We start from the raw sequence: 179,764 nt of genomic DNA, 5'->3' as shown, positions 1-179,764 counted from the left end.
AACCCCGGTTCCGCGACCCGCACCCCGCCTCACCCCGGCCGTCGACCACCGCAACAGACCCGTACCCGACCCGTCATGAACTTTTCCAACAACCCCACTGACATGACCACAACAAGCAACGATCAACAGTCGGCCGCGCTCACACCCTCCAGCAGGAGGTCGCGCACGGTGAACTTCTCAAGTTCAGCCACGACGGCCTCGGCGACCGCTCCGTCGACGGAGGTCAGTGAGCGCTGGAGGCTGCGGCCGACCGGACAGTCCGGGTTGGGTCCGTGCAGGCCGAGTACCGGGTCCGTCCCCTGGAGCAGCCGCCAGACCTGTGCGAGCGTGATGTCCTTTGCGGGGATTGCCAGTTCCGAGCCTCCGTGCGCGCCCGCCCGTGACCGCACCAGCCCGGCCTCGCGCAGTGGGCCGAGCACCCGGCGCACGTAGACGGCGTTGACGTTGGTGCTCCCGGAGAGTTCGTCCGAACTCACCGGGCGGCCTTCGGGCTGGCCCGCCAGGTACGTCAGTACGTGCACGGCGACCGCGAACTGGGTGTTCTTTGATCTCGCCATGCCCTCCATCTTGCCATATTGAAACTGCGATGGTTACAGTAATCTCAATCGCAACCACGATGACTACAATTTTGGAGTGACGATGACGATCGCCATCACAGGTGCCTCCGGTGCCCTCGGACGAGCCACGGCCGAGTTCGTGCTGCGGACCGTTGACCCCCAAGAGGTCGTCCTGACCACCCGCAGCCCGGAGACGCTCGCCGACTTCGCCGCTCGCGGAGTCCAGGTAAGGCGAGCCGATTTTGACGACGCCGACACCCTTGCCACCGCTTTCCAGGGCGTGGACCGGCTGCTGCTCATCTCCACCAATGCGGTAGGCGCACGCCTCGACCAGCAGCGTGCGGCCGTGTCCGCAGCCGTCGAAGCGGGCGTTCAGCACATCGTGTACACCTCTGTCCCCGAACCGGTCCCGGCCAATCCGGCCCTGGTGGTCGCCGATCACGCGGGCACGGAGCAGGCCCTGCGGGACAGCGGCGTGAGGTGGACGTTCCTGCGCAACAACCTGTACACGCACATGCAGGTGCAGACCGTCGAACGGGCCGCCAGCACGGGCACGTTGGTGACCAACGGCGGCAGCGGTGCCGTTGCCTACGTGACCCGCGAGGACTGCGCCGCTGTAGCAGCCGCTGTGCTGACCCAGGACGGGCACGAGGGCAAGGCGTACGACATCACGGGGGCCGAGGCGTGGACCGCCGACGACCTCGCGGCTCTCGCGTGCGAGATCGGTGGCCGCGATATCGAACTCGTCCACGTCGACGATGCCGCGTTCGCGGCCGGCCTGCGGGAAGCGGGGCTCCCCGGCGAGGTGGCCGACGTCGTGACTACGTTCGGCGCGGCCACCCGTGGCGACTTCCTCGCGAACGTCACCTCAGCGGTCGCCGACCTGACCGGCCAGAAGCCCACACCTCTGGCGGACGTCGTCCGGACACCGCTGAAGCACTGAGTTCCTGAATCTCTACAGCCCACTTCGGCCCTCCTCAGCCCGCCGACGACCGCAGCACCGCAGCACCGCAGCACCGCAGGCGACTACCCGAACTGACCGGGCTGGTAGTCGCCTGCGGGCTGCTGGACGATGACATTTATGCGGTTCGCGGTGTTGATGAAGGCGATGACGAACACCAGCGCGGTGAGCTGTTCCTCGTCATAGTGCTTGGCGGCGTTCGCCCACACCTCGTCCGGCACACCACCTGCCGCGTCCGCGATACGGGTGCCCTGCTCCGTCAGCTCAAGAGCGGCGCGCTCCGCCTCGGTGAACACCGTGGCCTCACGCCACGTCGCGACCAGGTGGAGGCGCGTCGAAGTCTCCCCTGCGTGCTCGGCGTCTTTCGTGTGCATGTCGGTGCAGAAGCCGCACCCGTTGATCTGGCTGGCGCGGGTCGTCACCAGGTCCCGCGTCGTGGCCGGGAGCCCCGCGGCAGCGGTCACCTTGGCCGCCGCGAGGAAGTGCTTCTGGAACTCGGCCGTGATCGGGCTCTGGAAGAGGTTCAAACGCGCATCCACGGTGTTCTCCTTGCCGTTGTTTGGCGGTTGTACCTCTTGGACGAGACAGCCCCACGGCCTGTGACACCGGCGCGTGTGACCCCGATCTCACGCCTCGGTGTCCCCCGATTCCCCGTTCTCGGACCTGTGCATCGGGCATGCGCACGGCGGGAAGCCGCACGGATTGCTGAGGTCGGCGGGCGGCATCCACGGCTCCCGCTCCACCACGACGAGCGAACGCACCCGCGTACGTTCCCCTGTCTCCGGCGACACCCGGTAGATACGGAGCGTCATCCTGTGCGTCGGCCACTCGGGAAGTGTCCTGGGCCCCTCGGGCCCCCCGAAACCGTTCACGCCCGCTCCCTGATCCACCGCGCCAGCGCGAAAACGGTCTCGGCAGAGGCACCGCCCAGGTCCACGTGAGCCATGCCCAGTACGGGAAAACCGCCGTTCAACGACGGCAACTTGCACCCGGTCAGTTCCAGCGCCCCGGCCAGATCCTCCGCCGCCCTGCGCCCGACCGCGAGCGCGGTCTCCGGGCCCATCTCTGAGTTCATACGGCTTACGGTCCCCGCGCCAGGGCCTCTTGAACAGTAACTATGCGTTCACATAGCCCAGTTGTGGCACCGCGCCGACGCTGTCCCCCGCCCCCCACCCCGTTCGTGGGCTTTTTCCACAATCCCACCCCGGAAACGTTCGTGACATGCCTAGCCTCCTCTGTAACGAACCGACCACCCAGTGTTTTCGGGGGGACACCCATGTCCGAACCGTCAGAGCCCGACTTCCTCGACTGCCAACCGACTCCCCTGGTACGGAGCTTCGGCAACACGCTCAAGAAGTGGCGCGAGCACCGCAAGCTCTCCCGCGACGAAATCGGTGACAAGACCGGCTTCTCCGCCTCCACGATCGGCGCCTTCGAGCGTGGCGATCGCATCGCGGACGGCCGGACCGTACAAGCGCTGGACGCAGCGCTCAACGCCCACCAGCTCCTCGCCGTACTGGGCGAGGACCTGGAGAACGAGCAGTACCCCAAGAAGTTCGACCAGTTGTTCCGGCTGGAAGCGGGAGCAGCCAGTCTCAGCACCTACGACACCAACCTCATCAACGGGCTGCTTCAAACCGAGGCTTACGCGCGGGCGCTTTTCGAGGCCCGCGTCCCGTGTCACAGCCCGAAGAGGATCGACTATCTGCTCACGGCACGACTCTCCAGGCAGAGCCTGCTCACGCGCGACCCAATCCCCGTTCTGTGCTTCGTGCTGGATGAAGCCGTCCTCTTGCGCCGAACTGGCGGCCGGGACGTCTTGCGGGAACAACTCCAGCACCTTTTGGAGGTGGGCAAGCTCAATCACGTGCGCATCGCGGTGCTCCCACTGGACTGTGAGGAACCGGTGGGCGCCGTCGGCCCGATGACGCTCCTGGAGACTTCAGACCGGCGCATGCTGGGCTACGTCGAAGTCCAAGGGGAAGGCACTCTGGTATCGGACAAGGAAGACGTGAGCACGTGGAGGCAGCGGTTTGGCATGATCCAAGCAAATGCGCTGCGGCCTGCGGAATCCGCGCGCCTCATCCAACGCCGTATGGAGGAACTTTGAGCAGCGAACTGACCTGGTTCAAGTCGAGCTACAGCGACGGCGAAGGGGGACAGTGCCTCGAAGTCGCTCTGGACTGGCACAAGTCCAGCTACAGCAGCGGAGAAGGCGGCGCCTGCCTCGAAGTCGCGCCTGACTGGCGCAAGTCCAGCCACAGCGACGGCGGTGGCGGCCAGTGCGTGGAGGTCGCCGCGTGCCCCGCCACCATCCACGTCCGCGACTCCAAGGTCACCGAGGGACCCACCCTCGCCGTACCCAGCGAGACGTGGGCAACGTTCATCACGCACATTGCCGACCGCTGAGGTCACCGCACCTCCCCGTCACAGCGCCAGGCTGTGACGGGGAGGCATGATCGGGGTATGCCTCAACAAGCCTCGGCCCCCGTGCACGCACTCCTCGTCGTAGACATGCAGACCGCGTTCGTGACCGGCAAGGACGCGGTCCCGGACGCGGAACGCGTGGTGGCCCGTACGCGGGAACTCCTCGCGGCGGCGCGTGCGAGCGGGGCCCTCGTCGTGTACCTGCAGAACGACGGGGAGCCGGGCACGCCGGACGAACCGCACACGCTCGGCTGGGAGTTGCACATGGAACCGGAGCCCGGTGAACCGGTTCTGCGGAAGACCGTGGACGACGGTTTCGAGGAGACGGACCTCAAGGAACGCCTGGACGCGCACGGTGTCGAGGCGCTGGCCGTATGCGGCGTGCTGTCCGAGATGTGTGTGAGCGCGACGACCCGTACGGCGCTGGACCTGGGCTACCGCGTCGTACTGCCGCACGACGCGCACGCGACGTACGACGTACCGGCGGCGGAGAACATCAGCGAGGTCGTACCGGCCGCGATGGCCTCACGCGCGGCGGAATGGGCGTTGGGCGACGAGGTGGAGATCATCGCGTACGCCCGCGACGCCCGCTTCACGAGCCGCCCCGACGGCCGGCACACGTAAGGCCGCCGACGCCTGGAAGCGGACGGAAGCGGACGGAAGCGGACGGACTTCGCCGCTGACCACCGTTACGGGGTCTGGGCGAAGTCCGACTGAGCGCCCCCGGGCCGTGCCGCCCGAGCGGGTACCGGCCGGTGGTCGGTCAGTTCTTGACCGGCCACTCCAGCGGCGGCGAGTGGAAGCCCTGGCTCAGCTCGACGGCCGCCGCCTTCTGGCCCTTGGGGACGAGGTAGACGGTGCACACCTTCTCCACGTCCCCCTTCTTGAGCTTCTTCTCGGCATCGACAGCGGGGCAGTCGTCGCGCCACTTGGCGTCGCCCATCAGCACGATCAGCTCGCCGACGCGCTTGCCGCCGTCGGTCTTGACGTTGATGTCCGTCTTCATGTCGCGGACGGTCATCGGGTCACCGCCCTGGTGCCGGAGCGTGGACCACACGAAGACGGGCACCTCGGGCTTCTCGTCCTCGCGGTCGAGGCCGGATGCGGCCAGTTCCTTCTCGGTACCGGTCTCGGCCTTCGTGGGTGTGACGGTCCACTTGCCCTTGGCCTTCGCGCCGTCGTTCGTCTGCGTCGGGCTGGCCTCACCGAGCTGGAACGAGGTCTTCTTCTCGTCCGTACCGCCCGATCCGCCCGAACCACCGGAACCGGCATCGGACTTGTGGTCGCCGCCCTTCTTACCGTCGCAGCCCGTCAGCGCGACCGCCAGGACAACGGCCCCTGCGGCGACCGGAAGCGCACGACTCCACCTACGCGAGTTACGCGTCATTACCCCGTACTCCCCGTTCTCACGGTCCGGCACAGGGAGCCGAACCGGATCGTCGTTCGTTCGTTCGTCCTGATCATGCCAGACCGGACGGGAATTTCTGACGCGCGCCTGTCAGACCGCGGGGGAGGGGGAGGGGGAGGGGGAGGCGCCCGGCGACGGGCGGCGGCGGGCGGCCGTTCCGTCAGCCGGCTTCAGCAAGCCGGACAGGGCGCAGGCTCTCGACCAGCGCGGTCAGTGAAGCGACCGCCTCGGGGTGCACGGAGTAGCAGATCTGTACGCCCCTGCGCCGCGAGGTGACGAGCCCAGCCTCGCGCAGCACCTTCAGATGCTGGCTGATCGTCGGCTGGGAGACATCGAAGACCTCCGTGAAGTCGCAGGCGCACGTCTCGGGTTGGGCCGCGAGTGCGCGCACGATGCCGAGGCGTACGGGGTGCCCGAGGGCCCTCAGCGCCGCCACGTCCGAAAAGTTCTCTTCCTCGTTCGCCACATTGACAGCGTATCAAGCACTCCCTATATAGTCCGACCTCTATTTAGTCGCAATGCTATATAGAGCTGCCGCTATACCTAGGAGACCAAGTGAGCGGGACGGCCGAGGACGGGTCGGCGAAGGGCCGGACAGCGGAGAGCCGGACGGTAGAGAGTCCGGCGTCGGAGAGTCGGACGTCGGGGGACGGAGTTCCGGGCGAGATGCCAGCGGACGGCGGGGGCGTCCTGTCGCCCGTGTACCGCGCCCTCACGCTGGGGCTGGTCCTCTCCGTCACGCTCGTCGCGTTCCTGTGGCTGGGCGTCGCGACGGTGCTGCCAGCGGCAGCGCGTGACCTGCACGGACTGGACCACTTCGGCTGGGCGTTCACCGCGTTCATGCTCGCCAACCTGTTCGGCACGGTGGTCGCAGGCCAGGGCGCCGACCGCCATGGGCCCACCCGCCCCTACCTCCAGATGTTCACGCTCTTCGTTTTCGGCTGCCTCGCAGCGGCCGTCGCCGGAAACTGGTGGCTCCTGCTGCTCGCCCGCGCCCTCCAGGGCGCGGGAGTCGGCGGCGTCCTCGCCCTCGCCTACCTCACGGTCGGCCGCGCCTACCCCGACGCGCTCCGCTCCCGGATGCTCGCGCTCGTCGCCTCGGCCTGGACGCTGCCCGCGCTGCTCGGCCCCGCCGTCGCCGGCGCCGTCGCCGAAGTCTCCAACTGGCGCGTGGTGTTCCTGATCCTCGTGCCCCTCGTGCCCATCGGCGTGCTCCTCACCCTGCCCGCACTGCGCAGGCTGGACCCGCCCGAGGCGCCCGCACCCGGCGGCGGCCCCCGTATCCGGTTGACGCTGCTGCTCGTCCTCGGCGCCGGTGTCCTGCTCGCGGGGCTCGAAGAGCGCGACCTTCTCGTCATGCTGCCGATGGCGGCCGTCGGGATCGCCGTCTCGCTGCCCGCGCTGCGCAGGCTGCTGCCCGCCGGAACGCTGACCGTACGGCGCGGGATGCCCGCGGGCATGGTCGTGCGCGCGCTCGTGAGCACCGCGTACTACGGCGTCGAGTCCTTCTTCCCGCTGAGCATGATCCAGGTGCTCGGCCTCAGCACCCTCGAATCCGGGCTCGCGCTCTCGGCCGGCGCGCTCACCTGGGTCACAGGCGCCTGGTTCCAGGCCAAGCTCGACCAGCGCGACGCGGGCGGCGGGCGGCACAGCCGCGTGGTCGTCGGCTTCGCCCTCCTGCTGGCGGGAGACGCGCTCCTCACCCTCGCCATCGGCACCGACCTCAAGAGCGTCGCGCTCGCCGTCGTCGGATGGGGCATCGCAGGGCTCGGCATGGGCTTCGTCTACCCCGCCGTCACCACACTGGTGCTCGGGCTCGCAGCCAAGGGGCAGGAGGGCGCGGCCAGTTCGAACCTTCAGCTCTCCGAGACCCTGTCCGTCGCGGTCATGACGGGCCTCGGCACCGCCGTCAGCGCATACGGCTCCGCACACGACTGGGCCACCCCCACCTCCCTCGGCGTCGTCTTCGCCCTCACCTCGCTGGCCGCCCTGCTGGGCATCGGCGCCGGGCTACGCACCCGAACCCGCGACTGACCCCACGGGCCGCCGCCCCTCGCGTGGCGCCTTTGCCCCTTCCCTGTTGCGATGATGGAAGGGTTTCGCCGTGCCCTCCGCCTCTGCTGGAGCTGCCCTTAGTGGGGTGAAAGGGCGTCAGGCATGGGCTCCGTCCGCCTTGTCCGGTCGCGCCGAACAGGGCGCGGTCGTCCGCCACTCCGCCTCCACGGTGCCCGAAGTCGAGGAGGCGGGCCGGGGCTTGCGCTCACCCACAGCCACCCTTCCGGCGCACTGGCCGTATGCCGTCAGGGCTGGTGTTGCCATCTACTCGATGGCCGACGCCACTTCGGTGCGAGTGGCCCCTGTGCCCAGCTCCGTGCTCTCTCCGCCGGTTCTCGCACATGCCTCGTTCCGGGCAACGGCGAGCTACGCAGTCCCGAACACCTGTGCCTACTGTGGGAGTTGCGTACGCCGAGGAACGCGCCAGGCCCCAAACCTGCATCAGCGATGCGAGGTGACGTGAAGTCACCCCGCACTGCACGGGCACTCCGCCGACCGCCGACGCACCTCACCACGCTCACCTTCGTGCAAATCTCGTAGCTCACGTTCGCGAACGGGCGAAGAGAAACCCCTCCGCAGGAACGAACTCAGAGACCCGGTGCGCCCCAGACGGGGAACCAGCGGCTGAGGTCTTCTTCGATCGTCAGATCGTTGGTGAGCAGGCCGCGTACCTGCAGCTCAAGTCCGTTGTCCCGCTTCTCGCGCCCGCCAGGGACGGGCGCGAAGGGGTAGAACGTGCCGCGCTTGTAGAGGTAGATGAGGGCGAGGGAGCGCTCGCCCTCCGTCTCCTTGAAGTCGACGAGCGAGCAGAGGAGCTGGGGCCCGAAGCCGCCCTCGACGAGGAGCGTGTTGACCGCGTGCAGATCGTTGACGAGGGATGCCATGGCGTCGGGTTCGTGGCGCGCGGTGAGCCAGGTGTAGCCGTAGGAGTCCTGGCTGAACTCCACGGGGATGCCCCCGCTCCCCGTGTCCGCGTCCAGCAGCGCGCGTACCTCCCGCTGGAGCTGCGCGAAGGCGCCGCCCTCCACGCTCGCGAAGCACACGGCGCCGACGCCCGTCGGCTCGAACGAGGCCCCGGCCTGGAGCGTGATCGCTGCGGAAGGCAGCGCGAAGAGCTGATCGAGGTCGGGCCGCTTGGGCTTGCTGCGGCCGAGGATCGCGTCCAGGAAGCCCACGGGTGATAGCCCCTCTCTCTGCTGGCTGTGCTGGTTCTGCTGTGCCTGCTGGTTCGGCTGGATCTGCTGGTTCTACTGGATCTGCTGACTGTGGTTCGTTCGTCCGCCGGGTTGCCACTCGGGCGGCTGCTGGGGTGCTGGGGAGCACTTGGGGAGGGCTGCTGCGTCGGCATCCGCCCGGGTGGTCCTACTGCCCGAGCTGGGCGGAGATCCGGCCGAGCTGGTCCAGGCGCTTCTCCAGCGGCGGGTGCGAGGAGAACAGTGCCGCCACGCTCTCGCCGGAGAAGGCGGGAACGAAGAAGAAGGCGTTGTACGGCTCCGCCTGCCGCAGGTCCTTGGTCGGGATACGGGACATGTCGCCGCTGATCTTCGTCAGGGCCGAGCCGAGCGCGGACGGGCGGCCGGTGAGAAGGGCGCCCGCGCGGTCGGCCGACAGCTCGCGGTAGCGCGAGAGCACCCGTGTGAGCAGGAAGCTGATCGCGTAGACAAGGGCGCTGACCAGGGGGATGAGCAGGAGCAGCAGGCCGGCGCCGTTGTTGTTGTCGCGCCCGCCCATGCGGCCGAAGCCGCCCCAGAGCGCGACGCGGGTCATCATCCCGGCGAGCACACCGAGGAACGAGGCGATCGTCATCACCGCCACATCTCGGTGCGCGACGTGCGACAGCTCGTGCGAGAGCACGCCTTCCAGCTCGTCGGGCTCCAGGCGGCGCAACAGGCCCGTGGTGGCGCAGACCATGGAGTTCTTCTGGTTACGCCCCGTGGCGAACGCGTTGGGTACGTCACTCTCCGCTATGGCGACCTTGGGCTTGGACATGTCCGCGAGGGCGCACAGCCGGTCGACGGCACCGTGCAGCTCGGGCGCCTGCTCGGGGGTGACCTCGCGGGCGCCCATGCTGAAGGCGGCGATCTTGTCGCTGAACCAGAACTGGGCGATGAACATCCCGCCCGCGATCACCAGCACCACAGGCCAGGCACGCCCCAGCAGCGCCACGAGTACGCCGATGAAGACGACATAGAGCAGCCCGATGAGGAACATCGTGGTGACCATGCGCCTGGTCAGGCCCTTGTCTGGGGTGTAGCGCGTGTGATGACCGGCCATGGCGGGCTCCTCCCGGTTGCGACGTTCCGGCTACGGCGTTCTCCGGCCGCGGCGTACTCCTGACTGCGGCGTGCTCCTATGGCGTGCGGCGTTCTACGGCTCCTGCGACAACACGGTGCGACGTCCAACGGCAGCGTTCGATACGGAGTGCTCTCTTTCGATTGTGCCGCTTCTGCCACGTAATGGATTGATAAGTACGGCACCGAGGGAGGTGCTCCGGGGTGCCGCGGCGCTCTTCCGTGCGCCTTCCGTGCCTCGGCTCGTCGGCGGTGTGCCTCTCATCTGGGCGGGACTTCGCACGCCTGTTCAGGCATATGCGCGAAGATGGTGCCTGTGACTCTTCCGTCTGAACACCTCGCCCCGAGCACGTCGAACCCGTCGAACGCGTCGATGCCGCACCCGTCGCCCCCGGTGGACGCGCCCACGTCGAGAGCGTCGGACACGTCGCCCGCACCCTCGGCCCCCGGCCCGTCCCCGGCCCCGGACACGGGCCAGGCCCCGGACCCGTACACGCGGCCCTCCTCCCGGCAGGACCCCCGGCCGGCCCCCAAGCCAGGACCCAAGCCGGGGCCCCGGTCATCTCCCAAGCCGGGACCCCGGCCGCGCATGATCGCGACCGACCTGGACGGCACCCTGCTCAGGGACGACAAGACCGTTTCGGCCCGTACGGTCACCGCGCTCGCCGCGGCCGAGGCGGCCGGGATCGAGGTGTTCTTCGTCACGGGACGCCCCGTCCGCTGGATGGGGGTCGTCAGCGAACACGTACACGGGCACGGGCTCGCCATCTGCGCCAACGGTGCCGCTGTCGCCGACCTCAGCGACGGACGGCACCGCCTCGTGAAGGTGCGCCCCCTCGAACGCGACGACGCGCTCGCCGTCGTCCAGGCGCTGCGCACGGCGGCACCCGGAGTGAGCTTCGCCGTCGAACGGACCGAGGGCATCCACTACGAGCCCGAGTACCCCGCGTTCCCCCTCGACCCCGGTGCGTCCTTCGCGCCGGCCGAGACGCTGCTGGCCGGCGCGGCCGAGGACTTCACCGCCCAGCCCGTGATCAAACTGCTCGCGCACCACCCGGCCATGGACGCGGACGACTTCCTCGCGCTGGGCCGCAAGGCGGGCGGCACGCTCGCGGAGTTCACGCGCTCCAGCCCCAGCGCGCTGCTGGAGATATCGGGCCTCGGCGTCAGCAAGGCCAGCACCCTGGCGCAGGCGTGCGCGGAACGGGGCATCGCGTCCGAGGACGTGGTCGCCTTCGGCGACATGCCCAACGACCTCGCGATGCTCACCTGGGCCGGCCGCTCCTACGCCATGGCCAACGCCCACCGCGACGTGCTCCTCTCCACCACCCACCGCACCACCACCAACGAAACCGACGGCGTCGCCGCGGTCATAGAGTCCTTCCTCGGCGTCTGAGGCTGTTCCCGGCCTCCGCGTCCTCCACCCGCCGCTACACCGGCAGCGCACGCAGGAAGCGTTCCTGGTCGGCCAGGTAGCCGTCGGCGAACAGGGACCTCGGGGCGAAGAGCGCGGTCACCGTGCTGCGGAACTCCGAGCGCGCGAGGGTGTCCCTGACCATCGAGTGGTCCGCGTCCGGGTAGTGGCGCACCGTGAGCTTCCCCGCACCGGACAGCTCCTTCCGGTAGACGGACTCGGTGTCGGCCGTGTCCACATTCAGGTCATGGCCGGCCAGGCCCAGCAGCACGGGCGTGCCGCGCAGGGCGGGCAGGTCGCGGGTGGCGTCGGCGGTGTGGTTACGGGCGACGAAGCCCCAGCGGTCGGCGGTCATGCCGCGTGCGCCGCCCATGGCCGCCACGTACTCCCGGTAGCCGGCGCCGCGCCGCAGCAGCGCGCGGACGCGGTCGCTGTCCCGGACCTTTCTGCCGACCTCGGCCTCCGGAGCGTTGGCCGCCTTCAGCTCGGCCAGGAGGTTGTAGCGGCCCTGCCGGAGCCAGTTGACGGCGGGGGAGACGGCGATGACGAAGGCCACGCGGGTACGTGCGGCGACCTTCGGCAGCACCCAGCCCGCCTGGCTCGCACCCCACAGGCCGACGCGGTCCCCGTCGATGTCCGTACGGGCGCGGGCCCAGCCGACGGCGGCGGCCGTCTCATCGGCCCGGTCGCCCATCGACTGCTCCAGCCAGTTGCCCGGTGCCCCCGCGACCCCGGGCTTGTCCCACGACAGGCTCGCGTATCCGGCCCGCGCGTACGCCTCCCACATGGGCTTGTAGCCGTCGTCGTGCGTGGCGTCGAGAGGGCCGTCGCCGTGGACCATCACCACCAGCGGGTGCCGTTTCCCGCCGTCGTCCGGGGTCGTCAGGACGCCGTTCAGCACATGTCCTCCGTACCGGATCGTCACGCGCCGCTCGTGTGTGTCGTAGGAGTTCTGCCACAGCACGACACCGCCCAGCACCGCGGCGACCAGCACGGACGCGACGACGGACCAGGCGAGGACGCGGCGTCCGCCGCGGGCGGGGACGCGGCACCTGCCGCGGGTGAGAACGCGCGGGGAATCCATGGGCCGGCCTCCTGGGAACGGGCGGGAAAGGGAAGAACGAACGAAAACAGAACGATCGCATCCTATGCGATCGTTTCTTGTGTGTAAGAATAGGCGGCATGAACGCAGACGGAACAGGCGCGGTCACGCTGCGCCGAGGGCTGCCGCCGGGGACCGAGCGGCGGGCCGCCGAGCTGTACTGGGAGGCGTTCGGCCGGAAACTCGGCTCGGCGCTCGGCCCGACCGACAAGGCCGTACCGTTCCTTGCCGCCCACCTGAACCCGGACCGCGCCGTGTGCGCCCTGCGGGCAGGCCGGCTCCTCGGCCTCGTCGGCTACCAGCACGAGGGCCGCGCGCTCACCAGCGGCCGTGCCCGCGACGTGCTGCGCGCCTATGGCACCCGCTCGGGACTGTGGCGGCTCGCGCTGCTCGCCCTGTTCACCAGGACCCCGAAGCCGGGCCAGCTCGTGATGGACGGCATCGCCGTCGAAGCGGCGGCGCGCGGCCGGGGCATCGGCGGGCTCCTGCTCGAAGAGATCGCGGACCTGGCGGCCGAGCGCGGCTGCCGGGAGGTCAGACTGGATGTGATCGACACCAACCCACGGGCCCAGGCCCTGTACGAGCGGCACGGCTTCACCGCCGTACGCACCGAGCACACCCCGTACCTGCGCGCCCTCATGGGCTTCGGCGCCGTGACGACGATGCGCCGCACCCTCACCAGACCCCGGAGATCCGCAACCCGATGACCGCACCTGTCCCGGGACCGCCTGTACGGGTCCCCACCCGGATGCTCGTCGAGGCGCTCATCGGCGCCGACCACACCGTCGACACCGGCGAGCTGTACGCGACCGCGCCCCTGCTCGGCATGAGCGACCAGCAGGTCCGGCTGTGCGTCAAACGCCTCGTCGCCGAGGGGCGCTTCGTCCAGGAGGGCAGGGGGCGCAAGGCACTGCTGCGCGCCGCCGGACCCACGGCACGCGAACTGGGCCCCGACGTCGAGTTCGTCACTCACGCCTTCCGGCAGGACGCCGGGCTCGCGCCGTGGGACGGCGTCTGGCACCTCGTCGCCTTCGCCGTACCCGAGTCAGCGCGCACCGCGCGTGACGCCCTGCGTACCGCTCTGAGCCACCTCGGCGGGGCGCCCGTACAAGGTGGCCTCTACGTCAGCGCCAACGCCTGGGAGCCCTACGTCGAGGAGCAGGTCAGCGACCTGGGGGTGTGCGAACACGTCACGTTCCTCACCAGCTCCGACCTGCGCAAGGGCGAGGAGAGCGAGCCCGCCGCGCTCGTCGGAGCGCTGTGGCCGCTGGACGAGATCGCCGCCCGCCACGAGCGCCTCGCCGCCGTGGCGGAGCCCCGGCTCGAACTGCTCAGCCGGACCGGGGACGACGCGCTCACCCGGCCCGAGCGGCTCAAGACCGCCGTCGAACTGGCCACCGAGTTCACCCACGCCATGGACCCCGACCCGCTCCTGCCCCCCGAACTGCTCCCCCAGCCCTGGCCCGGCAGCCACGCCCGCGCACTGCTCGCCGAGTGCTGGGCCCTCCTCGACGAGAGCGGGAAAGCGGCCGAACCCCGCCTGTTCCGGCGCTACAAGGACGTGGCCGACGCCGTACGGGAAGCGGGGTAACCGCCGTACGGGAAGCGGGGCCGACGCCGTACCGGAGCGGGCCGACGCGGTATCGGTGCAGGACAGATGCCGTACGGGAAGCGGGGCGCCGCCGTATCGGGACAGGGCCGACGCCGGGCAGGCGCTACAGCGGTGCGCACCAGTGGAGGGACGTACCGGTTCCTCCGGGGCCGAGGCCCGGGCCCCAGGTGCACTCGCCGCCCAGGTGTTCGGCGCGGCGTGCGAGGTTGGCGAGACCGCTGCGGCGGCCCCCCGCTGGGATGCCCACGCCGTCGTCGGCGACGGTGAGACGTACACCGGGGCGGTCGCCCGGAAGCGTGAAGGTCGCGTCGACGGTGATGTCGATACGGGAGGCGCGGGCGTGCCGGAACGCGTTGGACAGCGCCTCGCGCACCGCGGCCACCAGGTTCTTCGCCGTACGCTCGCCGACCCGTCCGTCGACGGCGCCGACGAAGCGCACCGACGGCTGGAAGCCCAGCGGTACGGCGGCGACGCCCGTCTCGCGCAGGACGCGGGTACGCAGACCGGCCTGCGCCTCACCGGGGTCCTGCTGGAGGGCGAAGATCGCGGTGCGGATCTCGCCGATGGTCGCGTCCAGCTCGTCCACGGCGTTGCCGATGCCCTCGACGGCGCCCGCCTGCCCGGGGTCGTCCCGGGACAGACCGCGCTGAGCGCCCTGGAGCGTCATCCCCGTCGCGAACAGCCGCTGGACCACCAGATCGTGCAGGTCACGCGCGATCCGGTCGCGGTCCTCGTACACCGCGAGCCGCTCCCTGTCGCGCTGCGCCTCAGCGAGGACCAGCGCGAGCGCCGCCTGCGCGGCGAAGCGGGTGGCCAGCGACTTCTCGGACTCGGTGAACCGCGCGGCACCGCGTTCACGGGGCACCGCGAGGGTGCCGAGCACCCGTCCGCCGCTCTCCAGCGGCAGCAGCATGCTGGGCCCGAACAGCCCGGCGATCTCCGTGATCATGCGGGGGTCGCTCGCGGAGTCGTCCACGAACACGGGTTCGCCCACCCGCAGCTGCTCCAGCACGGGGCTCTCCTGCGGGATCACCGTTCCGATCAGGCTCCGCGCGTCGTCGGCCGACGCTGCCACGATCTGCAGCCCGTTGCCCGGCCCCACGGGCAGCAGCACGAGGCCGGCCGCCGCCCCGGCGAGGATGGGGGCACGTTCGGCGACGACCGCCAGCGCGTCGTCCGTATCGCCGCCCAGCAGTGCCGTCGTGACCGCGGCGCTGCCGTCGATCCACCGTTCGCGGCGCAGCGCCTCCTCCCGGAGCCGGGCGTTGCCCAGCGCGATCCCGGCCTCGGTGGCCAGCACGCGGATCAGCTCCACGTCGTCGTCGGTGAACCCGCCACCGCCCCGCTTCTCCGTCAGGTACAGGTTGCCGAACAGCTCCTCGCCGATCCGTACGGGGATGCCGAGGAAGCTGCGCATCGGCGGATGGTGCGGGGGCCAGCCCTCGAACCGCGGGTCCGTGGTCAGATCGTCCAGCCGCAGGGGTTCGTCCTGGCGCAGCACGGCGGCCAGCAACCCGTGCCTGCCGTCGGGCAGATGGTCGATCAGCGCGCGCTCGTCCTCCGTCATCCCGCAGGTGACGAAGTCCCGCAGCCCCGTGCCCCGCTCCTCGGCGAGCACCCCGATCGCCGCGTAACGGCAATCGGCCACGCGTACCGCCGTCCCGACGATGTGGACCAGCGTGCTGTGCAGGTCGGGCCCCGGCCCCGAACCGATGGTGACCATGGCCTCCAGCAGCCGCGGCAACCGTCCCGCCGACCCCGGAGGCAGCGCCTCCAGATCCCGCGTGGCCCACCGCGCGGCCTCGCCGGGGTCCCCGGGCTTCGCGGGCTGCCCGGGTTTCGCGGGCTGCCCGGACGGCGCGGACGGCCCGGACGGCCCGGGCCGCGCAGACGGTGACGACGGGTCGGGAGCAGGAGACATACCCCGACCCTAATAACGACCCGTAACCGCCGAAACCGGGCCGTAGCGGTCCGGCCCCAGGGCGGGTCCCGGGGCCGGTCGCAGAGCAGGTCCCCGGGCCGGCCCCCGTTCGGCCCCAGGGCCAGCCCCAGGTCCGGTCCCAAGTCCGGGCCCCAAGTCCGGGTCGCAGCTCCGGGTCGCAGCTCCGGCCGTGGGTCCGCCCCCAGCTCCGGCCGTGGGTCGGTCACCCGACGGGCTGGGCCGCGAGTACGGAGCCGGTGGCCGCGAGCGCGGAGTCGGTGGCCTCGCGTTCACGGGTGAGCATGGCGGCGAACGGGCCGCCGGACACGGCCAGTTCGGCGTACGGGCCGCGTTCGGCGACGCGGCCTCCGTCCAGCACGATCACCTCGTCCACCGCGTCGAGGCCCTGAAGACGGTGCGTGATCAGCACCGTCGTACGGCCCTCGGTGACGGCCAGCAGATCGGCCGTGAGCGCGTCGGCCGTGGGCAGGTCGAGGTGCTCCGCGGGCTCGTCCAGCACGAGTACGGGGAAGTCGGCGAGCAGGGCGCGCGCCAGCGCGAGCCGCTGGCGCTGGCCGCCCGAGAGCTTCGCGCCGTGCTCTCCCACGTGTGTGTCGAGCCCGTCGGGCAACGTGTCCACCCACGTGTCGAGCCGTGCGGCGGCGAGCGCGGCCCACAGGTCCGCCTCGTCGGCCGAGGGGCGGGCGAGCCGCAGGTTCTCGCGGAGCGTGCTGTCGAACAGGTGCGCGTCCTGCGCGCACAGCCCCACATGGCGCCGCACCGCGTCCCCTTCCGCTTCCACGGCGGGAACACCACCGAGCGTGTACGCGCTCGCCGGGCCCGCCAGATCTGCGGGGTCCGCAGTGTCCGCCGGGTCGGTGGAGCCCTCGGTATCCGGCCTGGCACCCGGGTCCGCGGGATCCGCAGGGCGCGGCCCGTCCGCAGGGTCCAGGAAGCGGAGGAGGGCGTTCGCCAGCGTCGTCTTGCCCGAGCCCGAGGGGCCGACCACCGCGACCCGCCGTCCCGGTGTCAGCTCCAGGTCGAACCCGTCCAGCGCTGCCGGTGCCCCCTCGGGCGCGTCCGGATAGCGCACCGACAGACCCTTGGTACGCAGCGGGAAGGTCTCTGCCAGTGCGCGCGGACGCACCGGTTCCCGTATCGGCGCCGGGGCGTCCAGCACCTCGTACACCCGTTCCGCCGAGCGCCGTACGCGCTGGCGGTACTGCACGGCGAGCGGCAGCGGCGTCACCGCCTCGAACGCCGCCAGCGGCGTCAGGACGACCGTCGCCAGCAGCAGCCCGTTCAGCGCGCCGCCCGTCGTCGCCAGCGCGCCCGCCCACGCCGCGACCACCACGGTCAGCCCGGCCGCGAGCGTGCTCAGCCCCGAGGCGAGCGCCGTACGCGCCGCCGAACCAGCCGCGATACGGGTCAACTCGGCGTCGGCAGCCGCCACTTCACGGCTACGTGCCGCGAGCGCTCCCGTCACGGGCAGCTCCCCGGTGGCCGTTCCCGTCAGAAGGTCGACCGTACGAGTCGCCAACTCGGCCCGCGCCGGCGCCAGCCGCCGCTCCGTACGCCGTGACAGCGCTCCCGTCAGCGCGGGCACACACACGCCCGCGACCACGAGCCCCACCGCGAGCGCCGCACCCGCCGCGGGAAGCAGCCACGCCGTGAAGCCCACGGCCAGCACGCCCACCGTCCCCGCTACGGTCGCCGGCAGCAGCCAGCGCAGGAAGTAGTCCTGCAACGCGTCCACGTCCGCGACCAGCCGCGTCAGCAGATCGCCCCTTCGTGTACGCCGCAGGCCCGCCGGAGCCAGCCGCTCCAGCCGTGTGTAGACGGAGACCCGCAGGTCGGCGAGGACGCGGAGTGCGGCGTCGTGCGAGACCAGGCGCTCCGCGTACCGGAAGACGGCCCGGCCGATACCGAAAGCACGTGTCGCGGTGACCGCGACCATCAGATAGAGGATCGGCGGCTGCTGCGCCGCGCGGGAGATCAGCCAGCCGGATGTCGCCATCAGGCCCACGGCGCCGGCCAGTGCGAGCGCCCCGAGCGCGAGTGCCAGCCCGAACCGGCCCCGCAGCGGACCCGCCATCCCCCGCACTCGCGCGAGAGGCCCGACGCCGGGCGCCGCCACGCGCCCGTGCGCCGCCTCGGCCCCGCGCTCCCCCAACTGCGGCTGCACAGGCCCCTGTTCCGGCACCTGCGCCTGCCCTGCGGCATGGGCCTCCTGGGCCTGCTCCCCTCCTCCGGCGAGCGGCTGCGCCTCCCCGCGGGAGGCCGGGGGACCGGCGGCCGGAACAGAGGCGGCCGGCGGAGAGGCCGGAGGAGAGGCCGGCGAAAGGCTCAGCACCCGGTCGGCCGCGCCCAGCAACGCGGGGCGGTGGGTGACCAGCAGCACCGTGCGGCCCGCCGCGAGGCGCCGTACCGCGTCGGCGACGGTGCCCTCCGTCGCGCCGTCCAGCGCCGCGGTCGGTTCGTCGAGGAGGAGCAGCGGGCGGTCGGCGAGGAACGCGCGTGCCAGCGCGACCCGTTGGCGCTGCCCGGCCGAGAGCCCAGCGCCCGCCTCACCGAGCACCAGCCCCGGGTCCAGATCGGAGGCGGCCACCTCGGCGAGGGCGCGCGCCACGGCGTCGTCGTCGGCCGCGGGCCTGGCGAGCCGTACGTTGTCGGCGACGGTGCCGGCGAAGAGGTACGGATGCTGCGGTACCCAGGCGATCTGCTCGTGCCAGCCGCTCAGTTCGAGGGAGTCGAGGGGCACGTCACCGACGAGCACCCGCCCCCCGGAGGGCGCGGTGAACCCGAGGAGCACGGACAGCAGCGTCGTCTTGCCGCCCCCGGAGGGCCCGGTGAGGGCCACGGTCTCCCCCGGGGCCACCGTCAGATCGGTCGCGGCCAGCGAGGGACCCGTACGCCCTTCGTGCCGTACGACGACCCCTTCGAACGAGAGCGTCGCGGTACGCACCGACGGTGCGGGCGCGGTGCCGTGGGGCGCACGCGGTGCGGTCTCCAGCACCGTGAAGACCTCTTCGGCGGCGGACAATCCTTCCGCGGCGGCGTGGTAGTGCGTCCCGACCTGCCGCAGTGGCAGATACGCCTCGGGCGCGAGGATGAGCACCATCAGGCCGGTGTACAGGTCGAAGTCGCCGTTCACGAGCCGGATGCCGATGCTGACGGCGACGATGGCGACGGAGATCGTGGCCAGCAGTTCGAGCGCGAACGAGGACAGGAACGCGATCCGCAGCGTGCGCAGCGTCGCGCGGCGGTAGTCGGCCGTGATGGTGCGGATGTTGTCGGCCTGCGCCTTGGCCCGCCCGAACACCTTGAGCGTGGGCAGCCCCGCGACCACATCGAGGAAGTGCCCCGACAGCCGGCCGAGCAGCCGCCACTGGCGGTCCATCCGGGACTGGGTGGCCCAGCCGATGAGCGCCATGAACAGCGGAATCAGCGGCAGCGTGCCCGCGATGATCGCCGCCGAGATCCAGTCGGCCGTGACGATACGCGCGAGCACGGCGACCGGAACCACGACGGCGAGCCCGAGTTGGGGCAGATAGCGCGCGAAGTAGTCGTCGAGCGCGTCGATCCCCCGGGTGGCGAGCGTGGCGAGTTCACCGGTGCGCTGCGTGGTGAGGAAGCCGGGCCCGAGCGCGGTGGCGTGGCCGAGCAGCCGCGTACGCAGCTCGGACTTCACGGCGGCGCCGCACCGGTGCGCCGCCAGTTCGGTCAGCCAGGAGACGAGCGCGCGGGCGACGGTGACGCCCGCGAGCAGCAGCAGGGACGTCCGCGCGAACTCCTCGTGCTGGTAGGCGGAGACGACGATGTCGGCGATGAGCATCGCCTGCCCGACGACCAGCGCCGCCCCGGCCAGGCCGAGTGCGACGGCGGCGACGAGAAAGACACGCGTGGTGCGCGCGTACCGGAGCAGGCGCGGGTCGACGGGCTTCATGACGCGGTTCCCTCCCTCTCAGTGGCCGCCGGACGGCGCGATGCTCTGGGTACCGATGCGCTTGCGGAACACCCAGTACGTCCAGCCCTGGTAGAGCAGGACGATGGGGGTGGCGACCGCGGCACACCAGGTCATGATCTTCAACGTGTACGGCGTGGACGAGGCGTTGGAGACCGTCAGGCTCCAGTTCTCGTTCAGCGTCGAGGGCATGACGTCGGGGAACAGCGAGAGGAAGAGCATCGCGACGGCGGCGACGATCGTCAGCCCGGAGAAGGTGAACGCCCAGCCCTCGCGCCCCGCCAGGTTGGTGGCGAGCGCGGCGACGAGCGAGACGACGGCGACGACGAGCGCGACCAGGCTCCAGGTGTTGCCGTGCTCGAACTGCGTCCACAGCAGGAAGACGAGCGCCAGCACGGCCGTCACGAGGCCCAGCACGGTGGCCAGGCGCCTGGCCCGTGCACGGATGTCACCGAGCGTCTTGAGCGCGGTGAACACGGCGCCGTGCAGGGTGAAGAGCGTGAGGGTGACCAGGCCGCCGAGTATGGAGTACGGGTTGAGCAGGTCGGCGAAGGTGCCGACGTACTCCATGTTCGCGTCGATCTTCACCCCGCGCACGATGTTCCCGAAGGCCACGCCCCACAGGAACGCCGTGATCACCGAGGTCCAGAAGATCGCGTGCTCCCAGTTGGTCTGCCACCGCTCCTCGTCCCGCTTGGAGCGGTACTCGAAGGCGACACCCCGGACGATCAGACAGACCAGGATGATCAGCAGCGGCAGATAGAACCCGGAGAAGAGCGTGGCGTACCACTCGGGGAACGCCGCGAAGGTGGCGCCGCCCGCGCTCAGCAGCCACACCTCGTTCCCGTCCCAGACGGGCCCGATGGTGTTGATCAGCACCCGGCGCTCGTCCCTGTTACGGGCAAGCAGCTTGGTCAGTACGCCGACCCCGAAGTCGAAGCCCTCCAGGAAGAAGTAGCCGATCCACAGGACGGCGATGAGGATGAACCAGACGTCGTGCAGATGCATCGCGAGTCTCCCCTCTCCTCAGTACGAGAAGGCCATGGGCCGGTCGGAATCGGTGTCTCCACCGATCTTGGTGGGCGGGTTGAGGTCGGACTCCGTCAGCTCGGGCGGTCCCGCCTTCACGTACTTCACGAGCAGCTTGACCTCGACGACGGCGAGGATCGCGTAGAGCGAGGTGAAGACGATCAGCGAGGTGAGCACCTCGCCCTGCGAGACGGTGGGCGAGACGGCGGAGGCCGTGGGCAGCACCCCGTAGACCACCCATGGCTGGCGCCCCGTCTCGGTGAAGATCCAGCCCCAGGAGTTGGCGATCAGCGGGAAGCCGAGGGTGAGCAGGGCGATGCGCCAGTACCAGCGGGTGAGCGCAGGACCGAGTTCCCGTTCCTTCGTCAGCGCCAGCCTCGGCACCTCGTCCGCCGTCGTACGCAGCCGTTCGCTGATCCACAGCTTGTTACGGGTGAGATAGAGCCCGACGATGCCGAGCGTGAAGGACGCCATCCCGAAGCCGATCATCCAGCGGAACGCCCAGTAGGCGACCGGGATGTTGGGCCGGTAGTCGTCCAGGCCGACGGTGTCCTTGTACTTCTCCTTGAGCGCCTTGTTCGTGTCGTTGATGCCGGGCACGGCCTCGTAGAAGTTGTCGTGCGCCAGGAAGGAGAGCACACCGGGGACCTCGATACCGACCTTGTTGTGGCCCTCGTCCACGTCCCCGTAGGCGAAGATCGAGAACGGGGCCGGCGCCTGGGTCTCCCACAGCGCCTCGGCCGAGGCCATCTTCATGGGCTGCTGCTCGTACATGATCTTGCCGAGCCGGTCGCCGCTGACGACCGTGAGCAGCCCGCCGATGACCAGCGTGACCAGCCCGAGCCGGAGCGAGCTGCGCATGACGGATATGTGCTTCTTGCGCATCAGGTGGTACGCCGCGATACCGACCATGAAGGCGCCGCCGGTGATGGCCGCGGCCGTCATGGTGTGGAAGAACTGCGCGAGCGCCGTGTTCTGGAAGAGGATCCGGAAGAAATCAGTCATCTCCGCGCGCCCGGCCTCCTCGTTGATGCGGTACCCGACCGGGTGCTGCATCCAGGAGTTGGCGGCGAGGATGAAGTACGCCGACAGGATCGTGCCGATCGCCACCAGCCAGATGGTCGCCAGGTGCAGCTTCTTGGGCAGCTTGTCCCTGCCGAAGATCCACAGACCGATGAACGTCGACTCCATGAAGAACGCGATCAGCGCCTCGAAGGCGAGCGGAGCACCGAAGACATCACCGACGAACCGGGAGTAGCTCGACCAGTTCATACCGAACTGGAACTCCTGCACGATGCCGGTGACGACACCCATCGCGATGTTGATCAGGAAGAGCTTGCCCCAGAACCTCGTGGCCTTGAGGTACTTCTCCTTGCCCGTACGCACCCACATGGTCTGGAGCACGGCGGTCAGCGTGGAGAGCGAGATCGTCAGGGGGACGAAGAGGAAGTGGTAGACGGTCGTGATGCCGAACTGCCATCGCGCCAGCGTCTCCGGCGCCAGAGCTAGATCCACGAGGCTTTCTCCTTCGGTTCGCGCCAAGCCCCCGAGATATGCCGTCCATAGGCAGATTTACTGGGACCAATAGACGCGGTCGTGAATGCGTTCACATTCACAAGCAACCCTACGCGCGCCCAATCCGGACATGTCACCGGGGGTCGCACACCCCAAAAAAGAGCACCCCCGCCGCAACAGCGACGGGGGCAAGGCGCCCCGAAGGGGCGCGCCAAGCCATGCCGGCACCTCCCTGCTCGAAGAGCTTGGGGGAGCACGGACAGCCCGCAAAACACAGCAAGGGGCACCCCCTCCCCGGACCGGAGAGGGGGTGCCCCACAAGGCAGCGCAAGGCAGGCGCTACATCTCCTTACGGAACCCCGCAGCGACCTGCACAAAGATGTCATTGGCCGCGGTCTCCCCGATGGAGACCCGTACGCCCTCCCCGGCGAAGCCCCGCACCGTCACCCCAGCCGCCTCGGCCGCCTCCGCGAAAGCGGAAGTCCGCTCGCCGAGCCGCAGCCACACGAAGTTGGCCTGCGACTCGGGCACGGTCCACCCCTGGGCCCGCAGCTCCCGGCCGACCCGGGTGCGCTCCTCCACGAGCGCACCCACCCGCTCCAGCAGCGCCGCCTCACTGCGCAGCGAGGCGACCGCCGCGTCCTGTGCGAGCTGGCTCACACCGAACGGCACCGCCGTCTTGCGCAGCGCGGCGGCCACCGGCTCGTGCGCGACGGCGAAGCCCACCCGCAGCCCGGCCAGCCCGTACGCCTTGGAGAAGGTCCGCAGCACACACACGTTGGGGCGGTCGCGGTAGATGTCGATACCGTCCGCGACCCGCTCGTCGCGGACGAATTCGCGGTACGCCTCGTCCAGCACCACCAGCACATCCGCCGGCACCCGGTCCAGGAAGCGCTCCAGCTCCTCGCGCGGGATGGCCACGCCCGTGGGGTTGTTGGGGTTACAGACGAAGATGAGGCGCGTGCGTTCCGTGATCGCGTCAGCCATCGCGTCCAGGTCGTGCTCCTCGGCCGCGGTCAGCGGCACCTCCACCGCGGTCGCGCCGGAGATCCGCGTGATGATCGGGTACGCCTCGAACGAACGCCAGGCGTAGATCACCTCGTCCCCCGGGCCCGCCGTCGACTGGATGAGCTGCTGCGCTATGCCGACGGACCCCGTACCGCTGGCGAGGTGCGAGACGGGCACGTCGAAGCGCTCGGCCAGCTCGGCCAGCAGCGCGGAGCAGGCCAGGTCCGGGTAACGGTTGAAGGAGGCCGCCGCTTCGGTCACCGACTCCAGCACTCCGGGCAGCGGGGGGTAGGGGTTCTCGTTGGACGACAGCTTGTAGGACACAGGCCCGCCGGCCGCGGCCGGGCGCCCCGGCTTGTAGCTGGGCACGCTCTCCAGCGCCGCACGCAGCCTCGGCGTCCCCGCGCTCCGGTTGTCCTGGCTCTCGTGCTCGGTCTTCTCACTCACCGCTGCTCCTCCTCGGCCGTCCCGTCCACACCAATACTCTTCACCCTAAGAGAATTCCCCCACCCGGCGTACGCCCTTTACGGGTCCCGTGGACGCACGCCCCTCGCGCTGGTGGCGAACGCGGTGGCGCGCGTCGCTCATCAAGGTGAGTTGAGACCTCTCCGCAACCTCGTGAATCCACCGGGGAGAAGGCCCTTCGGACCGGCCGCGAGGCCCGGCCTCCCCCACCGGACCTGGGCTTTCCATGGTCGGCTCGCGCTGTCGCTCATGCAGAAACGTGCCTGCCCCGACGGGCCCGCTTCCCTCCGCGCAGGGGCTCCTGCGGGCCTACGATCGGGTCGCCATGACAGCAGCAGAGAAGCATCAGGTGAGCCGGACACCGGCATCCCTCCCCCAGCCCCCGGCCGGGCGGCGTCCCCAGAAAGGCGGGGGGACCCGGCTGAACGGACGGGCAGGCATCAGGGATGTCGCCGCCGCGGCCGGTGTCTCCATCACAACTGTCTCCGACGCCCTCAACGGCAAGGGCAGGCTCCCGGACGTCACCCGCAGGCACGTCCGCGAGGTCGCCGAACGGCTGGGCTACCGCCCGTCGGCCGCGGCCCGCACGCTCCGTACGGGCAAGTCAGGACTGATCGGCCTCACGGTCACGACATACGGCGAAGAACCGTTCACCTTCACGGAGTTCGCCTACTTCGCCGAGATGGCCAGGGCGGCCACCTCGGCTGCGCTGGCGCGGGGGTACGCGCTGGTGATCCTGCCCGCGCCGGCCCGCCACAGCCCCTTCGACGTCTGGGCCAACGTCGCGCTGGACGGCACCGTCGTCATCGACCCGTCCGACGAGGACCCGGTCGTCAGCGAGCTGGTCCGCTCCGGGCTCCCGGTCGTCTCCGACGGGCGCCCCAGCGGCTCCCTCCCGGTCACGGCATGGGTGGACAACGACCACGAGGACGCCGTACGCGGCCTCCTCGACCACCTCGCCGAGTCCGGTGCCCGCCGCATCGGGCTGCTGACCGGCACCAGCACGGACACGTACACCCGGCTGTCCACCACCGCCTATCTGGAGTGGTGCGAACAGGTCGGGCAGGACCCGGTCTACGAGAGCTATCCCGCGCACGACCCCTGCGCGGGCGCCGTAGCGGCCGACCGGCTGCTGGCCAGGCCCGACAGGCCGGACGCCGTCTACGGCCTCTTCGACCCCAACGGCACCGACCTGCTCGCCGCGGCGCGCCGGTACGGACTGCGGGTTCCGGAGGACCTGTTGCTGGTGTGCTGCAGCGAGTCGACGGTCTACGCCACGACAGAGCCGCCGATCACCACGCTGTCGCTCAAACCGGGGCGCATCGGCAACACCGTGATCCAGCTCCTCATCGACGCGATCGAGGGGATCGGGCCCACGCTCCCGACACAGCGCGTGATGCCGACCGACCTCGTGGTGCGTACGTCCTCGCAGCGCCAGGGCGCACGGACCACGGTCAGCGCGCCGCGCGCGCCCGACTGACGGCTTCCCACCACGGCGGACAGCGAACTCCCGGGGTCCGAGAACCGGAGAATTCAGGAGGAATTCCCACCGCGCCGGTCCACCTCGCCAAATGCGGGCCCCGGGTGCGTCACAAGGCACGCTCAGCGTTCCTATGATTGGGTGCACCCCCGGTCGAAGGCTGGGGCGGACGACACCGGGACCGGCTCCCGACCTGGGAACAGTTCCCAGTCCGTTTCGACCAGCGGCTGGGAGAATCTCCATGGGCCGCGGGGCCCACACGGGGACGGGGGAGGTCCGGCGGGTGCACGGCGGCGGCGCGATGGTGGAGGGGTCGATGACTCAGGGGGCCGGTCAGGGACCCGACGTATGGAACGGCGGGACGGCGGCAGACGGAGCGGGCGCCCGCGCGGGCGAGCCTGCGAGCCGCCCTCCCCTCCGTTCCGTACCCGATGCCGCCGGCATGGGGCCCGGGGCCTCCGGGCCACCGCATGCGTCCGGCGCCTCCGATCCCGAGCCGGGGCCAGAGCCCGAGCCGGGGCAGGTGCCGGGTGCCGCGCCAGGTACGGAGGGCACCATGCCGCAGGAGTACACGCCAACGGCACGTGACCTCCCGGTCATCCGGGGCGGCGCCGAGGGTGTGCCCGAGCCCACCATGGTGGACGTACCGGCGGCGACGGCGGGGAACGACGGCGAGGGTCCGCTGTACGTCGTCGGGGACGTGCACGGCTATCTGAACGAACTCCGCGCCGCGCTGCGGCAGTTCGGGATCATCGACGCCGAGGACCACTGGATCGCGGAGAACGCCAGGCTCTGGTTCCTGGGCGACTTCACCGACCGGGGACCCGACGGCGTCGGCGTGATCGACCTGGTCATGCAGCTCTCGGCCGAGGCAGCTGCCGCCGGCGGGTACTGCAAGGCCCTGCTGGGCAACCACGAACTGCTGCTGCTGGGCGCCAAACGGTTCGGTGACACACCGATCAACTCCGGCGCAGGCACCGCCTCCTTCCAGGCGGCCTGGCTGCTCAACGGCGGCCAGCGCACCGATATGGAACGGCTGCGCGACCACCACCTCCAGTGGATGTCCCGGCTGGACGCCATCGCCCTCGCCGACCACCACCTGATGGTGCACTCCGACGCGTCCTGCTACCTCGACTACGGCCGCACGATCGAGGACGTCAACGACGCGCTCACCGAGGCGATTCAGCGCAACGACGCCGAGGAGACCTGGGACCTGTTCCGCAAGTTCACCAAGCGCTTCGCCTTCCGCGACGAGGAGGCGGGCCCGCCCGCCGTGCGGGAACTGCTGGACACCTTCGGCGGAAAGCGCATCGTGCACGGGCACAGCCCCATCCCGTATCTGCTGGGCCAGGTCGGCAGCGAGGACAGCGCCGACAGTGACGGCGAGGAGAGCGCACCGAAGGTGACGGGGCCGCACGTCTACGCCGACGGTCTCGCCGTCGCCATGGACGGCGGCGTCACGATGGCCGGAAAGCTCCTTATCGCGCAGCTGCCGCTTGTGCAGTGAGGGGGCGCACGGGGTGTTCGTTGACGCGCCTTTGATTCGCGCGCTGATTCCCGGGCAGACGTTTCCCCAGAAGTGATCGGCTGGGGGGCATCGCTGTAGCGGGTCAATTCTGGAAACTCTCTGTCACGGAGTGCCGGAAGCGCTCTACCATCGGCCTTGCCGAAACGAGTACTCCGCTTTGCTGACCTGCCCCGCCCTCGACCGGCCACCAGAGGCCCTACGGAGCATCGGGGGATGCACATGAACAGCGCTCCGCACCTGCTACGCGAAGACCGGCCCGAGTTCGAGCGGGTCCTCGACGAGGCTCTGCGAACCGCTCACCGACGCCCCGACCTGGCGGCGATCGGCCAACGGCTGAACGCCGAGCAACTGCGCACCATGGCGCTCAGTGCGGCCACTGCGATAGCCGCGTGCGCGGAGGCCGAGTACCAGCAGTTCGTACGGCTGCGCGAGGAACTGCGCCATCCCGACAACGCGCCCTCCGTCTCCGGCGGCGCCCCGGCCAACGGCACCGTGTCCCGGCTCGGTTCTGAGCCCGGCGCCGGCGCCCGGATCGAGCGCGGCGAGAGCGTAGGCGGCAGGCTCGCGGGCGCCATGGGCGGCGGCGGTGACGGACTCGCCGAGGCGACAGGCGCCGGGCTGGTCGCGATGGTCTCGGTGCTGGCCCCCGTGCTCGCGGGCACGGCAGCCGTCATCTTCCTGCTGCTGGGATACGCGCTGCATCTCCTCTCCCCCGAGCCCGCCGTCGCCGGACCGATCCGCAGCGTCGGCTGGGTGTTCGCCGCGCTGGCCGCCGCCGGGGTCCTCGTCGCGATGGCGGGCCTGCTGCTGGCCGCCCTGCGCAACGGGTCGAGCTCGGTGCGCGCGCAGGGGGACGCCAGAGGCGCGAAGGCCGGCGATCCGGGCGCCGGCGGCCTGGCCGAGGAGGTGGCCCTGGCGCGTACGGCCTGGCGCGAGGCGCTGATGGAGCGGGGCATCGTGCCGTTCCTGCGCGAGGCACTCGCGGACCCGAGAGGCTCCGAACAGGCGCCGACGGCATATGTCCCGGGGGAGCGGCGCACGTTGGGCTACTCCCAGCCGGGCTTCTCCAGCCGCCCCTCGTCCGAATCGCCCGACCAGTCCGAGACGCGGCCCCGCTTCTCCAGCCCCGATTTCTCCAGCCCGGACTACGGCGGCCCCGACCACCCGCCGTCCTGATCCCCGACCGCCAGGACCGTTCCAGCGCCCTGATCCGAGGACGCGCGCCCCGACCCAGCGCCCTGGCCCGGGGCGGGCCTGAACCGGAAGGTCAGCCGGGAGCCGTGCCGTTGGCCGCGGTGTCCAGGGCATGGCGTACGTCCCGTACGAGATCAGCGGCGTCCTCGACGCCCACCGAGAGCCGCACGAAGCCCTCGGGCACCTCGTCGCCGCCCCAGCGCCCGCGCCGCTCGGCCGTGGAGCGCACACCGCCGAAGCTCGTCGCGTCGCCGACCAGGCGCACGGCGGACAGGAACCTGTCGGCGAACTCCCTGTCGGGCAGCGTGAAGGAGACGACGCAGCCGTAGCGGCTCATCTGCCGTGCGGCGAGCGTGTGCGAGGGGTCGCCCGGCAGCCCGGGGTGCCGTACGTCGCTGACCTCCTCGCGGCTGAGGAGCGCCTCGGCGACCGCGAGCGCGTTGCCCGCCTGCCGCTGCGTACGGATGTCCAGCGTCGCCAGCGAACGGTGTGCCAGCCAGGCTTCCATGGGCCCCGGGATCGCGCCGACCGTCTTGCGCCAGGCCCGTACCGAGGCCGCCAACTCCGCGTCCCGGCAGGCGACATAGCCGAGCAGCACATCTCCGTGGCCCGTCAGCGCCTTGGTGCCGCTGGCGACGGACAGGTCGGCGCCGAGGTGCAGCGGGCGCTGTCCCAGGGGGGTGGCGAGGGTGTTGTCGACGGCGACGAGCGTGCCTCCCGCGTGTGCCGCCTCCGCGAGGCGCGCGATGTCGCACACGTCCAGGCCGGGGTTCGAGGGCGTCTCGATCCACAGCAGCTTCGCGCCGTCCAGCTCGGCGAGTTGGGCGTCGCGGCCGGTGGGCGCCGTACGTACCTCGACGCCGAAGCCTTCGAGCCGCTCGCGCAAGGAGGCCAGCAGGTTGTAGCCGTCGGAGGGGAGCACCGCCACGTCGCCCGGGCGCAGTTGGGACAGGAGCACCGCCGAGATGGCGCCCATGCCCGAGGCGAAGGCGACCACCTCGGTCCGCTCGTCCCCGGGGCACTCCAGCTCGCCGATCGCGCGCTCCAGGCCCGTCCAGGTGGGGTTGCTGTCCCGCCCGTAGGCGTACGGGGCGCCTTCCACCTCACCCGGCAGGTGATAGTGCGCGGCGAACACCGGCCCCGGCAGCGGGGGTTCGTAGGGCCGTTCCTCCGGGAGGCCGGCGCGGACGACGCGGGTGGCGTCCGCGTCGCCTGCGGGGCCGTAGTCGAGCTCCGGGCCCGTCAGGGGCTCGTCGTTCTGTGCCATGGAGGGCCCTTTCTGCTGGTCGGACGGGGGTTCAGGCCAGCGCCGCGCGGGCTGCGGCGCCGCTTTGAGCACCGTAACCGCCGCCGAAGAGGACGGCATGCGCCAGCAGGTGCTGCAACTGGTGGAGCGGTACACGCGCCGCCCTGCCTGGCACAGGGCGCACCTCCTCGTAGGCGGCGAGCAGCCGGGGCAGTTGCGGGGTGCCGAACAGGTCGAGCAGCGCCAGGTCCGTCTCGGGGTGGCCGCCCTGCGCTGCCGGGTCGATGAGCCGGGCGCGGCCTGCCCCTGATCCCGTCCCGGAGGTGTCCCCTGCCGCCCAGTGCACATTGCCGGACCACAGGTCGCCGTGGATGACGGCGGGCGGCTGCTGCGGGCCGGCCACGGCCTCGGCCGCCGCGCCGCCCTCGGCCAGGCGGGCGCACAGCGTCTCGACGGCGCGCGCGTCCGGGGCCGCGATACGGGAGCTGTCCACGGCGGCGCGCAGCAGGGGCAGCAGCCGGTGTTCCACGTGAAACACCGGCCATGCGGCCGGATCCGTGACGGGCTCCGCCGGTGAGGTCAGCGGGAGCGGGCCCAGATAGCAGGGCTCGCCCGGGGTGCCGTAGGACGGTGCGGGCGACGCGTGCAGCGCCGCCAGGTCACGGCCGAGGCGCTCGGCCTGCGCGGCGTCGGGAACGCCCGGCTCCACCCATTCCAGCACCAGCACATCGCGCCCGGCGCCGTACACCTCGGGCACCGCGACGGCCCCGGTCTCGCGCAGCCGTGCGAGACCGGCCGCCTCGGCGGCGAAGAAGTCGGACGGAGCACTGTCCAGCGTTTTGACGAAAGCGGCTGAGCCGTCGTCCAGGCCCACGTGGTACGCGTCGCAGATCGAGCCGCCGCCGACCGGGGTGGCGGAGACGACGGCCCGCGCGAGCAGTGCGCCCGCGCGGGCCACGGGGCCGGGCGGCCCGTCCTGCGCGGGCTGCCCTCCCGGTGCCGGCCGCCCGTGCCTTCCGGGCCCCGAGTGTGCGGACATCAGCGGGCCTCCCGCACCTCGACGGCCTGCGTGACCTCGTCCAGCAGTCCCGGAACGGCCGCCTCCACCATGGCCAGGCACACATCGAAGCCGTTCGCTCCGCCGTAGTACGGGTCGGGCACCCCGAGGTCGCCCTGGTCAGCCGCGGGGTCGTAGGAGCGTAGCAGCCGCACCTTCGCGGCCTCGGTGCTGTGCCGGGCCAGGGCGGTCAGCTCCGTCTCATGGCCCTCGTCGAGGGCGACCACCAGGTCGTACGTGTCGAACCAGTCAGGCTCGAACAGCCGCGCCACGTGGGCGAGTTCGTAACCCGCGTCCTCCAGTACGGCGTTCGTACGCGGGTCGGCCGGGTCGCCCAGGTGCCAGCTCCCCGTTCCCGCGCTGCCGACCTCCACCAGCCCGTCGAGCCCGGCGTCGCGCACCTTCGCGCGGAAGACGGCCTCGGCCATGGGGGAGCGGCAGATGTTGCCTGTGCACACGAAACAGACGCGGTACATCTCTTCCTTCTCCCGTCCTTCCTTCTCCGGTCCTTCCTTCTCCGGGTTCATGTCGGGCGGGGCCGTCATCAGTCCTTGTCCGGGAGCACCATGTGCAGCGCCCAGGACACGATCGAGATGATCAGGCCGCCGAGCAGCGCGGTGCCGAAGCCGTCCACGTGGAAGTTCAGGTCGAACTTGTCCGCCAGCCACGAGGTCAGCAGGAGCATCAGCGCGTTGATCACCAGCGTGAACAGGCCCAGCGTGAGGACCAGCAGGGGCAGCGAGAACAGCTTGACGATCGGCTTGACCACGAAGTTCACGACGCCGAAGATCAGGGCGACGAGGATCAGGGTCAGGGTCTTGTTGCCACCGTCGCCGCCGGTCAGCGAGATATCGCTGAGCAGCCATGTGGCCACGGCGAGCGCCGCGGCGTTGGCCAGCGTCTTGATGAGGAAATTCGTCATGCTGAGATCGTTACAGAAGCCGGCTCAGAAGTCTCAAGGGGTGCGGGGAGTGGGGCAGCGGTGAAGGCGTTCAAGTTGGAGGACCTCGAAGCCGAGAGGGCCGTCAACGACGGCGCGTATCTGACGTTCCTGCGCGAGCGGAACATGTCCGTCGGCCTCTACGCGCTCGACCGCGGCGCCGCCGACCGCCAGCAGCCGCACGGGCAGGACGAGGTGTACTTCGTCGTCAGCGGGCGCGCCTCGGTCACCGTGGGCGAGGAGACCGAGCCGGTCGCGCGGGGGAGCGTCGTGTACGTACCGGCGGGGGTGGCACACAAGTTCCACCACATCTCGGAGGACCTGCGCGTCCTGGTCGTCTTCTCGCCACCGGAGAGCTGAAGCCACCGCGGCGGGCGGCGGGAGTGCGGGCGCCAGGAGTGCGGGCCCGGCTGCCCAGGTCCCGCCCCCCGGCCCAGGCTCCGGGGAGTGCAGCCCTCCAGCCCCGGGGTGCCGCTCTCGGGGCGCCGTTTCAGGGTTCCGTAGGGGTCGGGTTCAGGGGAGGACCCGGGCTGCGGGCGCCCCGCCGGCTTGCCCCGCCGCCTAACATCGAGGTCAGAAGGCGGCATCACGACATCACCCGCGAACAGCCGGGAGCGTCCACGACGTTCCCAGAACGGAGCACACGTCATGGACGCGAAGGGCACACTCTCCGGCCTTCCCTGGTGGATCAAGTGGATCGCCATACCCGTGATCGCACTGGTCGTCTTCGGCGGCCTGATCGCCAGCGTGGTCGGTTTCCTCATCGGCGTACTGTTCAAGATCCTTCTCTTTGTCGCGCTCGTCGGCGGTGTCATCTACCTCGTACGGCGCTTCACTTCGGCTTCCTCCTCTTCCCGCGGCGACTGGTGAGCGGAGCACGCCCCGGCGCCACCTCGTCGAGCGTGCCCGGGCGTGGCACGGAGGGGCCGGGGACTCCCGGCGCCCCGGGCACGCCCTGCGCCTGGTCGCCCCGCGGGGCCCCCGGTACGGGCACGGACGGCACAGGGCCCGTGTGCTCCCCGGCACCGGGGCCCGCGGCGGGCGCCCGCCTCCGGTCGGCCGAGACCACCAGGGCCGCCAGCAGCGTCGTCACGGGGACCGAGGCCACCAGTCCGATCGAACCCACGAGCGTCCGTACGATCTCCTCGGAGACCACCTCGCTGGTGGCCACCATCGACACATCGCTGCGCGCGATCGAGAACAGCAGCAGCAGGGGCAGCGCGGCGCCCGCGTAGGCCAGTACCAGCGTGTTGACCACCGACGCGATGTGATCGCGGCCGATGCGCATCGCGGAACGGTAGAGCTTGCGCCAACCCGCCGTCGGATCCGCCTCCTTCAGCTCCCACACGGCGGACGTCTGGGTCACCGTCACATCGTCGAGCACGCCGAGCGAGCCGATCAGGACCCCGGCCAGCAGCAGGCCCTGGATCTCGATGTTCGGGTACAGCCCGTGCACCAGGCCCGTCTGGTCGTCCGTGTTGCCCGTCAGCTGCGCCCAGCCGATGAACAGGGAGCCCAGCAGCCCGATCAGCAGCAGCGAGATCAGCGTGCCCAGCACCGCGACGGACGTACGCGCCGACAGCCCGTGGCACAGATAGAGCGTCGCCAGCATGATGGCGCTGCCTCCGACCACCGCCACCACCAGCGGGTTCGAACCCTGAAGTATCGCGGGCAGGATAAACAGCGTCAGCACGGCGAAGCTCACCACGAGCCCCACCAGTGCCAGCACTCCGCGCAGCCGGCCCACCAGCACCACCACGAGTGCGAAGATCACGGCGAGCAGCACCATGGGCACGTCGCGGTTCGCGTCGATGACGCTGTACTGCAGCTCGCGTGGCGCCTTCTCGGCGTACGCGACGACGACCTTCTGACCCACGGTGAACTTCCGCGTGGCGTCCGGCGTGACGACCTCGGTGAAGCGGTGGCCGTCGTCCCTGCCCTTGGTGACCTCCACGGTCGCCTTACGGCAGCCGTCGGCGCCTCCGGAGGCGCCCTGCCCGCCCTGGCCCCCCTGTTCGCCGCCGGGAGCCTGACCGCCCGCGCCACCGCCCGCGCCACCCGCGCCGCCGGAGCCGCCGGACTGCGAGGGCTGTCGTACGTTGACGTCCTCGCAGTCCACCTCGGTCAGCTGCGTCACCTTCGCCGGGTACGTGGGCCGGTCGAAGCCGACGCCCGAGTGGTCGTGCGGATGCCCCGGCGCACCTCCCGGCCACAGCGTGACCAGTCCGGCCAGCACCGCGACGGCGAACGGGATCAGCACGGCGCCGATCACCTTGCGCAGGTGCCGGGAGACGGGTGCGGGGGGACCGTGGCTGTGGCTGTGGCCGTGCGAATGGGATTGGGTCACCGACCGATCATCGCAAGAACGTCCAGGCGGGGTGTTCAGCACGCGCGTTGTGCCGTTAGCGTAGAGACGCCTTTGCACATCGCGGGAGCTCCGAGCACGGGGCTGAGAGGGCGCTGATGTCCGTGGACCCCACGGAAACGGCTGCGCCGACCGCCGAACCTGTTACCGGGTAATGCCGGCGTAGGGAGTGGGTCTCATGACCGCGCAGGACGCACACGCGCATGCGGAAACCGCGATCGGATCGCACAAGGGGTACCTGGAGGGACCGCGTCCCGACATGCGGATCCCGGTCCGTCGCGTACATCTCACCAACGGCAAGGACGTGACGCTCTACGACACGTCAGGCCCGTACACCGACCCCAACATCGAAACCGACGTACGCCGCGGCCTCGCGCCGCTCCGCGAGAACTGGATCATCCAGCGCGGGGACACCGAGGAGTACGCGGGCCGCGAGCTGCGGCCCGAGGACGACGGCCTCAAGCACACCTCACCGCGCGGCGGTCTGGTACGCGGCGGTACGACCGACCTGGCCGGCCTGGACGCGGTCTTCCCCGGCCGGCCCCGCCAGCCGCGCAGGGGCCGCGACGGTGCCTCCGTCAGCCAGCTCGCGTACGCCAAGCGCGGTGAGATCACGGCGGAGATGGAGTACGTCGCCGTCCGCGAGAACCTGTCGGCCGCTTTCGTACGCGACGAGATCGCGGCGGGCCGGGCCGTTCTCCCGGCCAACGTGAACCACCCGGAGACCGAGCCGATGATCATCGGCAAGAACTTCCTGGTGAAGGTCAACGCCAACATCGGCAACTCCGCCGTCACCTCCTCCATCGAGGAGGAGGTCGAGAAGATGACCTGGGCGACCCGCTGGGGAACCGACACCGTCATGGACCTCTCGACGGGCCGCAACATCCACACGACCCGCGAGTGGGTACTGCGCAACTCCCCCGTCCCCATCGGCACCGTGCCGCTCTACCAGGCACTGGAGAAGGTCGAGGGCAAGGCGGAGGAACTCTCCTGGGAGGTCTACCGGGACACCGTCATCGAACAGTGCGAGCAGGGCGTGGACTACATGACCGTGCACGCGGGCGTCCTCCTGCGCTACGTCCCGCTCACCGCGCGCCGCAAGACCGGCATCGTCTCGCGCGGCGGCTCCATCATGGCCGCCTGGTGCCTGGCGCACCATCAGGAGAGCTTCCTCTACACGCACTTCGCCGAACTGTGCGAGATCCTGCGCACCTACGACGTCACCTTCTCGCTCGGCGACGGACTGCGCCCCGGCTGCATCGCCGACGCCAACGACGAGGCGCAGATGGCCGAGTTGGACACCCTCGGCGAGCTGAACCGCATCGCCAAGGACCACGACGTACAGACCATGATCGAGGGCCCGGGCCATGTCCCGATGCACAAGATCAAGGAGAACGTCGACCGCCAGCAGCGGATCTGTGACGAGGCGCCGTTCTACACCCTGGGCCCGCTGACGACGGACATCGCCCCGGCGTACGACCACATCACCAGCGGCATCGGCGCCGCCATGATCGGCTGGTGGGGCACCGCGATGCTCTGCTACGTCACGCCCAAGGAACACCTCGGTCTGCCCGACCGCGACGACGTGAAGACCGGCGTCATCACCTACAAGATCGCGGCACACGCCGCCGACCTGGCCAAGGGCCACCCAGGGGCGCAGGACTGGGACGACGCGCTGTCCGACGCGCGCTTCGAGTTCCGCTGGGAAGACCAGTTCAACCTCGCCCTCGACCCCGAGACGGCCCGCGCCTACCACGACGAGACCCTCCCCGCCGAACCCGCCAAGACGGCCCACTTCTGCTCCATGTGCGGGCCGAAATTCTGTTCCATGAAGATCAGTCATGAGATCCGCGCGAAACACGGTTCCGATCTCTCGGACCGTGCGGACCTCTCACCGGACGAGGTGGAGGCCGGAATGGCGGAGAAATCACGGGAGTTCGCCGCCGCAGGCAATCGCGTCTACCTGCCCCTGGCCACCGACTGACCGTCTGAAGCGGTTATTCGGGCCGTACCGCAACACCCTTGCAGAACTCCCATGCGGAACTGGGGCCACGGGGAACACCTGTGGCCCCAGCGCCGTTCCCGTCCCATTGCGGTCGGTGAGGGTGGCTCGTACACTCTGTCACCGACAACTCCGCTTCACACACGCCCGTGACGGAGGAACAACGATGGACCCTTCTGTGGACTCCCCCAGGGAACCCCATTGGGAAGCGGACCCGTCCGCGACGATCGTTCGACGATTAGGGAAATCCCCGCGCGAACTCGGGAACACGAATGACGACGACACCTGTCCTGATATCTGGCAGCTCGACAACGGCGACATAGCCGTCATCGGGCGCGATCTCACCTCTGCCTACAGGTCCCGCCTGCCCGCTGACGCCCACATCGCAGAGGGCGAGCGGCTGGTCGTCATTCCCGGCAACACTCTGAGCGCGGCGAAACCGGACATCCCTGATGCTTCGTCTTGAGCATCCCGGCCTCGACATCTCCCGAGGCGAACACCTCTCCTCCCACGCGTACCGACAGGACTTCCGTGACCTGCGCTGGTCGGTCGACGGCCGGGACTGCTGGAAGCTGGAGCGCAGGCAGACCTTCCAGGAGCCGTCCAACGCCAGCTGGCAGGCTTTCTCCCGAGGCGATCTGGTCACCGCCTCGCGCCTCATCGAGCGGTCCCGCGACGGCCTGACCGAACTGGGACGTACATCGGAACGGCACAGGTCCCATTTCTTCCGGGTACGCGTCGTGGAAAAACCCCTCACGCCATATCTGCGGTGGGAGCTGAACTCGCTGCGCGTACGTGCCGAACTCCTGGGAGGAATCCGCGTGGTGAGCCCAGAACACCTCGCCACAACGGAATCGGAAGAACCACTTCCGGAAATCGTCACCCTCGCAGGACACACCCTCTACCAGATCCTCTACGACGCCGGGGGAATTCTCGAAGGCGCCGTGAGAGTCACCGATTCCGCCGCCGTCACCCGCTGGGAGGAGTTCATCGGCGAACTCTACGAGAGAGGCGAGGAACTGGAATCCTATTGCGCCCGCGAAGTACCGGATCTGACCGGTCTCCCCTGCTCACAACCGGAGTAGAGCGATCAACGAGGACAGGAGCGGAGAAGGGCACCCCAAGGAACCCGGCGGTCCTCGGGGTGCGGGCCCTCACCTGTCCGGCTCGGCGGGAGACGTCGTCCAGGCACGCGACGTCAGCGGCGGCGTGCACTTCCACACCGCGCCGCCCTCCGCACACCGCAGCGGGCCCCCCACCCCACGCCAACTCCCGGGCGACGTAAGGGGATTCGTCAACCGGAGCGAGGAGATCCAGCGCCTCGACGCCGTACTGACCGACGACGAAGCCGAACCCCTCCTCGTGTGCGTCTGCCTCATCGCGGGGACGGCGGGCGCCGGCAAGACCTCCCTCGCGCTGCGCTGGGCACACCTGACCCGTGCCCGTTTCCCCGACGGACAGCTGTATGTGAACCTGCGCGGTTACGACCCGGGGGCGCCCGTCACCGCGCAGGAGGCGCTCTCCCATTTCCTGCGCGCCCTCGGCGTCCCCGCCACCGCGATCCCCGCCGACGCGGAGTCCCGGGCCGCGCTGTACCGCTCACTGCTGGCCGAACGGCGCATGCTCGTCGTCCTCGACAACGCGGCGACCGTCGCCCAGGTACGGCCCCTGCTGCCCGGCGCCGCCGGCTGCCTGGCCATCGTGACCAGCCGCAGCAGGCTGTCGGGGCTCGCCGTACGGGACGGTGCACGGCGGATCACGCTCGGCACGCTCGCCGAGGAGGAGGCGGTAGCGCTGCTGCGCACCATCACGGCTGAGTACAGGCCGTACGACGACGCGGACCGGCTCACCGAACTGGCGCGGCTGTGCGCACACCTCCCCCTCGCCCTGCGCATCGCGGCCGAACGCGCGGCCACCCACCCCTACATGAGCCTCGACGACCTCGTCAGGGACCTGCGCGACGAGTCCGCGCTGTGGGACGCGCTCACCGTCGGCGACGACGAGGAGGCCGAGGCCGTACGCACGGTCTTCGCGTGGTCCTACCGGGCGCTGCCCGAGGATGCCGCCCGGCTCTTCCGCCTGCTCGGGCTGCACCCCGGGTCGGAGTTCGGCACCCCGGCAGCGGCAGCGCTCGCCGGCGTCGACACGGCGGGCGCCCGGCGTCTGCTGGACGTACTCGTCGGCACACACCTTCTCGCGCAGACCGCGCCCGACCGCTTCGAGTTCCACGACCTCCTGCGCGCCTACGCCATCGACCAGGCACGGAACGAGGAGCCGTACGAGGGCCGTGAGGCCGCGCTGCTGCGCATCCTGTCCTGGTACCTCCACACCTGCGACGCCGCACGCCGCCGCGTCAAACCCGATGAACCGCCGGTCCCCCTCGACCCGCCGCCCGAGGGCGTCGAGCCGCTCGCGTTCGCCGACCACGAAGAGGCCGTGCGCTGGTACGAGCAGGAGCGCGTCAACCTGCTCGACGCCGCGCGCACGGCCGAGCACATCGGCCTGGACGGCCTCGCCTGGCGCTTCCCCGCCCTGTTGCGCCCGGTGCACGCGCGTCTCAACCCGTTCGAGGAATGGTTCGCGATGGGCGAGACCGGACTGCGCGCAGCGCGCAGGGAAGGCGACAGGTTCGGCGAGGCGGAGGTACTCAGCAGCCTCGGCAAGGCCGCCGCACAGTCCCAGCGCCTCACCGAGGCGACCCGGCATCACGAGGAGGCGCTCACCATCCGGCGGGAGCTGGGCGACCGGCTCGGCGAGGCACTCGCGCTCAACGCACTCGGCCTCGTACAGCTGCGAGCCCGCTCGCTGCAAGCCGCCCGGGACACGTTCACCCGCGCCCTGGACCTCTTCCAGGAGACGGGCTCCCCGCACTGGGGCCCGACGCTGACCACCAACCTGGCCACCGTCGCCTACGAGGCCGGGCGGCTCCCCGAAGCCCTCACTCTGGTGCAACAGGCCCTCGCCCAGCACAGGGCACGAGGCGACGAGCGTGCCGAGGCCAACGCCCTGCACCTGCTGAGCGGCGTGCAACGCGAACAGGGCCACACCCACGAGGCTCTCCTGTCGGCACAGCACGCCGTGGACATCGCGCGGCGCTTCGGCAACAGGGCGTGGGAGGGGTTCTGGCTGCTGGAGCTGGGCGCCGCCCAACTCGCCGCCGAACGCGCCGACGAGGCGCTCGTCTCCTACCAGCGTTCCGCCGCCCTCCACCGCGTCCTCGGCGACCGCTCACGTGAGGCACGGGCCTGGCACGGGGCGGGCAACACCTACGCCGCGCTGCACCGCTTCGAGGAGGCCGCCGCCTTTCAGCGGCGTGCCGCCGCCGTTCACCGTGAACTCGGCGACCCTTGGCAGACGGCGCTCGCACTCAACGGTCTGGCCCACGCGCTGCGTCGGTCGGGTGCCGACGCGGAGGCCGGCGTGCACGCGGGGGAGGTGGTCCGGCTGGTCGCTCCGTACGGCGATCCGCGTGCCGGACATCTGCGTGCGGGGAGCGGTGGAGGGCCTGGCATGGGAGGGTCCTGAGCGGGTCATGCGGCCGGCTTCGGGTGGGCGCGTGCGAGGAGAGGGGCGGTTCGTGGCTCCCCCCTCGTGTCACGAACCGCCCGGCGCTACGCGCGAAGCAGCGCTCACACAAGGCTAGTTGACTCTGCGTCAGTGTCCAATCACAGTATCGACATAGACCTATCGAGATATTTATCGTTGCGAACCCTCAGTGACCGAAGCGGAGTCGGAGGCGCTATGGACCTGGCCCTGCTGCGCACCTTTCTCGCGGTGCACCGGGCGGGGTCGTTCACGCGCGCAGCGGCGTTGCTCGGGCTGTCGCAACCGGCCGTGACCGGGCAGATCAGGTCTCTGGAGCGGCAGATGGGCAGGCCGCTGTTCGTGCGGCAGGCGCGTGGGGTGGCGGCGACCACGGTGGGTGAGGAGCTGGCGCACAGGGTCGCGCCGCATCTCGACGCGCTGATGGAGATCACCGAGAGCAGGCTCGGTGAGGAGGCCACGGGGCGCACGCTGTATCTCGCCGGGCCCCCGGAGTTCACGTCGCTGCGCGCCCTGCCCGCGCTGGCGCCGTTGGTGGAGCGCGGAATGGCGTTACGGGCCGCGTTCGGTTCGGCGGAGGAGAGCCTGGACGGGCTGGCGGCGGGCCATTACGACCTGGCGCTGAGCACGGCGCGTCCCCGTGGCGAGCTGATGAGCACGACTCCGCTGTGCGACGAGGAGCACATCCTGGTGGCGGCTCCCCGCTGGGCCGCACGGCTCAGCGCCGCCGTGCTGCGCGCGAAGGGGCCGGGTCCGCTGGAGAGCGTGCCGGTCATCGACGTACACGAGAGCATGCCGCTGGCCTCGCGTTACTGGGGCGCGGTGTTCGACGCCGAGCCCGTCCGTACCGGCGCGCTGGTCGCACCGGATCTGCGCGCCGCGCTGGAGTGCGTCGCGGCGGGAGCGGGGATGGCGGTGCTGCCCCGCTACCTGTGTACGGAGGCACTGGAGACGGGGCGGATCGTCGCGCTGTACGACCCGCCGGTGCCGCCGCTGCGGACGTACTTCCTGTCCGTACGCGCCGGTACGCTCGCGCTCCCGCACATCGCACGTGCCCACGAATGGCTGTTACGCGCCGCCGTGCACTGGTGAGGCGCGCAGGCCGGGTTTGGCGCCCCCGCCACCGGCGAAACCTTCTCCCATGACCGACGAGAGCCCGGTGGTCAAACGCACCGCACGCGCCATCCTCTTCGCGGACGACGGACGCCCCGGAGAGCTGATCCTCATCAAACGCACCAAGCCCGGGCTTGCTCCGTACTGGATCACCCCGGGCGGCGGCGTCGAACCCGGCGTCGACCGCACGGTCGAGGACGCGCTGCACCGCGAGGTCGACGAGGAACTGGGCGCCAAGGTCGCCGATGTCGTCCCGGCCTTCGTGGACACGGTGCGCGACCCGGAGGAGACGCCCGGGGGCGTGAAGGTGCAGCACTTCTTCGTCTGCCGCCTGGTCTCCATGGACCCCGGGCGCCGGCACGGCCCCGAGGTGGAGGAGCCCTGCGGGGAGTACGAGATCGTGCGCGTCCCCTTCACCCCCGCGGGTCTCACCTCCGTCGAGGTCGTCCCGCCGACGCTGCGCTCCTACCTCGCCGCGAACATCGAGGGCGTACGGGCACTGCTCGCCCCCGACCTGACCTGACCTGTCCTGACCTGAACGCCCGCCGATCCAGCACCGGTCAGCCCGCCCACCCCGTCCTGCCCTGTCCCGTCCTGTCCTGTCCTGTCCCGGGCGGCCCTTACCCGAACCAGCCCTGGAACGGGGCAGGTTCGTGCTCAGCTCCCCTGCGGCGGGCCTCGGCCAGGGCGCGTTCGGCCTGCTCCCGCCATGCGGACACATCGCGTACGGGGCCTGCCGTATCGCTCTCGGTACGCGCGGAGATGGCGGCCGAGACGGCGAAGGGCGCGGTGGGCTGGGCGGGTTCAGCGGACGGAGAAGTGCCCGCGCCTGAGGGCGGCGCGGCCGGTGTGAAGGAGCCGTTCCCGTGCCCGGGCATGGCCATCGGCCGGGGATCCTCGCGCGGCCCGGGCACCTCGTGCGTGGCGTGCGGCCGGCGTTGGCCCGGTACCGCATGCCCACCGGTCAACTCACGGGCCCCGCCTGGCTCGCGCGCGCCGTCCGGCTTGCGGGCGCCGCTTGCATCGCGGGCTCCGCTTGGCTCGTCTGCCTCACGTGCTGAGAGCGAAGCGCCGACCTCGACCGCCTCGTGCGTCTCTGGCACGTTCCGAGTCTCGGGCGCGTTCCGGTTCTCTGGCACATCCCGAACCTTGGGCACGTTCATGATCTCGGGCACATCCCAAGCCGCCGCTACCGGCTCCCGAGCAGCCTCCGCCTCCCGGGTCCGGCCCGGCTCCTGAGCCACCCCGGACTCCCATGCCGCTCCCGTCACCGGTCCGGCCCCCGCGACCCGTACGCCCCCCGCGACCCGGGTGTCACGCCCACCGCTCACGTCCCCCGCGTCCCGCGCATCCCGCGCATCCCGCGCGGCGCCGAAGAAGTCGCCGCCCTTCCGCTTGTAGTCGTCGGTGCCCCAGTCCCGTGCGGCACGCCGGGGTGCCTTCTGGAGGTGGGGTATGTGCTTGGCGCAGTGGATGTACGCCTCCTGCACCGTCACCCGCACCCACAGCAGCGCACGGCGGCCGGGAACGGGGTCGTCCGGCAGATCGGGGACGGTGGCGCGCAGGTCGGCGTCCTCCATGACCTCGGCAGAACCGTTTATGTGCAGCCCGATCCTCGCCCGTACGAAATCGATGAGGAGGATGCCCAGATGCGGGTTGTCCTGGATGTTGCCGAGGCTGGCATGGACGCCGTTGCCCCGGTACTCGGGGAACACCAGCGTCCGTTCGTCCAGCACCCGTAGAAATCCGGGCGGTCCCGCGCGAAAACTGCTGTCACACTCGCCGTTCCGGTCGGACGTGGACAGGAAGAACATCTCCTGCTGACGCGTGAACTCCCGCATCCGCTCGTTGAGATGGTCGAGCACCTGCTCGTCGTAGAACCGGTCGGCGCGGCCACTGGAGCCGATCCGCCGCTGAAGGGCGTGTTCGCCCTCACTTCCCGGCCGTGGCCGCCCGGCCCCGTGCGCCATTCCCTCACCGTCCGCCGTACTCGCCGTCACGCCGAACTCCCCTTCCCTCAAATGCGATACACCTAGCCCCCCGTCGCCACCAGCTCCTCCAGGGAGTCGTGCCGTATGCGGTGGGTGGGGATTCCTAGCCCCACCAGCGTCTCCACGCCGGTCCTGATCATCCCAGGGGGGCCTGAGAGATAGCCGTCGTAGGCCGCGAAAGGGCCGTACCTGCGTACGGCCTCGGGGAGTTGCCCCGCGAGCGCCGCATAGGCGGCGGAGGGTGCCGGTCCTGCCGCGACGACGGGGCGCACGGCCAGCCAGTCGTAGCGCTGCTCAAGGCGCAGCATGGTGTCCAGGTCGTAGAGGTCGTGATCGGTGCGCGCGCCGTAGAACACCTCGACGGGGCGGCTCCTGCCCTGGCCCGCCACATCCTCGACCAGCGCCTTGATCGGCGCGATGCCGGTGCCACCGCCGAGGCACAACAGACCGCTGTCGGCGCGGTGGTCGATGGTCATGGAGCCGTTGGGGGGCCCGAGCCGCAGCACGTCGCCGGGGCGTGCGCGCTGGACGAGCGCGGTGGAGACCCAGCCGGCGGGAACGGACTTGACGTGGAAGGTGAGCAACCCGTCGGAGCGCGGCGCCGAAGCGAAGGAGTAGTGCCGCCATACGCGCGGCCACCAGGGCGTCTCGATGCTCGTGTACTGCCCGGCCCGGAACGGGTACGGCTGGTCGGGCCGCACCGTGATCACGGCGATCTCGGGCGTTCGCTGCTCGTGGGTGACGATCTCCGCCTGCCACCAGGCGGGCGCCCGGCGCTCGTCCTCGGCGGCGGCGTCGATCATGATCTGCGAGATCGCCGTGTAGGCCCGCACCCACGCGGCCTCGGTGCGCGGGCCCCAACTGCGGGGCGCGTACTGGCTGAGCGCGGCCATCAGACACTCCCCGACGGCGGGGTAGTGCGCGGGAAGCGTCCCGTACTTGCGGTGCCCCCTGCCCAGTCCTGAGAGGTAGTCGGCGAGGACCTTGGGGTCGTCGTAGAGGCGTACGGAGGTCAGCAGCGCGTGGAAGAGCCGGTCGCGCTGGGTGTCCATGGACGCGGGGAACATCTCCCGCAGCTGCGGGTACTGCACGAAGAGCAGCGCGTAGAAGTACGCGGTGGCCGCGTCGGCCGAGCCCTCCAGTTCCTGGAGGGTGGCCTGGACAAGTGCCGCGTCGGAGCTGGGCGCCGCGGGACCGGAGGACGCCGCGTGAGGGGGCGCCTGTGTCTCGCGCGGACCGCCCGGTTCCGGAGGAACGGACCCCGACGCGGGAGCAACGGACGACGCCTCCGGAGGAAGGCGCTCCGGCGAGGGACGCTCCGAAGGAACCTGCTCCGCCGGAAGGTGATCCGGCGAAAGGTGCTCCGAAGGAACCTGCCCTGAAGGAACCTGCCCTGAAGGAACCTGCCCTGAAGGAACCTGCTCCGAAAGAAGCTTCTCCGACTCCGGAGGAACGGACTCGGGTGGACTGAACCAGCCCCGTCCGCCGTTGTCACCGGCGAACGCACCCTCGCTGCCCGACACGCCCGACCTGCTGGCCATGCTCGCCTCGCCTCGTACCTCTTCTTCCGGACGGTCTGCGCACGCCCGTCTTCCAGACGTTCTGGTAATCCGACCCCCGCGAATGGGACCGACCATACCGTGAGGACTTCACTCCACAACCCCCGTTCGCGGTTCCACGGAATATCCGTGATTCCGGCCACGGAAGAGGGCTGGAACTGCCGCGAGAGCGCCGCGAATCCATGTCGGACACCGCACTCAGCAGGCAAAACACGACGAGGAGGCAGGGCACATGACGGCGCGGCGAGTGCGTGACGTCGACGGTCGGTTGTCGACTACCGGGCGTATACCGCGTATGCACCGTACGGATATCGGCGAGCGCCGGAGGAGGAACGCGGGCCCGACATGTACGGGTGAGAGGCGAATTAACGCACGACGGAGACGAGTCCGTAGGCTTCGCGCAGATCGCGCCCGGTGTAGTCGTGCGAGGCGATACCACGTACGTGCTGGTCGGCGTTGACCGCCACGGAAACCGGTACGGCGGCGAAGAGTTCGGCGTCGGACATCGAGTCGCCGTAGGCAACGCAGTCATCCAGCGACACCTCGAATTCGGCACAGAGTTTCCGCGCGATCTTCACCTTGGCCGCCGGTGTGAGAATGCCCGAGGGGTCGACCGGATGCAGCGGATACTTCCCGCTTCCGCTCGCCATTACGGTCGGAACCTCCGGCCAGCGCGAACCGTGCGCAGCATGCACGCCCCAGTCCAGCAGTCGCCGCACAAAGAAATCCGGCGAGAGGGAAATCACCGCACAGTGCTCCCCACGCTCCCTTATCTCCGCCCACACCTCGCGAATGCCCTCCAGCCATGGCGCCCCGTCGAAGGCGGCAGCGACGACCTCGTCCGTCAGCTCGGCCCAGAGCGCACACGCGCGCACGGCGAACTCGGACGGTGCCAGCGCACGCGTCGCAAAGGCGTGCTCCAGCTCCTGGATCTCCCGCTCGACACCGAGCTGCTGGGAGATCTCCACCGGGGCGGCCGAGCCGTACATCAGCGTGCCATCGAGGTCGAACAGGTGCAGACGGGAACGTTTTTCACGGCGGGCGACCGCCGGGGCGGGAAGAGCCATACCGCCGATCGTACGACCACGCCGTACACACGTAGGCGCGTGCTCACGGCGAAGCGGTCGGCGCCCGGAGGCCCGCGGAGCCGCGCATACGCACGCACTGACGTACTCGGCGCCGAGTACCGGGGGATACTCCCGCCGTCGGACGCCCCGCCCTGGCGCGGCACGGGAACCTCGTCCGCATGCAGCGACTCCCCCGCCGTGCCCGCAGGGCCACCCTCGTCCTCCACGTCAGCGCCTCGGTCGGCTGGCTCGGCGTGACGCTGTGCCTGCTGGCGCTCGCCGTCACCGGCGCGACCACGGCCTCCGCTGCGGCTGCCGAGGCCGCGTACCGCTCCATGAAGGTCTTCGGCGACTGGCTGATCGCACCGCTCGCCCTGACCACGCTGCTCACCGGGCTCGCACTCTCGCTCTACAGCCACTGGGGCCTGGCACGGCACCGCTGGGTCTACACGAAGTTCTGGGTCACCCTCGCAGCCGCCACCGCCAGCCTGCTCGTCTTCCGTACGCACATCAACGGCGCGGTAACCGACGTCACCACCGGCGAACCAGTCACCCTCCCCAACGTGCTCGCCCCGCCCATCGTCTCGCTGTGCACGTACGTGTTCGTGACGGCGGTCTCCCTCCTCAAACCATGGGGCCTGACGGCACGGGGGCGGCAGCTTCAGCGTTCGGAGGGGAGAACGGCAACGACGACCTCCCCACACGTACGCGAGCCCGCCGCTCCAGCCGGGCCGCGAGCACAGCGAGGCCCAGGGCGCCCAACGCGAGCCCGGCACCGACCCAGTTAGGAGAGGTGGGCCCGAGTCCGGCGCCGAGGACGAGCCCGCCGAGCCAGGCGGCCACCGCGTTGCCGAGGTTGAAGGCGCCGATGTTCATGACGGAGGCCAGCGTGGGCGCGCCCACCGTCTGGTCCAGGACTCTCTTCTGGAGCGGCGGCACGGTCGCGAACCCGAAGGCGCCGATCAGTGCGAGGGTCAGCGCGGCGGCGACCTTGTCGTACGCCGTGAAAGCGAACAGGCCGAGCACGAGCGCCAGCCCCGTCAGCGCCGTGAACAGGAGCGGCATCAGCGCACGGTCGGCCAGGCGCCCGCCGACAAGGTTGCCGATCACCATGCCGACGCCGAAGAGGACCAGCAGCCAGGTCACGGACGAGTCGGCGTACCCGGCCGCCTCGGTGACCATGGGCGCCACATAGGTGATCGCGGCGAAGACCCCGCCGAAGCCGAGGACCGTCATACCCATCGCGAGCAGCACCTGCACATTGCGGAAGGCGGCCAGCTCACTGCGCAGCCCTGCGCCTGCCCGCCCGTCGGCCGGTTCACCAGCCGGTACGTCCGCCCCCGCGGCCTTCCCCCGCCGCCCGGGCCGCGCGTCCCCGGGCACCAGGGCGGCCACTCCCACGAGGCCAAGTACGCCGAGTCCGGCGACGGCCACGAAGGTGTAACGCCATCCGGCCTGTTGCCCCAGCAGCGTGCCCAGGGGGACGCCCACGACGTTGGCCATGGTCAGCCCCGTGAACATCATGGAGAGCGCGGCAGCCTTGCGCTGCGGCGCCACAAGTCCCGCGGCGACGATGGAACCGATACCGAAGAACGTGCCGTGTGCGAGCGAGGCGATCACGCGCCCCGTGAGCATCACGCCGAAGACGGGGGCCACAGCGGAGATCAGGTTCCCCGCGATGAACAGGCCCATCAGCAGCATCAGCATCCGTTTCCGGGACATCCGTGCGCCGAGGATCGCGAAGACGGGAGCGCCGACGAGGACACCGAGCGCATAGCCCGTGGTCAGATATCCGGCCGTCGGGATGGAGACGCCGTATGTGGCCGCGACATCGGGCAGCAGCCCCATGATCACGAACTCGGTCGTCCCGATCCCAAAGGCTCCGACGGCGAGCGCCAGCAGTGCGAGCGGCATGGGTCAGCCTTCCAACTCTTGGTCCCGTTCCGGGCTTGAGGGCACGGTCTGCGCTTTAGGGCCAGATCGCGCAACGCGACGGCTCATGCACAGGGCGCTTACCAGCGCAGACAATAATTGCAGGCGCCCTTTATATGCAAGCGCGGGCTATCGCGAAGATGGCCTACCCTTGGCCCACGGGCCCGCACCCGTACGAGCCCACGCCCACACGGATCCGTGCCGTACCGGACTCGCCTCCGTCACCCGTCGCCCGTCAACCCGAACCATCGCCGTCCACCGGGCCCCCAGCTCGCAGCCCCGAAGGAGCCGCACATGTCCCGCCCCGACCTCGGTCTCGCTCACGGCTGGTGCGCACTCTCGGCGCTGCACGGCCGTCTGGAGGCGCACATCGAACGCGCGCTGCAGGCCGAACACGGCCTGAGCGTCCGCGAGTTCTCCCTCATGGACGTGCTCAGCGAGCAGCACGACGGCGACGGTGGCCACTTCCGTATGACCCAGCTCGCCGACGCCGTCGTTCTCAGCCAAAGCGCCACCACGCGCCTGGTCACACGCCTGGAGGATCGCGGCCTACTGACCCGCTATCTGTGCCCCGACGACAGACGCGGCATCTACACCAACGTCACCGAGGAAGGACACGCCCTCCTGGTCGCCGCACGGCCCACCCACGACGCCGCACTCCGCGAGGCACTCGCGCGAGCCGAACAGCGGCCGGAGCTGGCCCCGTTGGTCGCGGCCGTACGCGCGCTCGAACCGGCATGACTCGCGGCACGGCACTCTCTTGATCACCCCCCGTACGCGGGGCGTACGCTCCGGAATGTGACCACCGCATCCGCCGCCTCGACGGCTACCTCAGCGCCCTCACCGCCGCCGGACGACTTCTCCGTCCGGCGCGCGACCGCCGACGACATCCCCGAGATCGTCGCCATGCTCGCCGACGACCCGCTCGGCGCGCACCGCGAGTCCCCGGCCGATCTCACCCCGTACCGCACCGCGTTCGCACGCATCGACGGCGATCCCAACCAGCACCTCGTCGTCGCCGTACGCGACGGACGTACGGTCGGCACGCTGCACCTCACCGTCATCCCCGGGCTCTCCCGGCGCGGTGCCGCCCGTTCGCTGATCGAGGCCGTACGCATCCACGCCGACGCGCGCGCCACAGGGCTGGGCACACGCCTCATCGAGTGGGCCATCGCCGAGTCCCGCCGTCAGGACTGCGTACTGGTCCAGCTCACCTCCGACGCCACCCGCGTCGACGCACACCGCTTCTACGAACGCCTCGGCTTCGAAGCGTCCCACCTGGGCTTCAAAATGGCGCTCTGACCGATGGGACGCCCCGAGGCTCCGGGGCCCGCGTCACAGACGGGGACGCACGCCACCGTCGGGGCGCCCGCGTCACCGTCGGGGGCCCGCGTCACAGACGGGGGCCCGCGTCACAGACGGGGGCCCGCGTCACAGACGGGGACGCACGTCACAGACGGGGCGCCCGCGTCACCGTCGAGGGCCCACGTCACCGGGGCCCGCGTTCACAGACGAGGCCCCGGTCCGCCTCGCGCAGGAAACCGCGCACCGTATCCGCGAAGCCCGCGGGGTCGGTCGCGCGGACCATGTGGCCCGTGTCCAGCTCCACCAGCCGGGCGCCAGGCCGCGAGGCGGCCATCTCGCGCGCGAGCCCGGCGCCGAGCGCATCGCTGCGGGCTCCGCGTATGAGCAGCGCGGGGCAGGGCGTGGAGGGATCACGGGTGCCGGAGGTGCTGTCCGGTTCGCCGGTGGCCAGCCAGTCGCTCCAGTGGTCACCTCTCAGTGCGTTCTGGGAAGCGACCATGTCCTCGGCGTGGAAGGCGAGCCCCCATCCGTCCGCGAACTCCCGTACCGAGTCCGTCACATAGCCGTACGACGTACCCAGCGCCAGCGTCAAAGCGGCGCGCGTCGGGGCGCGGTGCGGCCAGTCGAGGGTGAAGGAGAGGTCGCCCTCGATCACCGCGCCGATGTCCTCGATCACCAGAGCGCTCACCAACCCGGGGTGCGCCGCCGCCAATTGGTAGGCGTTCACCCCTCCCAGCGAGTGTCCGACCACCGGTGTTCCCGTCAGTCCCAGATGCGCGAGCAGGGCTGCGGCGTCCGCGACGTACCCCTCCCGTGAGTAGTCGTCGGCGCGGTCCGAGAAACCGTGGCCGCGCTGGTCGAGAGCGATCACCCGCCACTCCGGGCTCAGTTCGCGTGCGAGCAGCGCGTACGAACGGGCCTCTTGGATGTGGCCGTGAAGCGCCAGCAGCGGGCGCCCCGGTCCCCCGAAGTCCAGATACGACAGCCGCCGGCCCCGCCCGCCGTCCACCTCCAGCGCGGCCCGCACCGGCTCGTCCTCCGCGCCGGCCCCCGCAGCGGCCCCTGGCCCCAACCGGGTGACGACGCGGCCCCGCAGCGTCTCGTACTCCTCCGCACGACGCCGTGGCCGCCCCTCGGGGCGCACCACTGCCCTCCCCTCCGTCACGGTCTCACCGGCCTTGAACTGCTCGCGGGTGAGGTCCACTTCGAGGCCGCCCGGCAACCTGTTCCACCAGTGGTACCCCTGACGCGCCCCGTCCGCCGCGTGCACCTCGCCACACACCAGCTGTCCGCCCAGCAGGTCGTTGACCACGAGCGCCGTCACATCGCACTGCCCCCACGCCGGGTTGTCGGCCCGCCACGGCCTCCTGTCGGCGTCCGTCGGCTCGCACGTGTCGGCCCCCCATGACCCACGCACCGCGTCCTCGACCTCGCTCAACGTAAACATGCACCCCACCCTGCCCCACGCCACTGACAGTGGACCGGCGAAGGACGTACAGGCCGTACGGCCTGTGAGGTCCGATGGAGTCGTGACTCCGTGGGCTCCATGGGACCGAACCACCTCGCCCCCGTACACCCCCGTCCCCCCACCAGCTCAACTCTCCCCCTCCACCACCCCGTTCAGCATCCGCAGCAGCGCACGTGCCGTCTCTCCGGGGCGGTCCTCGGGGAGGAAGTGGCCGCCTCCGGGCACGAGTTCGTGCCGTGCCCCCGGGATCGCGGCGGCCAGGCGTGCGCCGGTCGCCGGCTCCAGCCACCGGTCCTCCGCGCCCCACAGCACGAGGGTCGGCACGGCGACACCGCCGAGCCGGGCGACCACCTCGCGGGTGTCCTCGAAGCTGACGGCCGCGACCTGGTCGAGCCAGCGCCGCTGCCCCTCCTCACCGCGCCAGGGGGCGGTGTAGGCGGCGAGCGCTTCCGGCGTCAGCCGGCGGTGGGTCGCGGTACGGAAACGCGCCTCGACGAGATCGCCGAAGATGTCAGCCGGCATCGTCCTGTACACGTCGGCGTGCCGCTGCTGGTGCTCCGTGAACGGTGTGTTCCACGGCCCGAGCACCGCGGCGTCGACCAGCCCGAGCCCGCCGGCCCGTGCGCCCTCGACCAGGTGCGCGCGCAGGACGACGCCGCCACCGATGTCGTGCCCCACGAGAACGGGTGAGGCGTCCACGAGGCCCCAGTGGTCCAGGAGTTCGGCCAGCGTGCGCGCCTGGCGCGCGAGCGACGGCGCGACGCCGGGGTCGGCGCGGGAGTCACCGTAACCGAGCAGGTCCCACACGTGGACCGTGTGCGTGCGGGCCAGTTCGCCGCTCTCACGGCCACCGGCCTTCTGGGCACCCTGCGCACCCTCGGCCCCACCCGTTTCCGTCCCTGCGCTTCCCCCGACTGCGAAGGCGCCTTCATCGACACGAGCCGTGCGGGACGGCGCCGCTACTGCACCCCGGACCTGTGCGGAAACCGCCTCAACGTCGCCAACCACCGTGCACGCAGGGCGTGAAGGGGCCGTAGGGTGTCGGGACCCAGCCAGAAAACAAGGCGTCGTTGCCCCGGGGCAGGACGTCAGGGGAGAACTTGAGGTGCTGCGATGAGGGAAGTCGGTCACACACAGGAACCGCTCAACGCGGGCACCGCGCATTCGGCCCGCGTCTACGACTACATCCTGGGCGGAAAGAACCACTACGAGGCCGACGAGGCCGCCGGTAACGCCATGGTCGAGGTGTGGCCCGCGCTCCCCGCGCACATGAGGGCGAACCGCGCCTTCATGCACCGGGTGAGCAACTACCTCGCACGCGAGCGGGGGATCAAGCAGTTCCTCGACATCGGCACCGGCCTGCCCACCTCCCCCAACCTTCACGAGGTCGTACAGAAGACCGAGCCGACGGCGCGGATCCTCTACGTCGACAACGACCCGATCGTCCTCAACTACGCGCAGGCCCTGCTCGACAGCACCCCGCAGGGCCGTACCACCTACGTCCACGCGGACATGCTGGACCCGGACGCCATCCTGGGCTCACCGGAGTTCCGCGACACCCTCAGCCTGGACGAGCCGGTCGCGCTGCTGGTCATCGGCATCCTGCACTTCATCCACCCGGACGACGACGACCACGGACTGATCCAGCGCCTGCTGGACCCCCTGCCCCCCGGCAGCTACCTCGCCGCGACGATCGGCACGGCCGACTTCGCCCCCGAGGAAGTGGGCCGCGTCGCCGAACGGTACGCCGAGGAAGGCATGCCGATGGCCCTGCGCACCCAGGCCGAGGCCGCCACCTTCTTCGACGGCCTCGAACTCGTCGACCCCGGTGTCGTCCAGGTCCACAAGTGGCGCCCCGAACCGGACGACGAGCAGGTCAACGACGCCGACATCGCCATGTACGGCGCCCTGGCCCGCAAACCGGCCTGACAGGCACACCCCACACCGCCGCCTCACACCGCCGCCCCACAGCACCGCCCGCGCCTCGGCCGGGACAGCACCCATGCGCCGCACGCATGCGAGCGGTGCGAAAGTATCGCTTGTGGGCATGCCTTCCTCCGCGCAGGCTGGTGCGTACGGAGAGCGGAAGACGAGGGCGTCGCGCGGCACTTGAGGCCGCGCGGAGTTACGGGACTGAGGGGTTACGGAACCGCAGGGCCACAGGACCGCAGCGCTGCGGTCGCTCGCGTCGCCGCTGAGAATCGGCAGACCAGGGGTAGCGGCATGACCACATGGTTCATCACAGGCGCGTCCCGCGGGATCGGGCGGGAACTCACCGAGCAGGCGCTGGCACGCGGGGACCGGGTCGCCGCGACGCTGCGGCAGCCCGAGCGGCTCGACGATCTCGCGGGGAAGTACGGCGAACTGCTGTGGCGGCGGCGTATGGACGTCACCGACACCGCACAGGTCGAGCGGGTGCTCGGCGAGGCGTTCGCCGCGCACGAGCGCATCGACGTCGTCGTGTCCAACGCCGGTTACGGCGTCTTCGGTGCGGCGGAGGACCTCGCCGACGAGCAGGTCGAGCGCGTGATCGCCACCAACATCACGGGGTCGGTCCAGCTCGCGCGCCGCGCCGTCCCGTGGCTGCGGCGGCAGGGCGGCGGTGTGTTCGTCCAGCTTTCGAGCCAGGGCGGGCATCTCACGTTTCCCGGGTTCGCGATCTACCACGCCACCAAGTGGGGCGTCGAGGGCTACTTCGAGGCGCTGGCGAAGGAGATCGAACCGTTCGGGATCAAGACCGTACTCGTGGAACCCGGCATGGTCAGGACCGGTTTCTACGACGCCGCTGAACGGGTGCCCGTCAGCGCCCCCTACCGGGGCGGGCCGGCCGACACCCCCGCCCTCCCCGTCGAGAACATGGTCGGCAGCCAGTCCGGTGTCGCACACGCGATCATCGAGGCCGCGCTGTGCGAAGACCCGCCGCTGCGGCTGCTGTTGAACTCGGACGCCTACGACGCCGTCACCGCCACCGTGCGCCGGCGGCTCGCGGCATGGGAGAGCCAGCGGGACCTCGCCTACGCGGCGGACACCGACTACGTGGGCGCGTAGCGCCCGCCCACGCGCGGGGCGCCCATGGCGCTCACGGCACCCATGAACCCATGGCACCCATGACACCCACGGCACTCATACTGGCCCGCATGTCCGAGGTAACGCTGGCGGGGTTGCGCGTAGTGCTGGAGGTCGCGCGGCGGGGCTCGTTCACGGCCGCTTCCGAGGCGCTGGGGTACACACAGTCCGCCGTGTCACGGCAGGTCAGCGCCACGGAAGCGGCGATGGGCGGCCCCCTGTTCGAGCGGCAGGCACGCGGTGTGCGGCCCACCCCTTCAGGTGAGGCGCTGCTGCGGCACGCCCGGCACGTGCTCGCCCATCTGGAGGCGGCCGAACTGGAGATCGCCGGCCTTCGCGACCGTGTCGCGGGCCGCCTCGCCGTGGGGGCCTATCCGACGGCCGCGGCCGCACTGGTGCCCCGCGCCATCGCCCGCCTGCACGCGGCTCACCCGGCCCTGACGGTGGACCTCTGGGAATCCGGCAGCCCCGCACAGCTACGCAGGCTTCAGGCGGGACGGATCGAGGTCGCGGTGGTGGCCGTCGGGGACGATCTGCCCGCATACGACTTCACCGGGCTGCGCAAGGAGGTGCTCCGCACCGGCAGAGGGCTGGGCGTGGCCGTGAGCGTGGACCACCCGCTCGCCTCGCAGGACGAGGTGAACGCCGACGACCTCGCCGACCAGGTGTGGATAGTCGGCGCGAACCAGGAAGGCGCACCCCAGTTCGGCGCCTGGCCCACCCTCACCCGGCCCACCATCGGCTACGAGGTACGGAGTTGGCAGACGCGCCTGGGCCTCGTCGCCGCCGGCCTGGGCGTCTCCGTACTGCCCGGACTGGCGGCCGACACCGTGCCCCGCGGGGTCACATGGCTACCTGTCCGCGACAGCGCGCTCGTACAGCGGCGCGAGACCATGCTGGTCACGGCCGAGGACCGGTCGGCCGCCGCGACCGCCTTCGTCCACGCGCTGCGAGACGAAGTCCCGCCCCCGCCCCAAGCCCCCGCCCCCTCTTCCTGACCAGCACCTGCCGAGGCACGGAACCGGCGGACGCACGGAACAAGCCGAGGCACGGAACCGGCGGACGTCCGGAACAAGCCGAGGCACGGAACCGGCGGACGTCCGGACGCGGGAGGCCGTCGCCTCAGGTCGCCTCAGACGGATTCGCCGGGTGACAGATACCGGTAACCGCTGTCGGTCTCCTCCGCGAGCCAGCCGTTGACGCTGCTGAGGCCGCGGTCGTTGAGCTGCGCCTCGTGTATCGGGAACGCCCGCCGCGGTGCCACCGCCCTGACGAAGTCGATCGCCTCCGACGTCCGCATCCACGATCCCTGTACGGGAACGAACAGTGTCTCGACCGGCTGCTCGGGAACGTACAGCGAGTCGCCCGGGTGGTAGACCGCCTCGTCCACGACATGGCCGAGGTTCGCGCAGTCCGGCTGCCCGTCGTACACGGCCGCGTGCCGCCCGCCGACCGCCCGTACGCGGAAGCCGGCTGCGGTGAACTCCGCGCCCGGGGCCACCCGCGTGACCTCAAGCCGTGGAATGTCCGCCTCCGTCGGCGCGTAGACCGGAACGCCGAGCCCGGCGAGGCGAAGGACATCGACGTGATCGGCGTGCTCGTGCGTCACCAGCACGGCGTGCGCGCCGGTCAGGGCCGCCGGCTCGCTCCACATACCGGGGTCGATGACCAGCACCCGGCCCTCGCGCTCAAGTCGTACACAGGCGTGGGTGTACTTCGTGATCCGCCGTCGCACGCCGTCCTCACCGGTCCGGAAGCAAGGGGAACAGCCGGGTGATGAGGGCCACCGGCCGGGCGCCTTCGGGGCGGGCCAGGGGGCGTTGTTCGCGGTCCTGGTAGGGGGCGAGTGTCCGCCGGATGACGTCCGCGACCCGGTTCATCTCCTCGGGCGTCAGATAGGCGACGGCGCTGAAAGCCTCGTCCTGGCGCCACTCGGACGGGGCCTGCTCGCGCTGCGAGAGCCATCGCTGCCAGCTCTCGTCCTCCAGGCCCCGGGCCAGGTCCCCGAACCCCTCTCCCGGCGGCGCCGCGTCGGCGGAGTCGCGCCGCCGCAGCCGCCAGGGCCTGGCGCGGCCTCCGCTGTGCGGGGCTTCTTCGATGTGTCCGTGGCGTGCGAGCTGCCGCAGATGGAACGAGCAGAGCCCCGAGCTGTGGCCCAGCCGGGCCGCGGCCTCGGTCGCCGTGACGGTACCGACTTCGGCGAGGAGGTCCAGCAGCGCGGTGCGGACCTCGTGCTCGCGCAGTGAGTCGTCGGCGCCGGGGGCCCGGGCCTCGGCCCGGCCCTGGGTCCGGTCCGGCGGGGCGTTGAGATCCTCTTCAGTCACTTTGCAAAGTCTGCTACTTTGCAAAGTACTTGGCAAGGGCGCGGAAGAGGAGACAGCGACGATGTCCGTTGGTCACGACCGTCACGACCGGCCCCACCCCGTCGACCGGCGGGTCCGTGTGCAGGGCAGCCCCGTCGAGTCGTATCCGGCTCTGGCACCGGAGGCCGACCGGGGCGCGCTGCGCCGGATCACGGAGGTGGGCGAGGAGATTCTGGGCCGCCCGTGCCAGGAGGTGACCGCGTTCGGAACTCCGGAACTGTCGTCATTGATCGACGACATGTTCCTGACGATGTACGTGGCCGACGGTGCCGGTCTCGCCGCCAACCAAGTCGGCGTCGACCTGCGGCTGTTCGTCTACGACTGTCCCGACGACGACGGGATCCGGCACGTCGGCCACCTCGTCAACCCGGTTCTCGACCTGCCGGAGCCGGGCAGCCGCCGGCTCGTTGACGACTACGAGGGATGCCTGTCGGTACCGGGTGCCGGCATGCCGGTTCCGCGCACCGACCGCGCCGTCGTCCGGGGGTTCGACAAGGACGGCAACCCCGTGGTCATCGAGGGACTGGGTTACTTCGCCCGGTGCCTCCAGCACGAGACCGACCATCTCCTCGGCCAGATGTATCTCGACCGGCTCTCCCGGCGCGACCGCAAGGAGGCGCTGCGGCAGATGACAGAGCGCCGCGAGGCCGTCTTCGCCCAGCGCTCCGCCAAGGCCGCCGCCCTGGGCCGACCGGACGCCTGAACCTCTCACCCCGCCCTGCCCCGTGCCGACCTCCCGGGAGGGACAGGCTCCTCACTCCGACCGGCCCTGCTGACCTCCCTGGAGGAACAGGTTCCTCACGCGGGCCGGGAGGGGCCCGTGGCCTGCCAGGCCGCCTCGATCATCTGGAAGATCTCGTCCACCGCCGCATCCGGATCGGCCGCCTCGCGGGCCAGCGAATAGGCGTCGATCACGAACCGCGCGATCGTCCGGCCGGCCGTCGGTGTCGGTGACAGGGCGGGATCGGCGGTGATGGCCGCCGCCAGCGTCTCCGCGTGGCGCAGTCTCATCGACTCCTCGTACTTCCGCAGGGCCGGTGACGCCTCGATCATCCGCCAGACCGGCGCTGCGCTGTCCGCCGTGCAATGCCGCACCAGGGCCTGGACCTCACCGCGCAGTGCGGGGATGAGCGGCTCGTTCGGCGCGCGGCCGGTGACGGCGCAGGTGAGGCGCTGCTCGAAGTCTTCGTCCTGCTCGAAGACCAGGGCCTCCTTCGAGGCGAAGTGGGAGAAGAGCGTGGTGACGGCCACGTCGGCTTCGGCGGCCACCTCCCGGATACCCACCGCGTCGTACCCGCGTTCCAGGAAGAGCCCCAGGGCGGCGTCGGCGATCTTCTGGCGGGTCGCGGCTTTCTTGCGCTCACGGCGTCCGGTCGGCACGGTCATACCCGCCACACTACCAGCTACGAAACAACACCAGTTCCGAAACACTAACGGGTAGTGTTACGGTCGGCGGCATGAAGAAAGTGAGCTTCTCCCGCTACGGCGGCCCCGATGTCCTGCACCTCGTCGACGCCGAAGAGCCCCGCCCCGGGCCCGGCGAAGTACGCATCGCCGTACGCGCGGCCGGCGTGAACCCCGTCGACTGGCGGATCCGCGAAGGCCAGTTCCGGAAGGAGCGCCGTGCGGAGCACGAACCCAGCGAGCTGCCCTCGGGAATCGGACAAGACGCCTCAGGGGTGGTGGACGAGGTCGGCGAGGGCGTCGAAGGAGTCAAGGCCGGCGACCACGTCTTCGGCAGGGGCACCGACGCCTACGCCGAGTCCGCCGTCCTGTGGGCCTGGGCGCGCATGCCCGAGGGCCTGACGTTCGAAGAAGCCGCCGGCTACCCCTCCGTGGTGGAGACCGCGCTGCGCATCGTCCGCGAGGTCGGGATACAGCCCGGGCAGACGCTGCTGGTCAGCGGCGCTTCCGGGGGCGTCGGCTCTGCGGTGCTGCAGATCGCCCGCGAGCGCGGCATCACGGTGATCGGCACGGCCGGTGCCGCGAACCAGGACTACCTGCGCGACTTGGGCGCCCTCCCCACGACGTACGGCGAGGGCTGGGTCGAAAGGGTGCGGCAGCTCGGCCACGTCGACGCGGCCCTCGACCTGGCCGGCTCCGGCGTCATCCGCGAACTCGTCGAACTGACCGGAGACCCGCAGAAGGTCATCACCATCGGCGACCTCAGCGCTGCCGATCTCGGCGTCCGTTTCTCCGGCGTATCCGGCGACAAGGTCGCAGCACTCGCCCAGGCCGCCGACCTCATCTCACAGAAGAAACTCCATATCCCGGTCGAAAAGACCTACACACTCGCCGAGGCCGCGGCAGCGCACGCCGACAGCCAAGCGGGGCACACACGCGGACGCCGCGTCATCGTCATCTGAGCCGTCCCTGCCCCCGGCCGGGCGCCCGGGTGCCCGGCCGGGCAGGCCGCTTCCCTTCCAGCGTCCCCTGCCGCCGGAACGCACCCGGGGCAGGGAGCGAAACGTAAGGAGCCCCATGCACACTCCTGTCACGATCATCGGCGCCGGCCTCGGCGGCCTCGTCCTCGCCCGCGTTCTGCACGTACACGGCATCCCGGCCACGGTCTACGAGGCGGAGGCGTCGCCGACGGCGCGGTCGCAGGGCGGGATGCTCGACATCCACGACTACAACGGCCAACTCGCCCTCAAGGCGGCCGACCTGATGGACGAGTTCCACGGAATCGTCCTGGAGGGCCGCCAGGCGACACGGCTCCTCGACCGGAACGGGACCGTCCTGTTCGACAAGGCCGACGACGGTACGGGCGGGAATCCCGAGGTGCAGCGCGGCGAGCTGCGGCAGATCCTGCTCGACGCGCTCCCCGCCGGCACCGTCCGCTGGGGCCACAAGGCCACCGGCGTGCGCGCCATCGGCGAGGGCCGCCACGAGGTGACGTTCGCCGATGGCACCAGCGCCGTCACGAGTCTGCTGGTCGGCGCGGACGGCGCCTGGTCACGGGTCAGGCCGCTGCTCTCCGACGCCGCACCCGCATACGTCGGCCGCTCCTTCGTCGAGACCTGCCTGTACGACGCCGACACCCTGCACCCGGCCACCGCGAAAGCGGTCGGCGCCGGAACGCTCAGCGCGTTCGACCCGGACGGGAACGGGAAGTGGCTGGTGGCGCACCGGGAGAAGGGCGGGGTCCTCCGCGCCCACATCACCGTGACCAGGCCGCTGGACTGGTTCGCCGCCATCGACTTCACCGACGCCGCCGCGGCCACCGCGCGGGTCGCGGCAGAGTACGACGGCTGGGCGCCGGAACTCACCGCCCTGATCACCGCAGGCGAGGGCGCCCCTGTCCTGCGCCCCCTCCATGCCCTGCCGATCGGCCACCGCTGGGACCGGGCACCAGGAGTGACCCTGCTCGGCGACGCCGCCCACCTCTCGCCCCCGGACGGCGAAGGCGCCAACCTGGCGATGCTGGACGGCGCCGAACTCGGCGAGGCCCTCGCCGCACACCCCGGCGACATCGAGGGCGCGCTCACCGCTTACGAGCAGGCGCTGTTCCCCCGCAGCGCGGCCAGCGCCAAAGTCGCCCACCACCCCACGCCCCAGGACCTGATCAACTTCTTCGCCCAGGGCGAGCGGACCTGATGAACCACTCGCCGTACGGGCGACAGGCCACGTGATCGCCGCCCCGGCGCGGTAGTTGGGGCCGCTGCCCGCCCGGCCTGCGCGCGCCGGAGCCGGGGGAGGACAGCGCTCAGGAGGACGCTCCGTAGCAGGAGGCGGTCGCGGCGGCGCGGTCGCGCAGGGAGACGCGCAGCCACTGCGGGTCCAGGGCCTCCGCGTGCGTGGCGAGCTGCCACAGCGCCCATTCGGCGTGCCTGGCGTCCTGGAAGGTCGCCTCAAGCCGCGACCATCCGTCCGCTTCGGCTTCTTCGGCGCGCACGGCCAGTGCGGTGCCCAGCAGTTCCTGCCTCCGCGCAGGGTGCACCCGTACCAGCACGGTGACTTGGTCGCCGCCGGTCCTGAACCGTGTGCTGCGTTCCTGCCAGGCCCGGTCCAGGTCGACGCGTTCAGGCCGCTGTGCCGGTTCGGCGAGTTCCTCGGCGGCCTGGATACGGGACAGCCGGTAGGTGCGGTCGGCGCCGGACCGCGTGGCCAGCAAGTAGCCCTGGCCGCGCACGGTGACCAGCCCGACCGGGTCAACCGTGCGCCACTCCGGGGCCTGGTCGACGGCCGCGTAGTGGATGCGCAGCTTGTGTCCGGCGAACACCGCGCGCCGGACCTCGGCCACGACGGTGTCCGGCACCTCCTCGGCGACCACCCGACGCGAGAGCAGGTCGGTCTCCGGGTCGATGAGCAAGCGCTGAGCGGCACCGGCCGCGGTGGCCCGATAGCTCTCGGGCAGCGCGTCAACCACCTTGCGCATGGCCGAAGCGAGCGCGGCGCCGAGCCCGAACGCCTGCGCTCCGCGCCGCGATCCGGCGACCAGCAGGGCAAGCGCCTCGTCGTGGTTCAGCCCGGTGAGCTCGGTCTGGAAACCGGGCAGCAACGCGAAACCACCGTGCCGGCCGCGTTCCGCGTAGACCGGGACACCGGCCGCTGACAGCGCGTCGATGTCACGCAGCACGGTGCGGGTGGACACCTCCAACTCGCGGGCCAGCGCGGTCGCGGACAGCCGACCGCGCTGCCGCAGCAGCAGTACAAGCGATACCAACCGGTCGGCGCGCACGGGAAGACTCTATGGGAATGCATGACACAGGGTGTCGTGTATGCCTTGGGAGGCTCACCGCATGACACACAACAGAGCGGCCACGGAACCGAACGACCTGGGCAGGTACTTCATCGAGCGCGCCAACGCGGGCGACGTGGACGGGCTGGTGGCGCTGTACGAACCGAACGCCGTGCTGGCGTTCCCGCCGGGCAACCTCGCGACCGGACACGCGGAAATCCGCAAAGTGTACGAGCAGTTCGTCGCCGCAGCGCCGGTGCTCTCGCCGGGCAGGCAGCACCCGGCGCTGGTGACCGGCGACCTGGCACTGACGGCGGCCACGCTGACCAACGGCGACGTGACCGTCGAGGTCGCCCGTCGCCAGCCGGACGGGTCGTGGCTCTGGGCCGCTGACCAGCCGACACTCGCGCCGTAGCGGGAAGCGGTCGACCGGCGCGGCCGGCTCCTCGCCTGCGGAGCCGGCCGCGCCGGCCCGGCTCAGCCCCTCGGGCCTTGGCGCAGCATGCGGATGACGGCGAGGACCCGGCGGTTGTGGTCTTCCGACACCGGCAGGTCCAGCTTTGCGAAGATCGCCGCCACGTGCTTTTCGACGGTGCCCGCCGACACGTGCAGTTGCTGGGCGATGGCGGCGTTCGAGCGGCCTTCGGCCATCAGCGTCAGGACGTTCCGCTCCCGGTCGGTGAGCGCCCGCAGCTCCTCTGTGTGGCGGCCGGCACCGGCCAGTTGGGTGACGACCTCCGGGTCGAGGGCGGTGCCGCCGGCCGCGACCCGCCCCAGCGCGTCCGTGAACTCGGCGACGTTCGCGACCCGCTCCTTGAGCAGATAGCCCACGCCGGCGGAGCCCTGCGCGAGCAGCCGGGTCGCGTATGTGGTCTCGACGTACTGGGAGAAGAGCAGGACACCGGTGGCGGGGTGCTCGCGCCGGATGTCGATCGCGGCGCGCAGGCCGTCGTCGGTACGGGTCGGCGGCATCCGGATGTCCACGACCGCGACATCGGGCCGGTGCTCGGTGACAGCCGCGCGCAGTGCGTCGGCGTCCGCGACCGAGGCGGCGACCTCGTGGCCGCGCACTGTCAGCATCTGGGAGAGCAGCTCGCGCAGCACGGCGGCGTCCTCGGCGATCACTACGCGCATGGGTGCGGCCTCGCACACCTCGCGCCGGGCCGGATTCCGGGGCTTGCGGCACCTTCAGGCATGGAGCGGCAACCTCACCTTCACCGTCGTGGGGCCCCCGTCGGGGCTGTGGAGTGTCAGCTCGCCGTCGACCGTGCGCGCCCGTTGCACAAGCCCTGCCAGGCCGCCGCCCTCGGCGATGTGTGCGCCACCGCGGCCATCGTCCCGCACGCGCAGCCGCAACGTGCCGTCGCCGGTGGACAGTTCGATGCCGCAGCCACGCGCCCCGCTGTGCTTGATGACGTTGGCGAGCAGCTCCGCCGCGCAGTAGTAGGCGAGGCTCTCGATCGCCGGGGTCGGCCGGTTCGGCGCGTCCACCGACACCTCCACCGGCAGCGCTGCCCGCGCGGCGAGCGTGGTCAACGCGTCGGCCAGACCGCCGTCGAGGGCCGGCGGATGCAGACCGCGGGAGAGGTCGCGCAGCTCGGTGAGGGTTTCCGTGGCGTTGTCGCGGGCCGTCTCGACCAGGTGGCGCAGCTCGGGGCGGTCCCGGTCGTCGAGCTGCTCGCGCACCATGTCGAGGCTCATCGCCAGCGCCGCGAGCCGGACCTGCGCGCCGTCGTGCAGGTCCCGCTCAAGGCGGCGCAGCCGCTCGGCCGCGTCGTCGACGGCAAGGGCGCGGGTCTCCTCCAGATCCCGTACCCGCTTCGCCAGCGCGCCGGGGCCGAGCAGCGCGCGCACCAGGCGGCGGTCCCCGGCGACGGCACCGCGGGTCAGCCACGGGGCGATCAGCAGGACCGCGCACCCCAGCGCGGTCGCCGCGAACGTGGCACCGAGCGAGTGCAGGGGAGGCTGTCCGCCGCCGGGGAAGGGCGAGAGCAGGCGGGGGTTGCGCTCCCCGGCCATCCAGCGCAACGGCGCGATGACGTTGAGCGCGCCGATCACCCACCACAGCACCGCGTACAGGCCAAGCGTCGCCAGCGGCAGCTTCGCCAGGACGTACGCCACCGCCCGCCACGCGCCCGTGTCCCGCAGCCGCGCCTCCACCCCGGCGACGAGCCCGCGCCGCGCCTCCGGCCGGGGCGGCTCCTCGACCCGCTCGCCGATCAGCCTCTGGGCGAGCCACCGCTGCAGCGTGCCCAGGCCCCTGGCGAGGGCGAGCCCCGCCACCAGGAACAGGATGCCGGGCACCGCACCGAGCACCGTCAGCGTCAGCACGGAGCCGAGCGCCACGGCGACCACGGCGATGAGAACGAAACCCACCAGCGCGGGGACGAAGGACAGCAGGCAGTACACCGCCTCCGCCCACGCCCGCCGCTTCAGGGACGCCGTCAGCACCGTGCGGACGGCGCGCGGTTCACGCATCGCGCCGCACCAACAGCCTTCCTCCCACCGCGAGCAGCGCCGCCGTGTACAGGCACAGGACCGCGAACCCCACCCACGGCGACAGCACGTCGCTGTCGGGCACGCTCACCGACAGCGAGTTGCCCGCGATGATCGTGGGGAAGAACTTGGCGACCGTCGTACCCGTGAACCCGGCAAGCAGCAAGGGCAGTACGAACAGGAAGCCGACCAGCGTGCCGATCGCGCTCGCCGTGTGCCGGGTGATCGCGCCGATGCCGATGCCCATCAGACCCACGAGAGCAAGGTACGTACCGGACAGCAGCACCGCACGCAGCACATCCGGGTCGCCGAGCGAGGGGTGCGGCACGTCGGCCGCGAGCGCGGCGCGGCCGGCGAGGAACGTCACGAACGTCACCACCTCGCCGACGACCAGCGCCGGACCGCCGAACACCACCGCCTTCGCGGTGAGCGCGAGACGCCGGTCGGGTACCGCGGCGAGCGTCGCGCGGATCGTGCCCGACGAGTACTCACCGGTGATCACCAGCACACCGAGCGCCCCGATGATCAGCTGGCCGAGCGCCACCCCGGCCAGGACGTTGTTGGTCGGGTCGAAGGACGCGATCTTCTCCGCGCCGCGCGGCGCCTTGGTGTTGGCCATGGTCACCACCCCCATGGTGACCATGCCGACGACCGTGAGGAGCAGCGCGTACGTGGTGGAGCGCAGGCTGCGCAGCTTGATCCACTCCATACGGGCTGCCTGCCGCAGGCCGTAGTGCCCGGCGCGTGCGGGGGCGTACGTCGTCGTGGTCATCACCGGCTCCTCTCGGCGCGGTACGTGGCGCCGGCTTCGGTCAGCGTGAAGAACGCCTCTTCCAACGACCTTCCAGAGGCGGTGAGTTCGGCGACGGAGGTGTCGGCGAGCAGCCGGCCCGAGCCGATCACGACGAGGTGGTCGGCGGTGAGCGCCATCTCGCTGATGAGGTGGCTCGACAGCAGGACCGTGCGGCCCTCGGCGGCCAGCGACCGCATCAGCTCCCTGATCCACCGCACCCCTTCCGGGTCGAGCCCGTTGACCGGCTCGTCGAACAACAGCACCGGCGGATCGCCCAGCAGCGCCGCCGCGATGCCGAGCCGCTGCGCCATGCCCAGCGAGAACGTGCCCGCACGCTTGCCCGCGACCGAGGCCAGGCCGACGTCCTCCAGGACCGCATCCACCCGCGCCGGATCGATGCCCCCGCCGGCGGCGAGCGCCGCGAGGTGGCTGCGGGCACTGCGGCCGGGATGGAAGGTACGGGCCTCAAGAAGGCCACCGACCTCGCGCAGCGGCCAGTTCAGGCCGCTGTAGGGGCAGCCGCCGATGGTGACGTGCCCTGCGTCCGGCCGGTCGAGCCCCATGATCATGCGCATCGTGGTGGACTTGCCGGAGCCGTTCGGGCCAAGGAACCCCGTCACGCTTCCTGAACGCACCCCGAAGCTCAGATCCTCCACGGCGACCGTCCCGCCGTACCGTTTGGTGAGACCCCTGGCCTCGATCATCACGACTACCCGTCCTGTTCATGCGCCTTCGTGCGCCTTCGTGCGCCGGAGATCCGACGCCTCGGATTGACGCGTTTCACGCTAGGAACGGAAGACGGACGCCGGAACGAGGCTGTCCCCCGAGTCACCTGGGGAAATCCCCCAGGCCCGGGATGCGGATGAGCGCCGCCGGGTGAAGCCCGCGTACAGCAGGGCCCCGAAGACCGCCGTCCGGAGGAGAGCGCTTCAGGACCGAGCCCGGAACCAGCGCTACGACAAGTGAACGATCAGACGGGAACTGGTCTCACCGCGCTGCCCCTTGGGCCCGACAGGGGGTGGGGGTGCCGGTTGGGGGTGCCGGTTGGGGCCCTTCGCTGCCCGGGCGCAACCGCAGCTTCGGCACTGCATCCCGTCGCAGTAGGGGCCGTGCCAGCGGAAGAGATCGGGCAAGGCAAGGGCTCCGGCCGGCTTGTGATAGCCCCGTAACAAAGGATCTTGATCCCTTGAAGCGTCATCCGCACGCGTGGTGGTGTTCACATGTCCGAAAAGATCTTGCAGTGCGCCGCGGCGAAGCCGACCGGCCCACCCGCGCCCCGTGACGACCGGACCCGCATGCCGTCCTGGCGTGCACGCACCACCGCACCTATGCACGTGAAGAGAGGAAGACATGCGCAAGTTCCAGCGCGCAGCAGTCGCCGCCGTCGGCCTCCTGGCCTTCTCCGGCATCGCCGCCCAGTCCGCCCAGGCCGCAGATCCGCCCCGCACGTACGCGAGCTTCTCGGCCTGCCAATCGGCGGGCAAGGCGGAGGACATCATCAAGTCCCATTGCGTCCAGAATGACAACGGCAGCTGGACGCTCAAGGTCGACCAGTGGAAGGAGTGCCCGCCGCCGGCGAAGACCAGCACCGCTTCCACGAAGAACGGGCTCTCCACGATGGGATGCTGAGAACTCCTCGGCACAGACCGGCCCAGGACCTCTTCGGCCCCGAGGCAATGGACGTTCCGCGGCGTGAACGTCGAACACCGGCTCCTCCACCGCCCCCCGCACATCGCGAAGGCGGCCCCTCCGTCCGCAGTGAAGCCTGGAGGCCAGTGGTCGTTGCAACACCGGCCTGGTCCAGCCGGTGAATAGATCACACAGACGCTCGGCTGATGTCTTCCGGCCGAGCGTCTTGCGTGGGCGCGGCCGTTGAGTTCCTGCACTGCGAGCCACAGTTCCGTGTCGCATTCGAGTCGGTTGAGCTGGATCGCCAGGGTCGAGTGGTGGATGCCGGGGTCTCGGGCTTCGGTGAGAGGAGTGGGGTACCTGGCGGTCGGCCCGGAAAGCCTGCGCGCGTGAGTTCGGCCTGTCCGGGGCCTGGACGCTCACGCGGGAGGAAGACGTGGATGCTCATGGCACTGCACCGGCAGGGGTGGACGAGCTTGCCTTCGCCCTGCCCGCGAGGGCGGCGCGCGCCTGGCACCAGAATGCCGGGGGCACCGGGACATCGGTCAACCTGCGTGCGGGCTCACGACACCCGCGAGGACAGGGCGAAGGCGCCGGAGACTGCTTCGCGCAGGGCCCGCTTACGGCGTACGTGGTCCGAGGAAGGGGCGTCGGAGGTGGTGGCGGTGGCGGAGGGACCGGCCGGGGACCAGGCCAGGGCCATGGCAAGCACCAGGGTGAGGACATCCCTCGGTTCCATCGCGGCGCTGACGGTTCCGGACCGCTGCGCTTCGGCGATAGCCCGAAGTTTGGCATCGACTGACGAGTCCCCGCCCACCAGGTCGTCGGTCATCACCCCTTCAAGCCTCGCCCACGCGGTCAGGCGGATCAACTCCGGCCGCTCGACGGAGGCGTCGTACAGCCCCACGGCGTAGCCGGGGAGGTCGTCGGCCGTGAACGGTACGGAGTCGACGACGGCGTACGCGTGCAGGCGGTAGACGGCGCCGAAGAGACTGAGTTTGTCTCCGAAGTAGGCATAGAGCTGGGCCTTGTTGATGCCCGCGGCGGTGGCGATGCGGTCGACGCGGGCCCCCGCGATGCCATGGGCGGCGAAGTCGGCGGTGGCCGCGTCGAGCAGACGGCTGCGGGTGGCGTCGCTTTTCCGAGTGGACCGAGCGGGAGGGGTAGACCGAGGAGACACGGACCCAGATTACCAACTGGTTAGTTGCTGCATGCGTATCCGGTCGGTTAGCGTACGCCTCACTAAAACCAACTAGTTAGTTAGAGGTGGCGGAACGTGGTGCTCGCATACGCGGTGGAAGAGGCCGGCGGCCCTGTTCACGTGCTCGATTACGAGTCGGAGCCCCTGGGCGCCCTGGAGGTGGACGTTGCCGTGACGCATTGCGGCGTCTGCCAGACCGATGTCGCCATGGTCGACAACGAGCACGGCATCTCCCGGTATCCCGTGGTCGCGGGCCATGAGGCGGTCGGCGTGGTGACGGCGGTGGGCAGCGCTGTCGACCGCACGCGCCTGGCCGTCGGACAGCGCGTGGGGGTCGGCGCGACGGCCGGGGCGTGCTTCGCCTGCGAATGGTGTCTCAGCGGCCGTCAGCACCTGTGCCCGGACAAGGACGACACGGTCCTCCGCGGCGATCGCGGCGCGTTCGCCACCCACGTGCGCGCGAGCGACTGGCGGTACGTCCACCCGCTGCCCGCCGCCCTCTCCTCCGAGCACGCGGCACCGTTGCTGTGCGCAGGCATCACGGTGTTCTCCGCACTCACACGGTACGGAGTACGGCCCACGGACCGGGTCGCCGTGGTGGGGGTGGGCGGCCTGGGCCATCTCGCGATCCAGTTCCTAGCGAAGTGGGGCTGCCACGTGACGGCGATCTCCTCGACCTCCGCGAAGGCGGACGACTCCCGCCGGTTCGGCGCACACGAGTTCGTCGTCGCGAACGGTGGACTTGAACATGTCGCCGGCTCGTACGACTTCATCCTCTCGACCGTCCCGGCCGATCTGCCCTGGGACGCGTATCTCGCGGCGCTGCGACCGCACGGAACGCTGTGCATGGTCGGAGTCCCCAAGGGACCGCTGACCATCCAGGCGGTGGACCTCCTGGTGGCGGAGAAGAGCCTCGCTGGAGGCATCGTCGGGACACCGATGGACACCAGGCGGATGCTCGACTTCGCGGCCCGGCACGGCATCAGGGCGGATGTGGAGACCTTCCCGGCCGAACGCCTCGACGAGGCACTGGACCACGTCCGCCACGGCCGCTCCCGTTACCGCGCGGTGCTGGAATTCTGACGGGATACGGAGATACGGCAGGTGCGACGGATCCCCACGCCGAGAAGCAGGGCACCGCGTTTTCACAGGGCCCGAGGTACCAGCCCACCTGTAGGATCTCGCGACCCGTCTCATAGCACGATGCTGTGACCTGCGGCTTCTCTGGTTGTCTCATGGCTTGACCGACGAGTTCTGTCTCACCGTCGCGTCATTTCCTCTGCGGGGGTCTCCCGGCCGCAGTGGCCACGCGTTTCCCATGCGACTCAGCTCACCGTCAAGGCAGCAGGACGACCTTGCCGAGGTTGGCACGGGATTCGATGATCTCGTGCGCTCGTGCCGCGTCAGCCAGCGGAATTTGGGCGTGGACGACCGGCTGCAACTGTCCGGACAGGGTCAGCTTCCACAGCTCCTCGCCATGCTGGTCATAGAGTTCGCGCTGAGTGTTGGCAAACCTCGCCATGGTGAGACCGGTGATGGTTTTCGATCCTGCCAGGAGGTCGAAGGCGGGAACGGTGCCGCCGCCCGAGTTGAAGAAGACGAGTCGCCCGCCGGGTGCAAGGGCCGAGACGGCGCGTGGGAGTAGATCTCCGCCGACTCCGTCCAGGACCACGTCGACTGGCTCCCCCCAGTCCTCGCTGTCATAGGTCACGATCTCGTCGGCGCCTAGACCGCGGAGGAACTCCGCCTTGGTGTGGGAACTCACGGCCGCGACGACGCGTCCAATGCCCTGAAGCCTGGCCAGTTGGACCGCGAGATGTCCCACTCCGCTCGCGGCGCCCGTAATGAGGACCGACTCGCTCACAAGGGGGCGGGCCGTGGCGAGGGCGGCGAGGGCGACGTGTCCGCTGCGCACCAGCGCGACGGCCTGGATGGCGCTCGCTCCGTCCGGTATACGGCTCGCCATAAAGCCGGGGGCGATTGCCAGTTCGGAATACGAGCCGCCCCTGAAAGTGAGCGACGTGATGCGGTCGCCGACCTCGAAATCCGTCACGTCCGGGCCAAGGGCGATCACCGTTCCGGCGACCTCGCCTCCAAGGACTCCCGGTAGCGGCGTCCTGCCGTCTTCGCCGCGAACCTTGCGCACGGAGGGAAGGGTCACGCCGATGGCTTCCGTGCGGACCAGCAGTTCCCCCGGGCCAGGCTTGGGGGCCTCCGCATCTTCGACGCGGAGCACTTCCGGACCGCCGTACTCATAAAAACGAACCCGCCGCATGCACACCTCCAGGTCATTGGGAGACCCAACGATAGCGACAGATCGTAGGGGTCCCCAATGATTTTCTGGCTAGCCTGGCCCCATGTCCGAGACCACCCGCGCTCCCTCCCGTATTCGCTCCCTCCCCAGCTGGCTCCTGGGCCGTGCCGCAGCTCGGGGGCACCGGCTCGTCGCCGAAGCCCTCGCTCAGGTGGGCATGCGGATGATGCACCATGCCGTCCTGTCGGCCGTCGCCGAACTGGGACCCGTATCGCAGGCCGAGCTGGGCCGCAGTCTGAGCATCGATCCCAAGGACATGGTCGCGATCCTCAACGACCTCCAGAACGACGGCCTCGTGACCCGCGCGCCGGACGCCAAGGACCGTCGCAAGAACGCCATCGCCCTCTCGCCGAGCGGGAAGCGTCGCCTGCTTCAGACGGAGAAACTGGGCGATGAGGCGAACGATGTGCTGACCGCTGCTTTGACGCCTGCCGAGCGGACCCAGCTCATGGGTCTCCTCGCGCGCATAGTCCAGCCGGAAGAGCCCTGCGCCGAAGCCGGCCCAGATGGCGAATAGCGGTTGCAAGGCAGCCGTCCGGGCCTGAGGTCAGGAAGCCGAGCGTCGTGTCCAATTCTCGGCCGACGCCTTCCCCCGATCCGTCGCACCGCTGCCGCAACCCTCCTGCCGAACGGGGTAGGCGTCATCCTGCGGCCTCGTTCGGCGCGCTCGATCAGGGACCGGCCCAGGTCTTTCTCCAGGCGATTGATCTGGGTCACCAGCGTCGACTGGTGAATGCCAAGGGCTCGGGCGGCTTCAGTGACGGTGGGGTAGGGCAGGGCGGCGACGAAGCGTTCGAGTCGCTGTCGGCCGTAGGGGCTCGTGAGAGCCTCACGTAGGACGGCAGGGAGGCCGGTGGCTTGCTCGGCGGCGCGGAGGGCGGCGTCGTGGCTTGCTCCTCCGCGGGGGCGAAGAGGAATCTTGTGGGTGTGTGCCCAGCGGGCCATGTTCGCGGGGCTCATCCGCTCGTCGAGGGAGATCTGCTTGACAGTGCGAAGTGATACCCCCAGCTCATCGGCCTTGGCTGTGTATCGCACCTCCAACGGTCGCTCCGGGCGATAGTCCGGGCGGGGCTCACCATCGCGTGCCAGTTCCGGAACTCCAGACCGGAATCCCGCCAGAACCTCCCGGACATGCTCGGCGCGTTCAAGAACTTTCGCCCGTGCTGAACTGTCGAGCTGTCCCAGTACGACCGAAGCGATCTCTTCTTCATCGTCAGCTGACGGTCCTGGGCCGTCTGGACGGACAGCGGCACGGTCGGAGAACAGAAGTTCCTTGAGTGACAGCCGCAGCAATCGTCCCCGGCCGTCCTTCAGGACCACCTCGTTGCCTGCCGTCGTCGCGGCCATCTCCACCACCTCGACGGTCTCTCCGTCGTAGCGGAAGCGCGTACCGACCCCGACCCGAGCCCCCGCCCTGCTCATGCCGCCCGCCTCAGAACGTGAGAAGGGCTAAGCGGCCGATCGAGATCGGTAACGAAAGACCGCGTCCAGAGCAAATGATGGATGGCGGAGCGGACTTGAGGCTCCGGACGATTCGGCAGACAGCAGGTGGCCTGCCCCAGAGGGACACCATCGAACTCAGCTCCCGAAGGTCTTCCAGGACCTCGGGGCTGAACAGCCAGTCCCTTCGATAGCCCGCCAGGAACCGGATGTTCTCCAGTTTCACAGCCGGAGGCTCGCTCCAGACCTCGTACGCCCATCCCCGTGATTCCACCGCCCGCCGAGTCCAGCCGAAGGTGAACGCCACCTCCGGCTTGGACAACCGGTGAAGCGGCTTGACGTCGACGACCACCGGCACCTCCCGGGTGAGCAGGAGGTAGTCCGGGATGTGCCTGCGGACCTTCCCCTCCAGCAACGTCTTCAGCAAGAAGGGCTGAGCCACGATGCCGCGTACGGACGAATCGAAATCAGCGACGAGCAACCGCGACAGCTCCAGTCGCGACTCGTAGATCACGTGATCGCGTACCGTCGCCGACCAGTAGGTGCCCGAGTAGCGCTTCTGGCCCTTGTACCAACGGAACGTCCGCCAGGGCATGGCCGAAGCCAAAGATTTGATGGGCTCCGTGCCCCAGAAGCGATCTTCAACGACCTGACCGTTCTGACGACGCACGCTCACCGTCACAGCGACGTCCACGCCACCCCCAGCCCACGAGTGACTGCCCGTGTAGCCAAGGTGCCAGCGCTCGCTCCCCGCGTGGAGAGGTCACCCCTTACCCCACCCAGCAGAGTGAACGCCCCGAGCTGCGAGTCTCACGATGGCTGCATAAATGCCATCTATATGCAGCTGACCCTGAGATTATGAAGCTGGATTTGAGACCCCACAGCTGCCCGCCCTACGTCTGGGCCATGTCCACGAAGCGTGAGTAGTGGCCCTGGAAGGCGACCGTGATGGTGGCCGTGGGGCCGTTACGGTGCTTGGCCACGATCAGGTCGGCCTCGCCCGCGCGCGGGGACTCCTTCTCGTAGGCGTCCTCGCGGTGCAGCAGGATCACCATGTCGGCGTCCTGTTCGATGGAACCCGATTCGCGCAGGTCGGACACCATGGGCTTCTTGTCCGTACGTTGCTCGGGACCACGGTTCAGCTGGGAGAGCGCGATGACCGGGACCTCAAGCTCCTTCGCGAGGAGCTTGAGGTTACGGGACATCTCCGAGACCTCCTGCTGACGGCTCTCGGGCCGGCGCGAGCCGCCCGTCTGCATCAGCTGGAGGTAGTCGATGACGATCAGCTTGAGGTCGTTGCGCTGCTTGAGCCTGCGGCACTTGGCGCGGATCTCCATCATCGACAGGTTCGGCGAGTCGTCGATGTAGAGCGGTGCCTCGGTCACCCCGGGCATCTGCCGTGCCAGCCGCGTCCAGTCCTCGTCCGTCATCGAGCCCGACCGCATGTGGTGCAGCGCCACCCGCGCCTCGGCGGACAGCAGGCGCATCGCGATCTCGTTCCGCCCCATCTCCAGGGAGAAGATCACGCTCGGCATCGCGTACCTGATGGAACAGGCGCGGGCGAAGTCCAGGGCGAGGGTGGAGTTGTGGGTGGGGATCATGGAGCGGGTGGCCAGATACAGGTGATCCGGGTTGTCCACCTGCACACACCGCACCGGGACACTCGCCACGGGCCGTACCTCGGTGATGAACCGTGAGCCGGCACGCTGACGGTCGCCGACGCGGGCCTCACCGTGTGCGCGAGCCTCCTTGTGTGCCAGACGCTTGCGCTCCAGGCGGAAGACATCGTCCGGGGCGCTGAACGAGACCTCGTACACCGTCCGCGTCTTCTCACCGCCTCCGCCCGCGAGCCGGATCGACCACTCGCAGCGATGTCCCAGGCCGACGACCAGTTCCCTGAAGTCCTCGGCCAGCCGCAGGCCGGTCACAGCGAAGCTGACGGAACCCGTACCGTGCACCGCCCCGCCGGTGTCCAGCAGCCCGGCGAGCAGCGCACGCCGCTGCGCCTGGGAACCGCGCAGATACTCCTGGGGAACGTGCCTGTCCCCGAGCACACCGAGCGTGCGCAACCGCGCCTGGAGGCCGCCGTTCCGCCGGCCGCACACCTGACAGCGGGACTCGACGCACGAGGCGGCGGACGAAAGCTCCGGTACGGACACCGCGTCACAGACGGCAGAGACGGCAGAGACGGCAGAGACGTCACAGAAGCAGCCTTCATCCCCCTCCGCCTCGATCGCCATGAGGATCTCGGGGTCCAGCGCCGAGAGGCCGGCGGCGTCCGGGGCTCCGCCACCCAGCCATGCGCCGAGGGCGTACGGCGGCACGGGCAGTTCCCGTGCCGGCAGAGCCAGTGGTGCGGCGGTGGAGACCGAGTGGTTCGGCCTCCGGTCGCCGTCCGCGCAGCGCACAGTGCGCGCGAGATCCCGCGTCGTACGGACAGCGGCGGCCGACCCTGGAGAACGGCCGGACGCGCGGGTTTCCGTGAGCCACTGGTGCTCGGCGTCGGCGGTCACCGTGGTGCCGTCGTCGAACACCACCTCGTAGCAGCTCCGCTCCGTCATCACGTCCGTCGCGGCGACCACCCTCGTCGGCTTCCCGGAGGCGTCCAGCAACTCGTCGCCCTCGCGCACCTCACCCATCGTCGTCCAGCCGTCCGGCGTGGGAAGCGGCGTGTCCAGCGCCAGGGCCTTGCCCATGGCGGGCCGCGCGGCGATGACGATCATCTGGCCGGGGTGCAGGCCGTTGGTGAGGGAGTCGAGGTCCGTGAAGCCGGTGGGAACGCCGGTCATCTGGCCGCTGCGGGAGCCGATGGCCTCGATCTCGTCGAGGGCACCCTCCATGATGTCGCCGAGCGGGAGGTAGTCCTCGGAGGTGCGCTGTTCGGTGACGGCGTAGATCTCCGCCTGGGCCGAGTTGACGATGTCGTCGACGTCGCCGTCCGCCGCGTATCCCATCTGTGTGATGCGGGTGCCCGCCTCCACGAGGCGGCGCAGTACGGCGCGCTCGTGGACGATCTCGGCGTAGTACTCCGCGTTGGCCGCCGTGGGGACGGCCTGGACGAGGGACTGCACGTACCCCGGGCCGCCGACGCGGGCGATCTCACCGCGCTTGGTCAGCTCGGCGGTGACGGTGATGGGGTCCGCCGGCTCGCCCTTGGCATACAGGTCGAGGACTGCCTGATAGACCGTCTCGTGCGCCGGACGGTAGAAGTCCTGGCCCTTGAGCACCTCGACGACATCGGCGATGGCGTCCTTGGAGAGCAGCATGCCGCCGAGGACGGACTTCTCCGCCTCCAGGTCCTGCGGGGGTACCCGCTCGAACCCTCCGGGTGGCCCCTCGGGGCCGCGCTCGTGCTGCTCGTACCCGCCCGAACCGCCGTTCCCCCCCGAGCCGTTGGGGCCGCCCCGGCGCTGACGCGTGACGGGGAAGCTCTCGCCGGCGGCGAGGTCGGCGATCCAGGGATCCTCGACGTGTTCAGGCTGCTGAGTCACCCCGCCACCTCCTCCCGTCGTACGGCACAGTCTTACGGCACTGCTCTGACAAATAAGTCGCCCTGGCTCCGGTTACGGCGCGTCGGTGCGACAGTGAAGATGCGAGAAACGGGGGGCAGGCGCTGCTCTACGGTAGGGCTGCCGGACGGTTCAGCCAATCACGTAATCCACAGGGTGGTGTGGACAGAGGTTCCCAACCTGTGGAGAAGCCGCCGAAAGCTGTGCACGAGTCGGGGGACAGTGCTGTGGATTACTTGAGACACCCTCCTCCGCACCCACTCTGACCTGTGCTTTCGCCGTCCACCGGCTGTGCGGGGAAAAAACTTCGGAAGTCTGTCCACGACAGGGTCACAGAGGGTGCTCAGACCCTCTGCCGTACACGGTCAAGTAAGCGTCCATACCCGGTTGCGCTCATTACCTGTGGATGTTTGGATCGAACCTATGATCCCGCCCTCCCCGACGTCGCGCGCCACGATGCGCCGCCATGACCGTGAGATCATCGCGCTCGCTCTCCCCGCCTTCGGCGCGCTCGTCGCGGAGCCCCTTTTCGTCATGGTCGACAGCGCCATCGTCGGCCACCTCGGCACCCCACAGCTCGCCGGACTCGGCGTCGCCGCCGCGCTGCTCCAGACCGGCGTCAACATCTTCGTCTTCCTCGCCTACGCCACCACGGCCGCCGTCGCCCGCCGCCTCGGCGCCGACGACCTGCCCGCCGCGCTGCGCCAGGGCATGGACGGCATCTGGCTCGCCCTGCTCCTCGGCGGCCTCGTCATCGCCGCCGTCCTGCCCACGGCACCCTGGCTCCTCGACCTCTTCGGCGCCTCCCCCACAGCAGCGCCCTACGGCATCACCTATCTGCGCATCAGCGCGCTGGGCATCCCCGCCATGCTCATCGTCCTCGCGGCGACCGGCGTCCTCCGTGGTCTCCAGGACACCAAAACCCCGCTCTACGTAGCGGTCGGCGGCTTCACCGCCAACGGCGCACTCAACGTACTTCTGGTCTACGGCGCCGGCCTCGGCATCGCGGGCTCCGCCTGGGGCACCGTCATCGCCCAGTGGGCCATGGCGGCGGTCTACCTCACCGTCGTCGTACGGGGCGCCCGCAAACACGGCGCCTCCCTGCGCCCCGACCTAGCCGGGATACGGGCCAGCGGAAAGGCAGGCATACCCCTGCTCATCCGCACCCTCTCCCTGCGCGCCGTCCTCATGATCGCCACCGCGGTAGCAGCCCGCCTCGGAGACGCGGACATAGCAGCACACCAGATCGCCCTGACCCTCTGGTCCCTCCTGGCCTTCGCACTGGACGCCATCGCCATAGCAGGCCAGGCCATCATCGGCCGCTACCTGGGCGCGTCCGACAAAGAGGGCGCCCGCGCCGCCTGCCGCCGCATGGTGCTCTGGGGCATCGTCTCCGGGGTCGTCCTAGGGGCCCTGGTAGCGCTCGTACGCCCCCTCTTCATGCCCCTCTTCACCTCGGACTCCTCCGTCATCGACCACCTCACGCCCGTCCTGCTGGTCATCGCCCTGACCCAGCCCATAGCCGGCGTGGTCTTCGTCCTGGACGGCGTCCTGATGGGAGCCGGCGACGGCCCCTACCTGGCCGGCGCCATGCTCATCACCCTCGCGGTCTTCGCCCCCGCAGCCCTCCTGGTCCCCACCTTCGGCGGCGGCCTGACCACCCTGTGGTGGACCATCGCGGGCCTCATGATGACCGTCCGCCTCCTCACCCTCGCCCTACGAACCCGCTCCGGCCACTGGCTCATAACCGGCGCAGTCCGCCCCTAGAGCGCCCCGACCCCGGGCCCCGCAGCTCTGTTTTTTCCCCTGCCCCGCCCTTTCACCTCCCCCAGACTTCGTCCGGGAGGTGCCCCCACTCACAGGGGGAATGCCCCCGTATCCCCCGGTCAGGGGCGACCCAGAGCGGTCGTCTCGGCCACCCCTGGTGCCCCTTCCTGTTCAAGCTCGCTCGCGCTCGTCCTCAATTGCCGGACGGGCTTTATTTCAGGGCTGGTCCCGATACGGGCGGGGGAGTCCAGAGGGGGCGAAGCCCCTTTTGGCGGGGGGATTGCCGGGGGGCGGAGCCCCCCGACGCCCGGCCGGCGAGGCCAACGGGGAAAGGGGCGAAGCCCCATCAGTAACGGGAACGGGCTTCAACCCACAGGAACCACAACAGGGGACAAGGGGCGAAGCCCCAACAGGCGCAGGGCAGGCACGCAAATGAGGGCCGTACCCGAAACGGGTACGACCCTCATCACAACACAAGGCGACACAAAGCCACCGCAGCCTCAGGCCGCAGCAACCTCAACATCAACCTTCGCATCAACATCGGCATGCAACCGCACCGAAACCTGGTGCGCACCCAGCGACTTGATGGGCGAGCCCAGCTCAATGCGCCGCTTGTCCACATCGGGACCGCCGGACGCCTTGATCGCGTCAGCGATATCCGCAGGGGTCACAGAGCCGAACAGACGGCCCTGGTCACCAGCGCGGACAGTGAGGCCGACGCGCAGACCCTCAAGCCGGCCCTTGACCTCATTGGCCTGCTCGATCGTCGCGATCTCGCGAATCTTGCGAGCGCGGCGAATCTGCTCGACGTCCTTCTCGCCACCCTTGGTCCAGCGGATCGCGAAACCGCGCGGGACCAGGTAGTTACGGGCGTACCCGTCGCGGACCTCGACAACATCGCCGGCGGCACCGAGGCCGGAGACCTCGTTGGTCAGGATGATCTTCATGATTCGGTCACCCTTCCTTAGCGCGCGGTCGAGGTGTAGGGCAGCAGCGCCATCTCACGGCTGTTCTTCACGGCCGTGGCGACGTCACGCTGGTGCTGGGTGCAGTTGCCGGTGACCCGGCGGGCACGGATCTTGCCGCGGTCGGAAATGAACTTCCGCAGCAGGTTCGTGTCCTTGTAGTCGACGTAGGAGATCTTCTCCTTGCAGAACACGCAAACCTTTTTCTTCGGCTTGCGAGCAGGCGGCTTCGCCATTCTCTCTCTCCAATGATTCCAAGAAGTGTGTGGCTTACGAGCGCCTTACAGCCCCGCAGGGACTGGACCGAGGCCGAGGCCCGGACCAAAAAACTGGCCGGACACAGAGCCGGGGACACAGACCCGAGGGACCAGGCCCGAGGGACCAGACCCGCGAGGGGTCTAGAAGGGCGGCTCGTCCGAGTAGCCACCACCGCTGCCACCGCTGGAGCCGCCGCCCCAGCCGCCGCCACCGCCACCCTGGCCGCCTCCGGCCGGAGCGCCCGTGGCCCACGGGTCGCCCGCGGGTGCGCCGCCGCCCTGCTGACCGCCGCCGGGGCCGCCGCCCCAGCCGCCGCCACCCTGGCCGCCGCCGCCACCGCCACCGCCGCCGAAGCCGCCACCCTGACCGCTACGGCCTGCGGTCTTGGTGACCTTGGCCGTCGCGTTACGGAGGCTGGCGCCGACCTCGTCGACGTCCAGCTCGTAGACCGTGCGCTTGATGCCCTCGCGGTCCTCGTACGAGCGCTGCTTGAGGCGGCCCTGCACGATGACGCGCGTGCCCTTGGTGAGGGACTCGGCAACGTTCTCCGCTGCCTGCCGCCAGACCGAGCAGGTCAGGAACAGGCTTTCGCCGTCCTTCCACTCGTTGGTCTGCCGGTCGAAGGTGCGCGGAGTGGACGCGACGCGGAACTTCGCGACCGCCGCACCGGAAGGGGTGAAGCGCAGCTCGGGGTCGTCGACGAGATTGCCGACGACCGTGATGACGGTCTCGCCTGCCATGGGTGAACCTCTCGGCGGGGTGCTGCTGGCTGCTGTGGTGCTTGGTGTGCTGCTACTCGGTTCCCTGTTCCCTGCGAGGGGAGCCCTGGGAGGGGCTCGTCCTCAGTGGGTCGAGGGACGGAGGACCTTGGTCCGCAGGACGGACTCGTTCAGGTTCATCTGGCGGTCGAGTTCCTTGACCACAGCAGGCTCGGCCTGGAGGTCGATGACCGAGTAGATGCCCTCGGGCTTCTTGTTGATCTCGTAAGAGAGACGACGACGGCCCCAGGTGTCGACCTTCTCGACCTTGCCGTCGCCCTCGCGGACCACGGAAAGGAAGTTCTCGATCAGGGGGGAGACTGCGCGCTCCTCCAGATCGGGGTCGAGGATGACCATCACCTCGTAGTGACGCATGTGGAACCCACCTCCTTTGGACTCAGCGGCCACGGTCGTTCCGTGGCAGGAGGGTCGTGATGCGTTTCCGCGCCTCGGGTGTCCCGGGTACCGGTTCACTGTGACGGCGCAGACCGACCAGAGTACCCGCCTCGCGCCTTCCGGTTGAAATCCGGGGTGATCCCGGCGCAATCTGGACACCTCGGGTGTGAGCGGCCTTACAGTTCGCGCCGCGTTCTGCCAGGCCGCGCTCTATCAGGAGGTCCCGCATGGCACAGGTAGCAGGACGTCATCCCCTCTCCTTCCTCAACACGGACGGCAAGCCCCACCCCGTCGAGAATTCGTTCGCGGCCGTGACGATGCTGCTGGGAGCCCTGGCGGCCATCTCGTCGATCTGGACCGACCTGCACCTGCTCAGCTCCTGGGCAGGGCTCGCGGGCATCCTCACCGGAGCCTGGGGACAGATGATCTCCGCGACCACGGGTGAGCGGTTCGTCACGATCATCGGGCTCGGCGCGGCGGCCGTCGGCTTCTACCTGGGCATCGCGCACGGCGGCCTGCTCCCGTAGCCACCGACCGCCCGACCGCGCGGAACACCGGCGGCCGGGCGGTCGCACGCAACCCCGCCCACAGCTGACGCACCGAACACCGGCCCGGACGGTCACACGAAGCACCGGCAAAGCGAAGCACCGGCGAAAGCCCCGCCCCGGGGGAACATCCGGCCCCGCGCCGGGGAAACGCAAGCGCCTGCCCGGCGAACGCGCCACGCCCTGGGCCGAACGGGGTTTTGCGGGGCACAGTAGGCTTCCGGCGAGCATTACTCAGTTCGCCGGAGGAGCGTCCCGCAATGAGCCTGACCCTGAGGACCATCAGCCGAGAGCAGCATCTGGCGTATGTCCAGACCCTGCCCTCGGCCAGCCACTGTCAGGTGCCCGCGTGGGCGGACGTCAAGAACGAATGGCGGGCGGAGAACCTGGGCTGGTTCGACGAGCGGACCGGGGAGATGGTCGGGGTCGGACTGGTGCTCTACCGCCAGCTCCCCAAGGTCAAGCGCTACTTGGCGTACCTCCCCGAGGGACCGGTCATCAACTGGTACTCCCCGAACCTGGAGGACTGGCTCAAGCCGATGCTGGCGCACCTGAAGCAGCAGGGCGCCTTCTCGGTGAAGATGGGCCCGCCCGTGGTCATCCGGCGCTGGGACGCTGCCGCGATCAAGAAGGGCATCCAGGACCAGGACGTCAAGCGCCTGCGCGATGTGGAGGCCACGCACATCGAGCCGCGCGCCTTCGAGGTCGCCGACCGGCTGCGCCGTATGGGCTGGCAGCAGGGCGAGGACGGCGGCGCCGGCTTCGGGGACGTACAGCCGCGCTACGTCTATCAGGTGCCGCTGGAGGGCCGGTCCCTTGAGGACGTGCACAAGGGCTTCAACCAGCTGTGGCGCCGCAACATCAAGAAGGCCGACAAGGCCGGTGTACAGGTCGTCCAGGGCAACATGGCGAACCCGTACGACCTGGATGAATGGCAGCGGCTCTACGAGATCACCGCGGAGCGCGACAAGTTCCGCCCGCGCCCCAAGGCGTACTTCCAGCGGATGTGGAACGTCCTGAACTCCGAGGACCCCAACCGCATGCGGCTGTACTTCGCCGAGCACGAGGGCGAGCGCATCTCGGCTGCGACGATGCTGATCGTCGGCGGTCACGTGTGGTACTCGTACGGTGCCTCGGCGAATCACAAGCGTGAGGTGCGGCCCTCGAACGCGATGCAGTGGCGGATGCTGCAGGACGCGTACGCGCTGGGTGCGAGCGTGTACGACCTGCGGGGCATCAGCGACTCGCTGGACGAGACCGACCATCTCTTCGGCCTGATCCAGTTCAAGGTCGGCACCGGAGGGCAGGCGGCCGAGTACCTCGGCGAGTGGGACTTCCCGCTCAACAAGCTGCTGCACAAGGCGCTCGACATCTACATGTCACGGCGCTGACGCACGACCGCACCACCGCCCCTTGCCCCCTGACCTCCACACTCGACCCGGACCTCCACCCGATCCCAGAAAGGTGCCCTACCGGCCATGGCGCTCTCCCTATACGTCGACACCGATCGCTGGCGGGCGCACCAGCAGTCGCTGATCCAGCAGTTCCCGGGGATCGTCCCGGTCTGCAAAGGCAACGGCTACGGGTTCGGTCACGAACGCCTGGCCGACGAGGCCACCCGGTTCGGGGCTGATGTGCTGGCCGTCGGCACCACCTACGAGGCCGCCAGGACCAAGGACCTGTTCGGCGGCGACCTGCTGGTGCTGACCCCGTTCCGCAAGGACGAGGAGCCCGTTCCGCTGCCCGACCGCGCGATCCGTTCCGTCTCCTCGGTGGAGGGCGTGGGCCTGATGCGCGGCGCCCGCGTCGTCATCGAGGTGATGAGCAGCATGAAGCGGCACGGCGTCACCGAGGCCGACCTGCCGCGGCTGCACGCCGCGATCGACGAGGTACGCCTGGAAGGCTTCGCGATCCACCTGCCGCTGGACCGCGCCGACGGCTCGGATGCGGTGGAAGAGGTCATCGGCTGGATGGACAGGCTGCGCACGGCACGCCTGCCGCTGGAGACGATGTTCGTCAGCCATCTGAAGCCGGACGAGTTCGCGATCCTCCAGCAGCAGTTCCCGCAGACCAACTTCCGCGCCAGGATCGGCACCCGGCTGTGGCTGGGCGACCACGAGGCGACCGAGTACCGGGGCGCCATCCTGGACGTGACCCGGATCGCCAAGGGCGAGCGCTTCGGCTACCGGCAGGCGAAGGCGGCGGGTGACGGCTGGCTGGTGGTGGTCGCGGGCGGTACCTCGCACGGTGTCGGCCTGGAGTCGCCCAAGGCGCTGCACGGCATGACGTCCCGCGCCAAGGGCGTGGCCCGTGCGGGCCTGGCCACGGTGAACCGCAACCTGTCGCCGTTCACCTGGGCGGGCAAGCAGCGCTGGTTCGCCGAGCCGCCGCACATGCAGGTCTCCATCCTCTTCGTCCCCTCGGACTCGCCCGAGCCGAAGGTGGGCGAGGAACTGACGGCCAGCCTGCGCCATACGACGACGATGGTGGACCGCACGGTCGACCGCTGAGCACACAGCCCGCGTACGCCCGCACAGCGCCCTGAAACGCGCAGCACCTGACGCACAAGCGCACTGGACGGGCACCGGGCCGCAGCACACGGCGAAGGGGCCCGGGAGGACGTCACCACGTCTCCCGGGCCCCTTCTTCGCCTTCAGCGCCTCCAGCACCGCCGTCGGCTTCAGCGCCGACGACTCCGGCTCATCGCACCGCTCAGACGACGTCCTTGCCCTCGATGAAGTCCTGCACGTTCTGCCGCGCCTCGTCGTCGTAGAACTGCACGGGCGGGGACTTCATGAAGTACGAGGAGGCCGAGAGGATCGGGCCGCCGATGCCGCGGTCCTTGGCGATCTTCGCGGCGCGCAGCGCGTCGATGATGACGCCGGCGGAGTTCGGGGAGTCCCAGACCTCCAGCTTGTACTCAAGGCTGAGCGGCACGTCGCCGAACGCGCGTCCCTCCAGGCGGACATACGCCCACTTGCGGTCGTCGAGCCACGCGACGAAGTCGGAGGGGCCGATGTGCACGTTGTCGGCGCCCATGTCGCGGTCGCGGATCTGCGAGGTGACGGCCTGCGTCTTGGAGATCTTCTTCGACTCCAGCCGCTCGCGCTCCAGCATGTTCTTGAAGTCCATGTTGCCGCCGACGTTGAGCTGCATCGTGCGGTCCAGGATGACGCCGCGGTCCTCGAAGAGCTTGGCCATCACACGGTGCGTGATGGTCGCGCCCACCTGGGACTTGATGTCGTCACCGATGATCGGCACACCGGCCTCGGTGAACTTGTCGGCCCACTCCTTGGTGCCCGCGATGAAGACGGGCAGCGCGTTGACGAAGCCGACGCCCGCGTCGATGGCGCACTGCGCGTAGAACTCGACGGCGGACTGGGAGCCGACGGGCAGGTAGCAGACGAGGACGTCGGCCTGCGCGTCCTTGAGCGCCTTGACGACGTCCACGGGCGCCGCGTCGGACTCCTCGATGGTCTCGCGGTAGTACTTGCCGAGGCCGTCGTAGGTGTGGCCCCGCTGGACGGAGACACCGACGGGCGGCACGTCGGCGATCTTGATGGTGTTGTTCTCGCTGGCGCCGATGGCGTCCGAGAGATCGAGGCCGACCTTCTTGCCGTCGACGTCGAAGGCGGCGACGAACTCGATGTCGCGCACGTGATAGTCACCGAACTGGACGTGCATCAGACCCGGCACTCTGGCGTCCGGGTCGGCGTCCTTGTAGTACTCGACGCCCTGGACCAGCGATGCGGCGCAGTTGCCCACGCCGGCGATGGCTACGCGAACCGAACCCATTCCGGTTGCTCCCTGTGTGTTCTCGATGAGGCCCCGCTCACGCTGAGCCTCATGTGGTGGTGTCATCGGACGGATCCGGAACGGGATCCGAGGACTCGTGCTCTGTGGAGTGGCTCCCGCCGCGACCTGCTCGCTCGCTCTCGATGAGCTCGTTGAGCCAGCGGACTTCGCGCTCCACGGACTCCATGCCGTGTCGCTGGAGTTCGAGGGTGTAGTCGTCAAGTCGCTCGCGGGTACGGGCGAGCGAGGCGCGCATCTTCGCGAGCCTCTCCTCCAGCCGGCTGCGGCGGCCCTCCAGTACGCGCATCCGTACGTCGCGCGAGGTCTGGCCGAAGAAGGCGAAGCGGACTCCGAAGTGCTCGTCCTCCCAGGCATCGGGGCCCGTCTGGGACAGCAGGTCCTCGAAGTGCTCCTTGCCTTCGGCCGTCAGCCGGTAAACGATCTTCGCCCGGCGCCCGGCCAGCGGCGCCGCCTGTGCGAGCACGGGCTCTTCCGGCTGGCCGCCCGGCTCCTCGATCAACCAGCCCCGCTGCACAAGCGTCTTGAGGCAGGGATAGAGGGAGCCGTAGCTGAAGGCACGGAAGACGCCGAGCGAGGTGTTGAGCCGCTTGCGCAACTCGTATCCGTGCATCGGGGATTCGCGGAGCAGGCCGAGGACGGCGAATTCGAGGATGCCGGAGCGTCTGCTCATCTCGCCTCACCTCCGTCGTACTTCCGCTGACGCCGACCCATCCGATGCGTCCTTATCTCGCACTGATGTATCGACTCGATACATCACGACGATAGAACGAGCCCCCGGGAGCGACAAGGGCGGGGTCGGTGAAGGGGCTCACATCCCTGATTCGCAGCAGAAGGTTTGCGTCGATTGAGGGGATTACGCGCAAAGGAAGGTTTTGAAGCTGCGTAGTCTGTCCGCTGTGCAGACCACCACTGGGAACCATGCGACGCGAGTGAGCGTCCTCGTCCCGGGTGCAGTGCGTTCGAGTCCGGATACGCGGACAGGGCGTACTCGGGGGGACCAGAAGTCAACTGCCACCTTCAGGCGCAAGGGCCGCCTGCCCGAGGAGTAGCTGTTCCAATGAGCGGAAACCGTCGAAAGCCGCCGCAGGGGCGCGGCCGACGCGCAGCGCAGCCGCAGCCGCAGCCGTCTTCAGGCCGCAGGGGTGCGGAATCGCGCGGCGCCAGCCCCAGCGCGTACGGCAGCCGTGCGGAGGCCAGAAAGGCGACCCAGGGCGGGGGGCGGCGGCGGGCGGCTACCGCACACGGCCAGACGGGCCGCCGCGGCGGTGAACCGGCGCCCGAGCACAAGCGGTTCATCAACTACCCGCGGTCGGGGAAGCGCGGCGTGCGGCGCTGGCTCCCCTCGTGGAAGCTGGTGACCGGGTCGTGCCTCAGCTTCATAGGTCTGCTCATCGTCGCCTTCGCGATCGGTCTGTGGATGGTCGAGGTCCCCAACCAGGCGAAGGCGGAAGCCCGTTCGCAGACGAACGTCTACTACTGGGCGAACGGGGACCGGCTCGCCGTGGCCGGCGCCGAAGGGGAGAAGAACCGGCAGAACGTCTCTCTGGACCAGATGCCGACCGCGCTGCAGGACGCGGTGATCGCCTCGGAGAACTCGTCCTTCTGGGACGACTCGGGCGTGGACCCCATGGGCATCGCGCGCGCGGGCTTCAACATGGCGACCGGTGGTGACACACAGGGTGGTTCCACCATCACCCAGCAGTTCGTGAAGAACAACTATCTGTCGCAGGACCAGACCGTCAAGCGCAAGATGACGGAGCTGTTCATCTCCATCAAGGCCGGCGCGACGATGGACAAGCAGGACATCCTGGAGGGTTACCTCAACACCGCGTACTTCGGACGTGGCGCCTTCGGTGTCCAGGCCGCTTCCCAGGCGTACTTCGGCAAGGACGTCCACAAGATCAACGCCTCGGAGAGCGCCTACCTGACGACGCTCCTCAACGGCGCCGCCCTGTACGACCCCTACGAGGGCGACCGTAAGGCGAACGAGGCGCGCTCACTGAAGAAGTGGCGGTCCGTCCTCCACCGCGAGGCCGAGGTCGGCAAGATGTCCCGTTCGAAGGCGAACGAGATCATCAAGAAGGGCCCGCCGACGGTCAAGCCGCCGAAGAAGGCGATGGACAAGCGTGGCCAGAAGGGCTACCTGATCGACCTCGCCAACCGGTACCTGGTGAACAACAACGTCCTCAGCCGCGAACAGCTCAACCGCGGCGGGTTCCAGATCACCACGACGTTCGACAAGAAGAAGACGTTCGCGATGCGGGACTCCGTCAACGACGTCTACAAGAAGAACATCGACCCCAAGAAGCGCCCGAACCTGGACACGCATGTGCAGTTCGGAGGGGCGTCCGTCAATCCCAACGACGGCAAGATCGTGGCGCTCTACGGCGGCGAGGACTTCGTCAAGCACTTCACGAACAACGCCGACGACGCGGGTGTGCCCGTCGGCTCGACCTTCAAGCCGTTCGTCCTGGCCAGCGCCATGCGCGACGGTGTGCGCGACCGCAGCGGCGGCGAGACGCAGTCGGCCGACGAGCGTTCCCTGGTCAACCCGGACAGCAGCTACTACGACGGCCGGAACAAGCTGCTGATCCGCAACTACAACGGGACGATCTGGAAGAACAGGGAAGGCAAGTTCTGGCGGCAGACCAACGACGGCCACGAGGACTACGGCGACCCGGCGAACAACTACCGGATCAACTTGCGCGAGGCCATGGTCAAATCGGTGAACTCGCCGTATGTGCAGCTGGGCATGGACATCGGCATCCCCACCGTGCGCAAGGCCGCCGAGGACGCCGGGCTGCTGAATTCCAGCCTCAACAAGTCGAACAGCCCGTCCTTCTCGCTGGGTACCTCGACCCCGAGCGCGATCCGCATGGCGGGCGCCTACGGCACCTTCGCCGCGCAGGGCGAACGCAACGACCTGTACTCGGTGACGAAGGTCATCGACCAGGACGGCAAGAAGCTCACGCTTCCCGACCGTCACCGGGAGAACAAGTTCAGCCCGCAGGTGGCCAACAACGTCACCGACGTACTGACCGATGTCGTCGACCGGGGCACGGGTACGGTCGCGAAGGGGCTGGGCCGTCCCGTGGCGGGCAAGACCGGTACGACCGACGGCAACAAGTCGGCGTGGTTCGTCGGGTACACCCCGCAGCTGTCGACGGCCGTGGGCATGTGGCGGCTGAACGACGACGCCAAGGTCAAGAACCGTAAGTTCCTGGAGATGTTCGGCACCGGCGGCCAGGAGAAGATCCACGGCGCCTCCTTCCCCGCCACCATCTGGACTTCGTACATGCGCGAAGCCCTTGAGGGCACGAAGATCAGGCAGTTCCCCGACGCCCAGCCGATCGGCGACAAGGTGTTCGGCCCTGGCGCGAGCCCCAAGCCGACGCCTACCGAGCCCTCGACGCCTCCGCCGCCGAAGGAGACCGAGGACCCGTCGGACAAGCCGTCGGACAAGCCGTCGGAGTCTCCCCCCGACAAGCCCTCTGACTCTCCCTCCGACGACTGTCCGCCGCTCGACCCGAAGTGCCACGACGAGGGCCAGGACGGCGGCTCGGGGGAGCCTCCCAACGGGGGGAACGGCAACGGCGGGCCCGGCGGCGGTGATCCCGGCGGGGACACAGAGGGGCCGGGTGGTGATCCCGGCGGGGGCGACCCCGGCAACATCTTCGCCGGCCAGACCGGCGGCAACCGCAGGGACTAGCGACCGGGAGCGAGAAGGGGTGTGGGCCCGCTGGAATCAGCGGGCCCACACCCCTTTTCCGTCTCCGGCCGGAACTCTTCCGTCTCCGGTCAGCAGTCCTGTTCTCTGCCCCCGGTCAGAAGACCCGCTCCTGTCCCGGGCGCCGGGGGACCTGGCCGGTCAGGGACCCGAACTGCCCGGTCTCCCACGCGTGCTCATGCCTTGCCCTGGGTCCAGGGGCCGCAGTTGCCGTACTTCTTGGTCTTGGCGTTGCCGGTGCAGGCGCGGGTCAGCACCTTGTTGCCCTCGGTGAGGTTGTTGACGGCCTTGCGCGTCTTGCCTGCGCCCTTGGTGTTCCAGTAGGTCAGGTCGACGCCCCAACCGCCGGACTCCACACGGACGTCGAGCACGGCGGCCTTGCCGTCGCTGCGCATGTCCGTGAGGACGAAGGTGTCACCGGAGTGCACGAAGTTTCCCCTGGCGCCCTTGTCCTTGCTGATGCTCACGGGGGAGTTGTCCCCCGCGAAGGCGGACGTGGCTCCCGTGAGAACGAGCGCGCCGGCCGCCACGGAGACGATCGCGGCACGTGCTCCGGTCTTGCTGAACGCCATTCCTGGTTCCTCCCGTAGCTGTTGAGGAGCGCGACGTGTGCACGGTTCCGTCCTCCCCGCGCGCCCCTCCGGTCGATCGCAAATGATCTTAGGGAGGGTCCCCGGCACGCAGCAACGGCGCTCTTCCCGCACCCGGTGGTGACCGCCTTCGGCGGAACACGGGCGTGGGGCAGGATGGCCCCATGACGCGTGCGCACCCCGAACACCCCCACGCCCGGACCGCCGCCTCGCCCTCAGCTCCCGCCGCAGCCGTTCCCTCCGCCGTCCACCCCACCGAGCACGACGAGGTCGCTGCCGGGGCGAGCGAAGTGATCGGCGGTCCGCGGGGACGGCGCTCTTCAGGGGGAAGCTGGTGGTCACCGCTCCGGGTGATCGTCCTGGTGGCGCTCGGGATGTACGCGCTGGGCATGGTGCAGAAGATGCCCTGCTTCGACGGGAGCTGGTTCTCGGGCCAGACGGCGCAGTACGTCCACGCCTGTTACTCCGACATCCCGCACCTCTACAACGGGCGCGGCTTCGCCGACGGCTTCCTCCCGTACTTCGACCGTATCCCCGACCGGATCTCCGGCGGCATGGAGTACCTCGAATACCCCGTACTCACCGGTGCGTTCATGCAGCTCGCCGCACGGCTGACGATCGGCGGCGAGAACCTCCAGCAGGAGGAGCAGATCTACTGGCTCGTCAACGCGGGCCTGCTGATGGTGTGCGCCGCGATCCTCGTCGTCTGTGTCGTACGCACCCACCGCAACCGCCCCTGGGACGGCATGTTCGTCGCGCTCGCACCCGCGCTCGCGCTGACGGCCACGATCAACTGGGACCTGCTGGCCGTCGCGCTGACCGCGGCGGGGATGCTGCTGTGGTCACGCTCGCGCCCGTTCGCGGCCGGCATCCTGCTGGGCCTGGCGACCGCGGCCAAGCTGTATCCCGCGCTGTTGCTCGGACCCCTGCTGGTGCTGTGCTGGCGGGCCTGGCGCTGGCGGGCCTTCGGGTACGCGGCGGGTGGCGCGGCGCTGGCGTGGGCCTGTGTGAACGTGCCGGTGATGCTGTTCGCCTTCGACGGCTGGGCGAAGTTCTACGCCTTCAGCCAGGAGCGGCCCGTTGACTTCGGCTCGCTCTGGCTCATCCTCCAGCAGCGGACCGGACACTCGTTCGACGATGCCAATACGTACGCCATGATCCTGATGGCGGTCGGCTGCGCCGGCATCGCGGCCCTCGCCCTGTGCGCGCCCCGACGGCCGCGGCTGGCCCAACTCGCCTTCCTCGTCATCGCGTTGTTCGTGCTGACCAACAAGGTCTACTCGCCGCAGTACGTGCTCTGGCTCATCCCCCTCGCCGCGCTCGCCCGCCCCCGGTGGCGCGACTTCCTCATCTGGCAGGCATGCGAGGTCCTCTACTTCCTCGGCATCTGGATGTACCTCGCCTACACGGGCAGCGGCGACAAGCACCAGGGCCTCCCGCCCGAGGGCTACCAGCTCGTGATCCTCGCGCATCTGCTCGGAACGCTCTATCTGTGCGGCATGATCGTGCGCGACGCGCTCTTCCCCGAACACGATCCGGTCCGCAGGGACGACGGCTCCGACGACCCGGGCGGCGGCGTACTCGACCGCGCCCCTGACGTCTTTCTGCTCGGCCCGGCCCGCACGCTCCAGGAACAGCCGGCCACCCGCCCTGGGACCTACGTCAGGTGGGGCTCGCCGACGCCGTAGGTGATGTGGATGCCGTGGGTGATGTGGATGCCGTGGGTGACGTGGACGTCGCGGGCGACGTGAACGCCGTGGGGCGGACGGGCTTGGGCATCCTCAATGCCGTCGCTCGCCCTCCCCCATGCCGTCGCTTGGGTGCCCTCAATGCCGTCGGCAGCCCCCAACGGCACGCCGTTTCACGTGAAACAACGGAAGCGGGCTGTGTGAGGCTGTCCCCATGTCCGTCGCCAGAGACCTCCGCACCCTCCTCCGTTTCCCCGGCTTCCGACGGCTCCTGACGGTGCGACTCCTCTCCCAACTGGCGGACGGCGTCTACCAGATCGGGCTCGCCTCCTACGTCGTCTTCTCCCCCGAGAGCGAGACCTCGCCCGCTGCCATCGCCTCCGCCATGGCCGTACTGCTGCTCCCGTACTCCTTCCTGGGCCCGTTCGCGGGAGTGCTCCTGGACCGCTGGCGCAGGCGGCAGGTCCTCCTCTTCGGGAACGTACTGCGCGCCGTGCTCGCCGCGCTGACCGCCGCGTTGGTGCTCGGTGCCGTACCGGTCGCGCTCGTCTTCGTCTCCGCGCTCTGCGTCACCGCCGTCAACCGCTTCGTCCTCGCCGGTCTCTCCGCCGCGCTGCCCCGTGTCGTCGACGACAAGCGGCTCGTCATCGCCAACTCCCTCTCGCCGACGGCGGGAACCCTGGCCGCCACGCTCGGCGGCGGCGTCGCGTTCGCCGTGCGCCTGCTCTCCCCCGAGGGCGGCAGATCGGCCGACAGCCTCGTACTGCTCACCGGCGCCGGGCTCTATCTGCTCGGCGCCCTCGCGTCCCTCCGTATGGCCAAGGATCTGCTCGGCCCGGAGCCCGGTGAGGTGCAGCCCCGGGTGCTCGCCGCCGTCGCCAGCACCGTGCGCGGACTGATCGCCGGGCTCCGCCACCTCGCCGAACGCCGCACGGCCGCGTATGCGCTCGGCGTCGCCACGCTGATGCGCTTCTGCTACGGGGCGCTCACCATCACCGTGCTGATGCTGTGCCGGTACGCCTGGAACGCGACCGGTGCTGCCGACGACGGGCTGGGGCTCCTCGGGATCGCGCTCGGCCTCTCGGGGCTCGGCTTCTTCGCCGCCGCTGTACTGACCCCGACGGCCGTGCGACGGTTCGGCATCTTCGGATGGATGGCGCTGTGTGCCGGTGCCGCCGCCGTGCTGGAACCGGCGCTCGGGCTGCCCTTCGCCCCGGTACCGATGATGATCGCGGCCTTCGTCCTCGGGCTCGTCACCCAGGCCGCGAAGATCGCCACGGACACCGCCGTGCAGACCTCGGTCGACGACGCGTACCGGGGGAGGGTCTTCTCCCTCTACGACATGCTCTACAACGTCGCCTTCGTCGGCGCCGCCGGAGTGGCGGCCCTCCTGCTGCCGCCGGACGGCCGCTCGGTGTCCATCGTCGTCGGCGTCGCGGTGATGTACGCGGCGATCGCCCTCGCGGTGCTCCATGTTTCACGTGAAACAGAGCCGAGAACGGGATCGGGGTCAGGACCGGGACCGGGCTCGGGACCGGGCTCGGAGTCGGGCTCGGGACCGGGCTCGGAGTCGGGCTCGGGACCGGGCTCGGAGTCGGGCTCGGGGTCGGAGTCCGGGACAGGGCCGGAGCTGGAGCTGGAGCCGGAGCCGGGGCCGACACCCGGATCGAAACGGGGTGCTGAACCGGGTGCTGGACCAGGTGCTGGACCGGGACCTGGGCCCGGATCGGGCCCAGGCGCCGTCAGTCCTCCCGCTTCGCCGCCCACTCCTTGAGCGCGGCCACCGCGTCGTCGTACTCCATCGGGCCGTGCTCCAGCCGCAGTTCCAGCAGGTACTTGTACGCCTGCCCGACCACAGGGCCGGGGCGCACGTCCAGCACGCGCATGATCTCGTTGCCGTCCAGGTCCGGCCGGATCGACTCCAGCTCCTCCTGCTCCTGGAGCCGCGCGATGCGTTCCTCCAGGCCGTCGTAGGCACGCGAGAGCGCGTTGGCCTTCCGTTTGTTGCGCGTCGTGCAGTCCGAACGCGTCAGCTTGTGCAGCCTGTCCAGCAGCGGGCCCGCGTCCCGTACGTAGCGCCGTACCGCTGAATCCGTCCACTCGCCCGTGCCGTAGCCGTGGAAGCGCAGATGCAGCTCGACCAGGCGCGAGACGTCCTTGATCATGTCGCTGGGGTACTTGAGCGCGGTCATCCGCTTCTTGGTGAGCTTGGCGCCCACGACCTCGTGATGGTGGAAGGAGACGCGGCCGTCCTTCTCGAACCGCCGTGTCTTCGGCTTGCCGATGTCGTGCAGCAGCGCCGCCAGCCGCAGCGACAGGTCGGGACCGTCCTCCTCCAGGTCGATCGCCTGGTCCAGCACGGTCAGCGAGTGCTCGTACACGTCCTTGTGCCGGTGGTGCTCGTCCCGCTCCAGGCGCAGGGCCGGCAGCTCGGGCAGCACCCGGTCGGCGAGCCCGGTGTCCACCAGCAGCTGGAGGCCCTTGCGCGGGCGTGCGGACAGCAGCAGCTTGTTCAGCTCGTCCCGCACCCGCTCGGCGGAGACGATCTCGATACGGTCGGCCATCTCCTTCATCGCGCTGATGACCTCGGGCGCGACCTCGAAGTCCAGCTGCGCGGCGAAGCGCGCGGCGCGCATCATCCGCAGCGGATCGTCGGAGAAGGAGTCCTGCGGTGTCCCCGGCGTGCGCAGCCTGCGGGCTGCCAGATCCTCCAGGCCGCCGTACGGGTCGACGAACGTCTTGTCAGGCAGCGCGACCGCCATCGCGTTCACGGTGAAGTCCCGGCGTACCAGGTCCTCCTCGATGGTCTCGCCGTAGGAGACATCGGGCTTGCGGGACGTACGGTCGTAGATCTCCGACCGGTACGTCGTCACTTCCAGGACAAAGTCCGATTTCTTGATACCTACCGTGCCGAAGGCGATACCGACCTCCCACACCGAGTCCGCCCAGCGCCGTACGAGGGCGAGCACGTCCTCGGGCCGCGCGTCGGTGGTGAAGTCCAGATCGTTACCGAGCCTGCCCAGCAGCGCGTCCCGTACCGAACCGCCGACGAGAGCGAGCCGGAAACCGGCCTCCCGGAAGCGCTCCGCTAGGTCGTCCGCCACCGGAGAGACCCGCAACAGCTCGCTCACAGCACGGCGCTGCACCGCGCTGAGCTGCTCGGCTGCGGGTGAGGAGGCGGGCTCGGCTGGCTGCTGGGACTGGCTGTCACTGTTGGCGTTCGGCACAACAGCACAGGGTACGTTGCCCCCCACACGCGAGGTGCGCTGCGCCCGGTCGGACGCGTAACTGATCATGAGGTGGACGCGCGGCACTTCAGCCGTCCAGGCATCGTTACCATCAGGGATTCAGAACGGACGACCACCACCCACACCCAATCCACGACGACAGACGACGGGACGGACGAGCGCGTGGCCGAGGCGGCTGAGAGTCAGGCTCCCCCTGGTCCCGGGGGTGCGCACAGCACCGGAGCCGCCGGGAGAGCCGGCGCAGCCGAGGAGACCGCCACCGCGACGGAACGTCTGCGAACGGAACGCCCGCGAGGAGCGGCCCGCGTACGACTACGCCGCTGCACCCGCAAAGCCGCCACGGTCCTCCTCGCCACCCTCCCGATCCTCGCGGGCGTCCTCGCCCCCGCCTCCGCCTCACAGGCCGCGGCGCGCCCCTCCTCGGCACCGGCCGCGCCCGCAGCGGCCGGGGGCTCCCGCAGCGCCGAGGTCTCGGTGAACAGCGTCACCCCGTCCGTCCCCCAGGCCGGCGGCGACATCACGCTCTCCGGCACGGTCACCAACAACAGCCGGGCCACCATCGGCGGCGGCCACCTCGACGTCCGCACCGGCCCCACGCTCAACAGCCGCAGCGCCATCGAGCAGGCGTCACGCCGCAAGGGCTATGTCTCGGGCGCCGAGGGCAACGCGATCGGCGGCAAGCACACCGTGAAGGTCGGCGGGATGGCCCCCGGCATCAGCCGCCCCTTCACGCTCAAGCTACCGGTCAGCGCCCTCAACCTCGGCCCCGACGGCGTCTACCAGCTCGGCGTCTCCCTCACGGGCCGCACCAAGGCACGCCCGTACGACCAGATCCTCGGCATGGGCCGTACGTTCGTGCCCTGGCAGAAGGGGGGCATGGGCAACAAGTCCCAGTTCACCTACCTGTGGCCGGTCATGAGCACCCCCCGGCTGACCGCCGAGACCGAGTCCGACGAGCAGCAGACCCCGGTCTTCCCCAACGAGTCCCTGGCCAAGGAGCTGGCACCCGGCGGACGCCTCCAGCAGATGGTCGCGCTCGGCGACGACCTGCCGATCACCTGGGTCATCGACCCGGACCTGCTCGCGACCGTCGACCTGATGTCCCGGCGCTACCGCGTGAAGAAGGAGAACGGGACCGGCACCGTCGCGGGCAAGGGCTCGGAGTACGCGCGCAGCTGGCTCAACCAGCTGCAGAAGGCCGTGCGCGGCGAGGAGGTCGTCGCCCTTCCCTTCGGTGACCCCGACCTCGCCTCGCTGGCCCACCGCGGCAAGTACGTACGCGGGTCGCTCAGCCACCTGGGCTCGGCGACCGAGCTCGGCAGAACCACCGTCGAGACGGTCCTGCACACCAAGCCCAGCACCGATTTCGCCTGGCCGTACGAGGGCGCCGTCGACTCCTCCATCGTCGACGTCGCCACCTCGGCCGGCGCGCACAACGTCATCGCGCGCAGCGACAGCATGCGCGACCCCGGGCTCTCCTACTCCCCGACGGCGGCACGCCCCATCGGCAGCGGCAACACGGCGGTGGTCGCCGACGCGCGGCTGTCCACCGCCTTCCAGGGCGACATGTCCGACGCCGGCACCTCGTCGCAGGCCGTACAGCAGTTCCTCGCGCAGTCGCTCTCGCTGGCCCGCCAGATGCCGACCCGCGAGCGCAGCGTCGTCGTCGCGCCCCAGCGCATGCCGTCCGTCTCGCAGGCGCAGGCGATGGCCCAGGGGGTCAAGGCGCTCAACGACAGCGGGGCCTGGACCCAGAGCACCCGCCTTTCCGACGCCGCCAAGGCCAAGCCCGACCCGGGTGCGGGCACCCGGGTGCCGGGCCCCGGCTCCTACCCCGCTTCGCTGCGCAAGAGCGAGCTGCCGACCTCGGCGTTCGACCAGGTAAGGAGAACGAGGGAGACCCTGGAGGACTTCCAGGTCATCCTCAGCCGCGCCGACCGCGTCGTGCCGCCGTTCGGCAACGCCATAGACCGCGAGGTCTCCAACGCCTGGCGCGGCCACGCGGGCCAGGCGTCCGAGTTCCGCGACGACGTGCAGAGCTATCTGATGGGCCTGAAGAAGCGGGTGCGGCTCATCAAGAAGTCCAACATCACCCTCTCGGGCCGCGAGGCCACGATCCCCGTGACCGTGCAGAACAACCTCTTCCAGCGCGTCGACGGCCTGGTGCTGGAACTGCGGTCCAGCCGTATCGGCCTGGATGTGGGGGAGCGCCAGCGGGTCGTGGTGGACGGCGGCCACAGCCAGTCCCTCAAGTTCGCCACCACGGCACGCAACAACGGCCGCGCTTTCGTGAGCGCCCAGCTCTACACCAAGGAAGGCAAGCCCTACGGGAAAGAGGTGACCTTCGAGGTCAAGGTCACCTCCTACACCTCGACCGTGCTCCTCATCATCGCGGGCGGCGTCCTGCTGATGGTCCTCGCGGGCATCCGCATGTACACCCAGCGCAAGCGCAAGGGCCCGGCCCCCGACCCGGACGCGCTGCTGGAGACGGCCGAGGGAGAGAGCACGGACGGCCCGGGGAGCGGCGGCTCGGAAGGCGGCCCGGGGAGCGGCTCCGAGGACGAAGCGGAGAGCAGCACGGAGGCCGGCTCGCGGACCGATTCGCAGGTCGGCCCGCATACCGGTTCCGGGGACGAGGACGCGGAGAAGCCCTCCGGGACCGAAGAGCCGGAGTCGTCGGCATCGGAGACCGCCGAGCCGCAGGACCCCGTCACGCCGAAGGCCCCCGCCACGCCGAAGGCCCCCGCCGAGTCGAACGGCGGCGACCGGGAACGGGACCAGCGGGACGGCGAGGACGACAGGGACCCCAAGGACGGCAAGGGCGACGGCGGGGGCCCTGGCGACGACGGTGACTCCGGCAACGACGACGGTGGCGACCACGGCGACGACGGTGGCGGTGGCGACCACGGCGGCGACGACGGGAAGCCGGACAAAAGCAGCGACGGTGCCAAAGGCGACACCGACCGGCAAAACGGCAACCCCCCGGGGACGGGTGAGAAGGTGGACCGTTGAGTCAGCTGGGCGAACAGGGGCAGGGGTAGGTAGCGACGATGAACGCGCCGTATGGCGGCGACCGGGACCGGACTCCCGGCGACGGCTCTGGTCAGCCGGAGGACCCGTACGTGCGGGACGCGTACGCGCGCGATCCGTATGAGGAGCGCGACCCCTCGGCCCAGGACCCGGTGGACGAGGCACGCTACGACCGTGCCGCGCACCCCCCGCCACCGCCCGGCGCCGTGCAGGACCCGAACGCGCTCTACCAGCAGCCCGAGCCCGGGCCGCACGCGCCGAACCCCTATGTGTGGGCGCCGACCCCCGCGCCCGAGCCCGACGACGGGCCCTCGCGCAGGATGCCGTACGGCGACGATCCGTCGACCGTCCAGTTCACCGGCGTCGACGACCTCCTCGACGGCCCCCGCGCCGCGCAGCAGCCGCCCCCGCCCGCTCCGCAGCAGCCGCAGCAACCCCCGCAGGCCCCACAGCCCCCTCCGCCTGCACCGCCCGCACCGCCCGCACCGCCCGCACCGCACCAGCAACCCCCGCGGCCTCCGCAGCAGGGGAACGACGCCTTCGCTCACCTCTACCGCGACCAGGGAGCCCACCCGGGCCCCGACCCCGCGCAGCCCCCCCACCAGCAGCAACAGCCCGCTCAATCCCCGTACGGGCAGCGGCCACAGCAACAACCGCACCAGCCGCCGCCCCCGCACCACGGCCAGCAGCCACAGCATGGCCAGCCCCCGCAGCATCCGCAGCAGAGGGGACAGCCGCCGTTTCAGCCCGAGGCGCCCGAACCGGGTGCCCCCGGCGCGGCCGAGGAGCCCTCACCGCCCACGGTGAACCTGGGCACCGTCAAGCCGCCGCCACCCGTCCCGCCCGCACCGGCACCCCCGTCCGACGGCGGTGGAGGCGGCGGCCTTCTCAAGTCCAGCGCGATAATGGCCGCCGGCACGATGGTCTCCCGGCTCACCGGCTTCGTACGTTCCGCGATGATCGTCGCCGCGCTCGGCGCCTCGGCCCTCGGTGACAGCTATCAGCTCGCCATCACGCTGCCGACGATGATCTACGTCCTCACCGTCGGCGGCGGCCTCAACTCCGTCTTCGTGCCGCAGCTCGTCCGCGCCATGAAGGAGGACGGCGACGGCGGCGAGGCGTACGCGAACAGGCTGCTGACCCTGGTCGCGGTGATCCTCGGCATCATGGCGGCTGTCGCCGTCTTCGCCGCGCCCCTCCTGGTCCGCCTCATGTCGGTCAAGCTCGCCGACAACCCAGCGGCCAACGAGGTCACCATCACCTTCGTGCGCTACTGCCTGCCCTCGATCTTCTTCATGGGCATCCATGTGGTGATGGGCCAGGTGCTCAACGCGCGGGGCAGGTTCGGCGCCATGATGTGGACGCCGGTCCTGAACAACATCGTCATCATCGCCACGATCTCGATGTTCCTCGGGGTGTACGGCACGGCCGCCAGCTCCGAACTGGCCGTCACCACCATCCCGCCCGAGGGCATCAGGCTCCTCGGCGTCGGCACCCTGCTCGGCCTGATCGTGCAGTCGCTCGCGATGATCCCGTATCTGCGGGCAGCGGGCTTCCACATCCGGCCCCGCTTCGACTGGCGCGGACACGGTCTGGGCAAGGCCGCCAAGCTGGCCAAGTGGACGATCCTGTTCGTCCTCGCCAACCAGGCGGGCGTCCTCGTCGTCTCCCAGCTCTCCACCTGGGCGGGCGACACGGCGGCCCAGGAGGGCCACTCGGGCACCGGCTACATCGCCTACTCCAACGCACAGCTGATCTGGAACATGCCGCAGGCCATCATCACGGTCTCGGTGATGGCGGCCCTGCTCCCCCGGCTCTCCCGCTCCGCCGTCGACGGCGACACCGGCGCCGTACGCGACGACATCTCGCAGGGTCTGCGCAACTCCGCCGTCGCCATCGTCCCGATCTCCTTCGGCTTTCTGGCCCTCGGCATCCCGATGTGCCTGATGATCTACGGCTCCGCAGGTCAGGACGCCGCCCGTTCCATGGGCTACATGCTGATGGCCTTCGGCCTCGGCCTGATCCCCTACTCCGTGCAGTACGTCGTGCTCCGCGCCTTCTACGCGTACGAGGACACGCGCACACCGTTCTTCAACACCGTCATCGTCGCCGCGGTGAACGCCGCGGCCTCGGCTGCGTGCTTCCTGCTCCTGCCGCCGCGCTGGGCCGTCGTCGGCATGGCCGCCTCCTACGGTCTCGCCTACATCATCGGTGTGGGCATCGCCTGGCGCCGCCTGCGCAACCGGCTGAGCGGCGACCTGGACGGGCGCCGCGTGGTCCGTACGTACATCCGCCTCGCCGGCGCCAGCGTCCCGGCCACCCTTGCCGCCGGGGCAGCCGCCTACGGCATCATGCGGGTTCTGGGCAGCGACACCTTCGGAGCGGTCGCGGCACTTGTCGGGGGAGGGATCGTATTGGGCGCCGTCTTCGTCCTAGCTGCGAAGCGGATGCGAATTGAGGAAATGACAGCGATGCTCGGCATGGTTCGCGCCAGACTCGGACGATGAACCGGCGCATACAACCATCATTCGCCGCCGTGTGTCGTGCATAGCGGCGGAGTGTAGGCACAATTGTTTTTGGCTGTTTCAAGAAATGGCTGCTACGGATGGGGAGGCAGGAACGACGGTGGCGGAACGGAGCACAGCCGCTGTCGGCGTGGCCGAGACGAGCGGTGAGAACGGCGAACCGCTGACCGCCCAGCAGGACGGCGGAGCCACGAGCGACGGTGCGACGGACGCGAAGGACGGGCCCAACAGCGGCACCGAACTCTCGGAGGAGTCACCGGCAGATTCCACCGCCCACTCCCCTGACCGGGACGAACCCGGGGACGACCCCGCACCCGAAAGCGCCGAAAAGGCAGCGGCCGGGTCGGAAGCCGCAACCGGGCCCTCCGGGACCAGGAGCAGCGAGGGCCCCGCAGCCGGGGGGCCCACAGCCGAAGGACCCGTAGCTGAGGGACCCGTATCCGAGGGCCCCGCGGCCGAAGAGGCCGTATCCGAAGAGGCCGCGGCAGTACGGGCCGAGGAGGCCAAGGGGCGCGAGGAGCCCGGTGAACCAGGCGAGCCGGGCAGGCCGGGCAAGCCCGGAGACAGAGCCAAGTCCGGACCCCAGGGCGGCCCGACGGACGCTCCCGCCTCCCCCGTGAGCGCCGCGTCGTCCGAGAATCCCGCCTCTTCCGCGCCCTCCACCGAAGAATCCGACGAGCCCGCCGAAGCCGACGAGCCTGCCGGGACCGCCGGGACCGCGGGACCCGACGAAGCCGAAGCTGCCGATGCAGCCGACGAACCCGCTCCCGAGCTGCACAGCGGCCACAAGCTCGCCGGTCGCTACCGTCTTGAGGAGTGCGTCACCCGCCTCGACGGCTTCAGCAGTTGGCGTGCCGTCGACGAGAAGCTGCGCCGCGCCGTGGGCGTCCATGTGCTGCCGGCCGTACACCCGCGTGCCCGCCATGTGCTCGCCGCCGCACGCTCCGCCGCGCTCCTCGGCGACCCCCGCTTCGTCCAGGTCCTCGACGCGGTCGAGGAGGACGACCTGGTCTACGTCGTCCATGAGTGGCTCCCCGACGCCACCCCGCTCGACGAACTCCTCGCCACCGGCTCCCTCGACCCGCACGAGGCGTACCAACTCGTCAGCCAGCTCGCCCAGGCGCTCACCGCCGCACACCGCGAGGGCCTCGCACATCTCCGCCTCACCCCCACGTGCGTGCTGCGTACGGGCATGGGCCAGTACCGCATCAGGGGCCTCGCCGTGAACGCGGCCCTGCGCGGCGTCACCAGCGAGCACGCGCAGCGGGACGACACCGAGGCCATCGGCGCGCTGCTGTACGCCTCGCTGACCCAGCGCTGGCCGTACGAGGACGACGCGCACGGCCTGCCCGGCGTCGGCACCCTCGCCAAGGGCACGCTGCTCGCGCCCGACCAGGTACGCGCCGGTGTCCACCGTGGCCTGTCCACGCTGGCCATGCGCGCCCTCGTCAACGACGGCGCCACCGCTTCGCGCCAGGAACAGCCCTGCGCCACCCCGGAGGAGCTGTCCAAGGCCGTCGCGTCGATCCCCCGCATCCGGCCGCCCGAGACTGCCTTCACCGCGCCGCCGCCCTACCAGCGCACCACGTACCAGCAGGGTGCCTACGGTCCGGGAGGCCCGGGCAACGGCGCCGCACCGGGCGGCCCCGCCGCGCGACCGGCCGCTGAACCGCCCGCGCCCCCGGCCCTGCCGGGACGTACGGGCAAGGTCCTGAAGTGGGGTGTCTCGGCGCTGCTCATCGCCGCGCTGGGGCTGGGCAGTTGGCAGGTCGCCGACGCGCTGCTGAAGGGCGAGCCGCCCAAGGACGAGCCCAAGCAGGCGCACGCTCCGCAGCCCACTCCCGTCGGCAAGCCGATCAAGATCGTGGACGCGAACGACTTCGACCCGGAGAGCCAGGACGGTTCGGAGAACCCGGACAAGGTGAAGGACTCCTACGACGGAGACGCCGGCACCTACTGGCTCACGAGCAAGTACATCGGCCGCCCCAACTTCGGCAACCTCAAGTCGGGCGCCGGCGTCATCTACGACCTCGGCAAGTCGCAGCAGGTCAGCAAGCTCAAGGCCGACTTCATCGGCAAGACCTCGGCGAGCTTCTACGCGGCGCCCAAGGGCGCCAGCTCCATGCCGACCACGCTCGACGGCTTCAAGAAGGTCACCAGCGGCTCAGGCGACCATCTGAACCTCAAGGCCAAGAAGCCGGTCAAGACGCGCTTCGTACTCCTGTGGCTCACCAAGCTCCCGCTCACGAACGAGGGCAACTACCGTGGTCGCGTCACGGAGGTCCAGGTCATCAGTTGAGACCGCGGACACCGCTCCGGACGGCAGGGCGCCGGAGCGAGGGGAGGGGCTGATGGCGAGCGACGACGTGACGCGCCGTCCACCGCACACGGAAGCCGCAACGAGCGGCAACGTCACCGTGGCGGACGACCGCGACCTGCTCGCCCGTCACGTCGCCGGTGATGCCGACGCCTTCGGTGAGATCGTCCGCCGCCATCGCGACCGCCTCTGGGCCGTCGCCCTGCGCACCCTCGGGGACCGCGAGGAGGCGGCGGACGCCGTACAGGACGCCTTCATCTCCGCGTACCGCGCGGCACACACCTTCCGCGGCCAGTCGGCGGTGACGACCTGGCTGCACCGCATCACCGTCAACGCCTGCCTGGACCGCGCCCGCAAGGCGGCTTCCCGCCGCGCCTCGCCCACCGACGACACCGAGCGCCTGGAACAGCTCCTTGAGCCGCACGAGTCGGCGGCAGGTCCCACGGAACGGCAGGACCTCCACCGCCAGTTGATCGCCGCGCTCTCCGAGCTGCCCGTGGAACAGCGCGCCGCGCTCGTACTCGTCGACATGCAGGGCTATCCGGTGGCGGAGGCGGCCGAGGTTCTCGATGTCGCCGTCGGCACCGTCAAGAGCCGCTGCGCACGCGGTCGCGCGCGCCTGCTGCCCCTCCTCGCTCACCTGCATCCGAACGGCGCCGGAGGGGGTACCCCACCCTCCGGCAGGGGAAGGAACCGGACTCAGGGGACATCCGTCCCAGCAGCGAGAGATGTTCCTGAGGACGTTCCTGAGGACAGCACCGGATCCGGGGCCGTGAAAGGAGGAGGGGGACAGGCATGACATCGACTCCTTCCACGTCCGACGCATCCGGTCAGGACGAGCACCCGGAAGTCACCGAGATCTCAGCCCTCACCGAGGGGATCCTGCCCGTCGAGCGGCAGGAGGCCGTTCGCACCCATCTTTCGCACTGCGAGCTGTGCGCCGACGTACGTACCTCACTGGACGAGATCCGCGACACGCTCGGCACCCTGCCTGGCACGGTCCGGATGCCGGAGGACATCGCGAGCCGGATCGACGCGGCGCTCGCCGCCGAAGCCCTGCTCGACGCAACTGTCCCCCCGGCCCGAGACCCGGACGGGGACCCCGACGCAGACGCCGATCCCACCGCCACCGCCACTGCCCCCGTCTCCGTTTCACGTGAAACGGAGCGCGAGGAGCGCCAGGATCACCCGGAGCGCTCGGGCACCCCAGACCACCTGGAGAGCCCGGAGCCCGAAACGGCGGCCCCGGCAGCCGCGGCCGAGTCGCGCCCCAGCTCCGCCGACGCCGCCGACGCCGCCGACGATGCCGCTGTCCCCGACCCGATCGACGCCGGTTCCGCCGACGCCACCCCCCTTGACGCCGGCCCGCTCACGGCCGGTGCCGCTCCTGCCGACGCCGACCCGCTCACGGCCGACGCCGCTCCCGTGGACGCCGGCTCTGCCGGAGACCCCGCCCCCGCCGATGTTTCACGTGAAACACGGAGCTCCGACCGTCCGCCCGGACACGCGTCCGGCGCCACAGGGCCGGGGCGTGCCTCCCGTACGAGCGGACGACGCCGGGCCCGGCGCTGGCGTACGGCCACGCTCATCGCCGCTGCCTCGGTCGCCGTACTCAGCATCGGCGGCATCACGATCCAGTCGCTCAGCGGCAACCCCCAGGGGGTGGAGGCCAGTTCGGACCAGGCGTCCAAGGACGGCTCCGGGAAGAGCGCGAAGTCCGACGCCGAGGGTGACCGTCAGCTGAAGCAGCGTGTCCAGAGTCTCCTCGCCCGCCAGGACAGCGGTGCCCCCTCAGAGAGCGGATCGAACGCGGAGCCGGGGAAGCCCTCCGACCCGCCGACGGTCGACACCAAGCGGAGCCCCAGCGGGGACACCACGCTCCGGGAGGACAGGGCCGGCGGCATGGGCGCAGCCCCCTCCTGTGTCCGCGACGGCATCCACCGCGACGAGAGCCCGCTCGCGGTCGACGCCCACGCCTCGTACGAGGGCCACTCCGGATACCTCCTGGTGCTGCCGCACGAGGGCGGTGATCCCCGGCGCGTTGACGCCTATGTGGTCGACCCGTCCTGCGTGAGCGCGGACCCGTCAGGCCCGGGAAAAGTGCTCCTCAAGCGCACGTACCCGCGCGGGTGACACGCCCTCGTGGCACGGGAATGTCTGCCCCGTAGGATCCGTTGGATGAGGTGAAAGCCTCGGCAGAAGATCCCGGTAAGCAGTCGGCAGACAAGGAAGACTCCCGTGAGCGACGTCCGTAACGTCATCATCATCGGCTCGGGCCCCGCCGGATACACGGCCGCGCTCTACACCGCACGCGCGTCGCTGAAGCCGCTGGTGTTCGAAGGCTCCGTGACCGCAGGCGGCGCGCTGATGAACACCACCGATGTGGAGAACTTCCCCGGGTTCCAAGAGGGCATCATGGGCCCGGAGCTGATGGACAACATGCGCGCCCAGGCGGAGCGTTTCGGTGCCGAGCTGATCCCGGACGATGTCACCAGCGTCGACCTCTCCGGTGAGATCAAGACCGTCACCGACTCCGCAGGCACCGTCCACCGTGCGAAGACCGTGATCGTCAGCACCGGCTCCCAGCACCGCAAGCTCGGACTGCCCATGGAGGACGAGCTGTCCGGACGGGGCGTCTCGTACTGCGCGACCTGCGACGGCTTCTTCTTCCGCGAGCAGAACATCGCCGTGATCGGCGGCGGCGACACGGCGATGGAGGAGGCGACCTTCCTCTCCCGCTTCGCCGACTCGGTGACCATCGTCCACCGCCGCGACACCCTGCGTGCCTCGAAGGCCATGCAGGAGCGCGCCTTCGCCGACCCGAAGATCAAGTTCGCGTGGAACAGCGAGGTCGCCGAGATCCACAGCAAGGAGGGCAAGCTCTCCGGGCTGACGCTGCGGGACACCGAGAACGGCGAGACCCGCGAGCTGGACGTGACCGGCCTGTTCGTCGCCATCGGCCACGACCCCCGCGTCGAGCTGTTCCAGGGGGTGCTCAACCTCGACGAGGACGGGTACCTCATGGTGGATGCGCCCTCGACCCGCACCAACGTCCCCGGCGTCTTCGCGGCAGGCGACGTCGTTGACCACACGTACCGGCAGGCCATCACCGCGGCCGGCACCGGCTGCTCCGCCGCGCTGGACGCCGAGCGCTATCTCGCCGCCCTCAGCGACAGCGAGCAGACCCCCGAGCCGGAGAAGGAGACCGCGACGGTCTGAGCGGAAGCCCAAGGGCTCCGTCCACACCTCGCACCCTCCGCCGCGCTCGCCACCTGTAGCACCTGAAGCACACCAAGAAAGAGGAGAACCGCCATGTCCGGTGCCACTGTGACCGCGACCGACGCCGACTTCGATGAGGTCGTCCTCAAGAGCGACAAGCCTGTGCTGGTCGACTTCTGGGCGGCCTGGTGCGGCCCGTGCCGTCAGATCGCTCCGTCGCTGGAGGCCATCGCGGCCGAGCACACGGAGAAGCTGACGGTCGTGAAGCTGAACATCGACGAGAACCCGGGCGTGGCCGCCAAGTACGGCATCATGTCGATCCCGACGATGAACGTCTACAAGGGCGGCGAGGTCGTCAAGACCATCGTCGGCGCCAAGCCGAAGGCCGCCATCGAGAAGGACCTCGCCGAGTTCATCGGCTGAAGGACACCGCTCACCGGCCTGTGGGGTCGCCGTTTCACGTGAAACGGCGACCCCACAGCTGTTTTCCCCCACGCGAGCGCCGTCTTCTGCCCGACCCGCAAGCGGACCGGTCGGCCCTCAACTGTTTCCTCAACTAGAGCGGCCGGAGCGCGGGTTCCTTCTGTACGGCACCCAGCAGCTGATCCAGCGCCCGCTCCATGTCCTCACGCCACGACACGGTCGAGCGCAGTTCGAGCCGGAGACGCGGATAGCGCGGGTGCGACCGTACGGTCTTGAAGCCGACCGCCAGCAGATGCTCGGCGGGCAGCAGACAGCTCGGTTCCTTCCAGCGCGCGTCCCCGAACGCCTCGATGGCCTTGACCCCCCGCCGCAGCAGATCCTTCGCCACCGTCTGCACGATCACCCGCCCCAGTCCCTGCCCCTGGAAGCCCGGTGCCAGCCAGGCCGTCATCAGCAGCACGGCATCGGGCGAGACAGGGCTGGTGGGGAAGGCGAAGGAGCGCGGCACGTACGCCGGGGGCGCGTAGAGAACGAACCCGACGGGCGCCTCGTCCACCCGCACGACCCGCCCGCAGGAACCCCACTCCAGCAGCACGGCCGAGATCCAGGCTTCCTTCTCCAGATCCGGCCGCCCCGTCTTCGCCGCCGCCTCACCGCTGACCGGGTCCAGCTCCCAGAAGACACATGCGCGGCAGCGCTTGGGCAGATCCGGGAGGTTGTCCAGCGTAAGCGGAACGAGCTGTCGCCCCATGGATCCATCGTATCCACGGGGCGACAGCTCGTCGGCGGCTTTTGCGGCTCTACGCCTCTTTGGAAGCCCCCTCCTTGGAGACCCTCCGCGATTCCTCGGATGCCCGCTCCGGGGAGATCGCCTCGCCGGACGCCCCCTCCTCGGAGTCGCCGTCTGCGGAGGCCGTCTCGTCAGGGTCCGTCAGCTGCTGTTCCAGCACCCGGCCCTCGCCCGGGGCCAACTGGCCCAGGATGCGCTCCAGATCGTCCATCGAGGCGAACTCAACAACGATCTTGCCCTTCTTCTGCCCCAGGTCGACCTTCACCCGGGTCTCGAAGCGGTCCGAGAGCCGGCCTGCCAGGTGGTCCAGCGCGGGGGAGACCCGTGCGCCCGCCCTCGGGCCCTTGGACTTCTGCGAGCTCTTCGGCTTGCTGCCCAGGAGCGTCACGATCTCCTCGACCGCCCGTACCGACAGCCCTTCGGCCACGATCCGATGCGCGAGCCTGTCCTGCTCCTCGCCGTCCTCCACGGACAGCAGCGCCCGCGCATGCCCGGCCGAGAGCACCCCGGCCGCCACCCGACGCTGCACCGAAGGAGAGAGCCGCAGCAACCGAAGCGTGTTCGACACCTGCGGACGCGAGCGGCCGATACGGTCCGCGAGCTGATCGTGCGTGCAGTTGAAGTCCTTGAGCAACTGGTCGTAGGCGGCTGCCTCTTCCAGTGGGTTCAGCTGCGCCCTGTGCAGGTTCTCCAGCAGTGCGTCGAGCAGCAGCTTCTCGTCGTCCGTAGCGCGAACGATCGCGGGAATCCGCTCCAGCCCCGCCTCACGGCAGGCCCGCCAGCGGCGCTCGCCCATGATCAGTTCATACTGCTCAGGGCCTGTCTGCCGTACGACGACGGGCTGGAGCAGGCCCACCTCCTTGATGGAGGTCACCAACTCGGCCAGAGCGTCCTCGTCGAAGACCTCACGCGGCTGGCGCGGGTTCGGGGTGACGTCCCCGATCGGGATCTCGGCGAAGTGCGCTCCGGCCACCTCGCCGCCCGCCGCATCGATCACATCGTCCATGCCGCCCGGCGAATCGGTTTCACGTGAAACGGCGGCGCCGTTGCGCTCAGCGCCGTTCCGGTCGCTCCCGTTGCGCTCGGTCCCGTTCCGCTCGGTCCCGTTCCGCTCGTCGCTCTGGCTGTCGGCCTGTGCCAGCGCCGCCACTTTGGCAGCCGCCACCCCGCGGGAGCCGCGCTCCGGTGTGAGGACGGGAACGGCGCTGGGGGAGGTGGACGCCTGCCCCGTGCCCGACTGCACCGGGCCGCCCTGGCTCTCCTTCTGTGCCGGCTCCGCGCTGTCCGCAGAACTGGGCGCGGCCGGGATCAGCGCACCGAGCCCTCGCCCCAGGCCCCTACGTCGCTCGCTCACTGAGTCCCCTCCGACATACTGCCGTGCTGTTGTAGCTGCTGTTCTTGTGACTGCTGAAGCTGTCGCTCGTGCTGTGCCTGCTGTGCCTGCTCGACATGCGGGTCCCGCAGCGCGATCTCCCGGGCCGCCTCCAGATAGGAGAGCGAACCGCTGGAGCCCGGGTCATAGGTGAGCACCGTCTGTCCGTAGCTGGGCGCCTCGGAAATCCGGACCGAGCGCGGGATGTTGGTCCGCAGGACCTCTCTGCCGAAGTGGCTGCGCACCTCCTCCGCCACCTGCGAAGCCAGCCGCGTACGGCCGTCGTACATCGTCAGGATGATCGTCGAGACATGCAGCTGGGTGTTGAGGTGCCCGCGCACCAGCTCCACGTTCCGCAGCAGCTGGCCGAGCCCCTCCAGGGCGTAGTACTCGCACTGGATCGGGATCAGCACCTCGGCCCCCGCGACCAGTGCGTTCACGGTCAGCAGGCCGAGTGAGGGCGGGCAGTCGATGAGGATGTAGTCCAGCGGCTGCTCATATGCCTCGATGGCACGCTGAAGGCGGCTCTCCCGCGCGACCAGCGACACCAACTCGATCTCCGCACCGGCGAGATCGATGGTGGCGGGCGCGCAGAAGAGCCCCTCCACGTCCGGCACCGGCTGCACGACCTCGGAGAGCGGCTTGCTCTCCACCAGGACGTCGTAGATCGACGGCACCTCGGAGTGGTGGTCGACCCCCAGCGCGGTGGAGGCGTTGCCCTGAGGGTCGAGGTCGACCACCAGGACACGGGCGCCGTGCAGGGCCAGCGAGGCGGCGAGGTTCACCGTCGTCGTGGTCTTGCCGACGCCACCCTTCTGATTGGCGACGACCATGATCCGCGTCTGGGCCGGCCTGGGGAGGCCCTCGCCCGCGCGGTTCATCGCCTCCACCGCCTGCTGGGCGGCGCGGCCGATCGGTGTGTCATCCATCGGGGGCGGCGTTTCACGTGCCGCGTCACCGCGGGGGGGCATCCCTCCCGCGCTGGTATCCCCTGGTTCGGACCGGGGGCCGGGGACCGGATCGGTCATCGGTCCCGCGATGTTGGCGTCGGACCGCAACGGTTCACTCTCCTCAACATCAGGCTCGCTATGAACAGAGCCTCCCATGCTTTCGGTCCCATGAACCAGCGAGCCCCGCTCCGTTGTGGACGAATCCACCCCGGAACGGGGCTCATAGGCGGTGCGGCCACGCGCTCCGGCGGCGGCGCGGCCCCTGCTGATGATTCCGTGCAGAAGTGAGCGGCGTTTCACGTGAAACACGATGCACGCGCCCTGCGGACATCGAGCCGCGACACTCCGTCATGCGTAGTCTTAAGGGCTTTTATGGAGTAAGGGGACCCCGTGGGGTCCCCTTACCTACGACGTGACAATGACCGGCGCCCATACCTCCGCACGAGCCAGGAGCGACGGCCGCTGTCGGCGCCTGCTTCCGCCTCAGCGCCGACGGCGCCCAGCGCGCGGGGAGCGACTCCCCGCACGGGCCACCTTCGCCGCCTTGGCCCGCTTGGCCGCGAAGCGCACACCGCCGGGGCTCTCGCCCACACGGGCACGTACGACCGTGGAGAGCGGGTCCACCACGCCCTCGCCGATCTGCTCCACGGTGGTCTCCACGACCCCGAGCTTGTGCAGCGCGTCCCGGGCCGTCCTGACCTCGTCCTCGGCCGTGTCGCCCTTGATCGCCACCATCTCGCCGTACGGCCGCAGCAGCGGTACGCCCCAGCCGGCCAGCCGCTCCAGCGGCGCCACGGCACGGGCCGTCACCACATGCACGGGCGGAAGCGTGCCCAGCACCTCTTCGGCGCGGCCCCGCATCACCGTCACATGGTCCAGGCCCAACAGCTCCACGACCTCCTGCAGGAAGGTCGTACGGCGCAGCAGTGGCTCCAGCAGCGTGATCTTGAGGTCGGGCCGTACGAGCGCCAGCGGAATGCCGGGCAGCCCGGCCCCCGAACCCACGTCGCAGACCGTCACGCCCTCGGGCACCGCCTCGGACAGCACCACGCAGTTCAACAGGTGGCGCTCCCACAGCCGCGGCACCTCGCGCGGGCCGATCAGCCCACGCCGTACGCCCACATCGGCCAGCAGCTCGGCGTAACGCTCCACATCGGGCAGGCTCTCACCGAAGACCTTGCGTGCGGCCTCCGGAGCAGGCCCGAGCCCGAGCCCGTCCTGCTCCTCCGCTTCCGGATCCTCCGATCGCTCCGTCACGGGAGCACGACCACGCAGCGCTGCGGTTCCTCGCCCTCGGACTCACTGCGCAGTCCGGCGGCCTTCACCGCGTCGTGGACAACCTTCCGCTCGAAGGGCGTCATCGGCCGCAGCTTGACCGGCTCGCCGGTGCTCTCCGCCTCCTGCGCCGCCTTCGCGCCCAGCTCCGCCAGCTCCTCACGCTTGCGCGCGCGGAACCCGGCGATGTCCAGCATGAGCCTGCTGCGGTCGCCGGTCTCGCGGTTCACGGCGAGACGGGTCAGCTCCTGAAGTGCCTCCAGGACCTCACCATCCCGGCCGACCAGCTTCTGCAGGTCACGGGCCGAGCCCTCGCTGATGATCGACACCGCTGCGCGGTCGGCCTCGACGTCCATGTCGATGTCGCCGTCCAGATCGGCGATGTCGAGAAGTCCTTCGAGGTAGTCGGCCGCGATCTCACCCTCCTGCTCCAGGCGGGTCATGGTGTCGGTGCCCTCTTCGGGGGCAGTCGTGTCCGTCACGGCGGGGACTCCTTCGGTGCTCACTTCTTGGACGGGTGCTTGGGGCGCTGCGGGCCCTTGCGCTGCTGCCCGGACTTCTTCTGTCCCGACTTCTGCTGGCCCTGCTGCTTCTGGCCGGACTTCTGCTGGCCTGTCTGCTGCTTCTGACCCGACTGCTTCTGCTGCGAGGGCTTGGGCCCGGCCTTCTTCTCGCTGTCCTTCGCCGTCCCCGTCTCAGCGGTCGTGTCCTGCTTCTCCAACGAGTGGGCCGCGCCGTCCTTCACCGCACCCGAAGCCGCCGTGCTGGCTGCGCCCGTACCGGTCTGGCGCCGCGACTTCGGCTGCCGCTTGGGCTGCTGCCGCTTGGCTCGGGCCGCCTCGACGGCCTCGCGCGCCTCGACCTCCTTGGGGTCCTCCTTGAGCTTGCCCGCCTTGCGCAGCTTCTCCTGGCGCTCGGTGAAGGCACGGGAACCGGGAGTCGGGTTGCGCTTGATCACGAAGAGCTGCTGGCCCATGGTCCACACGTTGGTGGTCAGCCAGTAGATGAGGACACCGACGGGGAAGTTGATGCCGAAGACGGCGAACATGATGGGGAAGACGTACATCAGCATCTTCTGCTGCTGCATGAACGGCGTCTTGACCGTCAGGTCGACGTTCTTCGTCATGAGCTGACGCTGCGTGTAGAACTGCGACGCCGACATCATCACGATCATGATCACCGTGACGACGCGGATGTCGGTCAGCGAGGCGGACAGCTCGTGCGCCTTGGAGGCGCTGTCCATGAACTTCGCGGCGATCGGAGCGCCGAAGATCTTGGCGTTCTGGGCGCTTTCCACCTGCGAGTTGGTGAGCACACCGACCGGGTTGTTCCGCGCGATGTGGTTCAGCACCTGGAAGAGGGCGATGAAGAACGGCGACTGCGCCAGGATCGGCAGGCAGCTGGAGAGCGGGTTCGTACCCGTCTCCTTGTAGAGCTTCATCATCTCTTCGCTCTGGCGCTGCTTGTCGCTCTTGTAGCGCTCCTGGATCGCCTTCATCTTCGGCTGGAGCGCCTGCATGTTCCGGGTCGACTTGATCTGCTTCACGAACAGCGGGATCAGGCAGATCCGGATCAGCACCACCAGAAAGAAGATGGACAGACCCCAGGCCCAACCGCCGTCCTCGTCAAAGACCAGGCTGAACAGCGAATGGAACTGGACGATGATCCAGGAGACAGCGTAATAAAGAGGACTCAGGATCGTGTCCACGAATCAGGCTCCTTGGGCGTTGGACTGGGTCCGGTGCTGCCAGCGGGACCGGATCCGCTGGTGCCATACCGGGTGCTTCCGGGCGGGGACGTGGTCGACGCCACCTGGCGACCACGGGTTGCAGCGCAGAATGCGCCAGGCCGTCAGTGCGGTTCCCTTGACGGCCCCGTGGCGGTGGATGGCCGTGTAGCCGAAGTGCGAGCACGACGGGTAGTACCGGCAGACCGGGCCGAGCATCGGGCTCACAGTCCACTGGTACAGCTTGATCAACCACAGCAGCGGGTACTTCACTGAGCTCTCCCTCCCGGTCTGCGGCCGGGGGTTCGGGGGTCGCCCCCCGAGGATTCGGAGCACGGGGACCCTCCAAGCAGCCTCCGCAGCGCGGTGTCCAGATCCCGGACCAATGCTGCGTGGTCCGCCTCTCCCGCGCCGGGCAGCGCCCGTACCACCACCAGGCTACCCGGGGGCAACTGGTCGAGGCGGTCCCGCATCAGATGCCGCAGGCGCCGCTTCACACGGTTACGGACGACCGCGTTGCCGACCGCCTTGCTCACGACGAAACCCGCACGCACCGGGGGGACCTCTCCCCCCGGCACATGCGGGTCCGTTCGACTGCGTAGGTGGACGACGAGAAGCGGGCGACCGGCCCTGCGTCCTCGGCGTACCGCGGTCGCGAAGTCCTCGCGCCGCCTCAGCCGGTTCTCGGTAGGCAGCACGTCATGGACCTGTGGTCAGGCTGCTCAGGCCGACAGACGGCTGCGACCCTTGCTGCGGCGGTTGGCGACGATAGCGCGGCCGGCGCGGGTACGCATGCGCAGCCGGAAGCCGTGGGTCTTCGCGCGGCGGCGGGTGTTCGGCTGGAAGGTGCGCTTGCTCACTCGGGGGCTCCAGAGATGCTTCGTGTCCCGCGCAGACCGCGGAACGAGGTGTGTGGAGTCGACTGGCTGTCACCGTGCGCCCACGAGTAGCTCGCAACGCCCGAGTGTGTGCACCGCTTCGTGATCAGTCGGGATACCCCGTTTGACCTTGCCCATCGGAGGCAGGCGGCAGCAGCCGTCGACAGCTCGACCTGGTTAAGGTACGCGCGGCTACGCCATCCGGTCAAACCAGCGTCAGCCAGGCACCCGGGCTACTGCACTCGTGCACAGCCTGTGGACAACGACTTGAATGGTGCACGTCCGCGTGACTACCGTGGCCGAACTTCCCTTCCTTCCCGACCGTCCCGAGAACCACACATTCGTGGGATCTGGTCGAGCTCACAGAACGACCCATCACCCAGCGAGTGAGAGAGCGTGCCCCGTGGCTGACCTGCCTGCCGATCTTGCCGCAGTGTGGCCACATGTACTGGAGCATCTCCTCTCCGAGGGGCAGGGGGTGGAAGCGAAGGATCAGCGCTGGCTGCGGGACTGCCAGCCCCTCGTCCTGGTCTCGGGCACCGCGCTGCTGGGCGTGCCCAACGAATACGCGAAGGGCGTGCTCGAAGGCCGCCTCGCACCGATGATCAGTGACGCGCTCAGCCGCGAGTGCCAGCAGCCGATCCGGCTGGCCATCACCGTCACGGGCCCGGCCCCCGAGCCGGCGGCGCCTCAGCTCCAGCCCCAGCCCCCGCCGCCCGAGCAGCAGCACCCCTCGCCTCAGCCCCCTCCCCCCGAGGGCGGCTACGACGGGGGATACGAGCAGTACCCCGCGCAGCCCCATGAGACGTATGAGTCCTACGAGCAGCAGGGTTACGACCAGCAGCAGGGCTATGACCAGCACGGTCAGCAGGGCCAGCGCCCCCAGCCGGGCCAGCCCGGCCGACCCGACCCGCAGACTCAGCCCGGCCAGCAGCCCGCACAGCAGGGCCAGCACAACCGGCAGCCCGGGGGCTACGGCCAGCAGCAGGGCGGCTACGACCAGGGATACGAGCCGTACGAGAGCCGCGACATCCCCGCGGCCCGCCGCGCGTACCCGGACTACCACCCGAACCCCGCCTCGGTACCAGGGCCCACCGGCTGGCCGCAGCAGCCCCCGCGCGAGCAGTACCCCCCACAGCACCAGCAGCGACAGCCGTACGACCGCCAGCAGCAGTACGACCAGCAACCGGCGTACGAGCCCTACGACCAGCAGCAGCGACAGCGTCCCCAGGTGCCCCCGCAGGGCAGACCGCCGGCGCCGCCGTACGACAGTCCCGCGCACCTTCCGGCTCCCAGCGGCGCCCCCGGCCCGCTGGCCGCGCAGCCGGCGCCCGCGACGGGTCCCGGCGAGCCCACGGCACGGCTGAACCCGAAGTACCTCTTCGACACCTTCGTGATCGGCGCCTCGAACCGCTTCGCGCACGCCGCAGCCGTCGCCGTCGCCGAGGCGCCGGCCAAGGCGTACAACCCGCTGTTCATCTACGGCGAGTCCGGCCTCGGCAAGACGCACCTGCTGCACGCGATCGGGCACTACGCACGCAGCCTGTATCCGGGCACCCGGGTGCGGTACGTGAGCTCCGAGGAGTTCACCAACGAGTTCATCAACTCCATCCGCGACGGCAAGGCGGACACGTTCCGGAAGCGCTACCGCGACATGGACATCCTGCTCGTGGACGACGTCCAGTTCCTGGCCGACAAGGAGTCGACGCAGGAGGAGTTCTTCCACACCTTCAACACGCTGCACAACGCCAACAAGCAGATCGTGCTCTCCAGCGACCGGCCGCCCAAGGCACTGGAGACGCTGGAGGACAGGCTCCGCAACCGCTTCGAGTGGGGCCTCATCACAGATGTGCAGCCGCCCGAGCTGGAGACGCGGATCGCGATCCTCCGGAAGAAAGCGGTGCAGGAACAGCTCAACGCACCGCCCGAGGTGCTGGAGTTCATCGCCTCCCGCATCTCGCGCAACATCCGCGAGCTGGAGGGCGCGCTGATCCGCGTGACCGCGTTCGCGAGCCTCAACCGGCAGCCCGTCGACCTCGGCCTGACCGAGATCGTCCTCAAGGACCTGATCCCCGGCGGCGAGGACGCCACCCCTGAGATCACGGCGCCGGCCATCATGGCCGCGACGGCCGACTACTTCGGACTGACCGTCGACGACCTGTGCGGGTCCTCGCGCAGCCGGGTGCTGGTGACGGCGCGGCAGATCGCGATGTACCTGTGCCGCGAGCTGACGGACCTCTCGCTGCCCAAGATCGGCGGCCAGTTCGGCGGCAGGGACCATACGACGGTGATGCACGCGGACCGCAAGATCCGCGCCCTCATGGCAGAGCGCCGGTCCATCTACAACCAGGTCACCGAGCTGACCAACCGCATCAAGAACGCCTGAACACAGCCCGCCTGACGCCCGGCGCCCGCTTTACGGAGCCCTCAGCAGAGGCCGGCTGGGGGCTCAACCGGCGTTTCCGCGTGCCCCAGCAGCGGCCCGTCAGCGACCGGGACGACGGCTCGTCAGCACTCCGGCGAACGCCCTACGAAGCCTGAGCCCCTGCTGACTGAACGCCCGACGGAGGCTCAGCCGACGGCCTCACGGTCGCGCGAAGCCTCCTTCAGACCCACCGAGCCCTCGGGGAGCAACTGCCCGAGGGCTCTTCGCTGTTCGAATACATGCGCCGAGAGGCCGCTGGTCCACAGATGCGCAGGGCTTCCTACTTCCACACCCTGGGGACGTTGTCAGTTGTCCCAACTGTGTCCACAACTGGCCTGGTCGGGACAGGGTATGCCGAGGTCATGCGGCTGTGTATTTGTGGGCGAACGCCCTCCACAGGGTGTGGAGGGCGCGGGGCGCGGGCAGCGGCTCTTCCGGTTGTCCACCGGGCGCCCACAAGCAGGACGATCTTTTCCCCAGCTTCGACCCCCTTCTCCACAGCTCTGTCCACTGTTCGGCAAGGCAACGCGCCCTCTCACCGGTCCGAGTGAAAGCGGTCACACCGAGGGCAGGGATTGGCCTGTGGGAAAGGTGGGTAAATCTGTGGGCGCCGCTGTGGGGAACCCCGCTCTGTCTGTGGGCGGGCTGTGCAGAACTTTCGGGCGTCCACAGAGACCCCCCGTTCCTCCACCGGTCCACCCACAGGCGCGGTGGACAAAATTCCCGGGCTGAGCTGCGGAAACGAGCTTTTCCACCGTTTCCACAACCCCTACTACTACGACTACACCTAGAGAGCCAGAGAACCGCTTCGAAGTCGGGGCTGTGCACAACTCGGCGCCTCAGGCATCTACCCGGATCCCGACGAGTTGACCCGCACCCGCACCGACTGTCAGTGCCGTGCGTCAGACTGGTCCCCGGCAACAGCACGAGCAGGAGCAGCAGCAGGAGGCGGCTGAAGGTGAAGATCCGGGTAGAGCGCGATGTACTCGCGGAGGCGGTGGCCTGGGCGGCCAAGAGCCTTCCAGCCCGACCGCCGGTACCCGTTCTCGCGGGTTTGTTGCTGAAGGTGGAGGACGGCACCCTGAGCCTCTCCGGCTTCGACTACGAGGTCTCGGCGCGGGTGTCCGTCGAGGCAGAGGTCGAGGAGGACGGCACGGTCCTGGTCTCGGGTCGGCTGCTCGCCGACATCTGCCGGGCCCTCCCCAACCGCCCGGTGGAGATCTCCACAGACGGTGTACGGGCGACCGTCGTCTGCGGCTCGTCGCGGTTCACGCTCCACACGCTGCCCGTGGAGGAGTACCCGGCGCTGCCGGAGATGCCCACGGCGACCGGCACCGTTCCCGGCGAGGTGTTCGCAGCAGCGGCTTCCCAGGTGGCCATCGCGGCAGGCCGTGACGACACCCTCCCGGTGCTCACCGGTGTACGGATCGAGATCGAGGGGGACACGGTCACGCTGGCGTCGACGGACCGGTACCGGTTCGCGGTGCGGGAGTTCCTGTGGAAGCCGGAGACGCCGGACGCGTCCGCGGTTGCCCTGGTGCCCGCCAAGACGCTGCTGGACACCGCCAAGTCGCTCAGCGGCGGCGACAGCGTGACGCTGGCGCTCTCGGGTTCGACGGGCTCGGGCGAGGGGCTGATCGGCTTCGAGGGCGCGGGACGCCGTACGACGACACGGCTGCTGGAGGGCGATCTGCCCAAGTACCGCACGCTGTTCCCGACGGAGTTCAACTCCGTCGCGGTCATCGACACAGCGCCGTTCGTCGAGGCCGTCAAGCGTGTGGCGCTCGTCGCCGAGCGGAACACCCCGGTGCGGCTGAGCTTCGAACAGGGCGTGCTCACCCTGGAGGCGGGCTCCAGCGACGACGCACAGGCTGTGGAGCGCGTGGACGCCGACCTGGAGGGCGACGACATCTCGATCGCCTTCAACCCCGGTTTCCTGCTGGAGGGACTCAGCGCGATCGACTCGCCCGTGGCCCAGCTCTCCTTCACGACGTCGACCAAGCCGGCGCTGCTGAGCGGCAGGGCCGCCAAGGACGCCGAGCCGGACGACGCGTACAAGTACCTGATCATGCCGGTCCGTCTGTCGGGCTGACCGGGGACTGGCTGGGAGCGCGAGGGTCGTCCCTCGCAAGGTCGCAGCATGCCGGTCCGTCTGACCGCCTGACCGACTCACCCAGGCCCGGCTGGGAGCGCGGCAGCCGTCGCTCGCAAGGCCGGGAGGGGCCGGGCCAGGGGCTCGGCTCTCCGGCTGACATCGGCTCGGGGTCGGTGGGCGTAGGGTCGGATAGAGGTACGAATCGCACGTGTTCAGCGAAGGGGCAGTGATGGAGCTCGGTCTGGTAGGTCTCGGGAAAATGGGCGGGAACATGCGCGAGCGCATCCGCCGCGGGGGCCACACGGTCATCGGGTATGACCGCAATCCGGACGTCGCCGATGTGAGCAGCCTGAAGGAGCTGGTCGGCAAGCTCAGCGCACCCCGCGTGGTGTGGGTCATGGTCCCTTCGGGTGCCGCGACGCAGTCGACGGTGGACGAGCTGGCCGAGCTGCTCTCGCCCGGCGACCTGGTCGTGGACGGCGGGAACTCGCGCTGGACGGACGACGAGAAGCACGCGGGCGAGCTGGCCGCCAAGGGCATCGGCTTCGTCGACTGCGGTGTCTCCGGCGGCGTATGGGGCCTGGAGAACGGCTACGCGCTGATGTACGGCGGTGACACCGAGCACGTGGCGAAGGTGCAGCCGATCTTCGACACGCTCAAGCCCGAGGGCCGCTTCGGCTCCGTGCACGCGGGCAAGGTCGGCGCCGGCCACTTCGCGAAGATGGTCCACAACGGCATCGAGTACGCCATGATGCAGGCGTTCGCCGAGGGCTGGGAGCTGCTGGAGGCGGCGGACTCCGTCACGGACGTACGCGAGGTCTTCCGCTCCTGGCAGGAGGGCACGGTCATCCGTTCCTGGCTGCTGGACCTGGCCGTCAACGCGCTCGACGACGACGAGCACCTGCAGGCGCTGCGCGGCGTCGCCGCCGACTCGGGCGAGGGCCGCTGGACGGTGGAGGCCGCGATCGACAACGGCGTGCCGCTGCCCGCGATCACGGCCTCGCTGTTCGCGCGCTTCAGCTCGCAGCAGGAGGACTCTCCGCAGATGAAGATGGTGTCCGCGCTGCGTAACCAGTTCGGTGGGCACGCGGTGGAGGGCTCGTAGCAGGCACGGTCGGCATGGTCGGCGGAGCAGGAGTGAGGAAGAACGGGACCGGGGGAGGTCGGCGACCACCGTGCATGTGACGCATCTCTCGCTGGCCGATTTCCGGTCGTACGCCCTGGCTGAGGTACCCCTCGACCAGGGCGTCACCGCGTTCATCGGCCCCAACGGACAGGGCAAGACGAACCTCGTCGAGGCCGTCGGCTACCTCGCGACGCTGGGCAGTCACCGGGTGTCCTCGGACGCGCCGCTGGTGCGGATGGGCGCCGAGCGCGCCGTCGTGCGGGCCCAGGTGCGCCAGGGGGAGCGGCAGCAGTTGGTGGAGCTGGAGCTGAACCCGGGGAAGGCCAACAGGGCGCGGATCAACCGGAGTTCGCAGGTCCGCCCGCGTGATGTGCTGGGGATCGTCCGCACCGTGCTGTTCGCGCCGGAGGACCTGGCGCTGGTCAAGGGCGATCCTGGCGAGCGGCGTAAGTTCACCGACGAGCTGCTGACGGCGCGCGCGCCCCGGATGGCGGGGGTGCGCAGCGACTACGAGCGGGTGCTCAAGCAGCGCAACACCCTGCTGAAGTCCGCCGCGATGGCCCGCAGGCACGGCGGCAAGGGCGTGGACCTGACGACGCTCGACGTGTGGGACCAGCATCTGGCGCGGGTGGGCGCCGAGTTGCTCGCACAGCGGCTCGATCTGCTGTCCGTACTGGGCCCGTTGGCCGACAAGGCGTACGAGCGCCTGGCGCCCGGCGGTGGCCCGGTGGCGCTGGAGTACCGCGGCCCCGTTGAGGGTTCGTCCCGCGAGGAGCTGTACGGGGGGCTGCTGGGAGCGCTGGGCGAGGCGCGCAAGCAGGAGATCGAGCGGGGCGTGACGCTGGTCGGGCCGCACCGTGACGATGTGTCGCTGCGGCTGGGCGAGCTGCCTGCGAAGGGGTACGCGAGCCACGGTGAGTCGTGGTCGTTCGCGCTGTCGCTGCGGCTCGCGGCGTACGAGCTGCTCAAGAGCGAGGGGCACGAGCCGGTGCTGGTGCTGGACGATGTCTTCGCCGAGCTGGACGTCAAACGGCGGGAGCGGCTGGCCGAGTTGGTGGCCCCCGCCGAGCAGGTGCTGGTGACGGCAGCGGTGGAGGAGGACGTGCCCGGCGTGCTGGCGGGCACCCGGTTCGCCGTCGCCGAGGGCGAGGTGACCCGGGTGTGAGCGCGGAGCCGCCGGCGGGCGACGGGGCACCGGAGCCGGACGCCAAGCCGGTACCTGAGCCGAGCGGGGTGGACCTGGCACGCGTTGCCCTGCGCGCGGCCAAGGAACAGGCGCGGGCGCGGGGAGATGAGGCGCAGCAGCGGCGGCAGGCACGCCGCGGGGGCGGACTGCGCTCGGGCGCACGCCGGGACGGGCGCGATCCGATGACGCTGGGCGCGGCCGTCAACAGGCTGATCACGGAACGGGGTTGGGAGGCCCCGGCGGCCGTGGGCGGGGTGATGGGCCGGTGGCCGCAGATCGTGGGGCCCGAGGTCGCGCAGCACTGTGAGCCGCAGCGGTACGACGAGGAGGAGCGGACCCTCGTCGTCCGCTGCGACTCGACGGCGTGGGCGACGCAGCTTCGGCTGCTGGCGCCGCGGCTCGTGGCGCGGCTGAACGAGGACCTGGGCCAGGGCACCGTGAAGCTGATCAAGGTGCGGGGGCCCGAGGCGCCGCCGACGAGTTACGGCCGGCTGCGGGCTCCCGGGAGCAAGGGGCCGGGCGACACCTACGGGTGAGCCGGAGGCCGCGGAGCCCCGTGTGCGCAGGTGAGCCGGGTGGGATATGGGTGGCTGATCCGGTTGGTAGCGGACCGTAGATGAACGGGGACAGGCAGAAGCGCTCAGCGGCGGTGTGAGCCTCTTGGCACCCCGGCCCGCATATGGGGAGTCGGCGGACGCCAGTTCAGGGCGGCACATGCGGACTCAGGCACCGGCAAACCCCCATTCACCTCGCTGCCACCGGTACAATGGTGGCTACCGCACCGTTGCGGAACATGTCGAACGACGCAGCCGCTCCGCATTGCCCTGGAGACGGCCTGTGCTGTGCCAGAAAGGGCGCTTCGTGGCCGATTCCGGCGATCTCAACGAGAACGACAAGAACGATCTCCCAGCCTCCGGCGAGGCGGTGCCCCCGGACGACGGCTCCACCGAGTCCATCGAGGAAGCTGCCGTGCCCGCTCCCCTTGCCGGTGTCACCGAAGGTCTCGCTGCCGAGCGGGTGGTGCTTGATGCGCCGTCGTACGACGCCAGTGCGATCACGGTCCTGGAAGGGCTCGACGCCGTCCGTAAGCGACCCGGCATGTACATCGGGTCGACGGGTGAGCGTGGCCTTCATCACCTCGTGCAAGAGGTGGTGGACAACTCGGTCGACGAGGCGATGGCGGGGCACGCGGACACCATCGATGTGACGTTGCTGGCCGACGGCGGCGTGCGCGTGGTGGACAACGGGCGCGGTATCCCGGTCGGCATCATCCCCTCGGAGAAGAAGCCGGCCGTCGAGGTCGTGCTGACGGTGCTGCACGCGGGCGGCAAGTTCGGCGGCGGTGGTTACGCGGTCTCCGGTGGTCTGCACGGTGTCGGTGTCTCCGTGGTCAACGCCCTGTCGCAGAAGCTGGCCGTCGAGGTCTGCACCGACGGTTACCGCTGGACGCAGGACTACAAGCTGGGTACGCCGACCGCTCCCCTGGCGCGGAACGAGGCGACGGACGCGCACGGAACGACTGTGACGTTCTGGGCAGATCCGGACATTTTCGAGTCGACGGACTACTCCTTCGAGACGCTCGCACGGCGTTTCCAGGAGATGGCGTTCCTCAACAAGGGCCTGACGCTCACGCTGACCGACGAGCGCGAGGGGCACGTCGACGAAGAGGGCAAGCAGAACTTCGTGCGGTACCACTACGAGGGCGGTATCTCCGACTTCGTCCGTTACCTCAACTCCCGCAAGGGCGAGCTGGTTCACGACACGGTGATCGACCTGGAGGCCGAGGACAAGGAGCGCATGCTCTCTGTCGAGGTCGCCATGCAGTGGAACTCCCAGTACAGCGAGAGCGTCTACTCCTTCGCGAACACGATCCACACGCACGAGGGCGGCACTCACGAAGAGGGCTTCCGCGCGGCGATGACGGGGTTGATCAACCGCTACGCGCGCGACAAGAAGCTGCTGCGCGAGAAGGACGACAACCTCACGGGTGAGGACATCCGCGAGGGTCTGACCGCGATCATCTCGGTCAAGCTCGGCGAGCCCCAGTTCGAGGGCCAGACGAAGACGAAGCTCGGCAACACCGAGGCGAAGACCTTCGTCCAGAAGGTCGTTCACGAGCACCTGACCGACTGGCTGGACCGGAACCCCAACGAGGCCGCGGACATCATCCGTAAGGGGATCCAGGCCGCTACGGCGCGGGTCGCGGCGCGCAAGGCGCGTGACCTGACCCGGCGCAAGGGCCTGCTGGAGACGGCTTCGCTGCCCGGCAAGCTCTCGGACTGCCAGTCCAACGACCCGGTCAAGTGCGAGATCTTCATCGTCGAGGGTGACTCGGCGGGCGGCTCGGCCAAGTCGGGCCGTAACCCCGAGGTCCAGGCGATCCTCCCGATCCGCGGCAAGATCCTGAACGTGGAGAAGGCGCGGATCGACAAGGTCCTCCAGAACGCCGAGGTCCAGGCGCTGATCTCCGCCTTCGGTACGGGTGTGCACGAGGACTTCGACATCTCGAAGCTGCGTTACCACAAGATCATTCTGATGGCCGACGCCGACGTCGACGGCCAGCACATCAACACCCTGCTGCTCACGCTGCTGTTCCGCTTCATGCGACCGCTGGTGGAGGCGGGACATGTGTTCCTGTCCCAGCCGCCGCTGTACAAGATCAAGTGGAGCAGGGACGAGTACCAGTACGCGTACTCGGACCCGGAGCGTGACAGCCTCATCCAGCTCGGGCGCGAGCAGGGCAAGCGCATCAGGGACGACTCGATCCAGCGCTTCAAGGGCCTCGGTGAGATGAACGCCGAGGAGCTGCGCATCACGACGATGGACGGCGACCACCGGGTGCTCCGCCAGGTGACGCTGGACGATGCCGCGGCTGCCGACGACCTCTTCTCCATCCTGATGGGCGAGGACGTCGAGGCGCGGCGCTCGTTCATCCAGCGGAACGCCAAGGACGTCCGCTTCCTCGACATCTGAACGTCGGCCCACCCCGTACCGACCGGGTGCCCAAGCGCCGCACACAGAGAAGGACTTGATCTCAGCTATGGCCGACGAGACCCCCAACACTCCTGGTGAGCCCACCCCCGGGGAGGGGACCCTGGGTGTGCCCATCGCCGCCGCGCGCGTGGAGCCGGTGAGCCTTGAGACGGAGATGCAGCGCTCGTACCTCGACTACGCGATGAGCGTGATCGTGAGCCGTGCGCTTCCCGACATCCGTGACGGGCTCAAGCCGGTGCACCGCCGGGTGCTCTACGCGATGTACGACGGCGGATACCGGCCCGAGAAGGGCTTCTACAAGTGCGCGCGCGTCGTCGGCGACGTCATGGGCACGTACCACCCGCACGGTGACTCCTCGATCTACGACGCGCTGGTGCGCCTCGCCCAGCCCTGGTCGATGCGGCTGCCGCTGGTGGACTCCAACGGCAACTTCGGCTCGCCCGGCAACGACCCGGCCGCCGCGATGCGGTACACCGAGTGCCGGATGAAGCCGCTGGCCATGGAGATGCTCCGGGACATCGACGAGGAGACCGTCGACTTCCAGGACAACTACGACGGCCGTAACCAGGAGCCGACGGTTCTGCCGGCCCGCTTCCCGAACCTGCTGATCAACGGTTCGGCGGGCATCGCGGTCGGCATGGCGACCAACATCCCCCCGCACAACCTGCGTGAGGTCGCGGCCGGTGCGCAGTGGTACCTCGACCATCCCGAGGCGTCCAACGAGGAACTGCTGGACGCGCTGATCGAGCGGATCAAGGGCCCCGACTTCCCCAGCGGCGCCCTCGTGGTGGGCCGTAAGGGCATCGAGGAGGCGTACCGCACGGGCCGTGGCTCGATCACGATGCGGGCCGTTGTGGCGGTCGAGGAGATCCAGGGCCGGCAGTGCCTGGTGGTCACCGAACTGCCGTACCAGGTGAACCCGGACAACCTCGCACTGAAGATCGCCGATCTGGTCAAGGACGGCCGCGTCGGCGGCATCGCCGACGTACGCGATGAGACCTCGTCACGTACGGGTCAGCGCCTGGTCATCGTGCTCAAGCGGGACGCGGTCGCCAAGGTCGTTCTGAACAACCTGTACAAGCACACCGACCTGCAGACCAACTTCGGCGCCAACATGCTGGCCCTGGTCGAGGGCGTGCCGCGCACGCTGTCGCTGGACGCCTTCATCCGGCACTGGGTCGCGCACCAGGTCGACGTCATCGTGCGCCGCACCCGCTTCCGGCTGCGCAAGGCCGAGGAGCGCGCCCACATCCTGCGTGGCCTGCTCAAGGCGCTGGACGCCATCGACGAGGTCATCGCGCTCATCCGCCGCAGCCAGACCGTCGAGGAGGCCCGTACGGGCCTGATGGGCCTGCTGACGATCGACGAGATCCAGGCGAACGCGATCCTGGAGATGCAGCTGCGCAGGCTGGCGGCCCTGGAGCGGCAGAAGATCACCTCCGAGCACGACGAACTCCAGGCGAAGATCGACGAGTACAACGCGATCCTGGCCTCGCCCGAGCGGCAGCGGCAGATCATCGGCGAGGAACTGACCTCGATCGTCAACAAGTTCGGCGACGACCGGCGCTCCAAGCTGATCCCCTTCGAGGGCGACATGTCCATCGAGGACCTGATCGCCGAGGAGGACATCGTCGTCACCATCTCGCGTGGCGGCTATGTGAAGCGCACCAAGACCGACGACTACCGCGCGCAGAAGCGCGGCGGCAAGGGCGTGCGCGGGACGAAGCTCAAGGAAGACGACATCGTCAACCACTTCTTCGTCTCCACCACGCACCACTGGTTGCTGTTCTTCACCAACAAGGGCCGCGTCTACCGCGCCAAGGCGTACGAACTCCCGGACGCCGGACGGGACGCGCGCGGTCAGCACGTGGCGAACCTGCTGGCCTTCCAGCCGGACGAGGACATCGCCCAGATCCTCGCCATCCGCGACTACGAGGCGGCGCCGTACCTGGTGCTGGCCACCAAGTCGGGGCTGGTGAAGAAGACACCGCTCAAGGACTACGACTCGCCCCGCTCCGGCGGCGTCATCGCGATCAATCTCCGCGAGATGGACGACGGCCGCGACGACGAGCTGATCGGCGCCGAACTCGTCTCCTCCGACGACGATCTGCTCCTGGTGAGCAGGAAGGCACAGTCGATCCGCTTCACCGCGACCGACGACGCGCTGCGCCCGATGGGCCGCGCGACCTCCGGTGTAAAGGGCATGAGTTTCCGCGAGGACGACGAACTGCTCTCGATGAATGTCGTGCGGGCGGGTACTTTCGTCTTCACGGCCACCGATGGCGGGTACGCGAAGCGGACCAACGTGGACGACTACCGCGTCCAGGGCCGTGGCGGACTGGGCATCAAGGCCGCGAAGATCGTGGAGGACCGGGGCTCGCTGGTCGGCGCGCTGGTGGTGGAGGAGACGGACGAGATCCTCGCCATCACGCTCGGCGGCGGCGTGATCCGTACGCGGGTCAACGAGGTCAGGGAGACGGGCCGTGACACCATGGGCGTCCAACTGATCAACCTGGGCAAGAAGGATGCGGTCGTCGGCGTGGCACGTAACGCCGAAGCCGGTCGTGAGGCCGAGGAAGTGGAGGCGGCTGCGGGGCCCGACGAGGACGGGGAGCCGCAGGACATGCCCGACCACGAGGACAACTAGGACGACTAGGAGCAGGGCGTGAGTGGTGCTCAGCCTCAGCCGCAGGCGCAGCCGCAGGCACAGCCCCCATCCCCACCTCAATCCCAGCCTCAGCCCGAGCAGCAGCCGCACCGCCCTCCGCAGGCGTATCCGGCTCCCGCGTCGGCGGCGGCCGGACCTGGCGACGGGTCCGGCGCCACCGGCGGGGGCTCCGGTGGCGGTCCGGGTGCAGGTGGGGGCGGACAGGACGGCGGTGGGCAGGGCGCCGTGCGCAAGCCCCGTACGGGCGCGCGTACGGTCCCCAGGACACGCAAGGCACGGCTGCGGGTGGCCAAGGCCGACCCGTGGTCGGTGATGAAGGTCGGTTTCCTGCTGTCGGTCGCGCTGGGCCTGTGCACGGTGGTCGCCGTCGCGGTGCTGTGGATGGTGATGGACGCCATGGGCGTCTTCTCCACCATCGGCGGGACCGTGAGCGAGGCCACCAGCGCCGACGGAAGCGGCGGCTTCGATCTGGAGTCCTTCCTGTCGATGCCCCGGGTGCTGCTCTTCACCTCGCTGATCGCGGTGATCAACGTCGTGCTCGCCACGGCACTCGCGACGCTGGGTGCCTTCATCTACAACCTCTCCGCCGGCTTCGTCGGCGGGGTCGAGCTGACGCTGGCGGAGGACGAGTAGCCGCCGGTGAGCCGGGGAAGTGCCGTGGTCGTCCCGTACGGGAAGCGATTTGGGGCACGGCCTGATGTGCGCTAATCTTTCCGTGCAGCGCGCGGCTATAGCTCAGACGGTTAGAGCGCTTCCCTGATAAGGAAGAGGCCCCAGGTTCAAGTCCTGGTAGCCGCACTTCTCGGTCGGCCCGGTCGGAGATCTTTCTCCGGCCGGGCCGACCGCTTTGTGCCATGAGGTGGTTGGGTATCATCGGGCGCCATAGAGGTCCCAACGTCAAAGAAGGACGAGGTAGCGCGGTGAAGAAGCTTTTCCTGGTCGCATTGGCCGCCGTCGGCGGCTTCCTCGTGTACCGCCAGATCCAGGCGGACCGCGCCGAGCAGGATCTGTGGACGGAGGCGACCGACTCCGTACCTGCAGGTTCGGGTGTGTGAAGCTCAGCGATTTACAGAAGGCCCTGACCGCGGCTTGCGGTCAGGGCCTTCGTCGTTGCTGATCCGTGACAGCCACCCCCTTGATGCTTGCGCTTGCAAACCAATACGGTGCTCGCGCAAAGCGCTCAGGAGAACCGCTCTCCGCGAGTTCCAGGGGGACGGAGAACATGCGACGCGCGCGAAGCCGGCCGGCGGGGCGCCGGCTCAGGGACGGTTCGGGTCTTGACCCGGTAGTGCTCATCGGCGGTGGAGCGGCCGTCGTACTGGTGGCAGCCGGTGGTGTCTGGTACGTACTGCGGCGGCGGGCCCGGAACAACGGGATGGACGTGACGAGGGGTGGCACGTGGTGAGGCAGCACAGGTGGATCCGGCGAGGGGGGCCCGCACTCACCGCGCTCTGCGCGGTGGCGCTGGTGGCACCACACGCCGCCGCGCTGGACAAGCCGGAACCGTACGAGGTGTCGGACGAGGCGAAGAAGGTCAAGGGCACCTCCAGTAGTGCCGACGCGCCGCGGATCGGGACGGGCCTCATCTCCGACACCATCAAGCCGGGCGAGGAGAAGTTCTACTCCGTCATCCTGGACGCCAAGTCCTCGGCGCATGTGACAGGAACGGCCGTTCCCACTCCGGGCTCCAAGGTCTCCTTCAAGGACGGCATCGAGGTCTCCCTGCAGAGCACCAGCGGGACCGACTGCGGCTCGGAGAAAGTGAGCGCGACGGGCGAAACCGCCTACCCCATGACGGCGCTGGCATCCCGGCTCGTCGGCCCGGACAGCGACGAGGACTGCCTGGCCAAGGGCCCCTATCTCGTGCACGTCAAGCGGGATCCGGCGCCGGGGTCCGACCCCGGCGCCTGGCCGCTGGAACTGTCGTACATGAAGGAGCCCGGCCTCAAGGGCAGCATCCCGGCGCCCCGCCCGGGCACGGACGAGGAGACGGACGAGAACAACAAGCGCCCGGCGCCGCCGACCGGCAAGGCGAAGCAGGCCAGGGGCGGTACCGGGTTCAACGACGCGCGCGCTGTCGGCAACGGCGTCTGGAAGGACCGGCTGCGGCCGGGCGAAACGCGCTACTACAGGGTGCCCGTCGACTGGGGGCAGCGGCTCTTCGCCGGGGTTGAGGTGCCCAACTCACCCCAGAAGGAACTCTCCATGTTCATCGGACAGGGCTTCCGGATGAACGTCTTCAACACCGCACGGGCCTCCCTCTACCGGGAGTCGTTCAAGAGCTACAACGGCGACGGCGGGAAGTTCGACCGCTACACCAACCCCGTCAGATACGAGAACCGCTTCGCCGGCGACGCCTCCCAGACGCGCTTCGGCGGCTGGTACTACGTGGCCGTGACCGCCAACTCCGAGCTGGCCAAGGCGTTTCCCAAGGGCATGCCCCTCACGCTGCGCATCGCGGTCAAGGGCGAGCCGAAGGGCGCTCCCGAGTACGACGGCGACGCGGCGGCGGCCGGAATCGGGGTCGGCGACGAGGACCGCGAGGTGGCCGAGAAGGGCCAGACGGCGGCCGAGGCGAGCGACAGCGCGAACATGAAGACGTTCGGTTACGCCGGTATCGGTGCGGGAGCGGCGCTGATCGCCGTTCTGGCGGCCTGGCTGCTGCTGGCCCGGCGCCGGGCCGCCCGGGCCACCGCAGGCGCTCCTGGCGGCCCCTGGCCGCCTCAGCCGCCGCAGGGCGGTTTCGGCGGGGTGCCGGGGCAGCCGACTGTGCAGCTGGGGCAGCCTGTTCAGTCCGGGCAGCCCGTTCAGCCTGTTCAGTCCGGGCAGCCCGGCTTTTCGGGGCAGCCGCAGCCGCCGTACGCCGGGGGGTACCCGCCCGGCGGGCAGTCCGTGCCGCCCGGGCCGTCCGCTCCGTCCCAGGGAGGGGGCGACCGGGCGCCGGACCGGCAAGGTCCCGGAGCGGCGCCGTAGCGTGCACGGACACGAAGAAGGGCCCACTCCGCCCGGGCCCTTGCCGTCCGCGTCCGTTCAGGCGGACGACAGCGCCCAGAAGCCCGCGACCAGGCACAACAGGGCCACGATCAGCACCGGTAGCGCGACCTTCAGCGGCGGCCCGGGCTTACGCGCGGTCGCGGCCGGACCTGGGCCGGGGGTGGGGCCAGGACCGGGGCCGGGTACGGGTCCTTGGCCCGGATAGGCGCCAGGGGTGGCGGGCATGTGCCGGCCTGCCGCCTGCGGTGCGGCGGGCTGCTGTCCCGGGGGCGGGGCGTGGGCCGCCGACTGGGCCGGTGCCTGGGCCTGCTGGTACTGCGGGGCCTGTTGGCTGTACGGGCCATGCTCGCTGTACGGGCCCTGCTGGTACTCGGTGTACGGGCGGGTGCCGCCGCCCGGGGCCGGCTGGTACGGGTGCGGCTGTGTGGGGCCCGAGGGCGTCGGTGTGGGCGGTGTGCCGGGCTGCTCCGGTATGCCCTGGGCCGCGGGCGCCGGGGCCGGCGCGGGAGCCGTCAGGGGCGGCTGGAGGTGGAAGCTGCCCGTCGACGAGGGCGGGGGCACCGCGGGGGCGGGCCCCGGGGAGGCGATCGGGCCCTGGCCCTGTGGGGCAGCCGTGGGCCCTTCGGGGCCGAACCCCTCGGGGAGCGGCCCGAGATGGTCGAACACCTCGACCGTCTCGAACTCCAGGGTCGCGTCCGTGTCCAGCATCTCCGAGGCGCTCACCACGGCCTTGCGCGCGCCGGTCGCCGTACGGAAGCGCGCCTCGGGGTCGGGCTGGAGCAGTTGCCCCAGCACCTGCCACATCGGCTCGGGAACGCCCTGGGGAGCGGCGGGCATTCCGTGCTCGTACTGCTCGAACAGCGCGCGTGAGTCGGGCTTCTGTCCCGTCAGCAGGTAGAGGCCGACCAGGCCGACCGCGTACAGGTCGGAGGTGAAGTCCACCTCGGCGCCCAGCATCTGCTCGGGGGCGAAGTAACCGGGCGTGCCGAGCACATAGTTGGTCTCGGTGAGCCGGGGGTCGCCGATGCGCATGGAGATGCCGAAGTCCGACAGGCGCAGATGAGGTCTGCCGACGCCCGTGGGCTCCAGCAGGATGTTCGCCGGCTTGATGTCCCTGTGCACCACGTCCTCGGCGTGCACGGCCGAGAGGCCGGACAGGAGCTGGTCCAGCAGTGTGCACACGAACGTCGGCGGCAGTGGCCCGTAGTCGCTGATGAGGTGCGAGAGCGAGCCGCCGCTGACCAGGTCCATGGTGAACAGGACCTTGTCGTCGTCGGCCGCCCAGCTCGCGGGCGCGAGTACGTGCGGGTGGTCGATGCGCAGGGCCTGCTCCCGCACGAACCGCAACAGGGTGTGCGCGTCGCTCTGCTGGAGCACCTTGGCCGCTACGTAGCGCCTGCGCCTGTGGTCCCAGGAGCGCCAGACCATGCCCACGCCGCCACGGCCGATCGGATCGATCAGTTCGTACCGCCCGGCGAAGATCTCTCCCATGGTGCTGCGCCGCCCCCTGCTTCCGCTCTCGTCGATGGCTGGTGACAGCTACTGGTGCACAGTTCTGGCGCACCACTACTGGTGTTCAACCACCGGCGCCCACCTACTGGTGCACAGCTGTCCGCGCTTACCTACTGGTGCTCGGCTTCCGTCGCTCAGCTCTGGTGTGCCTCGTAGTGCTTGACCGCGTCCGAGGTGCGCCCCGCGCCGTAGACACGGAGGAACTCTGCCAGTTCCGGGTGTGAGGGTGCGAGGGCGTTCGAGGCATCGATGATGTCGGCCGCGTCCGACACCGAGCGCAGCAGCGCCTGGATCTCCCGGACCACGCGCTTGACGGGGGTCTGCGAGGCGCCGGAGGACGCGGTCTGCGTGGTGTTGTTGAGCACACTTCCGCCGGCGGTGCGGCGGATCTCGTCCATACGGTTCGTCGCGTCCCCCGCGCTGATGTCTCCCCGCGCGACCTCGGCGGCCAGCTCCTGGAGCGACTGCACGCGCTGCACGACGGCCGGATTGCCGATCTTTGCGCGCTGCCCGCTCATGAGCTGCGAAAGCATAGGCGCGGACAGTCCGAGCACCGTCGCGAGCCTGGCCTGGTTGAGCCCCAGGTCTTCGATCAGACGCCGGAACAGAGTCCCCAACGGCTCGCCGTACCACTGACTCTGGAGCTCCCGCGCTTTCGCGGTGGCTTCCTGTGCTGCTGCGTCCATCACGTCTCCCCTGGGCTCCCCTACTTCACTTCGCTCGCGCGAACTTGCCGTGCATCCTACGGAGGGTGACAGGTGCGGGGCGATACCCGGTCGGAATTCGGCTCCGGAAGCCGGTACCCTGGTCGGCGACGGGGCCATAGCTCAGTTGGTAGAGCGCTGTCTTTGCATGGCAGATGTCAGGGGTTCGACTCCCCTTGGCTCCACGTCGAACAGCCCCTCCGGCCTGCGGAAACGCGGCCGGAGGGGCTGTTTGTTGTCGGGGCTGGTGAGGCTGCCTGTGCGGGTAAGCGCCGGGGGCACGGCGTGGGCGCGCTCCCCTCAAGGGGCCCGTACGGCCCGCGTCCGGGGCGGTGGGCGCGAGGGCGGAAGGACACGGGTCACGGGAGTGCGGGAGCCCGCCCGGGCCCGTTCCGCTTCGGGGCGGCCCGCCGTACGCGCGGTGCCGGTGCGCCCTGTGGCCGTTCCGTCCGGCGGCCCGGAAGGCCGGTCAGTAAGACCGCCGCCGGTCGTCAACTCCCTTCGCCCGCCGAAGAGTTCGCGTAACGCCGCCACCGCTCCGGCCGGTCGCGCGCCGGTCACCGGGGGAGCGTCCACCGTGGGCCCCACGTGGCCCAGTCCTCCCCCCACGACGCCAGGTTGCGGCGCTCCAGGCGGCGGCGGGCGACCGTGAAGGCGAGGAACCCTGTGAGCACCGTCACCACACCTGCGGTCAGGGACCAGCCGGCGGTGCGGTTGCGGATCTCGTCGGGCCGCATGGGCGGGGCCGTGAGGGAGCCGGACTCGTCGCACCACAGGTCGACGGTGGCGCCGGACGGGAGGCCGCCGGGCACGTCGGCCGTGGCGGTGCGGGTGCGTCCTGCCGGGGCGGTGTAGCGGACCCGCGTGGGATAGCGGGTGTGCCCGGCCTCGTCGGAGCCGGGCTCGGGGTGCCGGAGTGACGCCTGCAGCAGGGTCGCAGGGACATGGTGCCGCTCCTCGGCCTGCCGGTGAGCGGTGCGCTCGTACGTGCGGTGGGCGACCGAGGCGGTCAGCAGCATCGCGGCGGGGGCCGCGACGAGGACGGCCAGGGCCACGGTCAGCGCCAGGCAGGACTCCAACCGGTCGGTGGGGCGCCGCAGTGGGTTGTGCCGCCTGCGCCATGGCAGCAGGCGGCGCGGCGGGGGCTGGCTGTGGGGAACGAGGTCAGGCACGGCCCTTCCTTCCGTAGCGACGGGGCGCCCGGTCCTGGACCAGGGCTGACTATCGGGCCGGTCGCCCCGCGACGGAGGGGGCGCGGCGCAGCGAGGCCAGGAGCGTGGCGGCTCCCCGTACGGCGACCGCCTGGGGCGCGGGGACCGTATGGACCGCCGTGTGGAGCCGTTCACCGAGCAGCTGGGGCGCGGCGGGGCGCAGGGCGCCGCCCCCGGCCAGGAGCACTCCGCGCCGGAGTGCGTCGAGGGCCGTCGGTGTACGGTCCTGCCGCAGCATGCCGGTCACCATGGAGGCCACGGCGTCCACGAGCCCCTCAGGGGTGGTGGCCTCCCCCAGGTCGCTGGTGCCCAGCGGCGTTCTGCGGGCGTCGGTGACGGCGCCGTCGTTCAGCACGAACACCTCGGTGAGGTGCGCGCCGAGGTCCGCGACGAGCAGAGGCCGGGAGGTGTCGGCGCCCGCACCGAGCGCGATCGCCCGCGCGGTGGGCACGGTGTGCACGGCGTACGGGCGCAGGGAACGCAGCGCGGCGCGGGCGGCCTCCCGGTAGATGACCCCGCCCAGCACGGGCGTCGTCACGACGAACACCGGCCGGGCGAACCGGGAGGTGTGCCGGTGGAGCAGCCTGTGCAGCATCCGGGCCGTGCCCGCCGGGTCGATGATGGCGCCGCGCTGTACGGGATAGAAGGTCCCGGGGAACGTGACGGTGGGGACGTCGAGGATGACGCCGCGGCCGGGGACGTAGGCGCGGGTGCGGGTGCTGCCGAGATCGAGTGCGATGCCGGGACGCGGCGTCCGCACTGGTCGGCGTCCGGTGAGGCGCCCAGGGAAGCGTAGGGGCAGGCGTGCGGGCAGGAGGGAACGCGCCGTGTTCACCGCCGTGCCCCCCTCCCGCGCCGACAGCTTCCGCAGTAGCGGGCGTGCGGGACGACCTCCAGCTGGGCGCGGGGAATCGGCTCCGCGCACCTGTGGCAGGCGCCGTAACGTCCCTCGTCGATCCGGATCAGGGCGGCTTCCACGTCGGTGAGCATCATCCGTGCCGACGCGGCTTTACGGGCGTGGGCCGCCGCCTCCGGTGTCCCGGTGCGGACCGTGCCGGTGGCCTGGACGTCACGCAGCCGCGCGAGATGGAAGCGGCGCTGTGCGAGGAGAGCCGCGCGGAAAGCGGCGAGGTCTTCGGGGCGGAGTACGGCGTGGTCTTCGGAGCCGAGTACGGCGTGGTCTTCGGGGCCAAGTGCGAGGACATCGGGGCTGATGACCTGGTGTTTCACTGATGCACCCTTCAGGGCGGTGATTCGGCGAGCTTCACGGCGGCGATTCAGCGATTCGGCGAGCGCGGCGCCGGGGCCGTGCCGGGCCGTGCCGGGGCGCGGCGGCGTAGGGGCTGGGTGGCGTAGGGCGCGGCGGCGCAGGGCGGGGCGGCGTCAGGCGCGGGAGCGGCAGGCGACGCAGTGACGTGTGTACGGGAGGATCTCCAGCCGTTCGTCCGGGATCGGCGCCGCACAGCCCTCGCACAGGCCGTGCGCCGGTGTGCCCAGACGTGCGAAGGCGGCGTCGACCTCGGCCAGTACGCGCCGGATCGTCGCCTCCTGGGCGGCCACGAGGTTCCCGTCCGCCTCCTCTCCCGCCTTCGCCAGGGTCCGGAGCTGTTCCAGCCGCGCCTCGCGCTCGTGCTCCAGGCGTCGGCGGGCCTCCTGCACGGTCAGGCGTGCGTGACGGGCCGTCTCGGGTGCCATGGGCCTTCCAGTCTCTTCGTAGAGCAAGCCGGGACGTGAGCTGCCCGGCCTTCCATCCTGGGCGCAGCGCACGAGGCGGGCCATCGGCTCCGGCACCCATCTCCGGGGGGTCGCATGGTGTAGCCGCTCGTGGGGCCTCATGCGCTTCCGGGGTTTCCGGGGCCCCGCCACTTCGGGGGGCGCCCCGGCCTCCCCAGGGATGCGCCGCTCGGTCCTGGCGCCTTGCCGCGTGGCCGATACTGGAGGTTTGGGCGCGTGGAGGAGGCAGGGCACGGTGTCACTGTTCTGGCGGATCTTCGGGCTCAACGCCGTGGTGCTGGGGGCGGCCACGGTCCTGCTGCTGTGGGCCCCGATCACGGTGTCGGTACCGATCCTGGTGACCGAGGCGGTGATCCTCCTCGGCGGGCTGAGCGTGATGCTGGTCGCCAACGCGGCGCTGCTGCGCATCGGTCTGACCCCGCTGGGGCGGCTGGCCCGGCTGATGACGACGATCGACCTGCTGCGTCCAGGCCAGCGGCTGACGGTGCGCGGTCACGGGGACGTGGCGGAACTGATCCGCACCTTCAACGCCATGCTCGATCGCCTGGAGGCCGAGCGCGCGGCGAGCAGCGCGCGTGCGCTCTCCGCGCAGGAGGCCGAACGGCGCCGGATCGCACGGGAGCTGCACGACGAGGTGGGGCAGAGCCTGACCGCGGTCCTGCTGGAGCTGGGCCGCGCTGCCGACCAGGCACCCGACCCGCTGCGTACGGAACTGCACCAGGCGCAGGAGGTCACCCGCGACAGCCTCGACGAGGTCCGCAGGATCGCCCGGCGGCTGAGGCCGGGCGTGCTGGAGGACCTCGGCCTGGTCAGCGCGCTCACGGCGCTGGCAACCGACTTCGCCACCCACACGGGGCTGCGGGTGCGGCACCGTTTCGAGGCGGGGCTTCCGCCGATGACGCCGGAGACCGAACTGGTCGTCTACCGAGTCGCCCAGGAGGGCCTGACCAACATCGCCCGGCACGCGGAGGCCGAGCACGCCGAGCTGCGCCTGCGGCGGGGGGACGGCGGCGTGGTGCTCAGCCTGCGCGACGACGGTCGTGGCCTGGGCATCATCCGGGAAGGTGCCGGTATACGCGGTATGCGCGAACGTGCCCTGTTCGTCGGGGCCACACTGGAGATCGCCCACGAGCCGGAGCGTGGCACGCAGCTTGTGCTGACCGCGCCGGCGGTCGAGGAACGGAAGCCATGACAACCAGCGAATCCCCCACCACGCGCGTCCTGCTGGCCGACGACCACACGCTCGTACGCCGGGGCGTGCGGCTCATCCTCGACGGCGAACCCGACATGCGTGTCGTGGCCGAGGCCGGAGACGGCGCAGAGGCGGTCAGGGCCGCGAAGGAACACGAGATCGACCTCGCGGTGCTGGACATCGCCATGCCCCGGCTCACGGGCCTCCAGGCCGCACGCGAACTGGCCGTTCTGGCCCCGAGGATGCGCATCCTCATGCTGACGATGTACGACAACGAGCAGTACCTGTTCCAGGCGCTGAAGGCGGGAGCGTCCGGCTACGTACTCAAGTCCGTCGCGGACCGGGACCTGGTCGCCGCCTGCCGGGCAGCTGTGCGCGGTGAACCGTTCCTCTACCCGGGCGCCGTCACCGCGCTGATCCGTAACTTCCTCGACCGCGCGAGCCGTGGCGAGGAGACCCCGGACACGCTGGTGACGGCCCGGGAGGAGGAGGTGCTCAAGCTGGTCGCCGAGGGGCACTCGTCCAAGGAGATCGCCGAGATGCTCGTCATCAGCGTCAAGACGGTCCAGCGCCACCGCGCGAACCTCCTGGCCAAGCTGGGCCTGCGCGACCGCCTGGCCCTCACCCGCTACGCGATCCGGGCCGGCTTGGTCGAGCCCTGAGCCCGGTCGGGCCCTGAGCCTGGTCGGGCCCCGAGTCCGGTCGGGCCCCTCGCGCCTCACGTCAGCGGGTGGGGCGCGAAGAGCACGGGGGTGCCGCCGCCGCGTGCCGTGTTCAGCAGGTGTCCATGGCTCATCCGGCTGCCGTAGCCGATGACGCGGCCCTCCAGCACCGGCACGACCAGGTCGCGGAAGTACGGGCCCTCGGCCGTCTCCAGCGCCGGCGTGCTCACCTTCTCCTGCACCAGCCAGCCCTTGCGTGCCGGGTCACGTACGGCCCGTTCCCACTCCTCCGGCGCGGTGTCGGCGCCGATGAGGACGGACTGCCCGCGGCAGCTGTACGGGGCCTTGAGCACGAGCAGCGCGCGCTCCCGCACGGCCTCGTCCTCGGTGATGCCGTCACCCAGCTTGCGGCTGTACGGGACCAGCGCGTCGAGGGTCGCGCGCTGCGGGTCCGTGAACAGGCGCCGGAAGCGGGGGTCGGAGAGCGCGGCCAGGCACAGCTTGTTCTCGGCCACCCAGCGCTCCCCCGGCACGTTGGGAACGGCGAGGTCGCCGCGGCGTACGCGGTCGCAGAAGGTGTCCCACTCGGCGGCAGGCCGCGCGTCCACGGGGATGTACTTGAGGTAGCCCAGCCGGACTCCCCGAGCCGGCTCCGGGTCGGCGGGGTCCAGTTCGACGACCTTCCTGCCGAGCGCGCGCAACTGGTCCGTCATGAGCCCGAACTCGAACGTGGTGCCGTGCGGCGGGCGGAACAGGCCCACCCGGTGCGTCTCCTCCTCGGCCAGCCCGTGCGAAAGCCCGTACCGCAGCAGCCAGTCGGCGAACCACGTGGGGCGCTCGATGGGCGCCTCGGGCAGCGCCCACTCCTCCAGCAGAGGGCTGAGCGAGGACTCGCGCCAGAAGCGGTTGAGCATGCCGGCGGAGAGCACACCGCCGGGGCAGCTCGCGTTGAACTCCAGGACCCTGACCGTGCCGAGTGTGTCGCCCAGCAGGTCCAGGCGGCACAGATCAACGCTGAGCCCGGCGGGATCGGGCTGGTCGAGGACCCAGCGGCGCAGTACGGGCGGTACGGCGAGGAAGTCCCGCAGCTCCTCGTCGTCCTGATAGCGGCGCACCAGCAGTTGGAGGCAGGCCACAGCCGTCTCGGCACGCGCGCGCAGTACGGGCTCGGAGCGTGGGTCCAGCGCGGCGAGTGCGGGGAGCGCGTCCAGGGGCTCCCGGCCGTGCCCCGGCGCCGGCTCGGCCTTCCACAGCCGCTCGGCGGCCACGCGCTCCCGCACCTCGGCGAACGCCTCCGCCGTCGACGTCGCGTCCCGTTCCCGCCGGTGTTTCCCCGAACCGGTTCCCAGTAGCCCGCACAGTTCCCGCTGCGGGTCGAGCAGGGGCAGTCCCTCATCGCTATGCGTACTCACCGTCTTCGTAACGGTTCGTCAGAAGCCATCCCGCAAGGAGAGTTGGCGAAATCCACTCGATCGGGTGACTGTGGAGGGGTGGCGCAGCGCCACCCCCGGAGGCGCTGCCTATGCTGACGGGCCGATTTCAGGGAACCGCGCATCACAAGGTCAAAGGGTCACAAGGTCATACGTCATGGCACCGATGGCACGACACAGGGACGAGAGCGACCGGTCCCTCACCTGGCCGGACGGGCCGGGACGGCCGGACCGGCCGGACGACAGCCCGGGGGGAACGGTGTTGGCACGGACCGCGCGGGGGCGCACCGTCGTAGAGCTGTACGGCGAGATCGACCTCGCCGTCGTGCTCGCGACGACGCCGCAGCTCTACGCCCTGACGGCGGTTCAGCGGCCGTGGATCGTCGCCGACCTGCGCCAGGTCAGCTTCATCGACTGCAGCGGCCTCGCGCTGCTGGTCGACGTGCGTGCCCGCGTACTCGCGAGCGACGGAACGTTCACGATGGTCTGCGACGACCCCAAGGTGCTCAGACTCCTGCGGATCACGGGCCTGGCGACGCTGCTCGCCCCCGTACCGACGCTGGAAGAGCCCGCACCGGACGGCCCGGCACTGGACGGCGAAGGTGGCCCGTGCGCCGACGAGGGCGCCGGGCCAGGTACGGAGAGGCCGGGCATGCGAAAGGGGCGGGAGACCTGAGGGCTCCCGCCCCTTTCGCTTTCTGAGTGCCACTGGTCGCGCTTCCGGCATGCCGCTGGTCACGTTCGGGTTGAACGCTACTGGTCACGCCGTTCATCGGCCTCGGCGTCGGCCTGCTTGGCCTGTACCTCCGGGTCGAGCGGCGCTTCCCCGCCCGTCTCGGAGTGCGAGCCGTTCACCGTCGGAACCGTCGTCAGCGAGCCACGGTCACTGACCTCGGTCGCGGCCGGCGGCTCCACCAGCCAGTCCGGGTTCGTCTGCCGGTCCCACCAGCGCCACGCCGCGTAGGCGCCCCCTGCCACCAGGCCCACGACGGCAGCGCGCCTCAGGAACGTTCCGGTGCGTGCGCGGCGACGGCGGCGGCGTGTGACCTTCTCGATCTCCTCGACCGTCACCTCGCCGCGCAGCGCCGCGACGGCCGCCGCACCCCGTGCCGTGGCCTCCTCGCGTGCGGGCCCAGCGGCGGCGCGTACGTCCGACATGGCGTGTTCGAGGCGCGGTCCCGCGTAACGGGCGGCCTCGCGTGCCGCGCGGCGGGTGCGCTTGGCCGCGCGCGCCGCTGCCCTGTCCACCTCGGCGGGCAACGCCTCACGGGCCTGCGAGACACGGGGAACGACGTACTGGTCGTAGCCCTCGCGTGCCGTGTGGCGGGCGTTGTGTGCGGCGTGCGAGACCTTGGGGCCCAGCCGCGCACCCGCCTCCTGTGCGTAGCGCGCAGCGGTGTCCCTGGCGCTCTCCACATGCGGCGCCATCGCCTCCGCTGCATGGCGCGCTGTGCCCTTGGCCGCCTTCGCCGCCTCAGCGGCCTTGGCTGCCCTGGCGCTGCCGTTGCCGGCGCACGCGCTGTCCTTGCGGGTCACGGGTTCCTCCTCCTCGGTGGCTCTGGCTCTGGGGTGTCTCTCCGGAGATACGGAGGGGACAGGAAGTCGTTTTCCACCCGTTTCGAAGATCATGCCTGTGGCTGCCCTGCCCGGCATGCCACGGGCGGGCATCCGGGTCATTACGGGGCGCAGCCCCCTCCTCAGCGTCCGTGGGAGGATCGGGAGAGTCAATGCAGACAGATGGAAGGTAGATCGTGGCCGAGCAGCTCTACGCCACCCTGAAGACGAACCAAGGCGATATCGAGGTACAGCTCTTCCCCAACCACGCGCCGAAGACGGTCAAGAACTTCGTGGAGCTCGCCGAGGGTTCCCGCGAGTGGACCCACCCGGCAACGGGCCAGAAGTCCACCGACAAGCTGTATGACAACACGGTCTTCCACCGCGTGATCAGCGGCTTCATGATCCAGGGCGGAGACCCGCTGGGCAACGGAACCGGCGGCCCTGGATACGAGTTCCAGGACGAGATCCACCCGGACCTGGCCTTCACCAAGCCCTACTTGCTGGCGATGGCGAACGCGGGCCCGGGCACGAACGGCTCGCAGTTCTTCGTCACCCTGGCACCCACCACGTGGCTGACCGGCAAGCACACCATTTTCGGTGAGGTCACCAGCGAGGCGGGCAAGAAGGTCGTCGACGCCATCGGCGGGACCGCGACCAACCCGCGCACCGACCGTCCGCTGGAGGACGTCGTCATCGAGTCGGTCGTGATCGAGCGCCGCTGAGCGGCTTGTCACCGCTGAATACAGCCGGGGAACCGCGCCGCCCCACCTGTCCGTAGAGAGAGGACAGGTGGGGCGGCGCGTGAACGAGACGGAGGGGTCGGAGCGATGGAGCAGAACGGACAGCCGGGGGACCGGGCGGAGCAGCGGGGCCCGGCGTTCTGTTACCGGCACCCCGACAGGGAAACGGGGATCTCCTGCGCCCGGTGCGAGCGTGCGATCTGCACCGATTGCATGATCCCCGCCTCCGTCGGGTTCCAGTGCCCCGAGTGCGTCAGCTCAGGCTCGGGCACCGGACACCCGCCGGGCGCGAATCAGCCGAGGACGATAGCGGGCGGCAGCCTCACGTCGGACCCCCGACTGGTCACCAAGGCGCTGCTCGGCGTCAATGTGGCGGTGTTCCTCGCGGTCCTGGCCGGCGGGAACCAGCTACTGGACCGCATGCTGCTGTTCGGGCAAGCGGCCACCGAGGCGTACGGGCCCGTCGAGGGCGTCGCCGAGGGCCAGTGGTACCGCCTGCTCACCTCGATGTTCCTGCACCAGGAGATCTGGCACATCGCGATGAACATGCTGGGGCTGTGGTTCCTGGGCCCGCCGCTGGAGGCGGCGCTGGGCCGGGTGCGCTTCCTCGGGCTCTACTTGGTCTCGGGGCTCGGCGGCGGCGCGCTCACCTACATGATCGCGGCGCCCCAGCAGCCCTCGCTGGGCGCCTCGGGAGCGATCTTCGGGCTGTTCGGCGCGACGGCCATCCTGATGCGGCGCATGCGCTACGACATGCGGCCGGTACTGATCCTGCTCGCGATCAACCTGGTCTTCACCTTCACCTGGAACAACATCGCGTGGGAGGCTCACATCGGCGGCCTCGTCGTGGGCGTGCTGCTCGCCTACGCGATGGTTCACGCGCCGCGCGAGAAGCGGAAGCTGGTGCAGTACGGGGCCTTCGCGCTGGCCCTGCTGGCGACCGTCGCCGTACTGGTGGTGCGCACGATGCAGCTCACCCCATGACGCCGCTGCCCACGCCCCGGCAGCGGTGGAGAACCGCTCCCAACGGTGGACAGAGCCTCGCTCCGGGTGAGTTGTCCACAGCGAGTGCGGGATCTTGTGCATGGAGTACGGGGGGCGCGGTACCGCCGTCCGTAGTCGTTCAGACGTCCGTTTCCCCTGCAATTACGGGGCGACCGGGGCTCGTCCCTACGGAGCCCCGGTCACATCGGCGTCAACACTCGGAAAGTTATCCACAGATCTTGTGAGTTTTCCAAGGCTGTGGATCAGCCTGTGGATAACTCTCACTTCCACTGGGTGGAGACCACGAACCCGGTCGCGATGAAGCCGAAGCCGACCACGATGTTCCAGTTGCCCAGTGGGTCGATCGGCAGCCCGCCGTCCGTGACGTAGAACACCACGATCCAGGCGAGGCCGATGCCGAACATCGCCAGCATGAGCGGTGCCACCCACCGGCGACCACCGCCACGGAGGTCGATGTTCGTGGCCTTCTTCTCCGGCGGAGGCGTGAAGTCGGCTTTCTTTCGGATCCGTGACTTCGGCACGAGAGACTCTCCTGTCGATGCGCTGCTGACCGCCGTACGGTCCACGGGGAGGGTGGTCCGTTAGCGTAGTGGTTTCCCGGGGCGGAGGGAGACAAGGGTACGGTGACCAGATCGTTCATCCGGCCTGCCCGGCTGGCCGCACTCGGCGTTTTCGCCCTGGCAGGACTTATCTTCTGGGTCAGCTTCAACACAGCGCAAGGGACGAACATCCGCAGCGACGACTCGATGCTGCGGCTCTCGGACCTGATCCAGGAACGCAGCAGGAAGAACGCCGAACTCGACAGCTCGTCCGCCGCCGTGCGCCGTCAGGTCGACGCGCTCGCGCAGCGCGACGACGGCACCACCAAGGAGCAGAAGCGCCAACTGGGCTCGCTGGAGAAGGGCGCCGGCCTGAGGAAGGTGAAGGGCTCCGGACTGACCGTCACGCTGGATGACGCGCCGACCAACGCGACGGCCAAGGTGCCGGGGCTTCCCGATCCGCAGCCCAACGACCTCGTGATCCACCAACAGGACCTCCAGGCCGTCGTCAACGCGCTGTGGAAGGGCGGGGCCAAGGGCATCAAGGTCATGGACCAGCGGCTCATCACGACCAGCGCCGTGCGCTGTGTCGGCAATACGCTGATCCTCCAGGGCCGGGTCTACTCGCCGCCCTACACCGTCACCGCCGTGGGCGACACAGGAAAGCTCAACGAGGCACTGGAGAAGTCACCCGCGATCCGCAACTACCAGGAATACGTGGACGCCTACGGCCTCGGCTGGAAAGTCGACGAGGAGAAGGCGATGACTCTTCCGGGCTACTCCGGCACAGTGGATCTCCAGCACGCGAAGCCCCTGCGGTGAGCGGCTGACTGGGATCGGCGAGCGGTCGGGAGTGAGTGACGGCGGTGACGTTACGAGCGGTAGTCAGAAGCTTCAGCGAACTGTGCATCACCATCGGCGTACTGATCGTGCTGTTCGTCGTCTACGTCCTCTACTGGACGGGAATGCGCGCCGACAACGCCGCCGACGGTGAGATCGAACGCCTCCAGGACCAGTGGGCCGACGCACCCCTGGAAGGCGGCGCGGGAGACGAAGCCGGCGCCGGGGACGCGGATTCCGGCGCCGGACAGGGGGACGGAGCCGGACAGGAAGCGGGGAGCGGGGACGAGGGCCAGGCGGGCGGCTCGGCGGCCACTCCGGGAACGCCTCCGGGCCCCCGCGCCTACCAGGACGGCAAGTCCTTCGCCGTGATGTACATCCCGCGCTTCGGGCGCGACTGGTCGAGGCCCGTTCTCCAGAACACCGGTGAACAGACCCTGCGCAAGGGCCTCGGTCACTACTCTCGTACGGCCGGCCTGGGACAGAAGGGAAACTTCGCCGTCGCGGGCCACCGGCGCACCTACGGCGACCCCTTCAAGGACTTCCCCCAGCTGCGCTCCGGCGATCCGGTCGTGGTGACGGACGGCGCCACCTGGTACACGTACACGATCACCAAACGGCCGTACCGCACGCTCCCCAGCGACACCGGAGTGCTCAACTCCGTTCCCTCGCCGCTCGACAAGGGGGTGGCGCCGTTCTCCAAGCCTGGTCGTTACCTCACTCTTACGACCTGTGATCCAGAGTGGGGCAGCAGCCACCGGCTCATCGCCTGGGCCCACCTGGACGCGACCCAGCCGGTCTCTGCGGGGAAGCCGGACGCGCTCACCCGCTGACGCCGTACTCTGGGGTGGGCCTGGACGGCACGCGTGCCCCGTGGGGCACGGGAGGAGAGAGGACGGCATCGCGGGATGTACGGCTGGATCTGGCGGCATCTGCCGGGCAATGTGATCGTGCGCGCACTGATTTCGCTGGTGCTGGTCGCCGGGGTCGTCTTCCTGCTCTTCCAGTACGTCTTCCCCTGGGCCGAACCGATGCTCCCGTTCAACGACGTGACCGTCGACGGCGCTGCCGGTGCGGCCGGCGGTGCCGAGGGCGCCGCTTCCGCCGGGACGGGGATCGTCGCGTGAGCGCCCGCGTCCTGGTCGTGGACAACTACGACAGCTTCGTCTTCAACCTCGTCCAGTACCTCTACCAACTCGGCGCCGAGTGCGAGGTCGTGCGGAACGACGAGGTCGAACTCCGCCATGCCGACGAGGGCTTCGACGGCGTGCTGCTCTCGCCGGGGCCCGGGGTGCCGGAGGAGGCCGGGGTGTGCATCTCCATGGTGGAGCACTGCGCGCGGCGCCGCCTTCCCGTCTTCGGTGTGTGCCTGGGCATGCAGTCCATGGCCGTCGCCTACGGCGGTGTGGTCGGCCGCGCTCCCGAACTGCTCCACGGCAAGACCTCGCGGGTCTCGCACGAGGGCTCCGGGGTGTTCGCCGGGCTGCCCTCGCCGTTCACCGCGACCCGCTACCACTCGCTCGCCGTACGGGGTGCCGTGCCCGGCGCACTGGAGGCGACCGCCTGGACGGGCTCGGCTCCCGACGCCGACGACGCCCTCGTGATGGGCCTGCGCCACCGTGAACTCCCCGTAGAAGGCGTGCAGTTCCACCCCGAATCGGTGCTCACCGAGTGGGGGCACAGGATGCTGGCCAACTGGCTGGTGCGGTGCGGGGACGAGGGCGCAGTCGAGCGGTCGGCCGGTCTGACAGGGGTGCCGCGCGCAGCCGGTCTGGGGACGGTCGGCGGGTGACGTCCGTGCGCCCTGAGCACGGCGGCGCGTACGGCGAGCCCTATGGGGGCGATCCGTACGGAGGAGATCCGTATACCCGGGCGAGCGCCGAAGGACCGGATCAGGACCGCGACCCGTACCGCGAGGCCGTCGACGCACTCGCCGACCCGCTGAACGATCCCCTACCCGGCCAGCGCCAACCGGAGCCGGAGCCTCAGCCGCAGCAACACCCGGGACCGCCTCAGCAGTACCCGTCACCGCCCCAGCACGGGCAGTACCAGCCGCAGCGGGCCCAGCACGTCCAGCAGGCCCAGCACGTCCAGCAGGCCGAGCCGGTCCAGTATGCCGAGCCGGTCCAGCCGGTCCAGCCCGAGACGGTGTACTGGGACGGCGCGGCGTACGCGGACCCCCGCATACCGGCACCGGGTCCGACACCACCGGCACCCGCACCCGCTCCCGCACCGGCACACGCACCCGCACCCGCACCGGCCCCGAGACCCGCCCCGGCACCCGCTCCCCACGTCCCGTACGGGCGGCAGGGGGAGGGGGACCGCAGGACCGTCGGGTTGCGGCAGCCGGGGGTGGAGGAGCTGGAGGCGCGCAGGGCCGGGGCGCCAGGGCGTGACGTACCGGCGGCGCCGCGTGTCGAACGGCCCCCGGGGCCCACGCGGTTGGAGGCGCGCAGGGCGCTGCGCGCCGCACGTCCCGGGCCCGGCATCATCGCGAGCCGCTTCATAGGCGAGGCGTTCATCAGCTTCGGCGTGCTGATGCTGCTCTTCGTGGTGTACCAGGTGTGGTGGAGCAATGTGCGCGCCGGTCAGCAGGCAGGCGGAGCGACCAGCGATCTCCAGAAGCAGTGGGACGAGAAGAAGCAGGGCAAGAAGGGCGTCGACCCGGAGCGCAAGGCGGGCGCCTTCGAGCCGGGCGAGGGCTTCGCCGTCATCCACATTCCGAAGATCGGCATCACGGCACCGGTCGCGGAAGGCGTCTCCAAGAGCGCCGTTCTGGACAAGGGCATGGTCGGGCACTACGGCGAGAAGCCGCTGAAGACCGCGATGCCGTGGGACAAGAAGGGCAACTTCGCGCTCGCGGGTCACCGCAACACCCATGGTGAACCGTTCCGTTACATCAACAAGCTGGAGACCGGCGACGAGGTCGTGGTGGAGACGCAGTCGAAGTTCTACACCTACAAGGTCACCCGCCAGCTCCCGTCCACCTCGCCGTCCAATACGGGTGTGATCGACCCGGTTCCGGCCGAGTCGGGCTTCAAGGGGCCGGGAAGGTTCGTCACGTTGACCACGTGCACCCCGGAATACACATCCAAGTACCGTCTGATCGTCTGGGGCAAAATGGTGGACGAGCGTCCGCGCAGCGAGGGGAAGCCGGACGCGCTCGTCGACTGAACGGATCGGTCGCCCGGGCAGCGAGTGCGACAGCGTGGAGGCGGCGGACCAGGTGACAGAGACCACCACACAGGGAGATCCGGAAGGCCCAGGCAGCGCCGGGGAGGGCGCGGACGGCGAGCGCCGGATCGACGGCACCGGCGACGGCGCCGCGCCCCCGGGAGAGGACGGCGGCGGCAGCGGTACGCCCGCAGCGGCGCGGGACGGTGGCGGCGGTACACGTGGCGTGATCGCGACCGTTGTCGGGGTCTTCGGCGAACTGCTGATCACCGCGGGCCTGGTGCTGGCGCTCTTCGTCGTCTACTCGCTGTGGTGGACGAACGTGCTCGCCGACCGGGACTCCAAGCGCGAGGGCGACCGGGTGCGCGACAACTGGGCGGCCGACAGGACGCCGGGGAGCCTGGACACCAAGGACGGAATCGGCTTTCTGCACGTGCCCTCGATGTCCGAGAAGGACATCCTCGTGAAGAAGGGGACCAACCCCAAGGAGCTGAACCAGGGCATCGCCGGCTACTACGACAAGCCGGTCAAGTCCGCGCTCCCGCAGGATCAGTCGGGCAACTTCTCGCTCGCCGCGCACCGCGACGGGCACGGAGCGAAGTTCCACGACATCGACAAGATCGGCAAGGGCGACGCGGTCGTCTTCGAGACGAAGAACACCTGGTTCGTCTACAAGGTCTACGCCACGCTCCCGCAGACCTCCAAGTACAACGTCGACGTCCTCTCTCCCGTACCCAAGGAGTCCGGCAAGAAGAAGGCCGGGCGCTACATCACGCTGACTACGTGCACCCCGGTCTACACGTCGCGCTACCGGTACGTCGTTTGGGGCGAACTGGTGCGTACGCAGGACGTGGACGACAAGAGGACGCCCCCGAAGGAACTGCGCTAGCAGTCCTCCGGGGGCGTCCTCGGGGCGTTCCACGGGAGCCGGGAGCCGCTCTACGGGACCCGTCTTACGGGACCCGTCCTGCCGTGGCCCGTAGGACGAGGGCGTTCACCCTCCGTGCTTCCACTTGTCCCGCTCCTGCTTCCACTTGTCCCGCTCGTGGTGGCTCAGGCCGCCGAGCAGGCCGCCACCGTCGTCGCCGCCGTCCTCGCCCTCGTCCGGACCGGGCGGCCGGGTCATGACCTCGATCGAGTCGCCCTTCTTGCCCTCGGAGTTGGCGCCGGGGTTGGTGGTGACGACGATCGCCTCGTCGGACTGGTCGCCGTGTACGGCGCCGACGGTGAAGCCGGCTCCCTCCAGCTCGCTCTTGGCGTCACCGAGCGTCTTGTTGGTGACGTCAGGAACGGTGGCGGGCTCGTCGTCCGGTGCCTTGGCGACGCTCAGGGTGATCTCCGTGCCCTCGGCTGCCTTGCCGGGGCCCGGGGACTGCTTCAGGACGGTGTCGGCGGGCTTGGACTCGTCGTCCTGCTCTTCCTTGGTCACCTTGAAGCCCAGCGAGGTGAGCTGGTTCTCGGCCTCGGAGTAGCTCTTGCCGACGACGTTGGGCACGGTGGGCCGGGCCTCGGTGGCGACGGTCAGCGTGACCTTCGAGCCCTTCTGGATCTTCTGGCCGCCTGAGGGGTCCTGGTCCAGGACCGTACCGGCGGTCTCCTCGGACTCCTGCGTCTTCTTGCCGACCTTGAAGCCCGCCTCGCTCAACTCCTGCTTGGCGTCGGCGAAGACATCGCCCTCGACGTCGGGCACCGCGCGGGGCGCCGTGCCCTTGGACATCAGGAGGCTGACCGTGCTGTCACGGTCGACCCGCTTGCCGGTGACGGGGTCGGTGCGGCAGACGGTGTTCTTCTTGGCCTTGCAGTAGACGCTCTCCCCCACGCTGGCCTTCAGACCCGAGTTCTTCAACTGGGTCTTGGCATCGGAGGCGGAGAGGCCCTTGACGTCGGGCACCGACGGATCGTTCGGAGGCGAGCTGAGCAGCGCCTTGCCGACGAAGATCGCGCCGACGAGCACCAGGATCACCGCGAGCGCCAGCAGGATCGTGGAGAGGGGGCTCTTACGGGGCTTGCGGCGCCCGCGCCCCTCGTCGTAGAAGCCGCCGTCGTCGGGGCGCATGGGCGGCAGCATCGAGGTCTGCGGGTCCTGCGCGCGCAGCGCGGCCGTCGGCTGGTCCTCGGGGTAGCCGCCGTAGCCCGCCGCGCCCATGGCCGCTGTCGCGGCGACGGGCTGCCCGTCGAGGCATGCCTCGATGTCGGCGCGCATCTCATCGGCGCTCTGGTAACGGTAGTCCGGGTCTTTGACCAGGGCCTTCATCACGATCGCGTCCATTTCGGGCGTGATCTCGGGGTCGAAGGCGCTGGGCGGCTGCGGTTCCTCGCGCACGTGCTGGTACGCGACGGCGACCGGGGAGTCGCCCACGAAGGGCGGCCGTACGGTCAGCAGCTCGTACAGGAGGCAGCCGGTCGAGTACAGGTCGGAGCGGGAGTCGACGGACTCGCCCTTGGCCTGCTCAGGCGAGAGGTACTGCGCGGTGCCGATGACGGCCGATGTCTGGGTCATCGTCATCCCGGAGTCACCCATCGCGCGGGCGATGCCGAAGTCCATGACCTTGACCTGGCCGTTGCGCGTCAGCATGACGTTCGCCGGCTTGATGTCGCGGTGCACGATGCCACTGCGGTGCGAGTACTCCAGCGCCTGGAGGATGCCGACGCACATCTCCATCGACCGCTCGGGCAGGAGTTTGCGCCCGGAGTGGAGCAGCTCCCTCAGCGTGGAGCCGTCGACGTACTCCATGACGATGTACGGGATGGACACGCCATCCACGTAGTCCTCGCCGGTGTCGTAGACCGCGACGACCGTCGGGTGGTTGAGCGAGGCGGCCGACTGGGCCTCACGGCGGAAGCGGGCCTGGAACGACGGGTCACGGGCGAGGTCGACGCGGAGTGTCTTGACGGCGACCGTACGGCCCAACCGGGTGTCCTGGGCCAAGTAGACCTCGGCCATACCTCCCCGGCCGAGCACCGAGCCCAGCTCGTACCGGCCGCCGAGGCGACGCGGCTCTTCCATAAGTCTCCAGCCCTCTCCGGTCTTCCGTGCCGCGGCGTGTGGAACGTCCGGCTACGACACGGCGGTGTGCTGCTCGGCATACGGTACCCAACCGCCCCTACGTGCCCGGAGTGGTCGTGGTGACCGGGGTCACCCGTGGTGCTGGCCGCTTCTCACCGCTTCCCGTCGAGCACGGCTTCCATCACGCTCTTCGCGATCGGGGCCGCGAGCTTGCCGCCCGCGATGTCGCCACGGAGTGTGTCGGAACTCTCCACCACGACAGCGACGGCGACGGGAGATCCGTCACCGGTCTTCGCGTAGGAGATGAACCAGGCGTACGGGTTGTCCTTGTTGTCCTCACCGTGCTGTGCGGTGCCGGTCTTGCCACCGACGGTGACGCCGGGGATCTTGCCCGCGGTTCCTGTGCCGTCGTTCACAACCGTTTCCATGCCCTGCTGGAGCTTCTGCGCGTTCTCGGCCGAGACCGGCTGGCTCAGCTTCTTGGGCTTGGTCTGCTCCAGGACGTTGAGGTTCGGCGCGACGAGCTGGTCGACCATGTACGGCTTCATGAGCTTGCCGTCGTTGGCGACGGCCGAGGCGACCATGGCCATCTGGAGCGGGGTGGCGCGGTTGGACGCCTGGCCGATGCCCGCCTGGGCGTTCTGCGGCTTGTTGTCCTTGGGGTACTCGCTGACGGCCGGGCGTACGGGGGTGTCCTGCGAGTCATCGTCCAGGTCGCGGTTGAACCCGAACTGCTCGGACATCTTCATCATTTCGTCGTTGCCGAGATCGTTGCTCATCTTGGCGAAGACGGTGTTGCACGACCACTGGAGCGCGACCCGGACGCTGGCGTTCTTGCACGCCGGGTTGTTGCCCTCGTTGCCGAGGTCGGTGCTGGAGTCGGGCAGCCGGTAGGGATCGGGCGAGTCCGTCTTGCCGTCCAGGTCGTAATTGCCGCTCTCCAGGCCGGCCGCGGCCGTGACGACCTTGAACGTCGAACCGGGCGGGTACGTCTGGCGCAGCGCCCTGTTCAGCGTGGGGTCGTCCTTGTCGTTCTTCCTCTGGAGCGCCTTGTATTTCTCGCCGTCCTTCTCGCTGTTGCCCGCGAAGACCGAGGGGTCGTACGAGGGCTTGTTGGCCAGCGCGAGGATGGCACCGGTCTTCGGGTTGATCGCCGCGACAGCGCCCTTCTTGTCACCGAGCCCGTCGAACGCCGCCTTCTGCGCCTTGGCGTTGAGCGTCGTGACGACGTTGCCGCCCTTTTGCTGCTTGCCGGTGAGCATGTCGATCGTGCGGTTGAAGAACAGCCGGTCGTCGTCGCCGGTCAGTATCGGGTCGTACAGCTTCTCCAGCTGGTTGGCACCGAACGCCTGCGACGCGTAGCCGGTCACGGGGGACCACAGCTCGCCGTTCTTGTACGTGCGCTTGTACTTGAAGTCGTTGCCGTTGACGACCGTCGAGCCGGTGATGTTCTTGCCGTCGACGATGATGTTGCCGCGCGGCTGTGCGTAGCGCGCGATGTCGACGCGGCGGTTCTTCGGGTCGGTCTTCAGGTCGTCGGCCTGGACGAACTGGAGCCAGTTGGACCGTACGAGCAGGGCCAGGACGAGCAGACCGCAGAAGATCGCGATCCGGCGCAGGGGCTTGTTCATGGACGGACCACCTGGGTCATCTCGGCATCGGGTGAGGGAGCTGGGGCCGGGGCCGGGCGCCGGGCGGTATCGCTGATCTTGAGCAACACCGCGATCAGTGCCCAGTTCGCGACCACGGACGAACCACCCTGCGCCATGAATGGGAGGGTCATACCCGTGAGCGGAATCAGCCCCATGACGCCGCCGGCGACGATGAAGACCTGGAGGCCGAAGGCCGAGGCGAGGCCGACGGCCAGCAGCTTGCCGAAGGGGTCACGGGCGGCCAGCGAGGTGCGGATGCCGCGCTCCACGATCAGCCCGTACAGCAGGATGATCGCCATGAGGCCGGCCAGGCCCAGTTCCTCGCCGACGGTGGCGAAGATGTAGTCGCTCTTGGCGGCGAAGTTGATCAGTCGCGAGAAGCCCTGGCCGAGCCCGGAGCCGAGCGTTCCGCCGGAGCCGAACGCCCACAGGGCCTGCATGGGCTGCTCGGAGCCGTCCTTGAACGCCTGCATGGGGTCCAGCCAGTCCTGGACGCGGCCCTGGACGTGCGGCTCGAAGCTGGCGACCGCGATGGCGCCGACGGCTGAGAGGCCCAGCCCGAAGACGATCCAGCTGGTGCGCTCGGTGGCGACGTAGAGCATCACCACGAACAGGCCGAAGAACAGGAGCGAGGTGCCCAGGTCGGTCTCGAAGACCAGGATCATCAGGCTGAGCGCCCAGATGACGATGATGGGGCCGAGGTCGCGGCCACGGGGCAGGTACAGGCCCATGAAGCGGCGTGAGGCGAGCGCGAGCGCGTCCCGTTTGACCATCAGATAGCCGGCGAAGAAGACCGCGATGATGATCTTCGCGAACTCCGCCGGCTGGAGTGAGCCGACCCCGGGGATGGTGATCCAGATCTTCGCGCCGTATTTGGCGGGGAAGAAGATCGGTGCCGCGAGCAGCACCAGGGCCGCTGCCATGGAGATGTAGGTGTAGCGCTGGAGTACGCGGTGGTCCTTGAGGAAGACCAGTACGAGCACGAACAGCCCGACGGCCAGCGCGGACCACATCATCTGGGTGGGCGCCGCCTCACCGCCGGTGGCCTTGTGGGTGATGCTCGGCTCCTGGTCGAGCCGCCAGATGAAGATCAGGCCCATGCCGTTGAGCAGGGTGGCGATGGGGAGCATCAGCGGGTCGGCGTACGGCGCCCAGCGGCGTACGACCAGGTGTGCCACTCCCGCGAGCAGCCCGAGCCCGAGCCCGTAGCTGAGCATGCCGGTGGGGAGTGAGCCCTCCTTGGCCAGTCCCACGTTGGCGTACGCGAACACGGGAATGAGCACCGCGAAGACGAGCATCGCCAGCTCGGTGTTGCGGCGGCTCGGAAGTCCGCCCGGGGACACCGTGGTGTTGCTACCGGTGTTGGTGAGGTTGCTGCTCATGCCTTGTGCCGCCCCCTACGGCGCGGTGCACTGCTTGGCCAGCTCCTGCTGCTTCTCCGAGAGCTCTGGGCTCGGTGTCGGAGTGCTGGTGCTGGCACGAGTGGGTTCGCTGGTGGTGGAGCTGGTGGAGTCCGGGCTGAAGGCGGCCGGGGTTCCGGTGCCTGTGCCGGTGCCCGCGCTGGTTCCGGTCCCGGCCCCGCCGTTCTGCTTGCCGGCGTCCCCAGGCTTGTTCTGCTCGTCCTTGCGCTGCTTGTCGCCCGGCGGCTTCTTGGGCTGCTGCTTCTGCTCCGCGACGATCTTGCAGACCTCGGCCTGCTTGCCGAGTTCGTCGATCTTGGTCTTCGCCTCGTCGAGGTTGTTCAGCGCGATCGTCTCGCGCACCTGCTTGCGCTGGAACAGCGGCAGGTACTTGAGTTCGATCTCGGGCCGGTCCTGGTACACCTCGTTGAGCGTGACGCCCGCCAGCTCCTGGCTGATGCCTCTGTAGAGAGCCACGTGTTCGTCGTTGGAGCCCACGTAGTACTGCGTCTGCGTCCAGCGGTAGCCGCCGTAGAGGCCGCCACCGACGACGGCGAGGGCCAGCACGATCCACAGGGAGCGCTTGACCCAGCGCCCCTTGCGCCGCGGCTTGGTGAAGTCCTCGTCCGAGTACGGCCCGAACGTGCCGGCTGCCGAGGCCATCGAGGGGTCGCCGTTGGGCGGTCCGAATCCCTCGGGGGCGCCGTTCCCCTGGCCCTGCTGCGGCGGCACTCCGCCGCCCCTGCCCAGCTCGGCGGCGCGCGCCGCCGGGGTGCGCAGCGTGCCGGGGTCGCCGCCCAGCGGCTGCTGGGTCTCGGCGACGGCGCCGACGATGACGGGGGTGTCGTTGAGCCGGCCGGCGAGGGTGTCCTCGCTGCCCATGGCGTCGACGTCCAGCACGTCGGCGACGATGCACGTGATGTTGTCCGGCCCGCCTCCGCGCAGCGCGAGCTGGATCAGCTCCTGCACGGTCTCCTGCGGGCCCTGGTAGCTGGCGAGCGTGTCCTCCATCGTCTGGTGCGAGACGACCCCGGAGAGCCCGTCCGAACACAGCAGATAGCGGTCGCCCGTGCGCACCTCGCGGATCGACAGGTCGGGCTCCACATGGTCGCCGCTGCCCAGCGCGCGCATCAGCAGGGAGCGCTGCGGGTGGGTGGTGGCCTCTTCTTCCGTGATCCGGCCCTCGTCCACCAGCCGCTGCACCCATGTGTGGTCCTGGGTGATCTGCGACAGCTGTCCGTCACGCAGCAGGTAGGCGCGCGAGTCGCCGACGTGTACGAGCCCGAGGCGCTGGCCGGTCCACAGCAGCGCGGTGAGCGTGGTGCCCATGCCCTCCAGCTGCGGGTCCTCTTCGACCATGACTCGTAGCTGGTCGTTGGCCTGCTGAACGGCGGTGCCGAGCGAGGTGAGGATGTCCGATCCGGGAATGTCCTCGTCGAGCTGGACCATGGTGGAGATCACCTCTGAGGAGGCGACCTCGCCGGCGGCCTGGCCGCCCATGCCGTCGGCGACCGCGAGCAACCGTGGACCGGCGTATCCCGAGTCCTCGTTGTGCTCGCGGATCATGCCGTCGTGTGATCCGGCGGCAAAGCGCAGTGACAGGCTCATGCGCACCTCGCCCGTCGGCTCGGGGTACATCCGCACGGTGCCCACCCTCCGGTCGTCATGTCGGTACTACTTCCGCAGCTCGATGACCGTCTTGCCGATACGGATCGGCGCTCCGGGCGGGATCGGCGTCGGTGTGGTGAGCCGGGTCCTGTCGAGATACGTGCCGTTGGTCGACCCGAGGTCCTCGACGATCCACTGGCCGTCACGGTCCGGATAGATCCTGGCATGCCTGCTGGACGCGTAGTCGTCGTCCAGCACGATCGTGGAATCGTGCGCGCGGCCGAGGGAGATGGTCTGCCCCTGAAGGGCGACCGTGGTTCCGGTCAGGGAACCCTCGGACACCACCAGCTTGGTGGGGGCGTTCCGGCCGCCACCACGCGCGCGGCGGCCACCGCCGCCCTGTGGCTGGCGCTGCTGTTGCTGGGGCCGCTGCTGTTGCTGCTGACGCTGCCCTTCCGCGCGCCTGGCGGTGCGCTGGGTGACACGGGTGCCGAACAGGTCACTTCTGATGACCTGGATGGACACGATGACGAACAGCCACAGTACGGCGAGAAATCCCAACCGCATGACCGTGAGGGTCAGCTCTGACATTGCCCCCGCTTCACCCTTCGGCTTGCCGGTAAATGATCGTGGTACTGCCCACGACGACGCGTGAGCCGTCGCGGAGCGTAGCGCGCGTTGTGTGCTGTCCGTCTACCACGATTCCGTTTGTGGAGCCCAGATCCTGGATCGAGGAGGGGTTTCCGGCCCGGATCTCGCAGTGGCGACGCGAGACGCCCGGGTCGTCGATACGGACATCGGCCTCGGTGCTGCGACCGAGGACGAGGGTCGGCCCGGAGATCTGATGCCGGTTGCCGTTGATCTCGATCCAGCGTCTGGTCTCGGCGCCGGGCAGCGGCCCGGCGGGACCGGCGCCGCCTCCCGGTGCGTAGGACGGGGGTCCGGACGGCACGGGAGGCGTGGAGGCGGGGCGGGGAGGGTAACTGCCCGCTGCCGTGGCACCACCGGGAGCTGCGCCCCCGCGCTGCGGCGGCGACTGCGGCGGTGACTGCTGCTGTGAGGTGCTGGAGGCCAGGGTCCGGCTGCGTACACGGTAGAGCCCCGTGTCGAGGTCGTCGGCCTTCTCCAGGTGGACCTTGATGGGGCCCATGAAGGTGTAGCGCTGTTGCTTGGCGTAGTCGCGCACCATGCTCGACAGTTCGTCCCCGAGCTGGCCCGAGTACGGGCTGAGCCGCTCATGGTCGGGAGCGCTCAGCTCGACGATGAAGTCGTTGGGTACGACGGTGCGCTCGCGGTTCCAGATGGTCGCGTTGTTGTCGCACTCGCGCTGGAGGGCACCCGCGATCTCCACGGGTTGCACCTCCGATTTGAACACCTTCGCGAAGGTGCCGTTGACGAGACCTTCGAGTCGCTGCTCGAAGCGCTTCAGAACTCCCACGGTGCACCTCCTTCCCAGATGCCCTCGGACCTAGTGCCCGCTTACCAGTGTCCCCGGATGCGGGCACGACGTGTCTCCGGTACTGCTTACTGATCGTATCCACGCGCGGGGAAATCGGCTGGTTCCCTGCTGGGGCCGGGCGCTCAAGTGTTGCCCCTCACAGTGCCTCACACCCTTGCATGGATCGTAAGGGCCTCGTGTCGAGTGTCCCGCAGAGCCTCGGGATACGGATGTGAGTCCACCCCCGTCACCGTGCTAATCTTCTCGATGTCGGCAGGCGCCCGCCCGGCACCGCACCGACAACACCCAATGCGCGGGTGGCGGAATAGGCAGACGCGCTGGATTCAGGTTCCAGTGTCCGAAAGGACGTGGGGGTTCAACTCCCCCCTCGCGCACAGCAGAGAAGGCCCACATCGTGATCACGATGAGGGCCTTCTTCGTGTGCTCTCCCGCCCGCGTCTACACCGCGTCGGCGGTGTTCGCCGTATCGGCCTCCCGACTCCGTACCGTCGCCGTACCGTTACCCCCTGGCGTCCGCCGGGAGGCGAGCAATGCGTGTACGACGCATGCCGCAATCGCGCAGAGAGCCGCCGTCGTCCACAGCATCACCCGCCAGGCATCGGTGAACGCGTCGGCGAGCAGGGCCCGTTGGCCGCCGGACAGCTCTCCTGAGGCCACGCGGCCCGCGAGTTCGGGCGAGCCCAGCCGGGAGCTGAGCAGGCTCAGCAGCCCGGCGCTGAACACGGCGATCACCAGGGCCTCGGCCGCACCGCGCACGGTGTTGAGGAAGCCGGCCGCCATCCCCGCGCGGCTGGGTTCGACCACGCTCATCGCCTGCCCGTCGGTGATGCCGAACGAGATGCCCATGCCGATCCCGATCAGCAGCAGCGGGCCCAGCAGCGCCGCCGTACCGATGCCGGGACGCAGCACGCTCAGCCATGCGTTGCCGCCCGCGACCAGCAGCAGTGCCGCCGTCATCAGACCGCGCGCCGGTACACCGCGGTTGACGAGCGCACCGCCCAGTGGCGGGAGTGCGAGAACGGGGGCCGTGAGCATCAGCATGGTCGCGCCCGCTGCCTGGGCCGAGGCGCCGTTGACGCCCTGGAGATAGGTGGGCAGGAACACCAGGACGCCGAGGAAGCCGACGGACGTGGTGAGCGTGGCCAGGTTCCAGCCCAGGAAGCGGGGGTCGCGCACCAGTGTGAGGTCGAGCACGGGGTGCTCGCGGTGGCGCTGCAGTGCCGTGAAGAACACCAGCACCACCAGCCCGGCGGCCAGCGTGCCGAGGACGAGCGGGCTGCTCCAGCCGGACTCGGGGCCCTGCATGATGCCGAACATCACCAGCGCAAGGCCGGCGACGAACGTCACGGCGCCTGCCTTGTCCAGCCGGGTCCGCTCGGCCGCGCGGGACTCGGCGATCTTCATGGTGCCGAGGAGGATGACGGCGCCCACGACGGCGTACACGACGAAGCTCGCTCGCCAGCCGAGCGCGTCGACCAGCCAGCCGGAGAGGCTGGGGCCGATGGCGATGCCCACACCGGCCATCGTGCCCATGGCGGCGAAGGCGCGGGTGCGTGCCGGGCCCTCGAAGGTGTTCGCGAGCAGCGCGCCACCGCTTGCCATCACGGCGGCGCCGCCGATTCCGGCGAGGATCCGTGCCGCGTCGAGCAGCCAGATGTCGTGTGCCGCCGCGCTCACCAGCGCGCCGGCCGCGAACAGGGTGGCCCCGGCGGCGAAGGTGCGGCGCCTTCCGACCGTGTCGGCGAGCGAACCGCACACCAGCGTGAAGGCGGCGAACGCGAGGTTGTACCCGGCGACGACCCACTGCAGAGGGGTGCCGGAGGCGTGCAGGTCGGCGCCGATACGGGGAACGGCGACGGCGGTGCCCGCGATGGACATCGCCACGACCAGCACACCGAGCAGGACGGCCAGCAGGGTCACGCGGGGATCGGGTCGGGACGTGGTGGTCCCCATGGGGAGGTTCTCCTGTCTCTCGGGCATGCGAAGAGAAGGGGCGGCAACCCACAGGGTGGAACTTCAACTGAGCTTGAAGTCAAGGTACTTGATCAGCCACCGGGCATCCGGGAGCGGTCGGTTCCGGCCAGTTCCGGGCCGGACGTACCGGACGGCAAGGGAGGGTCGGGCCGCGTGCGGGGTCCGGGCTGGAAACCACGAGCCCCGCGCGCCAGAGGGGGAGGCGCGCGGGGCTCCGGGGGCGGGGGGCTCCGTGCTGTCGTGGTGGGTGCGGGTTCCGTACGGGGGCTGCGTACGCCGCGAGGCGGCGGCGGGTGACGGGCCCCGCGGGTCCTGCGACGGCCGACCGGCTCGGGTCGGCGGGCCCGTGCTCAGCCGACGAGGCTGGAGGCGAGGGTCTTGGCGCGGGTCTCCGCCGCCTCGTGTGCCTGGGCGCGGGACGACTTGGCCAGCTCGATCAGGCCCTCCATGCCGGGAGACGACTCGGCGAGCGTCAGCTCCGGCACGATGAACTCGACGTCCAGGCCGAAGCCGTCCTCGCCCAGCACCTTGCCGAGGTAGTTCTGGACGAACTCGAAGCTCTCGCGGGGCGTGCCCGGGCCGTAGCCACCGCCCCGGCTGGCGACGACCGTGACGGGCGTGCCCTCGGCCGAGCGCGGGCCCGTGCCGAACGTACGGCCCATGATGATCACCTGGTCCAGCCATGCCTTCAGGGTGGAGGGGATCGTGAAGTTGTACATGGGTGCGCCTATGAGGATCGCGTCGGCGCGCTCCAGCTCGCTCACCAGCTCCTCGCGGATCTCGAAGGCGGCGGCCTGCTCAGGAGTACGGTCGGCCGCGGCGGTGAATCCCGCGGCGGCGCCGACGCCGTCCAGGTGCGGGACCGGGTTGGCGGCGAGGTCGCGGTAGATGACCGTGCCGTCGGGGTGCTGCTCCTCCCAGGCCGCGCGGAAGGACGCCGCGACATCGCGGGAGACGGAACCCTCGCGCGGGAACAGAGAGGTGTCGAGGTGCAGCAGTGTGGCCATGAGGGTGCTCCTAGTGCTTCGTAAGCAGGGGGTACTTTCCGACGTAACTATTTCTAACACAGTCACTTACTTTTTTGCACCCCCTTGTTCCGACGCAGTACTCTGAAGACATGTCAGAGCTTCGAGAGCTTCAGGACCAGCCGCACGAGCGGTCCCCTGCTCGGGCCTGCACCGAGCCCGAGAACGCCATCACGCGGGTGTTCCATCTGCTGGGGAAGCGGTGGACCGGGCTGATACTGGCCGCGTTGATGAGTGGCCCAGGACACTTCACCGAGCTGCGCCGCGCCGTTCCCGGCATCAGCGAACGCATGCTCTCCGACCGGCTGACCGAGCTGGCCTCGCTGGGCCTGGTCGTGCGGTCGGTCGAGGACGGACCGCCGCTGCGGGTGCGCTACTGCCTCACCGACTCGGGGCACGCGCTCAAGCCCGCCATGGTGGAGCTGACGCGCTGGGCGGACGCGAACCTTCCGGAGGGCGGAGCCTCCTGCCCCTCGGCGTTCCAGGAGTGACCACGGGAGCGGAACGGATACGGGTGGGGTGCGTGTGCCGGGGATCCTGAGCGCCGGCGGAGGCGCGGGGGAGGCGCGCGCCACGGGTGCTTCCGTGTGGGTCGTAGGGTGGACGGGATGAACGCCAACTCCCCGACGCACGCGCGCGACGAGCCCGGCACCGAGCGGCTTGAGAAAGCCGTGCGGGCCGCGGAGACCGCGCTGATCGAGTACGAGATCGCGGTCGAGACCTTCCGGGTGGAGGTGGAGAACTTCTCCCGGCTGCACCACCAGCGCCTCGGGCCCGTCTACGCGCGCCTCGACGAGCTGGACGCACAGATCGCCGAAGCGGTCGCCGCACGCACCGGCGATCCCGAGGACGTGCGCAAGGCCGAGGAGGCGCGCGGCGCCGTGCTGCCCATGCCACGCGTCGAGGAGCTGTTCTTCGGCTGGATCGACTCGGACGGCATGCTCCCCGAGGCCCAGGCCATGCTCAATGAACAGCCCGTCCAGCCCCCCAGCCGCGTACGGCCCAGCGAGGAGGCCCGTAAGGCGTACCGCGACCTGGTGCGCAAGGCACACCCCGACCTGGTGCAGGACGAGGCGGAGCGCACGCGCCGCGAGGAGTTCCTCGTACGGGTCAACAAGGCGTACGTGGAGGGCGACGCGGCGGCGCTCGCGGCGCTCGACGAGGAATGGGAGGCGGGCCCGCTGCCCGAGCCGCTCGCTGAACTGCTGCGCGGCGAGGAGCTGTACGCGCGCCTGGAGTGGCTCGCACGCCGCAAGGAGTCGCTCACCGAGGTGGCGGCCGAGCTGGAGCAGAGCGCCATCGGCGCGATGATGAAGATGGCGCCGGACGACCCCGACGCCCTGCTGGAGGAGATCGCCGAGCAACTGCTCGGTCAGGTCGCCGAGCGCGAGCGTGAGCTGGCGCGACTGACAGAGACGGAGCAGGGATGAACGCCCTCCCGGGGCAGGTGCCCCAGACCGATATCGCCTCGCTGCCTTCGGACGCGCTGCTGCTGGACGTCCGCGAGGACGACGAGTGGTCGGCGGGGCACGCGGAGGGCGCGCTGCACATCCCCATGAGCGAGTTCACCGGACGCTTCGGCGAACTGACCGAGCGTCTCGGTGAGGACGAGCGGGTGTATGTGGTCTGCCGCGTCGGCGGTCGGTCGGCGCAGGTCGCCGCGTATCTGCTGCGGCAGGGGATCGACGCGGTGAACGTCGACGGCGGCATGCTCGCATGGGAGAGCGCCGGCCGCCCCCTGGTCGGCGAGACGGACCCGGCGTTCGTGCGCTGACGCGCGGGGGCGCTGCGGCGCCGGGCCGAGCGGTCCGGTGTGCGGCGCAGGGCCGAGCGGTCCTTGCTCCCTTGCCTTCTTGCTCCTTGCTTTGCGTGTGTGACGGTTAACTTCCGTCGCTAGGCGGGCTGTTGGGCGGCCAGTAGGTCGCCGAGTGCCTCCTCGTGCGCGGCGGCGGAGCCCACGGACAGTTCGAGTTGCTTGGCCCACGCGTGGAAGCGGTGCAGCGGGTAGTCCGTGTCGGCGCCCATGCCTCCGTGCAGGTGCTGTGCTGTCTGCACCACGTTGCGTACCCCGTCGGAGGCCCAGATCTTGGCCACCGCGACATCGGCCGGATCCAGCCGCCACGCGGCCTGCCAGAGCGTCGCCTCCATGGCACGCAGGTCGATGTAGCTGTCGGCAGCCTGGACGGCGACCGCCTGGAACGTGGCGACCGGATACCCGAACTGTTCGCGTTTGCTCACATATGCGCTGGTCATTTCCAGTACCCGTTCGCCAAGTCCCAACGCCAGCGCGCAGGTTCCCGTGGCGAGCAGCCGGTGCAGATGCGCCGCGGCGGCGGGGTGCTCGACAAGGTCCCCGGCCGGTATACGGGCCGAGTCCAGGTGGATCTCGGCGTAGCGCTCGCCGTTGGTCGACGCCTGTTCCGCGAGCGTGACACCGGGGGTCTCCGTCGGGGCGACGAGCGCCAGCACGGGACTGCCCTCGGGTGTGTGCGCGGGGACGACCACGAGATCGGCGGTGGGTGCCCAGGGGACGGCGGTCTGTACGCCGTCGAGGACCCAGCCGGTGCCGTCGGGCGCCGGTGTGGCCGTGACGGCCTGTTCGGGGGGCTCGTGCCCGCTCCTGCCGTGCGCCGCCGCCGTCAGCGCGAGATCGCCCGCCGCGATACGGGGCAGCAGGGCCGCACGCAACTCCTCGCCGCCGTAAGCGCCGAGGGTGAGCGCAGCCGCGCTCGTCTCCAGCAGCGGCACCCGCGCGAGTGCGCGCCCCGCCTCGCGCAGTACGAGGCACAGCGCGACGGCGTCGAGGCCCGAACCCCCGTGTTCCGGCGGCACGAACAGGCCCAGCAGGTCGGTCTCGGCCAGCTGCCGCCACAGCGTGCGGTCGAAGTCGTCCGCGACCGTTCCGCGCGTGAGCGCCGGGCTGCCGACGTGCGCGGGGTCGATCCCCGCGAACACCGCACGCGCGGCCTCCCGCGCCGCCTCCTGCTCTTCACCGAAGCTGAAGTCCACGCTGCCTCCTCGTGTCTGACGCGCCGTCAGGTTAGCGTCGCGGCATGCGCTTGGCCATACATGCGGGCTGGCACGTGGCGGGCACGTGGCGGGCGCACGGTGTGGAGACGCGTAGCGGTGCGGGGACGCGGGACGCGGGCACGCCTGGTTATGGGCACGCGTTGAGGCGCGGGCCCGCGTGGTGGTGCGGGCACGCGTTCAGGCGTGAGGTCGCGGCGAGGTGTGAGGATCGGCGAGGTGCGCGGGTGCGGCGGGGCGTGAGGGTGCGCGTGTTCTAGGCGTCGAAGTCGACCGACACCACCGGCGTGACGGGATGCGACTGGCACGCGAGTACGTAGCCGGCGTCGAGCTCCTCGGGTTCCAGGGCGTAGTTCCGGTCCATGTGGACCTCCCCGGCGAGCAGCCGGACCCGGCAGGTGCCGCAGACGCCGCCCTTGCAGGCGTAGGGGGCGTCGGTGCGGTTCCGCAGGACCGTTTCCAGGACCGACTCCCCCTCCTTCGCCATCCATGTCCCTCCGCGCCCCTCCAGCGTCGCGCTCACGGTCGCGGCGCCGTCGGGCAACGTGACGCGCGGTGGGGCGGTCGGCGCCGGCTCGGCGTGGAATATCTCCTGGTGGACACGGGCGCGCGGCACGTCCAGGGCGCGCAGGGCAGCGGACGCGCTCTCGACGAGGCCGAGCGGGCCGCACAGATACCAGCCGTCGATGCCCTCGACGCCCTCCCCGGGCAGAAGCGCGGGCAGCAGTGCGGTGAGGCGTTCCTGGTCGAGGCGGCCGGAGGCGAGCCCGGTGCGCTGATCCTCGCGGGAGAGGACCGTGACGAGCTGGAACCGGTCCGGGTAGCGGTCCTTGAGGTCCGCCACCTCCTCCAGAAACATCGTCGAGGCCGTCGTGCGGTCGCTGCGTACCAGGCAGAAGCGCGCGCCGGGCTCCCGCCCGAGCAGCGTGGCCGCGATGGAGAGAACGGGCGTGATGCCGCTCCCGCCGACGATCGCGGCGAAGTGCCCGCGGCGCGGCGGAAGGACGAACCTGCCCGTGGGCGGCAGCACTTCGACGGTGTCGCCCTCCAGCAGTTCCTTGAGGGCGTACGTCGAGAACTCGCCCCCCTCCACCAGCCGTACGCCGACCCGCAGCGTCGCCGGTTCGGGCGTGGCGGGGTCGCACAGCGAGTACGTACGGCGGATCTCCTCGCCGTGTTCGTTCACGCGCCGCAGGGCGATGTGCTGTCCGGGGGCGTAGCGGTACGTCTCGCGGAGGCCGGGTGGTACGGCGAGGGTGAGCGCGGCGGCGTCGTCCGTGAGCCGCTCGACCGCCGTGACGCGCAGCGCGTGGAACACGCTCACACCTCCTTGAAGTGGTCGAAGGGTTCGCGGCACGCCTCGCAGCGGCGGAGCGCCTTGCAGGCGGTGGAGGAGAAGCGGGCCAGCAGCACGGTGTCGGCCGAGCCGCAGAGGGGGCAGCGGACAGGCTCGGGCGCTGTCCCTGTCCCTGCTCCTGCTCCTGTCCCTGCCTCTGTCCCGGGCGCCGTCTCGGGGTCGGGTTCGGGCCCGGTCTCGGGTTCGGGTTCGGGTGTGGCGTGCCGGGTGGGGGACAGGCCGACCGTTACCGGCGCACTGGCGCGGGCGCCGGGGCGGGGCGGGGCGACGCCGTGTGCCGCGAGCTTGCGGCGGCCCTCGGGGCTGATGTCGTCGGTCGACCACAGGGGTGTCAGGACCGTGCGCACCGTGACCCGCTCGGCGCCGCCCTCGCGCAGGGCCTGTTCGATGTCGGCCGCCATCGCCTCGATCGCGGGGCAGCCGGTGTAGGTCGGGGTCAGCTCGACCTCGACATGGCCGGGCGAGGGCTCGCTGACCCGGCGCAGCACGCCCAGCTCGGCGAGGGTGACGACGGGCAGTTCGGGGTCGGGCACCGAACCGGCCAGCTTCGTCAGGGACTTCAGCCGTTCCGGCGCATGTCCTGTCGGGCTGTGCACACTACTGGCGGTCACCATGTGGCCCCCGGGTGGCTGCGGTGCAGATGCTGCATCTCGGCGATCATCGGTCCGAACGGCTCGGTGTGCAGCCCCTGGCGTCCCGCGCCCGCCGTCCACGCGCCGCTCCGCTGCCCCTCGGGCAGGTCGAGCCCCGCCCGGCCGAAGACCTCGGTGATGCTCGCGGCCCACTCCCCCTCCAGCTCCTGCCAGCGCAGGTCCAGGCCCTCGACGGGCTGAAAGAGTTCGCCTGTGAACCGCCACAGCGCGTTCGCCGCGCGCTGCATCCGCGCATGGCTCTCCTCGGTGCCGTCTCCGAGGCGTACGGTCCACTGCTCGGCGTGGTCCCGGTGGTACGCCGTCTCGCTGACCGCCTTCTCGGCGAGGGGGAGCTTCGGCGCGAGCTGCGCGTACAGCGGCTGCTGGTAGGTGGAGAAGAAGAGCTGGCGGACGATGGTGTGCGCGAAGTCGCCGTTGGGCTGTTCGACCAACTGGCAGTTGAGGAAGGTCCGTTCCTCACGCAAGTAGGCGATCTCGTCCTCGGTGCCCAACTCGTCCCGCAGGCCGGCGTAGAGCGCGCGTGCCTGGCCGAGCAGGTCGAGCGCGATGTTGGCGAGCGCCATCTCCTCCTCCAGGACGGGGGCATGGCCCGCCCATTCGCCGAGGCGGTGGGAGAGAACGAGCGCGTCGTCGGCCAGGGGGAGCGTGGCCAGGGCCGGAGGGGCCGTCGCTGTCACAGGTTCTTCACCCCGTCCGGGACCTCGTAGAAGGTCGGATGGCGGTACGCCTTGTCGGCGGCCGGTTCGAAGAAGGGGTCCTTCTCGTCCGGCGAGGAGGCGGTGATCTCGCGGGAGGGTACGACCCACAGGGAGACGCCTTCGGAGCGGCGTGTGTACAGGTCACGGGCGTTGCGGAGCGCCATCTGCGCGTCCGGCGCGTGCAGGCTGCCCGCGTGCGTGTGCGAGAGGCCGCGCCTGCTGCGTACGAAGACCTCCCACAGGGGCCAGTCGGCACTCATGGGGCTCAACTCCTCGGTTTCCGGGTCGCGGTGGCTCCGGCGGGGTCGCGGGCCGGGCCGTCGGTGGGCCGGGGCGGTCGGGGCGCGTGCTTGGCTGCGTGCGCCGCTGCGGCCTCGCGTACCCAGGCGCCGTCCTCGTGTGCCGTGCGGCGCTGGGTGATCCGCTGCTCGTTGCAGGGCCCGTTGCCCTTCAGCACGTCGCGGAACTCCTGCCAGTCGATCGCACCGAAGTCATGCGCTCCCCGCTCCTCGTTCCACCGCAGGTCGGGGTCGGGGAGGGTGAGGCCCAGCGCTTCGGCCTGGGGGACGCAGATGTCCACGAAGCGCTGACGCAGCTCGTCGTTGGAGTGCCGTTTGATCTTCCAGGCCATCGACTGCGCGCTGTGCGCCGACTCGTCGTCGGGCGGCCCGAACATCATCAGCGAGGGCCACCACCAGCGGTCCACCGCGTCCTGCGCCATGGCGTGCTGGGCCTCGGTGCCCCTGCTGAGGGCGAGCAGCAGTTCGTACCCCTGGCGCTGGTGGAAGGACTCCTCCTTGCACACGCGGACCATCGCGCGTGCGTAGGGACCGTACGAACAGCGGCAGAGCGGCACTTGGTTGGTGATCGCGGCGCCGTCCACGAGCCAGCCGATCGCGCCGACGTCCGCCCAGGTGAGAGTGGGGTAGTTGAAGATCGAGGAGTACTTCTGGCGGCCCGTGTGCAGCTTGTCGAGCAGCTCGTCGCGGCCGGCGCCGAGCGTCTCCGCCGCGCCGTACAGATACAGCCCGTGGCCCGCCTCGTCCTGGACCTTCGCCATCAGGATCGCCTTGCGGCGCAGGGACGGCGCGCGCGTGATCCAGTTCGCCTCCGGCTGCATGCCGATGATCTCGGAGTGTGCGTGCTGGGCGATCTGGCGCACGAGGGTGGAGCGGTAGGCGTCGGGCATCCAGTCGCGCGGCTCGATGCGCTCGTCCGCTGCGACGGCGGCGTCGAAGGCGGCCTGGAAGGCGTGCTCGTCGCCGTTGTCGCCGTCAGCGCGGTGCGCGGCGTCGGTCCCGCCCGTGCCCGGTCCGCGCAGCGCCGATGTCACCGATGTCATTACGAGCCCCCTGATCTCCCGGCAGCCGACCGACCGATCGTTCGGTTCAATGGTGAGGTGCGGACTCGGGACGTGTCAAGGCCGAATGCTCCGGACCCACGGGGCCGGACTGCCATGCCCCAGTAGGCTCTGACAGTCTCTGAGGCGGACCGGCCCAGTCATGGGCATGGAGAAACAGGGGAGCAGGGAGGGCATGGAGCCAGCAGCGCACCAGGTGCCCGGAGCGGTGCCGGACGGCGGGACGGTCGCGCCCGGTGACGCGAGCGGGTCCCATGGGGACTACGGAACCGGCAGGTCAGGCCCGGCCGGTGGTGCCGAGGGGCACGGTGGTGGACCCGGTGAGCCCGGTGGGGACACCGGCGGTGGTGGCGCCAGCGGTGAGGGCGGAGGCGGGATCGCCGCACTCTCGCTGCCCGCGCGGATCTTCGTGGCGATAGCCGTGGCCGTCGTCGCGGTCGCGGTCGCGTTCCACGTGGCGATGGTCTTTTTGCAAACCGCCCCGGAAAACACCGTCAGCAAGCAGCACGCGGATGTCGTAGACGCCTACGTGTACCCGGAGTTCGAGCGGAACTGGAAGCTCTTCGCGCCCAACCCGCTCCAGCAGAACATCGCCGTGCACGCCCGGGCCACCGTCGCCAAGAACGACGGCTCGACGGAGACGACCGGCTGGGTCAACCTCTCCGCCATGGACGGCAAGGCCATCCGTGGCAATCTCGCCCCCAGCCACACCCAGCAGAACGAACTGCGCCGCGGCTGGGAGTTCTACACCAACTACCACGACGACAAATCCAGGCCCATAGGGCTGCGCGGGCAGCTGTCCGAGCGCTACATGAAGCGCATCGTCATGCTGCGCTTCGGAACCGAACTGAACGGCGGCAGCGTCGAGCGCATCCAGCTCCGCTCCGCCACCACACCGGTCGCCGCGCCCGAGTGGAGCCAGGAGCGTACGGACGTGAAGACCCAGTACCACGTGCAGCCCTGGTGGCAGGTCACCAGCGCTGACCTTCCGGGAGTCTCCAAATGACGGACCAGGGGCGGTACATGGCGGTCGGCAGTCCACGCGCGCGCGTCGAGCGGAGCGTCTCGCGTGGCCTGGCGCGCATCACGGCGCACGCGCTCGGCCCGTACCAGACGGCGATCGTACGCATCGGATTCGGTGCCACATGGCTCTTCTTCCTGCTGCGGGAGTGGCCGCACCGCGAAGAGCTGTACGGGCCATCGGGGCCCTGGAGTTGGGGCATGGCCGAGCGGCTGATCGACTCCAACCAGGCTTTCTCGGTGCTGATGTGGTCCGGTAGCGACAGCTGGTTCCAGCTCGTGTACCTCGTCGCGCTCGCCTCCTCCGCGGCACTGATGCTGGGCTGGCACACGCGTGCTTCCTCGGTGCTCTTCATGGTCGGCGTGCTCTCGCTCCAGAACCGCAGCGTCTTCATGGGCGACGGCGGGGACAACGTCATCCACCTGATGTCCCTCTACCTGATGCTCACGCGCTGCGGCCAGGTGTGGTCACTGGACGCGCGCCGCGCCGCACGCCTGCGTGAGCGGGGGATGAGCGCACACGCGCGCGGAGTGGGCGGAACCGTACTGTGGGCCGTCCTGGGCGCCGTACTACTGGGCGGCACGGTGGCGGGCGGCTTCACCCTCGGCTGGGGGCTCTTCTTCTGGGCCCTGTGGGCGGTGTACGGCCTGTGGTGGCTGCTCAACAGGCTGGCGGCCGACGGCGGTCACCGTGTGCGCGAGTTCCGCGACGTGTGCGACATCCTCGCCAACCTGGCACACAACGGTGCGTTGTTGATCATCATGGTCGAGGTCTGTCTGATCTACTCGACCGCCGGATGGTTCAAGATCCAGGGCTCGCGCTGGCAGGACGGCACCGCCGTCTACTACCCGATGCATCTCGACTACTTCGCGCCCTGGCCCGATCTGAACCAGGTGCTCGCAGGCAGCGGGCTCATGATCTTCCTGATCACCTACGGCACGGTGGCCGTCCAAGTCGCCTTCCCGTTCGCCCTGTTCAACAGGCGCGTGAAGAACGTGCTGCTGGCCATGATGATCGTCGAGCATCTCAGCATCGCCTTCCTCCTGGGACTGCCGTTCTTCTCGATGGCCATGATCGCCGCCGACATGGTGTTCCTGCCCACCGTCTTCCTCCTGTGGGCGGGCCGTCACGCCTCGGGGATCACGGGACGCCTCGGACGACGGCTGCCCGGCGCGGGACGTGGGAAGCGCACGGACGACCAGGAGGCGCGCGGAGACGGGCCGGAGGCGGGGCTGGACACCGGCCCTGGCACCGGCAGGCGTGGCGGCGCTACCAGTGGCTCCGGCGCCGCCGTTGCCTCTGAGGACGGCGGCGGCTCCGGGCAGGGCGGCTCCCAGGAGACCGTGGAACGGTCGGACGGAGCGCCCGCGGAGAGCGGGGACGGGCCCTCCTCGCTGCACGCGCGGCGCTGAGCCGCCCGGTCGCGGCTGGGCGGTCCAGGGACCCCGGGTCGAGGCAGCCGCTTCCCGGTGGCGCGCTCCGGCCGAGACGCCCAGCGCATGGGAGATGCCCAGCGCCGGGAGACGCCCCGCCCCATGGGAGGGGGAGGTCGGTGTGCGTACCTGTAGGGCGCTGACGGCATGGGCGTCGGGGTAGGCGCACGTCAGGCGGCCGTATGGTGAGTCTGTGACCGGTGATGCGGAGTGGGAGAGGTACGCCGACGGCGGCGTGCTGCTGGACGGGTTCCATGCGTTGAAGCACGCACTCCGCTTCGGTGCACGGGTACCTGTGGCGGTGGCGCGGGACCGTAAGGCGGCGCTCGCGCTCTCCAGCGAGCTGGCCCCCGACCTGACGGGCACACTCGACGGGCTGCTGCGCGAGGTGCCCGCGGAGGTGTTGCGCCGCCTCGTACCCCGGCCGCACCCCACGGGCGTGGCAGCGCTCGCCCTGCGCGGTACGTCTTCTGTGGCGGCCGATCGCGACGAGCCCCTGGTAGTGCTCGACAACCCGCGCAACCTCGGCAACGTCGGCGCCGTGGTGCGCCTGGCCGCGGGTGCGGGAGCGGGCGGCGTGCTCACTACTGGTGACGCGGACCCCTGGCACCCCGCGGCCGTACGCGCGAGCGCGGGGCTGCACTTCGCGACCACGGTCGAGCATCGGCAGGTGCCGGAGCTGCCCGGGGGACAGCTCTTCGCCTTCGACCCGGAGGGCGACGACCTGCGGTCCCTCGACCTTCCGGCCGGTGCGATGCTCGCCTTCGGCTCGGAGCGGCACGGGCTCTCGGACGATGTCCGGGCCCGTGCCGACCATCTCGTCGCGCTGCCGATGCGGCCCCAGGTCTCCAGCTACAACCTGGCCACCAGCGTGGCCATGGCGCTCTACCACTGGATGGCTCGCGCCTACTGAGGCGTTGGCTCGCGCCTACGGGGCGTTCCTGTTTTCGCGTTCCTACTGGCGCGTGTCCGCCGGGCGTTCATGGCGACCGTCCATGCGGACGGGTCCCGTTGTCGTACGACTACTGGTGCGCAGTCCACAGTTGCCGACTACTTGCGTGCCGCGGTGTGCTCAGCCGCAATGTGCTCAGAGGTACGGGCCGCCTGTGCGTGCCTGGCGGGGGTCCGCCTCACCGGCGCCCGCGAGGTCCTCGGGCACGGCGCCGGGCGGCAGCGCCCTGCGCATCTGCTCCAACTGGGCGCGCGCCGCCATCTGCTGCGCGAACAGTGCGGTCTGGATGCCGTGGAAGAGCCCTTCGAGCCAGCCGACCAACTGGGCCTGCGCGATACGCAGCTCGGCGTCCGTCGGCGTGGAACCCTCGGTGAACGGGAGGGAGAGCCGTTCCAGTTCCTCGATCAGCTCGGGCGCGAGGCCGTCCTCCAGCTCCTTGATCGAGCTGGTGTGGATCTCCTTGAGCCGCGCCCTGCTGGCCTCGTCCAGCGGCGCCGCCTTCACTTCCTCCAGCAGCTGCTTGATCATGCTTCCGATCCGCATGACCTTCGCGGGCTGTTCCACCATCTCCGTCACGGGGACCTCAGCCTGCTCATCGCCTTCACCGTCACCGCCCTTGGCCGCGGTACCGCTGAGTGCCATTCCATCCGGGCCCACAACCAGGACCTGGGGGCTCTCCTGCGACTGTTCGTTGCTCGGCTGTGTCATGCCCCCATTCTGCATCCTGACCTACCCCCCGCGCCGAGCGAGGGGGCCCCTTGGCCGGGTGAGCGCTGCTGCTCAGCCGCGCCGCAACCGCAGGCCCAGGAAGGCCAGCCCCAGCCCGATCAGCGTCATACCGGCGCCCAGCGGCAGCACGGGCAGCACCTGTCCCGACGGCTGCGCGGCGACCCGGGCACCCCGGCCGGCACCGTTCTCGCGGGGGTGCTCGGAGCGGCGCCCTTCGGACTCGTGCGGGTCGGGCCTGCCGAGGCCCTGGTCAGAGGAACGGGGCGCGGGACGGTTGCCGGACGGGGGCGGTGGCTGCGCCGGCCTGCGTCCGGTCTCGCCGGTGCGCAGAGGGTGCTCGCCGTGCCCGTGCTCCTCGCGTGGGCGGGGGCCCTGGGCGCCGGGGCGGTCGGTGGGTTCCTCGTCGGCGGAGTGCCCGGGGCGTTCCGTGGGGGAGCGTGGAGGCGTGGTGGGGCGGTCGCTTGGCGCCTCGCGCCGTGCTGGGTGCTCGTTCTGCCCGGGGTGCCCCGCCTCCGGCCGCTGACGGGGTTCGCCGGGCCGGACCGGGGAGGCGGGCCTCGTACCGGGGGCCGAGGGAGTGTGCATGGGTGCGTGTCCCGGAAAGCCGGGAGCGAGGTCGTCGGTGGCGGGAGGGGGAGCGAGATCCGGCCGTACGGGTATGCCGGGGCGCGGTGCACTCGGAAGGGTGTCGCGGCCCGATTCGGGGCCGGGCCCGGCTCCTGTGAACGCACCCGAAGCGGGCGACCTCCGTGTCCGGGCCTCGCTCCTGGTCTCGGCCCTGGCCTCAGTTCTGCTCTCGGCCCTCTCGGTCCGGGCGCCGGGCCGGGCTCCCGACTGTTCCGGGCCCGTCTGCGCGAGGGCGAGCTGAGCCGGAAGGGCCAGCAGCGCACAGGTCACCAGGGTGACTCCCCCGCGCCTCGGCTGAGCGTGCCCCACGGCCGTGACCCTCCCAGGCTGGATGGTCCAGAGACGTATCCAGCGTCACACGAAGGGGAGTATCCGGCATTCCGGGCACGAACGGCGGGCCGGAACCTGCGCCCCGTATCGCGGGCCGGCCTGGCCGCCCGGGCCCTCGTCCGGACGGCCTGCGGTCATCCGGCTCCGCCAACCGGTCACGGTCGATCAGCCACGGTCAACCGGTCACGGCGTCCGGCCCGCGCCAACCGGTCACGGCCAACCGGCCCGGCCAACCGGTCACGGCGTCGTGCCCGCGCCAACCCGCCACGGGCACCGTCAACCAGTCGTGGCCCAACCGGTCACGGCGTCAGCAGGATCTTGCCGACGTGGCCGCTCTCCTCCAGTGCGCGATGCGCCTCCGCCGCGTCGCGCATCGGCACCGTGCTGTCCACCACGGCGTGCAGCCTGCCGTCGGCCAGCAGCGGCCACACGTGCTCGCGTACCGCGGCGACGATCGCCGCCTTCTCGGACGGGGGCCGCCCGCGCAGCGAAGTCGCCGTGACGGCACCGCGCTTGGCGAGCAGTGTGCCCAGGTTCAGCTCGCCCTTGGCGCCGCCCTGCATCCCGATGATCGCCAGTCGGCCGTTGACGGCGAGGGCCTTGACGTTCGGTTCCAGGTACTTCGCGCCCATGATGTCGAGGATCACGTCGGCGCCCTCGCCTGCCGTCGCTGAGCGCAGTTCCTCGACGAAGTCCTGCTCGCGGTAGTTGATCAGGATGTCGGCGCCCAGCCGCGCGCACCGCTCCAGCTTCTCCGCGCTGCCGGCGGTGACCGCGACCCGCGCGCCGACGGCCTTGCCGAGCTGGATGGCCATCGTGCCGATCCCGCTGGAGCCGCCGTGCACAAGGAGTGTCTCGCCGGGGCGCAGGTGGGCGACCATGAAGACGTTCGACCAGATCGTGCACGTCACCTCGGGGAGCCCGGCGGCCGTCGTCACGTCCACGCCGTCCGGTACGGGGAGCAGCTGCCCTGTGGGGACCGCGACCTTCTCCGCGTAACCGCCGCCTGCCAGTAGTGCGCAGACTTCGTCGCCGATCGCCCAGCCGGTCACGCCGGGGCCCACTGCTGAGATGCGTCCGGAACACTCCAGGCCGGGATACGGGCTGCTGCCGGGCGGCGGGTCGTAGAAGCCCTGCCGCTGGAGGAGGTCGGCGCGGTTGACGGCGCTGGCCGCGACGTCGACGAGGACTTCGCCGTCCCCGGGCACGGGGTCGGGGACCTCTGCCCAGACCAGGGCCTCGGGGCCGCCGGGTTCGGGAATCGTGATCGCATGCATACGGCCGACGCTACCCGCACGCGCCCCGCACGCCGCGCTCCCCCGGGCCGCACGTCGCATAGGTGAATCTGAGCTTCTGGTCGGGCGTCGGCACGTACCCCTGAAGGCAGCCCGTGCAGAACCAGAACCAGGAGTCGTCCTTGCCGGGCCCGGTCTCGCGGGTGTCCTTCCACAGGAGCCTGTCGGGACAGTTGGGGCAGGTGGGAGGCGGGTCCATCGCGACATCGTCACGCCTCACGCCTGCCCGCACGCCTCCGGCGCCACCATGGCCACCCGAAGGGATGAGTAGGGCGATCAGGGACGGTGACGACGGCTGCCGCTACCTGAACTCGCCCCTGCGGCCGTCGGGTTCGCGCATCGTGGGAGTCGCGCGGTGGATGACCACGACACGGTCCGTCAGCTGCAGTGTCGCGGCCTCCGGGTCGTCGAAGGCGAGTATCCGGTGGCCACGTACAACGGAGACGACCAGGTCAGCGCACTCGCGCGGCGAGTGACCCGCCTCGGCCTTGGTCACCGGGCGCTCCTTGAGGTCGAGCCCGGTGCCCTGCTGGATGAGGTCCTCCATGACCGTGCTCGCGTACGGGCTGAGCATCGCCAGGCCGAGCAGCCTGCCGGCGGCGCTCGCGCTGGTGATGACCGCGTCGGCGCCCGACTGCCGCAGCAGCGGGGCGTTCTCCTCCTCGCGCACCGCTGCGACGATCTTGATACGGGGGTTGAGCTGCCGCGCCGTCAGCGTGACCAGAACGGAGGTGTCGTCGCGCTGGGGCGCGATGACGATCTGCTTGGCGCGCTGGACCTCGGCGCGCACCAGTACCTCGCTGCGCGTGCCGTCGCCCTCGATGCCGGCGAACCCCTCGGCGTTGGCGGCCTTCACGGCGAACTGGTGGGGGTCGATGACCACGATCTGGTTGCGGCCCGTACCGGTCGACAGCAGCGTCTGGGTCGCTGACCTGCCCTTCGTACCGAATCCGACGACTACGGTGTGGTCGCGCAATGCGGACCTCCAGCGGGACAGGCGCCACTGCTGGCGGGTGCGGTCCGTCAGCGCTTCGAGCGTGGTGCCGATGAGGATGATCAGGAAGAGCACGCGCAGGGGCGTGACGAGCAGGGTGTTGACCAGGCGTGCGCTGTCGGTGACCGGGGCGATGTCGCCGTATCCGGTGGTCGAGAGCGTGACGGTCGTGTAGTAGACGCAGTCCATGAACGACACGTCGTTGTCGGCGTCGTCCGCGTAGCCCGCGCGGTCCAGGTAGACCAGCAGCACGGTCAGGCACAGCACACCGACCGCCGCCAGCAGGCGCCGTGCCACCTGCCGGAACGGGCTGACGTCGGGGCGCGGCAGCAGTACGTTGCCGTGCCGTTCCTCGCTGTCCTCCGCAGGGCCGCGCAGGCGCCTCACCATGGCAGGTCCAGCACGGGTACGTCCGTGCCTGGTGCGGCCCCACCGGGGGGTACGGCGGCGAGCGCGTCGGCCGAGGCGATACCGCGCAGCATGGCGGGCCCCGCGTACCGCAGCGGCCGGATGCGTGCCCGGATGCCCGAGCCCTCGCGCACTACGGGTACCAGGCGTGTGTCGTGCGGGTGGCCCGCCACCTCCTCGCCCAACGTGGCCTGCGGAACCGCTCGTTCGGGCAGGCCCGCGAGGGTGCGCAGCAGCGGGACCGCGAGCGTGACGAGCCCTGAGAGCGCGGCGAGCGGGTTGCCCGGCAGCCCGACCAAGTAGGCGCCACCGCGCGGATCGGCGCCCGGGAGCGTGGCCAGCAGCATGGGGTGGCCCGGGCGTACGCGTACGCCCCTGACGAGGAGTTCGGCGCCCAGGCGGCGCAGCGTGGGCTGGAGGTGGTCGACGGGCCCCGCAGCCGTACCGCCAGTGGTGACCACCACGTCGGCCGTGGTGGTGGCCACGGCCTCGTACAGCGCCTCGGCGTCGTCACCGAGGCGGCGCGTGACGATGACATCGCCGCCGAACGCCTCCAGCCACGGGCCGACCATCGGGCCGAGCGCGTCACGGATACGGCCGTCCTGTGGGCGGCCCTTGTGCAGCAGTTCGTCGCCCAGTACGAGGATTTCGGCGCGCGGGCGGCGCACGACCTCCAGCTCGTCGTACCCGGCGGCGGCGGCCAGGCCGAGCACGGCCGGGGTGACAGGAGCGCCGGCGGGCAGCAACTCGTCGCCCTTACGGCACTCCTGGCCGCGCGGGCGGATGTCCGTTCCCGGCTGGGGAGGGCTGTCGGTGCGCAGCCGTCCCTTGGCGGTCAGCTGGGCCTGTTCGGAGCGCAGGACCGCGCTGGTCCCTGCCGGGATACGGGCGCCTGTGGCGATGCGTACGGCCTGGCCGTCGGCGAGTTGGCGCGGTTCGCCGCGGTGTCCCGCGAGGAGACCACCCGCCTCAGCGCCGTCGGCACCGCGGGCCAACTCCCAGGGGCCCGGGCCCGATACGGCCCAGCCGTCCATCGCCGAGGTGTCGAACGACGGCAGGTCGGTGAGCGCTTCCAGCGCAGCGGCGAGCGTGTGACCGCGCGCACGGTCGAGGGGGAGCTTCGTGGGAGGCAGTGCGCCGACGGCGCCGGCGGCGAGGGCGCGCGCCTCCTCCCAGGTGGGGGTCGGCGCCTCTTCGGTGCGGCCCGGCCCTTCGGGAGAATCAGACGTGTGCGCGCGGTCCTGCCGGCGCGCACCGCTACTGGATGCCCCGTCGGTGTGCGCGGTGCCCTCGGCACGTTCGCCGTGCGCCGCGGCCTCCGCCTGTTCGTCCGCCCACTGGATGCGCCGGATGCGCTTGAGGCGCGGTGCCGGTGGGGTGGCGGGCCTGGACCTGCCGCTGTTGGCCAGGGCGATGGCCTCGTCGAGTTCGTCGGAGCCGCTCATGACCCGTCTTCCGTACCGTCGTCCTCCGTGCCATCGGCGCCCTTGGTGCCCGCTGCACCCTCAGCGGCCTCGGCCGCCCAGCGGTGGGCGAGTTCCGTGGCCTTGGCCGCCGCACGCGCGACATCCTCCGGGGTGCCGCCCGCCTGCCCCGCCGCGTACCCCACCAGGAACGTCGTCAGCGGCGCAGCGGGCCGCGCGACACCATGCGCCGCGTCGCGCGCGAGGTCGAGCAGCATGGTGGTGTCGACGTCGGTCCCGATGCCCAGTTCAGCCTTGACTGCGGTGATCCATTCATCCAGCACGGTGCCATGCTCCCTGATACGGGCCCGCGCCGTGGCGATGTCGTCCCAGGTGTCGCAGTCGGCCGCAGCGGCGGCGGCCGACGGTGTCGTGACGCGGCGCAGCCTCAGCCCCGGCAGCAGCAGCCTGAGCGGCAGGCCGGAGAGGTGGCCGTACTCGGTGCGCAGCAGGGCGAGTTCGCGGCGCAGGGGCTCGGTGGCGTAGGCGGCGAGCAGGGGTTGGTCGCGCCCGTCACTGACGACGCTGCCCTCGTCGCCCGTACGCAGATCGAGCAGTTCGCGCACCGTACCGCGGTCGACGAAGGGCAGGTCGGCGGAGAGCACGAGCACCGTGTTCTGCTTCACCTGCGCCAGCCCCGCCTGCAGCCCGGCGAGGGGCCCTCCGCCCGGAGGGTCCTCACGCGCCCACAGAACGGGCCTGTACGTGGCACGCCGGGGTCCGACGACCGTGGTGGCCTCCGCGCCCTCGCAGGCCGTCAGGACGCGGTTCAGCAGCGTTCTGCCACCGATGGTGACGGCGGGCTTGTCCACGCCGCCGAGGCGGCGCGCGCCGCCGCCCGCGAGGACGAGAGCGTCGTACGCGTGGGCCCTCTCGGGCTGAACGCCCCTTCCGTGGGGGCGGTGTGCGGGTACCGAAGCGTGGGTCACGCCTCAGAGCGTACGGAGCAGCACCGCAGGACGCTCCACGCAGTCCGCGACATGACGCAGGAACCCGCCCGCCGTGCCGCCGTCGCACACCCTGTGGTCGAAGGTGAGGGAGAGCTGGACGACGTCCCGTACGGCCAGTTCGTCCCCGACGACCCAGGGCTTGCGGGCGATACGGCCGACTCCGAGCATGGCGGCCTCCGGGTGGTTGATGATCGGCGTGGAGCCGTCGACGCCGAACACCCCGTAGTTGTTGAGCGTGAACGTGCCACCGGTCAGCTCGGCCGGACTCAGCGTGCCCGCGCGTGCGGCATCGGTGAGGCGGACCATCTCCGCGGTCAGCCGCTCGGCCGAGAGCGTGTGCGCGTTCCGTACGACCGGTACGACGAGGCCCCTGTCGGTCTGCGCCGCGAATCCGAGGTGCACCTCGGGCAGAACGACGATCTCCCGCGCCTCGGTGTCCACCGTCGAGTTCAACTCCGGGAACCGTGCCAGCGCCGCCGTACAGACGCGCCCCAGGAGCGCCAGCAGGGACACGGCCTGGCGTGCCGTGCCGTGCGCGGCGGGGGCGTTCATCTCCCGGCGCGCAGCCAGGAGTTCGGTGGCGTCGGCGTCCACCCAGCAGCTCGCGTCCGGTATTTCGCGGCGGCTACGGGAGAGCCGTTCCGCCGCGGTCCCCCGGATTCCCCGCAGGGGGATGCGCGTACCGGAGAGTGTCTGTCCGGCCGTGCGCCCCGCGTCACCGCGCGGTGCGTCGGTGGGGCGCTCGGTGGCCGCTACGGCGCGCTCGACGTCGACGCGCAGGATCAGCCCGTCCGGACCTGTGCCGTCCAGTGTGCGCAGGTCGACGCCGTGTTCGCGCGCGAGACGGCGCACCAGGGGCGAGATGACGGCCGTGGTGCGCCCGCCGGCCGCTCCGGACAAGGGCTGCGGCTGTGGCGTGTACCGGGGCTGTCCGACCGGCGCCGTACTCGCTACCGGTGTCGCTCCGGCGGTTTTCGCGGCAAGTTGTACGTCCGCTGAGTCCGTCGGGCCTGCGGGGCCCGCCGCGCTTCCCGGGCCCCGCGCGCCGGTCGCGCCGGTCGTCCCCGCTGTTCCCGTTGTCCCCGTTGTCCCCGACCGGCCCGTCCTCACGGCCGCGCGCCTGCGCCGGGCGGGTGGCGCCTGCGTCCCGTAGCCGACCAGTACGTTGCCGGAGCCGCCCACGTGCTCGGGTTCCGGGGCCGGGCCGCCGGTGCCGCCTGAGCCGTCGGCGCCGGTGGTTTTCCCCGTACCGCTGGGGGCCCCGGAGCCCCCAGGGCCCTGTCCGACAGCCACCGTGAGCAACGGGGCTCCCACGGGCACCTCGGCGCCCTCCTCGGCGCTGTGGGAGGTCACGACTCCCCCGTACGGGCACGGGACATCGACCAGGGCCTTGGCCGTCTCGACCTCGACAACCGGTTCGTCCACCTTCACGGTGTCGCCGACCGCGACGAGCCACCGTACGATCGTCGCCTCCGTCAGGCCCTCGCCCAGGTCGGGCAGGGTGAACTCGCGTACCTGGCCCATCAGATGCCGCCTCCGTCCGGATGCCGCTCGGTCCAGCCGCTCTCCCACTGGAGGCGTGCCACCGCGTCCAGGACCCGGTCGACGCCCGGCAGATGGTGCCGCTCCAGCATCGGCGGCGGATACGGGATGTCGAAGCCTGCCACGCGCAGCACGGGCGCCTCCAGGTAGTGGAAGCAGCGTTCGCTGATCCGCGCGGCGATCTCGCCTCCAGGGCCCGCGAATCCGGGCGACTCATGGACGACGACGGCGCGTCCCGTGCGCCGGACCGAGGCGACGACCGTCTCCTCGTCGAACGGAACCAGGGAGCGCAGGTCGATCACTTCGAGGTCCCAGCCCTCGGCGCCCTCCTCGCGCGCGGCCTCGGCCGCCTCCAGGCAGACCGGTACGGAGGGGCCGTAGGTGAGGAGCGTCGCCGAGGTGCCGGGGCGCCGCACGACCGCCTTCCCGATGCCGGGTACGGGCTCGGGCGCCTCCGGATTCCAGTCGGCCTTCGACCAGTAGAGCCGCTTCGGTTCGAGGAAGATCACCGGATCGTCGGAGGCGATGGCGGCGCGCAGCAGCCCATAGGCATCCGGAACGGTGGCGGGGGTGACCACATGGATGCCGGGTGTCGCCATGTAGTAGGCCTCGGAGGAGTCGCTGTGGTGCTCGACACCCCCGATGCCGCCGCCGTACGGCACGCGCACCGTCAGCGGCATCGGCAGCCCTCCACGTGTGCGGTTGCGCATCCGCGAGACGTGCGAGACCAGTTGCTCGAAGGCGGGAAAGGCGAAAGCGTCGAACTGCATCTCCACGACCGGCCGCAGCCCGTACATCGCCATGCCCACGGCAACGCCGAGGATGCCGGCCTCGGCGAGGGGCGTGTCGGAGCAGCGGTCCTCACCGAACTCCTTGGCCAGCCCGTCCGTCACACGGAAGACACCGCCCAGGGTGCCGACGTCCTCGCCCATGACGTGCACGTCCGGGTCCGCGCGCATCGCGTCCCTCAGCGCGCGGTTGAGGGCCTGCCCCATGGTGGCGGGCTTGCGTGCCGCCGTCGCGCCCGCTTCGGGCGGCTGCCTGACTGCCGTACTCATCGCCTGTCCTCCCCCGCTCCGGAGCCGTCACCGAACTCGGCCGCCGCCAGCTCGTCGCGCAACTGCACGGCCTGCTCCTGTAGTTGCTGGGTCCCCTGTGCGTAGACGTGGGGGAACAGCTCTTCCGGGTCCAGCTCCGGGTCCTGGTTCATGCGCGCGCGCAGGTCCTCGGCCCGGCGCTCGGCGGCCTCCCGGGTCGCGCTCACGGCCTCGTCGTCCAGCAGCCCCCGCTCGCGCAGACCGCGCTCCAGCAGGGCGACGGGATCGTGTGCCCGCCACGCCTCGACCTCGTCGGCCGCGCGGTACCTCGTTGCGTCGTCCGCGTTGGTGTGCGCCTCCAGGCGGTAGGTGACCGCCTCCACGAGGGTGGGTCCGCCGCCGCTCCTGGCGCGGTCCAGCGCCTCCGTCAGCACCTCGTGCACTGCCACGGCGTCGTTCCCGTCGACCAGCCGGCCGGGGACGCCGTAGCCGACTCCCTTGTGCGCGAGGGAGGGCGCGGCTGTCTGCTTGGCGAGCGGTACGGAGATGGCGAAGCCGTTGTTCTGCACGAGGAAGACCACAGGTGCCTGCCACACGGCGGCGAAGTTGAGCGCCTCATGGAAGTCGCCCTCGCTGGTGCCGCCGTCTCCCACCAGGGCGAGCGCCGCCACCTCGTCGCCCCTGAGTCGCGCGGCGTGCGCCAGGCCGACCGCGTGCGGAAGCTGGGTCGCCAGGGGTGTGCACAAAGGCGCCACCCGCGTGGCCCGTGAGTCGTATCCGTGATGCCAGTCACCGCGCAGCAGGGACAGCACCTCGACCGGGTCGACGCCGCGCGCCACGGCGGCGAGCGTGTCCCGGTAACTGGGGAAGAGCCAGTCACGCTCCCCCAGCGCGAGCCCCGCAGCGACCTGGCACGCCTCCTGGCCCGTTGACGAGGGGTAGACGGCGAGGCGCCCCTGCTTGGTGAGCGCCGTTGCCTGCTCGTTGTACCGCCGCCCGTGCACCACCGCCTCGTACAGGCGCAGCAGCAACTCCGCCTCGGGCTCGACGCCCGACTCCCGGACGCCGCCCTCGCCACCGAGCACGCTGTACGGCTCCGCCTCAGGCAGCAGAGGCGCGGGGTCCGTGCGGGGACGCCAGGACGGGGGCGGCGTGGGGGCGTAGGCACTGTGCTGCTCCAGGACCGTCATGACGAGCACCTCCTCGTGGGAACCTGCTACGACGTGCGCTCACCGGCCGCCAGGGCGTTCCGGGGCAGGAGAGCCGGGTGGGCTCCCCCTACCGATTGTTCGGTCGCTGGCACATTTTGGCTACGGGTGGCCTCAGCCTGTGGACAAATGGTCCGCAGGCTCGTTCGATAACCGCAGGGCGTCCACGGAGGGGAGGCTGGGGGCCATGCCGGATGAACAGATGGCCAACGGGCCAGGAGGCGCCGCGCAGTCCGGAGACCTCCGGGCTTCAGCGCGCCCCCTCGACTCCATCGACAGGGACATTCTGCGACTGCTCCGGTCGGACGGCCGCGCCTCGATACGCTCCGTGGCCGAACGTGTGCACGTGTCACGGGCCAATGCCTACGCGCGGATCAACCGCCTCATCGACGACGGGGTCATACGCGGCTTCAGCGCACGCGTCGACCAGGAGCGCGCGGGGCAGGGAGCGTCCGCCTACATCACGTTGAAGATCGTGCAGGACTCGTGGCGCAGCGTCCGCGAGAAGCTCCAACAGCTGCCGGGCGCCGCGCACATGGCGCTGGTCAGCGGCGACTTCGACGTACTGCTACTCGTGCACACCTCGGACAACAGAGCGCTGCGCGACCTCGTGCTCACCCGCATCCAGTCCATCCCCGAGGTGCTCAGCACACGCACACTGCTCGTCTTCGAGGAGACGGACCTGGAACCGGAAGCCTGACCGGCGCCCGATGCTGGGGCGAGTTGAGCGGCGCCCCCGTGCTGGGGGGCGCCGCATTCCAGGGGCGCGGGGAACTGCGCGCCCAGCCACGAACCACCCGCAGCCGGCGACGCACGGCACGGGGCACCCCCTTCTCCGCACCGGGGAGAGGGCACTTCTCCGCACAGAGGGAAGGCCGCATCTCGGCACAGGGCGCGGGCAACTTCTCCGCACAGGGAGAGGGCAAGAAGGGTCGCGGGACACGCACAGGCACCGCGAGCCGGCGGGCACCCGCTTCGTGGCGCCTCAGTGCGTACGCAGCCCCGAGAACGCGGTGCGTACCACCGCTTCGGCGACCTCGGCGCTGGTGTCGTTCGGTGCGCCGTTGCTGCCCGCGCGGTCGGGGCGGTACCACTCCGCGATGGAATTGATCATCCCGAACAGCAACCGGGTCGCGAGCCGCGCGTCCACGTCGGAGCGCAGATCGCCTTCGGCAGCCGCCCGCTTGACCAGCTCGGCGACCCGCTGGTCGAACTCTCGCCTGCGGTCCATCGCCCAGACCTCGGTGTCGGTGTTGCCGCGCACGCGCAACAGCAGCGTCACGTAGGGGAGTTCGGTCATCAGTACCTCGACCGTGCGGCGCGTGACATGTTCCAGCTGCTCCACGGCCCGGCCCTCGACGGCGCGGGGTTCCTCCAGGATCCCGAACAGGCCGCCGAGTGCGCGGCTTATACCCCGGCGCAGCAGCTCTTCCTTGCCTCGTACGTGGTGGTAGATCGAGGACTTCGAGATCCCGGCCGCCTGGGAGAGGTGCTCCATCGACGTGCCGTCGTAGCCCCGCTCGTTGAACACCCGCACGGCGACGGAGAGCAGCGAATCGGGCGTGTAGGTGTCGCGCTTGACCGTGGGCATGCGGCCGATGCTAGCGGGGCGCGAATCGGAGTTATCCACAGGTTCACGAGCCCCCTTGCACCGAACGATCGGTCGGTTGCAGTATCTACCACGTGAGCGGTCGCGGCAAAGGCCGGGCCCGCACACCGTCCGCCTCTCCCGTCCGCATTCCACCGTCTTCCCAGCTCAGCGAGGAGTTGGTCCGCGTGACCACCGGTATCGGATCCACCACAGCGCAGCTCATCGAAAGGCACCGTCCGACCCTGGACCGCGCGCTGGACGCGATCCGCACCAGGGAGTTCTGGTCCCCGCACCCCGAGCACCCGAAGGCATACGGCGAGAACGCGGCAGAGGAGGGCCGGGCGGCCTTCGACGCGCTGCGCGGCAGCCGGTTCGAGGTGCCTGGCCAGCCCGTCTCCGGCGAGTGGACCGCGACCGAAGTGTCGCCTTACGGCCTGGAGATGGGCATCTCCTACCCCCGTGCTGACGAGGGCGCCCTCGACGCGCTGCTGCCCGTGATGCGCGCGGGCATGAGCGCGTGGCGCGACGTGGGCCCCGAGGCACGGGCCGCCGTGTGTCTGGAGATCCTGGCGCGGATCAGCGGGCGCACGCACGAGTTCGCACAGGCCGTCATGCACACCAGCGGGCAGGCGTTCATGATGGCCTTCCAGGCGGGCGGCCCGCACGCTCAGGACCGGGGCATGGAGGCGGTGGCCTACGCCTTCGCCGAGCAGGTCCGCACCCCGGAGAGCGCCGCCTGGGAGAAGCCGCAGGGCAAGCGTGACCCGCTGCGCGTCACCAAGGAGTTCACCCCCACGGGACGGGGCATCGCGCTGCTGGTCGGCTGCAACACCTTCCCGACGTGGAACGGCTTCCCGGGGTTCTTCGCCTCCCTCGCGACGGGCAACGCCGTACTGGTCAAGCCCCATCCGCGCGCTGTCCTCCCGCTGGCCCTGACGGTCAGGATCGCGCGCGAGGTGCTGGCGGAGGCCGGTTTCGCGCCCGACCTGGTCGCGCTCGCCGCCGAGGCCGACGGAGACGGCATCGCCAGGGACCTGGCCGTGCGCCCGGAGATCCGCGTGATCGACTACACCGGCGGTTCGGAGTTCGGCGAGTGGCTGGAGGCCAACGCCCGCCAGGCGCGGGTCTTCACCGAGAAGTCCGGGGTCAACACCGTCGTCATCGACTCCACCGGTGACTACCGGGGCATGCTCGCGAACCTCGCGTTCTCCCTCTCGCTCTACAGCGGCCAGATGTGCACCACTCCGCAGAACCTGCTCATCCCCCGGGACGGCATCGAAACGGACGCAGGCAAGAAGAGCTACGACGAGGTGGTCACCGACCTCGGCGCCTCGGTGGTCAAGCTGCTCGGTGACGACACGAGGGCGAACGCTTTGCTCGGCGCGATCGTCAACGACGGCGTACGAGAGCGGGTCGATTCGGCGCCCTCGCTCGGTGAAGTCGCCCTCCCCACCCGCGAGGTGGAGAACCCGGAGTTCCCTGGCGCCACGGTCCGCACCCCCGCGATCGTGAAGCTGGACGCGGCGAAGCCGGAGGCCGAGGCCGGCTATCTGTCCGAGTGCTTCGGGCCCGTCTCCTTCGCCGTGGCCGTGAACTCGACGGAGGAGGCGCTCGCGTTGCTGCGGCGCACCATCAGGACCCGGGGTGCGATGACCGTCTCGGCGTACACCACATCGCCGGAGGTCGAGCGCGAGGTGCAGGAGGTGTGCTTCGACGAGCCGGCCCAGCTCTCGCTGAACCTCACCGGAGGCGTATACGTCAACCAGACGGCAGCCTTCTCCGACTTCCACGGCTCGGGCGGCAACCCCGCGGCCAACTGCGCACTCAGCGACGCCGCTTTCGTAGCTGACCGCTTCCGCGTGGTGGAGGTGAGGCGCATGACAGAAGCGTGAACCGACCCCGCGGCGGCCTCGCCCCCGGACGGACGGCACCGTGCCTGCCTCGCCACCTGGTACGGCCGTCATCGCGCGTGCCTCGCCGACCGGGGCGGCCCCCGCGAAACGGGCGCCAGGCGGTAGAGCGGAGCCGGCCGCACCGCAGAGCAGCGGGACCTTGCCACAGGGCGGGACCGCACCGGGGAGCAGCGGGACCGCACCGCAGAGCGGGACCGCCGGGCGTCGGTGCGGTTACTGCGCCGGCTTGCCCGTGGAGACCGTCAGGTCGATCTTGTCCTTCTTCGGGTCGAAGTCATCGAGATTGGAGGGAGTCTGCGCCGTGACCGTGTTCTTGCCCCAGATGTTCTCGTCTTCCTTGGTGACCACGCCCACCTCCCAGTCGGCGGCGCGCAGGCAAGCCTTGACGGAGGTGAGGTCCTTGTAGGTCAGCTCCGGAATCATGACCTTGCTCTTGTCGTCATAGGCCGGTGACGCGTCGGTGCACTTGCTGGGGTCGATGGTGCGGCTCTTGTCCGGGCCCTTGAACTTGCCGGGGGAGTCGTCGCTGCCGGAGTCACCCGTGTCTCCGCTCGTGGCGGCGGGCTGCTCGGAGGTGGGACGGCTCGGCTTGTCGTTGGCTTCCGGCTTGTCCTCGTCACCGCTGGTCAGCCCGATGACGACGAAGACCAGCGCGACGATGACGGCGACAGCGGTGAGCCCGTAGCCGATGAGGGCACCCGTGTTGCTCTTCTTGCCGGGGCCACCGGGCCCGCCGTGGGCGGACTGCGGCGCCAGGTTGTACGGGGGCGGGGTGGCCGCACCGCCCGCCTGTGCGCCGTAGGGCGAGGGCGGCGGGGTGCCGTAGGCCGGCTGGCCCTGGCCCATCGGCGCCGCGTTCGGAGGCGGCGGGGTCGAGGGCCCGAAGCCGCCGCTGTAGGGGCCGCCGGGCCCCTGCGGCTGGCCCATCGGCTGGTAGGGCTGCTGGACGCTGCCGGGAGGGGCGCCGGAGCCCGCCTCGTTGACCGGCGGGAAGACGGCCTGGCCCACGCCGGCACCGCTGTGCGCCGGCGGGCCGCCGCTGATGATGATCGGCGAGGCCCCCGAGGCGACGCCCGAGCCGCCGATGCGCATGCACTCGTCGTGCATCGAATCGGCGGACGGGAAGCGCTCGTTGGGGTTCTTCTTGAGCGTGCGCGCGACCAGTGCGTCCAGGGCGGGCGGCAGGGACTGGTTGATGGAGGAGGGCGCGACCGGCTCCTCCTGTACATGCGCGTAGGCGATGGCCAGCGGGGAGTCGGCGTCGAAGGGCAGGCGCCCGGTGAGCAGCTCGAAGAGCATGATGCCGACCGAGTACAGGTCGGAGCGGGCGTCGACGCCGCGCCCCAGCGCCTGCTCGGGCGAGAGGTACTGGGGGGTGCCGACGACCATGCCGGTCTGTGTCATGGACGTCACACCGGACTGCATGGCACGCGCGATGCCGAAGTCCATGACCTTGACGATGCCGCGCTTGGTCAGCATGACGTTTCCAGGCTTGATGTCCCGGTGCACCAGGCCCATCTCATGGCTGACCTCAAGGGCCGCCAGCACATCGCCGGTGATCTTCAGCGCCTTCTCGGCGGGCATCGCGCCGTACTGCGCGATGTCCTCGTCGAGCACTGTGCGCAGCGGCTTGCCCTCGACGTACTCCATGACGATGTACGGCACCATCGAGCCGTCTATCTCGTCCTCGCCGGAGTCGAAGACCGAGACGATGTTGGTGTGCGTCAGCTTGGCGACCGACTGGGCCTCGCGGCGGAAGCGCTCGCGGAAGGACTGCTCGCGGCCCAGTTCCGTATGGAGCGTCTTGACCGCGACCTGCCGGTCCAGCACGGAGTCGTAGGCGAGATAGACGGATGCCATGCCACCGGCGCCCAGGAGTGAACGGAGCTCGAAGCGCCCCCCGCCGACCATGCGGCCCAAATAGTTACCGGCCGCCTGTGCGCCGTCCTCGCTCATCTGACTGCTTCCCCCTCGGCGGCGCTGCCCCCG

At 70.2% G+C, this 179,764-nt stretch carries 161 protein-coding genes, 3 tRNA genes and 5 pseudogenes; 79 read left to right on the top strand and 90 right to left on the bottom strand.

Features of this window, described 5'->3' with window-relative positions; translation table 11 throughout:
• Positions 1-122: 122 nt before the first annotated feature.
• Positions 123-557 (bottom strand): Rrf2 family transcriptional regulator, encoded by a 435-nt coding sequence (locus NMN56_RS07190; RefSeq protein ID WP_274042948.1) that lies wholly within the window; start codon positions 555-557, stop codon positions 123-125.
• Between the two features lie 82 nt (positions 558-639).
• On the opposite strand from NMN56_RS07190, the gene NMN56_RS07185 reads away from it, so the two are divergent.
• Positions 640-1,500, top strand: a complete 861-nt coding sequence (locus NMN56_RS07185; protein WP_274043116.1) for an SDR family oxidoreductase — start codon at positions 640-642, stop codon at positions 1,498-1,500.
• Between the two features lie 83 nt (positions 1,501-1,583).
• Here the strand turns inward: NMN56_RS07185 and NMN56_RS07180 are convergent, their stop codons facing one another.
• The 3 genes from NMN56_RS07180 to NMN56_RS07170 form a co-directional block, all read right to left on the bottom strand.
• Complete coding sequence (locus NMN56_RS07180; RefSeq protein ID WP_274042946.1) at positions 1,584-2,057, bottom strand: carboxymuconolactone decarboxylase family protein; 474 nt, start codon at positions 2,055-2,057, stop codon at positions 1,584-1,586.
• Between the two features lie 87 nt (positions 2,058-2,144).
• Positions 2,145-2,390 carry a hypothetical protein gene (locus tag NMN56_RS07175; protein ID WP_274042944.1) on the bottom strand — a complete coding sequence of 82 codons (246 nt, stop codon included), beginning with the start codon at positions 2,388-2,390 and terminating at the stop codon, positions 2,145-2,147.
• Positions 2,387-2,593 carry a hypothetical protein gene (locus tag NMN56_RS07170; protein WP_274042942.1) on the bottom strand — a complete coding sequence of 69 codons (207 nt, stop codon included), beginning with the start codon at positions 2,591-2,593 and terminating at the stop codon, positions 2,387-2,389. Before NMN56_RS07170 ends, NMN56_RS07175 begins: the two co-directional genes overlap by 4 nt.
• A 201-nt stretch (positions 2,594-2,794) precedes the next feature.
• Between NMN56_RS07170 and NMN56_RS07165 the strand changes: the two genes are divergently transcribed.
• Genes NMN56_RS07165 through NMN56_RS07155 form a run of 3 tightly spaced genes read left to right on the top strand, consistent with a single transcriptional unit; the run spans position 2,795 to position 4,569 of the window.
• Complete coding sequence (locus NMN56_RS07165; protein ID WP_274042940.1) at positions 2,795-3,628, top strand: helix-turn-helix domain-containing protein; 834 nt, start codon at positions 2,795-2,797, stop codon at positions 3,626-3,628.
• The gene (locus tag NMN56_RS07160) at positions 3,625-3,927 is read left to right on the top strand and encodes a DUF397 domain-containing protein (protein WP_274042938.1); all 303 of its coding nucleotides are present in this window, start codon (positions 3,625-3,627) and stop codon (positions 3,925-3,927) included. Before NMN56_RS07165 ends, NMN56_RS07160 begins: the two co-directional genes overlap by 4 nt.
• A 57-nt stretch (positions 3,928-3,984) precedes the next feature.
• Positions 3,985-4,569, top strand: coding sequence for a cysteine hydrolase family protein (locus NMN56_RS07155; RefSeq protein WP_274042937.1), 585 nt, complete (start codon positions 3,985-3,987; stop codon positions 4,567-4,569).
• A gap of 139 nt (positions 4,570-4,708) precedes the next feature.
• On the opposite strand, the gene NMN56_RS07150 is transcribed toward NMN56_RS07155, so the two are convergent.
• On the bottom strand, positions 4,709-5,332 hold the full coding sequence (locus NMN56_RS07150) for a hypothetical protein (RefSeq protein ID WP_274042935.1): 624 nt from the start codon (positions 5,330-5,332) through the stop codon (positions 4,709-4,711).
• 181 nt (positions 5,333-5,513) lie between these two features.
• Complete coding sequence (locus NMN56_RS07145) at positions 5,514-5,819, bottom strand: ArsR/SmtB family transcription factor (RefSeq protein WP_274042933.1); 306 nt, start codon at positions 5,817-5,819, stop codon at positions 5,514-5,516.
• A gap of 200 nt (positions 5,820-6,019) precedes the next feature.
• Between NMN56_RS07145 and NMN56_RS07140 the strand changes: the two genes are divergently transcribed.
• On the top strand, positions 6,020-7,387 hold the full coding sequence (locus NMN56_RS07140) for an MFS transporter (RefSeq protein ID WP_274042931.1): 1,368 nt from the start codon (positions 6,020-6,022) through the stop codon (positions 7,385-7,387).
• Positions 7,388-7,995: 608 nt separating this feature from the next.
• Here NMN56_RS07140 and pspAB read toward each other — a convergent pair.
• Together pspAB and htpX are read right to left on the bottom strand one after the other, a co-directional pair.
• Complete coding sequence (pspAB, locus tag NMN56_RS07135) at positions 7,996-8,583, bottom strand: PspA-associated protein PspAB (protein ID WP_274042929.1); 588 nt, start codon at positions 8,581-8,583, stop codon at positions 7,996-7,998.
• Positions 8,584-8,770: 187 nt separating this feature from the next.
• Entirely contained in the window at positions 8,771-9,682 is a 912-nt protein-coding gene (htpX, locus tag NMN56_RS07130) for a zinc metalloprotease HtpX (protein ID WP_274042928.1), read from the bottom strand.
• Positions 9,683-10,288: 606 nt separating this feature from the next.
• Here htpX and NMN56_RS07125 point away from each other — a divergent pair.
• Positions 10,289-11,095: an HAD hydrolase family protein gene (locus NMN56_RS07125; RefSeq protein WP_274042926.1), complete on the top strand. Its 807-nt coding sequence runs from the start codon at positions 10,289-10,291 to the stop codon at positions 11,093-11,095.
• A 34-nt stretch (positions 11,096-11,129) separates the two neighbouring features.
• On the opposite strand, the gene NMN56_RS07120 is transcribed toward NMN56_RS07125, so the two are convergent.
• Positions 11,130-12,197 carry an alpha/beta hydrolase family protein gene (locus NMN56_RS07120; RefSeq protein WP_274042924.1) on the bottom strand — a complete coding sequence of 356 codons (1,068 nt, stop codon included), beginning with the start codon at positions 12,195-12,197 and terminating at the stop codon, positions 11,130-11,132.
• A gap of 98 nt (positions 12,198-12,295) precedes the next feature.
• Here NMN56_RS07120 and NMN56_RS07115 point away from each other — a divergent pair, with 98 nt between their 5' ends.
• A complete protein-coding gene (locus NMN56_RS07115) occupies positions 12,296-12,922 on the top strand; it encodes a GNAT family N-acetyltransferase (RefSeq protein ID WP_274042923.1) in 627 nt (208 codons plus the stop codon).
• Complete coding sequence (locus NMN56_RS07110) at positions 12,919-13,806, top strand: PaaX family transcriptional regulator C-terminal domain-containing protein (RefSeq protein ID WP_274042922.1); 888 nt, start codon at positions 12,919-12,921, stop codon at positions 13,804-13,806. The genes NMN56_RS07115 and NMN56_RS07110 overlap by 4 nt, the downstream gene beginning before the upstream one ends.
• Positions 13,807-13,930: 124 nt before the next feature.
• Here the strand turns inward: NMN56_RS07110 and NMN56_RS07105 are convergent, their stop codons facing one another.
• From NMN56_RS07105 to hisC, 5 genes are all read right to left on the bottom strand, one after another.
• Positions 13,931-15,748, bottom strand: coding sequence for a GAF domain-containing sensor histidine kinase (locus NMN56_RS07105; protein ID WP_274042921.1), 1,818 nt, complete (start codon positions 15,746-15,748; stop codon positions 13,931-13,933).
• 223 nt (positions 15,749-15,971) lie between these two features.
• Complete coding sequence (gene cydD / locus NMN56_RS07100; protein WP_274042920.1) at positions 15,972-19,694, bottom strand: thiol reductant ABC exporter subunit CydD; 3,723 nt, start codon at positions 19,692-19,694, stop codon at positions 15,972-15,974.
• Between the two features lie 18 nt (positions 19,695-19,712).
• A complete protein-coding gene (cydB, locus tag NMN56_RS07095) occupies positions 19,713-20,720 on the bottom strand; it encodes a cytochrome d ubiquinol oxidase subunit II (RefSeq protein WP_274042919.1) in 1,008 nt (335 codons plus the stop codon).
• 18 nt (positions 20,721-20,738) lie between these two features.
• A complete protein-coding gene (locus tag NMN56_RS07090; RefSeq protein ID WP_274042917.1) occupies positions 20,739-22,256 on the bottom strand; it encodes a cytochrome ubiquinol oxidase subunit I in 1,518 nt (505 codons plus the stop codon).
• 339 nt (positions 22,257-22,595) lie between these two features.
• The gene (gene hisC, locus NMN56_RS07085) at positions 22,596-23,711 is read right to left on the bottom strand and encodes a histidinol-phosphate transaminase (protein ID WP_274042915.1); all 1,116 of its coding nucleotides are present in this window, start codon (positions 23,709-23,711) and stop codon (positions 22,596-22,598) included.
• 343 nt (positions 23,712-24,054) lie between these two features.
• Here hisC and NMN56_RS07080 point away from each other — a divergent pair, with 343 nt between their 5' ends.
• The 3 genes from NMN56_RS07080 (at position 24,055) to NMN56_RS07070 (ending at position 27,913) form a co-directional block, all read left to right on the top strand.
• Positions 24,055-25,209 (top strand): LacI family DNA-binding transcriptional regulator, encoded by a 1,155-nt coding sequence (locus tag NMN56_RS07080; protein ID WP_274042913.1) that lies wholly within the window; start codon positions 24,055-24,057, stop codon positions 25,207-25,209.
• A 301-nt stretch (positions 25,210-25,510) separates the two neighbouring features.
• The gene (locus NMN56_RS07075; RefSeq protein WP_274043115.1) at positions 25,511-26,716 is read left to right on the top strand and encodes a metallophosphoesterase; all 1,206 of its coding nucleotides are present in this window, start codon (positions 25,511-25,513) and stop codon (positions 26,714-26,716) included.
• A 234-nt stretch (positions 26,717-26,950) separates the two neighbouring features.
• On the top strand, positions 26,951-27,913 hold the full coding sequence (locus NMN56_RS07070) for a hypothetical protein (RefSeq protein WP_274042911.1): 963 nt from the start codon (positions 26,951-26,953) through the stop codon (positions 27,911-27,913).
• 91 nt (positions 27,914-28,004) lie between these two features.
• Here the strand turns inward: NMN56_RS07070 and NMN56_RS07065 are convergent, their stop codons facing one another.
• The 4 genes from NMN56_RS07065 to NMN56_RS07050 all read right to left on the bottom strand — a co-directional run bounded on the left by NMN56_RS07065 (position 28,005) and on the right by NMN56_RS07050 (position 31,156).
• Positions 28,005-29,198, bottom strand: coding sequence for a cystathionine gamma-lyase (locus tag NMN56_RS07065; protein ID WP_274042909.1), 1,194 nt, complete (start codon positions 29,196-29,198; stop codon positions 28,005-28,007).
• Between the two features lie 31 nt (positions 29,199-29,229).
• On the bottom strand, positions 29,230-30,216 hold the full coding sequence (locus tag NMN56_RS07060; protein ID WP_274042907.1) for a fructosamine kinase family protein: 987 nt from the start codon (positions 30,214-30,216) through the stop codon (positions 29,230-29,232).
• Positions 30,216-30,710, bottom strand: a complete 495-nt coding sequence (locus NMN56_RS07055; RefSeq protein ID WP_274043114.1) for a low molecular weight protein-tyrosine-phosphatase — start codon at positions 30,708-30,710, stop codon at positions 30,216-30,218. The genes NMN56_RS07060 and NMN56_RS07055 overlap by 1 nt, the downstream gene beginning before the upstream one ends.
• 68 nt (positions 30,711-30,778) lie before the next feature.
• Positions 30,779-31,156 (bottom strand): phage holin family protein, encoded by a 378-nt coding sequence (locus NMN56_RS07050; RefSeq protein WP_274042905.1) that lies wholly within the window; start codon positions 31,154-31,156, stop codon positions 30,779-30,781.
• Between the two features lie 60 nt (positions 31,157-31,216).
• Here NMN56_RS07050 and NMN56_RS07045 point away from each other — a divergent pair, with 60 nt between their 5' ends.
• Positions 31,217-31,534, top strand: coding sequence for a cupin domain-containing protein (locus NMN56_RS07045; protein ID WP_274042903.1), 318 nt, complete (start codon positions 31,217-31,219; stop codon positions 31,532-31,534).
• A gap of 288 nt (positions 31,535-31,822) precedes the next feature.
• The gene (locus NMN56_RS07040; protein ID WP_274042902.1) at positions 31,823-32,044 is read left to right on the top strand and encodes a DUF5326 family protein; all 222 of its coding nucleotides are present in this window, start codon (positions 31,823-31,825) and stop codon (positions 32,042-32,044) included.
• Here the strand turns inward: NMN56_RS07040 and NMN56_RS07035 are convergent.
• The gene (locus NMN56_RS07035; RefSeq protein WP_274042900.1) at positions 32,007-33,521 is read right to left on the bottom strand and encodes a YibE/F family protein; all 1,515 of its coding nucleotides are present in this window, start codon (positions 33,519-33,521) and stop codon (positions 32,007-32,009) included. The two genes, NMN56_RS07040 and NMN56_RS07035, sit on opposite strands and share 38 nt — an antisense overlap.
• Positions 33,522-33,717: 196 nt before the next feature.
• Here NMN56_RS07035 and thiC point away from each other — a divergent pair, with 196 nt between their 5' ends.
• The 6 genes from thiC (at position 33,718) to NMN56_RS07005 (ending at position 40,720) form a co-directional block, all read left to right on the top strand.
• A complete protein-coding gene (thiC, locus tag NMN56_RS07030) occupies positions 33,718-35,523 on the top strand; it encodes a phosphomethylpyrimidine synthase ThiC (RefSeq protein ID WP_274042898.1) in 1,806 nt (601 codons plus the stop codon).
• A gap of 184 nt (positions 35,524-35,707) precedes the next feature.
• Positions 35,708-36,007, top strand: a complete 300-nt coding sequence (locus NMN56_RS07025) for a hypothetical protein (RefSeq protein WP_274042896.1) — start codon at positions 35,708-35,710, stop codon at positions 36,005-36,007.
• Positions 35,994-36,626, top strand: coding sequence for a DUF6879 family protein (locus NMN56_RS07020; protein WP_274042894.1), 633 nt, complete (start codon positions 35,994-35,996; stop codon positions 36,624-36,626). The genes NMN56_RS07025 and NMN56_RS07020 overlap by 14 nt, the downstream gene beginning before the upstream one ends.
• A 124-nt stretch (positions 36,627-36,750) precedes the next feature.
• The gene (locus NMN56_RS07015) at positions 36,751-39,066 is read left to right on the top strand and encodes an ATP-binding protein (protein WP_274042892.1); all 2,316 of its coding nucleotides are present in this window, start codon (positions 36,751-36,753) and stop codon (positions 39,064-39,066) included.
• A 216-nt stretch (positions 39,067-39,282) separates the two neighbouring features.
• Entirely contained in the window at positions 39,283-40,176 is an 894-nt protein-coding gene (locus tag NMN56_RS07010) for a LysR family transcriptional regulator (protein ID WP_274042891.1), read from the top strand.
• Positions 40,177-40,225: 49 nt separating this feature from the next.
• On the top strand, positions 40,226-40,720 hold the full coding sequence (locus NMN56_RS07005) for an NUDIX domain-containing protein (RefSeq protein ID WP_274042890.1): 495 nt from the start codon (positions 40,226-40,228) through the stop codon (positions 40,718-40,720).
• 97 nt (positions 40,721-40,817) lie between these two features.
• Here the strand turns inward: NMN56_RS07005 and NMN56_RS43225 are convergent, their stop codons facing one another.
• The 3 genes from NMN56_RS43225 to NMN56_RS06990 form a co-directional block, all read right to left on the bottom strand.
• On the bottom strand, positions 40,818-42,197 hold the full coding sequence (locus NMN56_RS43225; protein WP_430542489.1) for a pyridoxamine 5'-phosphate oxidase family protein: 1,380 nt from the start codon (positions 42,195-42,197) through the stop codon (positions 40,818-40,820).
• Between the two features lie 32 nt (positions 42,198-42,229).
• Positions 42,230-43,729, bottom strand: a complete 1,500-nt coding sequence (locus NMN56_RS06995; RefSeq protein ID WP_274042888.1) for a globin domain-containing protein — start codon at positions 43,727-43,729, stop codon at positions 42,230-42,232.
• A 383-nt stretch (positions 43,730-44,112) separates the two neighbouring features.
• Entirely contained in the window at positions 44,113-44,814 is a 702-nt protein-coding gene (locus tag NMN56_RS06990) for an HAD family hydrolase (RefSeq protein WP_274042887.1), read from the bottom strand.
• 179 nt (positions 44,815-44,993) lie between these two features.
• On the opposite strand from NMN56_RS06990, the pseudogene NMN56_RS43220 reads away from it, so the two are divergent.
• Positions 44,994-45,473: pseudogene (locus NMN56_RS43220) on the top strand (DUF2269 domain-containing protein); the annotation flags it as partial.
• On the opposite strand, the gene NMN56_RS06985 reads toward NMN56_RS43220, so the two are convergent.
• On the bottom strand, positions 45,439-46,728 hold the full coding sequence (locus tag NMN56_RS06985; RefSeq protein WP_274042885.1) for an MFS transporter: 1,290 nt from the start codon (positions 46,726-46,728) through the stop codon (positions 45,439-45,441). The pseudogene NMN56_RS43220 and the gene NMN56_RS06985 sit on opposite strands and share 35 nt — an antisense overlap.
• A gap of 312 nt (positions 46,729-47,040) precedes the next feature.
• Here NMN56_RS06985 and NMN56_RS06980 point away from each other — a divergent pair, with 312 nt between their 5' ends.
• The gene (locus NMN56_RS06980) at positions 47,041-47,487 is read left to right on the top strand and encodes a MarR family winged helix-turn-helix transcriptional regulator (protein ID WP_274042884.1); all 447 of its coding nucleotides are present in this window, start codon (positions 47,041-47,043) and stop codon (positions 47,485-47,487) included.
• Between the two features lie 165 nt (positions 47,488-47,652).
• Entirely contained in the window at positions 47,653-48,048 is a 396-nt protein-coding gene (locus NMN56_RS06975; protein WP_274043113.1) for a GNAT family N-acetyltransferase, read from the top strand.
• A gap of 187 nt (positions 48,049-48,235) precedes the next feature.
• Here NMN56_RS06975 and NMN56_RS06970 read toward each other — a convergent pair whose 3' ends face one another.
• Together NMN56_RS06970 and NMN56_RS06965 are read right to left on the bottom strand one after the other, a co-directional pair.
• Entirely contained in the window at positions 48,236-49,498 is a 1,263-nt protein-coding gene (locus tag NMN56_RS06970; RefSeq protein WP_347178579.1) for an alpha/beta fold hydrolase, read from the bottom strand.
• Positions 49,499-49,645: 147 nt separating this feature from the next.
• Entirely contained in the window at positions 49,646-50,326 is a 681-nt protein-coding gene (locus NMN56_RS06965; protein WP_274042883.1) for an alpha/beta fold hydrolase, read from the bottom strand.
• Between NMN56_RS06965 and NMN56_RS06960 the strand changes: the two genes are divergently transcribed.
• From NMN56_RS06960 to NMN56_RS06945, 4 genes are all read left to right on the top strand, one after another.
• Positions 50,327-50,545, top strand: coding sequence for a CGNR zinc finger domain-containing protein (locus NMN56_RS06960; protein WP_274042882.1), 219 nt, complete (start codon positions 50,327-50,329; stop codon positions 50,543-50,545).
• Positions 50,546-50,632: 87 nt separating this feature from the next.
• Entirely contained in the window at positions 50,633-51,448 is an 816-nt protein-coding gene (locus tag NMN56_RS06955) for an SAM-dependent methyltransferase (protein ID WP_274042881.1), read from the top strand.
• A 294-nt stretch (positions 51,449-51,742) separates the two neighbouring features.
• Positions 51,743-52,567, top strand: coding sequence for an SDR family oxidoreductase (locus NMN56_RS06950; protein ID WP_274042880.1), 825 nt, complete (start codon positions 51,743-51,745; stop codon positions 52,565-52,567).
• A gap of 89 nt (positions 52,568-52,656) precedes the next feature.
• Complete coding sequence (locus NMN56_RS06945; RefSeq protein ID WP_274042878.1) at positions 52,657-53,583, top strand: LysR family transcriptional regulator; 927 nt, start codon at positions 52,657-52,659, stop codon at positions 53,581-53,583.
• Positions 53,584-53,717: 134 nt separating this feature from the next.
• Here NMN56_RS06945 and NMN56_RS06940 read toward each other — a convergent pair whose 3' ends face one another.
• Complete coding sequence (locus NMN56_RS06940) at positions 53,718-54,320, bottom strand: MBL fold metallo-hydrolase (RefSeq protein ID WP_274042877.1); 603 nt, start codon at positions 54,318-54,320, stop codon at positions 53,718-53,720.
• A gap of 7 nt (positions 54,321-54,327) precedes the next feature.
• A complete protein-coding gene (locus NMN56_RS06935) occupies positions 54,328-54,909 on the bottom strand; it encodes an ArsR family transcriptional regulator (protein ID WP_430542488.1) in 582 nt (193 codons plus the stop codon).
• A 61-nt stretch (positions 54,910-54,970) separates the two neighbouring features.
• On the opposite strand from NMN56_RS06935, the gene def reads away from it, so the two are divergent.
• Entirely contained in the window at positions 54,971-55,651 is a 681-nt protein-coding gene (gene def / locus NMN56_RS06930) for a peptide deformylase (RefSeq protein ID WP_274042874.1), read from the top strand.
• Positions 55,652-55,746: 95 nt separating this feature from the next.
• Here def and NMN56_RS06925 read toward each other — a convergent pair whose 3' ends face one another.
• Positions 55,747-56,334, bottom strand: coding sequence for a TetR/AcrR family transcriptional regulator (locus tag NMN56_RS06925; protein ID WP_274042872.1), 588 nt, complete (start codon positions 56,332-56,334; stop codon positions 55,747-55,749).
• Between the two features lie 71 nt (positions 56,335-56,405).
• On the opposite strand from NMN56_RS06925, the gene NMN56_RS06920 reads away from it, so the two are divergent.
• Together NMN56_RS06920 and NMN56_RS06915 are read left to right on the top strand one after the other, a co-directional pair.
• On the top strand, positions 56,406-57,314 hold the full coding sequence (locus NMN56_RS06920; protein WP_274042871.1) for an NADP-dependent oxidoreductase: 909 nt from the start codon (positions 56,406-56,408) through the stop codon (positions 57,312-57,314).
• A gap of 115 nt (positions 57,315-57,429) precedes the next feature.
• Positions 57,430-58,545 (top strand): FAD-dependent oxidoreductase, encoded by a 1,116-nt coding sequence (locus NMN56_RS06915; RefSeq protein ID WP_274042870.1) that lies wholly within the window; start codon positions 57,430-57,432, stop codon positions 58,543-58,545.
• Between the two features lie 109 nt (positions 58,546-58,654).
• Here NMN56_RS06915 and NMN56_RS06910 read toward each other — a convergent pair whose 3' ends face one another.
• Positions 58,655-59,629, bottom strand: a complete 975-nt coding sequence (locus tag NMN56_RS06910; protein WP_274042869.1) for a helix-turn-helix transcriptional regulator — start codon at positions 59,627-59,629, stop codon at positions 58,655-58,657.
• Between the two features lie 61 nt (positions 59,630-59,690).
• Between NMN56_RS06910 and NMN56_RS06905 the strand changes: the two genes are divergently transcribed.
• On the top strand, positions 59,691-60,044 hold the full coding sequence (locus tag NMN56_RS06905) for a YybH family protein (protein ID WP_274042868.1): 354 nt from the start codon (positions 59,691-59,693) through the stop codon (positions 60,042-60,044).
• Between the two features lie 62 nt (positions 60,045-60,106).
• Here the strand turns inward: NMN56_RS06905 and NMN56_RS06900 are convergent, their stop codons facing one another.
• The 4 genes and pseudogenes from NMN56_RS06900 to NMN56_RS06885 form a co-directional block, all read right to left on the bottom strand.
• Complete coding sequence (locus NMN56_RS06900; RefSeq protein WP_274042867.1) at positions 60,107-60,763, bottom strand: response regulator; 657 nt, start codon at positions 60,761-60,763, stop codon at positions 60,107-60,109.
• Positions 60,764-60,817: 54 nt separating this feature from the next.
• On the bottom strand, positions 60,818-62,107 hold the full coding sequence (locus NMN56_RS06895; RefSeq protein ID WP_274042866.1) for a sensor histidine kinase: 1,290 nt from the start codon (positions 62,105-62,107) through the stop codon (positions 60,818-60,820).
• Complete coding sequence (locus tag NMN56_RS06890; RefSeq protein WP_274042865.1) at positions 62,100-62,897, bottom strand: ABC-2 transporter permease; 798 nt, start codon at positions 62,895-62,897, stop codon at positions 62,100-62,102. The genes NMN56_RS06895 and NMN56_RS06890 overlap by 8 nt, the downstream gene beginning before the upstream one ends.
• Before the next feature lie 74 nt (positions 62,898-62,971).
• A pseudogene (locus tag NMN56_RS06885) lies at positions 62,972-63,622 on the bottom strand (ABC transporter ATP-binding protein); the annotation flags it as partial.
• A gap of 646 nt (positions 63,623-64,268) precedes the next feature.
• Here NMN56_RS06885 and NMN56_RS06880 point away from each other — a divergent pair.
• Positions 64,269-64,547 carry a hypothetical protein gene (locus NMN56_RS06880; RefSeq protein ID WP_274042863.1) on the top strand — a complete coding sequence of 93 codons (279 nt, stop codon included), beginning with the start codon at positions 64,269-64,271 and terminating at the stop codon, positions 64,545-64,547.
• A 562-nt stretch (positions 64,548-65,109) separates the two neighbouring features.
• Here NMN56_RS06880 and NMN56_RS06875 read toward each other — a convergent pair.
• Complete coding sequence (locus NMN56_RS06875) at positions 65,110-65,727, bottom strand: TetR/AcrR family transcriptional regulator (protein ID WP_274042862.1); 618 nt, start codon at positions 65,725-65,727, stop codon at positions 65,110-65,112.
• Positions 65,728-65,823: 96 nt separating this feature from the next.
• Between NMN56_RS06875 and NMN56_RS06870 the strand changes: the two genes are divergently transcribed.
• Positions 65,824-66,831, top strand: a complete 1,008-nt coding sequence (locus NMN56_RS06870) for an NAD(P)-dependent alcohol dehydrogenase (protein WP_274042861.1) — start codon at positions 65,824-65,826, stop codon at positions 66,829-66,831.
• Positions 66,832-67,084: 253 nt separating this feature from the next.
• Here NMN56_RS06870 and NMN56_RS06865 read toward each other — a convergent pair whose 3' ends face one another.
• Positions 67,085-68,023 carry a quinone oxidoreductase family protein gene (locus NMN56_RS06865; protein WP_274042860.1) on the bottom strand — a complete coding sequence of 313 codons (939 nt, stop codon included), beginning with the start codon at positions 68,021-68,023 and terminating at the stop codon, positions 67,085-67,087.
• Between the two features lie 82 nt (positions 68,024-68,105).
• Here NMN56_RS06865 and NMN56_RS06860 point away from each other — a divergent pair, with 82 nt between their 5' ends.
• Positions 68,106-68,579, top strand: coding sequence for a MarR family winged helix-turn-helix transcriptional regulator (locus NMN56_RS06860; protein WP_274042859.1), 474 nt, complete (start codon positions 68,106-68,108; stop codon positions 68,577-68,579).
• Between the two features lie 116 nt (positions 68,580-68,695).
• On the opposite strand, the pseudogene NMN56_RS06855 reads toward NMN56_RS06860, so the two are convergent.
• The 3 genes and pseudogenes from NMN56_RS06855 to dnaB form a co-directional block, all read right to left on the bottom strand.
• Positions 68,696-69,007, bottom strand: a pseudogene (locus NMN56_RS06855) (helix-turn-helix domain-containing protein); the annotation flags it as partial.
• Positions 69,008-69,494: 487 nt separating this feature from the next.
• The gene (locus NMN56_RS06850) at positions 69,495-70,196 is read right to left on the bottom strand and encodes a TnsA-like heteromeric transposase endonuclease subunit (RefSeq protein ID WP_274042858.1); all 702 of its coding nucleotides are present in this window, start codon (positions 70,194-70,196) and stop codon (positions 69,495-69,497) included.
• Positions 70,197-70,395: 199 nt separating this feature from the next.
• A complete protein-coding gene (gene dnaB, locus NMN56_RS06845; RefSeq protein ID WP_274042857.1) occupies positions 70,396-72,993 on the bottom strand; it encodes a replicative DNA helicase in 2,598 nt (865 codons plus the stop codon).
• A 441-nt stretch (positions 72,994-73,434) separates the two neighbouring features.
• On the opposite strand from dnaB, the gene NMN56_RS06840 reads away from it, so the two are divergent.
• Positions 73,435-74,778 (top strand): MATE family efflux transporter, encoded by a 1,344-nt coding sequence (locus tag NMN56_RS06840; protein ID WP_274042856.1) that lies wholly within the window; start codon positions 73,435-73,437, stop codon positions 74,776-74,778.
• A 500-nt stretch (positions 74,779-75,278) separates the two neighbouring features.
• Here NMN56_RS06840 and rplI read toward each other — a convergent pair whose 3' ends face one another.
• The 4 genes from rplI to rpsF form a co-directional block, all read right to left on the bottom strand.
• Positions 75,279-75,725 carry a 50S ribosomal protein L9 gene (gene rplI / locus NMN56_RS06835; protein WP_274042854.1) on the bottom strand — a complete coding sequence of 149 codons (447 nt, stop codon included), beginning with the start codon at positions 75,723-75,725 and terminating at the stop codon, positions 75,279-75,281.
• A 17-nt stretch (positions 75,726-75,742) separates the two neighbouring features.
• Positions 75,743-75,979 carry a 30S ribosomal protein S18 gene (rpsR, locus tag NMN56_RS06830; RefSeq protein ID WP_003978893.1) on the bottom strand — a complete coding sequence of 79 codons (237 nt, stop codon included), beginning with the start codon at positions 75,977-75,979 and terminating at the stop codon, positions 75,743-75,745.
• 162 nt (positions 75,980-76,141) lie between these two features.
• Positions 76,142-76,741: a single-stranded DNA-binding protein gene (locus tag NMN56_RS06825; protein ID WP_274042850.1), complete on the bottom strand. Its 600-nt coding sequence runs from the start codon at positions 76,739-76,741 to the stop codon at positions 76,142-76,144.
• Between the two features lie 102 nt (positions 76,742-76,843).
• Entirely contained in the window at positions 76,844-77,134 is a 291-nt protein-coding gene (rpsF, locus tag NMN56_RS06820) for a 30S ribosomal protein S6 (protein ID WP_274042848.1), read from the bottom strand.
• A 248-nt stretch (positions 77,135-77,382) separates the two neighbouring features.
• Here rpsF and NMN56_RS06815 point away from each other — a divergent pair, with 248 nt between their 5' ends.
• From NMN56_RS06815 to NMN56_RS06805, 3 genes are all read left to right on the top strand, one after another.
• On the top strand, positions 77,383-77,682 hold the full coding sequence (locus tag NMN56_RS06815) for a hypothetical protein (RefSeq protein WP_274042847.1): 300 nt from the start codon (positions 77,383-77,385) through the stop codon (positions 77,680-77,682).
• Between the two features lie 278 nt (positions 77,683-77,960).
• A complete protein-coding gene (locus NMN56_RS06810) occupies positions 77,961-79,091 on the top strand; it encodes a lipid II:glycine glycyltransferase FemX (protein WP_274042846.1) in 1,131 nt (376 codons plus the stop codon).
• 87 nt (positions 79,092-79,178) lie between these two features.
• Positions 79,179-80,210 (top strand): alanine racemase, encoded by a 1,032-nt coding sequence (locus NMN56_RS06805; RefSeq protein ID WP_274042845.1) that lies wholly within the window; start codon positions 79,179-79,181, stop codon positions 80,208-80,210.
• A gap of 202 nt (positions 80,211-80,412) precedes the next feature.
• Here the strand turns inward: NMN56_RS06805 and NMN56_RS06800 are convergent, their stop codons facing one another.
• Both NMN56_RS06800 and NMN56_RS06795 read right to left on the bottom strand, forming a co-directional pair.
• Positions 80,413-81,495, bottom strand: coding sequence for an inositol-3-phosphate synthase (locus NMN56_RS06800; RefSeq protein ID WP_274042844.1), 1,083 nt, complete (start codon positions 81,493-81,495; stop codon positions 80,413-80,415).
• Positions 81,496-81,544: 49 nt separating this feature from the next.
• Positions 81,545-82,186 carry a PadR family transcriptional regulator gene (locus NMN56_RS06795; protein WP_274042843.1) on the bottom strand — a complete coding sequence of 214 codons (642 nt, stop codon included), beginning with the start codon at positions 82,184-82,186 and terminating at the stop codon, positions 81,545-81,547.
• A 387-nt stretch (positions 82,187-82,573) separates the two neighbouring features.
• Between NMN56_RS06795 and NMN56_RS06790 the strand changes: the two genes are divergently transcribed.
• Positions 82,574-85,225, top strand: coding sequence for a transglycosylase domain-containing protein (locus tag NMN56_RS06790; RefSeq protein ID WP_274042841.1), 2,652 nt, complete (start codon positions 82,574-82,576; stop codon positions 85,223-85,225).
• Positions 85,226-85,419: 194 nt separating this feature from the next.
• Here the strand turns inward: NMN56_RS06790 and NMN56_RS06785 are convergent, their stop codons facing one another.
• Positions 85,420-85,815: a hypothetical protein gene (locus NMN56_RS06785; protein WP_274042840.1), complete on the bottom strand. Its 396-nt coding sequence runs from the start codon at positions 85,813-85,815 to the stop codon at positions 85,420-85,422.
• A gap of 182 nt (positions 85,816-85,997) precedes the next feature.
• On the opposite strand from NMN56_RS06785, the gene NMN56_RS06780 reads away from it, so the two are divergent.
• Both NMN56_RS06780 and NMN56_RS06775 read left to right on the top strand, forming a co-directional pair.
• On the top strand, positions 85,998-87,521 hold the full coding sequence (locus NMN56_RS06780) for a glycosyltransferase family 87 protein (RefSeq protein WP_274042839.1): 1,524 nt from the start codon (positions 85,998-86,000) through the stop codon (positions 87,519-87,521).
• 214 nt (positions 87,522-87,735) lie between these two features.
• Positions 87,736-88,989, top strand: a pseudogene (locus NMN56_RS06775) (MFS transporter); the annotation flags it as partial.
• A 274-nt stretch (positions 88,990-89,263) separates the two neighbouring features.
• Here NMN56_RS06775 and NMN56_RS06770 read toward each other — a convergent pair.
• Positions 89,264-90,748: a CCA tRNA nucleotidyltransferase gene (locus tag NMN56_RS06770; RefSeq protein ID WP_274042837.1), complete on the bottom strand. Its 1,485-nt coding sequence runs from the start codon at positions 90,746-90,748 to the stop codon at positions 89,264-89,266.
• Positions 90,749-90,931: 183 nt separating this feature from the next.
• Here NMN56_RS06770 and NMN56_RS06765 point away from each other — a divergent pair, with 183 nt between their 5' ends.
• From NMN56_RS06765 to trxA, 7 genes are all read left to right on the top strand, one after another.
• Positions 90,932-93,781: a DUF6049 family protein gene (locus tag NMN56_RS06765; RefSeq protein WP_280842748.1), complete on the top strand. Its 2,850-nt coding sequence runs from the start codon at positions 90,932-90,934 to the stop codon at positions 93,779-93,781.
• Positions 93,782-93,819: 38 nt separating this feature from the next.
• Complete coding sequence (murJ, locus tag NMN56_RS06760; protein ID WP_274042835.1) at positions 93,820-96,306, top strand: murein biosynthesis integral membrane protein MurJ; 2,487 nt, start codon at positions 93,820-93,822, stop codon at positions 96,304-96,306.
• A gap of 118 nt (positions 96,307-96,424) precedes the next feature.
• Positions 96,425-98,623, top strand: coding sequence for a hypothetical protein (locus NMN56_RS06755; RefSeq protein ID WP_280842747.1), 2,199 nt, complete (start codon positions 96,425-96,427; stop codon positions 98,621-98,623).
• A gap of 52 nt (positions 98,624-98,675) precedes the next feature.
• Positions 98,676-99,440, top strand: coding sequence for an RNA polymerase sigma factor SigM (sigM, locus tag NMN56_RS06750; protein ID WP_274042833.1), 765 nt, complete (start codon positions 98,676-98,678; stop codon positions 99,438-99,440).
• Positions 99,437-100,774 (top strand): hypothetical protein, encoded by a 1,338-nt coding sequence (locus NMN56_RS06745; protein ID WP_274042832.1) that lies wholly within the window; start codon positions 99,437-99,439, stop codon positions 100,772-100,774. Before sigM ends, NMN56_RS06745 begins: the two co-directional genes overlap by 4 nt.
• 105 nt (positions 100,775-100,879) lie before the next feature.
• Complete coding sequence (gene trxB, locus NMN56_RS06740; protein ID WP_274042831.1) at positions 100,880-101,860, top strand: thioredoxin-disulfide reductase; 981 nt, start codon at positions 100,880-100,882, stop codon at positions 101,858-101,860.
• Positions 101,861-101,953: 93 nt separating this feature from the next.
• Entirely contained in the window at positions 101,954-102,283 is a 330-nt protein-coding gene (trxA, locus tag NMN56_RS06735) for a thioredoxin (RefSeq protein WP_274042830.1), read from the top strand.
• Positions 102,284-102,416: 133 nt separating this feature from the next.
• Here trxA and NMN56_RS06730 read toward each other — a convergent pair whose 3' ends face one another.
• The 9 genes and pseudogenes from NMN56_RS06730 to rpmH form a co-directional block, all read right to left on the bottom strand.
• Positions 102,417-103,034 (bottom strand): GNAT family N-acetyltransferase, encoded by a 618-nt coding sequence (locus NMN56_RS06730; protein ID WP_274042829.1) that lies wholly within the window; start codon positions 103,032-103,034, stop codon positions 102,417-102,419.
• 49 nt (positions 103,035-103,083) lie between these two features.
• Complete coding sequence (locus NMN56_RS06725; RefSeq protein ID WP_274042828.1) at positions 103,084-104,427, bottom strand: ParB/RepB/Spo0J family partition protein; 1,344 nt, start codon at positions 104,425-104,427, stop codon at positions 103,084-103,086.
• Positions 104,424-105,551, bottom strand: coding sequence for a ParA family protein (locus NMN56_RS06720; protein ID WP_274043110.1), 1,128 nt, complete (start codon positions 105,549-105,551; stop codon positions 104,424-104,426). Before NMN56_RS06720 ends, NMN56_RS06725 begins: the two co-directional genes overlap by 4 nt.
• A 327-nt stretch (positions 105,552-105,878) precedes the next feature.
• Complete coding sequence (gene rsmG / locus NMN56_RS06715; RefSeq protein WP_274042827.1) at positions 105,879-106,652, bottom strand: 16S rRNA (guanine(527)-N(7))-methyltransferase RsmG; 774 nt, start codon at positions 106,650-106,652, stop codon at positions 105,879-105,881.
• Positions 106,649-107,113, bottom strand: coding sequence for a Jag family protein (locus NMN56_RS06710; protein ID WP_274043109.1), 465 nt, complete (start codon positions 107,111-107,113; stop codon positions 106,649-106,651). The genes rsmG and NMN56_RS06710 overlap by 4 nt, the downstream gene beginning before the upstream one ends.
• 59 nt (positions 107,114-107,172) lie before the next feature.
• Positions 107,173-108,378 (bottom strand): membrane protein insertase YidC, encoded by a 1,206-nt coding sequence (gene yidC, locus NMN56_RS06705; protein WP_274042826.1) that lies wholly within the window; start codon positions 108,376-108,378, stop codon positions 107,173-107,175.
• A 3-nt stretch (positions 108,379-108,381) separates the two neighbouring features.
• Positions 108,382-108,669 carry a membrane protein insertion efficiency factor YidD gene (yidD, locus tag NMN56_RS06700; protein ID WP_274042825.1) on the bottom strand — a complete coding sequence of 96 codons (288 nt, stop codon included), beginning with the start codon at positions 108,667-108,669 and terminating at the stop codon, positions 108,382-108,384.
• Between the two features lie 68 nt (positions 108,670-108,737).
• A pseudogene (rnpA, locus tag NMN56_RS06695) lies at positions 108,738-109,094 on the bottom strand (ribonuclease P protein component); the annotation flags it as partial.
• A 24-nt stretch (positions 109,095-109,118) separates the two neighbouring features.
• A complete protein-coding gene (gene rpmH, locus NMN56_RS06690) occupies positions 109,119-109,256 on the bottom strand; it encodes a 50S ribosomal protein L34 (protein ID WP_274042824.1) in 138 nt (45 codons plus the stop codon).
• A gap of 421 nt (positions 109,257-109,677) precedes the next feature.
• Between rpmH and dnaA the strand changes: the two genes are divergently transcribed.
• The 11 genes from dnaA to NMN56_RS06635 all read left to right on the top strand — a co-directional run bounded on the left by dnaA (position 109,678) and on the right by NMN56_RS06635 (position 124,741).
• A complete protein-coding gene (dnaA, locus tag NMN56_RS06685) occupies positions 109,678-111,660 on the top strand; it encodes a chromosomal replication initiator protein DnaA (RefSeq protein ID WP_274042823.1) in 1,983 nt (660 codons plus the stop codon).
• Between the two features lie 997 nt (positions 111,661-112,657).
• Complete coding sequence (gene dnaN, locus NMN56_RS06680; protein WP_274042822.1) at positions 112,658-113,791, top strand: DNA polymerase III subunit beta; 1,134 nt, start codon at positions 112,658-112,660, stop codon at positions 113,789-113,791.
• A 232-nt stretch (positions 113,792-114,023) separates the two neighbouring features.
• Complete coding sequence (gene gnd, locus NMN56_RS06675) at positions 114,024-114,899, top strand: phosphogluconate dehydrogenase (NAD(+)-dependent, decarboxylating) (RefSeq protein ID WP_274042821.1); 876 nt, start codon at positions 114,024-114,026, stop codon at positions 114,897-114,899.
• A 70-nt stretch (positions 114,900-114,969) separates the two neighbouring features.
• Positions 114,970-116,085 (top strand): DNA replication/repair protein RecF, encoded by a 1,116-nt coding sequence (recF, locus tag NMN56_RS06670; RefSeq protein ID WP_274042819.1) that lies wholly within the window; start codon positions 114,970-114,972, stop codon positions 116,083-116,085.
• The gene (locus NMN56_RS06665; protein ID WP_274042818.1) at positions 116,082-116,642 is read left to right on the top strand and encodes a DciA family protein; all 561 of its coding nucleotides are present in this window, start codon (positions 116,082-116,084) and stop codon (positions 116,640-116,642) included. The genes recF and NMN56_RS06665 overlap by 4 nt, the downstream gene beginning before the upstream one ends.
• Positions 116,643-116,943: 301 nt before the next feature.
• Entirely contained in the window at positions 116,944-119,079 is a 2,136-nt protein-coding gene (gene gyrB, locus NMN56_RS06660) for a DNA topoisomerase (ATP-hydrolyzing) subunit B (protein ID WP_274042816.1), read from the top strand.
• A gap of 67 nt (positions 119,080-119,146) precedes the next feature.
• The gene (gyrA, locus tag NMN56_RS06655) at positions 119,147-121,747 is read left to right on the top strand and encodes a DNA gyrase subunit A (protein ID WP_274042815.1); all 2,601 of its coding nucleotides are present in this window, start codon (positions 119,147-119,149) and stop codon (positions 121,745-121,747) included.
• Positions 121,748-121,765: 18 nt separating this feature from the next.
• Positions 121,766-122,401 carry a DUF3566 domain-containing protein gene (locus tag NMN56_RS06650; protein ID WP_274042814.1) on the top strand — a complete coding sequence of 212 codons (636 nt, stop codon included), beginning with the start codon at positions 121,766-121,768 and terminating at the stop codon, positions 122,399-122,401.
• A gap of 91 nt (positions 122,402-122,492) precedes the next feature.
• Positions 122,493-122,566: transfer RNA gene (locus NMN56_RS06645), tRNA-Ile, on the top strand.
• Between the two features lie 122 nt (positions 122,567-122,688).
• The gene (locus NMN56_RS06640; RefSeq protein ID WP_274042813.1) at positions 122,689-122,823 is read left to right on the top strand and encodes a DLW-39 family protein; all 135 of its coding nucleotides are present in this window, start codon (positions 122,689-122,691) and stop codon (positions 122,821-122,823) included.
• A gap of 346 nt (positions 122,824-123,169) precedes the next feature.
• Positions 123,170-124,741 carry a hypothetical protein gene (locus NMN56_RS06635; protein WP_274042812.1) on the top strand — a complete coding sequence of 524 codons (1,572 nt, stop codon included), beginning with the start codon at positions 123,170-123,172 and terminating at the stop codon, positions 124,739-124,741.
• Between the two features lie 57 nt (positions 124,742-124,798).
• Here NMN56_RS06635 and NMN56_RS06630 read toward each other — a convergent pair whose 3' ends face one another.
• A complete protein-coding gene (locus tag NMN56_RS06630) occupies positions 124,799-126,253 on the bottom strand; it encodes a serine/threonine protein kinase (protein WP_274042811.1) in 1,455 nt (484 codons plus the stop codon).
• A 155-nt stretch (positions 126,254-126,408) separates the two neighbouring features.
• The gene (locus NMN56_RS06625) at positions 126,409-126,960 is read right to left on the bottom strand and encodes a helix-turn-helix domain-containing protein (protein WP_274043108.1); all 552 of its coding nucleotides are present in this window, start codon (positions 126,958-126,960) and stop codon (positions 126,409-126,411) included.
• A 130-nt stretch (positions 126,961-127,090) separates the two neighbouring features.
• Here NMN56_RS06625 and NMN56_RS06620 point away from each other — a divergent pair.
• A tRNA-Ala gene (locus NMN56_RS06620) sits at positions 127,091-127,163 on the top strand.
• Between the two features lie 372 nt (positions 127,164-127,535).
• On the opposite strand, the gene NMN56_RS06615 is transcribed toward NMN56_RS06620, so the two are convergent.
• The 4 genes from NMN56_RS06615 to NMN56_RS06600 all read right to left on the bottom strand — a co-directional run bounded on the left by NMN56_RS06615 (position 127,536) and on the right by NMN56_RS06600 (position 129,884).
• Entirely contained in the window at positions 127,536-128,150 is a 615-nt protein-coding gene (locus tag NMN56_RS06615) for an Rv1733c family protein (protein WP_274042810.1), read from the bottom strand.
• 49 nt (positions 128,151-128,199) lie between these two features.
• Positions 128,200-128,949: a rod shape-determining protein gene (locus NMN56_RS06610; RefSeq protein ID WP_274042809.1), complete on the bottom strand. Its 750-nt coding sequence runs from the start codon at positions 128,947-128,949 to the stop codon at positions 128,200-128,202.
• Between the two features lie 71 nt (positions 128,950-129,020).
• On the bottom strand, positions 129,021-129,419 hold the full coding sequence (locus NMN56_RS06605) for a TraR/DksA family transcriptional regulator (protein WP_274042808.1): 399 nt from the start codon (positions 129,417-129,419) through the stop codon (positions 129,021-129,023).
• Between the two features lie 153 nt (positions 129,420-129,572).
• Positions 129,573-129,884 carry a TraR/DksA family transcriptional regulator gene (locus NMN56_RS06600; RefSeq protein ID WP_274042807.1) on the bottom strand — a complete coding sequence of 104 codons (312 nt, stop codon included), beginning with the start codon at positions 129,882-129,884 and terminating at the stop codon, positions 129,573-129,575.
• Between the two features lie 274 nt (positions 129,885-130,158).
• Between NMN56_RS06600 and NMN56_RS06595 the strand changes: the two genes are divergently transcribed.
• Both NMN56_RS06595 and NMN56_RS06590 read left to right on the top strand, forming a co-directional pair.
• A complete protein-coding gene (locus NMN56_RS06595) occupies positions 130,159-131,115 on the top strand; it encodes a HAMP domain-containing sensor histidine kinase (RefSeq protein ID WP_274042806.1) in 957 nt (318 codons plus the stop codon).
• Positions 131,112-131,777, top strand: coding sequence for a response regulator (locus NMN56_RS06590; RefSeq protein WP_274042805.1), 666 nt, complete (start codon positions 131,112-131,114; stop codon positions 131,775-131,777). The genes NMN56_RS06595 and NMN56_RS06590 overlap by 4 nt, the downstream gene beginning before the upstream one ends.
• A 56-nt stretch (positions 131,778-131,833) precedes the next feature.
• Here NMN56_RS06590 and NMN56_RS06585 read toward each other — a convergent pair whose 3' ends face one another.
• Positions 131,834-133,189 carry a glutathionylspermidine synthase family protein gene (locus NMN56_RS06585; protein WP_274042804.1) on the bottom strand — a complete coding sequence of 452 codons (1,356 nt, stop codon included), beginning with the start codon at positions 133,187-133,189 and terminating at the stop codon, positions 131,834-131,836.
• A 175-nt stretch (positions 133,190-133,364) separates the two neighbouring features.
• On the opposite strand from NMN56_RS06585, the gene NMN56_RS06580 reads away from it, so the two are divergent.
• Positions 133,365-133,883 (top strand): STAS domain-containing protein, encoded by a 519-nt coding sequence (locus NMN56_RS06580; RefSeq protein WP_274042803.1) that lies wholly within the window; start codon positions 133,365-133,367, stop codon positions 133,881-133,883.
• A 77-nt stretch (positions 133,884-133,960) separates the two neighbouring features.
• Here NMN56_RS06580 and NMN56_RS06575 read toward each other — a convergent pair whose 3' ends face one another.
• Entirely contained in the window at positions 133,961-134,743 is a 783-nt protein-coding gene (locus NMN56_RS06575) for a DUF5324 family protein (RefSeq protein WP_274042802.1), read from the bottom strand.
• Between the two features lie 215 nt (positions 134,744-134,958).
• Here NMN56_RS06575 and NMN56_RS06570 point away from each other — a divergent pair, with 215 nt between their 5' ends.
• Together NMN56_RS06570 and NMN56_RS06565 are read left to right on the top strand one after the other, a co-directional pair.
• Positions 134,959-135,486 (top strand): peptidylprolyl isomerase, encoded by a 528-nt coding sequence (locus tag NMN56_RS06570; protein ID WP_274042801.1) that lies wholly within the window; start codon positions 134,959-134,961, stop codon positions 135,484-135,486.
• A 105-nt stretch (positions 135,487-135,591) separates the two neighbouring features.
• A complete protein-coding gene (locus NMN56_RS06565; protein ID WP_274042800.1) occupies positions 135,592-136,488 on the top strand; it encodes a rhomboid family intramembrane serine protease in 897 nt (298 codons plus the stop codon).
• Positions 136,489-136,769: 281 nt separating this feature from the next.
• Here the strand turns inward: NMN56_RS06565 and crgA are convergent, their stop codons facing one another.
• Positions 136,770-137,030 (bottom strand): cell division protein CrgA, encoded by a 261-nt coding sequence (crgA, locus tag NMN56_RS06560; protein ID WP_274042799.1) that lies wholly within the window; start codon positions 137,028-137,030, stop codon positions 136,770-136,772.
• A gap of 102 nt (positions 137,031-137,132) precedes the next feature.
• Here crgA and NMN56_RS06555 point away from each other — a divergent pair, with 102 nt between their 5' ends.
• The 6 genes from NMN56_RS06555 to NMN56_RS06530 all read left to right on the top strand — a co-directional run bounded on the left by NMN56_RS06555 (position 137,133) and on the right by NMN56_RS06530 (position 141,951).
• Complete coding sequence (locus NMN56_RS06555; protein ID WP_274042798.1) at positions 137,133-137,870, top strand: DUF881 domain-containing protein; 738 nt, start codon at positions 137,133-137,135, stop codon at positions 137,868-137,870.
• 44 nt (positions 137,871-137,914) lie between these two features.
• Complete coding sequence (locus tag NMN56_RS06550; RefSeq protein WP_274042797.1) at positions 137,915-138,721, top strand: class E sortase; 807 nt, start codon at positions 137,915-137,917, stop codon at positions 138,719-138,721.
• 75 nt (positions 138,722-138,796) lie between these two features.
• Entirely contained in the window at positions 138,797-139,015 is a 219-nt protein-coding gene (locus NMN56_RS06545) for a hypothetical protein (protein WP_274042796.1), read from the top strand.
• Positions 139,012-139,680 (top strand): aminodeoxychorismate/anthranilate synthase component II, encoded by a 669-nt coding sequence (locus NMN56_RS06540; protein ID WP_274042795.1) that lies wholly within the window; start codon positions 139,012-139,014, stop codon positions 139,678-139,680. The genes NMN56_RS06545 and NMN56_RS06540 overlap by 4 nt, the downstream gene beginning before the upstream one ends.
• On the top strand, positions 139,677-141,062 hold the full coding sequence (locus NMN56_RS06535; protein ID WP_274042794.1) for a class E sortase: 1,386 nt from the start codon (positions 139,677-139,679) through the stop codon (positions 141,060-141,062). The genes NMN56_RS06540 and NMN56_RS06535 overlap by 4 nt, the downstream gene beginning before the upstream one ends.
• A gap of 226 nt (positions 141,063-141,288) precedes the next feature.
• Positions 141,289-141,951 (top strand): class E sortase, encoded by a 663-nt coding sequence (locus NMN56_RS06530; RefSeq protein WP_274043107.1) that lies wholly within the window; start codon positions 141,289-141,291, stop codon positions 141,949-141,951.
• Between the two features lie 105 nt (positions 141,952-142,056).
• Here the strand turns inward: NMN56_RS06530 and pknB are convergent, their stop codons facing one another.
• The 6 genes from pknB to NMN56_RS06500 all read right to left on the bottom strand — a co-directional run bounded on the left by pknB (position 142,057) and on the right by NMN56_RS06500 (position 150,167).
• Positions 142,057-144,069 (bottom strand): Stk1 family PASTA domain-containing Ser/Thr kinase, encoded by a 2,013-nt coding sequence (gene pknB / locus NMN56_RS06525; RefSeq protein ID WP_274042793.1) that lies wholly within the window; start codon positions 144,067-144,069, stop codon positions 142,057-142,059.
• 152 nt (positions 144,070-144,221) lie between these two features.
• The gene (locus NMN56_RS06520; protein WP_274042792.1) at positions 144,222-145,700 is read right to left on the bottom strand and encodes a peptidoglycan D,D-transpeptidase FtsI family protein; all 1,479 of its coding nucleotides are present in this window, start codon (positions 145,698-145,700) and stop codon (positions 144,222-144,224) included.
• Entirely contained in the window at positions 145,697-147,103 is a 1,407-nt protein-coding gene (locus tag NMN56_RS06515; RefSeq protein ID WP_274042791.1) for an FtsW/RodA/SpoVE family cell cycle protein, read from the bottom strand. The genes NMN56_RS06520 and NMN56_RS06515 overlap by 4 nt, the downstream gene beginning before the upstream one ends.
• 15 nt (positions 147,104-147,118) lie before the next feature.
• A complete protein-coding gene (locus NMN56_RS06510; RefSeq protein WP_274042790.1) occupies positions 147,119-148,774 on the bottom strand; it encodes a Stp1/IreP family PP2C-type Ser/Thr phosphatase in 1,656 nt (551 codons plus the stop codon).
• Between the two features lie 21 nt (positions 148,775-148,795).
• Positions 148,796-149,320 carry an FHA domain-containing protein FhaB/FipA gene (locus NMN56_RS06505; protein WP_274042789.1) on the bottom strand — a complete coding sequence of 175 codons (525 nt, stop codon included), beginning with the start codon at positions 149,318-149,320 and terminating at the stop codon, positions 148,796-148,798.
• Between the two features lie 10 nt (positions 149,321-149,330).
• Positions 149,331-150,167 carry an FHA domain-containing protein gene (locus NMN56_RS06500; protein ID WP_274042788.1) on the bottom strand — a complete coding sequence of 279 codons (837 nt, stop codon included), beginning with the start codon at positions 150,165-150,167 and terminating at the stop codon, positions 149,331-149,333.
• A 311-nt stretch (positions 150,168-150,478) separates the two neighbouring features.
• Here NMN56_RS06500 and NMN56_RS06495 point away from each other — a divergent pair.
• A tRNA-Leu gene (locus NMN56_RS06495) sits at positions 150,479-150,562 on the top strand.
• A gap of 64 nt (positions 150,563-150,626) precedes the next feature.
• On the opposite strand, the gene NMN56_RS06490 is transcribed toward NMN56_RS06495, so the two are convergent.
• Positions 150,627-152,141: an MFS transporter gene (locus NMN56_RS06490; RefSeq protein ID WP_274042786.1), complete on the bottom strand. Its 1,515-nt coding sequence runs from the start codon at positions 152,139-152,141 to the stop codon at positions 150,627-150,629.
• A 371-nt stretch (positions 152,142-152,512) separates the two neighbouring features.
• Positions 152,513-153,169, bottom strand: a complete 657-nt coding sequence (locus NMN56_RS06485; RefSeq protein WP_274042785.1) for an FMN-dependent NADH-azoreductase — start codon at positions 153,167-153,169, stop codon at positions 152,513-152,515.
• A 110-nt stretch (positions 153,170-153,279) separates the two neighbouring features.
• Between NMN56_RS06485 and NMN56_RS06480 the strand changes: the two genes are divergently transcribed.
• The 3 genes from NMN56_RS06480 to NMN56_RS06470 all read left to right on the top strand — a co-directional run bounded on the left by NMN56_RS06480 (position 153,280) and on the right by NMN56_RS06470 (position 154,961).
• Complete coding sequence (locus NMN56_RS06480) at positions 153,280-153,678, top strand: winged helix-turn-helix transcriptional regulator (protein WP_274042784.1); 399 nt, start codon at positions 153,280-153,282, stop codon at positions 153,676-153,678.
• Positions 153,679-153,795: 117 nt separating this feature from the next.
• Entirely contained in the window at positions 153,796-154,617 is an 822-nt protein-coding gene (locus tag NMN56_RS06475; protein WP_274042783.1) for a J domain-containing protein, read from the top strand.
• Positions 154,614-154,961, top strand: a complete 348-nt coding sequence (locus tag NMN56_RS06470; protein ID WP_274042782.1) for a rhodanese-like domain-containing protein — start codon at positions 154,614-154,616, stop codon at positions 154,959-154,961. Before NMN56_RS06475 ends, NMN56_RS06470 begins: the two co-directional genes overlap by 4 nt.
• A gap of 119 nt (positions 154,962-155,080) precedes the next feature.
• Here NMN56_RS06470 and NMN56_RS06465 read toward each other — a convergent pair whose 3' ends face one another.
• From NMN56_RS06465 to paaA, 6 genes are all read right to left on the bottom strand, one after another.
• A complete protein-coding gene (locus NMN56_RS06465; protein WP_274042781.1) occupies positions 155,081-156,196 on the bottom strand; it encodes an acyl-CoA dehydrogenase family protein in 1,116 nt (371 codons plus the stop codon).
• 274 nt (positions 156,197-156,470) lie between these two features.
• Positions 156,471-157,532, bottom strand: coding sequence for a 2Fe-2S iron-sulfur cluster-binding protein (locus NMN56_RS06460; RefSeq protein ID WP_274043106.1), 1,062 nt, complete (start codon positions 157,530-157,532; stop codon positions 156,471-156,473).
• Positions 157,533-157,534: 2 nt separating this feature from the next.
• A complete protein-coding gene (paaD, locus tag NMN56_RS06455; protein ID WP_274042780.1) occupies positions 157,535-158,185 on the bottom strand; it encodes a 1,2-phenylacetyl-CoA epoxidase subunit PaaD in 651 nt (216 codons plus the stop codon).
• Positions 158,179-158,901 carry a 1,2-phenylacetyl-CoA epoxidase subunit PaaC gene (gene paaC, locus NMN56_RS06450; RefSeq protein ID WP_274042779.1) on the bottom strand — a complete coding sequence of 241 codons (723 nt, stop codon included), beginning with the start codon at positions 158,899-158,901 and terminating at the stop codon, positions 158,179-158,181. The genes paaD and paaC overlap by 7 nt, the downstream gene beginning before the upstream one ends.
• Entirely contained in the window at positions 158,898-159,182 is a 285-nt protein-coding gene (gene paaB, locus NMN56_RS06445) for a 1,2-phenylacetyl-CoA epoxidase subunit PaaB (RefSeq protein ID WP_274042778.1), read from the bottom strand. The genes paaC and paaB overlap by 4 nt, the downstream gene beginning before the upstream one ends.
• A gap of 5 nt (positions 159,183-159,187) precedes the next feature.
• Positions 159,188-160,264, bottom strand: a complete 1,077-nt coding sequence (gene paaA / locus NMN56_RS06440; protein ID WP_274042777.1) for a 1,2-phenylacetyl-CoA epoxidase subunit PaaA — start codon at positions 160,262-160,264, stop codon at positions 159,188-159,190.
• A 193-nt stretch (positions 160,265-160,457) separates the two neighbouring features.
• On the opposite strand from paaA, the gene NMN56_RS06435 reads away from it, so the two are divergent.
• The 3 genes from NMN56_RS06435 to NMN56_RS06425 all read left to right on the top strand — a co-directional run bounded on the left by NMN56_RS06435 (position 160,458) and on the right by NMN56_RS06425 (position 163,649).
• On the top strand, positions 160,458-161,288 hold the full coding sequence (locus NMN56_RS06435; protein ID WP_280842746.1) for a DUF5819 family protein: 831 nt from the start codon (positions 160,458-160,460) through the stop codon (positions 161,286-161,288).
• Entirely contained in the window at positions 161,285-162,715 is a 1,431-nt protein-coding gene (locus tag NMN56_RS06430; RefSeq protein ID WP_274042775.1) for an HTTM domain-containing protein, read from the top strand. The genes NMN56_RS06435 and NMN56_RS06430 overlap by 4 nt, the downstream gene beginning before the upstream one ends.
• 214 nt (positions 162,716-162,929) lie before the next feature.
• Positions 162,930-163,649 (top strand): TrmH family RNA methyltransferase, encoded by a 720-nt coding sequence (locus tag NMN56_RS06425; protein WP_274042774.1) that lies wholly within the window; start codon positions 162,930-162,932, stop codon positions 163,647-163,649.
• Positions 163,650-163,823: 174 nt separating this feature from the next.
• Here NMN56_RS06425 and NMN56_RS06420 read toward each other — a convergent pair whose 3' ends face one another.
• The 10 genes from NMN56_RS06420 to pdhA form a co-directional block, all read right to left on the bottom strand.
• Positions 163,824-164,396 (bottom strand): bacterial proteasome activator family protein, encoded by a 573-nt coding sequence (locus NMN56_RS06420; RefSeq protein WP_274042773.1) that lies wholly within the window; start codon positions 164,394-164,396, stop codon positions 163,824-163,826.
• A gap of 72 nt (positions 164,397-164,468) precedes the next feature.
• Complete coding sequence (locus NMN56_RS06415; protein WP_274042772.1) at positions 164,469-165,314, bottom strand: hypothetical protein; 846 nt, start codon at positions 165,312-165,314, stop codon at positions 164,469-164,471.
• Between the two features lie 359 nt (positions 165,315-165,673).
• Positions 165,674-166,651, bottom strand: a complete 978-nt coding sequence (locus NMN56_RS06410) for an NAD(P)H-quinone oxidoreductase (RefSeq protein WP_274042770.1) — start codon at positions 166,649-166,651, stop codon at positions 165,674-165,676.
• Between the two features lie 10 nt (positions 166,652-166,661).
• The gene (locus NMN56_RS06405; RefSeq protein ID WP_280842745.1) at positions 166,662-166,868 is read right to left on the bottom strand and encodes a hypothetical protein; all 207 of its coding nucleotides are present in this window, start codon (positions 166,866-166,868) and stop codon (positions 166,662-166,664) included.
• 102 nt (positions 166,869-166,970) lie between these two features.
• On the bottom strand, positions 166,971-168,053 hold the full coding sequence (locus NMN56_RS06400; RefSeq protein WP_274042768.1) for a potassium channel family protein: 1,083 nt from the start codon (positions 168,051-168,053) through the stop codon (positions 166,971-166,973).
• Positions 168,047-169,516: a molybdopterin molybdotransferase MoeA gene (locus tag NMN56_RS06395; RefSeq protein ID WP_274042767.1), complete on the bottom strand. Its 1,470-nt coding sequence runs from the start codon at positions 169,514-169,516 to the stop codon at positions 168,047-168,049. The genes NMN56_RS06400 and NMN56_RS06395 overlap by 7 nt, the downstream gene beginning before the upstream one ends.
• Positions 169,513-170,463 carry an NTP transferase domain-containing protein gene (locus NMN56_RS06390; RefSeq protein ID WP_274042766.1) on the bottom strand — a complete coding sequence of 317 codons (951 nt, stop codon included), beginning with the start codon at positions 170,461-170,463 and terminating at the stop codon, positions 169,513-169,515. The genes NMN56_RS06395 and NMN56_RS06390 overlap by 4 nt, the downstream gene beginning before the upstream one ends.
• Before the next feature lie 3 nt (positions 170,464-170,466).
• The gene (locus NMN56_RS06385; protein ID WP_274042765.1) at positions 170,467-172,008 is read right to left on the bottom strand and encodes a dihydrolipoamide acetyltransferase family protein; all 1,542 of its coding nucleotides are present in this window, start codon (positions 172,006-172,008) and stop codon (positions 170,467-170,469) included.
• A complete protein-coding gene (locus tag NMN56_RS06380) occupies positions 172,008-173,084 on the bottom strand; it encodes an alpha-ketoacid dehydrogenase subunit beta (RefSeq protein ID WP_274042764.1) in 1,077 nt (358 codons plus the stop codon). The genes NMN56_RS06385 and NMN56_RS06380 overlap by 1 nt, the downstream gene beginning before the upstream one ends.
• On the bottom strand, positions 173,081-174,253 hold the full coding sequence (gene pdhA / locus NMN56_RS06375) for a pyruvate dehydrogenase (acetyl-transferring) E1 component subunit alpha (RefSeq protein WP_274042763.1): 1,173 nt from the start codon (positions 174,251-174,253) through the stop codon (positions 173,081-173,083). Before pdhA ends, NMN56_RS06380 begins: the two co-directional genes overlap by 4 nt.
• Before the next feature lie 205 nt (positions 174,254-174,458).
• On the opposite strand from pdhA, the gene NMN56_RS06370 reads away from it, so the two are divergent.
• A complete protein-coding gene (locus tag NMN56_RS06370; RefSeq protein ID WP_430542484.1) occupies positions 174,459-174,971 on the top strand; it encodes an Lrp/AsnC family transcriptional regulator in 513 nt (170 codons plus the stop codon).
• Between the two features lie 285 nt (positions 174,972-175,256).
• Here NMN56_RS06370 and NMN56_RS06365 read toward each other — a convergent pair whose 3' ends face one another.
• Entirely contained in the window at positions 175,257-175,862 is a 606-nt protein-coding gene (locus tag NMN56_RS06365; protein ID WP_274042762.1) for a TetR/AcrR family transcriptional regulator, read from the bottom strand.
• A gap of 185 nt (positions 175,863-176,047) precedes the next feature.
• On the opposite strand from NMN56_RS06365, the gene paaN reads away from it, so the two are divergent.
• The gene (gene paaN / locus NMN56_RS06360; RefSeq protein WP_274042761.1) at positions 176,048-177,754 is read left to right on the top strand and encodes a phenylacetic acid degradation protein PaaN; all 1,707 of its coding nucleotides are present in this window, start codon (positions 176,048-176,050) and stop codon (positions 177,752-177,754) included.
• 234 nt (positions 177,755-177,988) lie between these two features.
• On the opposite strand, the gene NMN56_RS06355 is transcribed toward paaN, so the two are convergent.
• On the bottom strand, positions 177,989-179,731 hold the full coding sequence (locus tag NMN56_RS06355) for a protein kinase domain-containing protein (protein ID WP_274042760.1): 1,743 nt from the start codon (positions 179,729-179,731) through the stop codon (positions 177,989-177,991).
• Positions 179,732-179,764: the final 33 nt, after the last annotated feature.

This window comes from Streptomyces iconiensis, from assembly GCF_028657195.3.
Taxonomy (GTDB): Bacteria; Actinomycetota; Actinomycetes; order Streptomycetales; family Streptomycetaceae; genus Streptomyces; species Streptomyces iconiensis.
The sequence above is the reverse complement of the archived record's forward strand: the minus strand, read 5'-3'. Positions and strand labels throughout refer to the sequence as shown.

Bases quoted from the DNA above. Each gene is read 5' to 3' on its own strand.
- NMN56_RS07190 (WP_274042948.1), bottom strand. From the start codon at position 557: ATGGCGAGATCAAAGAACACCCAGTTCGCGGTCGCCGTGCACGTACTG.
- NMN56_RS07185 (WP_274043116.1), top strand. From the start codon at position 640: ATGACGATCGCCATCACAGGTGCCTCCGGTGCCCTCGGACGAGCCACG.
- NMN56_RS07170 (WP_274042942.1), bottom strand. From the start codon at position 2,593: ATGAACTCAGAGATGGGCCCGGAGACCGCGCTCGCGGTCGGGCGCAGG.
- NMN56_RS07165 (WP_274042940.1), top strand. From the start codon at position 2,795: ATGTCCGAACCGTCAGAGCCCGACTTCCTCGACTGCCAACCGACTCCC.
- NMN56_RS07155 (WP_274042937.1), top strand. From the start codon at position 3,985: ATGCCTCAACAAGCCTCGGCCCCCGTGCACGCACTCCTCGTCGTAGAC.
- NMN56_RS07150 (WP_274042935.1), bottom strand. From the start codon at position 5,332: ATGACGCGTAACTCGCGTAGGTGGAGTCGTGCGCTTCCGGTCGCCGCA.
- NMN56_RS07140 (WP_274042931.1), top strand. From the start codon at position 6,020: ATGCCAGCGGACGGCGGGGGCGTCCTGTCGCCCGTGTACCGCGCCCTC.
- htpX (WP_274042928.1), bottom strand. From the start codon at position 9,682: ATGGCCGGTCATCACACGCGCTACACCCCAGACAAGGGCCTGACCAGG.
- NMN56_RS07125 (WP_274042926.1), top strand. From the start codon at position 10,289: ATGATCGCGACCGACCTGGACGGCACCCTGCTCAGGGACGACAAGACC.
- NMN56_RS07120 (WP_274042924.1), bottom strand. From the start codon at position 12,197: ATGGATTCCCCGCGCGTTCTCACCCGCGGCAGGTGCCGCGTCCCCGCC.
- NMN56_RS07115 (WP_274042923.1), top strand. From the start codon at position 12,296: ATGAACGCAGACGGAACAGGCGCGGTCACGCTGCGCCGAGGGCTGCCG.
- NMN56_RS07110 (WP_274042922.1), top strand. From the start codon at position 12,919: ATGACCGCACCTGTCCCGGGACCGCCTGTACGGGTCCCCACCCGGATG.
- NMN56_RS07105 (WP_274042921.1), bottom strand. From the start codon at position 15,748: ATGTCTCCTGCTCCCGACCCGTCGTCACCGTCTGCGCGGCCCGGGCCG.
- cydD (WP_274042920.1), bottom strand. From the start codon at position 19,694: ATGAAGCCCGTCGACCCGCGCCTGCTCCGGTACGCGCGCACCACGCGT.
- cydB (WP_274042919.1), bottom strand. From the start codon at position 20,720: ATGCATCTGCACGACGTCTGGTTCATCCTCATCGCCGTCCTGTGGATC.
- NMN56_RS07080 (WP_274042913.1), top strand. From the start codon at position 24,055: ATGACAGCAGCAGAGAAGCATCAGGTGAGCCGGACACCGGCATCCCTC.
- NMN56_RS07075 (WP_274043115.1), top strand. From the start codon at position 25,511: ATGGTGGAGGGGTCGATGACTCAGGGGGCCGGTCAGGGACCCGACGTA.
- NMN56_RS07070 (WP_274042911.1), top strand. From the start codon at position 26,951: ATGCACATGAACAGCGCTCCGCACCTGCTACGCGAAGACCGGCCCGAG.
- NMN56_RS07065 (WP_274042909.1), bottom strand. From the start codon at position 29,198: ATGGCACAGAACGACGAGCCCCTGACGGGCCCGGAGCTCGACTACGGC.
- NMN56_RS07060 (WP_274042907.1), bottom strand. From the start codon at position 30,216: ATGTCCGCACACTCGGGGCCCGGAAGGCACGGGCGGCCGGCACCGGGA.
- NMN56_RS07055 (WP_274043114.1), bottom strand. From the start codon at position 30,710: ATGTACCGCGTCTGTTTCGTGTGCACAGGCAACATCTGCCGCTCCCCC.
- NMN56_RS07050 (WP_274042905.1), bottom strand. From the start codon at position 31,156: ATGACGAATTTCCTCATCAAGACGCTGGCCAACGCCGCGGCGCTCGCC.
- NMN56_RS07040 (WP_274042902.1), top strand. From the start codon at position 31,823: ATGGACGCGAAGGGCACACTCTCCGGCCTTCCCTGGTGGATCAAGTGG.
- thiC (WP_274042898.1), top strand. From the start codon at position 33,718: ATGACCGCGCAGGACGCACACGCGCATGCGGAAACCGCGATCGGATCG.
- NMN56_RS07025 (WP_274042896.1), top strand. From the start codon at position 35,708: ATGGACCCTTCTGTGGACTCCCCCAGGGAACCCCATTGGGAAGCGGAC.
- NMN56_RS07020 (WP_274042894.1), top strand. From the start codon at position 35,994: ATGCTTCGTCTTGAGCATCCCGGCCTCGACATCTCCCGAGGCGAACAC.
- NMN56_RS07010 (WP_274042891.1), top strand. From the start codon at position 39,283: ATGGACCTGGCCCTGCTGCGCACCTTTCTCGCGGTGCACCGGGCGGGG.
- NMN56_RS07005 (WP_274042890.1), top strand. From the start codon at position 40,226: ATGACCGACGAGAGCCCGGTGGTCAAACGCACCGCACGCGCCATCCTC.
- NMN56_RS06995 (WP_274042888.1), bottom strand. From the start codon at position 43,729: ATGGCCAGCAGGTCGGGCGTGTCGGGCAGCGAGGGTGCGTTCGCCGGT.
- NMN56_RS06990 (WP_274042887.1), bottom strand. From the start codon at position 44,814: ATGGCTCTTCCCGCCCCGGCGGTCGCCCGCCGTGAAAAACGTTCCCGT.
- NMN56_RS06985 (WP_274042885.1), bottom strand. From the start codon at position 46,728: ATGCCGCTCGCACTGCTGGCGCTCGCCGTCGGAGCCTTTGGGATCGGG.
- NMN56_RS06980 (WP_274042884.1), top strand. From the start codon at position 47,041: ATGTCCCGCCCCGACCTCGGTCTCGCTCACGGCTGGTGCGCACTCTCG.
- NMN56_RS06975 (WP_274043113.1), top strand. From the start codon at position 47,653: ATGCTCGCCGACGACCCGCTCGGCGCGCACCGCGAGTCCCCGGCCGAT.
- NMN56_RS06970 (WP_347178579.1), bottom strand. From the start codon at position 49,498: ATGTTTACGTTGAGCGAGGTCGAGGACGCGGTGCGTGGGTCATGGGGG.
- NMN56_RS06955 (WP_274042881.1), top strand. From the start codon at position 50,633: ATGAGGGAAGTCGGTCACACACAGGAACCGCTCAACGCGGGCACCGCG.
- NMN56_RS06950 (WP_274042880.1), top strand. From the start codon at position 51,743: ATGACCACATGGTTCATCACAGGCGCGTCCCGCGGGATCGGGCGGGAA.
- NMN56_RS06945 (WP_274042878.1), top strand. From the start codon at position 52,657: ATGTCCGAGGTAACGCTGGCGGGGTTGCGCGTAGTGCTGGAGGTCGCG.
- def (WP_274042874.1), top strand. From the start codon at position 54,971: ATGTCCGTTGGTCACGACCGTCACGACCGGCCCCACCCCGTCGACCGG.
- NMN56_RS06925 (WP_274042872.1), bottom strand. From the start codon at position 56,334: ATGACCGTGCCGACCGGACGCCGTGAGCGCAAGAAAGCCGCGACCCGC.
- NMN56_RS06920 (WP_274042871.1), top strand. From the start codon at position 56,406: ATGAAGAAAGTGAGCTTCTCCCGCTACGGCGGCCCCGATGTCCTGCAC.
- NMN56_RS06915 (WP_274042870.1), top strand. From the start codon at position 57,430: ATGCACACTCCTGTCACGATCATCGGCGCCGGCCTCGGCGGCCTCGTC.
- NMN56_RS06905 (WP_274042868.1), top strand. From the start codon at position 59,691: ATGACACACAACAGAGCGGCCACGGAACCGAACGACCTGGGCAGGTAC.
- NMN56_RS06900 (WP_274042867.1), bottom strand. From the start codon at position 60,763: ATGCGCGTAGTGATCGCCGAGGACGCCGCCGTGCTGCGCGAGCTGCTC.
- NMN56_RS06895 (WP_274042866.1), bottom strand. From the start codon at position 62,107: ATGCGTGAACCGCGCGCCGTCCGCACGGTGCTGACGGCGTCCCTGAAG.
- NMN56_RS06890 (WP_274042865.1), bottom strand. From the start codon at position 62,897: ATGACCACGACGACGTACGCCCCCGCACGCGCCGGGCACTACGGCCTG.
- NMN56_RS06880 (WP_274042863.1), top strand. From the start codon at position 64,269: ATGCGCAAGTTCCAGCGCGCAGCAGTCGCCGCCGTCGGCCTCCTGGCC.
- NMN56_RS06865 (WP_274042860.1), bottom strand. From the start codon at position 68,023: ATGCGGCGGGTTCGTTTTTATGAGTACGGCGGTCCGGAAGTGCTCCGC.
- NMN56_RS06860 (WP_274042859.1), top strand. From the start codon at position 68,106: ATGTCCGAGACCACCCGCGCTCCCTCCCGTATTCGCTCCCTCCCCAGC.
- NMN56_RS06840 (WP_274042856.1), top strand. From the start codon at position 73,435: ATGATCCCGCCCTCCCCGACGTCGCGCGCCACGATGCGCCGCCATGAC.
- rplI (WP_274042854.1), bottom strand. From the start codon at position 75,725: ATGAAGATCATCCTGACCAACGAGGTCTCCGGCCTCGGTGCCGCCGGC.
- rpsR (WP_003978893.1), bottom strand. From the start codon at position 75,979: ATGGCGAAGCCGCCTGCTCGCAAGCCGAAGAAAAAGGTTTGCGTGTTC.
- NMN56_RS06825 (WP_274042850.1), bottom strand. From the start codon at position 76,741: ATGGCAGGCGAGACCGTCATCACGGTCGTCGGCAATCTCGTCGACGAC.
- rpsF (WP_274042848.1), bottom strand. From the start codon at position 77,134: ATGCGTCACTACGAGGTGATGGTCATCCTCGACCCCGATCTGGAGGAG.
- NMN56_RS06815 (WP_274042847.1), top strand. From the start codon at position 77,383: ATGGCACAGGTAGCAGGACGTCATCCCCTCTCCTTCCTCAACACGGAC.
- NMN56_RS06810 (WP_274042846.1), top strand. From the start codon at position 77,961: ATGAGCCTGACCCTGAGGACCATCAGCCGAGAGCAGCATCTGGCGTAT.
- NMN56_RS06805 (WP_274042845.1), top strand. From the start codon at position 79,179: ATGGCGCTCTCCCTATACGTCGACACCGATCGCTGGCGGGCGCACCAG.
- NMN56_RS06800 (WP_274042844.1), bottom strand. From the start codon at position 81,495: ATGGGTTCGGTTCGCGTAGCCATCGCCGGCGTGGGCAACTGCGCCGCA.
- NMN56_RS06795 (WP_274042843.1), bottom strand. From the start codon at position 82,186: ATGAGCAGACGCTCCGGCATCCTCGAATTCGCCGTCCTCGGCCTGCTC.
- NMN56_RS06790 (WP_274042841.1), top strand. From the start codon at position 82,574: ATGAGCGGAAACCGTCGAAAGCCGCCGCAGGGGCGCGGCCGACGCGCA.
- NMN56_RS06785 (WP_274042840.1), bottom strand. From the start codon at position 85,815: ATGGCGTTCAGCAAGACCGGAGCACGTGCCGCGATCGTCTCCGTGGCG.
- NMN56_RS06780 (WP_274042839.1), top strand. From the start codon at position 85,998: ATGACGCGTGCGCACCCCGAACACCCCCACGCCCGGACCGCCGCCTCG.
- murJ (WP_274042835.1), top strand. From the start codon at position 93,820: ATGAACGCGCCGTATGGCGGCGACCGGGACCGGACTCCCGGCGACGGC.
- sigM (WP_274042833.1), top strand. From the start codon at position 98,676: ATGGCGAGCGACGACGTGACGCGCCGTCCACCGCACACGGAAGCCGCA.
- NMN56_RS06745 (WP_274042832.1), top strand. From the start codon at position 99,437: ATGACATCGACTCCTTCCACGTCCGACGCATCCGGTCAGGACGAGCAC.
- trxA (WP_274042830.1), top strand. From the start codon at position 101,954: ATGTCCGGTGCCACTGTGACCGCGACCGACGCCGACTTCGATGAGGTC.
- NMN56_RS06730 (WP_274042829.1), bottom strand. From the start codon at position 103,034: ATGGGGCGACAGCTCGTTCCGCTTACGCTGGACAACCTCCCGGATCTG.
- NMN56_RS06720 (WP_274043110.1), bottom strand. From the start codon at position 105,551: ATGGGAGGCTCTGTTCATAGCGAGCCTGATGTTGAGGAGAGTGAACCG.
- NMN56_RS06710 (WP_274043109.1), bottom strand. From the start codon at position 107,113: ATGACCCGCCTGGAGCAGGAGGGTGAGATCGCGGCCGACTACCTCGAA.
- gnd (WP_274042821.1), top strand. From the start codon at position 114,024: ATGGAGCTCGGTCTGGTAGGTCTCGGGAAAATGGGCGGGAACATGCGC.
- gyrA (WP_274042815.1), top strand. From the start codon at position 119,147: ATGGCCGACGAGACCCCCAACACTCCTGGTGAGCCCACCCCCGGGGAG.
- NMN56_RS06630 (WP_274042811.1), bottom strand. From the start codon at position 126,253: ATGGGAGAGATCTTCGCCGGGCGGTACGAACTGATCGATCCGATCGGC.
- NMN56_RS06625 (WP_274043108.1), bottom strand. From the start codon at position 126,960: ATGGACGCAGCAGCACAGGAAGCCACCGCGAAAGCGCGGGAGCTCCAG.
- NMN56_RS06600 (WP_274042807.1), bottom strand. From the start codon at position 129,884: ATGGCACCCGAGACGGCCCGTCACGCACGCCTGACCGTGCAGGAGGCC.
- NMN56_RS06590 (WP_274042805.1), top strand. From the start codon at position 131,112: ATGACAACCAGCGAATCCCCCACCACGCGCGTCCTGCTGGCCGACGAC.
- NMN56_RS06580 (WP_274042803.1), top strand. From the start codon at position 133,365: ATGGCACCGATGGCACGACACAGGGACGAGAGCGACCGGTCCCTCACC.
- NMN56_RS06565 (WP_274042800.1), top strand. From the start codon at position 135,592: ATGGAGCAGAACGGACAGCCGGGGGACCGGGCGGAGCAGCGGGGCCCG.
- NMN56_RS06545 (WP_274042796.1), top strand. From the start codon at position 138,797: ATGTACGGCTGGATCTGGCGGCATCTGCCGGGCAATGTGATCGTGCGC.
- pknB (WP_274042793.1), bottom strand. From the start codon at position 144,069: ATGGAAGAGCCGCGTCGCCTCGGCGGCCGGTACGAGCTGGGCTCGGTG.
- NMN56_RS06520 (WP_274042792.1), bottom strand. From the start codon at position 145,700: ATGAACAAGCCCCTGCGCCGGATCGCGATCTTCTGCGGTCTGCTCGTC.
- NMN56_RS06515 (WP_274042791.1), bottom strand. From the start codon at position 147,103: ATGAGCAGCAACCTCACCAACACCGGTAGCAACACCACGGTGTCCCCG.
- NMN56_RS06505 (WP_274042789.1), bottom strand. From the start codon at position 149,320: ATGTCAGAGCTGACCCTCACGGTCATGCGGTTGGGATTTCTCGCCGTA.
- NMN56_RS06490 (WP_274042786.1), bottom strand. From the start codon at position 152,141: ATGGGGACCACCACGTCCCGACCCGATCCCCGCGTGACCCTGCTGGCC.
- NMN56_RS06485 (WP_274042785.1), bottom strand. From the start codon at position 153,169: ATGGCCACACTGCTGCACCTCGACACCTCTCTGTTCCCGCGCGAGGGT.
- NMN56_RS06480 (WP_274042784.1), top strand. From the start codon at position 153,280: ATGTCAGAGCTTCGAGAGCTTCAGGACCAGCCGCACGAGCGGTCCCCT.
- NMN56_RS06475 (WP_274042783.1), top strand. From the start codon at position 153,796: ATGAACGCCAACTCCCCGACGCACGCGCGCGACGAGCCCGGCACCGAG.
- NMN56_RS06470 (WP_274042782.1), top strand. From the start codon at position 154,614: ATGAACGCCCTCCCGGGGCAGGTGCCCCAGACCGATATCGCCTCGCTG.
- paaD (WP_274042780.1), bottom strand. From the start codon at position 158,185: ATGGTGACCGCCAGTAGTGTGCACAGCCCGACAGGACATGCGCCGGAA.
- paaB (WP_274042778.1), bottom strand. From the start codon at position 159,182: ATGAGTGCCGACTGGCCCCTGTGGGAGGTCTTCGTACGCAGCAGGCGC.
- paaA (WP_274042777.1), bottom strand. From the start codon at position 160,264: ATGACATCGGTGACATCGGCGCTGCGCGGACCGGGCACGGGCGGGACC.
- NMN56_RS06435 (WP_280842746.1), top strand. From the start codon at position 160,458: ATGGAGCCAGCAGCGCACCAGGTGCCCGGAGCGGTGCCGGACGGCGGG.
- NMN56_RS06430 (WP_274042775.1), top strand. From the start codon at position 161,285: ATGACGGACCAGGGGCGGTACATGGCGGTCGGCAGTCCACGCGCGCGC.
- NMN56_RS06420 (WP_274042773.1), bottom strand. From the start codon at position 164,396: ATGACACAGCCGAGCAACGAACAGTCGCAGGAGAGCCCCCAGGTCCTG.
- NMN56_RS06410 (WP_274042770.1), bottom strand. From the start codon at position 166,651: ATGCATGCGATCACGATTCCCGAACCCGGCGGCCCCGAGGCCCTGGTC.
- NMN56_RS06405 (WP_280842745.1), bottom strand. From the start codon at position 166,868: ATGGACCCGCCTCCCACCTGCCCCAACTGTCCCGACAGGCTCCTGTGG.
- NMN56_RS06400 (WP_274042768.1), bottom strand. From the start codon at position 168,053: ATGGTGAGGCGCCTGCGCGGCCCTGCGGAGGACAGCGAGGAACGGCAC.
- NMN56_RS06395 (WP_274042767.1), bottom strand. From the start codon at position 169,516: ATGAGCGGCTCCGACGAACTCGACGAGGCCATCGCCCTGGCCAACAGC.
- NMN56_RS06385 (WP_274042765.1), bottom strand. From the start codon at position 172,008: ATGGGCCAGGTACGCGAGTTCACCCTGCCCGACCTGGGCGAGGGCCTG.
- NMN56_RS06380 (WP_274042764.1), bottom strand. From the start codon at position 173,084: ATGAGTACGGCAGTCAGGCAGCCGCCCGAAGCGGGCGCGACGGCGGCA.
- pdhA (WP_274042763.1), bottom strand. From the start codon at position 174,253: ATGACGGTCCTGGAGCAGCACAGTGCCTACGCCCCCACGCCGCCCCCG.
- NMN56_RS06370 (WP_430542484.1), top strand. From the start codon at position 174,459: ATGCCGGATGAACAGATGGCCAACGGGCCAGGAGGCGCCGCGCAGTCC.
- NMN56_RS06365 (WP_274042762.1), bottom strand. From the start codon at position 175,862: ATGCCCACGGTCAAGCGCGACACCTACACGCCCGATTCGCTGCTCTCC.
- NMN56_RS06355 (WP_274042760.1), bottom strand. From the start codon at position 179,731: ATGAGCGAGGACGGCGCACAGGCGGCCGGTAACTATTTGGGCCGCATG.